The 188,893-nt window shown below is 70.2% G+C and carries 166 protein-coding genes, 2 tRNA genes, 6 pseudogenes and 1 riboswitch (1 of these 175 cut by a window edge); of the genes and pseudogenes, 69 read left to right on the forward strand and 105 right to left on the reverse strand.

The genetic code is table 11. The features are described from left to right. The 4 genes from NLX86_RS09000 to NLX86_RS09015 form a co-directional block, all read right to left on the reverse strand. Nucleotides 1–857, reverse strand: the 5' portion of a protein-coding gene (locus NLX86_RS09000) for a cell wall metabolism sensor histidine kinase WalK (protein ID WP_254371072.1). 646 nt of this gene lie to the left of the window's left edge; only the first 857 of its 1,503 coding nucleotides appear in the window; the start codon lies at nt 855–857; its stop codon lies off the left edge, out of view. Then, entirely contained in the window at nt 857–1,585 is a 729-nt protein-coding gene (locus NLX86_RS09005) for a response regulator transcription factor (protein ID WP_254371073.1), read from the reverse strand. The genes NLX86_RS09000 and NLX86_RS09005 overlap by 1 nt, the downstream gene beginning before the upstream one ends. Before the next feature lie 87 nt (nt 1,586–1,672). Then, nucleotides 1,673–2,389 carry a serine hydrolase gene (locus NLX86_RS09010; RefSeq protein ID WP_308409563.1) on the reverse strand — a complete coding sequence of 239 codons (717 nt, stop codon included), beginning with the start codon at nt 2,387–2,389 and terminating at the stop codon, nt 1,673–1,675. 435 nt (nt 2,390–2,824) lie between these two features. Beyond that, on the reverse strand, nt 2,825–4,714 hold the full coding sequence (locus tag NLX86_RS09015) for an ABC transporter ATP-binding protein (protein ID WP_254371075.1): 1,890 nt from the start codon (nt 4,712–4,714) through the stop codon (nt 2,825–2,827). A gap of 132 nt (nt 4,715–4,846) precedes the next feature. On the opposite strand from NLX86_RS09015, the gene NLX86_RS09020 reads away from it, so the two are divergent. Beyond that, on the forward strand, nt 4,847–6,790 hold the full coding sequence (locus NLX86_RS09020) for an AMP-binding protein (protein ID WP_254371076.1): 1,944 nt from the start codon (nt 4,847–4,849) through the stop codon (nt 6,788–6,790). Here the strand turns inward: NLX86_RS09020 and NLX86_RS09025 are convergent. The 3 genes and pseudogenes from NLX86_RS09025 to NLX86_RS09035 all read right to left on the reverse strand — a co-directional run. Next, nucleotides 6,738–7,043, reverse strand: coding sequence for a hypothetical protein (locus NLX86_RS09025; RefSeq protein WP_254371077.1), 306 nt, complete (start codon nt 7,041–7,043; stop codon nt 6,738–6,740). The genes NLX86_RS09020 and NLX86_RS09025 overlap by 53 nt on opposite strands. Next, nucleotides 6,986–7,453 carry a hypothetical protein gene (locus tag NLX86_RS09030; protein ID WP_254371241.1) on the reverse strand — a complete coding sequence of 156 codons (468 nt, stop codon included), beginning with the start codon at nt 7,451–7,453 and terminating at the stop codon, nt 6,986–6,988. Before NLX86_RS09030 ends, NLX86_RS09025 begins: the two co-directional genes overlap by 58 nt. A gap of 356 nt (nt 7,454–7,809) precedes the next feature. After that, a pseudogene (locus NLX86_RS09035) lies at nt 7,810–8,148 on the reverse strand (N-acetyltransferase family protein); the annotation flags it as partial. 95 nt (nt 8,149–8,243) lie between these two features. On the opposite strand from NLX86_RS09035, the gene NLX86_RS09040 reads away from it, so the two are divergent. Continuing rightward, complete coding sequence (locus NLX86_RS09040; RefSeq protein WP_254371078.1) at nt 8,244–8,666, forward strand: DUF350 domain-containing protein; 423 nt, start codon at nt 8,244–8,246, stop codon at nt 8,664–8,666. A 24-nt stretch (nt 8,667–8,690) separates the two neighbouring features. Here NLX86_RS09040 and NLX86_RS09045 read toward each other — a convergent pair whose 3' ends face one another. From NLX86_RS09045 to NLX86_RS09055, 3 genes are all read right to left on the reverse strand, one after another. Next, entirely contained in the window at nt 8,691–9,104 is a 414-nt protein-coding gene (locus tag NLX86_RS09045) for a PaaI family thioesterase (RefSeq protein ID WP_254371079.1), read from the reverse strand. Nucleotides 9,105–9,179: 75 nt separating this feature from the next. Beyond that, the gene (locus tag NLX86_RS09050) at nt 9,180–11,201 is read right to left on the reverse strand and encodes an NADPH-dependent 2,4-dienoyl-CoA reductase (protein ID WP_254371080.1); all 2,022 of its coding nucleotides are present in this window, start codon (nt 11,199–11,201) and stop codon (nt 9,180–9,182) included. Between the two features lie 166 nt (nt 11,202–11,367). Beyond that, nucleotides 11,368–11,444: transfer RNA gene (locus NLX86_RS09055), tRNA-Pro, on the reverse strand. A gap of 106 nt (nt 11,445–11,550) precedes the next feature. Between NLX86_RS09055 and NLX86_RS09060 the strand changes: the two genes are divergently transcribed. Then, nucleotides 11,551–12,045 (forward strand): DUF309 domain-containing protein, encoded by a 495-nt coding sequence (locus NLX86_RS09060; protein WP_254371081.1) that lies wholly within the window; start codon nt 11,551–11,553, stop codon nt 12,043–12,045. Between the two features lie 21 nt (nt 12,046–12,066). Here NLX86_RS09060 and NLX86_RS09065 read toward each other — a convergent pair. The 4 genes and pseudogenes from NLX86_RS09065 to NLX86_RS09080 all read right to left on the reverse strand — a co-directional run bounded on the left by NLX86_RS09065 (nt 12,067) and on the right by NLX86_RS09080 (nt 15,348). After that, nucleotides 12,067–12,464 (reverse strand): annotated as a pseudogene (locus tag NLX86_RS09065) (VOC family protein). A 27-nt stretch (nt 12,465–12,491) separates the two neighbouring features. Further along, the gene (locus NLX86_RS09070) at nt 12,492–13,124 is read right to left on the reverse strand and encodes an LUD domain-containing protein (RefSeq protein WP_254371082.1); all 633 of its coding nucleotides are present in this window, start codon (nt 13,122–13,124) and stop codon (nt 12,492–12,494) included. After that, complete coding sequence (locus NLX86_RS09075) at nt 13,121–14,596, reverse strand: lactate utilization protein B (protein ID WP_254371083.1); 1,476 nt, start codon at nt 14,594–14,596, stop codon at nt 13,121–13,123. The genes NLX86_RS09070 and NLX86_RS09075 overlap by 4 nt, the downstream gene beginning before the upstream one ends. Next, the gene (locus NLX86_RS09080) at nt 14,593–15,348 is read right to left on the reverse strand and encodes a (Fe-S)-binding protein (RefSeq protein WP_254371084.1); all 756 of its coding nucleotides are present in this window, start codon (nt 15,346–15,348) and stop codon (nt 14,593–14,595) included. The genes NLX86_RS09075 and NLX86_RS09080 overlap by 4 nt, the downstream gene beginning before the upstream one ends. 87 nt (nt 15,349–15,435) lie before the next feature. Here NLX86_RS09080 and cobF point away from each other — a divergent pair, with 87 nt between their 5' ends. Further along, on the forward strand, nt 15,436–16,191 hold the full coding sequence (cobF, locus tag NLX86_RS09085; RefSeq protein ID WP_254371085.1) for a precorrin-6A synthase (deacetylating): 756 nt from the start codon (nt 15,436–15,438) through the stop codon (nt 16,189–16,191). A gap of 9 nt (nt 16,192–16,200) precedes the next feature. On the opposite strand, the gene NLX86_RS09090 is transcribed toward cobF, so the two are convergent. The 3 genes from NLX86_RS09090 to NLX86_RS34995 all read right to left on the reverse strand — a co-directional run bounded on the left by NLX86_RS09090 (nt 16,201) and on the right by NLX86_RS34995 (nt 19,113). Further along, entirely contained in the window at nt 16,201–16,953 is a 753-nt protein-coding gene (locus NLX86_RS09090) for a cobalt-precorrin-6A reductase (protein ID WP_254371086.1), read from the reverse strand. Then, on the reverse strand, nt 16,950–18,089 hold the full coding sequence (locus tag NLX86_RS09095; protein ID WP_254371087.1) for an aminotransferase class V-fold PLP-dependent enzyme: 1,140 nt from the start codon (nt 18,087–18,089) through the stop codon (nt 16,950–16,952). Before NLX86_RS09095 ends, NLX86_RS09090 begins: the two co-directional genes overlap by 4 nt. Nucleotides 18,090–18,777: 688 nt before the next feature. Beyond that, nucleotides 18,778–19,113, reverse strand: a complete 336-nt coding sequence (locus tag NLX86_RS34995; protein ID WP_254371088.1) for a SpoIIE family protein phosphatase — start codon at nt 19,111–19,113, stop codon at nt 18,778–18,780. 455 nt (nt 19,114–19,568) lie between these two features. On the opposite strand from NLX86_RS34995, the gene NLX86_RS09105 reads away from it, so the two are divergent. From NLX86_RS09105 to NLX86_RS09125, 5 genes are all read left to right on the forward strand, one after another. Next, the gene (locus NLX86_RS09105; RefSeq protein ID WP_254371089.1) at nt 19,569–20,537 is read left to right on the forward strand and encodes a cyclase family protein; all 969 of its coding nucleotides are present in this window, start codon (nt 19,569–19,571) and stop codon (nt 20,535–20,537) included. A gap of 208 nt (nt 20,538–20,745) precedes the next feature. Continuing rightward, entirely contained in the window at nt 20,746–23,568 is a 2,823-nt protein-coding gene (locus NLX86_RS09110) for a SpoIIE family protein phosphatase (RefSeq protein ID WP_254371229.1), read from the forward strand. Nucleotides 23,569–23,706: 138 nt separating this feature from the next. After that, nucleotides 23,707–25,275, forward strand: a complete 1,569-nt coding sequence (locus NLX86_RS09115) for a sugar ABC transporter ATP-binding protein (RefSeq protein ID WP_254371230.1) — start codon at nt 23,707–23,709, stop codon at nt 25,273–25,275. Beyond that, entirely contained in the window at nt 25,272–26,333 is a 1,062-nt protein-coding gene (locus NLX86_RS09120; protein WP_374213852.1) for an ABC transporter permease, read from the forward strand. The genes NLX86_RS09115 and NLX86_RS09120 overlap by 4 nt, the downstream gene beginning before the upstream one ends. A 44-nt stretch (nt 26,334–26,377) precedes the next feature. After that, the gene (locus NLX86_RS09125; protein ID WP_254371091.1) at nt 26,378–27,514 is read left to right on the forward strand and encodes a substrate-binding domain-containing protein; all 1,137 of its coding nucleotides are present in this window, start codon (nt 26,378–26,380) and stop codon (nt 27,512–27,514) included. A 488-nt stretch (nt 27,515–28,002) separates the two neighbouring features. Here the strand turns inward: NLX86_RS09125 and NLX86_RS09130 are convergent. Continuing rightward, a tRNA-Pro gene (locus NLX86_RS09130) sits at nt 28,003–28,076 on the reverse strand. A gap of 151 nt (nt 28,077–28,227) precedes the next feature. Here NLX86_RS09130 and NLX86_RS09135 point away from each other — a divergent pair. Then, nucleotides 28,228–28,932, forward strand: a complete 705-nt coding sequence (locus tag NLX86_RS09135) for a transketolase (protein ID WP_254371092.1) — start codon at nt 28,228–28,230, stop codon at nt 28,930–28,932. A 61-nt stretch (nt 28,933–28,993) separates the two neighbouring features. Beyond that, entirely contained in the window at nt 28,994–29,893 is a 900-nt protein-coding gene (locus NLX86_RS09140; protein WP_254371093.1) for a transketolase family protein, read from the forward strand. Between the two features lie 9 nt (nt 29,894–29,902). Here NLX86_RS09140 and NLX86_RS09145 read toward each other — a convergent pair whose 3' ends face one another. After that, nucleotides 29,903–30,265: an MmcQ/YjbR family DNA-binding protein gene (locus tag NLX86_RS09145; RefSeq protein ID WP_254371094.1), complete on the reverse strand. Its 363-nt coding sequence runs from the start codon at nt 30,263–30,265 to the stop codon at nt 29,903–29,905. 356 nt (nt 30,266–30,621) lie between these two features. Beyond that, a complete protein-coding gene (locus NLX86_RS09150; protein ID WP_254371095.1) occupies nt 30,622–31,863 on the reverse strand; it encodes an MBL fold metallo-hydrolase in 1,242 nt (413 codons plus the stop codon). Nucleotides 31,864–32,109: 246 nt separating this feature from the next. On the opposite strand from NLX86_RS09150, the gene NLX86_RS09155 reads away from it, so the two are divergent. The 4 genes from NLX86_RS09155 to NLX86_RS09170 all read left to right on the forward strand — a co-directional run bounded on the left by NLX86_RS09155 (nt 32,110) and on the right by NLX86_RS09170 (nt 35,740). Then, complete coding sequence (locus tag NLX86_RS09155; RefSeq protein WP_254371096.1) at nt 32,110–32,886, forward strand: thiamine pyrophosphate-binding protein; 777 nt, start codon at nt 32,110–32,112, stop codon at nt 32,884–32,886. Between the two features lie 20 nt (nt 32,887–32,906). Continuing rightward, nucleotides 32,907–34,094 carry a glutamate dehydrogenase gene (locus NLX86_RS09160; RefSeq protein ID WP_254371231.1) on the forward strand — a complete coding sequence of 396 codons (1,188 nt, stop codon included), beginning with the start codon at nt 32,907–32,909 and terminating at the stop codon, nt 34,092–34,094. Nucleotides 34,095–34,163: 69 nt separating this feature from the next. Beyond that, a complete protein-coding gene (locus NLX86_RS09165) occupies nt 34,164–34,784 on the forward strand; it encodes a TetR/AcrR family transcriptional regulator (protein WP_254371097.1) in 621 nt (206 codons plus the stop codon). Nucleotides 34,785–34,867: 83 nt separating this feature from the next. Continuing rightward, nucleotides 34,868–35,740 carry a PfkB family carbohydrate kinase gene (locus NLX86_RS09170; protein ID WP_302061155.1) on the forward strand — a complete coding sequence of 291 codons (873 nt, stop codon included), beginning with the start codon at nt 34,868–34,870 and terminating at the stop codon, nt 35,738–35,740. 179 nt (nt 35,741–35,919) lie between these two features. Here the strand turns inward: NLX86_RS09170 and NLX86_RS09175 are convergent, their stop codons facing one another. Together NLX86_RS09175 and NLX86_RS09180 are read right to left on the reverse strand one after the other, a co-directional pair. Continuing rightward, complete coding sequence (locus tag NLX86_RS09175; RefSeq protein ID WP_254371099.1) at nt 35,920–36,711, reverse strand: SGNH/GDSL hydrolase family protein; 792 nt, start codon at nt 36,709–36,711, stop codon at nt 35,920–35,922. 164 nt (nt 36,712–36,875) lie between these two features. Beyond that, entirely contained in the window at nt 36,876–37,835 is a 960-nt protein-coding gene (locus NLX86_RS09180; RefSeq protein WP_254371100.1) for a M23 family metallopeptidase, read from the reverse strand. Nucleotides 37,836–37,839: 4 nt separating this feature from the next. Next, nucleotides 37,840–37,998, reverse strand: a riboswitch (cyclic di-AMP (ydaO/yuaA leader). A gap of 481 nt (nt 37,999–38,479) precedes the next feature. Here NLX86_RS09180 and NLX86_RS09185 point away from each other — a divergent pair. Further along, nucleotides 38,480–39,286 carry a tyrosine-protein phosphatase gene (locus NLX86_RS09185; RefSeq protein ID WP_254371101.1) on the forward strand — a complete coding sequence of 269 codons (807 nt, stop codon included), beginning with the start codon at nt 38,480–38,482 and terminating at the stop codon, nt 39,284–39,286. Between the two features lie 17 nt (nt 39,287–39,303). On the opposite strand, the gene NLX86_RS09190 is transcribed toward NLX86_RS09185, so the two are convergent. The 19 genes from NLX86_RS09190 to NLX86_RS09280 all read right to left on the reverse strand — a co-directional run bounded on the left by NLX86_RS09190 (nt 39,304) and on the right by NLX86_RS09280 (nt 59,976). After that, nucleotides 39,304–39,465 (reverse strand): DUF6126 family protein, encoded by a 162-nt coding sequence (locus NLX86_RS09190; RefSeq protein ID WP_254371102.1) that lies wholly within the window; start codon nt 39,463–39,465, stop codon nt 39,304–39,306. Beyond that, on the reverse strand, nt 39,462–40,088 hold the full coding sequence (locus NLX86_RS09195; protein WP_254371103.1) for a helix-turn-helix domain-containing protein: 627 nt from the start codon (nt 40,086–40,088) through the stop codon (nt 39,462–39,464). The genes NLX86_RS09190 and NLX86_RS09195 overlap by 4 nt, the downstream gene beginning before the upstream one ends. A 75-nt stretch (nt 40,089–40,163) precedes the next feature. Then, nucleotides 40,164–41,570, reverse strand: a complete 1,407-nt coding sequence (locus NLX86_RS09200) for an aspartate aminotransferase family protein (protein ID WP_254371104.1) — start codon at nt 41,568–41,570, stop codon at nt 40,164–40,166. Further along, the gene (dxs, locus tag NLX86_RS09205) at nt 41,567–43,450 is read right to left on the reverse strand and encodes a 1-deoxy-D-xylulose-5-phosphate synthase (protein ID WP_254371105.1); all 1,884 of its coding nucleotides are present in this window, start codon (nt 43,448–43,450) and stop codon (nt 41,567–41,569) included. The genes NLX86_RS09200 and dxs overlap by 4 nt, the downstream gene beginning before the upstream one ends. 84 nt (nt 43,451–43,534) lie before the next feature. Further along, entirely contained in the window at nt 43,535–44,557 is a 1,023-nt protein-coding gene (gene hpnH / locus NLX86_RS09210) for an adenosyl-hopene transferase HpnH (RefSeq protein WP_254371106.1), read from the reverse strand. 5 nt (nt 44,558–44,562) lie between these two features. Next, nucleotides 44,563–45,213: a 1-hydroxy-2-methyl-2-butenyl 4-diphosphate reductase gene (locus NLX86_RS09215; RefSeq protein WP_254371107.1), complete on the reverse strand. Its 651-nt coding sequence runs from the start codon at nt 45,211–45,213 to the stop codon at nt 44,563–44,565. Beyond that, the gene (gene shc / locus NLX86_RS09220; protein WP_254371108.1) at nt 45,213–47,219 is read right to left on the reverse strand and encodes a squalene--hopene cyclase; all 2,007 of its coding nucleotides are present in this window, start codon (nt 47,217–47,219) and stop codon (nt 45,213–45,215) included. The genes NLX86_RS09215 and shc overlap by 1 nt, the downstream gene beginning before the upstream one ends. Before the next feature lie 117 nt (nt 47,220–47,336). Further along, nucleotides 47,337–48,437 (reverse strand): polyprenyl synthetase family protein, encoded by a 1,101-nt coding sequence (locus NLX86_RS09225; protein WP_254371109.1) that lies wholly within the window; start codon nt 48,435–48,437, stop codon nt 47,337–47,339. Continuing rightward, nucleotides 48,434–49,807 (reverse strand): hydroxysqualene dehydroxylase HpnE, encoded by a 1,374-nt coding sequence (gene hpnE, locus NLX86_RS09230; RefSeq protein ID WP_254371110.1) that lies wholly within the window; start codon nt 49,805–49,807, stop codon nt 48,434–48,436. The genes NLX86_RS09225 and hpnE overlap by 4 nt, the downstream gene beginning before the upstream one ends. 103 nt (nt 49,808–49,910) lie before the next feature. After that, entirely contained in the window at nt 49,911–50,861 is a 951-nt protein-coding gene (gene hpnD / locus NLX86_RS09235; RefSeq protein ID WP_254371111.1) for a presqualene diphosphate synthase HpnD, read from the reverse strand. After that, nucleotides 50,858–51,775: a squalene synthase HpnC gene (gene hpnC / locus NLX86_RS09240; RefSeq protein WP_254371232.1), complete on the reverse strand. Its 918-nt coding sequence runs from the start codon at nt 51,773–51,775 to the stop codon at nt 50,858–50,860. The genes hpnD and hpnC overlap by 4 nt, the downstream gene beginning before the upstream one ends. Before the next feature lie 535 nt (nt 51,776–52,310). Beyond that, complete coding sequence (locus NLX86_RS09245) at nt 52,311–52,886, reverse strand: hypothetical protein (RefSeq protein ID WP_254371112.1); 576 nt, start codon at nt 52,884–52,886, stop codon at nt 52,311–52,313. Between the two features lie 5 nt (nt 52,887–52,891). Next, nucleotides 52,892–53,680, reverse strand: coding sequence for an ABC transporter ATP-binding protein (locus NLX86_RS09250; RefSeq protein ID WP_254371113.1), 789 nt, complete (start codon nt 53,678–53,680; stop codon nt 52,892–52,894). After that, nucleotides 53,673–54,602 (reverse strand): ABC transporter permease, encoded by a 930-nt coding sequence (locus NLX86_RS09255; protein WP_254371114.1) that lies wholly within the window; start codon nt 54,600–54,602, stop codon nt 53,673–53,675. Before NLX86_RS09255 ends, NLX86_RS09250 begins: the two co-directional genes overlap by 8 nt. 96 nt (nt 54,603–54,698) lie before the next feature. Further along, on the reverse strand, nt 54,699–55,571 hold the full coding sequence (locus tag NLX86_RS09260) for a glycosyltransferase family 2 protein (protein ID WP_254371233.1): 873 nt from the start codon (nt 55,569–55,571) through the stop codon (nt 54,699–54,701). Nucleotides 55,572–55,627: 56 nt separating this feature from the next. Further along, the gene (locus NLX86_RS09265; protein WP_254371115.1) at nt 55,628–56,404 is read right to left on the reverse strand and encodes a CDP-alcohol phosphatidyltransferase family protein; all 777 of its coding nucleotides are present in this window, start codon (nt 56,402–56,404) and stop codon (nt 55,628–55,630) included. Then, nucleotides 56,382–57,443, reverse strand: coding sequence for an iron-containing alcohol dehydrogenase family protein (locus tag NLX86_RS09270; RefSeq protein ID WP_254371116.1), 1,062 nt, complete (start codon nt 57,441–57,443; stop codon nt 56,382–56,384). The genes NLX86_RS09265 and NLX86_RS09270 overlap by 23 nt, the downstream gene beginning before the upstream one ends. After that, entirely contained in the window at nt 57,431–58,183 is a 753-nt protein-coding gene (locus NLX86_RS09275; RefSeq protein WP_254371117.1) for a sugar phosphate nucleotidyltransferase, read from the reverse strand. Before NLX86_RS09275 ends, NLX86_RS09270 begins: the two co-directional genes overlap by 13 nt. Further along, nucleotides 58,180–59,976, reverse strand: coding sequence for a DUF5941 domain-containing protein (locus NLX86_RS09280; RefSeq protein ID WP_374213856.1), 1,797 nt, complete (start codon nt 59,974–59,976; stop codon nt 58,180–58,182). The genes NLX86_RS09275 and NLX86_RS09280 overlap by 4 nt, the downstream gene beginning before the upstream one ends. A 267-nt stretch (nt 59,977–60,243) precedes the next feature. Between NLX86_RS09280 and galE the strand changes: the two genes are divergently transcribed. From galE to idi, 4 genes are all read left to right on the forward strand, one after another. Continuing rightward, on the forward strand, nt 60,244–61,239 hold the full coding sequence (galE, locus tag NLX86_RS09285) for a UDP-glucose 4-epimerase GalE (RefSeq protein ID WP_254371119.1): 996 nt from the start codon (nt 60,244–60,246) through the stop codon (nt 61,237–61,239). A gap of 143 nt (nt 61,240–61,382) precedes the next feature. Further along, a complete protein-coding gene (locus NLX86_RS09290) occupies nt 61,383–62,324 on the forward strand; it encodes a cation diffusion facilitator family transporter (RefSeq protein WP_254371120.1) in 942 nt (313 codons plus the stop codon). 194 nt (nt 62,325–62,518) lie between these two features. After that, nucleotides 62,519–63,793: a bifunctional class I SAM-dependent methyltransferase/N-acetyltransferase gene (locus NLX86_RS09295; protein ID WP_254371121.1), complete on the forward strand. Its 1,275-nt coding sequence runs from the start codon at nt 62,519–62,521 to the stop codon at nt 63,791–63,793. Between the two features lie 134 nt (nt 63,794–63,927). Further along, nucleotides 63,928–64,521, forward strand: a complete 594-nt coding sequence (idi, locus tag NLX86_RS09300) for an isopentenyl-diphosphate Delta-isomerase (RefSeq protein ID WP_254371122.1) — start codon at nt 63,928–63,930, stop codon at nt 64,519–64,521. Here the strand turns inward: idi and NLX86_RS09305 are convergent. Then, on the reverse strand, nt 64,487–64,990 hold the full coding sequence (locus NLX86_RS09305; protein ID WP_302061161.1) for an ATP-binding protein: 504 nt from the start codon (nt 64,988–64,990) through the stop codon (nt 64,487–64,489). The genes idi and NLX86_RS09305 overlap by 35 nt on opposite strands. Nucleotides 64,991–65,168: 178 nt before the next feature. On the opposite strand from NLX86_RS09305, the gene NLX86_RS09310 reads away from it, so the two are divergent. Continuing rightward, nucleotides 65,169–65,921, forward strand: a complete 753-nt coding sequence (locus NLX86_RS09310; RefSeq protein ID WP_254371124.1) for an enoyl-CoA hydratase/isomerase family protein — start codon at nt 65,169–65,171, stop codon at nt 65,919–65,921. On the opposite strand, the gene NLX86_RS09315 is transcribed toward NLX86_RS09310, so the two are convergent. Beyond that, a complete protein-coding gene (locus tag NLX86_RS09315; protein ID WP_254371125.1) occupies nt 65,922–66,560 on the reverse strand; it encodes a DJ-1/PfpI family protein in 639 nt (212 codons plus the stop codon). It abuts the gene before it with no gap. Nucleotides 66,561–66,574: 14 nt separating this feature from the next. Next, the gene (locus NLX86_RS09320) at nt 66,575–67,555 is read right to left on the reverse strand and encodes a GlxA family transcriptional regulator (protein ID WP_254371126.1); all 981 of its coding nucleotides are present in this window, start codon (nt 67,553–67,555) and stop codon (nt 66,575–66,577) included. Between the two features lie 133 nt (nt 67,556–67,688). Here NLX86_RS09320 and NLX86_RS09325 point away from each other — a divergent pair, with 133 nt between their 5' ends. Next, nucleotides 67,689–68,552, forward strand: coding sequence for a hypothetical protein (locus NLX86_RS09325; RefSeq protein ID WP_254371127.1), 864 nt, complete (start codon nt 67,689–67,691; stop codon nt 68,550–68,552). Between the two features lie 92 nt (nt 68,553–68,644). Then, entirely contained in the window at nt 68,645–70,996 is a 2,352-nt protein-coding gene (locus NLX86_RS09330) for a Tex family protein (protein WP_254371128.1), read from the forward strand. 285 nt (nt 70,997–71,281) lie between these two features. Here the strand turns inward: NLX86_RS09330 and NLX86_RS09335 are convergent, their stop codons facing one another. Continuing rightward, the gene (locus tag NLX86_RS09335) at nt 71,282–72,919 is read right to left on the reverse strand and encodes an ABC-F family ATP-binding cassette domain-containing protein (RefSeq protein WP_254371129.1); all 1,638 of its coding nucleotides are present in this window, start codon (nt 72,917–72,919) and stop codon (nt 71,282–71,284) included. 159 nt (nt 72,920–73,078) lie between these two features. Beyond that, entirely contained in the window at nt 73,079–74,113 is a 1,035-nt protein-coding gene (locus NLX86_RS09340) for an oxidoreductase (protein WP_254371130.1), read from the reverse strand. Nucleotides 74,114–74,203: 90 nt separating this feature from the next. On the opposite strand from NLX86_RS09340, the gene NLX86_RS09345 reads away from it, so the two are divergent. From NLX86_RS09345 to glpK, 3 genes are all read left to right on the forward strand, one after another. Further along, nucleotides 74,204–75,151 carry an FAD-dependent oxidoreductase gene (locus NLX86_RS09345; RefSeq protein WP_254371131.1) on the forward strand — a complete coding sequence of 316 codons (948 nt, stop codon included), beginning with the start codon at nt 74,204–74,206 and terminating at the stop codon, nt 75,149–75,151. A gap of 188 nt (nt 75,152–75,339) precedes the next feature. Beyond that, nucleotides 75,340–76,185, forward strand: coding sequence for an MIP/aquaporin family protein (locus tag NLX86_RS09350; protein WP_254371132.1), 846 nt, complete (start codon nt 75,340–75,342; stop codon nt 76,183–76,185). A gap of 54 nt (nt 76,186–76,239) precedes the next feature. After that, nucleotides 76,240–77,757: a glycerol kinase GlpK gene (glpK, locus tag NLX86_RS09355; RefSeq protein WP_254371133.1), complete on the forward strand. Its 1,518-nt coding sequence runs from the start codon at nt 76,240–76,242 to the stop codon at nt 77,755–77,757. Nucleotides 77,758–77,779: 22 nt separating this feature from the next. Here glpK and NLX86_RS34390 read toward each other — a convergent pair whose 3' ends face one another. The 5 genes from NLX86_RS34390 to NLX86_RS09375 form a co-directional block, all read right to left on the reverse strand. Continuing rightward, nucleotides 77,780–77,914 (reverse strand): hypothetical protein, encoded by a 135-nt coding sequence (locus tag NLX86_RS34390; protein WP_302061178.1) that lies wholly within the window; start codon nt 77,912–77,914, stop codon nt 77,780–77,782. 23 nt (nt 77,915–77,937) lie between these two features. Next, nucleotides 77,938–79,212, reverse strand: coding sequence for a M14 family metallocarboxypeptidase (locus tag NLX86_RS09360; protein WP_254371134.1), 1,275 nt, complete (start codon nt 79,210–79,212; stop codon nt 77,938–77,940). Between the two features lie 113 nt (nt 79,213–79,325). Then, nucleotides 79,326–81,293 carry a Xaa-Pro dipeptidyl-peptidase gene (locus tag NLX86_RS09365; RefSeq protein WP_374213853.1) on the reverse strand — a complete coding sequence of 656 codons (1,968 nt, stop codon included), beginning with the start codon at nt 81,291–81,293 and terminating at the stop codon, nt 79,326–79,328. An 84-nt stretch (nt 81,294–81,377) separates the two neighbouring features. Beyond that, a complete protein-coding gene (locus NLX86_RS09370) occupies nt 81,378–82,259 on the reverse strand; it encodes an oxygenase MpaB family protein (protein WP_254371135.1) in 882 nt (293 codons plus the stop codon). A gap of 65 nt (nt 82,260–82,324) precedes the next feature. Continuing rightward, nucleotides 82,325–82,831 (reverse strand): hypothetical protein, encoded by a 507-nt coding sequence (locus NLX86_RS09375; RefSeq protein ID WP_254371136.1) that lies wholly within the window; start codon nt 82,829–82,831, stop codon nt 82,325–82,327. Nucleotides 82,832–83,023: 192 nt separating this feature from the next. Between NLX86_RS09375 and sph the strand changes: the two genes are divergently transcribed. Both sph and NLX86_RS09385 read left to right on the forward strand, forming a co-directional pair. Next, entirely contained in the window at nt 83,024–84,004 is a 981-nt protein-coding gene (sph, locus tag NLX86_RS09380; protein WP_254371137.1) for a sphingomyelin phosphodiesterase, read from the forward strand. A gap of 107 nt (nt 84,005–84,111) precedes the next feature. After that, nucleotides 84,112–85,149, forward strand: a complete 1,038-nt coding sequence (locus NLX86_RS09385) for a cation diffusion facilitator family transporter (RefSeq protein WP_254371138.1) — start codon at nt 84,112–84,114, stop codon at nt 85,147–85,149. A 21-nt stretch (nt 85,150–85,170) separates the two neighbouring features. Here NLX86_RS09385 and NLX86_RS09390 read toward each other — a convergent pair whose 3' ends face one another. Continuing rightward, nucleotides 85,171–85,647, reverse strand: coding sequence for a macro domain-containing protein (locus NLX86_RS09390; protein WP_254371139.1), 477 nt, complete (start codon nt 85,645–85,647; stop codon nt 85,171–85,173). An 85-nt stretch (nt 85,648–85,732) separates the two neighbouring features. Here NLX86_RS09390 and NLX86_RS09395 point away from each other — a divergent pair, with 85 nt between their 5' ends. After that, nucleotides 85,733–86,470: a MerR family transcriptional regulator gene (locus NLX86_RS09395; RefSeq protein WP_254371140.1), complete on the forward strand. Its 738-nt coding sequence runs from the start codon at nt 85,733–85,735 to the stop codon at nt 86,468–86,470. 40 nt (nt 86,471–86,510) lie between these two features. Here the strand turns inward: NLX86_RS09395 and NLX86_RS09400 are convergent, their stop codons facing one another. The 5 genes from NLX86_RS09400 to NLX86_RS09420 form a co-directional block, all read right to left on the reverse strand. Further along, the gene (locus NLX86_RS09400) at nt 86,511–88,679 is read right to left on the reverse strand and encodes a 3-hydroxyacyl-CoA dehydrogenase NAD-binding domain-containing protein (RefSeq protein WP_254371141.1); all 2,169 of its coding nucleotides are present in this window, start codon (nt 88,677–88,679) and stop codon (nt 86,511–86,513) included. A gap of 74 nt (nt 88,680–88,753) precedes the next feature. Next, nucleotides 88,754–89,968 (reverse strand): acetyl-CoA C-acetyltransferase, encoded by a 1,215-nt coding sequence (locus tag NLX86_RS09405; RefSeq protein WP_254371142.1) that lies wholly within the window; start codon nt 89,966–89,968, stop codon nt 88,754–88,756. Between the two features lie 74 nt (nt 89,969–90,042). Next, nucleotides 90,043–91,185: an acyl-CoA dehydrogenase family protein gene (locus NLX86_RS09410; protein ID WP_254371143.1), complete on the reverse strand. Its 1,143-nt coding sequence runs from the start codon at nt 91,183–91,185 to the stop codon at nt 90,043–90,045. Beyond that, a complete protein-coding gene (locus NLX86_RS09415; RefSeq protein ID WP_254371144.1) occupies nt 91,185–92,318 on the reverse strand; it encodes a CaiB/BaiF CoA-transferase family protein in 1,134 nt (377 codons plus the stop codon). Before NLX86_RS09415 ends, NLX86_RS09410 begins: the two co-directional genes overlap by 1 nt. Before the next feature lie 91 nt (nt 92,319–92,409). Then, complete coding sequence (locus NLX86_RS09420; protein WP_254371145.1) at nt 92,410–92,802, reverse strand: MmcQ/YjbR family DNA-binding protein; 393 nt, start codon at nt 92,800–92,802, stop codon at nt 92,410–92,412. 90 nt (nt 92,803–92,892) lie between these two features. Between NLX86_RS09420 and NLX86_RS09425 the strand changes: the two genes are divergently transcribed. Next, nucleotides 92,893–94,083 (forward strand): trans-acting enoyl reductase family protein, encoded by a 1,191-nt coding sequence (locus NLX86_RS09425; protein WP_254371146.1) that lies wholly within the window; start codon nt 92,893–92,895, stop codon nt 94,081–94,083. A gap of 34 nt (nt 94,084–94,117) precedes the next feature. Here NLX86_RS09425 and mmpA read toward each other — a convergent pair whose 3' ends face one another. Beyond that, nucleotides 94,118–94,282, reverse strand: a complete 165-nt coding sequence (gene mmpA, locus NLX86_RS09430; RefSeq protein ID WP_254371147.1) for a morphogenic membrane protein MmpA — start codon at nt 94,280–94,282, stop codon at nt 94,118–94,120. A gap of 71 nt (nt 94,283–94,353) precedes the next feature. Continuing rightward, nucleotides 94,354–95,034 carry an endonuclease V gene (locus NLX86_RS09435; protein ID WP_254371148.1) on the reverse strand — a complete coding sequence of 227 codons (681 nt, stop codon included), beginning with the start codon at nt 95,032–95,034 and terminating at the stop codon, nt 94,354–94,356. 44 nt (nt 95,035–95,078) lie between these two features. Here NLX86_RS09435 and NLX86_RS09440 point away from each other — a divergent pair, with 44 nt between their 5' ends. Beyond that, nucleotides 95,079–95,378, forward strand: coding sequence for a YciI family protein (locus NLX86_RS09440; RefSeq protein ID WP_254371149.1), 300 nt, complete (start codon nt 95,079–95,081; stop codon nt 95,376–95,378). Between the two features lie 10 nt (nt 95,379–95,388). Here NLX86_RS09440 and NLX86_RS09445 read toward each other — a convergent pair whose 3' ends face one another. Beyond that, complete coding sequence (locus NLX86_RS09445) at nt 95,389–96,450, reverse strand: oxidoreductase (protein ID WP_254371150.1); 1,062 nt, start codon at nt 96,448–96,450, stop codon at nt 95,389–95,391. A gap of 283 nt (nt 96,451–96,733) precedes the next feature. On the opposite strand from NLX86_RS09445, the gene NLX86_RS09450 reads away from it, so the two are divergent. The 10 genes and pseudogenes from NLX86_RS09450 to NLX86_RS09495 all read left to right on the forward strand — a co-directional run bounded on the left by NLX86_RS09450 (nt 96,734) and on the right by NLX86_RS09495 (nt 103,112). Further along, entirely contained in the window at nt 96,734–97,150 is a 417-nt protein-coding gene (locus NLX86_RS09450) for an SsgA family sporulation/cell division regulator (RefSeq protein WP_254371151.1), read from the forward strand. A gap of 314 nt (nt 97,151–97,464) precedes the next feature. After that, complete coding sequence (locus NLX86_RS09455) at nt 97,465–97,638, forward strand: hypothetical protein (RefSeq protein ID WP_254371152.1); 174 nt, start codon at nt 97,465–97,467, stop codon at nt 97,636–97,638. After that, nucleotides 97,608–97,835 (forward strand): annotated as a pseudogene (locus tag NLX86_RS09460) (ABC transporter ATP-binding protein); the annotation flags it as partial. The gene NLX86_RS09455 and the pseudogene NLX86_RS09460, both read left to right, overlap by 31 nt. A 63-nt stretch (nt 97,836–97,898) precedes the next feature. Next, a complete protein-coding gene (locus tag NLX86_RS09465) occupies nt 97,899–98,057 on the forward strand; it encodes a hypothetical protein (protein ID WP_254371242.1) in 159 nt (52 codons plus the stop codon). 222 nt (nt 98,058–98,279) lie between these two features. Continuing rightward, complete coding sequence (gene ddaH, locus NLX86_RS09470) at nt 98,280–99,056, forward strand: dimethylargininase (RefSeq protein ID WP_254371153.1); 777 nt, start codon at nt 98,280–98,282, stop codon at nt 99,054–99,056. A gap of 118 nt (nt 99,057–99,174) precedes the next feature. Further along, nucleotides 99,175–100,149 (forward strand): acyl-ACP desaturase, encoded by a 975-nt coding sequence (locus NLX86_RS09475; RefSeq protein ID WP_254371154.1) that lies wholly within the window; start codon nt 99,175–99,177, stop codon nt 100,147–100,149. A 105-nt stretch (nt 100,150–100,254) separates the two neighbouring features. Further along, on the forward strand, nt 100,255–100,557 hold the full coding sequence (locus NLX86_RS09480) for a hypothetical protein (RefSeq protein ID WP_254371155.1): 303 nt from the start codon (nt 100,255–100,257) through the stop codon (nt 100,555–100,557). Nucleotides 100,558–100,606: 49 nt separating this feature from the next. Then, the gene (locus NLX86_RS09485; protein ID WP_254371156.1) at nt 100,607–101,821 is read left to right on the forward strand and encodes a hypothetical protein; all 1,215 of its coding nucleotides are present in this window, start codon (nt 100,607–100,609) and stop codon (nt 101,819–101,821) included. Further along, the gene (locus NLX86_RS09490) at nt 101,800–102,498 is read left to right on the forward strand and encodes a hypothetical protein (protein ID WP_254371157.1); all 699 of its coding nucleotides are present in this window, start codon (nt 101,800–101,802) and stop codon (nt 102,496–102,498) included. Before NLX86_RS09485 ends, NLX86_RS09490 begins: the two co-directional genes overlap by 22 nt. After that, on the forward strand, nt 102,495–103,112 hold the full coding sequence (locus NLX86_RS09495) for a hypothetical protein (protein ID WP_254371158.1): 618 nt from the start codon (nt 102,495–102,497) through the stop codon (nt 103,110–103,112). The genes NLX86_RS09490 and NLX86_RS09495 overlap by 4 nt, the downstream gene beginning before the upstream one ends. 287 nt (nt 103,113–103,399) lie before the next feature. Here NLX86_RS09495 and NLX86_RS09500 read toward each other — a convergent pair. The 6 genes and pseudogenes from NLX86_RS09500 to NLX86_RS09525 all read right to left on the reverse strand — a co-directional run. Continuing rightward, a pseudogene (locus NLX86_RS09500) lies at nt 103,400–103,638 on the reverse strand (choline dehydrogenase); the annotation flags it as partial. A 76-nt stretch (nt 103,639–103,714) separates the two neighbouring features. Next, nucleotides 103,715–103,963, reverse strand: a complete 249-nt coding sequence (locus NLX86_RS09505) for a WhiB family transcriptional regulator (RefSeq protein WP_254371159.1) — start codon at nt 103,961–103,963, stop codon at nt 103,715–103,717. A gap of 58 nt (nt 103,964–104,021) precedes the next feature. After that, nucleotides 104,022–104,816: a VOC family protein gene (locus tag NLX86_RS09510; RefSeq protein WP_254371160.1), complete on the reverse strand. Its 795-nt coding sequence runs from the start codon at nt 104,814–104,816 to the stop codon at nt 104,022–104,024. Nucleotides 104,817–105,373: 557 nt separating this feature from the next. Further along, entirely contained in the window at nt 105,374–105,940 is a 567-nt protein-coding gene (locus NLX86_RS09515) for a DM13 domain-containing protein (RefSeq protein ID WP_254371161.1), read from the reverse strand. Nucleotides 105,941–106,028: 88 nt separating this feature from the next. Next, nucleotides 106,029–106,616 carry a hypothetical protein gene (locus NLX86_RS09520; protein WP_254371162.1) on the reverse strand — a complete coding sequence of 196 codons (588 nt, stop codon included), beginning with the start codon at nt 106,614–106,616 and terminating at the stop codon, nt 106,029–106,031. A 66-nt stretch (nt 106,617–106,682) separates the two neighbouring features. Next, the gene (locus NLX86_RS09525) at nt 106,683–107,657 is read right to left on the reverse strand and encodes a multicopper oxidase domain-containing protein (protein WP_254371163.1); all 975 of its coding nucleotides are present in this window, start codon (nt 107,655–107,657) and stop codon (nt 106,683–106,685) included. A gap of 209 nt (nt 107,658–107,866) precedes the next feature. On the opposite strand from NLX86_RS09525, the gene NLX86_RS09530 reads away from it, so the two are divergent. Continuing rightward, complete coding sequence (locus tag NLX86_RS09530) at nt 107,867–110,359, forward strand: ThuA domain-containing protein (protein ID WP_254371164.1); 2,493 nt, start codon at nt 107,867–107,869, stop codon at nt 110,357–110,359. A 47-nt stretch (nt 110,360–110,406) separates the two neighbouring features. Then, on the forward strand, nt 110,407–112,575 hold the full coding sequence (locus tag NLX86_RS09535) for an OmpL47-type beta-barrel domain-containing protein (protein ID WP_254371235.1): 2,169 nt from the start codon (nt 110,407–110,409) through the stop codon (nt 112,573–112,575). Here the strand turns inward: NLX86_RS09535 and ligD are convergent, their stop codons facing one another. Further along, nucleotides 112,576–113,604, reverse strand: coding sequence for a non-homologous end-joining DNA ligase (gene ligD, locus NLX86_RS09540; RefSeq protein ID WP_254371165.1), 1,029 nt, complete (start codon nt 113,602–113,604; stop codon nt 112,576–112,578). It abuts the gene before it with no gap. A gap of 87 nt (nt 113,605–113,691) precedes the next feature. Between ligD and NLX86_RS09545 the strand changes: the two genes are divergently transcribed. After that, nucleotides 113,692–114,756, forward strand: a complete 1,065-nt coding sequence (locus tag NLX86_RS09545; RefSeq protein WP_254371166.1) for an ATP-dependent DNA ligase — start codon at nt 113,692–113,694, stop codon at nt 114,754–114,756. Nucleotides 114,757–114,797: 41 nt separating this feature from the next. Here NLX86_RS09545 and NLX86_RS09550 read toward each other — a convergent pair whose 3' ends face one another. Beyond that, nucleotides 114,798–116,186, reverse strand: coding sequence for an NAD(P)/FAD-dependent oxidoreductase (locus NLX86_RS09550; protein WP_254371167.1), 1,389 nt, complete (start codon nt 116,184–116,186; stop codon nt 114,798–114,800). A gap of 128 nt (nt 116,187–116,314) precedes the next feature. On the opposite strand from NLX86_RS09550, the gene NLX86_RS09555 reads away from it, so the two are divergent. Beyond that, a complete protein-coding gene (locus NLX86_RS09555) occupies nt 116,315–116,842 on the forward strand; it encodes an RNA polymerase sigma factor (RefSeq protein WP_254371168.1) in 528 nt (175 codons plus the stop codon). Between the two features lie 41 nt (nt 116,843–116,883). On the opposite strand, the gene NLX86_RS09560 is transcribed toward NLX86_RS09555, so the two are convergent. Beyond that, nucleotides 116,884–118,269, reverse strand: coding sequence for an alpha/beta fold hydrolase (locus NLX86_RS09560; protein WP_254371169.1), 1,386 nt, complete (start codon nt 118,267–118,269; stop codon nt 116,884–116,886). 104 nt (nt 118,270–118,373) lie between these two features. Further along, entirely contained in the window at nt 118,374–118,907 is a 534-nt protein-coding gene (locus NLX86_RS09565) for an RNA polymerase sigma factor (RefSeq protein WP_374213854.1), read from the reverse strand. Between the two features lie 89 nt (nt 118,908–118,996). On the opposite strand from NLX86_RS09565, the pseudogene NLX86_RS34395 reads away from it, so the two are divergent. Beyond that, nucleotides 118,997–119,502 (forward strand): annotated as a pseudogene (locus NLX86_RS34395) (NUDIX hydrolase). Nucleotides 119,503–119,540: 38 nt separating this feature from the next. Here the strand turns inward: NLX86_RS34395 and NLX86_RS09580 are convergent. The 4 genes from NLX86_RS09580 to NLX86_RS09595 all read right to left on the reverse strand — a co-directional run bounded on the left by NLX86_RS09580 (nt 119,541) and on the right by NLX86_RS09595 (nt 122,948). Beyond that, entirely contained in the window at nt 119,541–120,893 is a 1,353-nt protein-coding gene (locus NLX86_RS09580) for a 6-phospho-beta-glucosidase (protein ID WP_254371171.1), read from the reverse strand. Nucleotides 120,894–120,948: 55 nt separating this feature from the next. Beyond that, nucleotides 120,949–121,758 (reverse strand): SAM-dependent methyltransferase, encoded by an 810-nt coding sequence (locus NLX86_RS09585; protein WP_254371172.1) that lies wholly within the window; start codon nt 121,756–121,758, stop codon nt 120,949–120,951. Nucleotides 121,759–121,850: 92 nt separating this feature from the next. Continuing rightward, complete coding sequence (locus tag NLX86_RS09590) at nt 121,851–122,087, reverse strand: DUF397 domain-containing protein (RefSeq protein ID WP_254371173.1); 237 nt, start codon at nt 122,085–122,087, stop codon at nt 121,851–121,853. Beyond that, a complete protein-coding gene (locus NLX86_RS09595) occupies nt 122,088–122,948 on the reverse strand; it encodes a helix-turn-helix transcriptional regulator (RefSeq protein WP_254371174.1) in 861 nt (286 codons plus the stop codon). A 202-nt stretch (nt 122,949–123,150) separates the two neighbouring features. Here NLX86_RS09595 and NLX86_RS09600 point away from each other — a divergent pair, with 202 nt between their 5' ends. Further along, on the forward strand, nt 123,151–123,609 hold the full coding sequence (locus tag NLX86_RS09600; protein WP_254371175.1) for an ATP-binding protein: 459 nt from the start codon (nt 123,151–123,153) through the stop codon (nt 123,607–123,609). Nucleotides 123,610–123,638: 29 nt separating this feature from the next. After that, nucleotides 123,639–124,079, forward strand: coding sequence for a hypothetical protein (locus NLX86_RS09605; RefSeq protein ID WP_374213857.1), 441 nt, complete (start codon nt 123,639–123,641; stop codon nt 124,077–124,079). Nucleotides 124,080–124,083: 4 nt separating this feature from the next. On the opposite strand, the gene NLX86_RS09610 is transcribed toward NLX86_RS09605, so the two are convergent. After that, entirely contained in the window at nt 124,084–125,028 is a 945-nt protein-coding gene (locus NLX86_RS09610) for a helix-turn-helix domain-containing protein (RefSeq protein WP_302061118.1), read from the reverse strand. A gap of 234 nt (nt 125,029–125,262) precedes the next feature. Here NLX86_RS09610 and NLX86_RS09615 point away from each other — a divergent pair, with 234 nt between their 5' ends. The 5 genes from NLX86_RS09615 (at nt 125,263) to NLX86_RS09635 (ending at nt 131,174) form a co-directional block, all read left to right on the forward strand. Further along, entirely contained in the window at nt 125,263–125,928 is a 666-nt protein-coding gene (locus NLX86_RS09615) for a helix-turn-helix transcriptional regulator (protein ID WP_254371177.1), read from the forward strand. Nucleotides 125,929–126,033: 105 nt separating this feature from the next. Continuing rightward, complete coding sequence (locus tag NLX86_RS09620) at nt 126,034–126,648, forward strand: toxin-antitoxin system, toxin component (protein WP_254371178.1); 615 nt, start codon at nt 126,034–126,036, stop codon at nt 126,646–126,648. A gap of 3 nt (nt 126,649–126,651) precedes the next feature. Beyond that, nucleotides 126,652–127,851: an MAB_1171c family putative transporter gene (locus tag NLX86_RS09625; protein WP_254371179.1), complete on the forward strand. Its 1,200-nt coding sequence runs from the start codon at nt 126,652–126,654 to the stop codon at nt 127,849–127,851. After that, nucleotides 127,835–129,250 (forward strand): NAD(P)/FAD-dependent oxidoreductase, encoded by a 1,416-nt coding sequence (locus NLX86_RS09630; protein WP_254371180.1) that lies wholly within the window; start codon nt 127,835–127,837, stop codon nt 129,248–129,250. The genes NLX86_RS09625 and NLX86_RS09630 overlap by 17 nt, the downstream gene beginning before the upstream one ends. 85 nt (nt 129,251–129,335) lie before the next feature. Beyond that, complete coding sequence (locus NLX86_RS09635) at nt 129,336–131,174, forward strand: long-chain fatty acid--CoA ligase (RefSeq protein WP_254371181.1); 1,839 nt, start codon at nt 129,336–129,338, stop codon at nt 131,172–131,174. A 14-nt stretch (nt 131,175–131,188) separates the two neighbouring features. Here the strand turns inward: NLX86_RS09635 and NLX86_RS09640 are convergent, their stop codons facing one another. The 18 genes from NLX86_RS09640 to NLX86_RS09730 form a co-directional block, all read right to left on the reverse strand. Then, nucleotides 131,189–131,944 (reverse strand): amino acid ABC transporter ATP-binding protein, encoded by a 756-nt coding sequence (locus tag NLX86_RS09640; protein WP_254371182.1) that lies wholly within the window; start codon nt 131,942–131,944, stop codon nt 131,189–131,191. 7 nt (nt 131,945–131,951) lie between these two features. Next, on the reverse strand, nt 131,952–132,740 hold the full coding sequence (locus NLX86_RS09645; RefSeq protein ID WP_254371238.1) for an amino acid ABC transporter permease: 789 nt from the start codon (nt 132,738–132,740) through the stop codon (nt 131,952–131,954). Nucleotides 132,741–132,781: 41 nt separating this feature from the next. Beyond that, nucleotides 132,782–133,612 carry a transporter substrate-binding domain-containing protein gene (locus NLX86_RS09650; protein WP_254371183.1) on the reverse strand — a complete coding sequence of 277 codons (831 nt, stop codon included), beginning with the start codon at nt 133,610–133,612 and terminating at the stop codon, nt 132,782–132,784. A gap of 720 nt (nt 133,613–134,332) precedes the next feature. Continuing rightward, the gene (locus NLX86_RS09655; protein WP_254371184.1) at nt 134,333–135,763 is read right to left on the reverse strand and encodes a M1 family metallopeptidase; all 1,431 of its coding nucleotides are present in this window, start codon (nt 135,761–135,763) and stop codon (nt 134,333–134,335) included. A gap of 77 nt (nt 135,764–135,840) precedes the next feature. Next, on the reverse strand, nt 135,841–139,794 hold the full coding sequence (locus NLX86_RS09660; protein ID WP_254371185.1) for a Pls/PosA family non-ribosomal peptide synthetase: 3,954 nt from the start codon (nt 139,792–139,794) through the stop codon (nt 135,841–135,843). 229 nt (nt 139,795–140,023) lie between these two features. Then, entirely contained in the window at nt 140,024–140,782 is a 759-nt protein-coding gene (locus NLX86_RS09665) for a hypothetical protein (protein ID WP_308409564.1), read from the reverse strand. Continuing rightward, nucleotides 140,746–141,399, reverse strand: coding sequence for a contact-dependent growth inhibition system immunity protein (locus NLX86_RS09670; RefSeq protein ID WP_254371186.1), 654 nt, complete (start codon nt 141,397–141,399; stop codon nt 140,746–140,748). The genes NLX86_RS09665 and NLX86_RS09670 overlap by 37 nt, the downstream gene beginning before the upstream one ends. A gap of 12 nt (nt 141,400–141,411) precedes the next feature. Next, a complete protein-coding gene (locus tag NLX86_RS09675) occupies nt 141,412–141,711 on the reverse strand; it encodes an RNase A-like domain-containing protein (RefSeq protein WP_254371187.1) in 300 nt (99 codons plus the stop codon). 178 nt (nt 141,712–141,889) lie between these two features. Further along, complete coding sequence (locus tag NLX86_RS09680) at nt 141,890–142,459, reverse strand: hypothetical protein (RefSeq protein ID WP_254371188.1); 570 nt, start codon at nt 142,457–142,459, stop codon at nt 141,890–141,892. Between the two features lie 20 nt (nt 142,460–142,479). Further along, nucleotides 142,480–143,991 carry an RNase A-like domain-containing protein gene (locus NLX86_RS34685; RefSeq protein WP_254371189.1) on the reverse strand — a complete coding sequence of 504 codons (1,512 nt, stop codon included), beginning with the start codon at nt 143,989–143,991 and terminating at the stop codon, nt 142,480–142,482. A 249-nt stretch (nt 143,992–144,240) separates the two neighbouring features. Beyond that, nucleotides 144,241–144,543 (reverse strand): WXG100 family type VII secretion target, encoded by a 303-nt coding sequence (locus NLX86_RS09690; protein ID WP_254371190.1) that lies wholly within the window; start codon nt 144,541–144,543, stop codon nt 144,241–144,243. A gap of 22 nt (nt 144,544–144,565) precedes the next feature. Further along, complete coding sequence (locus tag NLX86_RS09695) at nt 144,566–144,967, reverse strand: WXG100 family type VII secretion target (protein WP_254371191.1); 402 nt, start codon at nt 144,965–144,967, stop codon at nt 144,566–144,568. Nucleotides 144,968–145,365: 398 nt separating this feature from the next. Next, nucleotides 145,366–149,607: a DUF3320 domain-containing protein gene (locus tag NLX86_RS09705; protein ID WP_254371192.1), complete on the reverse strand. Its 4,242-nt coding sequence runs from the start codon at nt 149,605–149,607 to the stop codon at nt 145,366–145,368. 51 nt (nt 149,608–149,658) lie between these two features. Then, nucleotides 149,659–150,315, reverse strand: coding sequence for a DUF4011 domain-containing protein (locus NLX86_RS09710; protein WP_254371193.1), 657 nt, complete (start codon nt 150,313–150,315; stop codon nt 149,659–149,661). A 160-nt stretch (nt 150,316–150,475) separates the two neighbouring features. Beyond that, nucleotides 150,476–150,625 carry a hypothetical protein gene (locus tag NLX86_RS09715; protein WP_254371194.1) on the reverse strand — a complete coding sequence of 50 codons (150 nt, stop codon included), beginning with the start codon at nt 150,623–150,625 and terminating at the stop codon, nt 150,476–150,478. Nucleotides 150,626–150,734: 109 nt separating this feature from the next. Then, nucleotides 150,735–152,426, reverse strand: coding sequence for a DUF6119 family protein (locus tag NLX86_RS09720; RefSeq protein WP_254371195.1), 1,692 nt, complete (start codon nt 152,424–152,426; stop codon nt 150,735–150,737). Nucleotides 152,427–152,508: 82 nt separating this feature from the next. After that, the gene (locus NLX86_RS09725) at nt 152,509–153,072 is read right to left on the reverse strand and encodes a hypothetical protein (RefSeq protein ID WP_254371196.1); all 564 of its coding nucleotides are present in this window, start codon (nt 153,070–153,072) and stop codon (nt 152,509–152,511) included. A 97-nt stretch (nt 153,073–153,169) separates the two neighbouring features. Then, a complete protein-coding gene (locus tag NLX86_RS09730) occupies nt 153,170–154,396 on the reverse strand; it encodes a DNA sulfur modification protein DndB (protein WP_254371197.1) in 1,227 nt (408 codons plus the stop codon). Between the two features lie 216 nt (nt 154,397–154,612). Between NLX86_RS09730 and NLX86_RS09735 the strand changes: the two genes are divergently transcribed. The 4 genes from NLX86_RS09735 to NLX86_RS09750 all read left to right on the forward strand — a co-directional run bounded on the left by NLX86_RS09735 (nt 154,613) and on the right by NLX86_RS09750 (nt 163,546). After that, nucleotides 154,613–156,793: an N-6 DNA methylase gene (locus tag NLX86_RS09735; protein ID WP_254371198.1), complete on the forward strand. Its 2,181-nt coding sequence runs from the start codon at nt 154,613–154,615 to the stop codon at nt 156,791–156,793. Between the two features lie 80 nt (nt 156,794–156,873). Then, nucleotides 156,874–158,991 carry a class I SAM-dependent DNA methyltransferase gene (locus NLX86_RS09740; protein ID WP_254371199.1) on the forward strand — a complete coding sequence of 706 codons (2,118 nt, stop codon included), beginning with the start codon at nt 156,874–156,876 and terminating at the stop codon, nt 158,989–158,991. After that, complete coding sequence (locus NLX86_RS09745; protein ID WP_254371200.1) at nt 158,988–160,298, forward strand: restriction endonuclease subunit S; 1,311 nt, start codon at nt 158,988–158,990, stop codon at nt 160,296–160,298. Before NLX86_RS09740 ends, NLX86_RS09745 begins: the two co-directional genes overlap by 4 nt. After that, nucleotides 160,295–163,546 carry a type I restriction endonuclease subunit R gene (locus NLX86_RS09750; RefSeq protein ID WP_254371201.1) on the forward strand — a complete coding sequence of 1,084 codons (3,252 nt, stop codon included), beginning with the start codon at nt 160,295–160,297 and terminating at the stop codon, nt 163,544–163,546. Before NLX86_RS09745 ends, NLX86_RS09750 begins: the two co-directional genes overlap by 4 nt. A 75-nt stretch (nt 163,547–163,621) precedes the next feature. Here the strand turns inward: NLX86_RS09750 and NLX86_RS09755 are convergent, their stop codons facing one another. Together NLX86_RS09755 and NLX86_RS09760 are read right to left on the reverse strand one after the other, a co-directional pair. Beyond that, a complete protein-coding gene (locus NLX86_RS09755; RefSeq protein WP_254371202.1) occupies nt 163,622–163,888 on the reverse strand; it encodes a DUF397 domain-containing protein in 267 nt (88 codons plus the stop codon). Beyond that, on the reverse strand, nt 163,885–164,748 hold the full coding sequence (locus NLX86_RS09760) for a helix-turn-helix transcriptional regulator (protein WP_254371240.1): 864 nt from the start codon (nt 164,746–164,748) through the stop codon (nt 163,885–163,887). The genes NLX86_RS09755 and NLX86_RS09760 overlap by 4 nt, the downstream gene beginning before the upstream one ends. A gap of 132 nt (nt 164,749–164,880) precedes the next feature. On the opposite strand from NLX86_RS09760, the gene NLX86_RS09765 reads away from it, so the two are divergent. The 7 genes and pseudogenes from NLX86_RS09765 to NLX86_RS09795 all read left to right on the forward strand — a co-directional run bounded on the left by NLX86_RS09765 (nt 164,881) and on the right by NLX86_RS09795 (nt 169,127). Continuing rightward, a complete protein-coding gene (locus tag NLX86_RS09765; RefSeq protein WP_254371203.1) occupies nt 164,881–165,357 on the forward strand; it encodes an ATP-binding protein in 477 nt (158 codons plus the stop codon). Nucleotides 165,358–165,396: 39 nt separating this feature from the next. Continuing rightward, on the forward strand, nt 165,397–165,648 hold the full coding sequence (locus NLX86_RS09770) for a type II toxin-antitoxin system Phd/YefM family antitoxin (protein ID WP_254371204.1): 252 nt from the start codon (nt 165,397–165,399) through the stop codon (nt 165,646–165,648). After that, on the forward strand, nt 165,645–166,073 hold the full coding sequence (locus NLX86_RS09775; RefSeq protein ID WP_254371205.1) for a PIN domain-containing protein: 429 nt from the start codon (nt 165,645–165,647) through the stop codon (nt 166,071–166,073). Before NLX86_RS09770 ends, NLX86_RS09775 begins: the two co-directional genes overlap by 4 nt. A gap of 161 nt (nt 166,074–166,234) precedes the next feature. Next, nucleotides 166,235–167,842 (forward strand): serine/threonine-protein kinase, encoded by a 1,608-nt coding sequence (locus tag NLX86_RS09780; RefSeq protein ID WP_254371206.1) that lies wholly within the window; start codon nt 166,235–166,237, stop codon nt 167,840–167,842. Further along, nucleotides 167,814–168,237, forward strand: a pseudogene (locus NLX86_RS34690) (hypothetical protein); the annotation flags it as partial. The gene NLX86_RS09780 and the pseudogene NLX86_RS34690, both read left to right, overlap by 29 nt. A 172-nt stretch (nt 168,238–168,409) precedes the next feature. Next, nucleotides 168,410–168,682 carry a type II toxin-antitoxin system Phd/YefM family antitoxin gene (locus NLX86_RS09790; protein ID WP_254371207.1) on the forward strand — a complete coding sequence of 91 codons (273 nt, stop codon included), beginning with the start codon at nt 168,410–168,412 and terminating at the stop codon, nt 168,680–168,682. After that, a complete protein-coding gene (locus tag NLX86_RS09795; RefSeq protein ID WP_254371208.1) occupies nt 168,675–169,127 on the forward strand; it encodes a PIN domain-containing protein in 453 nt (150 codons plus the stop codon). Before NLX86_RS09790 ends, NLX86_RS09795 begins: the two co-directional genes overlap by 8 nt. Before the next feature lie 105 nt (nt 169,128–169,232). Here NLX86_RS09795 and NLX86_RS09800 read toward each other — a convergent pair whose 3' ends face one another. Beyond that, nucleotides 169,233–171,296: a hypothetical protein gene (locus NLX86_RS09800; protein WP_254371209.1), complete on the reverse strand. Its 2,064-nt coding sequence runs from the start codon at nt 171,294–171,296 to the stop codon at nt 169,233–169,235. 274 nt (nt 171,297–171,570) lie between these two features. Next, a complete protein-coding gene (locus NLX86_RS09805; RefSeq protein WP_308409566.1) occupies nt 171,571–171,891 on the reverse strand; it encodes a GNAT family N-acetyltransferase in 321 nt (106 codons plus the stop codon). 188 nt (nt 171,892–172,079) lie between these two features. On the opposite strand from NLX86_RS09805, the gene NLX86_RS09810 reads away from it, so the two are divergent. Then, the gene (locus NLX86_RS09810) at nt 172,080–173,738 is read left to right on the forward strand and encodes an N-6 DNA methylase (protein WP_254371210.1); all 1,659 of its coding nucleotides are present in this window, start codon (nt 172,080–172,082) and stop codon (nt 173,736–173,738) included. A 15-nt stretch (nt 173,739–173,753) separates the two neighbouring features. Here NLX86_RS09810 and NLX86_RS09815 read toward each other — a convergent pair whose 3' ends face one another. The 6 genes from NLX86_RS09815 to NLX86_RS09840 all read right to left on the reverse strand — a co-directional run bounded on the left by NLX86_RS09815 (nt 173,754) and on the right by NLX86_RS09840 (nt 182,288). After that, nucleotides 173,754–175,898 carry a UvrD-helicase domain-containing protein gene (locus NLX86_RS09815; RefSeq protein WP_254371211.1) on the reverse strand — a complete coding sequence of 715 codons (2,145 nt, stop codon included), beginning with the start codon at nt 175,896–175,898 and terminating at the stop codon, nt 173,754–173,756. A gap of 39 nt (nt 175,899–175,937) precedes the next feature. Beyond that, the gene (locus NLX86_RS09820; RefSeq protein WP_254371212.1) at nt 175,938–177,146 is read right to left on the reverse strand and encodes an McrC family protein; all 1,209 of its coding nucleotides are present in this window, start codon (nt 177,144–177,146) and stop codon (nt 175,938–175,940) included. Then, on the reverse strand, nt 177,143–179,065 hold the full coding sequence (locus NLX86_RS09825; protein ID WP_254371213.1) for a DUF4357 domain-containing protein: 1,923 nt from the start codon (nt 179,063–179,065) through the stop codon (nt 177,143–177,145). Before NLX86_RS09825 ends, NLX86_RS09820 begins: the two co-directional genes overlap by 4 nt. A 106-nt stretch (nt 179,066–179,171) precedes the next feature. Further along, on the reverse strand, nt 179,172–179,495 hold the full coding sequence (locus tag NLX86_RS09830) for a hypothetical protein (RefSeq protein WP_254371214.1): 324 nt from the start codon (nt 179,493–179,495) through the stop codon (nt 179,172–179,174). A gap of 40 nt (nt 179,496–179,535) precedes the next feature. Next, nucleotides 179,536–179,913 carry a hypothetical protein gene (locus NLX86_RS09835; protein WP_254371215.1) on the reverse strand — a complete coding sequence of 126 codons (378 nt, stop codon included), beginning with the start codon at nt 179,911–179,913 and terminating at the stop codon, nt 179,536–179,538. Continuing rightward, nucleotides 179,910–182,288 (reverse strand): AAA family ATPase, encoded by a 2,379-nt coding sequence (locus tag NLX86_RS09840; protein WP_254371216.1) that lies wholly within the window; start codon nt 182,286–182,288, stop codon nt 179,910–179,912. Before NLX86_RS09840 ends, NLX86_RS09835 begins: the two co-directional genes overlap by 4 nt. A gap of 388 nt (nt 182,289–182,676) precedes the next feature. On the opposite strand from NLX86_RS09840, the gene NLX86_RS09845 reads away from it, so the two are divergent. Then, nucleotides 182,677–182,997 (forward strand): hypothetical protein, encoded by a 321-nt coding sequence (locus NLX86_RS09845; protein WP_254371217.1) that lies wholly within the window; start codon nt 182,677–182,679, stop codon nt 182,995–182,997. Nucleotides 182,998–183,200: 203 nt separating this feature from the next. On the opposite strand, the gene NLX86_RS34405 is transcribed toward NLX86_RS09845, so the two are convergent. Continuing rightward, complete coding sequence (locus tag NLX86_RS34405) at nt 183,201–183,920, reverse strand: DUF6431 domain-containing protein (RefSeq protein ID WP_308409565.1); 720 nt, start codon at nt 183,918–183,920, stop codon at nt 183,201–183,203. A 236-nt stretch (nt 183,921–184,156) separates the two neighbouring features. Next, complete coding sequence (locus NLX86_RS09855; RefSeq protein ID WP_254371219.1) at nt 184,157–184,459, reverse strand: hypothetical protein; 303 nt, start codon at nt 184,457–184,459, stop codon at nt 184,157–184,159. 407 nt (nt 184,460–184,866) lie between these two features. On the opposite strand from NLX86_RS09855, the gene NLX86_RS09860 reads away from it, so the two are divergent. From NLX86_RS09860 to NLX86_RS09870, 3 genes are all read left to right on the forward strand, one after another. Further along, nucleotides 184,867–185,991, forward strand: coding sequence for a hypothetical protein (locus tag NLX86_RS09860; protein WP_254371220.1), 1,125 nt, complete (start codon nt 184,867–184,869; stop codon nt 185,989–185,991). Nucleotides 185,992–186,849: 858 nt separating this feature from the next. Beyond that, nucleotides 186,850–188,025, forward strand: coding sequence for an ImmA/IrrE family metallo-endopeptidase (locus tag NLX86_RS09865; RefSeq protein ID WP_254371221.1), 1,176 nt, complete (start codon nt 186,850–186,852; stop codon nt 188,023–188,025). Nucleotides 188,026–188,054: 29 nt separating this feature from the next. Beyond that, nucleotides 188,055–188,585, forward strand: coding sequence for a hypothetical protein (locus NLX86_RS09870; RefSeq protein WP_254371222.1), 531 nt, complete (start codon nt 188,055–188,057; stop codon nt 188,583–188,585). Nucleotides 188,586–188,893: the final 308 nt, after the last annotated feature.

Raw genomic sequence — 188,893 nt, forward strand, 5'->3', positions numbered from 1 at the left:
TAGAGCTCGGCAAAGCCGCGGATAGAGGTCAACGGGGTGCGCAGCTCGTGAGAGGCGTCGGCGAGGAAGCGGCGAAGCTTCAGCTCGGAGGCCGTGCGGGCCCCGATTTCGTACTCCACGCGACCGAGCATTGCGTTCATCGCCCGGCCCAGGCGGCCGGGCTCGGTATGCGGATCCGTGTCCGGGACACGTTGCGAGAGGTCCCCCGCCGCGATGATCCCGGCGGTGGCTTCCATACGGGTCAGGGGGCGCAGTCCCACCCGTACCAGGACCGCGGCCCCGGCACCCAGCAGTGCGAGCGCGACGGCCACGACGGCCGCGTCGATGAGCAGCAGCCGCTCCGAGGTCTCCTCAACCTGGGCCAGGGAGGTGGCGGTGACGATGAATCCGCCCGTCTCCAGACCGGTCGTCGGCTCCACCGCCTTGACGACAGCCCGCCAGTCCGCGCCGCCATCCTGGCCTGGGACCGTGAACGGCACATCGGTACGGTCGGCCAGTTCAGCCGCCGCCGGCAGGACGGGACCGGGCTCAGTGGCTTCCTCCGGGTACACGCCGCGCTCGCCGGTCCGCTCGTACAAGTAGATCCGGGAATCGGCACCGAAGACCTGGGCCAGAAACCTTTCGCCCGGAGTTTGGCTGGGCGGCCCGTCCCCCGCGCGCTCGGTGAGGCTCGTCACCAGCTGTCCCCGCAAGCCGGGAACAGCCAGCTGCCGGTCGACGCGGTCGATGAGATACGAGCGCAACAGAATCACCCCCGCCGTGTTGGCGCCGATGAGTGCGAGAGCCGTCAAGGCCGCGCTGACCACGACCAGCCGGGACCGCAGCGTCCAGTGACCCCACCGGCGAAGGCGGAGCATCACTGTTCTCCGTGCGGCAGCCGCAGCGTGTACCCCACGCCCCGGACGGTGTGGATGAGCCGTGGGCCGGTGGAGTCGAGCTTCTTGCGCAGGTAGTAGACATAGGACTCCACGATCCGGCTGTCGCCGCCGAAGTCGTAGGACCACACCCGGTCCAGGATCTGTGCCTTGCCGATGACCCGGCCCGGGTGCTCGAGCAGGAAGCGCAGCAGGTTGAACTCGGTCGGCGACAGCTCGATGCGCCGGCCGCCTCTGCGTACCTCGTGCCGGTCCTCGTCGAGCTCCAGGTCGGCATAGCGCAGCACCGGATCCGGTGCTGCCTCGTGGTGCGCCCCGGTGACCGACCGGGTGCGGCGCAGAATGGCACGGATGCGCAGCACCACCTCCTCCAGACTGAACGGCTTTGTCACATAGTCGTCCCCGCCTGCCGTCAGCCCTCTGATCCGGTCGTCCAGCGAATCCCGGGCCGTGAGGAACAACACCGGAACTTCCTGCCCAGCCGCACGCAGCCGAGCCGCCACCTCGAAGCCATCAAGATCGGGAAGCATCACATCCAGCACAATGAGACCCGGCCGCGCGGCCTCTGCGGCCGTCAATGCCTCGAAGCCGGTCGCCGCCGCGACGACGTCGAAGCCGACCAGACGCAAGGTCTGGGAAAGAAGATCACGGATGTTCGGCTCGTCGTCGACGACGAGAACGGTGGTCGGCGAAGGTGCGGTGTCGGTCATGGGTTCATCCGTATCGCACCGAGCTCAAAGAAAGCTGAGAGCCACCTTCACGTCGCTCCAGAGATCAGCGGCCTCTTCAGTAGCAGGTCATCGGATGGAGTTGACGACTGAGACAGCGGCCCGGGTGGCGTCCTCCACGAGCGCTATGCCTTCGGCCTGGGTGCGGTTGCCGTCGGACAGGACGGCGATGACGCAGTCGCGGCCATCGACGTGTACGCGCCCGATGCTGTTGATATCCCACAGACCGGTCGCGGTGCGTGGCAGCCAGCCGTTCTTGAGTGCTGCGCTGGTGTCAGCGGCCGACACACCCCAGTCCTGACCACTCGCGACGTTCTCCATCAAGTTCTCAATGTATTGCCGGTCAGTCCTGGTCAGGACTGACTCTGTCCCGAATATCGCGTTCAGGAGAATCAGTTGATCTTCGGCCGTCGTCAGGGTGAGGCCCCAGTTTCCGTCCCGGCCTGCGGAGGTGGCGGTCAATCCGAGGCGTTCGTTGGCCGCATCCAGCCCCGCCGCGCCGCCGATCGTGTCCCACAGGACGGTGGTCGCGGCGTTGTCGCTGTTCTGGATCATGCTCGCCGCGTGGGTGCGCTCCTGCGCGGTCAGAGCACGTCCCGCATCCTGCGCCTGCAGCAGCAGCGTCGCCAGGATGTCGACCTTCACAATGCTCGCGGTGTCGTACTGGTCGCTCTCGAACACGGCTCGGTCACCCGATTCCAAGTCCATCACCGCCACCGATATCTGCGCGTCGCCGACCGGAGCCACCTGAGCGAGCTCATCCGCCAGCAGGTCGTCGAGATCCACTTCGGGTGCCGCGGCTCCCTGCGTTTCGGCGCTTCGGCTGGGCGCGAGGGAGGAGACCGATGTGACGGCCGTCGTACGCACTGACTGATGATGCAGGCTCGCCGCACCGGCCACTACGCAACCGAGCAGAGCGACCGTACTCGTCACCACTACGACGAGACGACGACGTGGGCGGCGACGGGATCCGGATCCAACCATGCCGCGACGCTACGAATCACAACTGTGCGCACGCTGGGATCAACTTCAAGGCCGTCTGAGAGTCGCATCGAAGAAGCGTCCACGGGCCGTGGTCAGCGCGATGCCCGGGGAGACTGAGTCGCTGCGCGACCGGCCCCATCCATCGGCGAGTGTGCCGAACAGGGGTGCGTCGGGGGCTGTGGTCGCTGCGCGACCGCGGTACCGAGGCGGGCCGGCGCGTCCCTGGCCAGCAGGGCGTCAGTGGACGGGCTCGGCTGTCTCCGCTCCCGGGCGCTCGAACTGGGTGCGGTACAGCTCCTCGTAGCGGCCGCCGGCCGCCAGCAGGGCGGTGTGGGTGCCGCGTTCGACGACCCGGCCGTCCTCGATCACCAGGATCAGGTCGGCGGCCCGTACGGTGGACAGCCGGTGGGCGATCACCACGGCGGTACGGCCGGCCAGTGCCTCGGCCAGCGCCTCCTGGACCGCGGCCTCCGAGGTGGAGTCCAGATGGGCCGTCGCCTCGTCGAGGATCACCACCCGCTGGCGGGCCAGCAGCAGCCGGGCGATCGTCAGTCGTTGCCGTTCGCCGCCGGAGAGGCGGTAGCCGCGCTCGCCGACGACGGTGTCCAGGCCGTCGGGCAGGGACGCGACCAGGCCGTCGAGGCGCGAGCGGCGCAGCGCCTCCCAGAGGTGGTCCTCGGTGGCGTCGGGCCGGGCGAGCAGCAGGTTGGCGCGTACCGAGTCGTGGAAGAGGTGGCCGTCCTGGGTGACCATGCCGAGCGTCTCGCGGATCGATTCCGCGCTCAGTTCGCGTACGTCGATGCCGTTCAGCCGCACCGAGCCGGATTCGGTGTCGTACAGCCTCGGCAGGAGCTGCGCGATCGTCGACTTGCCCGCCCCTGAGGAGCCGACGAGGGCCACCATCTGGCCGGGTTCTGCGCGGAAGGAGATGTCGTGCAGGACTTCGGTGCCGCCGCGGGTGTCGAGGGTCGCGACCTCTTCCAGGGAGGCGAGGGAGACCTTGTCGGCGGACGGGTAGCCGAAGCGCACTCCGTCGAACTCCACGGACACCGGTCCTTCCGGCACCCGCCGGGCGTCCTGCTTCTCGGCGATCAGCGGCTTGAGGTCGAGGATCTCGAAGACCCGCTCGAAGCTGACGAGGGCGCTCATCACCTCGACGCGGGCGCCGGCCAGGGCGGTCAGCGGGGCGTAGAGCCGGGTGAGGAGCAGGGCGAGTGCGACGACGGCGCCCGGCTCCAGCGTGCCGCGCAGTGCGTAGTAGCCGCCGAGTCCGTAGACCAGCGCGAGCGCCAGGGCCGAGACCAGGGTGAGGGCGGTGATGAAGGCGGACTGCGCCATGGCGGTACGGACGCCGATGTCACGCACCCGCCTGGCGCGGGCGGCGAATTCGGCCGACTCGTCGGCGGGCCGGCCGAAGAGCTTGACGAGGGTCGCGCCGGGGGCGGAGAAACGCTCGGTCATCTGGGTGCCCATGGCGGCGTTGTGGTCGGCCGCCTCGCGCTGGAGTCTGGCCATCCGGGAGCCCATCCGCCGGGCGGGGATGACGAACACCGGTAGCAGGACGAGGGCGAGCAGGGTGATCTGCCAGGAGATGCTGAGCATGACGGCGAGCGTCAGCAGCAGGGTGACGAGGTTGGAGACGACGCCGGACAGCGTGTTGCTGAACGCCCGCTGGGCGCCGATGACGTCGTTGTTCAGCCGGCTGACGAGTGCGCCGGTGCGGGTGCGGGTGAAGAAGGCGACCGGCATGCGCTGCACGTGATCGAAGACGGCGGTCCGCAGGTCGAGGATCAGACCCTCGCCGAGGGTGGCCGAAAGCCAGCGGGTCAGCAGGCCGAGACCGGCCTCCGCGAGGGCTATGACAGCGATGAGGACGGCGAGCCGGACGACCGTCCCGGGCGCCTGGCCCTTGACGATCGAGTCGACGACCCGGCCGGCGAGGACCGGGGTGGCCACCGCGAGCAGCGCCATGACGACGCTGAGGAGCAGGAACTGGCCGATCTGCCGGCGGTGCGGGCGGGCGAACGCGGCGATCCGGCGGAGCGTCGCGCGGGAGAAGGGCCGCCGGTCCTGCTGTGCGTTCATCGCGCTGTGCAGCGATGTCCACGCGGTGACTTCCATGTCCATGAGGTGCCTCCGTCAGTCTGGTGAGTGCACCAGGAACGCTAAAACCTCAAGCAACGTTGAGGTCAAGTCCGGCGAGGGCCCGGCGAAGCAGCGCTCTCGTGCTGTGCCGGTGCGGGCTGCCATCATCTGGGGATGTCGCAGGAATCCGAGTCCGCACGCCCCGGTCCGCGCACTACTGAAGCCATCATCCACCTCTTCGAACGATGGGTCCGTGAAACCCCCGACGCCCGAGCCGTCGTCAGCGGGGGCACGCATCTGAGCTACCGGGAACTCGATCTCCGCGCCAACCGGCTGGCACACCATCTGCGGGACGCGGGACTGCCGGCCGGCGGCATCGTGGCCGTGGGTACGGACCGGATGCCGGATGTACTGGTCGCCGTCCTCGCCGTACTCAAGGCGGGCGGGGCGTACGCGGTGGTCGACCCGCGGAGCGCGCCCGCGACGGTGCGCCGGCAGCTCGATCAGGCAGACCCGTTCGCGGTGGTCACCGACCATGACAACCGGGCCCGGCTGGACCACGGCGACGGCCGTCGGACGATCTGCCTGGACTCCGATGCGCGGGAAATCGCCGCACACCCGGCAGAACCGCTCGACGTACCTCCCGGTGGCACGGCCGCGGTCCTCTTCACCGCGGCCGGGAGCCCGCGCGCCGTGCCGGTCGGCCATGCGCGGCTGGTGGCCGCGTACGAGGGATGGGCCGAGGTGTACGGGCTGACGCCGCAGGACCGGCACCTGGTCACCGCCCGGCCCGATGCCACCGTGTTCACCGGCGGCTGGATACGGGCGCTGTGCTCCGGGGGCGCGCTGGTGCTGCCCGAGCGGCGCTCCGGCGAGGCGCACCGGCTGATCGATGCCGAGTCGGTCACCGTCGTGGACACCGACCCGGCCGGCGCGGCGCGTCTCCTGCGGAGCACGTCGGGACAGCACCCGGCGCTGTCGTCGGTGCGGCTGCTGACCGTCACCGGCGACCGGCTCTACCTCGACGAACAGGCTGATCTGCACCGCCGGCTCCCGCCGGATGTGCGGCTGCTCAATGTCTACGGGGTCACGGAAGCCGCCGGTTGCGGCACCTGGTTCGAGCTGTCGCAGCTGTCCGCGCCGGCCGAGCACCCGGGCCGCGTCTCGCTGATCGGCACGCCCTTCCCCGGCTGCCGGGTGGATACCGACGGCGACGGCGGGATACGGCTGACCCCGCCGGGCGGAGGTGACGCCATACCCACCGGCGACTTCGGACGGCTGCGCGAGGACGGGCTGCTGGAGTACCGGGGCCGGGCCCGGCACCGCGTGGCCGCCGGCCGCCGGTCCTTCGATCCGTACCGCGTCGAGTCCCTGCTGCACGATCACCCGCAGATCGGCGCGTGCCTGGTCGTGGCCGCGGAAGGCGGGGCGCGCAGCGGGCGGCTGGTGGCGTATGCGGTGCCGTCGGGTACGGCCGCCGTACCGGACGCCGCCGAGGTCCGCACCTATCTGACCGGCCTGGTTCCCGCCGAGGAGATCCCGGGGGCGGTCGTACGGCTGCGGTCGCTGCCCCGCACCCGGGCAGGGCAGGAGGACCGGGGCGCGCTGCCGCAGCCCGCGCAGCCGGCCGGCCAGGGACCGGCCGCAGGCGGCAAGGCCGACAGGGCGCCGCTGATCAACGAAGGCGTCCTGGTCGCCGTACCGATCGGCTGCGGCGTGATCATCGTGGGGTTCTTCGCGCTGATGTGGACGGACCTGATCTGGCCCGGGTCGACCGACCTGTCCGCCGTGCCCGACCAGTGGTCGGGGTTCTTCCGGGTCCTGTACGTCGTCGAGTGCGTGGCCTTCGCGGCGGGCGTGATGTTCCTGTTCACCGGATACCCCCGGATGCGGCAAGCCGGAAAATCCCGGGGGCTGACGATGGCCGCGCATCTGGCCATCGTGTATCTGCTGATCTCCTGGTGGCCGCAGGACAACTTCTACCGGCTGGCCGCCAAGGACGACTGGTCGCGCCAGGCCGCCCTGGTCTACGTGTTCAACGTCCCGCTGATGATCGCGGCGGCGATCATCGCCGTGTACGCGACACGCAAGCCGGCCGACCCCGAGGACGATGACTGACCGGCCCCTGTCGCGGCGGCGGATCCGCGAACATCCGGGCGAGTCCCCGGCAGTCGGCCCGTACCAGGGCCTCGGCGGCCTCCAGCGCCGCCGAGTCCTGGGCGGCCAGCAGGACCCCCAGGTGGGGGGCGGGGTCGTAAGCCGCTGTCACGATCGCCGGGATCAGTACGGTGTCGAGCGCGGCGCACCGCCCGGTCAGGTCCTCCAGGAAGTCGTACAGCAGCGCGTCCGGCAGCCGGGCCCCCAGTTCCACCCGGTCGGCGATTCGTACGAGATGCCCGGCGCCGCGGTGCCGGAACCCCCGACCCCGTACTCCGACTTCAGCACGGTGGTCTCACCTGCCCGGGCCCGCGCCGCCAGCAGCCGGGCCGCCGTACGCCGCGTACCGGCACGGGTCTGGTCCGGCACCGCGATGCCGGGGTGGCCGCCGGTGGCCGCGAGCCGCCGGAACATGGCGTTCGCGGCCTGCTTGGACTCGTAACGCAGCGCCCCTTCGGCCAGCGCCCCTTCGGCCAGCGCCCCTCCGGCCAGCCGGCCGAACGCCGCGGTCTGCCCCCACGCCACGAGCGGGCGCCCGGGGTCGCGCAGCCGCTCGGCGAGCGCGGGGCGGGCCAGCACGGCCGCCGACAGGTGCGCGTCGTACTCCGCCAGCCCGTCGTACACCTCGACGCCGTCCCAGGCCAGTTGCCGGGACCATCGCGAGCCAGCGCGGGTGCACCGCCCGGGGCAGGACGACGGCCGCGGGGTGCGGGCTGTAGAAGGCGGCGAGGCAGGCGTAGTCGTGGGCCGCGTGCTGCCGACCGTCCAGTGACGGGTCGGGGAACTGGAGGTTGTACTCGGCGACGTTGCCGAGGGTGCACCGCCCGACGCCCCCCGGTCCACGCCTGCGCCCACGCGGGGTGGACGGGCAACACGACCTCGAAGCGGGGCAGTTCGCGGCCCGCCCCCGATCCGGAAGGAGTCGGGCCGGCCGCGCGGGCGCCCATGGCCCGGTAGAACGCCGCCACATGCGGATCGGCGTCGATCACCATCCGCGCGAAGCCGAGCCCACGGGCGGCCCGGACGGTGTGCTCGTACAGCAGGCGGCCCACGCCGCGGCCGATGGCCGGCGGGTCCACGAACAGCACTCCCAGCTCGGCGTCGGGCGGTTCGCCCTCCAGTGACGAGACTCCCAGTACGGAGTGCGCGTCCTCGGCCACCACGATCCGGCGGCCCGCGATGTCGTCGGCACGGATCCGCAGTTCGTCCCGGCAGGCCGCCATGAACCGCTCGTCGTACCCCCAGTGCGCCTTGGAGCGGAGCACGAGCTCGGTCAGCAGCTCCGCCTCCTGTGCCCGCGCCGCCCGGACCCTCAGCATCGGCGCCCCTCCCCGGCCCTGTTGCCGTACAGCCGTGCGATAGTTTTGCGTCCCCCTGCCAACGATCACCTTCACCCGCGGAGACAGGCTTCTCAATGAGTGACATCGTCAACGGACTTGGCCGTGCCACCACCTACGGCGCTCTCGGCGTGGTGCTGCTGATCCTCGGCATCGTCCTGGTGGACCTGCTGACGCCCGGCAAGCTGGGCCGGCAGATCTGGGAGGAGCGCAACCGCAACGCCGCCGTGCTGCTCAGCTCGGCCCTGCTCGGCATAGGCGGGATCGTGTTCACGTCGATCTGGACGACGTACGAGGACTTCGGCAAGGGGCTGGTGTCCACGGCCGCGTTCGGCCTGCTGGGCCTGGTGATGATGGCGGTGGCGTTCCTGGTGGTGGACCTGGTGACGCCGGGCAAGCTGGGCGCCACGCTGGTCGAGCGGGAGCCGCACCCGGCGGTGTGGGTGACGGCGTCCTGCAACCTCGCGGTGTCCGCCATCGTCTCGGCGTCCATCGCCTGAGCCCGGCCCGCGCCCGCGCCCGCGTCACCCCAGCAGCGCGTACACGGTGGAGGCGCGGGCGGCCGCCTCCTGCGTACCCTCGGCCGTCATGGTGATGTCGGCGAACGCCAGCCGACGGCCGAGCTTGGTGATCCGCGCGTCGACCAGCACATCGGCGCCGAGCACCGCGCGCTGGAACGTCGAGGACTGCTGCACGGTGGTCATCGGCCCGTAGCCGCCGCGGGCCGAGGCCACCGCGATCACCGTCGCCGTGTCCGCGGCCGCCATGAGTGCCTGCCCGGACAGGCCGCCGCCGTCGCGGGCCAGCCGGTCCGACCAGGGCAGCCGCAGCACGGCGTGCCGGTCGCCGCACTCGACCACGGACAGCCCGAGGTCGAGCACCCACGGCGCGAAGTTGTCCGCCAGAATCTTGTCGGCCTCAACCGGAGTCAGCGTCACAGGGAGAGTGTGGCGGTCCGGGCCCTCCCCCTACAACACCCCCTCTGCGCCGCCCTCTCTACAACGACCCCCGCCTCAGAGGGCGGCGGCGAGTTCCGTGCCCTGCTTGATCGCCCGCTTGGCGTCCAGCTCGGCGGCCACGTCCGCGCCGCCGATGAGGTGGACCGACGTGCCGGCCGCCGCCAGCTCCTCGTACAGCGCGCGCCTCGGCTCCTGTCCGGTGCACAGGACGACGGTGTCGACCGGCAGCACCGAGGAGACGCCGTCGACCGTGAGATGCAGTCCCGCGTCGTCGATCCGGTCGTAGGTCGCGCCGGCCACCATGGTGACGCCGCGGTGCTTGAGTTCGGTCCGGTGGATCCAGCCCGTCGTCTTGCCCAGCCCTGCGCCGACCTTGCTGGTCTTGCGCTGGAGGAGGTGCACGGTCCGGGGCGGCTTCGGCCGCTCGGGGGCGCGCAGTCCGCCCCGGCCGCGGTAGTCGGTGTCGACGCCCCACTGCCTGAAGTACGTGTCCGGGTCCAGGCTCGCCGCGTCGCCGCCGTCGGTGAGGTACTCGGCGATGTCGAAGCCGATTCCGCCCGCGCCGACGATCGCGACCCGCTCCCCGACCGGCGCGCCGTCGCGCAGGACGTCGAGGTAGCTGACGACGCTGGGGTGGTCGACGCCGGGGATCTCGGGGGTCCTGGGGGTGACACCGGTGGCGACCACCACGTCGTCGTACGCGTCGGCCGCGAGGTCCGCCGCGCCGACCCGGGTGTTCAGCCGTACGTCCACACCGTGCGCTTCGAGCTGCGTACGGAAGTAACGCAGGGTCTCCTCGAACTCCTCCTTGCCCGGGACCCGCTTGGCGATGTTCAGCTGTCCGCCGATCTCGTCCGCGGCGTCGAACAGGGTGACCGCGTGGCCGCGTTCGGCCGCCGACACGGCGAAGGCGAGCCCGGCGGGTCCCGCGCCGACGACTCCGATGCGCTTGCGGCGCCGGGTCGGGGACAGTACCAGCTCGGTCTCGTGGCAGGCGCGCGGGTTGACCAGGCAGGAGGTGAGCTTCCCGCTGAAGGTGTGGTCCAGGCAGGCCTGGTTGCAGCCGATGCAGGTGTTGATGGAATCGGCACGGCCGTCGCGGGCCTTGGCGACGAAGTCGGGGTCCGCGAGGAAGGGGCGTGCCATGGACACCATGTCGGCGCGGCCCTCGGCGAGCAACTGCTCTGCGACCTCGGGGGTGTTGATGCGGTTGCTGGTGATCAGCGGGATGGAAACCGAGCCCATGAGCTTCTTGGTGACCCAGGTGTACGCGCCGCGCGGCACGGAGGTCGCGATGGTCGGGATACGGGCCTCGTGCCAGCCGATGCCGGTGTTGATGAGGGTCGCGCCGGCCGCCTCGATCCGCTGGGCCAGGGTGACGACCTCCTCCAGCGAGGAGCCGCCGGGGACCAGGTCGAGCATGGAGAGCCGGTAGATGAGGATGAAGTCCGGGCCGACGTGTTCGCGGACGCGCCGGACGATCTCGAGGGGGAAGCGGATCCGGTTCTCGTACGAGCCGCCCCACCGGTCCTCGCGGTGGTTGGTGGCGCTCGCGATGAACTCGTTGATCAGGTATCCCTCGGAGCCCATGATCTCGACGCCGTCGTAGCCGGCCAGCTTCGCCAGTCCGGCCGCCCGGACGAAGTCCTCGACGGTCTGCTCGACCTCGGCATCGGTGAGCGCGTTCGGGACGTACGGGCTGATGGGCGCCTGGATGGCGCTGGGGGCGACCAGGTCCTCGTGGTACGCGTACCGGCCGAAGTGCAGGAGCTGCATCGCGATCCGGCCGCCCTCGCGGTGCACCGCGTCGGTCACCGCCCGGTGCTTCGCCGCCTCGGCCTCGGTGGTGAGCTTGGCGCCGCCTTCGTACGGGCGCCCCTGCTCGTTGGGGGCGATGCCGCCGGTGACGATGAGCCCGACGGCGCCGCGGGCGCGCTCCGCGTAGAACGCGGCCATCCGCTCGAAGCCGCGCTCGGCCTCCTCAAGACCGACGTGCATGGAGCCCATGAGCACGCGGTTGGGCAGCGTCGTGAAGCCCAGGTCCAGCGGGCTCAGCAGGTGCGGGTACGGGCTCATTCGGCGCCTCCTCGGGCAGGGTCGTCGCTCCAGTTCTAGACCCCGGAGCCCGCTTATGCAACAAAGTGCAAAAGGAAGTGACGACCGCCTCACCCGCTGCCGCCCCCGGAAACGCCGGAAGGCCGTACCGGATTTCTCCGATACGGCCTCTGACCTGCTCGAAAGCTGGTCGGGACGACAGGATTTGAACCTGCGACCCCTTGACCCCCAGTCAAGTGCGCTACCAAGCTGCGCCACGTCCCGGTGCGCGTGTGACAGGTGGTGTCCCTGTGTGTTCGCGCAGGTAGAACACTACCTCACGCCGGGCCGTGCGAAGTCTGCGCGGGGCGGGTCATGTTCAGATGGGAGGGTGGACGAGACGCAAGAGCAGAGCGGACGCGATCGCGATCCGGAGGGCAGGGCGCGCAGTGCGCGACCACGAGACGGCCTGGGGCGCCCGCTGCCGTACGGGGCGGACGGGGTCGCCCGCCAGCCGGAGGGCGTGGTGCGCACCCCTGACGAGACCCTGCGCGAGGCGCAGCGGCTGCTGGACGCCGGGATGCCGTTCCACGCGCACGAGGTGTTCGAGGACGCGTGGAAGTCCGGGCCGGAGGCGGAGCGGGCCCTGTGGCGCGGACTCGCGCAGCTCGCGGTGGGGCTGACGCATGCGGCGCGCGGCAACGCGTCGGGAGGCGCGACGCTGCTGCTCAGGGGCGCGGGCGGGATCGAGGCGTACGCCGGGGAGCGCCCGTACGGCATCGACGTGACCGGGCTGGTGTCCTGGGCGAGGGAGCTGGCGGACCGGATCGGCCGGCGCCCCGAGCCGGTTCCGGCGGCGGCCTCGGCCCCGCGGCTGAGCGGCTGAGCCGGCACCGGGACGGCCGAGTCAGGCCGGCTGGAGGAGGTCCCAGCGGTTGCCGTACAGGTCCTCGAAGACCGCGACCGAGCCGTACGGCTCGTGGCGCGGCTCCTCCAGGAACCGGACGCCGGCGGCGGTCATCCGCGCGTGGTCCCCGGTGAAGTCGTCGGTGTGCAGGAAGAACCCGACGCGGCCGCCGTCTGGTCACCGACCCGCTCGCGCTGGTCGCCGTCCTTGGCCAGGGCGAGCAGCAGGGCGGTGGATCCGGTGTCGGTGCCTGCGCCGCGGGGGCGGACCACGACCCAGCGCGAGCCGTCTGGGCGCGGGGTGTCCTCGGCCAGCTCGAAGCCCAGGGCCTCGGTGTAGAAGCGGATCGCCTCGTCGTAGTCACGGACGACGAGAGCCACCAGGGCGATATGGGCCATGGGGTCATTCTGGCTCACGATTGACGCTCACCAGCCGACCAGGACCACTTCCAGCGCGCGGGGGCCGTGCACGCCCTCGACCCGGTCCAGCTCGATGTCGCTGGTGGCCGAGGGGCCCGAGATCCAGGTGAGCGGGCGGGTGGGATCGAGGCGTGCGAGTGCCTGCGGCACCGAGCCGACGACCTGCTCCGGCACCCGGATCACGCAGATGTGGTGGTCGGGGACGAGGGTGATACGGCGACGTCCCTGGTCCAGGCTGCCGTCCAGGACGATGGTGCCCGTCTCGGCGACGGCCAGCGCGCACCCCGTGACGACGCTGTCGACGGCGTCCAGCTCCGCCGGAGTGGACTCCGCCCGGTCGGGAACAAGGACCAGGCCGGCGGCGGACAGCCATCGATGCGGGAGTTCGGGTGGTACCAGAACGGTCCGGGAGCCGCGCTCGGCGAGCAGCCGCGCGAGCAGCGGCGGCAGCCCGTCCTCGTCCGTCCGGTGCACGATCGCCCGGTAGTCTGCGAGGTTCTCCGCCAGCAGCTCGACGGTCTCCGCCGTACTGCGGTTTCCGTGTACGGGGAGATAGTCGCGCGGCAGGGGCGTGCCGTGCCGCTCCACGCCGTCCAGTGCCCTGCGCACCCGGCCGAGCACGCGTTCCCTGCTGTTCACGTGGTACGTCCCTCGCTCCGGGTGCGCTGCCACCAGTCGCGGAACGACTCCGCGGGCAGTTCGGGCAGTTCACGGGTGGCGCTCCAGGCCCGGCCCGGGCCCGGCAGCCGCCTGGGGTGGATGCGGCGGGTCCGGTACGCCAGCCGCTCCCCCGCGCGCAGCGCGGCCGGGTGGTCCAGCGCCCAGCGGGCCGCCCGCATCGCCATGCGCTCGGCCGCGTGACCCTTCGCCGGCTTGATGGTGGCCTTCACCCCGTCGCGGGTGACATCGCCGCCCTGGACGACGCGTTCGCGCAGGTGGACCAGGACCTCGGGGATGTCGATGGCGACCGGGCAGACGTCGTAGCAGGCCCCGCACAGCGACGACGCGTACGGCAGGGAGGCGTCGATCTCGCTGCCGGTGCCCCGGAGTTGGGGGCTGAGGATGGCACCGATCGGCCCCGGGTAGACCGAGCCGTAGGCGTGCCCGCCGACCCGTTCGTACACCGGGCAGACGTTCAGACAGGCCGAGCAGCGGATGCAGCGCAGGGCCTGCCGGCCGACCTCGTCGGCCAAGGTGTCGGTGCGGCCGTTGTCGAGGAGGACGAGGTGGAAGACCTGTGGCCCGTCGCCGGGGCTGGTGCCGGTCCACATGCTCGTGTACGGGTTCATCCGCTCGGCCGTCGAGGAACGCGGCAGGGTCTGCAGGAACACCTCCAGATCCCGCCAGCTGGGCACCACCTTTTCAATGCCTACGACCGAGATCAGCGTCTCGGGAAGGGTCAGACACATCCGGCCGTTGCCCTCGGACTCCAGGACGACCATGGTGCCGGTCTCCGCCACCATGAAGTTCGCGCCCGAGACACCGACCTTGGCGCGCAGGAACTTCTCCCGCAGGTGCAGCCGGGCGGCCTCGGCCAGCTCGGCGGGGGTGTCGCCGAGCCCCTCGGGCGCCGGGCGCCCCCAAGCCGCCATCTCCCGGCGGAAGATGTCACGGATCTCGCCGCGGTTGCGGTGGATGGCGGGGACCAGGATGTGCGAGGGCCGGTCGTCGCCGAGCTGCACGATCAGCTCCGCGAGGTCGGTCTCGTACGCGGCGATGCCCTCCGCCTCCAGCGCCTCGTTGAGGCCGATCTCCTGGGTGGCCATCGACTTGACCTTGACCACCTCGCGGTGGCCCGTAGCCCTGACCAGGCCGGCGACGATCCGGTTGGCCTCCGCGGCATCGGCCGCCCAGTGCACGGTGCCGCCGGCCGCGGTGACCGACTCCTCCAACTGGACCAGGTACCGGTCGAGATGGCGCAGCGTGTGGTCCTTGATCTGCCGGCCCGCCTCGCGCAGCTGCGCCCAGTCGGCCAGCTCCGCGACCGCTTTGGCCCGCTTGTCCCGGATCGTATGGGTGGCGTGCCGCAGATTGGCGCGCAGCCTCGTGTCGCGGACGGCGTCGTGGGCGGCCCGGGGGAACGACGGCATGCCGAGGTGGGTAGTGCTCACGGGTGGCGCTCCTCTTCGGTGCTGGCCAGGATCTCCGCGAGGTGCACCGCGCGCAGGGGCGCGCCCTGGCGCCGCAGGGTGCCGCCGATGTGCATCAGGCAGGAGTTGTCTGCCCCGCAGAGCACGTCCGCGCCGGTCGAGACGGCGCTGCGGGCCTTGTCCGCGCCCATGGCCGCCGAGACGTCGGCGTTCTTGACGGCGAATGTGCCGCCGAACCCGCAGCACTCCTCCGCGCCCGGCAGCTCGACGAGTTCCAGGCCCTTGACCGCCTCCAGGAGCTTTCGCGGCCGGTCACCGAGGCGCAGCAGCCGCAGCCCGTGGCAGGACGGGTGATAGGTCACCTTGTGGGGGTAGTACGCGCCGACGTCCGTGACCCCGAGGACGTCCACCAGGAATTCGGTGAGCTCGTACACGCGCGGCGCGAGCGAGCCCGCCACCTCCACGAGTTCTCCGCCCCGGCCCTCGGCGGCGGCCTTCCGGGCGATTCGCGGGTAGTTGTCGCGGACCATCGCCGCGCAGGACGCGGACGGGGTGACGACGTACGGGTACCCCTCGAAGGCCCGGCCCATCCGGCGGACCAGTGGCTCGGTCTCGTGCCGGTAGCCGGTGTTGTACTGCGCCTGGCCGCAGCAGGTCTGCGCGGCGGGGAAGTCGACTTGGACGCCGAGCCGTTCCAGCAGCCTTACGACGGCGATCGCGGTGGTCGGAAAGAGCGCGTCGTTGACGCAGGTGACAAACAGGGCGGCGCGCATGGCCGGAGCCTATGCCGGGGGCCACGGGCCCGGGTAGAGGCCGCCCGGGTAGAGGCCGAGAGAGGGGCATGGGGCAGACTCGACGGCGTGAGAAAGATCTATGTCATCGGCATCGGGGCGGGCGACCCGGACCACCTGACGCTCCAGGCGGTCAAGGCGCTGAACAAGGCGGATGCGTTCTTCATCCTCGACAAGGGTGAGGAGAAGTCCGATCTGACCCGGCTGCGGCACGACATCCTCGACGCCCACATCGAGAACCCGTCGTACCGTCTCGTCGAGGCGCGCGACCCCGAGCGGGACCGCAAGACCTCCGACTACTCCCCCGCCGTCGACGACTGGCGGCGCCGCCGGGCCGAGCTCTACGAGCGGTTCATCACGGACGAACTGGCCGAGGACGAGTGCGGGGCGTTCCTCGTCTGGGGCGATCCGGCCCTGTACGACTCCACGCTCGGCATCCTGGAGGAGATCCTCGACCGGGGCGCGGTGTCCTTCGACCACGAGGTGGTCCCGGGCATCAGCAGTGTCTCCGCGCTGCTCGCCAAGCACCGGACCGGGCTGAACCGGGTGGCGCGCCCGGTGCAGATCACCACCGGCCGGCGGCTCGCCGAGGGCTGGCCGGACGACGTGGACGACGTGGTCGTGATGCTCGACGCCCGGCAGGCCTTCACCCGCCATCTCGACCAGGACCTCTACATCTACTGGGGGGCCTACGTGGGCACCCCCGACGAGATCCTGGTGTCGGGGCGGCTCGCGGAGGTCTGCGACCGGATCGAGGAACTGCGCGCCGAGGCCCGCGCCCGTAAGGGGTGGATCATGGACACCTATCTGCTGCGGCGCGGCTGATCCGGCTGTTCACGAGCTGATCCGGTCGATTCGGTCGAGCGCGTCCGCCGCGTCGGTCACGACGGTGACACCGGCCGGCGGGTCGGGGCGGCGCACCACGACGACGGGCAGGCCGAGTTCACGGGCGGCGGTCAGCTTGGCCGCGGTGGCCTGTCCGCCGCTGTCCTTGGTGACCAGGACGTCGATGTCGTACGTACGGAGCAACTCCCGCTCACCCGCGAGGGTGTACGGGCCCCGGTCGAGCACGACCCGGGTGTGCCGCGGCAGCGGCGGCTCGGGAGGGTCCACCGACCGTACGAGGAAGTGGAGTTGACCGAGGCCCGGGTCCGCGAAGGCAGCCAGGCCGAGCCGTCCGGTGGTGAGGAGGATCCGGGTGCCGAGGGCGGGCAGCAGGGCGGCGGCCTCGGCGAGCGAGCCGGTCCAGTGCCACTGGTCGCCGGGGCCGGCCTCCCAGCCGGGGCGGCGCAGCGCGAGCAGTTCGGTTCCGGTACGGGCCGAAGCCTCGGCGGCGTGAGCGCTCATCGTCTCGGCGAACGGGTGGGTGGCGTCCACCAGGACGGCCACCTCGTGCGCCCGCAGCCAGTCGGCGAGCCCGGCGACGCCGCCGAATCCGCCGACCCGGACCTCCCCCGGCGGCATCCTGGGTTCGGCCACCCGGCCCGCGAGCGAGCTCGTCACGCGCAGGCCGGGGCGGCCGGCCAGCTCCTGCGCCAGTCGGCGGGCCTCGGCGGTGCCGCCGAGGATCAGGATGTGGGCGGTCATGGGCGGCGCCCGTCGAGCAGGGCGGCGAGGCCGGTGGCCAGCTGTTCGTACTCCCGCGGGTGGTTGTAGATCTGCGCGGAGATCCGCAGCCCCCCGCCGCCCGGCCAGGGCCACACCAGCACCCGGGTGCGCAGCCGGTCCGCGATCTCCCGCAGCAGGGCGTGGGCGCTGTCGCGGGTCTCGGCGACCCCGGGCGGCAGGCGCAGCGCGCGCATCGCGACTCCTTCGGAGTGCGGCATGGGGCGCAGCCCGACGCGTTCGGCCAGCACCTGCCCGCCATATGCGGCGAGGGCGCAGTTGTGGGCGCGTACCTGCTGCGCGTCGAGCCGCGCCAGCAGGTCGAGGCCGTCCGGGGCGGCGAGCCAGGGGGTGTAGTCGATCGTGCCGCGCCATTCGAGGGAGCGCGGGAAGCCGTGGTGATCCTCCCAGGAGGGGGCCAGCGGGCGGATGCGCGCCCGCCACCGGGGGGCGACCGCGAGGACGGCGGTCCCGCGCGGCGCGTACGCCCATTTGTGGAGGTTGCCGAACCAGAAGTCGGGGGCGCCCGCGAGCGGTTCCGGGAGCATTCCGGGGGCGTGGGCGCCGTCGACGACCGTGGTGACACCGCGCTCGGCAAGGGCCGCGAGCAGCTGCGGGCCCGCGACGATGCGGGCGGTGGGCGAGGTGATGTGGTCGAGTACGGCGACCTTGGTGCGGCCGGTGACGGCGGCCAGTACGCGTTCCCGTACCGCCGCCTCATCGGGCGCGTCCGGGCGGAGGGACACGGTCCGCAGCCGGGCCCCGCGGCCGGCTGCCTCGCTGACGGTGCCGTAGCCGTGGTCGGTGACCAGGACCTCGTCCTCGGCATCCAGTCGCAGGGAGTTCAGTACGACGTTGATGCCCTCGGTGACATTGGGGATCAGCGCGATTCCCCCCTCCTCGGCCCCCAGATGGGCGGCGATACGCGCCCGCGCGGCGGCCACCCGGTCCGGTACGCGGAGGTAGAAGGCGTCCGGGTCGCGCTCCTGCTCCTCGCGCAGGGCCGCCTGGACGGCCTGGACGGGGACCGGGACGGTGCCGAAGGAGCCGTGGTTGAGGTGGGCGACGGCGGGGTCGAGCCGGAACAGGCCGGGACCACCGGGAAAGGAATGCGGCATGGTGGCCTCAGCGTAGTCATCGGGCGACGGAACACGACGAAGCCGTATCGGATTGCTCCGATACGGCTTCCGAACGGCTTCCGACCTGCTCAAACGCTGGTCGGGACGACAGGATTTGAACCTGCGACCCCTTGACCCCCAGGAGTGCGGGTCACCCGAATTGTCCAGACATAACAGACCGATCTCGGGCGCGAATTGTGCACTGGAACGCTTCTCGTTCGGTACCGCGCACACCGTGTGGTTCCCAACCGGTCCCCAAGATGGAGCTGTCGACCACGTCGCCGGCGGCGAAATAACGCCGGGGATGCTCGTACGGGTCGGAGGAGAGTCGACCTTGATTGAGCCGTCGTCGTCCAGTCCTCGCGCAGCACGACGCCGAAGAGCATCCCTCCGGTCTCCTTGACCTCCGCGACCTCGCTGCACGCGCTTTCGGCCGGGTCCACGCCGGAGTGGAGCCAGAACGAGATCCCGGCGTGTCGGCGGGCGTAAGGCCGCTTCGCGAGGCGCGAGGAGAGTTCGTGCTCCGCCGCCGCCCCCGCACGCGCCGATGATGCCCCAGGCCCGGCCGGGCCGCTATGTCCCGAGACCAAGCAGCACGGCTTCGCGGCGAACCTCGACGGGTCTCCGGTTCGCTCCCATAGCAACGGCGGACCGATCCGCCTCGCCACGGTGTCGAGGACGGCATGCTCTATGGTTTCGGCACCGCAGGCGATGGGGCGGCGAAGCCGGCCGGCAGGGTCCCGTCGCGTTCGTGCGCCTCGGCATCGGCGCGGACTGCGGCCCGGGCGGTATCGCGTTCCATGCCGCCCGACACAACGGCGGCTGCGCCGACGTCTTCGTCGACTTCTTCGTCGAGCCGGTCAACGAGGATCATCGCCACATCGTCCGCCAGACAGCCCTGGGTGTGGCAGATCAATCCCTGGCGCATTTGATCCAGAAACTCCCGCGGGGTGCGGTCGTGCATCGCTTCCATGGCCTCGGGCAGGGCGAAGAAGTCGTTGTCTCGATTGCGGGCTTCGATCACGCCGTCGGTGTGCAGCAGCAGACGGTCGCCGGGTGCCCAGGTACATGCTGGCCGCCCGCACCGGGCCCAGCCGGGCCGGCACCGGCCGCAGCAGGACCTCCTGTGCCGCCGCGGCGATCCGAGCAGTGCGATCGCGAATGGCACACACTCCGCGAGTGTGAAAAAAACCCGGTGATGACCGCCCGCTCCTGGTCGGAGAGATGAGCGGAAGAGCGACCACATGAATACAGCCTGCCTCCTTGAAGCTCGTTACTGCCACTCATGACTCTTGGCCTCGGGCCTTTGCCCGAAGCGGTCGTCGAGCCCCGTCTGCGTGCTGCTGGGCGTCTTCGCATCTCGCGCGTAGAGCCGGGAGCCGACGGGCATCGCTTCCATGAGGGCGTCGGGGGCGCCCGCTCCCGGGCCGTGTCGGCCCGGGACGACAACCCCTGCGAGCCTTGGAGTGTTGAGTACAGATGAGCAGCAGCCCCGCCGATGGCCCGATTCCCCTGCCGGCCGCTCCCGGCAATGGCCCCTCAGTCTCCCGTCAGGAATTCGACTCGCTCTTTGACGCGGTCCGCACGTGGGGCCGCTGGACCCCGGCCGATCGCGGCGCCTGGAATCGGGTCACATCGGGCCATGTGCGGCGGGCGGCCACCCTGATCCGGTCCGGGACGGTGGTGCCCCTGGGCCTGCCCTGGAACACCCGGGCCGGACCGGACAACGGCAAGCCCGCATTGCACTACATGTCCGACCTCGGCGACGTGGAGGCCCCGGAACCCGCCACCCACAAGGACTTCATCGCCATCGACTACCACGGCAAGGCCGTGAGCCATCTCGACGCACTGTCACACATCGCCTACCGAGGGCAACTTTACGAGGGCCGCACGGCACGGGAGGTCGTCGATGCCGGGGGTGCGCGCTTCGGCGCGGTGGAGGCACTCGGCCCCCTCGTCACCAAGGGCGTACTCCTCGACCTGCCCGCCGTCCTCGGGACCAACTGGCTGGAGCCTGGGCAGGCGGTGCATGCGCAGGACATCATCGCCACGGAGAGGGCACTCGATGTGACGATCGACGACGGCAGTGCGGTGTTGCTGCGCTCCGGCCGCTTCCGCCGCCGCCGCGAACTCGGCCCCTGGAACGCTGACGCGGCGAGCGCGGGCTTCCACGTGGACGCCGTGCCGCTGCTGGCCGAGCGTGCCATCGCCCTGCTCGGTGGCGACGGGGACAGCGACGTACGGCCCTCGCCGGTCGAGGGCCTGCACTCCCCAATCCACGCCCTCGCCATCACCGCGATGGGGGTCCCGCTGCTGGACAACCTCGATCTTGAGGCACTCTCCGCCGCTTGCGCCGAGGCGGAGCGTTACGAGTTCATGCTCGTCGTGACGCCGCTGGCCGTGCCCGGCGGGACAGGCTCGCCGGTCAATCCGGTCGCGGTCCTGTGACGACCGGCCCGCCGGCCATCGTGGACGCGAGCGGGGGCTTCCGGCCGCCTGCGCACCCGGTGACCAGCCACGACTCCGCTCCGCCGCTGCATCGCGCACGGGTCAACACGGTCAGATTTGGACAAATGAGGAGGCATATACTCAAAATGCCAGGGGTGATCGCGAACGTCCCGTACGGCAGAGATCCCAGTAAGGGGAAGTGATGCAGATGGGGGTCACGGGAGACCAGGTCGGCCACGCACGCTCCCGTGAGCGATTCCTGCTGGGCGAGTCGGTCGAGGGCAGCGTACGAAGTCCGATCTTGAACTCGTGGCAGCGCAGCCGGTTGCTGGGACTCTCACCGGACCAGACCGAGCTTCCCTACCGGGAGGACTTCGATCCGGACAGCCGGCTCGTCCGTGCGGCCGGACCTGTGCTCGACCAGCTGGAGTCCAGGTTCGCGGGCAGCCAGATGAACGTCTCTCTTGCCGACGGGACCGGAACGGTGCTTCAGCGCCGTTTCGGGGAACCCGCTTTGGCCCGCAGCCTCCCCGCCATCCAGACCGTCCCGGGCTTCGTATTCGCCGAGCGGTTCGCGGGGACCAACGGTATCGGTCTCGCACTCGCCGAAAGGCGGCTCATCCAGGTCTACGGTGCCGAGCACTTCGCCGAACGCTCCCAGTCGAATGCCTGCTCGGCGACCCCCATCCGCGACCAGCTCAGCGGGTGTATCGAGGGCGTCCTGTGCTTCGGGTATCCGCGCAGCTATGCAGACCCGTCGCTGGACGTCCTGATTTGCCAGGCGGCCGAAACCATCGAGCGGCGGCTGATGGAGCAGAGTTCGGCGCGAGAGCGCGGGTTGCTGCGGACGTATCTCGATGCCGGACGACGCGCCCGGACCGGCGAGGCCGCCGGTGACGGGCAGCTGATCGGAATGGACGAACTGGCCGACAGCGGGTTGGACCAGCGCGATCAGACGATCCTCAAGGAGAAGGCCACCGAACTGATCTGCTCGACCCAGCGGGCTGCCGTCGAGGTGTTCCTGTCCCACGGCCGGGTGGTCACCCTCCTGAGCCGTCCGGTCACGAGCCACTCCGGGGTGGAGGGCGTTGTCGTCGAGGCCGTGCTCCCCAGCGACTCGCCGCAGCACCACCTCGGCGTCACGACGCGCGCCGGCCGGCCGCTCGGCCCACTCGCGCAGCGTGCCACCACCTCCGTCGTCCCGCCGCCCGGGCACCTCCCCGGCGCCGCACCCGGGCCGGCCTCCACCATGGTCCGCCCACCTGACGCACCCCGCGCACCTGGCACCGACGAATCCGCCAACGGCATGGTCAGAGGCCTGGTGCTGGTGGGAGAGCCGGAAGTAGGGAAGTACGCCGTCGCGGCACGACGCCGCCTGGAGCTGCTGGCCGAGGCCAGCACCCGCATAGGCACCACCCTGGACGTGAGCCGCACCGCCTGGGAACTCGCCGAGATGGCGGTCCCGCGCCTGGCCGACTATGTCACCATCGACGTGCCCGAGGCCGTACTGCGCGGCGAGGAGTCCGCCGATCCCAGGACCGACCTGCACCGCACGGTGGTCCACGGTATCCGCGAGGACTGCCCCTTCTACCCGGTCGGCCGGCGGGTGGACCTTCGCCCCACCACTCCCCATATGCGGTGCCTGGCCAGCGGGCGGGCAGTACTGGAACCCGACCTGAGGTCTGCCGCCGGCTGGATCGCCCAGAATCCCGAGCACGCCCAGCGGATCCTCGCCCACAACGTGCACTCCCTCGTCTCCGTCCCCCTGTTCGCCCGCGGCGTCCTTCTGGGCATCGCCAGCTTCTACCGCTCGGAGGATCCCGCCCCCTTCGGGGACGACGACCGCTCGCTGGCCCAGGAACTCGCTGCCCGCGCCGCCCTCTGCATCGACAACGCCCGCCGCTACACCCGCGAACACACCCTGGCCCTGGCACTGCAGCGCAGCCTGCTCCCGCGCGGCCTTCCCGAGCAGGACGCCGTCGAGGTCGCCCACCGCTACCTGCCCGCCGAATCCGGAGTGGGCGGCGACTGGTTCGACGTCATCCCCCTCTCCGGAACCCGCGTCGCCCTCCTCGTGGGAGATGTCGTCGGCCATGGCCTGCACGCCGCCGCCACCATGGGCCGACTGCGCATCGCCGCACGCAACTTCGCCGAACTGGAACTCGCCCCCGACGAGCTTCTCACCCACCTGGACAATCTCCTGGTGCGCCTGGACCGGGAGGAGGGCGGCGAGAACGCCGCCGTCGGCAGCACCGGCATCGTCGGCGCCACCTGCCTGTACGCCATCTATGACCCCACCTCGCAACAGTGCACCATGGCCCGCGCCGGCCACCCCCCGCCCGCACTGGTCCACCCCGACAGCACCGTGACGTTCCCCGACCTGCCCGCCGGACCCCCTCTCGGCCTGGGCGGTCTGCCCTTCGAAACGGCCGAGATCCACCTACCCGAAGGCAGCCAGCTGGTCCTCTACACCGACGGACTCATCGAAGACCGCCATCGCGACATCGACGTCGCCCTCGACCAGCTGCGCCGCGTGCTGGCCCACCCGGACCGAACGCCCGAGGACACCTGCGAAGCGGTCATCGACGCCGTGGCACCCGACCACCCCGGTGACGACATCGCACTGCTCGTCGCCCGCACCCACGCCCTGCCCTCCGACCGGATCGCCACCTGGGACCTGCCCGCCGACCCGGCCCTCGTCTCCGACATCCGCGCCGCCGCCACCCGCCAGCTGGCCCACTGGGGGCTGGACGAGTTCGCGTTCGCCGCGGAACTGCTGCTCAGCGAGCTGGTCACCAACGCGGTCCGCTACGGTACCGAGCCCATCCAGGTACGCCTGATCCACGACCGTACCCTGATCTGCGAGGTCTCCGACGGCAGCAGCACCGCCCCGCACCTGCGGCGGGCGGCCACCACGGACGAGGGCGGACGCGGCCTGTTCCTCGTCGCACAGCTCGCCCAGGCCTGGGGCGCCCGCTACACCACCCACGGCAAGGTCATCTGGGCCGAGTGCGCCCTGGATGCGCCGTGACCTCCACCCGACGTACTCACCCATTGGAGCCACTGCGGATAGCGACATGTCGGACATGCGGCGGCAGCTCCGAGTAGCATCCCCAGCATCCCCCATGCAGTCAGGAAGAACTCCTCAGGCCGGCCCCCGGAGAAGTCCGTGCATGACACTCCCGACACCTCGACGAGCCCGCCCTCGCGCTTCGGCGGAGAACCCCTCGTCCGCATACGCGGTCTCGGCAAGCGGTTCGGCGGCACCGTCGCGCTGGACGCGGTCGACCTCGACATCCACAGCGGCAGCGTCCTCGCCCTTCTCGGTCCCAACGGTGCGGGGAAATCCACCCTCATCAAGGTACTCGCCGGGGTCCACCACGCCGACGAGGGCGAGGTGACGGTGGCCGGGCACCCGCTCGGCTCCGACGCCGCCTCCCGGAACATGTCCTTCATCCACCAGGATCTCGGTCTCGTCGAGTGGATGACGGTCGCCGAGAACATCGCCCTGGGCACCGGCTACCCGCGCCGCTGCGGACTGGTCTCCTGGCGGCAGACCCGAGAGCGCTGTGCCGAGGCACTGCGGATCGTCGCCGGACACCTGGACGCCGACGCCCGGCCGGCCGACCTCGCCCCCGCCGAGCGCTCACTGGTCGCCATCGCCCGCGCCCTGGCGAAACGGGCGGAGCTCTTCATCCTCGACGAGCCGACCGCCACCCTCCCCGCCGCGGACTGCGCCCGGCTCTTCGACGTACTGCACGCCCTGCGCGACCGAGGGCACGGCATCCTCTACGTCAGCCACCGGCTCGACGAGGTGTACAAGGTCGCCGACACCTTCGCCGTCCTGCGCGACGGCCACCTCGTCAGCCAAGGTCCGCTCGCCCCTTACAGCACCGCTCGTCTGGTGCGTGACATCGTGGGCCGCGAACTGGCCGGCCACCGGCCCGCCACCGCCTCCGCATCCCCCTCCGTGCCCGCCGACAGCCCGCCCGTCCTGAGCCTCGACGGCGTGACGACCGACTGCACCGGGCCGGTCAGCCTGGACCTGCATGGCGGCGAGATCCTCGGCATGGTGGGCCTGACCGGCGCCGGCCACCGGCACCTGGGCCGCGCCCTCGCCGGCGCGCAGCCGATGCTCGGCGGGCGGGCGCTGCTCGACGGCCGTCCGTACCACCCGCGCACGGTCGCCGCCGCTCTCGACTCCGGCGTCGGTTTCGTGGCCGGCAACCGTCAGGAGGAGGGCTGCGCCGCCGAACTGACCGTACGGGAGAACTTCCTGGCCAACCCCCGGGCAGCCGGCGTGCCGACGTGGCACTGGATCAGTCCCCGGCGCGAACGTGCCGAGGCCACCGCCCTGATCGAGCGGTTCTCGGTGCACCCCCGCAACAGCGAGGTTCCGATCGCCACCCTGTCCGGCGGCAATCAGCAGAAGGTCATGGTCGGCCGGTGGCTCCGGGTGAGCCTGCGCCTGCTGATCCTCGAAGAGCCGACCGCCAGTGTGGACGTCGGCGCCAAGGCCGCGATCCACCGTCTCCTCGACGACGCGCTGGCCGACGGCCTGGCGGTACTGCTCATCTCCACCGATTTCGAGGAGGTCGCCCAGGTGTGCCACCGCGCGCTGGTGTTCGTCCGCGGGACCGTAGCAGCCGAGCTGACGGGTGAAGCCCTGAGCGTCACCGAACTCACCCGCACTGCCTCGGCCATGCCCGCGATCACCGGAACCGCGGCGAGCCGGTGAACCCCTCGTCCTCGCCTCGATCCCTGCTGGGGTACCTGCACGGGCAGTTCATCGGCACCTACGGCCTTCTGACCCTCACCGCCCTGCTCTTCCTGATCTTCTCCGTCACCCTGCCGGACACCTTTCCCACACTGGACAACGTCTCCTCGATCCTCTCCAACCAGTCGATCCCCGCCATCCTCGCGCTCGGCGCGACGATCCCCATCGTGACCGGCAAGTTCGACCTGTCCATCGGCTACGGTCTCGGCCTGGCCCACGTCATGGTGATGCAGCTCATCGTCAACGAGGGCTGGCCCTGGCCGCTCGCATGCCTCGTGGTCGTCCTCGGAGGGGCGGTGGCCGGCGCTCTGAACGGTGTCATCGTCGAGTTCGCCCAGATCGACTCCTTCATCGCCACCCTCGGCACCGGCAGCATGATGTACGCCGTCACCGGCTGGATCACCGAAGGAAGCCGGATCGTCCCCGGCCCGGACGGCCTTCCGGCCGCCTTCACCGGCATCTACGACTCCAGGTTCCTCGGCCTGCCGGTACCCGCCTACTACGTCCTCGCCGTCGTCATCGCCCTCTGGCTGGTGCTGGAGCGGTTGCCACTCGGCCGCTACCTGTATGTCATCGGCTCCAACCCCCGCGCCGCCGGCATCATCGGCATCCCCACCCGCACGTACTCGGTCTACGCCTTCGCCGGATCGGGCCTAGTCGTCGGCTTCGCCGGTGTCCTCCTCGCAGCGCAGCAGCAGACCGGCAACCCGACTGTCGGCCTGGACTATCTGCTGCCCGCCTTCGTCGGCGCCCTGCTTGGCTCCACCGCGATCAGGCCGGGCCGCCCCAACGCCCTGGGCACCGTCGTGGCCGTCGCCGTACTCGCCGTCGGCCTCGCCGGCATCGGCCAGCTCGGCGCCCAGTTCTGGGCCACCCCGCTGTTCAACGGCGGCACTTTGCTCATCGCGGTCGGCCTGGCCGGCTACTCGGGCCGCCGGCGGCTGCGCACCGGCGCCACCGCGACCCGCCAGTCGCTCGCGAAGCAGTCGGCCGCACCGACGAAAGACGGCCCCCCGTAGCACATGTCAGCCCACCTCTAGCGCGCACCTGCGTCAGGAGCACCGTGTACCCGAACCGCAAGACCGCCCTCACAGCCGCAACCCTGCTGGCAGCAGCCGCCACCGTCGTCGCCGGTTGCGAGCGCGGCCCGTCGAACGGCACCGGGCCATCGGCTGCCGGTTGCCCGGCCGCCCTTGAGAAGGCGAAGGCGGCCGTTCAGCGGGCCGAGAACACCAACACCTCCTGGAACGGCCCCACGAGCGGCCCCGCGGCGGTTCCCGACAGGACCATCGTCTACGTCGCGCAGACCATGACCAACCCTGGCGTCGCAGGCGTCGCGAAGGGCGTCAGGGATGCCGCGAAGGTCATCGGCTGGAAGGTCCGGGTGATCGATGGGGAGGGCACCCCGGCCGGCATCCAGGCAGCACTCAGCCAGGCCATCACCCTCAAGCCCTCGGGCATCGTCATCGGCGGCTTCGACCCCCAACTGACCTCGCAACAGGTGGCGCGGGCCCAGGCGGCGCACATCCCGCTCATCGGCTGGCACGCGGTCCGTTCCGCCGGCCCAAGCAAGAGCCCCAGGCTCTTCACCAACATCACCACGAAGGTGGAGGACGTGGCGAAGATCAGTGCGGACTGGGTCATCGCTCGGTCGGGCGGCGGCGCCGGAGTCGTCGTCTTCACCGATGACTCGATCCCGTTCGCCAGAAACAAGTCCGAACTGATCAGGCAGGAGCTCGCCACCTGCTCCGGCGTGAAGCTCCTGGCGTACGAGAACATCCCGATTCCGGACGCGAGCCACCGCACCCCCCAGGAGGTCTCCTCCCTCCTGTCCCGCTTCCGGAACAAGTGGACCTACTCCGTCGCCATCAACGACCTCTACTTCGCCGACGCCGCCCCGGCCCTCCGCGCCGCCGGAAAGCCGGGCGCCGGGCCTCCCTTCAGCATCGGCGCGGGCGACGGCGATCCCTCCGCCTTCCAGCGCATCAACAGCGGGCAGTTCCAGGCCGCCACCGTCCCCGAGCCGCTCTCGCAGCAGGGATGGCAAACCATCGACGAGTTCAACCGCGCCTTCGCCGGCCGACCCGCCAGCGGCTACGTAGCCCCCGTCCACATCGCCACGGCCGACAACAGCAGCGGGGCCACTTCCTGGGACCCGCCGGGGTACCGCGAGGCGTACAAGGGCATCTGGCGCAAGTAACTGATCGTTTGGCCCGCCGTTCGTATCCGTCTCCGAACGCATCGTCATATACCGCTCGCTCGATGTCGAGGAATGGCTGCACAGGCGCCGCGTCGAGCCCCGCCTGGCGGCTTGATGGCGCACATGGAAACCCGTACCCATCGGCGTCCTGCTCTCCACCGACGTTGAATACCGACCCGATGGAGCGACCCCCTACCGAGGCCGTGTCCGATGGGACAGGCGCTTGTGTTGTGCTCGCGCTCGGGGCCGAGTCACCACCCAGCACCAGCTGCACCCTGCACCCGATCCGCCCTGGCCGTCGGCACGGTTACGTTGGCACACTCCACGTGGTCCGCGCCCCACGCACGCTGCTGTTACCGCGGTGGCGCCAGATCCCGCTGACCCGGTTCAAGAAGCCCCCGGACGTGGTCCCCAACCGGTCCCCAAGAATGATCAAGGGGCCGTTTCAGATCACTCTGAAACGGCCCCTGACCGTCGACTTCGAAAAGTCGGGACGACAGGATTTGAACCTGCGACCCCTTGACCCCCAGTCAAGTGCGCTACCAAGCTGCGCCACGTCCCGATGCCCGCTGACCTGGGGTTTCCCCCGGCCGAACACGCACGGAAACAATACCGCACTTCCACGAGTGGTCGCGCACCGCTTTTTCGTCTCGCTGATCGCCGTACGACTGGCGCTTGACCTCAAGCAAACTTGAGGTTGCACGCTGTCCGGCATGACGCAGACGACGTTCCCACGCACCTACCGTTACGAAGATCTGCCCGCGCTGATGGGGCTCATGACCGGCGACGAGAAGCACGGACCGGCCGCCACCTCCACCCTCGACGCCCTCTGGGTGCTGTACGACCGGGTGCTGGGGGTGACGCCGGCGACTGCGCAGTCCGCCCAGCGCGACCGGTTCCTGCTGTCCAAGGGGCACGGCCCGATGGCGTACTACGCGGTGCTCGCCGCCAAGGGGTTCTTCCCGGTGGAGTGGCTGCCGGGCTTCGGTTCGTACGACTCACCACTCGGCCACCACCCGGACCGTGTCCTCGTTCCCGGGGCCGAGATCGGCAGCGGCTCGCTGGGCCACGGGCTGCCGCTCGCCGTGGGCACCGCGCTCGGGCTGCGCGCGCAGGGGCTGACCGACCCCGGCGTGTGGGTCCTGGTCGGTGACGCCGAGCTGGACGAGGGCAGCAACCACGAGGCGCTCGCGTACGCCGGCCCGGCCGGTCTGGAGCGGTTGCACACCCTGGCCATCGACAACGCCTCGGCCACCCATGGCTGGCCCGGCGGTATCGCCGCCCGCTTCGAGGCGGCCGGCTGGTCGGCCGAGACCGTCGACGGCCGCGACCACGCGGCGCTGTACGCCGCATTCACCGCACCGCATCCGGGCCGGCCGCGGGCTGTGGTCGCCCGCGTCGAGCCCAAGACCGCCTGACTCGTCCCCCCGACCGCCTGAGTCGTCCCCCGAAAGACCACTCCGAAAGGTTCTCCCCGCCATGGACACCATGCGTGAGCGTTTCACCTCCACCCTCTCCCGGCTCCTCGACGAGGACCCGCGGCTCGCGGTGGTCCTCGCCGACATTGGCGCCGACGGCTTCCAGCAGGCACGGCAGCAGCACCCGGACCGGGTGATCAACGTCGGGATCCGCGAGCAGCTGCTGATCGGTACGGGCGGCGGGCTCGCCCTCACCGGAATGCGCCCGGTCATGCACACCTTCGCAAGCTTCCTTGTCGAGCGGCCGTTCGAGCAGGTCAAGCTGGACTTCGGCCACCAGGGCGTGGGTGGGATCCTGGTCAGCGCGGGCGGTTCGTACGACTGGCCGGCCGGCGGGTTCACGCACATGGCACCGGGCGATGTGGCGCTGCTCGACACCCTGGACGGCTGGACCGTCCATGTGCCCGGCCATCCCGACGAGGCCGAGACGCTGCTGCGGCACGCGGCGGCCGCCGGGGACGACAAGGTGTACGTCCGGCTGTCGATGCAGTCCAACGCGACACCGAGGCCGGTCGACGGGACCGGGTTGCTGACCGTGCGCGAGGGGCGCGGCGGTGTGGTCGTCGCGGTGGGGCCGATGCTCGACCACGTCCTCGCGGCGGTCGAGGGGCTGGACGTGACCGTGCTGTACGCGACGACCGTGCGGCCCTTCGACGGTGACGCGCTGCGGGCGGCGGCCGGCCGGGGCCGCGCGGACGTCGTGATCGTCGAGCCGTATCTGGCGGGCACGTCGGCCGCGGCCGCGGGCGACGCGCTCATCGACACTCCGCACCGGGTGCTGGGGCTCGGCGTGCAGCGGCAGGAGCTGCGCCGTTACGGTCAGCTGCCCGAGCACCTCGCGGCCCACGGGCTGGACCCCGCCACGCTGCGCGAGCGGATCACGGGCTTCCTGGCCCGGTGACGGATCCGCTCAGCTCGCCGCCGATCTGCCCAACTCCGGGTGCGCGTCGGCCAGTCTGCGCGGGGCGACCTGCAACCAGGCGTCGACGAGGACGGCCCGGAGCTCGCCCTCGTCCTCCAGGGCCGCCAGCCGCACCCGCAGCCAGGCGTAGTTGTCGTCGTGCCCCTCGCGTACGAAGAACTTCTCCGGCTCGGCGCCGATCAGCTCGGCCCGGTCCTCCTTGGGGCACTTGAAGCCCATCGACGCGTCGTCGTCGGCGAGGGCGGCGAAGATCTTGCTCGCGACGCGGAAGGTGGGCATGCCCCAGGAGAGCTTCTCCGACGTGTCGGGAAGCGAGAGCGCGATCGTACGTACATCGTCAGCGGTGGCCATCCAACGTCTCCGTTCCGGCGGGCGGGAACTACGGTCCGGAAACGACCGTAGCCCGCCCCACTGACACTCGCCCGGTCCTGCCTGCCTCCCGGCCTGGTGGGCGTATGGGGGTCTACGGCGTCATCGGCGCGAAGCGGGTGTCCGACCGTGCCGTCCGCCTTCCCGGCGGGCGGCGCGCGCTGCGGGTGCGCGGAGTTGAGACATCGGCGTCCTGGGAAGTGGGGTGCCCAGCGTTGATCACCGGACACACACAGTAGTCGGCAAAGACCGCCCGCCGATGGGCAGTTGACAGACTTCCGCGCCGCACTTCCCGCTCTGGTACGACTCCTCGTACGACAGCCCGAATATGCCAGTGGCTACGCGGACGTGACGGCTTCGGGTTCGCCGGTACCGGCCGGCGAACCACCGGACTCGGCGGCGGGCTCGTCGGCCGACTCCTGGGCGGACTCCGCGGCCGGCTCCGCGGCGGTCGCGGGCCATCCGCCGGCCGGCACCCGCGCGACGGCGCGCCACCAGGGCGCGGCCGGGACACGGGCGGTGTTCGGCTCGAACGGCTCGCCGGGGCGCGGCAGCGCGATCGCGGCACCGGCCTGCGCGGCCGCCTCGACCGTCCCCTCGCCGGGTTCGGCCCACGGGTGCGGCGCGAGAATGAAGGTGCCCCAGTGGATGGGCAGCATCGTGCCCGACGGCCGGCCGCCCTGGAGGTCCAGATGCGCCCGCATGCCTTCCGCCGGAGTCATGTGAATGTCCGGCCAGAACTCGCTGTACGCGCCGATCTGGATCATCGTGGCGTCGAACGGACCGTACTCGGCACCGATGTCCTTGAAACCGGAGAAGTATCCGGTGTCGCCGCTGTGGTAGATCCGGTGCTCGGGTCCGGCGACGACCCACGAGGCCCAGAGGGTGTGCTGCTGGTTGCGCAGGCCGCGTCCGCAGAAGTGCCGGGCGGGGGTCGCGGTCAGGCTCAGCCCGGCGACCTTGACGGTGTCGTTCCAGTCGAGCTCGTGGATACGGTCGGCCGGCACGCCCCAGCACTCGAGATGGGCGCCGACGCCGAGCGGTACGGCGAAGACCGTGCCGGTGCCGGCCAGGCCGCGGATCGTGGGCAGGTCGAGATGGTCGTAGTGATCATGCGAGATGACGACGACGTCGACCGGGCCGAGGGCGGCGAGCGGCACGGGAACGGGGTGCAGGCGCTTCGGTCCGGCGAAGGCGAAGGGGGAGCAGCGGTCGCCCCACACCGGGTCGAACAGCACCCGGCGGCCGTCGATCTCGGCGAGCACGCTCGAATGCCCCATCCAGGTCAGCCGCAAGCCCGAGACAGGCGGTTTGGCGAGGTCGGCGAGGGTGGTCGGGTGGACCGGAATGGCGCCCGCCGGGGCACGTCGGACCCGCTCCTCCTTACGGAAGTAGATCTTCGCGAACTCCGTCATCGAACCGGTCGGCCGCGTCCGGGCGCCGACCGGGTTCTGGAAGACTCCGTCCGCGAAGTTCGGCGAGCGGCGGATCCGCTCCATCCGTACTCCGGCCGGATCCGCGCCGAAGGCAGCGGGCCGCAGGGCACGGAGCCCGGAACGCAGGGATCTGGAGCCGGTCACGGGGCCTCCTGGGACGGTTCGGTCGGGGACGGTTCGGTTCGTCGGTTCGAATGATGTCCGTGTCACAGCATTATGAGCGGCGGCAGTGACAGCGCCGTTCCGTCATGACCGTGACAACGTCTGTACCGCGTCCAGGATTCCTGCTGCCGCGTTGACAGCGGCGTACCGATCTTCTGATACTGAACGGCGATTCAGTTAGAATTCGAGAGTTTCCGCCCGACCGCGCCCGTCCTGCCTGGAGGCACTGTGATCGCATCGAACCCGGCCGCGACGGGCGGGTACGGTGCCGAGGCCGCCATGACCGGCGGCGAAGCCGTGGTCCGGGCCCTGGCCGTACACGGCACACGTACCGCCTTCGGCATCCCCGGCACGCACAACCTGGAGATCTACCGCCACCTGCAGCGGTACGGAATCGCGCACGTCACCACGCGCCACGAGCAGGGCGCCGGGTACGCCGCCGACGCCTTCGCCCGGGTCGCCGGTGCGCCCGGCGTGCCCGGCTTCGCGATCACCACCACCGGCTCAGCGGTCGCCCGCGCCTTCACTCTCTTCCGCACCCAGCGGCCGCGGCCCGTACATATCGAGGTACCGCTCGACCTGCTGGAGACTCCGGAGCGCGACCGCGGACCTGCCTGGCGGCCCGGCGTCCGGCCCTGGTGCTCGGCTGCGGCGCGCGGGCTGCGGCGCGCGGGCTGCGGCGCGCGGGCTGCGGCCGCGGAATGCCGCGAGCCGGCCGAGGAGACGGGCGCCACGGTCGTGACGACGGCCAACGGCGAGGGCATCGTCGCCGAGACGCATCGGCTTTCGTACGCGACGAGATGGCCGCGCGCGGCGAACCCGCCACCGCCGTCGGCCTGTCTCCGGTCGACCTGTCGCCCGTCGATCTGCCCGCTCCGGCCCGTGCGTACGGGGGCCACGGCACGTACGCACGCACCCCCCGAACGGCTCGCCGAGGTTCTCACCCGGGCCCTGGCCATGCCCGGCCCCACCGTGATCACCGTTCCAGAGGAGTCCGCACGATGACCAGCCCGACGACCGTCCCGATGACCGGCCCCCTGATATCACTCACCTGGACGGACCATGTCACCGGCCGCCAGGGGCACTTGGTCGTCGACCGGCTGGTGCGCGGCGTCTCCAGCGGCGGACTGCGCATGCGCGCCGGCTGCACCCTCGACGAGGTGGCGGGGCTGGCCCGCGGGATGACGATGAAAGAGGCGCTGCACTACAACGCGGACGACCGGACGGCCCGGTACATCCCGCTCGGCGGCGCCAAGGGCGGTATCGACTGCGATCCCCAGGACCCCGCGGCGTACGGCGTCCTGGTCCGCTACCTGCGCGCCATGCGCCCGTACATCGAGAACTTCTGGACCACGGGCGAGGACCTCGGCCTCACTCAGGACATGGTCGACAAGGCCGCCACTGAGGCCGGTCTCGTCTCCTCCATCCAGGCCGTCTACCCACTGCTCGACGACGAGCGCGCCGCGCGCCGCCGGCTCGCCGACGCGTTCGCCGTCGAGGTGGACGGCATCGGGCTCGACGAACTGGTGGGAGGCTGCGGGGTCGCCGAATCGGTGCTGGCCGTGCTGGACCGGGCGGGCCTGCCGTACGCCGGGACGCGGGTCTCCGTACAGGGACTCGGCACGATGGGCGGGGCGACCGCGCGCTTCCTCGCCCGGGCCGGGCTGAAGATCGTCGCGGTGGCCGACGTCAAGGGCACGGTCGCCAACCCCGATGGTCTGGACGTGGAGGCGCTGCTCGCCGCCCGCGACGCGTACGGCACGGTCGACCGTACGGCGCTGCGGCCCGGCGACGCCGAACTGCCGGGCGACGCCTGGCTGTCGGCGGACGCGGAGGTGCTGGTGCCGGCCGCCGTCTCGTATGCCGTGGACACCGCGAACCAGCATGAGATCAGGGCGCGTTGGATTGTCGAGGCTGCCAATATGCCGGTGCTGCCGGAGGCCGGGGAGCTGCTCGCCCGGCGCGGGATCACCGTGCTGCCGGATGTCGTCGTCAACTCCGGTACGAACGCCTGGTGGTGGTGGACCCTCTTCGGCGACATCGGCGCGGACGCGGAAGAGGCGCTCGCGTACGTCCGCGCCTCGATGCGTGCCCTGATCGGCCAGATGCTGGCCCGCGCGGAGGCGGACGACACGTCGCCGCGCGCCGCCGCGCACGCGATCGTCGCGGACCGGCTGCCGGTGATGGCGGAGCGCTTCGGCTGGTACCGGTGACCCGACGGCGGCGGCGAGCGGTCACGGGTGTCCCCCGATGGGCGAGTTACCCGTGTGTAGGGTGACGACGTGGCCAGGGTCAGGTTGAGCGTAGAGGAACGGCGCGAGGAGTTGTTGCGTGCCGCCGTTGAACAGATCGAGGTACGCGGGGTCGACGCGGTCCGGATTTCCGATGTCGCCTCGGCCCTGGGTGTCAGTAATGCGCTGGTGCTGTACCACTTCGCGACGAAGGAGAAACTCGTCGCCGCCGCCTTTCACTACGCGGCCCACGGCGACCTGGCCCATCTCCACAGACTGCTGAACCGCCGCACCACGGCGGTGCGCAGGCTGCGGGCCGCGGTGCGCTGGTATGCGCCGACCGGCTCGGCCAAGGGCTGGAAGCTGTGGATCGAGGGATGGGCCGCGGCGCTGCGCGAGCCGGCCCTGCGTGACGTGACCCGCGATCTCGACCTGCAGTGGAAGGCCGCGCTGACCAAGGTGATCGCGGAGGGCACGGCGGCGGGCGAGTTCCCGTGCCCCGACCCGGCGGCGGCCGCCTGGCGGCTGACCGCGCTGCTGGACGGGCTGGCCGTGCAGATGACGTCGTACGAGGGGGCGCTCTCCCGTACCGCCATGCAGGAGTGGGTGGATGACGCGCTCGCGCGCGAGCTGGGCATAGACAGAGCGGTACTCACGGCGACCGCGCGCTGAGGACGGACGTGTCCGAAGGGCCGGAAGGGATTGCGGTGTCACCGAAACATGCGGGCACGACGACGGACACGACGTACGACGTCCTGGCGATCGGCGGCAGCGGGGTGGACACGGTGGTCCGCGTCGACTCCCTGCCCGTGCCGCTCGCGGACTCGGTCGGGGTGTCCCCGATCCGGGAGTGGCCGGGGCACACGGGCGGCAACGTCGCGCTGGGCTGCCGGGCGCTCGGACTGAACGTCAAGCTCCTCGACTTCATCGGCGACGACTGGACCGGCGCGCTGGTCCGTGAGCGTCTCGCCGAGGGCGGGGTGGACTTCGAGCCGCTGATCTCGCCGGCGGGGACGCGGCGCGCGGTGAACCTGGTGGAGACCACCGGGCGACGGATGTCGTTCTACGACGGGCGTGACCCTCTCGATCTGCGGATGCCGCGGGAGTTCTACCTTCCGCACCTGCGCCGGGCCCGCCACGCCCATCTCTCGATCATGCACTTCGCGCGCTTTCTGTACGACGACATCGAGGCTCTGGGGGTCCCGGTCTCCACGGATCTGCACGACTGGGACGGACTGGCGGACCACCACCGCGAGTTCGCACTCCGGTCCGACCTCGTCTTCCTGAGCGCGGCGGGGGCGGGCGAGCGCATCGCCTCGGTGATGCGGGAGATTCTGCGGGAGGGGCGGGCACAAGCGGTGATCGCCACGGCGGGGGCGGGCGGCTCGTACCTGCTGGCCCGGGACGGCGGCAGCACACCACGCCCGGTCCGGGCGACGGTGCCGCCGGCGCGGGTGGTGGACTCCAACGGCGCGGGCGACGCGTACGTCTCCGGCTTCCTGTACGGACGCCTGGCGGGCCGGGACCTGGAGGAGTGCGCGAGGCTGGGCGCGGTGGCGGGCGCGTACGCCTGCACGGCGGAGGGCAGCACGGCCCTGATCGGCCGCGCCGAGCTGCTGGGGGACTGAGGGGGCGGGGGCGCTCCGCCCCCCGGCCGCAGGCCGGGGCGGCTCGGAGGCGCGGCGCCCCGGGTCTCCCGTCCGCCCCGCGCCCCTGGCGACCGTCACCCCCGGCCCCCGCGCCCCGCGCGACCGTCACCCCCCGCCCCGGGTTACGCCGAACCACGCACCCCCGCCCCTGCCACCCCCTACAGCGGCAGCAAGTCCGGTCGCTTCGGTTCGACGTGGTCGCCCGACGACTCGCCGCGCAGGCGCCGTCCGATCCACGGCACCAGATGCTCCCGTGCCCACTGGATGTTGTCCCGGCGCACCTCCGCCGAGCCCCGCCGTGCCTCCGGTGGCCATACCTGGTCCGGGTCCGCCGGTACCTCGAGGCCCAGCACCTGGGCCGCCCGGAGCGCCACCCGCGTGTGACCCTCCGGCGAGAGATGCAGCCGGTCGCCGTCCCAGGCCCGCCTGTCCTGCACCGACTTGAGCGACCACAGGTCGAGCACCGGGCAGTCGTAGCGGTCGGAGATCGACCGCACATGCGCCGTGTACGTGGCGATCTTGCCCCGCAGATGGCGCAGCACCGGCACCCCGCGCGTGTCGAAGCCGGTGGTGATCATCACCGTCCCGACCTCCGAGGTCAGATCCGCGACGGCCGCCTCGAAGCGCTCGGCGACCGCGTCCGGGTCACTGCCCGGCCGGATGATGTCGTTGCCGCCGGCACAGAAGCTCACCAGGTCCGGCGCGAGCGCCTTCGCCCGGGGCACCTGCTCCTCCACGATCTGGTCGAGGAGCCGTCCGCGCACGGCCAGGTTCGCGTACCGGAACGTGTGCTCCGGGCGCTGGTCGGCGAGGAGCACGGCCAGCCGGTCGGCCCATCCGACGAACGAACCGTCAGGTCCTGGATCGCCCACGCCCTCGGTGAAGCTGTCACCGATCGCTGCGTACGACCCGAATGCACCGCTGTTGATTGATCTCGAATCGTCTGCCACGGGAGCACATCCTTCACCGGCGGATGTGACTTACGGGACCGTAAGGAGGGGGTGACGCGGCGTGACACAGACCACCGGCCGGTCCTGCGGCTTCCGGGAATACGCACGGAGGCCGGATCCGCTGGATCCGGCCTCCGGTTGACGCCTCGTCAGGGGCGCGCGTCTCAGATGCTGACGCCGTGCTGGCGCAGGTAGGCCAGCGGGTCGATGTCGGAGCCGTAGCTCGGGGAGGTCCGGATCTCGAAGTGCAGGTGCGGACCGGTCGAGTTGCCGGTGGAGCCGGACAGGCCGATCTGCTGGCCACCGGTGACGCTCTGGCCCGCCGAGACGGAGAGCGAGGAGAGGTGGGCGTACTGCGAGTAGCGGCCGTCGTTGTGCTGGATGACGACCTCGTTGCCGTACGCGCCGCTCCAGCCGGCGGAGACGACCGTGCCCGCACCGATGGCCTTGAGGCTGGTGCCGGAGGACGCGGCGAAGTCGACACCGGTGTGGTAGCCGCTGGACCACATGGATCCGGACATGCGGTACGAGGTGGTGACGGGAGCGTCGACCGGGGCGGTGAAGCCGGAGGCGTTCGCCGTGCCGCTGTCCGAGGCCGCGGGGGCGGCGGGGGCGGACTTCTTGGCCGGAGTGCTCTTCTTCGCCGGGGTGCTCTTCTTGGCCGGGGCGGCCTTGCGCTCGTCCCGGTCGGACCGCTCGGACCGGTCGGCCCGCTCGGACGACGAGTCGGACTTCGCCGCCGCCTTCGCCTTGGCGCCGATGGTGAGCTTGAGGCCCGGGTGGATCAGTGACGGGTCGTCACCGACGACCTCGCGGTTGTCCTGGTAGAGCTTCTTCCAGCCGCCGTTGACGTTCTGCTCGTCAGCGATCTTGGACAGGTAGTCGCCCGCGACCACGGAGTACGTCTTGGTGGCGGCCTTCGTCGCGACGGCCGGAGCGGCGGGGGCTACGACAGGAGCGACGGCCTTCTCGGCGGCGACGGCCGGCGCGGCCTTCTCCACCGCGTTGGCCCCGGTGGCGCCCATGAGCGGCAGTGCGAGCGCGGCGCCGCCCGTGCCGGCGGCCACGAAGCCGCGAGTGATCGGATTGGCCTTGGGCCGACGGTGCTTACCCTTTGCGGGCATGACGAATTCCTCTCCGTCGCCTGCGAGGTGAGCTGTCGGGTTCGGACTGGAGATGCCCGGCCGCAGTGTGACTGCGACTTAACCCCGAGCCGTTCCGGAATTCCGGATCGGCGGCTTACCTGGGTCCCCCGCTCCTGCCGTGCGTGAGTGGTGGGTGCGGTTTCCGGGCGGTGGCAGGATTCGGCGGTCCACCCGGATTGACGGTGACCGTAGGCGAGCCCGGCGGGCGGAACAAGCTTCGATTTCCGCAATCCATTCCAGGTGGTGAATATGCCGGGATTATGCCGGGAATTTCCGGTCACGCTCCGTGGATTGCGGATCTTAACGGCCGCCTGCACAACGGAATTGAGCTCCGGCGCCCCACCACGCACCGTCACCGATATGATCCTGCTCACTGAGCTCAGGACTATCTCACGCGTAAGCATGGCAAGTTGACGCCAAGCCAATTAATTCGGTCAGACCGGACATTCGGCCGCTATTGGCTTTATCGGCGCGATCCTTATGCGATGCGGCGCAGCGCACCATTTAGGTGGGCTCTGCCGGACCTCCCGAGATGATTGCCCCAGGAACCCATGTCGTATCGTCGAAGCGATGACCGACCCTCGCCGGCGAGCCGCGCCGACGGCAGACACGGAGGAGACCCCGTGACGCAGCAGCTTCCCCAGGTCCCGTCGACCGAGCCCGAGCTGACCGGAGTGCGGAACTTCCGTGACGTGGGCGGGCTGCCGACCGCGGACAGCCGGCGGGTACGGCAGGGGCGGCTCTTCCGCAGCGGTCATCTGGCCCATGCGAGCGACACCGACGCCGCCTTCCTGAGCTCGCTCGGGCTGCACACGATCTTCGACTTCCGCAATGACGCGGACAAGGCCCTCGAGGGCCCCGACATCGAGCTGCCCGGCGTGCGGAACGTGAACATCCCGCTGACCGACCCGGCGGACGGCGCCGAGTTCTGGAAGATGGTCCGCGACGGCAACCTCGACCAGCTGCGCTCGATCCTCGCCGACGGCAAGGCCGCCGGACGGATGTCCGCCTCGTACCGTGTGATCATCAAGCACCGCACCGCGGAGCACAGCCGGGTGCTGCACGCGCTCGCCGAGGACAGCGTGCCCGCCCTGATGCACTGCGCCGCGGGCAAGGACCGGGCAGGTCTGTCGATCGCGGTGACGCTGCTCGCGCTCGGGGTCGAGCGGGACGCCATCGAGGCCGACTACCTGGAGTCGAACGCGGCCCACCGCCGCTACAAGGTGCACCGCAGCGACAACTCGCCCGCCGCGATGTCCCCCGAGGTCATGGAGCTGCTCGGCCCGCTGTTCGACGCCCGCGCCGAGTATCTGGCGGCGGCCTTCGACACCATCACCCAGACCTGGGGCACGACCGACCGATACCTCGAGGAGGGCCTGAAGGTCACCCCCGAGGTTCGCGAGCGGCTGCGCGCACGCCTGCTGGACTGACGGCGCGCTGCGGGGACCTACCGCTGCGCGCCGAGTGTGAAGAGCAGGTAGACGAACGCCGCGAAGAGGTGCCCGGCGACGACATAGACGAAGAGCCGGATCGCGAGGCCCCTGGGGATCTTGTCCTCGACGAAGCGGCGGGTCGGCGACTTCTTCTCGTGGGTTTCCGAGTCGCTCATGAGGGGTCTCCTGGCGTTCGTCGGGATGCGCCGTTGCCGAGGCACAGCTCGGCAGCGCCGCTCTGCAGCAGCGTGTGGACGAAGAGCAGCTCGGCCCCGCCGCGGGCGGCGGCGGCGATCCGGTGCGGGGTCAGCGAGTCGAAGTGGGCGCTGTCCCCCGCTGCGAGGGTGTGCTCGCGCTCCCCGAGCGCGAGCCGCACGGGGCCATGGAGTACGTACAGCCACTCCTCGCCGGGGTGTACGCGGACCAGGTCGCCCTGCGTGCCGTACGGGACCCGCAGCCGCAGCGCCTGCATGCCGCGACCGGGGGTGCCTGCCTGCCAGTACGTCCAGCCGTCGGCCTCGACCGGCTCGGTACTGGCGCCCCGGACGACCGGGTCCCGGCCGGGCAGGGTCTCGCCGAGCAGCTCCGAGACCGTCGTACCGTAGGTACGGGCGAGCGCGAGCAGCATCGGCAGGGACGGTTGCCGCTGTCCGGTCTCGAGCCGGGACAGATGCGCCGGTGACAGACCGGCGCGCACGGCGGCCGCTTCGAGGGTGAGCGCGGCCCGGCGCCGCAGCTCTCGCAGCTGCGGCGCGACGGCGGGCAGCTCCTGGGCCGCCCCGGTGGTGCCAGGGTCCATGCCACCGATTGAGCCAGTCTCCATGCCTCATAGGCAAATTTCTTGCCTATGAGGCAAATCATGCCCACCTCCGCGTCATCTGTTCCCGACGGCCTGCTTGACCAGCGTCCGGCCGAAGTCCCACATCAGTCCACCGCCGCTGTGCGCGTCGTCCATGACGTCCGTGAAGGCGGCGACGAACCGGTCCACGTCCCCCTCGTCGATGACCAGCGGCGGAATCAACTTGATCACTTCGAGATGGTCGCCGGACACCTGGGTGAGAATGCGGTGCCGCTGAAGCAGCGGGACGACCACCATCTGCGCGAAGAGTCCCTTGCGGGCCGCCTGGAGCATCGTCCAGCGGCTGCGGAGCCCGAGCGACTTCGGCCGGCCGAACTCGATGCCGATCATCAGGCCCCGCCCGCGTACCGCGTGCAGCAGCTCGTATCGGTCGACGAGGGCGGCGAGGCGGGTCCGCAGCAGGTCTCCGGTCGCCCGCGCGTTCGCGACGATCTGCTCGTTCTCCACGACCGACAGCACGGCGAGCCCCGCCGCCATCGCCTGAGCGTTGGAGCCGAAGCTCGCGGAGTGCACGAGCACCCGGTCCATGGACGAGTAGACCTTCTTGAAGATCCAGTCCTTGCCGAGGGTCGCCCCGACCGGCACATAGCCGCCCGAGAGCGCCTTGGCCAGGCAGACCAGGTCCGGCTCGACGCCCTTCTCGTGCTGGTACGCGAAGAAGTCGCCGGTCCGGCCCAGGCCGGTCTGCACCTCGTCGGCGATGAGGAGCGCCTTGTGCCGGCGCAGCAGCTCCTGGGCGGCGCGCAGGAATCCGGGCGGGGCCTCGTGCACGCCCTTGCCCTGGATCGGCTCGACGACGAACGCCGCGACATCGCCGCGCTTCAACTCCCGTTCCAGCGTGGCCAGATCACCGAGCGCCACAGCAGTGTCGGGCAACAGCGGCGCGAAGCCGTCCCGGAATCCGGCCTCCCCGTTGACCGAGAGCGCGCCGGCGGTCAGTCCGTGGAAGGCGTGCGAGCAGTACAGGATCCTTGGCCTGCCCGTCGCGTACCGGGCGAACTTGAGCGCGGTCTCGACCGCCTCCGTACCGCTGTTGCCGAAGTAGACCCGGTCCAGGTGTGGACTGTACGAGAGCAGCTTCTCGGCCAGCAGTCCGGGCAACGGCTGGCAGTCGAAGCGCATCAGATCGGCGAGCGAGGCGTCCAGGACGTCGTGCAGGGCTTGACGGACGACGGGGTGGTGCCGGCCGAGCCCCATGACTCCGAAGCCTGCGAGCATGTCGAGGTAGTCGTTGCCCTCGGCGTCCCAGAAGTGGGCGCCCTCGGCCCGCTCGTAGACCTTGTCGAAGCCGATGGTGTGCAGCATCCGCGGCAACTGGTGGTTCAGATATCGGCTGTGCAGCTCATAGCGCTCCGCCCCGCGCGCGGCGAGGAGTCTGCCGAGGTCGAATTCCCTGCCTGCGCCCGGCTCGGCGGTCGTCATTCTTCATGCTCCTTATGGGCCAGGGCGGCGCTGATCCGCCCCGCGATCTCCACCGGGGTGAGTCCGATGTCGGCGAGCACTTCGCCGCGCTTGGCATGGGCCAGGAACTGGCCGGGAATCCCGAACGTCCGCAGCGGCTGGTCCACGCCCGCGTCCCGCAGGGCCTGGCCGACCGCCGAACCGACTCCGCCGTCACGGCTGTTGTCCTCGACGACCGCCACCAGCCGGTGCCGCTCCGCGAGCGGCGCGAGCGCCTCGTCCACGGGCTTGACCCAGCGCGGGTCGACGACCGTGCAGCCGACCCCGCGCGCTTCGAGCAGCTCGGCGGCCTTCAGGCAGACGGGCGCGAGTACGCCCACCGACACCAGCAGCACATCGTCAGCCGCCTGGGCCCGTTGCAGTACGTCCATGCCGCCCACCCGGCCGACGGCCGGCACCGGCGCGCCCACCGCCTCCTTGGGGAAGCGCAGCACCGTGGGCGCATCGTCGACGTCCACGGCCTCGCGCAGCTGGGCGCGGAGCTGGTCGGCGTCGCGCGGGGCGGCGATCCGCAGGCCCGGGACGACCTGGAGGACCGACATGTCCCACATGCCGTTGTGCGAGGGTCCGTCGACGCCGGTCACGCCGGCCCGGTCGAGTACGAACGTCACGCCGCACCGGTGCAGGGCGACGTCCATCAGCAGCTGGTCGAACGCGCGGTTGAGGAAGGTCGCGTACACGGCGACGACCGGATGCAGCCCGCCGGTCGCGAGTCCCGCCGCCGACACCACGGCGTGCTGCTCGGCGATCCCCACGTCCCACACACGGTCCGGGAAGGCTGCCGCGAACCGGGTGAGTCCGACGGGGTGCAGCATGGCGGCGGTGATGGCCACCACGTCGGGCCGCTCGGCACCGATCTTCACGATCTCGTCGCCGAACACGGAGGTCCAGGAGGGGCCGTTCGAGGGCGCGAGCGGTTCGCAGGTCAGCGGGTCCATGACACCGACCGTGTGGAAGCGGTCCGCCTCGTCCTCCAGCGCGGGCGTGTAGCCGCGCCCCTTCTCGGTCAGGCAGTGCACCAGCACGGGCCCGTGGAACCGCTTGGCGCGGCGCAGGGCCGATTCGACGGCGGCCGTGTCGTGCCCGTCGATGGGACCGACGTACTTGAGCCCCAGATCCTCGAACATGCCCTGGGGCGCGAAGGCGTCCTTGAAGCCCTTCTTGGCGCCGTGCAGCGATTCGTACAGCGGCCGGCCGACGACCGGTGTGTGCTGGAGGACATCCTTGCCCCAGGCGAGGAAGCGCTCGTAGCCGTCGGTGGTACGCAGCGTGGCCAGGTGGTTCGCGAGTCCGCCGATGGTGGGCCCGTACGAGCGCTCGTTGTCGTTGACGAGGATGATCAGCGGGCGGTCCTTGGCGGCGGCGATGTTGTTCAGCGCCTCCCAGGCCATGCCGCCGGTGAGCGCGCCGTCCCCGATGACCGCGACCACATGGTCCTGGCGGCCCCGCACCTGATTGGCCTTGGCAAGCCCGTCCGCCCAGCCCAGCACGGTCGAGGCGTGCGAGTTCTCGATGACGTCGTGCTCGGACTCCTCCCGCGACGGATAGCCGGAGAGCCCGCCCTTGCCGCGCAGTTTGGAGAAGTCCTGCCGGCCGGTGAGCAGTTTGTGTACGTAGCTCTGGTGCCCGGTGTCCCACAGGATGCGGTCCGCGGGCGAGTCGAAGACCCGGTGCAGTGCTATCGAGAGTTCCACCACCCCCAGATTGGGCCCCAGATGGCCCCCCGTTCTGGCCACCGCGTGGATCAGGAACTCCCTGATCTCCCCGGCCAGTTCATTCAGCAGTGCCTCGTCCAGTACCTTCAGGTCGCGCGGCCCCCGGATGTTCTCCAAGATCGTCACGTCGGCCCCCTCTCGGATCTGTTCAGCTCGCACCGTGGGAGCCCGGGTGCGGCGGGCTCCCACGGTCATCAGGTCACCCGCCAGTCACCCGCGGTTTCCGGATACGGTGTCGCGGGCCGCGCGCAGGGACTCCTTGAGCGAGCCCATGGTGGCCAGGACGGCGGTCGGCTCGTAACCGCAGTGCGCCATGCAGTTGGCGCAGCGCGGGTCCTTGCCGCGGCCGTACTTGCTCCAGTCGGTGTCCTCGATGAGCTCCTTGTACGTGGGGACGTACCCGTCGGCCATCAGGTAGCAGGGCCGCTGCCAGCCGAACAGCGAGTAGTTCGGGATGGCCCACGCGGTGCACGGGAAGTCCGCCTTGCCCTCCAGGAAGTCCAGGAAGAGCGGTGAGTGGTTCAGCCGCCAGCGCCGCCGGTTGCCGCCCGCGAAGGACTTCTTGAAGAGTTCGCGGGTCTGCTCGACGCCGAGGAAGTGCTCCTGGTCGGGGGCTTTCTCGTAGGCGTACGCGGGCGAGATCATCATCTCGTCCACCTGGAGCTCGTCGTTGAGGTAGTTGAGGACCTCGATGACGGTCTGCGGGGTGTCCGTGTTGAAGAAGGTGGAGTTGGTGGTGACCCGGAAGCCGCGCTTCTTGGCTTCCTTGATCGCGGCCACCGCCTCGTCGAACACGCCCTCCTTGGCGACGGACTCGTCATGCCGCTCCCGCAGTCCGTCGATGTGGACGGCGAACGCGAAGTACCGCGAGGGCGTGAAGTCCTCGAGCTTCTTGCGCAGCAGCATCGCATTGGTGCAGAGGAAGACGTACTTCCTCCTCGCCACCAACTGACGGACGATCTCGTCGATCTGAGGGTGCATCAACGGCTCGCCGCCCGCGATGGACACCATCGGCGCGCCGGACTCCAGCACCGCGCCCACCGCCTGGGCGACCGGCATGCGCTGCTTGAGGACTCCGGCCGGATGCTGGATCTTCCCGCACCCCTCGCACTTGAGATTGCAGGCGAAGAGCGGTTCGAGCTCGACAATGAGCGGGAACTTCTCACGCTTGCGGAGCTTCTGTTCGAAGAGGTACGTCCCGACCCTGATGGTCTGACGGAGCGGCATGGCCATCTAGCTCACCTCCTGGGGAGCAGCAAAGAACGGTGCCATTCAAAGAAAGCCGGCAGGACGGCGCGGAGGACACGGAAAGCTGATATTCCACCTCGCACCGTCCCAATGCGGACGAGCTCATGCTCTGGAGCGTCCACGACCACCCGGACGGCCGCAACCGGACGCGCACCCGCCCGCACGGCGCTCCACAGCGTCGCCGCGGACTCCATGTCCACCGCGATCGCCCCGGTGGCCCGCAGCTGGGCCCGCTCGGGACCGCGTACGACGTGCTGGGAGCCGGTGAGCGGGCCGGTGTGCACAGCGCGCCCCGGGACCGCACGGGCCAGCGCCTTGGCGAGCAGCTCGGTGCCGGTGCAGGTCGTGACGCCGCGCGGGTCGCGGGCCTCGTCGGCGACGACCAGGTCGCCGGGGTGCATGCCGAGGGCGAGCCCGGCACAGAATCCGGTGGCCACGACCGCCGCGTCGCGCAGCGCCGCCTCGTCGAGCGTGCGGGTGACGGCCCGCTCGGCGGCCCTCGGACCCATGCCCGTACGGAGCAGCCGCACGGGCCCCGGCGCGCCGCCGCGGTTCACGCCGCGCAGGGCGAGGTGCTCGATGCCGAGCGCGCAGGCGATCAGCAGCGGTGTGCCGTCCGGGGAGTCCGGCGCCCGGACCATCAGCCCCCCTTGCGGACGCCGGCCGGGGCCGGTGCGACGAACGGCTCCCCGTGGACGTACCGTCCGAGCGCCGTGAGCGGGAAGACCTGCCGGTAGAGGTGGTAGTTGATCGAGAAGTCCCAGGGGAAGCCGGTGCCGGTGAAGTACGGCTCGTCCCATGAACCGTCCTCGCGCTGGGTCTCGGCGAGCCAGCCGACGCCCCGCTCCACGGCCTTGCCCTCTCGCTCCCCGGCCGCGAGCAGGGCCAGCAGCGCCCAGGCGGTCTGCGAGGCGGTGGACTCACCGCGCCCGATCCATGCGTTGTCCCGGTACGAGCGAAGGTCTTCGCCCCAGCCGCCGTCATCGTTCTGTACGGACTCCAGCCAGCCGACCGCGCGCCGGATCGCGGGGTGCGAGGCGGGCAGTCCGGCGGCTGTGAGCGCGGGGACCACAGACCCCGTTCCGTACAGGTAGTTGACGCCCCAGCGGCCGAACCAGGCCCCGTTCGCCTCCTGTTCGGCGAGCAGCCACGCGATGCCGCGCCGGGTACGCGGATGATGGTCCTTGCCCTCGACGGCCAGCATCTCCACCATGTGCGCGGTGACGTCGGCGGACGGCGGGTCGATGACCTCGCCGAAGTCGCAGAACGGCAGCCGGTTGGGGAAGGCGCTGGTGTTGTCGGCGTCGAAGGCGCCCCAGGCGCCGTTCCTCGACTGCATGCCGAGGCTCCAGCTCACCCCGCGCTCGATGGCTGCTTCGAGGCGCGCCGGATCGGGGTGCCTGATCCGCCGCAGCGCGAGGATGACCTCGGCGGTGTCGTCGGTGTCGGGGTAGTTGTCGTTGTGGAACTCGAACGCCCAGCCGCCGGGGGTGAGTCCGGGTTTGCGTACGGACCAGTCGCCGGGCCGGACGATCTGCTCCGCCAGCATCCAGTCCGCGGCCCTGACGAGCGACGGGTGGTCGGCGGGCACTCCGGCGTCGGCGAGCGCGATCGCGGCGAGGCAGGTGTCCCAGACCGGGGACTGGCAGGCTTCGATCATCCTGGCGCCGTCCTCGCGCCGGACGGCGAACCGGTCGAGGGATTCCAGGCCGGCCCGCATCACCGGATGCTGAAGGTCGTAGCCGAGGAGGTGCAGGGCGATCACGGAGTACACGGCGGGCGGCTGGATGCCGCCCCAGCAGCCGTCGTTCTCCTGGCGCTCGATGATCCAGCGGGCCGCGGCGTTCAACGCGGTCCTGCGCAGCCGGCGGGGCGCGACCTTGCGGTAGACGTGCAGTGCCTTGTCGAGCCGCTGGAAGACCCCGTCCCACGTGGTCGGCGGGGCAAGGCGCTTGGCGGGGCTGGGGTTGCGGGCGTCCGCGTGCAGTTCCTCGAGCGCGAAGGGCGCGGGCCGCACCGGCCGCTTCGCCGAGACGACGGTGAGCGGCACGATGGTCTGGCGCGCCCAGCAGCCGAAGTCGTAGATGTTGAGCGGGAACCACGGGGGCAGGAAGATCAGCTCGGGCGGCAGCTCGGGCAGGTCGTCCCAGTTCCACCAGCCGAAGAGGGCGAGCCAGATCCGGGTGAAGACGCGGCTCGCGGCGATGCCGCCGTGGGCCCGGATCCAGGCCGAGGCGAGGGCCATGTGCGGGTCGTCGGGCCTGTCCCCGGCGAGCCTCAGCGCGACGTACGCCTCGATGGTGGCAGACAGTTCACCGGGGCCGCCGTAGAAGGTGGCCCAGGTGCCGTCCTCGCGCTGCTCGCCGCGGATGAACAGTGCGGCGGCCCGGGTGGTCTGTTCGTCCCGGATACCGAGGAACTGACGGAGCAGCAGGTCTTCGGCGTCCATGGTGACGTTGGTTTCGAGGTCACCCTTCCACCACCCCTGGGCGTCCTGCCGGCCGAGCAGATGCCCGACCGCTCGCGCGGCGGCCCGCTCGGCGGCGACGAGGACGTCGGCCGCGGCGGGACGGCTGTCGGTTGTTTCGCTGGCCGAGGCTGCGCGGGGCCGTGGTGCCCCGGGGCTTCCGTCGGTCGTCGCTGTCATGGCTTCCCCTTCGTGCAGTGAAGTCCTCGTGAAGTCCTCTGCTGTGCTGGGGTCTGCCGTCGGCCGGTGTCTTGTACGGACACCGGCCGGCGACTGCGAGCTATATGAGAATCGTGATCATCTCTTTCGTACGACGACGAAGTCCGCCAGCGCCGTGAGCTGCGCGCGGACCCGTGCCGGCATGTCGACGCCGCCGAGCGCCCCGATGGCGACCGCGTGCTGGCGGCGGGCTTCCTGGGCGGTCCACTCCCGGCCGCCCGCCTCCTCGATCAGAGCCGCCCGGATGGCGAACTCCTCCTCGGAGAAGCTGTCGACGTCGTTGCTCTTCGCGTCGGCGGCGAGCAGTTCGCCCAGCCGCTGGGACGCGGGACCGCCGGCGGCGAGCGCGGCGACGACCGGCAGGGACTTCTTGCGCTGGCGCAGATCGCTCCAGGTCTGCTTGCCCGTGGACTCCGGGTCGCCCCAGATGCCGAGCAGGTCGTCCACGGCCTGGAAGGCGAGGCCGAGGTGGTAGCCGTACGCCTCCAGCGTGTCGGCCGTGCGGTCGTCGGCGCCGCCGAGCACCGCGCCGATGGAGACGGCGCAGGCGAGCAGCGCGCCCGTCTTGTTGCCCTCCATCTCCAGGCACTCCTCGACGGTGACCCGCTCCCGGTGCTCGTAGGAGATGTCCTGGGCCTGGCCGTCGATGAGCTTGCGGGTGGCGGTGGTGAGACGGCGGGTGGCGCGGGCCGCCTCGGCCGTGCCGAGTTCCAGCAGGATCTCGTTGGCCAGCGCGAAGAGCGCGTCACCGACCAGGATGGCCTGGGCGGGGCCGTGCACCTTCCACACCGTGTCGCGGTGGCGGCGCTGCTCGTCGCCGTCCATCAGGTCGTCGTGCAGCAGTGAGAAGTTGTGCACGAGCTCCACCGCGACGGCTCCGGGGACGCCGACCTCGGGTGCGGCGCCGGCGGCCTCGGCGGACAGCAGGGCGAGAGCCGGACGTACCGCCTTGCCGCCGTCGCCGTCGGCCGGCCGGCCCTCGGCGTCGATCCAGCCGAAGTGGTAGGCGGCGACGGTGTCCATGGGCGGCGCGAGCCGGTCCACGGCCGCGCGAAGCACCGGTGCGGACAGGGTGCGGCCGCGCTCCAGAAGCGCGACGGTGTCCGCACTGTCCGCGGTGTCGACAGCCGGATTCGCCGTGTTCACGGTCTCTCCTCTTGTTCCTGTGCTTGCAGTCATGCCGCCTCCTGCAGCGGATGTCCATAGCGGCGGCCGAGTGCACAGAGCGCGGCGTCGGCGGCGCTGATACCGCTGCGCACAGCGCTCTCCATGGTCGCGGGCCAGCCGGTGGCGGTCCACGCACCGGCCAGGTACAGGCCGGGTGCGTTCGTACGGGCCGGGGGGCGCAGCCGTCCGACGCCGGGGGTGGGGGCGAACGTCGCTGTCCGCTCCCGGGTGACGAAGAAGTCCCGTACCCGGGCGCCGCGGGTGGCGGGCAGCAGCCGCTCCAGTTCGGGGAGGTAGCGCTCGCGCAGGTCGGACACGGGGTCGTCGATCTCGTTCTGCGCGATGGACTGGGAGAGCGCGAGGTACTGGCCGCCGCCCTGGAGCCCCGACGCGTCCGTACGGTCGAAGACCCACTGGACCGGGGTGCCGAGTGCGGCGAAGAACGGGCGGCGCAGCACCTTGCGGTCGTACACCACATGGATGTTGAGGATCGGAGCGGTGCCGATGTCCAGCAGCTTGTCGGGGTCGTCGAGCGCGCCGTGCGGCAGCAGGTCGTGCGTTTCGCGCTGCGGTACGGCGAGGACGACGGTGTCCGCCGTGAGCCGCTCGCCCGCGACGGCGACCTGCCACCCGCCGTTCTCGGTACGGGAGACGGAGCTGACCCGGGTGCGCAGTTCGGTGCGTACGCCGGCCGAGTCGAGCGCCTTGCGGGCGAGCGTGTCGTGCAGGTCGCCGAGCGGGACACGCGCCCAGCCGATGTCGGCCGCGCCCGGCTCGGAGAGCAGTCCGGTCTTGAAGACCATCGCGGCGAGCCCGAGGGAGGAGTCTTGGGCGGTGGCGTTGAGTGTCGCGATGCCGACCAGGTCCCACAGCGCCTCGACCGTGCGGGCCGACTGGCCGTGCCGTCCGAGCCAGGTGGCGAAGTCGATGCCGTCCAGGGCGGGATCGGCGGGGTCGAGTCCCTTGAGTGCCAGTGCGGCCCGTCCGACACTCGCCCGCTCCGCGAGGGAGAGGTGCGGATAGGTGGCCAGGCTGCCGGCCAGGTGCAGGGGTACGGGCAGGGCGCTGCGGCGCAGCCTTCCGAGCCGCGGCCCCTTCGGGTGGGCGACGTCGAGCACCGGTACGTCGAGCCGGTCCTGCAGGGGCGCGAGCGCGGACCCGTCGATGCGGTCGAGGAACCACTGGTAGGCGGTGCAGCAGCGCAGGTAGACGTGCTGGCCGTTGTCGACGGTGAGTTCGCCCCGGCGGAAGGAGAAGGCGAGGCCGCCCAGGCGCGGGCGGCCTTCGAGCAGGGTGACGGAGAGTCCGGCATCGGCGAGTGCGAGGGCCGCGGTCACTCCGGCCAGGCCGCCGCCGACGACGACCGCGTTGTTGCCGCTCATGAGACCTCCCCCCGGACGGCCGTTGCAGACAGGGACGCAACGGCCCGCCGCGGGGTTGCGCCCTGAAGGACCGTGTTGGTCCGGGAGGTGGCGTACTCGAGCATCAGACACGCCTCCTGACGGTCTGTCGGGAAATGTGCCGGGTGTCGATGCCGGAGAGACCGCGCACGGCGACGTACGCCTTCTCCCGGCCGGGCAGTGAGACGCGGCCGCGCAGCACCGCCTCCGGCTCGCGCTCGATGCGGTCCAGGAGCCGGCGGTAGATGCCCGCCATGGCGGCGACACAGGCGCCGCTGCGCCGGTCCAGCATGGGCAGCAGCCGGTAGCCCTCGGCGAACAGGGCCCGGGCGCGCCGGACTTCGAAGTGCACCAGGCCGGCGAAGTCGGAGTCGGCGGGCGGGGTGGAGCTGTGGAAGCCGCCGGAGCAGGCGAACTTGGCGAGGTCGTCGGACGGCAGGTAGCTGCGGCCGTTGGCGGCGTCCTCGCGAATGTCCCGGAGGATGTTGGTGAGTTGGAGGGCGAGCCCGAGCGTATCGGCGTACTCGGGGGCCCGTTCGGCGTTGCGCGCGCCCGGCTGCGTACCGAACACACCGAGGGAGAGCCGCCCGATGGCGCCCGCGACACACCGGCAGTAGGTCCTGAGGTCGTCCCATGTCTCGTACGTCTCGCCGCGTACGTCCATCAGTACGCCGTCGATGAGTTCGTCGAATCCGCCGAGCGGAATCGGGAAGCGCCCGGCGGCGTGCGCGAGGGCCACCGCGACCGGATCCGTGTCGTCCTCGTCGACCGCGCCCGCCCGGATACGGCCGAGCAGTCCGCGGGTGTCCGCCAGCCGGGCCCGCTTGACGTCGGGCGTGAGCGGACCGTCACCGATGTCGTCGACGCGCCGCGAGAAGGCGTACAAGGCGGACATGGCGTGCCGCTTGTCGGTCGGCAGGAGCCTGATGCCGTAAGCGAAGTTGCGCGCCTGTTGTCCCGTCACAGCCTCGCAGTAGCTGTACGCAGCGAGTACCGGCGCGGACGCGTACGGTTGTCCTTCCACGGTCCGGCTCACCCTTCTCTCGGCGCTCTTCGCAAGACGGCTCCCATTTCACGCAGCAGACTGAGCCTGCTGGGCCCCGGCGGTCCGGGGAGTACGTCGTGTCCGGCGGCCGCGACCGCATGGAGTGCGGCCCGTCCCCCGGCCACGAATCCGGCGAGCAGCAGCCTGAGCCTGCCGTGGACGCTACCCACGAGCGGGGTGCCTTCATTCAGCAGGAGGTGGGCGCGTTCGGCTTCGAACGCCACCAGCGCGCGCACCGATGCGCCTGCGGACGGGACGGCGAGATCGGCTTCCTGGACATGGAACCGCTTCATGTCCTGGGCCGGCAGATAGATGCGGTCACGGCCGAGGTCCTCGCCGATGTCCTGGACGTGCTCGACGATCTGCAGCGCCGTGCAGATGGCGTCGGAGCGGCGGACCCGCTCCGGGCTGCTGGTGCCGGTGATCGAGAGGACCAGGCGGCCGACGGGGTTGGCGGAGAGCTCGCAGTAGGCGAGCAGGTCCTCGTAGGTCTCGTACCGGCTCACCAGCTGGTCCTGGCGGTTGGCCTCGATCAGGGCGAGGAACGGCTCGGGGGTGAGGCCGTGGCTGCGTACGACGGGACGCAGGGCGCGCAGGATCGGGTGCCGGGGTCCGGTGCCGGCGGAGTCGAAGACGCGCTTGAGGTCGGCCTCGAAGGCGTCGAGCACGACGAGCCGGTCGTCGCCCTGCGCGGGGTCGAGTCCGAGGAGCGCCGCGTCCCGGCCACCGGGCACGAGATCGCCGTCGCCGATGTCGTCGACCAGGCGGGCGTAGCCGTACACGGCCATGAGACCGGTGCGCCAGGCGCGCGGCAGAAAGAACGGCGCCACGGGAAAGTTCTCGTCCGCGGCCTTGTCCAGGGTGGCGAGCGAGTGGGCGTCGGGGCGGGCGCCGTACGTTCCCATTGCCGTCACATCTCCCGTTCTACACTGCCGACCCAATACATCCTATTTCGGACACGCCGCCGGTCCGCCCCGGCACGAGGCCCGGCCGAAGCCCTTTACAAGCGGGGAATCCGAGGGGTATCGCCCCACTTGCCGCGAATCAGCACCGGTACAGCTTACGTTGTACAACGACCGGCGGTGCGCGTGGGTGTTTGGCGTATTTCGAGGGCGTGGCCGTGAGCTGTGGTGACCGTGGGCGGGCGGCGGGAGACTGGGATCAGGGGCCGACGGTGGCGTACCTGCTGAGCGTCGGCGGTCTGCCGGAGGATGAGCTCCCCGTCCGGCAGTCTCGGATGGAACAGGTGGCCCGGGCGGCGGCCCGTATCAAACACCCCTGCCCACGTACCCGATCACACCGCCGATCAGGGCACTGGTCACCGTGGCCGGCACATGGCCGCGCAACCAGCCGGGCAGCTGTCGGAAGATCTGCAGCACACCGGGCGGGGCCGCCTGCGGCCGAGGCTGAGGCTGGGGCTGGGAAGCCCGACCTGTCATCTCATCCCTCCGCCCTGTCCACGATGACGAATCCCCCGGTGTACGGCACATCGGAGGTACGGACCCTCAGCACGCCGGGGCGATCGAAGCACACCTGTGTCGTCCGGTCGGGTTCGAGCCGGAGCGCCGCTGCCGCACCAGTCCCGGACAGCGTGTACGGCACCGTGTCGTCGTTGCGCAGGCTCACGCAGCCGCCCGGCGTTACGCGCAGCCACTGCGGGGCGAACCGGCCGTCCAGCACGATCGCGCTGAGCCCGGGGGCCACCTGTTCGCCGGCCCGCACCGACGTCGGCGTGGCGAACGGACGCTGCCAGAGCACCAGGGCCACGACGAGGGCCAACACGACATACGCCGTGGTGTGGGGGCTGACCTCGCGCAATTGGTGTGCCGTGCGCTCGGCGTCGGCGACCAGCAGGCCCAGCGGGACTCCGTAGGCCAGGTGTCCGCCGTGGGCGATGACCAGCGGGACCGCAACCGGCCGCCAGGAACGGCCGGTTACCCATGGGAAGCGTCTCGAACACGACGACGGCCTGCGTGAACCCAACGGGTCACGCAGGCCGTCGTCACGCAGGCCCACAGGACTTACTTGCCGGTTTCCTTCTGGTACGCCGCGAGGACCTCGTCGGTGGGGCCGTCCATCAGCAGCTCGCCCTTTTCCAGCCACAGCACGCGCTCGCAGGTGCCCCGGATCGATCCGAGACTGTGGCTGACCAGGAAGACCGTGCCGGCTTCCTTGCGCAGTTCGCGGATGCGGGCCTCGGAGCGCTTCTGGAACTTGGCGTCGCCGGTGGCCAGCGCCTCGTCGATCATCAGCACGTCGTGGCTCTTGGCCGCCGCGATGGAGAACCGCAACCTGGCACCCATGCCCGACGAGTAGGTGCGCATCGGGAGCGAGATGAAGTCGCCCTTGTCGTTGATGCCGGAGAAATCGACGATCTGCTCGTAGTGCCCGCGGATCTCCTCGCGCGTCATACCCATCGCGAGGCCGCCGAGTATGACGTTCCGTTCGCCCGTCAGATCGCTCATCAGCGCGGCGTTCACGCCGAGCAGCGAGGGCTGCCCATGGGTGAAGACCCGGCCGCGCTCGGCCGGCAGCAGACCGGCGATGGTCCGCAGCAGGGTCGACTTGCCGGAGCCGTTGGTGCCGATGAGGCCGATGGCCTCGCCCTTGTACGCGGTGAAGGTGACGCCCTTGACGGCATGCACCTCGCGCACGTTCGAGCGGCCCTTGTTGCGGCCGACGATCCGGCTCAGTGCGGCGGTGGCGCTGCCCTTGCCGCCGCCGGCGCCGCGCACCCGGTAGACCACGTGAACATCGTCGGCGACGACGGTCGGGATACGCGCCCCGGCGGCGCTGGTGTGCTCAGCCACGGCCGTACCGCTCCTCAGCCTTCCAGAAATACACGAAACCACCGACGCCCATGACCACGGCCCAGCCGACGGCCATGGCCCAGATGTGCGAAGGCAGCTGGTCCGCGGTGAACGAGTCGATCAGGGCGAAACGCACCAGGTCGATGTAGACCGCCGCCGGGTTCACCTCGAGCATCCACTCGACGAACTGCGGGACCTCCACGTCCTTGAGGATCTCCTCGATGCTGTACATCACGCCGGACGCGTACATCCACGTCCGCAGGATGAAAGGCATCAGCTGAGCGAGGTCCGGGGTCTTGCTGCCCAGCCGGGCCATGATCAGGGCGAGGCCGGCGTTGAAGACGAACTGCAGCACGAGCGCTGGGACGACCAGCAGCCAGGAGAGCGCGATCGGCACGCCGAAGGCGAGCACGATCACGACCAGCACGCCCATGGAGAGCACGAGCTGCTGGAGCTGCATCAGACAGAAGGCGATGGGCAGCGAGGCCCGCGGGAAGTGCAGCGCCCGCACCAGGCCGAGGTTGCCGGAGATGGACCGGGTACCGGCCAGCACCGAACTCTGTGTGAACGTGAAGATGAAGACACCGGTGACCAGGAACGGGACGAAGTCCGGTACGCCGTCCCTGGTGTTCAGCAGCAGGCCGAAGATGAGGAAGTACACCGTCGCGTTCAGCAGCGGCGTCATGACCTGCCAGATCTGGCCGAGCTTCGCCTGGCTGTACTGGGCGGTCGTCTTCGCGCTGGCGAAGGCGGCGATGAAGTGGCGGCGCCCCCACAGCTGGCGGACGTACTCGCCCAGGCCCGGCCGGGCGCCACTGACCGAGAGGCCGTACTTCGTGGCCAGTTCCGCCGACGACAGGCCGTCGTCCGGAGAGGGCGGGGCGCTCATCGCGACCGCACCGTCATGCGTTGTCTCACTCACAGGTTGAAACTTTCGTCTTCAAGATGCGCAGCCAGTGGGGCAGGGGCACAGCTGCCGGTCCCGGGAACAGTCCCGATGTTCTCAGAACCGAGCTTCTCAGATGACAGGAGGTCGGCCCAGTCGCGTCAAGCGCCATACCGTACGCCACTTCATCGGGCGCCGTTCCCCGCAAGGGGAGGACCAGCCTTCCCGGAAACCGCCCAGCCAGGCCCTCAGCGCGGGCAGCGAAGGACGCCGGACCAGGGTCAGCAGCAGCCACACCCCGAGGTATACGGGGACCAGGGGCGCGGGCAGGTTGCGGCGGGCCAGCCAGACGCGGTTCCGGGCGACCATGCGGTGGTACACCGCGTGCCGGGACGGCGGGGTCGTGGGGTGGAACAGCACCATGTCGGCGCGGTAGTCGATCAGCCAGCCGGCGTCGAGCGCCCGCCAGGCCAGGTCGGTCTCCTCATGGGCGTAGAAGAACTCGTTCGGCAGCCCGCCGACCTCGGCGAACACCTGGGTACGCACGGCGTTGGCGCCGCCGAGGAAGGTGGTCACGCGGGAGGACCGCATCGGGTCGGCGGCGCGCAGCCGCGGCACATGCCGGCGCTGGGTCTGCCCGGTGTCCGGGTCGGCGATCCGGAAGCTGATGATGCCCAGCTTCGGGTCGGCCCCGAACGCCCGGCGGCACAGCGCGGCGGTGTCGGTGTTGGCCAGCAGCCCGTCGTCGTCCAGGAACAGCAGGGCGTCCACCTGGGAGCCGCCGGGGCCGAAGGCCTCGATGCCCGCGTTGCGGCCGCCCGGGATGCCCAGGTTCTCGGGCAGCTCGACGGTGCGTACGCCTGCCGGGACATCGGTCACCGGGGTGCCGTTGCCTACAACGACGACCTCGATCGGGTCGCCCTCCTGCCGGGCGACCGAGTCCAGCAGGGCCTTCAGCTCGTCGGGGCGGTCGCCCATGGTGATGATCACCACGCCGAGTCTCATCGCCGTGCCGGTGCCGGTGCCGGTGCCGGTGCCCGTGCCCGCGCCCGTGCTCGTACTCACTTGAGCCTGCTCGACGCCAGGATCGAGACCAGGTGCAGCAGCGTCTGGACGATCGCGATGCCCGCGAGTACGGCGATTCCGAGGCGGGTGAAGAACAGGTCGCCCTTGATCATGTCCAGGATGGCCACGAACAGGATCAGCAGCGAGGCCTCGATGCCGCCCACCAGCCGGTGGAACTTCAGCGCAGCGGCGGCCCGGCGGGCCAGCGCCAGGCCGGAGGAGCGGGGCACGGAGGCCTCGTCCTTCACGGCCGGCTGTCCGCTGCGGGCACGCGCCACGTCGACGAGGTCCGTCTCGGCCTTGATCAGGATCGCGCCGAGCGCGGCGAGCGTGCCGAGGAAGGCCCAAAGCCAGTTCGGGGAGCCCCCGAAGACGTCCGCGCCGCGGACGCCGAAGCCGACCAGCAGGGCGGCCTCGCAGAGGTAGTGGCCGATCCGGTCCAGGTAGACGCCGGTGATCGAGGTCTGCTTGCGCCAGCGGGCGACCTCGCCGTCGACACAGTCGAGCAGCAGGTAGACCTGGAACAGGACCGCCGCGAGGATCGCGCCGGTCAGCCCGGGGATCAGCAGGGCGGCGCCGCCCAGGACGCCGACGACCACCATGAGGTAGGTCAGCTGGTTGGGCGTGATCCTGGTGTTCACCAGATACGGGTCTATGCGCAGCGAGATCTCTCGCATGTACAGGCGCCCGGCCCAGTGCTCACCGCTGCGCCGGTCCTTCACTCCCTCGGGGTGAACGACCGGTCGGAGTTCAGCTACTGATGGTCTTGGCATAGTCGGAGTAGGCGTCCCTGATCTCGGCTGCGGACAGGTTGAGGTGTTCCAGGATGGTGAAGCGGCCCGGGCGGGTCTGCGGCGCGTACTCGACCGCCGCGACGAACTCGTCCACGCTGAAGCCGATCTCCTCGGGGCGCACCGGCAGGCCGTGCCTGCGCAGTACGTCGACGAAGAGCCCGGACTGCTCGTGGGAGCCGCGCAGGTGCATCGCGAAGGCGGCGCCGAGGCCGACCTGCTCGCCGTGGCTGGCGGCCCGCTTGGGGAACAGCAGGTCGAAGGCGTGGCTGATCTCGTGGCAAGCACCGGAGGAGGGGCGGCTGTCGCCGCTGATCGACATGGCGATACCGGACAGGACCAGGGCCTCGGCGAGGACGGTGAGGAACTCGTCGTCGCCCACCCCGCCGGGGTGGCGCAGCACCGACTGGCCGGCCGTCCGGGCCATGGCGGCGGCCAGGCCGTCCACGGCCTCGCCGGTGATCCGGTGCGAGAGCTCCCAGTCGGCGATGGCCGAGATGTTGGAGATCGCGTCGCCGATGCCCGAGCGGATGAACTGGACCGGGGCCTCGCGGATCACGTCGAGGTCGATGACCATGGCGATCGGCGTCGGGACGCCGTAGGAGCCGCGGCCGTTGTCGTTGTCCAGGATGGAGACCGGCGAGCAGATGCCGTCGTGCGCGAGGTTGGTCGCGACGGCCACCATCGGCAGTCCCACGCGCGCCGCCGCGTACTTCGCCACATCGATGATCTTGCCGCCGCCGAGACCGACCACCGCGTCGTACCGCTTGCCTTTTATGTCGTCGGCAAGCTTGACGGCGGAGTCGATCGTGCCGTCCACGACGGGGTACCAGTCGGCGTCGGGCAGCACCGGCGCGAGCTTCTCGCGCAGCGCCTGGCCGGAACCGCCGCTGATGGCGATCGACAGCTTCCCGGACGCGGAGATCCGCTGGTCGGCCAGCAGGCCGGCCAGATCGTCCATGGCGCCGCGGCTGATGTCGACGACGACCGGGGACGGGATGAGGCGGGTCAGTACTGGCACGCGATCTCCCGGCCCTTGGCGAGGTCGTCGTGGTTGTCGATCTCGACCCACTTGATGTCGCCGATCGGGGCCACGTCGATGGTCACTCCGCGGTTGACCAGCTCCTGGTAGCCGTCCTCGTAGTAGAGGTCGGGGTCGCGCTCGAAGGTGGTCCTCAGCGCGTCGGCGAGTTCCTCGGCCGCCTCGGGCTCGATCAGGGTCACGCCGATGTACTCACCGGTGGCGGTGGCTGGGTCCATCAGCTTGGTGATCTCCCGGACGCCCTGGCCGTCGGCCGTGATGACCTTCATCTCCTCGTCGGCGAGGTGCTTCACCGTGTCGAGGGCGAGGATGATCTTCTGACCCTGGCCGCGGGCGGCCAGCAGGGTCTTCTCGACGGAGACCGGGTGCACGGTGTCGCCGTTGGCAAGGATGACGCCCTGCTTCAGGACCTCACGGGCACACCACAGGGAGTAGGCGTTGTTCCACTCCTCGGCCTTGTCGTTGTCGATGAGGGTGAGCGTGACGCCGTACTTGGCCTCAAGAGCTTCCTTGCGTGCGTACACGGCTTCCTTGCGGTAGCCGACGACGATCGCGACCTCGGTGAGACCGACCTCCGCGAAGTTGCCCAGGGTCAGGTCGAGGACGGTGAGGCTGTCCTCCTGGCCGTCGGGGCCGACCGGAACCAGGGCCTTGGGAAGCGTGTCGGTGTAGGGGCGCAGACGCCTTCCGGCGCCGGCCGCCAGTACGAGGCCGATCATGCTGGTTCTCCTTCGTCATGTACGGCGGGTGCTCCGGAGGACACCCAGAAGCGGATGCTCTCCACGAGCACCACGAGCGCCACGGCCACGGCGAGAACCGTGAGCGCGACGGTGAAGTCTGTGTTGCGGGGCAGTACGGCGGCGAGTACCGCCGCCACCAGCACCCGGCCCTCGTGCCCGCCGGCCGACCGGACCAGCCACCGCGGCGGCGCGCCGGTGCCGCCGCGTATGCGGTACACCGTGTCGTAGTGATGGTAGGCGACCGCGGCAACCAGACCGAAAGCCGCGGGCAGCGCCCCGTTCACCTCGGAGCGGGCGGCCAGCAGCAGGATCGTGCCGTACTCTGCGGCCCGGAACACCGGGGGGACGAGCCAGTCGAGGGAGCCCTTGAGGGGCAGCGCGACGGCGGCGCCGGAGGTGAGGGCGTAGAGGGCTGCCGCACCGATCATCCAGGGGCTGCCGAAGGGCGCGAGCCAGGCGGCCGCCACCAGGATGACGGCACCTTCGGCGGCGATCAGGGCGCGGGAACCGAACGGGGGGTACGCCCCCAGCCGGCCCAGTGCCCGGACCACCAGCTCGGCGAGCGGACCGCTGTCCGCCAGGTCGGCAAGGGCCTGCGCGGCGCGGTCCGTCCTGTGAGCCTTGCGGGTCAGCGAGCGCAGGACCCGGCCGGCGGTGGTGTAGCAGGCGGCGACGGCGCAGCCGATCAGCAGGGCGTAGAAGACGATGCGCGGGGTGGTCACGGCCGTCAGTACGGCGATCATCGCCCAGCGCTCGCCGATCGGCAGGACGATCATCCTGCGGAGCCAGACCGTCCAGCCGACGCTGTTGAGCCGGTCGGAGAGCGCCGCGGTGGGGCTTGTGTTGGCTACGGCGTCGTGGTTCGCCTCATTGAAGGAGAAGTCCACGACATGGCGGCAGGTCTGCAGCACCATCGCGCCGAGCGCCAGCGCCCACACGTCGTCCCCGCTCTGGGCCGCGCCGAGCGCGAGGCCGGCGTAGAAGGCGTACTCCTTGGCGCGGTCGAAGGTGGCGTCCAGCCAGGCGCCCATCGTCGAGTACTGCAGCGAGTAGCGGGCGAGCTGCCCGTCGGTGCAGTCCAGGACGAACGAGAAGAGGAGCAGCAGGCCGGCGGCGATGTAACCGCCGCGGCTGCCGGTCGCCGCGCAGCCGGCCGCGATCAGCGCGGTGAGCAGCGAGGCGGTGGTGACCTGGTTGGGGGTGAAGCCCCGGCGGGCGCACCAGCGGGCGAGGTAGCGGGAGTACGGGCTGACGCAGAAGGTGGTGAAGAACCCGTCCCGGGACTTCACGGCGGTACGCAGGCGTACCGCCTCGTCGTCGACGGCGGCGACCGCGGCGCGGGCCTCGTGCCGGGACTGCGGGTCCGCGGGGACCGCGGCCACGAGTGAGCCCAGCTCGGGGCGCTGTACGCCGGTGCCGTCCGCTTCGAGGGCGTCGGCGAGCCGGTCGGGCAGGCAGTCGCCGGGCTGCTTGGCGGCGGTCGCGGCGACGGCTCGGGCCAGGCCCGTCCGCGCCCCGGGCTGAACGGTCAGCGCACCGTGCACCGCGGCGGCGGGGAAGCGGGGATCCGTCAGCGCCAGGCGCAGGGCGTGTACATGCCCGACGAACCCGGAGTCGACGACCGCGACCCGCTCATCGGCCGGTACCGCGGCCAGCAGCTCGCCCGTGTCCTGGGTCCCTGAGGCGATCCGTACATCGAAGCCCAGCGACCGCAGATCGCCCTCGAGCGGCGATCCGGGTACCGGCTGACCGGTGAGGATGGCGGTCGACAGACGAACTCACTCCTTGGAACGGGCGCCGGCGGTACGCATGCCTGCCTGGCGGGGGTGCAGGGGCCGGCCCGGCCCTCACCGGGGGCGGGCAGGACGTCGGCAGAGGCTATCGGATGAACGGAGGCGGGCGTTCACCGCCCGTTTACGCCCCGATGGGCCCGGAGCCCGGACGGCCGCCGACGGCCGCGATCATCATGGTCGATCAAGGCCATGGGCCACAAACCGCGTTCGGGGAACGGCTCGGGCTCACTCGTCTAGGGTGGCTGCATGACGTGGCTGATCACAGGTGGCGCGGGGTACATCGGAGCGCATGTGGCGCGGGCGATGGCGGAGGCGGGCGAGCGGGTCGTCGTCCTCGACGACATCTCCAGCGGCATCCCCGGGCGACTTCCGCAGGAGATTCCACTGGTACGCGGCTCCTACCTGGACCGGGATCTCCTGGACCGGGCCTTCGCCGAGCACGAGATCACCGGTGTGGTGCATCTCGCAGCGAAGAAGCAGGTCGGGGAATCGGTCGCGCAGCCGCTGTTCTACTACCGCCACAACGTGTACGGGCTGACGGTGCTGCTCGAAGCGGTGGCCGCGGCCGGGGTGAAGCGGTTCGTGTTCTCCTCCTCCGCCGCGGTGTACGGCGTGCCCCGGGTGGAACTCATCGCCGAGGACACCCCCTGTGCGCCGATCAACCCGTACGGGGAGACGAAGCTCACCGGCGAGTGGCTGGTCCGGGCCACCGGGCAGGCCCACGGCATCGACACCATGTGTCTGCGTTACTTCAACGTGGCGGGCGCCGAGCTGCCCGAGCTGGCGGACACCGGGGTGTTCAACATCATTCCGATGGTCTTCGACCGGCTCACCCGAGGCGAGGCCCCGCGGATCTTCGGTGACGACTATCCGACTCCGGACGGCACCTGCGTCCGGGACTACATCCATGTCGGCGATCTGGCCGAGGCCCACCTCGCCGCCGTCCGCCGGCTGTCGTCGCGCGGCGGCTCGGGCGACGGCTCGGGCGACCTGACCGTCAACATCGGCCGCGGCGAGGGTGTCTCCGTCCGCGAGCTGGTCGACCTCGCGGTCGATGTGTCCGGCATCACGCTGCCCGCGATCGTCGAGTCCCGCCGTCCCGGCGATGCCGCGCAGGCCGTCGCCTCGGCCGAGCTGATCGCCAAGGAACTGGGCTGGACGGCCCGCCGCGGCGTACGCGAGATGGTCGAGTCGGCCTGGGAGGGCTGGTGCCTGCGTCACCCGGAGGCACGCCGCCGCTGATCCCGCAGGCGCGGTGACCTGCGGTCGTTTCCGCAGGTCACAGCACATGACAACGGTGTTCAGCACCGTGTTGCCCGGTACCCCGGACCCGTAGTTCACTGTGATCTCGGACAGCGCACACACCGATCCGGGAGGCAGTCGCCATGGGGGCTGGGCACGACCACGGGCATACGCACGGGGGGCCGCCGGCCACCGGGACGGCGACCGCCGCGTACAAGGGGCGGCTGCGTATCGCGCTCTGCATCACGCTGACCGTGATGGTCGTCGAGATCATCGGCGGCCTCGCCGCCGATTCGCTGGCGCTCATCGCGGACGCCGCCCACATGGCCACCGACGCGCTGGGGCTCGGCATGGCGCTGCTGGCCATCCACTTCGCGAGCCGGCCGGCCAGCGAGAGCCGTACGTACGGCTACGCGCGGGCGGAGATCCTCGCCGCGCTCGCCAACTGCCTGCTGCTCCTCGGCGTCGGCGGCTACATCCTCGTCGAGGCAGTGCAGCGGTTCATCACACCGGCCGAGACCCAGGGCGGGCTGACCATTGTCTTCGGCCTCATCGGTCTGCTGGCGAACATGGTCTCGCTGACCCTGCTGATGCGGGGGCAGCAGGAGAGCCTCAATGTGCGGGGCGCCTTCCTGGAAGTGATGGCCGACGCGCTCGGCTCGGCGGCGGTGCTGGTCTCGGCTCTGATCATCCTCACCACCGGCTGGCTGGCGGCGGACCCGATCGCGTCCCTGGTGATCGGCCTCATGATCGTCCCGCGTACCTGGAAGCTGCTGCGGGAAACCCTGAATGTGCTGCTGGAAGCCGCACCCAAGGGCGTCGACATGGCCGAGGTACGGGCGCACATGCTGGCCCTGCCCGGCGTCGAGGACGTACACGATCTGCATGCCTGGACGATCACCTCGGGCATGCCCGTGCTCTCGGCGCATGTGGTGGTGAGCCAGGAGGCGCTGGACTCGATCGGGCACGAGAAGATACTGCACGACCTGCAGGGCTGCCTCGGCGACCATTTCGACGTCGGCCACTGCACGTTCCAGCTGGAGCCGGTCGGGCATGCGGAGCACGAGGCGAAGCTCTGCCACTAGCAGGGCACTGACAGGGCACTGGTAGGGCACTGGTAGGGTGAGACCCGAAGAAGACTGAGAAGGAGGTGGGTTGATGACCGTCGCAGCGGTTGCTGCCATGCGCAGCGACGAGAAGTTCATCCCCATCTTCCGGGTACTCGGCTGACGCCAAAGCGACGTCGGCCGGGGCCCTCACACCCAAGGGTTTTCTCACGTTGACCGACAACGACTTCTTCGAGGCATTCTTCGCGCTGCACCGCGGACTTCCCCGTCAGGGACCCGGTTCGGACGCGACCACCCGTCACCTCCTCTCCCTCGCGGGACCGCTGCCCGCCCGTCCGCGGGTGCTCGATCTGGGCTGCGGCCCCGGCCGGTCCGCGCTGCTGCTGGCCGCGGAGGCCGGCGCCGAGGTGACCGCCGTCGACCTGAACGAGGGCATGCTCGACGAGCTCCGGCATGCCGCCGAGACCGCCGGGCTCACCGGAGCGATCCGCACCCTCAACGCCGACATGGCCGAACTCCCCTTCCCCGACGGGTCGTTCGACCTGATCTGGGCGGAGAGTTCCGTCTACAGCATCGGCTTCGACACCGCGCTGCGCGACTGGAAGCGGCTGCTCGCGCCGGGCGGCACCCTCGTCCTCACCGAGTGCGAGTGGACCGCCGCGGAGCCCTCTGCCGAGGCCCGCGCCTTCTGGGAGCAGCACTACACACTGCGTACCTCCAACGGGAACACGGCGGCTACCGAGGCGGCCGGCTACACGGTCCTCGGCGTGGTCCCGCAGCCGGAGTCCGACTGGGACGAGTACTACGTCCCGCTCGGCGCCCGGGCCGACGCGGCCGATCCCGGCGCCCCCGGCATGGACCGGGCGCTCGCCGCCACCCGCGAGGAGATCGCGATGCGGCGCGAGCACGGGGCGGAGTACGGCTACACGGGCTATGTGCTGCGCCCGGCAGTACGTACGGGACCGGCGGGACCGGCGCCCTGGCGGACCCGGCCGGAGACGGAGCGGGACATCGCGGCGGTACGGGCCGTCAACGCCGCCGCCTTCCCGACTCCCGAGGAGGCCGGACTCGTGGACGCCCTGCGCGCGGACGAGGGGGCCTGGCTGCCGGGGCTGTCGTACGTCGCGGAGGCACCGGACGGCGAGATCGCCGCGTACGCCCTGCTGACGCGCTGCCACGTCGGGCCGTCGGGGGCGCCCGCCCTGGCGCTGGCTCCGGTCGCCGTGCGGCCCGCGTACCAGAAGCGGGGCGCGGGGACCGCGGTCGTACGGGCCGTGCTGGCGGCGGCCCGTGAGCGCGGGGAGCACCTCGTACTGGTGCTCGGGCATCCGGAGTACTACCCGAGGTTCGGCTTCACCCCGGCGTCGCGGGCCGGCATCCGGCCGGGCTTCGAGGTGCCGGACGAGGCCATGATGGCGCTGGTGCTGGACGATTCCCGGCCGGTTCCGGCGGGCACGATCCAGTACCCGGAGGCCTTCGGCGTCTGACGCTTCAGCCTGCGCCCTGCTCTGCCCCCGTCGCGCGTGCCGTGGCGGGGGCAGACATGCGCGGGCTGCCGAAGTGCGGACAAGCCGCTTTTGTACGGCAGACTGAAGGCCGAAGACCGAAGCGAAGGATGGTTATGCCGACCACACCAGCCACCGCGACGAACAGCTCGTCGAACGGCGCCGCACAAGCGATCATGCTCGAACTGGTCGACGAGGACGGCAACACCATCGGCACGGCGGAGAAGCTCTCCGCCCACCAGGCGCCCGGCAAACTGCACCGGGCGTTCTCCGTTTTCCTCTTCGACGAGGCCGGCCGGCTGCTGATCCAGCGCCGGGCGCTCGGCAAGTACCACTCCCCCGGTGTCTGGTCGAACACCTGTTGCGGGCATCCGTATCCGGGTGAGGCGCCGTTCGCCGCGGCCGCCCGCCGTACGCATGAGGAGCTGGGCCTCTCGCCCTCGCTGCTCGCGGAGGCCGGCACGGTCCGCTACAACCACCCGGACCCCGCCTCGGGGCTCGTCGAGCAGGAGTACAACCACCTTTTCGTGGGAATGGCGCAGGCGGCTGTCCGGCCGGATCCGGAAGAGGTCGGCGAGACCGCGTTCGTCACTCCGGCGGAGCTGGCCTCGCGCCACGACAAGGCGCCGTTCTCCGCGTGGTTCATGACCGTGCTGGACGCGGCACGGCCTGCGATCAGGGAGCTGACCGGGCCGTCGGCGGGCTGGTGAGTGGCAGAGCCGCCCAGATGACCTTGCCGCCGCCGGCGGTGTGCTCGACGTCGCAGACACCGCCCGCCTCGTAGGTGATCTCGCGGACGAGCAGCAGACCACGGCCGCCGGTCTGCCCGAAGTCGGCCTCCAGTGCCTTGGGCCGGTACGGGTGGTTGTCCTCGACGGCCACCCGTACCCACTCTCTGCCGATGGCCACTTCGACCGCGACCTCGGGCGAGAGCAGGGCGGCGTGCCGTACCGAGTTGGTGACCAGCTCGGAGACGATGAGCAGCAGCCCCTGGACGATGTCGTCCTGGGCGGGCACGCCCTGCCGGTTCAGCAGGTCCCGTACGGCGTGCCGGGCCTGCGGAACGGATTCTTCAATGGCGGGAGCGGTGAACCGCCAGACACCTTCGTACGCCGCCGGCCCGGTGACCAGTGCATGGTCCTGGTCCTGATCCGGCGGGACGCTCCCGCGGATTTCCATGTTCCGCCCCCCGCCGCCGTACTCGATCGTCTCCACGGTTCCAGTGTTGGGAACGAGCGGGACCGGACCGCTCCGCTGACCAGAAGTCGGCGCTTATCGACGCTTTCTGACCGGTGACGTATGACCGCGTCAGGTGTGCGACTGATCCTGATCCCCTTGACCGATAACATTCCGGCGCATGGAGCCGCAGCTGCAGCACACCGTCGCCGACGGGGTCGCCACCGTCGTCATAAGCCATCCCGCCAAGCGCAATGCCATGACGGCGGGGATGTGGCGCCGACTGCCGGAGCTGCTCGGGGAACTGGCCGCCGACGCGTCCGTACGCGTACTGGTGCTGACCGGCGCCGGGGCCACCTTCTGTGCCGGGGCGGACATCTCCTCGCTGCGCGAGCCGGGCGATCCGCAGAGCCTCGCGGTACGGGCCGAAGAGGCCCTGGCGGCCTTCCCGAAGCCCACGCTCGCGGCGATCCGCGGCCACTGCGTGGGCGGCGGCTGCCAGCTGGCCGCGGCCTGCGATCTTCGCTTCGCGGAGGAGGGCGCCTCCTTCGGCGTCACTCCGGCGAAGCTCGGCATCGTCTACCCCGCGGGCTCGACCCGCCGGCTCGCCTCGCTGGTCGGGCCGGCGACCGCGAAGTACCTGCTGTTCTCCGCGGCGTTGATCGGTACCGAGCGGGCGCTGCGCACCGGGCTGGTGGACGAGGTGCTGCCCGTCGGTGAACTGGACAAGCGGATGGCGGAGTTCACCCGGGTCCTCGCCTCGCGGTCGCAGCTCACGCAGGCGGCGGCGAAGGAGTTCGCCGGCGGCCCGGCCGACCCGGCGCGAAGCGCCTACTGGGCGGAGCAGGCACGCGGCAGCGGCGACACCGCCGAGGGGGTCGCCGCCTTCCTGGAGCGGCGCGAGCCGCGCTTCACCTGGACCACTGGCGCATGACTACTGGAGAATGAACCGGCTCTTGGCCCGGAACTCTTCGACCATGGCCGCCGGGGCCTTGGCGGACGAGCCGCAGTCGTAGGGCGGCTGGGGGTCGTACTCCGTCAGCAGCTGAACGGCCTGGGCGTGCTCGTCGCCCGCGACCTTGCCGAGCAAGGTGAGGCCCATGTCGATGCCCGATGAGACGCCGGCGGCCATGACGTACTTGCCGTCGAAGACGACGCGTTCACCGGTGGGCTCCGCGCCGAACCGCGCCAGGTGGTCGAGGGCGAGCCAGTGCGAAGTGGCCCGGCGGCCCTTCAGCAGGCCCGCGGCCGCCAGCAGCAGCGATCCCGTACACACGGACGTCGTCCAGGTGCTGGTGGCGTCGGCCGTGCGCAGCCAGTCCAGCAGCGTCTCGTTCTCCATCTGCGCGCTCTGGCCGGGGCCGCCCGGGACGACCACGATGTCGGGGGCGGTGACCTCGGCGAAGGTCCGGTCGGCGACGAGCCCGAGGCTGCCGCGGTTGTCGTTGCGTACCGGGCCCCTCTGCTCGGCGACGAAGACTGTCTCGGCATCCGGGACGCGGCTGAGGATCTCGTACGGTCCTACCGCGTCGAGGGCGGTGAAACGGTCGAACAGGACAATGGCGATCTGCATGGCTGCCTTTCGGTTCAGTGGGTGATGGGTGCGGTGCTGAAGCGGCGCCGGTACTCGGCCGGCGCCGAGCCGAGTGTTCTGACGAAGGCGCGGCGCATGGCCTCCGGCGTGCCGTAGCCGCAGGCCCGCGAGATCTCCTCCACTCCGTCGGAGGTGTCCTCCAACAGCCGCCGGGCGTGTTCGAGGCGTACGCGCTCGACGTACTTGCCTGGCGTCGAACCGGTCTCCGCCTGGAACGCGCGGGCGAAGTGGCGGGGTGAGAGCCGGGCCCGGGCGGACAGCGACTCGACCGAGAGGTCGTCGTCGGGATGCTCGGTGATCCACTGCTGGACCTCGCGCAGCGGCTCCCGCCGCGCGGTCTGTACCGACAACTGGGCGCTGAACTGCGCCTGGTTGCCCGGCCGCCGGAGGAAGACGACCAGGTGGCGGGCGACCGTGAGCGCGGCGTCGCGCCCCAGGTCCTCCTCGACCAGGGCGAGCGCGAGGTCGATGCCCGCGGTCACCCCCGCGGACGTCGCCACGTTTCCGTCGCGTACGAAGATCGGTTCCGGGTCGACCTCGACGGCCGGGTGGTCACGCGCGAGGCGTTCGCAGTACGCCCAGTGGGTCGTCGCCCTGCGGCCGTCCAGCAGTCCCGCCGCCGCCAGCAGGATCGCGCCGGTGCACACCGACACGATGCGCTCCGCGCGCGGGGCGTTCTCCCGCAGCCAGTCGGTCATGCGCGGGTCCGGGTGGCGGGTGCCCTTGCCTCCCGGCACCAGCAGGGTGTGGGGTACGGGCGCGTCCGCCAGGCTGTGGTCCGGGACGAGCGTGAGACGGCTGGAGGTGCGCACGGGTCGTCCGTCGAGCGACGCGGTACGGATGCGGCAGGCGCCCCCGGGGTCGCCGGCGTACAGGGCGGCTCCGGTGAAGACCTCCACGGGACCGCTGACGTCAAGGCTCTGCACGTCGTCGAAGAGGAGGACGAGCACGGTCCGGTCGGTTCGCTGCGCCATGCCCACGATTCTTCGCGGGGGCCGGTGGCGTCCGCAATGACGAATACCCCACCTTTCCTGCCACGGTGCTGCGTTACGAATGCTGCGGGCCGCGGGGTTTCGCGCGTACTGACCAGTCGGTAACGTGGTCCCCATGACTTCGCTACCCGCCCGCGCCGGCCGCCGCTGTCACAACCTGCTCAACCCGCTCCACTCGGCCGTGTACTTCTCCCCCGACTACACCAAGGAATTCGCCGGGATCGGCATCGAGGACCACAACGCCGCGTACTTCGCCGGCCGGGCCTCGGCCATGGGCCCGGTCGGCGCGGGCACGGTCGCCGCGACGTTCTACAACTTCAACCACGCGCTCATCGCCCGCCACGTGCCGCAGGTGTGGCGCACCGCCTCCCCCGAGGCCGCCCTCGGGGCGCGGCTGCGCGCCGTCGACACCACCCTGCGGCGGCTGCTCGGCGACGAAGCCGTCGCCTCCCCGGAGCTGGCCGAGGCCGCCTCACTCGCGCTGCGCGCCGCGGAGGGCTGCACCCTGCACGCCCGGCCGCTGTACGCCGCGCACGCCGATCTCCCGGTCCCCGAGGAGTCCCATCTCGCGTACTGGCACGCCGCGACGCTGCTGCGCGAGCACCGGGGGGACGGACACCTGGCCGTACTCCTCGACGCGGAACTCGACCCCGTCGAGGCTCTGGTGAGCCATACCGCGAGCGGCCGGGGCATGGCGCCCAAGTGGGCCATCACCACCCGTGGCTGGTCGCGGGCGGAGTGGGAGGCGGCGGCCGGCCGGCTGCGGGACCGCGGACTGCTCGACCCGCAGGGCGAGTTGACCGAGGCGGGGCTCGGGCTGCGCAAGGACATCGAGGCCGAGACGGACCGGCTCGACCGGGCACCGTACGAGCACCTGGGCGCGGCGGGCGTCGAACGGCTCACCGAGCTGGCGACGGCGTTCGTGACCACCGCGCTGGGCGCCGGTGCGTTCCCCGCGGACGCGTTCGGCAAGGACTGAGGCGGCAGGACGCGCCGGGCCTGAACCCCCGGTTGTCGGTTCCACCTGCCACAATGCTGCCTTCAAGCTAGGCGAGAAGGCGGTACGGCATCGTGACGACGTCCATCGAAGGCAGGATCGCCGAGGAGCTCGGCGTACGGGAGCGGCAGGTGAAGGCCGCCGTCGAGCTGCTCGACGGCGGCTCCACCGTTCCGTTCATCGCGCGCTACCGCAAGGAAGCGACCGAGATGCTCGACGACGTGCAGCTGCGCACGCTCGAAGAGCGGCTGCGCTATCTGCGGGAGCTGGAGGAGCGGCGCACCGCGATCCTCGACTCCGTACGCGAGCAGGGCAAGCTGGACGGCGAGCTGGAGGCGCGGATCCGCGCCGCCGACACCAAGGCACGGCTGGAGGACATCTACCTCCCCTTCAAGCCGAAGCGCCGGACGAAGGCGCAGATCGCGCGCGAGGCCGGTCTGGAACCGCTCGCGGAGGGCCTGCTCGGCGACCCGTCGGTGGATCCGCTCGCCGCCGCGGCCGCGTTCGTCGACCCGGACAAGGGAGTGGCGGACGGCGCCGCGGCGCTGGACGGCGCCCGGGCGATCCTGGCGGAGCGGTTCGGCGAGGACGCCGACCTCATCGGTGAGCTGCGCGAGCGGATGTGGTCGCGCGGGCGGCTCGTGGCGAAGGTCCGGGACGGCAAGGAGGAGGCGGGCGCCAAGTTCGCCGACTACTTCGACTTCGCGGAGGCGTTCACCGCGCTTCCCTCGCACCGGGTGCTGGCCATGCTCCGGGGCGAGAAGGAGGACGTACTCGACCTGGTGCTGGAGCCCGAGGAGCCGTCGGACGTGCCCGGCCCTTCGACGTACGAGGGGATGGTCGCCCGGCGCTTCGGCGTGGCGGATCGGGGCCGTCCGGCCGACAAGTGGCTGGCGGACACGGTGCGCTGGGCGTGGCGGACCCGGATCCTGGTCCACCTGGGCATCGATCTGCGGCTGCGGCTGCGGCAGGCCGCGGAGGACGAGGCGGTGCGCGTCTTCGCGGCGAACCTGCGGGACCTGCTGCTGGCCGCGCCCGCCGGGACGCGGGCGACGCTGGGGCTCGACCCCGGCTTCCGTACGGGCGTGAAGGTGGCTGTCGTGGACGCGACCGGGAAGGTCGTCGCCACGGACACGATCTATCCGCACGTCCCGGCCAACAAGTGGGACGAGTCGCTGGCGAAGCTCGCCCGGCTGGCGAAGGAGCACTCCGTCGAGCTCATCGCCATCGGCAACGGCACGGCGTCCCGCGAGACCGACAAGCTCGCCGGTGAACTGTGCGACAAGCACACCGAGTTGAAGCTGACGAAGGTCATGGTCTCGGAGGCGGGCGCCTCGGTCTACTCGGCGTCGGCCTTCGCCTCGCAGGAGCTGCCCGACCTCGATGTGTCGATCCGTGGGGCGGTGTCGATCGCGCGGCGGTTGCAGGACCCGCTGGCCGAGCTGGTGAAGATCGACCCCAAGTCGATCGGTGTCGGCCAGTACCAGCACGACCTGTCCGAGGTGAAGCTGTCCCGCTCGCTCGACGCGGTGGTCGAGGACTGTGTGAACGGCGTCGGTGTCGACGTGAACACGGCGTCCGCGCCGCTGCTCTCCCGCGTGTCGGGCATTGGCTCGGGCCTCGCCGAGAACATCGTCGCGCACCGCGACGCGAACGGGCCCTTCCGGTCCCGGAAAGCGCTGAAGGACGTGGCGCGGCTGGGCCCCAAGGCGTACGAGCAGTGTGCGGGCTTCCTGCGGATCCGGGGCGGCGACGACCCGCTCGACGGGTCGAGCGTGCACCCGGAGGCGTACCCGGTGGTGCGGGCGATGGGGAAGTCGGTGGGCAGCGAGGTCGCGGCGCTGGTCGGCAACACGGCGGTGCTGCGGTCGCTGAAGCCGGCCGACTTCGTGAACGACTCCTTCGGTCTGCCGACCGTGACGGACATCCTGCGCGAGCTGGAGAAGCCGGGGCGCGACCCGCGGCCCGCGTTCAAGACGGCGAGCTTCAAGGAAGGCGTCGAGAAGATCGGGGACCTGGCGCCGGGGATGCTGCTGGAGGGCGTGGTGACGAATGTCGCCGCGTTCGGCGCCTTCGTGGATGTCGGTGTCCACCAGGACGGCCTGGTCCATGTCTCGGCGATGTCGAAGACGTTCGTCAAGGACCCGCGGGATGTGGTGAAGCCGGGCGACATCGTGCGGGTGAAGGTGCTGGATGTCGACATCCCGCGCAAGCGGATCTCGCTGACGCTGCGCCTGGAGGACGAGGCGAGCGCGAGCGGCTCGGCGCCGGCGTCCCGTGACCGCGGGGGCCGCCCGCCGAGGCAGCGCCGCGAACAACCCGCCGCCCGCGGAGGCGGCGGCCGCCAGTCACCCCCGCCGGCCAACAGCGCGATGGCCGACGCCCTGCGCAGGGCCGGCCTGACGGACCCGAAGCGACGCGGCTGACGCCGGGCGTGGGGGCGGTGGCGCGCCGCTGCGCGGCGGGACGCTGTCCCACCCACCCGCACACCACTGGGCGGGTGGGTGGGACAGCGTCCCGCCGCCCGCCCGCCCGCCCAGTGGTGTGCGGGTACGGTACCCCCACACCCCCGGGGCACCGGGAGTGGCCCGCCACGAGGGGCGGCAGCTTCGCGCCGCCCGCGGAGGCGGCGGTGGCGCCTCAGGTCCGCCCGGCGCGGGAACGCAGTCTCGTACGGGCCGGGGCGCAAGCCCCATGCCCATGGGTCGGGGTCAGCGTTCTGTGATCTTGCCCGTCGTCACTTCGATGCGCCGCGTCATGTGGACCGCGTCCAGCATGCGGCGGTCGTGGGTGACCAGCAGCAGTGTTCCCTCGTACATCGCGAGGGCCGACTCCAGTTGCTCGATCGCCGGCAGGTCCAGGTGGTTCGTCGGCTCGTCGAGGACGAGCAGGTTCACGCCCCGCCCCTGGAGCAGCGCGAGCGCCGCGCGGGTGCGTTCGCCCGGGGACAGCGTCGCCGCCGGGCGCAGGACGTGCTCCGCTCGCAGGCCGAACTTCGCCAGGAGTGTGCGTACCTCGGCCGGCTCCGTGTCGGGCACCGCCGCGCAGAACGCGTCCAGCAGCGGCTCGTCCCCCAGGAACAGCCCGCGCGCCTGGTCGACCTCGCCGACCACGACGCCCGAGCCGAGCGTGGCGTGCCCCGCGTCCAGCGGGAGGCGGCCGAGCAGCGCCGCCAGTAGCGTGGATTTGCCGGAGCCGTTGGCTCCGGTGATCGCGACCCGGTCGGCCCAGTCGATCTGCAGGGTCGCGGGACCGAGGGTGAAGTCACCGCGGCGGATCTCCGCGTCGCGCAGGGTCGCGACGACCGAGCCGGAGCGCGGGGCGGCCGCGATCTCCATCCGGAGCTCCCACTCCTTGCGCGGCTCCTCGACCACATCGAGCCGCTCGATCATCCGCTGCGTCTGGCGCGCCTTGGACGCCTGCTTCTCGCTCGCCTCGCTGCGGAACTTGCGTCCGAGCTTGTCGTTGTCGCCCGCCTTCCGGCGGGCGTTCTTGACGCCCTTGTCCATCCAGGACCGCTGCATCTGCGCCCGGCCCTCGAGGGCGTCCTTCTTGTCCGCGTACTCCTCGAACGACTCGCGGGCGTGCCGGCGGGCCGTCTCCCGCTCCTCCAGGTACGCGCCGTAGCCGCCGCCGTAGAGGTTGATCTGCTGCTGCGCGAGGTCGAGCTCCAGGACCTTGGTCACGGTCCGGGTCAGGAACTCGCGGTCGTGGCTGACCACGACCGTGCCGGCTCGCAGCCCCTTGACGAAGGATTCGAGCCGGTCGAGCCCGTCGAGGTCGAGGTCGTTCGTGGGCTCGTCCAGCAGGAAGACGTCATAGCGGGAGAGGAGGAGCGAGGCGAGGCCGGCGCGGGCCGCCTGGCCGCCGGAGAGCGCCGTCATCGGGAGGTCGAGGCCGATGGTGAGGCCGAGGGAGTCCGCGACCTCCTCCGCCCGCTCGTCGAGGTCCGCGCCGCCGAGGTGCAGCCAGCGGTCCAGGCTCGTGGCGTACGCGTCGTCGGCTCCGGGCGCACCGTCGACGAGGGCCTGGGTGGCCTCGTCGAGCGCGAGCTGCGCGGCGGCGACCCCGGTGCGGCGGGCCAGGAAGTCCCGTACCGACTCCGCCGCCCGCCGCTCCGGCTCCTGCGGGAGGTGGCCGACGGTGGCCGAGGGCGGCGAGAGGCGCAGCTCGCCGCCCTCGGGGGTGTCGAGGCCCGCGAGGAGGCGCAGGAGGGTGGATTTGCCGGCGCCGTTGACGCCGACGAGGCCGATGACGTCGCCGGGCGCGACGACGAGGTCGAGCCCGGAGAAGAGCGAGCGTGCGCCGTGGCCGGCGGCGAGGTCCTTGGCGACGAGGGTTGCAGTCATGAGGAGACCGATCCTAATCGGGGTTCACGCCGGCCCCGCCGATTGGTACCCGATGCGTTACTGCTCGGGGCCGGGGACGACGACCGTCGGCTCCCGGGGCGCCGCAGGCCGGCGCGGGGCCCGGGGCGCGGGGCCCGGTGCGCGGGGCCATCGGCGGCGTCATCGCACCATCGGCGCGACCAGTACGCTCCCCGTGGTGCGCGCCACGATGAAGGACTCCCCCTTCGTGGCCCGGCCGTCCAGCGGAATTCTGTGGGTGCCCGGTTCCAGACTGCCGTCGAAGAGCTCCTGCGCGTGCGTCCGGTACAGCCGGTCGAGGCGGTACGCGATCAGCTGCACCCGGCATCCGGAGGTCACCTCCACCCCGGCCTCGCCGTCCGTCACGACGAGTCCGGTGAGCCGGCGGCGCTCCAGCGGGCTTCGGTCCAGCGCGTGTTCGATCTGCGCGACGAGGAGCGGGATGATCGGGGCGAGCCCGTTGACGTACGCGACGTCGACGCCCGCCGCGCTGAACGCCCCCCGCACGGCGGCGCGTTCCCGCTCGCTCACGGCGCGGCCGAAGGCCACCGCGCCGTACGTGCGGAGTTCGTCGGCGGGGACGGCAGCCGCGTCGTGGGTGATCTCCGCGCCGATGCCGATGGTACGCAGGGCTGCGGCGAGCTTGGCGAGGACGGCGACGCGGGCCCCGATCAGCAGCACACGACGGGCCGGGGCCGCGCGTTCGCCGTCGGTCAGCAGCTTCTCCAGTTCTTCCCGGTACTGTCCGCCGCGGAAGCGGAACGGCCCTATCCCGTGGTAGCCGTTGCGCTCCAGGTCGGCCGTCTCGTCCGTCTGCCAGGCGAAGTCCCGCCAGACGAAGTCCTGTCCGTCCCGTCCGCCCCGCTCTATGGCGGCGGTGACCGCCCCGCATTCGAGGCCCTCGCACTCGGGGCACCCGTAGATGATGTAGCGGCCGCCGGCCAGCGGAGCGTCCGCTTCGAACAGCAGCGCCCGGACATGTGCGGTGAAGATCGCGGGCGGCACGTCGGAGGCGAGCGGCGAGACCGCGTCGAGGTCGGAGAGCTGGAACAGCAGCGGCCTGCCGTTCACCACGAAGTCGAGGAAATCCCGGTGGGCTTGGTACGAACCGTTGGTGAGAACACCCCCGGCGCGGACCGCGGGAGCCAGTGCGAAAGTCGCGTACTCGGCTGACATGTCCTGAGTATCCCCAGCGGGGGCGTGATGTGAGCACGGCATCCCACATTCCGCTCGGCGGGGGCCGCGGGGGCGCGGTACCGTCCGGGAATGATCGACGACGTAGTGGTGGTCGGGGCCGGGGTCATCGGGCTGACCACGGCGATCACGCTCGCGGAGGACGGCCGTCGGGTCCGGGTGTGGGCCCGTGAGGCCGGGACGGACACGGTCTCGGCGGTGGCCGGTGCGCTGTGGTGGCCGTATCGCGTCCAGCCCGAGGAGCTGGTGGGCGCATGGTCGCTCGCCTCGCTGCGGGTGAACACGGGGTTGGCCGAGCGGCCGGCGGAGACCGGCGTTCGGCTGGTCCCTGGGTTTATGGCGGACACGGCGGTGGCCGGGCTGGGGCCGTGGACCGCCGAGGTGCCGGGACTGCGTGACGCGACGGCGGAGGAGCTGCCGGCCGGGTACGGGTACGGGCTGCGCGCCCGTCTCCCGCTGATCGACATGCCCGCGCATCTGCGGTATCTGCGCTGGCGGCTGGAGGCGGCGGGCGGGGTGGTGGAGCGGCGCGAGATCCGGACACTGGCAGAGGCGGGGCCCGTGGTCGTCAACTGCGCCGGGATCGGCGCCCGCGAGTTGGTGCCGGACCCCCAGGTCCGGCCGGTGCGCGGCCAGTTGGTGATCGTAGAGAACCCGGGGATCGAGGAGTGGTTCGTGGCGGCGGACCATGCGTCGAGCGAGACGGCGTACATCTTCCCGCAGCCGTACGGGGTGGTGCTCGGCGGTACGGCCGAGGAGGACTCCTGGGACCGGGAGCCCGATCCGGCGACCGCCCACGCGATCGTCGAGCGCTGCGCGCGGATCCGTCCCGAGCTGGCCGGCGCGAAGGTCCTTGGGCACCGGGTGGGTCTGCGCCCGGCCCGCGACGGCGGGGTGCGGCTCGAGCCGGAACGGCTGCCGTCGGGGACGCTGTGCGTACACAACTACGGCCACGGGGGCGCGGGCATCACGGTCGCGTGGGGCTGCGCGCAGGCGGCAGCGCGACTCGTCCGGACATAGGACGGCCGGCCCTGCCCCGCTCGCCTGCACGAGGCCGCCGCCGGGCATCCCCGCCGCGGGTATCCGCCCTGGTCAGGTGCGGAGCCCCGTCGCCTCACATGCGGCTGACTCTTGATCGTCATACCATGACGTCCTGGGGGAATCGGGCAAGCGACGGCCGGTCCTGAGCCGGCGGGAAGCGGGCTCCCATGGCTGAACGGCTTAAAAGGTCAGGGCTGATCGGCGAACTTTCCGCCGAATTCGCCGGCACGATGGTTCTCATCCTCTTCGGTTGCGGTGTGGTGGCTCAAGTGGTCGCCGGCGGAGCCCTCACGGATCCCGCGGGCGGCCTCGGAGACCACGACAGCATTTCCTGGGCATGGGGCCTCGGCGTCACCCTCGGCGTCTATGTGGCGGCGCGATTGAGTGGTGCTCACATCAATCCCGCGGTGACCCTGGCCCTGGCTGTGTTCAAGGGTTTTCCGTGGAGCAAGGTGGCGCCCTACGCGCTGGCCCAGACGGCCGGCGCCTTCGTGGCAGCCCTGCTGGTGCGCTGGAACTACACCGAGGCGCTGGCGAAGGCCGACCCCACCCACACCATCAAGACGCAGGGCGTCTTCTCCACGCTGCCCGCCAACGGCAATCCGAATCTGCCGGTCAGCGAGTGGGGCGCCTTCCGTGACCAGGTCATCGGCACCGCGATCCTGCTGCTGCTGATCATGGCGATCACAGACCTGCTCAACACACCCCCCGGCGCCAACCTGGCCCCCTTCATCATCGGCCTGGTCGTCGTGGGGATCGGCATGGCGTGGGGCACCAACGCGGGCTACGCGATCAACCCCGCACGTGACTTCGGTCCCCGGCTGGCCAGCTTCTTCACCGGATACGGCGGAGCGTGGCGAGATCAGTACGGGAACCTCTACTTCTGGGTGCCGATCCTCGGCCCGCTGATCGGCGGTCTGCTCGGAGCGGGCCTGTACAAGTTCCTCATCGGCCGGTTCCTGCCGACCGCGGAACCGGAGCCCCCCGGACGCGTCCCTACCCCCCAGGACTGACCGGCCCTGCGTGAGGCCGCAACCCAGTTCATCCCACAGGAGAGGCGGCAAGCCATGGCGGACTTCGTCGGCGCAGTGGACCAGGGAACCACCAGCTCCCGTTTCATGATCTTCGACCATGCCGGCAACGAAGTGGCGAAGCACCAGCTGGAGCACGCCCAGATACTCCCCCGCTCGGGGTGGGTCGAGCACGACCCGGTGGAGATCTGGGAACGCACCAATTCGGTGATCCAGAACGCCCTCCGGCACGGCAACCTTTCCCCGTCCGACCTGGCGGCGATCGGCATCACCAACCAGCGGGAGACGACCGTTGTCTGGGACCCCCGCAACGGCCGTCCCTACTACAACGCCATCGTGTGGCAGGACACCCGCACCGACTCCATCGCGGCCGCCCTGGAACGCTCGGGCCAGGGCGACGTCATCCGCCGCAAGGCGGGCCTGCCGCCGGCCACCTACTTCTCCGGCGGCAAGATCCAGTGGATTCTGGAGAACGTCGACGGCGTCCGCGAGGCGGCGGAGCAGGGCCATGCCCTCTTCGGCAACACGGACTGCTGGGTGCTGTGGAACCTCACCGGCGGCCCGGAGGGCGGAATCCACGCCACCGACGTGACCAACGCCAGCCGCACCATGCTGATGAACCTGGAAACCCTCGACTGGGACGACGAGTTGCTGGGGTTCTTCGACATCCCCCGGGCGATGCTGCCCACCATCAGCCCGTCCTCCCACCGGGAGGCGTACGGCGAGACCCGTACCTCCCGGCCGCTGCGCGCCGCCATCCCGATCACCGGGATGCTCGGCGACCAGCAGGCGGCCACCGTCGGGCAGGTCTGCTACGCGCCCGGCGAAGCCAAGAACACCTACGGCACCGGCAACTTCCTGGTGCTCAACACCGGCACCGAACTGGTCCGCTCGCAGCACGGCCTTCTCACCACCGTGGCGTACCAGTTCGGCGACAGCCCGGCCATCTACGCCCTGGAGGGCTCCATCGCGGTCACCGGGTCCGCGGTGCAATGGCTGCGCGACCAGATGAAGATCATCAATGACGCCGCCGAGAGCGAGCGTCTGGCCAGCACCGTCGAGGACAACGGCGGCATGTACTTCGTCCCCGCCTTCTCGGGCCTGTTCGCCCCGTACTGGCGCTCCGACGCCCGCGGCGCGATCGTCGGCCTCGCCCGGTACAACAGCAACGGGCACCTGGCGCGGGCCACCCTGGAAGCCATCTGCTACCAGAGCCGCGACGTGGTGGAGGCCATGGAGCAGGATTCCGGCGTCCATCTGGACGTGCTCAAGGTCGACGGCGGCGTGACGGCCAACGACCTGTGCATGCAGATCCAGGCCGATGTCCTCGGCGTACCGGTCAGCCGCCCGGTCGTTGCCGAGACCACGGCGCTCGGTGCCGCCTACGCGGCCGGCCTGGCCACCGGCTTCTGGCGGGACACCGACGAACTGCGCACCCACTGGCAGGAGTCCAAGCGCTGGGAGCCCCAGTGGTCCGAGGAGCAGCGCGCGGAAGGATACGCGGGCTGGAAGAAGGCGGTGGAGCGCACACTCGACTGGGCCAAGGTCGACTAGGCCAGGGTCGATCAGGCCACGCTCAGTGCCTGCCGAGCGGGTCGCCCTCCGTGTCCGGGCCTGTGCCTGGGCCGATGCGGAGTTCGAAGTCGCCGTCGTACTCCGCGTGTCCCGCGATCACGGCCTGCGCGACCGCCTCGCTTCCGCTACGCCCCACCACATGTGCCCCGTGTACGGCCGTCAGCAGCTGGTGTCGGGCTGCCCGGCGGTGAGGTGATACGCCGCCCGCTCGTCGAGGAGCAGCGGGACGAGCGCGCGCAGCGACTGCCGCAGGGGTACGTACGCTCCGGCGCCCTCACGCCGCACCACGACGCCGTGCAGGGCGAGTTCGTCCCCGGTGCGCGCGTACTGGGCGGCGGTCAGCCGGTAGCCGCACGGCGGGTCCTGGATCGTCTCGGCGGGTTCCGCGGGGTCGTTGTCGGCGCCGCCGAGGGCGACGGGGCCGCGGTCGGCGTACCCGGCCAGGCGCGCTGCGGTCGTGGCCGCTTCGATCCGCCCCCGGCGTTCGCCGGTGAAGGCGAAGGCACCGTCGAGGGCGGCGAGTTGCGAGTGCACCCGGCGCCGGTTGTTGAGTGCCGGGTCCGCCTGCTCGGCGTCTGTGAGGGGGTCGACCCTGGTCTCGACGAGCAGGCCGACGGAGTGCTTGACCCCCGCGGTGTTGCGCAGGATGCGCTCCTGGCCGTCGCCCGCGACCTGCCGGACCGGATCGCCGGTGACGGGGTCGGTCCAGATGCCGTAGATGCCGGTGCTGTGGCCGGCGGCGCCGGCGGCCGGGCGGACGTACTGCTCGGAGAGCGTCTTCGCCTCCCCGTGCACGGCGTCGGCGGTGTTGAGGTTGCGCGGCCACAGGGTGAGCAGGTCCTTGTCGTAGTACGGCGAGGTGGATCCGTACTCGTGCAGGTCGTAGACGGTGTCGGGCCGGTGGTCGCGGATGACCGCGGCGAGCGCCCGGCCCTCGGCGGTGGCCAGCGTGATGTGGTCGCGGTTGATGTCGACGGAGTCGGCGTTGCCGCGGGTGTCCGCGGCCCGGCCGTCGGGGTTGGCGGTGGGGACGAGGAGCACCGTGGTGCGCTTCAGGAAGCGCAGGGTGCGCTGGTCCTCGGCGTACGCGAGATCGCGGACGGTGGTCAGACATGCCTCCCGGCCGGAGGGTTCGTCGCCGTGCTGGGCACAGATCAGCAGCAGGGTGTTCGCCGCGCGGGGCGCGCCGATCCGTACGAGCTCCAGCGGCCGGCCCTGGCGGGTCGTCCCGATGCGGTCGACGGCCACCCGTCCGCTCGCCCGGTCGACGGCGGCGAGGAAGTGCTGCTCCTCGGACTGCGTGGTCCAGCGGGCGCCGTTCGATGTCTCGAAACCGGTCCGGGGCCGGTCGCCGCTCCCCTGGTCCGGGGCGGCCGCCAGCAGCGGGAGTGCCAGTGCTGCGGCGAGCAGGGACGTACGGACTCGTCGGCTCATGGGCGGATCCTCCTCGGCCTTCGGATGTACGGACGGGCGGCGCGCGGGGCCGGGTCAGGGCCTGTTGGGGGCGGACAGGGCCGCGCCGGAACCACCGGCGCGGCCCTGTGTGTTCAGGCGCCCGGCACCCGCTGGGTGCGGCCCGGCCCGGCCACGCCGTCGAGGCGGGACTCGAAGGGCGCGGCCTCGGGCGCGGGGCCCGAGGTGGCGCGGGCGAACGCCCCGGCCCCGCCGACGACCGGGATGTCCGCGAAGGTGCGGGCCAGGTCGACGGTGACGGTCGGCCGGCCGGCCGGCGGATCGATGAGGCCCGCGTCCGTGCCGGCGATGATGAGGGCGAGCCGGTGTCCGGCCGGGACGACATGGTCACTGGCGGCCAGGTCGAGGGTGATCGTGTACGCCTTGCCGGGGGTGAGCGGGCGGCCCTTCTTCGCGGAGGCGTAGTTGCCCAGGTCGGCCCAGCCGCGGCTGAACACGGTGTAGTCGACCGCCCTGGTCTTCGCCTTCGTCTCCTTGAAGCAGGAGCTGTCACCGGCGGTGCTCGGTCCCCAGCAGGTCCGCTCGGGCAGGGTGCTGATGCCTTCGCCCGAGGCGGCGTAGTCGCGGATGGTGTCCGGTCCGAGGTCCACGAGCACCGCGGAGAGGTGGGCGGTCGAGGTCGACGGGGTGGCGGTGACGGTCACCGTGGCCGAGCCGGACAGCCTCAGGTCCCTGGCGAGCGGCCGGGTGGTGAAGCCGGTCTTACCGGGTGTCGATACGTCGATCTGCGCGGCCCAGTCGGTCTCGCTGAGCTGCGGGTCGTCGGTGAACGTCTCGGTGGCGCCGGGCGCCGAGGGCTTCGGACCGAGCGTGCCGACACCGGCAAAAGCACCCTTGGCGGGACGGACTTCGGTCAGGTCGGTGGCGCGGGGCGGCCAGACCTTGTCGGTGGACCACTGGCCGGGGGCGCGCTCGATGTCGGCCATCGGCTCACGGTCGATGCCGTTGTCGTAGCCGAGGAGTTCATGGTCGAACCAGCGGTGCAGGGTCGTGACCCACTCGGCGCGGCGGAAGTCGAACGGGTCGACGTGCCCGGTCTGCGACAGCCAGATCTTGCGCTCGACTCCCTCTTCGGCGAGGGCGTCCCACCACTGCCCGAAGTGCTTGGCGCGGACGTTGAGGTCCTGCATGCCGTGGACGAGGAAGACACTGGCGGTCACCTCGTCGGCGTCCTTGACGTGGTCGCGCTCGTTCCACAGCCGGGTCCAGTCGCCGGTGCGCGGGGCCTCGTCGACGAGCCGCTGCTGTACGGCGGCGCAGCGGGCGCGGGCGGCGGGGCTCTCGACGTAGTTGGAGAGCCAGTCGGGGCCGCTGTCGTAGAGCGGGGCGCCCTTGGCGAAGTAGTAGTCGTACCAGGAGGAGATGGCGCCGATCGGGACGATGGTCTTCAGGCCCTCGACGCCGGTGGCGGCCACACCGTTGGCGACGGTGCCGTCGTAACTCTTGCCGATCATGCCGACGTTGCCGGTGGTCCAGCCGGCCTTGACGCGGCTGTCGCCGGTGCGGCTGCTGTAGCCGCGGGCACGGCCGTTCAGCCAGTCGACGACCGAAGCGGCGGACTGGACGTCGGAGCGGCCGCCGACGTCGACACAGCCGTCGGAGCGGTTGGTGCCGGCCAGGTCGACCATGACCATCGCATAGCCGCGGGGCACGAAGTAGTTGTCGTAGAACAGGGGCGCCTGGACCACGTTGCCGTGGGCGTCGTACGTCTTCTTCTGGCTCTCGTTGCCGCGCCCGCAGCAGGCGTAGTACGGGCTCGCGTCCATGATCACGGGTATCTTGCGGCCGGACTGCGCGGGCTCGCGCGGGCGGACGATGTCGACGGCGACCCGGTCTGTCTTTCCGTCCGCGTCGCCGTCGATCCGGGTGTCCACCCAGACGGACTCGCGTATCGCGTTCTCGTACGAGTAGACGGGCCGGCTCTCGCGGGGCGCGCCCTGGGCGGCGCCGGCCGGCGAGAGCAGCACGGCCATCAGGGCGGCCACGGCCGCCACTACGAACGATCTCCACTGGATGCGGGTGCCCCGCGCACGTATCGCCACGGGCGGGGACGGTACTCCGGTCAACTCCCGTGCGACAGAGGGCGATTGGGGGACGAATGCGACTGACGGGACGCCTGGTTCCGGTCAGCGGGCGGTGGCGGGGCGACGCGCCCGCTGCCGTTCGCGGGCGCGCGCCTCACGCGCCATCGGCAGATAGCGCAGCCGTTCGGGCAGCACCGGCACCACCGTCCGGACGACGGCGCTGAACCGGCGGAGCCTGCGCTCCTGGGCGTCGCTCCAGGCCAGCCCGATGGCGTCGCGGGCGTCCGGCGGCATGTAGCCGATCGTGACGAACGACCGGAAGCGCGCGAGCGGCGGGAGCAGCAGCGGCCACAGTGCCCGCGTCAGCAGCCGCACCGGCCGCGGGCCGCGGTCCGGCGGCGGCACCGGGGCGTCGGTGGCGACGAGTTCCCGTACGACGACGGTGGCTTCGAGCTCGTCGGCGAGGATCTTGCGGTAGTACGGCCAGAACTCCTCGACGGTCTGCGGCATGTCCCGGTCGCGGATGCCGAGGATACGGCCGACCTGGAGCCACTCCGCGTACAGCTGACGCTCCTCCGCCTCGTCGAGCGGGCGGACGAGGTAGCGCACCGCGTTGCGGTAGACCGGGAAGCCGGTGGCGTGGACCCAGGAGTAGTAGGCCGGGTCCAGCGCGTGGTAGCGGCGGCCGTGCGCGTCCGTGCCCTGGATGGTCCGGTGCAGCTTCCTCAGCCGCCGGCCCTCCTCTGCGGCCGCGTCGCCGCCGTACACCCACAGCTGGACGGAGCGCAGCGACCGCTCGCCGCGTCCCCAGGGGTCGCTGCGGAAGACCGAGTGCTCGTCGACGCCCGCTCCGACCGCCGGGTGGGCGACCTGCATCGTGAGCGCGGCGGGCAGCATCAGCAGCGCGCGAATGTCGCCGGCCAGGCTCCACAGGACGCCACCGGGCGGGGGCGGTGCGGGATCCTCGTGAAGGTCCTCATGCATACGGCGGCTCCCCGGTCTCCTCCCTCCCAGTATGCGATCAACGGCGGGAGCCGCGGGTGTACGGATCAGGCGTCCGCCGCACGGTCCTCGGCAGCCGGGGCCGCCGGGGCGGGCACTGACAGGCGCTCGCCCACGATCCGGCTCGCCAGTTCCACGCCCCACACACCTATGTACGCGTGCAGTTCCGCCTCGGCGACCGTGCGCTCGGCGGCGATGGCGGCCTGCCCGGCCGCCACGATCGCCTCGCGCTCGCGCAGCGCCTGCGCGCGGGCGTCGGCTATGAGGGCCATGCCCTCCTCGTGGGCGCGGGAGCGGATCGCGGCCGCTGCGTGCCGGCCCGCGGCTCGCTCGGCCAGCATGTCCGCCCGCACCTTCGCCGCCTGCGCACGCAGGTCCGCGGCCTGCGCGCTCACCCCGTCGATCGCGGCCTCGCGTTCCGCCAGGACCCGCGCGATTCGGGGCAGCAGCACCTTCGCGAGCACAAGGAAGGACACCGCGAACAGCACCAGGCCGGCGAGCATGTCCGGCAGGGTCGGGTTGAGCGGGCCGATGTCCAGCGGAAGCAGTTCCATGGTCGTGGATTACCCGTCCCCCGGCCTGAACTACCGTGCGGCCCCGAAGAGTTGTCGCGCACGTGCGCACCCGTCCATATTCCCGGTGCACAGGTGTTACCTGGAAGTAACCCCGGCTGCTTTGATGTGCGGCGCCACCCCTTCCCCCACAGGAATCAGCCGCCCCTTCCCCCACAGGAATCAGGAGATCCAGTGCCGCTCTCCACGCTCCGCCGCACCCACGGCGCAGCCCTCGCCACCGTCCTCGCCGCCGCGACCCTGGCAGCGACCGCGACGGCGCCCAGCGCCTCGGCCGCCGAGACGCCCCGGCTCAAGGTTCTGTCGTACAACGCCTTCCTGTTCAGCAAGAGCCTGTACCCCAACTGGGGCCAGGACCACCGGGCGAAGGCGATCCCCGCCGCCTCCTTCTTCCAGGGCCACGATGTCGTCGTGATCCAGGAGGCCTTCGACAACTCCGCCTCCGACGCGCTGAAGAGCAACGCCTCCCCGCAGTACCCGCACCAGACTCCGGTGATGGGCCGCAGCAAGAGCGGCTGGGACGCCACCGGCGGCTCCTACTCGGCCACCACCCCCGAGGACGGCGGGGTCACGGTGCTGAGCAAGTGGCCGATCGTGCGCAAGGAGCAGTACGTCTACAAGGACGCCTGCGGCACCGACTGGTACTCCAACAAGGGCTTCGTGTACGCCGTGCTGAGTGTGAACGGCACCAAGGTGCATGTCGTCGGCACCCACGCCCAGTCCACCGACCCGGGCTGTGACGCGGGCGAGGCGGCCCAGCTGCGCAGCCGGCAGTTCAGGGCCATGGACGCCTTCCTGGACGCGAAGAACATTCCGGCGGGCGAACAGGTGCTGGTCGCGGGCGACTTCAATGTCGACTCGCGCACGCCGGAGTACGCCACGATGCTCGCCGACGGCGGGCTGGTGGGCGCCGACTCGCGGACCGGGCACCCGTACTCGTTCGACACCCAGGACAACTCGATCGCGTCCGAGCGCTACCCCGACGACCCGCGCGAGGACCTCGACTACGTGCTGCACCGCCAGGGCCACGCCCGGCCCACGGGCTGGACCAACGACGTGATCAAGGAGCAGAGCGCGCCCTGGACCGTCTCCAGCTGGGGCACGAGCTACACGTACACCAACCTCTCCGACCACTATCCGGTGGTCGCCCGCTAGGCGGTGGGGGTATCCGCAGTCCGGGCGTAGTTGCGGACTGGTCGCAGCTGGTGGGAGGCCGCATTTCGGCAGTGGCTGCAAGGCGGTTCCTGTGCGACCGTGTCGCCATGGCTGGTCATGGACACAACCACACGCACGGGAATCCGCCGTCCGCCCGGTCGCGACTGCGCCATCAGCTGTCGCACGTCCTCACCCCGCACAGCCATGATCCGGGCGACAAGCTCGACGCGGCGCTGGAGGGATCTGCGGCGGGGTTGCGGACCCTGTGGTTCTCGTTCGGCGTGCTCGCCGCCACCACCGCCGTCCAGGCGGTGATCGCGGCGCTGTCCGGCTCGGTCGCGCTGCTGGGCGACACCGTCCACAACGCCACCGACGCGCTCACCGCGCTGCCGCTCGCCGTGGCCTTCCTCCTCGGCCGGCGGGCGGCGACCCGCCGCTACACCTACGGCTTCGGCCGGGCCGAGGATCTGGCCGGCGTGTTCGTCGTCCTCGTCATCGCCGCCTCCGCGGTGTTCGCCGGGTACGCGGCCGTGCGGCGGCTGATCGAACCGCAGGACGTCAGCCACCTCCCGGCGGTCGCGGCGGCCGGCCTGGTCGGTTTCGCCGGCAACGAATGGGTGGCCAGGGCCCGCATCCGTACCGGCCGCCGGATCGGCTCGGCGGCCCTGGTCGCCGACGGCCTGCACGCCCGCACGGACGGTTTCACCTCCCTCGCGGTGCTGCTGGGCGCGGGCGGCGCGGCGCTCGGCTGGCGCCTCGCCGACCCGCTGGTGGGACTGGTCATCACCGGCGCGATCGTGCTCGTGCTGCGCGGCGCGGCCCGCGAGATGTGGCACCGGCTGATGGACGCGGTCGACCCGGCGCTGGTGGACGAGGCCGAGCACGCGCTGGGCCACGTCGAGGGTGTACGGGCGGTGGGCGCGGTACGCCTGCGCTGGCTCGGGCACAGCCTGCGGGCGGAGGCGGCCATCGTCGTGGACCCCGGGCTCACCGTCGTCCAGGCCCATACGCTGGCGGTGGCCGCCGAACACGCCCTACTGCACGCGGTCCCCCGGCTCACCGCCGCCACGGTCCATGTCGACCACACCCCGCCGGGTGTGACCGCCCAGGACCCGCACGCGGCGCTGGCCCACCACTTCGGCTGACCGGCGGGCCTAGGCCGTGGCTTAGTCGTGGTCGTAGACCGTGACGGGTATGCCGCGTGCCACGAGCCGTTCCGCTATCAGCGGCTCGATACGTGACCATGTGCCGCCCGCGAGGCCGCAGCCGATCCGGGGCATGTGGACAGAAGCCCCCAGCTCGGCCGCCTTCTCGCCCAGAGCGCCCAGGGCCGTGTCGATGGCCTCGTACCGCACGGGCACGCCCTTGCTGCCGGCCCGGATGCCGCGCCGGCCGACCATGTTGGCGACCCAGGTGTACGGCCCCACCAGTACGTACTGCACGGCCCCGAGGCCGAAGTCGTTCGAGGCCCGCTCGCGGTGCCAACGGCGGTAGGCCGCCTCGGGCTCGGGCCAGCGGCGCGATATCGCCAGTACGAAGCCCTTGCCCCAGCCGCCGAGGTCGTTGCACACATGGGCGATCACCCTCACGCCCCTGCCGTGCGGTGCGGTGGCGTCTCCCCGGATGTAGTTGATCTCTCCCATGGCTCCCGAAGGTTTCACATCAGTGGTGAGACAGCAATACTGTTTAACCACGCGGCGACGCAGACGAGAGAGCGAGGCACAGCCGATGACCACGCAGGCCACTCCGGCGCAGGAGCCTACGCTCACGGTCGACGAACTGGCCGCGCGGGCCGGGGTCACCGTCCGCACCGTGCGGTTCTACAGCACGCGCGGGCTGCTGCCGCCGCCGGCGATCGGTCCCCGCCGGGTCGGCCACTACGGTCCGGCGCATCTGTCCCGGCTGGCGCTCATCGAGGAGCTTCAGCAACAGGGCATGACGCTGTCCGCGATCGAACGGTATCTGGAGCAGCTGCCCTCCGATCTGAGCGCGCACGATCTGGCCATCCACCGGGCGCTGGTGGCCTCCTGGGCGCCCGATTCGGCCGAGGACGCCTCCCGGGCGGAGCTGGAGCGGCGGGCCGGGCGGGCACTGGCGGAGGAGGACATCGACCGGCTCGCGGCGATGAACGTCCTGGAGCGCGGGGCCGCGCCCGACACGTTCCGGGTGGACCCCGGTCTGCTGCGGCTAGGCGTACAGCTGCTGGATGTGCCGATCGCGACCGAGACGCTCCTGGCGGCCCGTACGGTGCTGGTGGAGCACACCCGCGCGGTTGCGCAGGAGATGACCCGGCTGTTCCGCGACGAGGTCTGGGGGCCCTACCGCGAGCGGGAGTCGGACCCCGAGCATGTCGCGGCGATGAAGTCGCTGTCCGCCCATATGCAGCCTCTGGTGGTGCAGGCCCTGGTGACGGCGTTCCAGCGGTCGCTGAAGGAGGAGCTGCGGGCGGCGTTCACCGCTGAGTGAACAGCCGTGAACACCGCCCGCCGTCCCGGGACATGCCGGGTCAGTCGCTGAACGTCTCGCCCCTCTCGGCCTTCTCGACCAGCAGCGCCGGGGGCGCGAAGCGGTCCCCGTACGCCTCCTGGAGCTCGCGGGCGCGGGCTACGAAGCCGGGCAGGCCGCCCTCGTAGCCGTTGATGTACTGGATCACGCCACCGGTCCAGCCCGGGAAGCCGATGCCGAGGATCGAGCCGATGTTGGCGTCGGCGACCGAGGTGAGGACGCCCTCCTCGAAGCAGCGGACGGTGTCCAGCGCCTCGGAGAACAGCATCCGTTCCTGCATGTCGATGAACGGGATCTCCGCGTCGGGCCGCCCGAAGTGCTCGCGCAGACCCGGCCAGAGCCCGGCCCGCTTGCCGTCGACGTACTCGTAGAAGCCCGCTCCGCCGCTGCGGCCCGTACGCCCGAACTCGTCGACCATCCGGTCGATGACCTCGTCCGACGGGTGTCCGGCCCAGCTGCCGCCCGCCTCCTCGACCGCCCGCCGGGTCTCGTTGCGGATCTTGCGCGGCAGGGTGAGGGTCAGCTCGTCCATCAGTGAGAGCACCTTGGCCGGGTAGCCGGCCTGCCCCGCCGCCTGTTCGACCGACGCGGGCTCGATGCCCTCGCCGACCATCGCGACGCCCTCGTTGATGAACTGGCCGATGACGCGCGAAGTGAAGAAACCGCGCGAGTCGTTGACCACGATCGGGGTCTTGTTGATCTGCCGGACCAGGTCGAAGGCGCGGGCGAGCGCTACGTCGCCGGTCCGCTCGCCCTTGATGATCTCCACGAGCGGCATCTTGTCGACGGGTGAGAAGAAGTGCAGCCCGATGAAGTCCGCGGGACGCGACACGCCCTCGGCGAGGACGGTGATGGGGAGGGTGGAGGTGTTGGAGCAGAGCAGCGCGTCCGGCTCGATGACGTCCTGGATCTCCTGGAACACCTTGTGCTTGAGCGCGGTGTCCTCGAACACCGCCTCGATCACCGCGTCGCAGCCGGCCAGGTCCTGCGGGTCGGCGGCCGGGGTGATCCGGGCGAGCAGCACGTCGCGCTTGGCCTCGGTGGTGCGGCCCCGGGAGAGCGCCTTGTCGAGCAGCTTCTCGGAGTACGCCTTGCCCTTCTCCGCGGCTTCGAGCGTGACGTCCTTGAGGACGACCTCCATGCCGGCGCGGGCGCAGGAGTACGCGATGCCGGCGCCCATCATGCCGGCGCCGAGGACGGCGACCTTGCGGACCGGGCGCGGTTCGATGCCCTGGGGCCGGTTGGCACCGGAGTTGACCGCCTGGAGGTCGAAGAAGAACGCCTGGATCATGTTCTTGGCGGTCTGGCCGGTGACCAGTTCGGTGAAGTAGCGGGCCTCGATGGTCAGGGCGGTCTCGAAGTCGACCTGGGAGCCCTCGACGGCCGCCGCGAGGATGTTGCGCGGGGCCGGGTAGGGGGCGCCGTTCAGCTGCTTCTTGAGGTTGGCCGGGAAGGCCGGCAGGTTCGCGGCGAAGCGCGGGTTCGACGGGGTGCCGCCGGGGATCTTGTAGCCCTTGACGTCCCAGGGCTGCTGCGACTCGGGGTTCGCGTCGATGAAGGCGCGGGCCTGGGCGAGCATCTCCTCGGGGCTGCCCGCGACTTCGTGGATCAGCCCGTTCTCCAGGGCGCGCTGCGGGGTGTACTGGGTGCCCTGCAGCAGCACCTTCAGCAGGGCGTCCGCGATGCCCATCAGCCGTACGGTACGGGTGACACCGCCGCCTGCGGGGAGGAGGCCCAGCGTGACCTCGGGCAGGCCGATCTTGGAGCCGGGGGCGTCCAGGGCGACGCGGTGGTGGCAGGCGAGGGCGATCTCGTACCCGCCGCCGAGCGCCGCTCCGTTGATGGCCGCGACGACCGGCTTGCCCAGGGTCTCGATGCGGCGCAGGGAGTTCTTGATCGCCGTACCGGTGTCGAAGGCGAGCTGGGCGTCTTCGGGCCGGAGCCTGATCATGTCCTTGAGGTCGCCGCCCGCGAAGAAGGTCTTCTTGGCGGAGGTGAAGATGATGCCGCGGATGGAGTCCTTCTCGGCTTCCGCGCGGTCGGCGACGGCCGCGATGGAGTCCTTGAAGGCCTGGTTCATGGTGTTGGCGGACTGGTTGGGGTCGTCGAGGACGAGGGTGACGACGCCGTCGTCGCTCCGCTCCCAACGGATGGTGCTGCTCTCGGTCATTGCGAAGTCTCCAAGGGTGGGACGATCGGTGCCCGCGCGCTACGGGGCTGCTGTGCCAACTCGGTGCCGTACGGCTACAGACGCTCGATGACGGTGGCGATGCCCATGCCGCCGCCCACGCAGAGCGTGGCCAGGCCGTACCGCTTGTCCTGGCGCTCCAGTTCGTCGATGAGGGTGCCGAGGATCATCGCGCCGGTCGCGCCGAGCGGGTGGCCCAGGGCGATCGCGCCGCCGTTGACGTTGATCTTGTCGAGCGGGAGTCCCATGTCCCTGGCGAAGCGCAGCACGACACCCGCGAAGGCCTCGTTGATCTCGACCAGGTCGATGTCGTCGATGGTCAGCCCGGCCTTGGCCAGCGCCTTGCGGGTGGCGGGCGCGGGGCCGGTCAGCATGATGGTCGGCTCGGAGCCGGAGACCGCGGCCGAGATGATCCGGGCGCGGGGAGTCAGCCCGTAGCGCTCGCCGACCTCCTTCGAGCCGATGGCGACCAGGGCCGCGCCGTCCACGATGCCCGAGGAGTTGCCCGCGTGGTGGACGTGGTCGATCTTCTCGACCCAGTGGTACTTCTGCAGGGCCACGGCGTCGAAGCCGCCCATGTCGCCGATCGTGGCGAACGAGGGCTTCAGGGCCGCCAGCGAGTCCGCGGTGGTGCCGGGGCGCATGTGCTCGTCGTGGTCGAGGACGACCAGGCCGTTGCGGTCCAGGACCGGCACGACGGACCGCTCGAAGCGACCGTCCTTCCAGGCCGCGGCGGCCCGCTCCTGGGAGAGCGCGGCGTACTCGTCGACGTCGCGGCGGGAGAAGCCCTCGAGGGTGGCGATCAGGTCGGCGCCGATGCCCTGCGGGACGAATCCGGTGTCGTAGTTGGTCATCGGGTCCGCGAACCAGGCGCCGCCGTCGGAGGCCATCGGCACCCGCGACATCGACTCGACGCCGCCCGCGAGGACGAGGTCCTCCCAGCCGGAACGGACCTTGGCCGCCGCCATGTTGACGGCTTCCAGGCCGGAGGCACAGAAGCGGTTCTCCTGTACGCCGGCGACGGAGTCGGGCAGGCCGGCCGCGATGGCGGCGATCCGGGCGATGTCGGAGCCCTGGTCGCCGACCGGGCCGACGACGCCGAGCACGATGTCGTCGACCGCGGCCGGGTCGAGGTCGGGGAACCGGCGGCGGATCTCGTGGATGAGGCCGACCACCAGGTCGATCGGCTTGGTGCCGTGCAGGGCGCCATTGGCCTTTCCGCGCCCGCGCGGGGTGCGGATCGCGTCGTACACAAACGCTTCGGTACTCAAGACAACAGCCTTTCGCAATGCGGATGACGGTGAGGCTCGGGCGAGAGGTCGGGGCGAGGAATCGGGGCGAGGAGTCAGGCGAGGAGGGAGCGGCCGATGATTTCCTTCATGATTTCGGTCGTGCCGCCGTAGATCGTCTGGATGCGGCCGTCGGTGAATGCCTTGGCGACCCGGTACTCGGTCATGTACCCGTAACCGCCGTGCAGTTGGAGGCACCGGTCCGCGACCCGCTTCTGCAGCTCGGTGGCCCACCACTTGGCCATCGAGGCGTGGACCGCGTCGAGTTCGCCGTTCGCGTGGTCGACGATGCAGCGGTCGAGGAACGTCCGGGTGACCGCGCATTCGGTGGCCATCTCGGCTATCTCGAACCGGATGTGCTGAAGCTTGGAGAGCGGCCGCCCGAACGCCTCGCGCTCCTTGACGTACTGCGTGGTGATGTCCAGCAGGTGCTCGGCGGCGGCGATCCCGGCGACCGCGATGCCCATCCGCTCCTGGGCGAGGTTGGTCATCAGGTGGATGAATGCGCCGTTCAGCTCACCGAGCAGGTTCTCCTTGGGGACGGTGGCTTCGTGGAAGAACAGCTCGGCGGTGTCCTGGGACTTCTGGCCGATCTTGTCGAGGTTGCGGCCGCGCTCGAAGCCGGCCGTGCCGCGCTCGACGACGAGGAGGGAGAGCCCCTTCGCGCCGCCCTCGGGGGTCGTCTTCGCGACGACGATCACCAGGTCGGCGAGGATGCCGTTGGAGATGAAGGTCTTGGAGCCGTTCAGCACCCAGTGGTCGCCGCGGTCCTCGGCCGTCGTCCGGATGCCCTGGAGGTCGGAGCCGGCACCCGGCTCGGTCATCGCGATGGCGGTGATGATCTCGCCGGAGCAGAAGCCGGGCAGCCAGCGCCGCTTCTGCTCCTCGGTGGCCAGGCCCGTCAGATAGGGGCCGATGATGTCGTTGTGCAGGCCGAGGGCGAGCCCGGCGGCGCCGGCCCGGGTGAACTCCTCGGCGAGTACGGCGCTGTAGCGGAAGTCGGCGTTCCCGCCGCCTCCGTACTCCTCCGGTACGGCCATACCGAGCAGCCCCTGCCGGCCCGCCGCGAGCCAGGCGTCCCGACTGACGATGCCGTCCTGCTCCCACTGCTCGTAGTACGGCAGCACTTCCTTGCTCAGGAAGGTACGGACGCTCTCCCGGAACGCCTCGTGCTCGGCGGTGAAGATCTGGCGCTTCATCAGTGCGTGTCACCCTTCGTCAGGCTCGGAACATCCCAGTCACTCGCCACCGCGTCGGTGTCCGCCCCCGGCTGGGCGGGCGGCCGGGTGACCGAACCCGGGGTGAGGGAGAACCGCGGCGCGGGGGCCGGCTGGGTGATGCCGCCGTGGTCGGTGAAGGTGCCGCGGGCCGCGAGGTGCGGATGGGCCGGGGCCTCGCGGAGCGAGAGGACGGGCGCCACACAGGCGTCGGAGTCCTCGAAGACCGCGGTCCATTCCGCCCGCGTCTTCGTCCTGAAGCGGGCGGCCACCACGTCGCGCAGCTCGCCCCAGCGGGCGAAGTCCTTGCGGGCCGGCACCTCGTCTCCGAGGCCGAGCCGCTCGATGAACTCGTTGTAGAACTGCTGCTCCAGTGCGCCCACGGCCATGTACTGGCCGTCGGCGGTCTCGTAGCTGCCGTAGAAGGGACATCCGCCGTCGAGCAGGTTCGCCCCGCGCCGGTCCTGCCAGCCGCCGGCCGCCATCATCCCGTGGATCATCGTGGCGAGATGCGCGGCGCCGTCCACGATGGCGGCGTCGACGACCTGTCCCGTACCGCCGTCCGAGCGGGCGTGCTGGAGCGCGGCGAGGACTCCGATGACGAGGTAGAGCGAGCCGCCGGCGTAGTCGCCGACCAGGTTCGCGGGCACGGCGGGCGGCTCGTCGGGGTTGCCGATCATGCCGAGGGTGCCGGTGATGGCGATGTACGCGATGTCGTGCCCGGCGCGCTGGGCTAGCGGCCCCTCCTGGCCCCAGCCGGTCATCCGCCCGTAGACGAGCCGCGGATTGCGGGCGTGGCAGTCGGCGGGCCCGACGCCGAGGCGCTCGGCGACCCCCGGCCGGTACCCCTCGATGAGGATGTCGGCGCGTTCGGCCAGGTCGAGGACCTGGGCGGGGCCGTCCTCGGTCTTGAGGTCGATGAGTACAGAGCGCTTGTTGCGGTTGGTGAGGTCGTAGTCCGGATTGATGCCGAGCCCCGCGCCGCCGGGTCGGTCGACCCGTACGACGTCGGCGCCCAGATCGGCCAGGAGCATGGCGGCGAACGGGCCGGGGCCGATGCCCGCCAGTTCGACCACACGCACTCCGGCGAGTGGGCCGTTCCCTGTCGCTGCCATCCAACCCCCAGCACTGTGACACCACTGATGTAACACCGATGATGCTAAGAACGCGCTCCACTCCGCACAAGCCCCAAGCCTGAGCAAGTGCTTAGTTCTTTCCGTCGAGCTCCGCCACCAGCTTCTTCGGGGCGACGGTCCGGTAGCTCTCCTCGACCCACTCACAGAGCACCTCGGCGGACGGCGCCCCCTTCTCCGCCAGCGGAATCTGCACCCAGCCGGCCTTGCCCAGCCCGTAGCCGGCGGGCACCGCGCCCGGCGCGGCCATGGCATGGCCGTGCAGCGCTTCGTCCTTGAGCTTGACGGTGACGCTCGGCGGATAGTCACCCTCGGTATCACCCAGGAAGACGAAGATCTTTTTGTTCACCTTCGCCACGCAGTCCTCGGGACCCCACGGGAACTCCTCCACCGCACCCGGCAACCCGAGGGTGAATTCACGTACTTTCTCCCATTTCTTCACTACGGCCTTGGGCACCGAAGCCATCGGGTCCTCCCTGGTAGTACCGGCCGGTACTGACCACGCTAGCCTCGGCCACCGACAGCGGCGCGGGGCGAAACGGCGGAGGTCTCAGGGATGAACCGGCAGGACGGGGCGGAGCGCCCGTACGACATCGTGCTTTTCGGGGCGACGGGCTTCGTGGGAGCGCTGACGGCGGAGTACCTCGCCGCGCACGCGCCCGAGGGGTGCCGCTGGGCGATCGCCGGCCGCAGCCGCGCGAGGCTGGAGCGGCTGCGCGACCGGCTCACCGCGATCAGCCCCCGCTGCGCGGACCTGCCGCTGGTCGAGGCCGATGTGTCGGACGCCGCGGCGCTGCGCGAACTGGCCGAATCCACCCATGTGGTGGCCACCACCGTCGGTCCGTACCTCTGGTACGGCGAGGAGCTGGTCGCCGCGTGCGCCGAGGCGGGGACGGACTACGCGGACCTGTCGGGCGAGCCGGAGTTCGCGGATCGGATGTTCCTGGCGTACGACGCACGGGCCCGCGAGACCGGCGCGCGGATCGTGCACGCCTGCGGCTTCGACTCGGTCCCGCACGACCTGGGTGTCTACTACACGGTCCAGCAGCTGCCCGAGGGCGTACCGCTGCGCATCGACGGTTTCGTACGCTCGAACGCCGTCTTCTCCGGCGGCACCCTCGCCTCCGCGCTCAACGCGATGGGACGCGGCCCGCAGACCCTGCGGGCCGCGAAGGAGCGGCGCCTGCACGAACCCCGGCTGGTGGGCCGACGGGCCCGCGCCCCGCTCGGCGCGCCGCGGCTCAGCAAGGAGACGGGCACCTGGGCGCTGCCGCTGCCGACCCTGGATCCGCAGGTGGTGGCCCGTTCGGCGGCCGCCCTGGAGCGGTACGGGCCGGACTTCCGCTACCGGCACTACGCGTCCGTGAAGTGGCTGCCGGTCGCCCTCGGCGGCGTTGCGGCGGTGGGTGCGGCCTTTGCTCTCGCTCAACTCCGGGTGACGCGCGAGTGGTTGAGCAGCCGGTACGCGCCCGGCGAGGGGCCCGACGCGGAGCGGCGGGACAAGAGCTGGTTCACCGTGCGGTTCGTCGGCGAGGGCGGTGGCCGCAGGGTGTTCACCGAGGTGTCGGGCGGCGACCCCGGCTACGGCGAGACGGCGAAGATGCTCGCCGAGTCCGCGCTCTGCCTCGCCCTCGACGAGCTGCCGAAGACGGCCGGCCAGGTGACGACCGCCGTCGCGATGGGCGATGCGCTGCTGGCGCGGCTGGAGTCGGCGGGGATCAGGTTCCGGGTGGCGGACTCGCGCTGAAGCGGCGGGCGACGGGACGGTGGCGTCAGCCGAGTCAGTCCGTCGACCAGGCGGCGATGGTGTAGATCATCGAGCCGAGCCAGCCGATGCCGACGAGTGCGGCGACGACGAGCGCCGCGACGACGCTCCGCTCGACGGGGTGGAGCGGGGCGGCCTTCGGGGCACGGTGTGTGCGGTATGTCGTTCGGTACGTCGTCATGCGGCCAAGTCTGCCGATCATGGCCGGCACCGGCATCCGCTCGGGTACTCGGATCCGGGGGCCTCGGGTACTCAGGTCGTCGCCTCACGCAGGGCCTGCCGGCACAGCGCGTCCGCCTGGCGGGTGGACTCCGGGAGGCGGTAGACGGGAGCCAGCTCCAGGGTGTGGGCGCACGCGTTGTCGAGGCTGACGCGGTGGCCGACGGAGACGAACAACGGCTTGACCCGGTCCTGGGTGCGCAGCGCCCGGCCGACGTCCTCGCCGTTGTCGTCGAGCAGCGGCGTCCAGTCGCCGCGCCGGGGGCCGGGCTGCTCGTACGTGAAGGTGAACGGGTTCTTGGCCACGCCGATCGTCGGCAGGCCGGTGAGTACGCCGAGATGGCTGGCCAGCCCGAAGCGGCGGGGGTGGGCGAGTCCGTAACCGTCGCAGACCACCAGCCCGGGGTCTGCGGTGAGACCGTCCAGGGCCGACAGGACGGTCGGGATCTCACGGAAGGCCAGCAGCCCCGGCACGTACGGGAAGCTGACCCGGCCGACGGCGGTGGCCTCCTCGACGACGGCGAGGCTCCGCGCGTCGAGGACGACGGCCGCGGCGGCGACGACGTCCCGCTCGTCGTCGTAGGCGACGTCGACACCGGTGACAGTGCCGGTTCCGGGCGGCGGACCCGCCTCGTCCAGGATGACTCGGGCGCGCAATTCGTCCTGGATCGCTCGGGCTTCGGCCTCGTCGGCAGGGGTTCGTACGCTTGTCATGGTGGGTCAGAGGGTACGGGGTCGGGTGCCGTAGCCTGGCGATCATGTTCGTACTGGAGTTGACCTACACCGCGCCCGTCGAAGCCGTCGATGCCGAGATGGAGGCGCACATCGCCTGGCTGGACGCGCAGTACACGGCCGGAGTCTTCATCGCCTCGGGCCGCAAGGTGCCACGGGACGGCGGGGTGGTCCTGGCCGCCGGAGTCGACCGCGCGCAGATCGAGAGGATCGCGGCGGCCGACCCCTTCACGGTGGCCGGCGTGTGCGCGTACCGCATCACGGAGTTCGTCCCCACGAAGACGGCTCCGGAACTCGCCCCCTACCAGGAGCAGCCGCGCGCGTAGGCGGGGTCCGTCACTTCTCCAGGCGGGCGATGCGGCCCTTCTCGCCCGAGGCCCAGCAGCCGCTGTCCGGCGCGCAGTGGACCGTGTCGTACGAGCCCGTATCGACCGTACGCCAGGTGCGGCCCGCGTCCAGCGTGAGATCGGTGCCGGTCGGGCCGACGGCCAGGGCGGCCGAGGAGCTGTGCGGCAGCCACGTGACGCCCGAGCGGTAAGCGGGCGGCGGGGTCTTCGACTGCTGCCAGCTGCGGCCGCCGTCCCGGCTGACCGCCGCGGCCTGCGGGGACGCCTGGCCCGTACGGTAGTCGCCGCCGACCGCGAGGCCGTGCGTACGGTCGCGGAAGGCGAGGGCGAAGACGCCCTTCGCGGGGTCGCCGGCCGGGATCGTCGACTCGGCGGCGGACCAGGTCAGTCCGCGGTCCGAGGAGTGCAGGACGCGCGCCGTGGCACCACCGCCGGTGGCCAGCCAGACGTCCTTCGGGCCCGCGCTGACCAGGCATTGGCCGCTCGCCGCGAACCCGGCTTCGCCGGGCTGGGCGGCCGGCATGCCGTCGCTCGGGAGGACATTCCAGGACTTGCCGCCGTCACCGGTCGACAGGATCCGGTACTTGCCGTCGACCGGGTCGCTCATCGCCAGGCCGTGCCGGCTGTCGAAGAAGGTGATGCAGTCGTAGAAGGCCCTGGGGTCGGTGTTCCGGAAGGACTCGGTCCAGCTCGCGCCGCCGTCCTCGGTACGGAAGACCCGGGACGCCTCCCCCTCGCCGATGGCCAGAACCACCGCCCTGCGGCCGTCGAACGCCTCGATGTCGCGGAACTCCAGCTCTCCGGCGCCGGGCGGCGAGACGTTCCGCCAACTGCGGCCGCCGTCGGCTGTACGCAGCACCGTTCCCTTGGAGCCCGCCACCCACGCGGTCTTCCGGCTGACCGCCGAAAGACCCCGGAAGCGCACGTCGGTGCCACTGTCCTTCAACTGCCAGCCCGGCTTCACCCCTGCCTGGGCCGAGGGCTCGTACGCCTGGGCCGGGACCGCCACGGCTGCGGCGAGCGCCGCCGCGCAGATTCCCACCGCTGTCATTCGTCTCGTCTTCCCCATGGACCTCATGGCGCCGGAAGCTAGTCCACGCCCCCGAGCCCGTCCAGAGTGCGTCAACTCGTCAGGCCACCCGCTACGGACGCGATCCTCGGGTACGCGGAAATGAAAGGGGAGGGACAGCAGACGCGGGTGGTGTGGTTCGGTGCGGGCGATAGGGGCGGTGACACAGCTCACGCACCCACCGCATGCACGGATTCGCGGATTCCGTCGTCTATCCCCGTGCCGGAACCCCTCCATCCACCGAGTCGTCGCAAGGGAGCAGGCCTTGTCCACCGTCATCGAGCAAGCCGTGCAGGCCCGTCTGGTCGCAACCGAGCCGAAGGTCGAGAGTGTCCCCGCGACGCTCCGCTACGACCGGGAGGATCCGTTCGCCGTACGGATGGCCTTCCCGGCGCCGGCGACCCTCGAAGGGATAGAGGTCTCCTGGGCCTTCGCGCGTGAACTGCTCGAGACCGGGATGGACGCCCCGGCGGGCATGGGTGACGTACGAGTGCGGCCCTACGGCTTCGACCGTACGGTCGTCGAGTTCCACGCGGCCGAGGGCACCGCGATCGTGCACGTCAGGACCTCGGAGCTGCGCCGCTTCCTGGAGCGGACGGCCGCCCTCGTCCCGGCCGGGCGCGAGCATCTCTTCCTGGACATGGACCACGATCTGGCGGAGCTGCTGCGCGACGCACTGTGACCTCTGAATTGGCTGTGAACCTCTGAATTAATCGGTTGGCAGATCGAGCGCCCCGCGCATACCGTCGTTGTCGCCCTGTCCCCGCTGAATCGAGAAAGACATTGCTCGTCTGAGGTCTTGAGACACCACCTCGCGCACCCGCTGTGTGTGTGCGCGTGTGTCGCGTGCGACCTCGACACTTGAGCCGTCTTCCCGGAGCGGGGCCCTTGCGCTGCCCACCCTCCTCTCTGTCGCTCCTCTCTGTCGTCGCCCGACCCGGTGTCTCCACGCGTTGCCGTAGCCGTTCCCACGCAACCCGCAACCCGGAGGCCCGTATGTCAACCGCCCCTTCCTTCATCACCTGCTCCTCCCTCTCCTTCGGCTGGCCGGACGGGAACCCCGTGTTCGACGGCTTCCAGCTGGCCGTGGGCCCCGGTCGCACCGGCCTCATCGGCCTCAACGGCTCGGGAAAGTCGACCTGCTGGCCGAGCCAGCGCCGCAGCTGCTGATGCTGGACGAGCCGACGAACAATCTGGACATGGCGAGTGTGCGTCAGCTGACGGCGGCGCTGGAGGCGTACGAGGGCGCGCTGATCGTGGCGAGCCACGACGTGCCGTTCCTGGAGTCGGTCGGCATCACCCGCTGGCTGCTGCTCGAAGACGGCGAGCTCCGCGACACGACGGCGGAGGAGGTGCGGCTCCCGTAAGTGCCGTAAATGCGGACAGCAGATGACCGGTATTGCGGTTGGCGTCGGCGGCATGCCTTCGACATGGGCGTGGTCAAGCGCGCGAACTGGGTGATCGACCTCGGCCCGGACGGCGGCAAGCACGGGGGCGAGGTGGTGTTCGAGGGCACCCCGGCCCAGCTGCTCGACGCACCCGGCTCGTTCACGGCCGCGTACCTGGCCAGCAACCTGACCGCGACCTGACCGGGAGCGATGCCGTGGCGGCGGGCGCCGGCCCGGCCTGAGCGGGTCACGGCGCGCGGGGGCTGACACGGGCGCGCCCCGGGGGACAGGATGGGGCGCGCCCGTCGTCCGTGCCACCGATGTCCGTACCACCGATGCCTATCCACCGGCTGTCCTCCACCGGCTGTCCGTCCACCGGCTGTCCGTACCACCGGTTGTCCGTACCACCCCAGGGAGATGCCCGTGCCCAGCAGGAAAGCCCTGATCCGCCGCCCCGGACCGCGCCTGGCCGAGGGCCTGGTCACCCACATCGAGCGCGCGCCGGTCGACGCCGGTCTGGCGCTCGCGCAATGGGAGGCGTACGCCGACACGCTGCGCACCCACGGCTGGGAGACCGTCGAGGTCGAGCCCGCCGACGACTGCCCGGACGCCGTCTTCGTCGAGGACACGGTGGTGATGTTCCGGAACGTGGCCCTCATCGCGCGCCCTGGCGCGGACTCGCGCCGGCCGGAGACGGCAGCGGTCGAGGAGGCCGTGGCCAGGCTCGGCTGCGCGGTGAACTGGGTGTGGGAACCGGGCACGATCGACGGCGGCGACGTACTCAAGATCGGCGACACGATCTACGTCGGGCGCGGCGGGCGAACGAACGCGGCAGGCGTACGGCAGCTCCGGGCCGCGTTCGAGCCGCTGGGCGCGCGCGTGGTGGCCGTACCGGTGAGCAAGGTGCTGCATCTGAAGTCGGCGGTCACCGCGCTGCCGGACGGCACGGTGATCGGTTACCCGCCGCTGGTGGACACCCCTTCGGCCTTCGGCACGTTTCTGCCGGTCCCGGAGGAGGCAGGGTCGCATGTGGTGCTGCTGGGCGGCGGGAAGCTGCTGATGGCGGCGAGTGCGCCGAAGACGGCGGAGCTGTTCGCGGATCTCGGCCATGAACCTGTACTGGTGGACATCAGCGAGTTCGAAAAGCTCGAAGGCTGCGTGACTTGCCTCTCTGTACGGATCCGTGACCTGTATGCATAGCGGAGCGTAAGCGGACATATAGACCGGAGGGCTTGGATCCGCCTTACGGGGGGCTTAACCTACGGTCTCGTAACCTACGAAGCCGTAAGTAATTCCCCGTCCCCCCCCTGGAGTACCCGTGACGATCACCTCCTCCCACCTCGGCAGCTCGGAGGCGTGGACCGACGCCCGACTGCTGTTCGCGCTGGAAGAGGTGGTGGAGAAGGAGCTCAACCGCCACCTGAAGGTCACCAAGGACTGGATGCCGCACGAGTACGTGCCGTGGACGGACGGCCGTAACTTCCCCGGCTTCTTCGAGGACGGCGAGGCCTGGGAGCCCGGCCAGTCCAAGGTCACGGACATCGGCAAGGTCGCGCTGGTCGTGAACCTGCTCACCGAGGACAACCTCCCCAGCTACCACCACGAGATCGCCTCCCTCTTCGGCCGAGACGGCGCGTGGGGCACCTGGGTGCACCGCTGGACCGCCGAGGAAGGCCGGCACGGCATCGTAATGCGCGACTACCTGCTCGCCTCGCGCGCCGTGGACCCGGACAAGCTCGAGCAGTTCCGTATGGCGCACATGTCGGAGGGCTTCGAGTCGGACAACCGCCACTCGATGCTGCACTCCGTGGCGTACGTCGCCTTCCAGGAGCTCGCCACCCGTATCTCGCACCGCAACACCGGCCACCAGTCGGGTGACCCGGTCTGCGACCGGATGCTGGCGCGGATCGCGACCGACGAGAACCTGCACATGGTCTTCTACCGCAACCTGCTGGGTGCGGCCTTCGAGATCGCCCCCGACCTCACCATGCAGGCCGTGCGTGACGTGGTCGTCAACTTCCGGATGCCGGGACACGGCATGCCCGGCTTCGAGCGCGCCGCCGCCCAGATGGCGATCGGCGGGATCTACAACATGCGGATCCACCACGACGACGTCCTGCAGCCGGTGCTGCGCTTCCTGAAGGTCCTGGAGATCGACGGGCTCGGCCCGGAGGGCATCAAGGCGCAGGAGGAGCTCGGCCTGTTCATGGGCGGGCTTGACGCGGAGGCGCGGAAGTTCGACGAGCGCCTCGCGGCCCGCCAGGCCCGCAAGGCGGCCCGCGCGGGCGCCTGATCCTCACCCGGGTGGGTGGCGGGCGTCAGTGGTACTGACGCCCGCCACCCACCCGGGTGACAGCATTTATCCACCTTGGTCGATGATCTGCCAGGGTGATCGGCCATGAACCTCGATCTTCGGGTGCCCATTGATCAGCTGGGCCGATTCTCGCGTGCGCTGGAGGAGTCCCTCACCTCGCTGCGCGAGGCGCGCCGCGCACTGGAACACGTACGGTCGGACCAGATCGGCACCCCGGAACTCGACGAGGCGTGCGACGGCTTCCAGCGGAGATGGAAGTACGGGGCGGAGCAGCTCGGCGACCGGGTGAAGACGGTCCACGACGGCATCAAGCTCAGCCACGAGGGCTACGCGCAGGTCGAGCACGCGATCCGGGACGCGTTCCGGAAGGCCGGCACCGATGGCTGATCCTTCGCTGCCCTACCCGCACCTGGGCTGGAACCCGGCGCCGGGCAGCGTGACGGAGATCAGCGCCCTGCACACCAGGCTCAGCGCGTCGGCCACCTCGCTGGGCACCGCGCACCGGCTCATCGACCGGCTGCTGGGCGAGAGCGCGTACTGGCAGGGCGAGGCGGCGGACGCGTTCCGCGAGGCGATCGACGGCGACCTGCCGCGCTACCTGAAGAACGCGCACCGCTCGGTGTCAAAGGCGGCGAAGCAGCTGCGCGCGTGGCACGAGGATCTGGTGAGCTACCAGGCGCTGGCGCGAAAGTACGACGCGCAGGCGAAGGAACACCAGGCGGCGGTGGCAACGGCAGAATCCACCCACGCCACGGCCCGCACCGACCCGGACCTGGCGGCCCCGGACGCGTCCGCCGCGGAGACGGCAGCCGGGACCCTGGACGCGGCGGCGGCGTCGGTCACGAAGGCGAGGGCGGCGCTGGAGTCGGTCCGAAAGCTCGCCCGCGAGCTGGAGGAGACGCACCGGTCGGAGGCGTCGCGCATCGCGAAGGCCCTGAACGAGGCGACGGATCGGCTGGCGCCGCGGGAGCCGGGTCTCTTGAGCAAGGCGACAGAATGGCTGGACGAGAACCTCGGCGACGTTCTGTCCGCCATCGCCGCCACCGCCGGGTTGCTGGCCTTGTTGGCCACTGGGCCCGTTTCCGTACCCATTCTGCTCTTCGTAGCGGCCGGGGCCAGCCTGGGCGCATTCGCACTCCATGCACAAGATCCCAAGATTCAAGAGTCGCTGAGCGAAGCCATCACGGACCGCAAGTTCGACGCCGATTTCTGGGACAGCACAGTCACGTTGGCCAGTGACCTGCTGGGATTTGTGCCAGGCATCGCCGCCGTCACGCACGGGGCACGCGGAGCAACTACGGCTGCTCAAGCCGCGTCCGCCATCGCAGACACCAGCGTTCTCGGCGTGGCGCGCGCCGGGATACACGGCTTCAGCAGCACCTCAGCAACGGTGATGCGAGAGATGAAGGAAGTACAGAACCCACTAACCGAGTGGGCGTTGCGCAGCGCAAACCCGGCAGCGAGAACCGCCGTTGACTACGGATTGCCGTCCGCCGGAGTAGTGACATCCCTCGGTGATCTCACTCCACTCAGCAACGACGAGGAATACGAAGCCACAACAACCGCGGTTGATGGCACACGTACCGCCGTCGATGACCTCCCGAACAACGCTGCCAAGGTCGTGCACGCGTGGACATCCTTGAATCCGTAGCAACAGATGCGAGGCGATCTCTCATTCTCCCCCAGACAGACGAGTCCTGCCCGGCGATTTGGTTCCGACTTCCGCCGGGCTACCACGACATCAAGCCAGTCGGCAGGGACGAGCTTGAGGAAGCCCTCACGACAGTCGTTGGCCCGCCTGGTAACGCCGCACTCTCGGTTGACGAGGCGTTGAACGAAGCAGGGCTCCTGATGGACTTAGTACGTGACTTCCACCATCACGGCGGCGTTCATTCAGCCTTCGGACTGCACCGGGAGGGATCGAACCGTGCCACCGTCTCGTTCTTCACCCTTTCCGCGCTCTCGACTGTGACACGCGATCCAAATCTGGCCGTGGCAAGGGTTGCAAGCTCCCTCGCGCAATCGCCGATGTGGGGCACCCGCAGCCATGCTGTCCTGGAGTTGGCATGCAGCCTCCCCGCGGCGTTGGTGACGGGAGTGTTGGAGACTCCTTCGAAAGTCAGCGTTTTCCAGGCTCGGCTAGCCGTCTCCTATCCCAGCGGTGCATACATCGCCGTCGCGGACCTAACAAGCCCCTCTGTCGAGCATAGCGATGCGTACACAGCCATCCTCGAGAGCATTGGCCAGACCATCTCCTTCACCGATCCCAATACCCCTGCCACCTCGGCTCAGGCGGGCACTTCTCGTATTCTGGAGTTGCTTCCATGAACTCACAGCCGACACCGGTTCCGGTAGTTGCAGCAGCCCTCGATCATCCACCAACGCTGATGGGACACCGACGACTCGTTCGGCGACGCCAGCTGGAATTACTGGCCGTGATCTGCGTTCCCGTGAGTGCGCTTGTCGCAGCGTTGCGTTACCCGGCTTCGGACTGGCTGATCTCGATTGCCGCCGTGACTGGGGTTCTCGCGGTGACAGTTGCGCCGCTTGCGGCCATCGGGCTGGCATCCACCACGCGTTCCCGGCGTATCCTCCGGCATTACCCGTGGCGCGCGTTCACTTGCACGCTTCTTGAGCCTCTGGGGGAAGGGCATGAACTGCACATCGCGCTGCGAAGCGACCAAGGTCGGGAAGTCCGTTTGCAGCCAATCCCGTTTCGCTGCAATGTACTGCGGCACGCCAAGGGCCATCCCGACACCATCTGGTTTGCCGGTGACTTGGAGTGCGGCGGGGTAGTCTCGCCCGTCGGCGGCCACTATCCGGTCCGGGTAATCCGGTATCCGCGCAACACGGCTCTCTCGCTGCTTGGTACGGACTCGGGCGCCCTGACCGAGAAGGCCGGCCTTGCGAGGAACGGGAAGTACCGCAGACTCTCGTACTAGGGTCTGTCGTGACAAATGATCAGTATTTCGCCGAGGTCGGGTGAACGGGCAATGACATTGCTGAGGTGATGGTGCGCCGCGATGCTGGGCCCGTGCCGGGACAGAGGAAGCGGAAGCAGCTGCAGGAGGGTCGCCAGCGGGCTGCCGCCCGCTTCGCTCCTGGCGCGGTACGCTGGGAAGTGCTCTTCGAGACAAATGGCGCGCTCAGGTTCGGCGCCTGCGAGCTGAGAACGCGCCATGGAGTTCAGCGACGAGCTGCCACCGAGCGTACGGCCACGAGGCCACTACAACTCCCGCCCGCCCAGCCCCGGTTGCTTGGATGTGGTGAAGTTCCAGTCGGGCGTCGTCTTGAAGAGCTTCGGAAAGGCCGCCAGAATTCGCACCTCCGGCTTACGGTCACGACCGCCCGACTCGACGAGCGCGACGCGCACCGAGGGATCCTCTGAGAGCGCGCGGCCAGCACGCAGCCGACCGAGCCGGCTCCCACGATCACGTAGTCGTAGACCGCACCTGCACGGCTCAACATGGCCCACCTGGTTGGTTGTTGTCGGTGCGGGGTACAGCATGACCGCGCACCGCATCCGCTGCCAGGGGGCCATCGGTCAGCGAGGCGGGCGCCTCAGGCGGAGTCGCTCCTGCTCGGAGAGCCCGCCCCAGACTCCGAACCGCTCGTCGTTGGCGAGCGCGTACTCCAGGCACGCGGCTCTGCCCTCGCAGGCCGCGCACAGCTGCTTGGCTTCCCGCGTGGAGCTGCCCGGCTCGGGGTAGAAGAACTCGGGCCCGGTCTGTGCGCACAGCGCCTGCTCCTGCCAGGCGAGTGCGCAATCGTCGGCGATGGTGTTGATCGGCATGCAGGCGACGGTGCCGGGTCGGGATGAACGTCCGGTCAACGAACGATCAACGTGCCTCTCATGCCGTCTCGGGGTAGGCGCTCTTGATTACCGCGAAGCGCGCGCCGTACGGGTCCGCGAGCTTGGCGAAGCGGCCCACGCCCTCCATGTCCATGGGCGCCATCCGCACCTTGCCACCCAGTTCCTGGGCCTTGGCAACCGCCGCGTCGCAGTCGGCCACCTCGAAGTACGGCAGCCAGTACGCCCCGGTCTGCGCCTCTGTGGGCTCCGAGGCGAGCGGCACAATGCCGCCGAAGGCGGCGTCATCGCCGCCCCCCGAGGGCTTGACCATGGCGTATGAACCGCCCGCGAAGGGCATCTCGGAGGATTCCCAGCCGAACACGCTGCCGTAGAAGGCAACTGCTGCGGCCGGTTCGGCGGTGTACAGCTCGGCCCAGCACAGCGTGTTCTCGTCGGTGACCGCGTCGAGGCCCTTGTTCTGCCTGGGCTGCCAGGTCGCGAACGAGGCTCCCGCGGGGTCGGAGAACACGGCCATCCGGCCCAGGTCGAAGACATCCATCGGCTCGGACAGGACCGATCCGCCGCCCTGCTCGACCGACTTCGCGGTCGCGTCGGCGTCCGGGCTCTGGAAGTACACCGACCAGGCGGAATCTCCCTGCTCCTCGGGGAGGGCCATGCAGCCCGCGACGGTCTTCTCGCCGAGCCGGAACATGCCGTAGCCGCCTGCTTCCGGCCCTGCCGACAGGAATTGCCAGCCGAAGAGGCCGCCGTAGAAGGTACTGGCACCCTCGATGTCGGGTGTACCGAAATCGATCCAGTTGGGGGCGCCCGTGACGTAACGGGTGGTGAGCATGATTTCGCTCCTTCGATGGTTCCCGTGTGTCCTGTTGTCCCGAGTCTTGCACCGGCCACTGACAATTCGCGGCAGGCGCGAAATGCCTTGCTCCGACGCCCCCGGGTCGTACAGGGATCGGGCGCATGACGACCAGAACGGCCCATGCCGCGTAAGCCCCCCGATGGTGCGGCGGCCGGCGCCTGGGGCACTGCGACCGCCACGCCCCTGGCCCCGTATCCCCGTCTCCCCGGCCCGCGTCGCGGGCTGCAGACCCTCACCAGCACCGTCGACGCATACGGCCGCGCACACTGGCTGCTCGCCGATCCCGCCGCTCACCGGGAGCGCCGTCGAGCCGGAGTCGTACGGCACGCTCGTGCGCGCGGACGGCACCGCTCTCGGCCGACGGCGGATGGTTTGCCCGTGGGCCGCGTATGTACGTACAGGACGAGCAGGACGGGGCCTGGGGCGTCCTGGACCTGTCCGCACGATAATCCTCTCCGCGCGAGAAAGGCCCTCGCGGAGTACGTTCCGCGAGGGCCCCGGCGGCTCCTCCGCCCCGGCTCGTGCGCCCCGGCTCACACTCCCCGTACCGCGACCAGATCCGCCGCGCCGAAGGAGACCGAGAAGCGCTTGCACCAGATCACCGCGCTCTTGAAGCCGGACAGATCGGTGCCGGCCGGCACGACGTAGTTCTGGTTGCCCAGGTTGCCCTTGAGGCCGGCCAGTTGGACCGCGCCGTCACCGAGTCCGGCCTCCACGTCCTGCGCCGAACGCTTGGAGAGGTAGACGCGGACATCGGGGCCCTCGTCGGTCTTCAGGTCCTCGAACCGCAGCACCTGCCCGCCGTCGGCGAGGCGGACGGTCTTGGCCGTGCCGCTGGTGGAGTGCTCGTGCGAGACGAAGCTGCCCCGCGCGAGCTCCTGCGGCCCGGCGGCAGGCGACTCGGGGGCCGCCTCCGGCGACTCGGCGGCTGCCCCCGGCTGCTCGGGGGCCGACGCCGACGGCGCCGCGGTGGGCAGCGACTCGTCGACGGTCGTGTTGGTGAACAACTTCCAGGGCTGGAAGAGGTAGAGCGCGAAGGCGGCGAGGACAGCCAGCACCAGGAAGGCCGGAACCAGTGTGCGGCGGGTGAAGAGCTTCATGCCCCCAGTCAACACTGGCCGGCGGCCCCGCTCATCCCTGGGCGCCGTCTCGTAAGACTCCGGTAATCCCTCCCGGCCCGAACGGGGGTCAGCCGCTTGCGCCCACCTCGTTGTTCGGCGCCCCGTCGCCCACCGGCGGCAGATCACCACGCTCGACCGGCTGTCCGCCCGGGTCCGTACCAGCGCTGTCGGGGAGCACGGCGTCCAGCTCCTCGTCGTCCGCCACGTGCGCCGACTCCGCGGCGCGGCGCAGGGTTTCGCGGTCCACGCGCGTGCTGTCCGCGCTGAGCCGTACCACGTGTGCGTCCGTGGCGGCACCCTCGCTGCGCGCGTACTCGTGGGTGCCTGCCGACGTGCGGTACCAGTTTTCGCCGTCCCGCTCACACCCGGAACAGCTCTTCCCGTCCAGCTTCCCACGGTCGACCGAGAGCGTGATCATTTCGCCGGTCTTGGAGGTGTAGGTGGCCTGGAAGCCGTCATGGCCGATGACTCCGACCGACATCTTCGCCACTTCGTATCCTGGCACCTCGGTCACATGGATCAGCTCGATCGCAGACTGCTTGGCCTCCGCTCGGGCCTCAAGTTCCGTGCGGTCGACCGAAGACGGCTCTGTGCCACAGGCCGTGAGCACGAGCGGCAGCAGCAGGGCCGGGAGGAGGCGAAGGGGGCGGGGCATGTGCTCATCCTGCCGCATACCCGCACATTCATACGACGAGCCAATGTACGTCAATCCGTGCGACGCTCAGTGCGCCGCGTGCCCCTGCGGATGGTGCGGCTCGTAGCCCGGGATCGTGCCGTCCGGTTTGGCGACCAGGAAGAGCCCGGCCATGCCCATGTCGGAGTGGCTCTGCACATGGCAGTGGTACATCCAGGCTCCCGCCCCGACGTGTTCCCCCGCGATGATCTGGAAGCCGAAGGAGTCCGCCGGGCCGGTGATCTTGGTGTCGACGATCCTGCTGGGGTCGGCGGGGCCCTCCAGCAGTCCGGTTCTGTTGTCCGCCCAGCGATGACCGTGCATATGGAACGTGTGGTAGAACTCGCCGTGCGTGATCATGACGATCTCCACCCGGTCACCCACGGTCGCCTTGAAGTCGGGGCTCTGATCGCCGGGTTTGTTGTTGATGGTCATGTCGTTGAAGACGATCGTGAACTGCTTGTCCGGCAGGATGTCACCCTTCCTGCGCACCACCAGCGGCCCGTAGAGGCCCTTGCGGATGCCCCCGGTGCCGTGGTCCGTACCGACGACATGGTCGTGGTAGTGCCAGTAACCTGCGCTGCCCGCACGCCAGGTGCCGTCCTTGCGCTTGCCCGGTGCGTGGGTGCGCCAGGTGTACGTACGCGTGCCGCCCGGCTCCACATGGCTCTTGCTGAGCTTGGTCCCGTCGCTCGCGATGTCGTGGTCGACGCCGTGGACATGCAGGCTGACGGGGACGTCCATGGTGTTCACGAACTCGATGTGCAGGGTGTCGCCCTCGATCAGCTCGATCGGCGGGCCGGGGATGGTCGCCTTGCCCTTCTCGAGCCCGTAGCCCAACTGCCCGTCCGCCAACTTCTCGGCGTACAGCTTCATATGGCGGACCTGCCCGCCGGCCGGTGCCGTCTTGGGCGCGCCCTCCGCCGAGTTGGCCGCGGGGGTGGCGAGCGACAACGATGTCACTCCGGTCGCCGCGACCGCGACGCCCGCCAGGAGACGCCGGTTGAAGCTCCGTCGGTCCACGCTGAACTCCTTACTGCTGTACGGAGATTGACGGGGCACGCGAGAGGCGCACGAGACCCCTGGGACGGCCCACACGGTAGCCGGGGGATCTTCGTTTATCCACACCATGGACAAAGTTGGTTGGATCGCGGCCATACCTATTGGCGAGTCGGCCAAAGAGGTCTACCTTCATCGGCTGTTGCAGTGACCAAAGTTGGGTGGGTGAACACATGCAGTGCACACCGCATCACCGGTCCAGATCGCGGCGAGCAGCGGCGGCCGCCGTGGCGGCCGGAGCCCTCGCCGCCTCCCTGCTCGGTGGTACCGAGGCGACCGCCAGACCCTATCCGGAGCCGGCAGCACCGTCGACCGTCTCGACAACGTTGTCCTTGCCGTCACCTCCCGGTGGCGCGAATGTACGGGTCCTCGTCTTCCACGCCTCGGCGACCCCGGAGTCGCCGGCCGTCAACGCCGGCATCGAGGCCATCGAGAAGATCGGCGCGTCCGGGCCCGCGGCCCAGCGCTTCCGGGTCGAAGCCACCGACGACGCCTCCGTCTTCACCAAGCCCAGGCTGGGCAAGTTCAACGCCGTCGTCTTCCTGACCGGCGGCGGCGACGTCCTCGACCCGGAGCAGGAGGCGGGCCTGGAGGCGTACATGGAAGTCGGCGGCGGCTTCCTCGGCGTACACGACGCGGCACGTACGGAGCCGTACTCGAGCTGGTTCACCGGCCTGGTCGGCGCCCGGCCCGCGGCCGGGAGCCCCGCGAACGTACAGCGCGCGACCGTGGAGGCCGGCGACCGTACGCATCCCGCCACCAAGGGCTTGCCGCTGCAGTGGAAGCGGCCGGACAAGTGGCTGAACTGGGCGCAGAATCCGTCCGGTGACGTCCACACCGTCGCGCGGGTCCGCGAGAGCACGTACCAGCCCGGCACGAGCGCCAACGGCTGGGACCACCCCGTCTCCTGGTGCCGCGACTACGACGGCGGCCGCTCCTTCTACACGGCCATGGGCGGCACGGCCGACTCGTACACCGAGGCCGACTTCCGCGACCATCTGCGCGGCGCGCTGCTCTGGACGACCCGTCTCGTACGCGCCGACTGCAAGGCCACCATCAACGCCCACTACACCGCCGAGCGCGTCACCCAGCCCAACCAGCCCGGCCAGTCGGACCAGATCGGCGAGCCGCACGGGCTGGTGACCGCCCCGGACGGCCGGGTGCTCTACATCGGCCGCGGCGGCGGTGACAACAGCGCGCCCGTCGTCACGGACTGGAACAACCCCGACATCGGCAAGGGACAGGGCCAGATCCACGTCTACGACCCGAAGACGAAGAAGGTCACCCTCGCCGGTGCGCTCACCGTCTTCGGCAACAAGGGTGGTGGCGACGAACTGGTCAAGAACGAGGAGGGATTGCTCGGCATCGAGCTCGACCCCGCCTTCCGGACCAACGGCTGGGTGTATCTGCACTACACACCGCACGCGAAGATCAACCGCGATACGCGGATGGCCGCGCGCCGGGTCTCCCGCTTCACCCTGAACCACGAGACCAACAAGCTCGACCTCGCCTCGGAGAAGGTCCTGCTGAACTGGCCGGTGCAGATCCACAGCTGCTGCCACGCGGGCGGCGGAATGGCGTGGGACTCCAAGGGCAACCTCTACATCGCGACCGGCGACAACAACTCGTCCCGGTTCAGCGAGGGTTACTCGGGCAACAACCCGGAGCCGAACTTCAAGGGCGTGTCCTTCGCCGACGCCCGCCGCACCTCCGGCAACACCAACAACCTCAACGGCAAGATCCTGCGCATCCACCCGGAGCCGGACGGCACCTACACCCTCCCCGAGGGCAACCTCTTCACCGGCAAAGAGCCGGACGAGGGCGGCGGCAAGACGCGCGGCGAGATCTATGTCATGGGCGTACGCAACCCGGCCCGGATCTCCGTCGACCAGCGGACCGGCATCCTGTACGCGGGGTGGGTCGGCCCGGACGCGGGCGCGCCCAGCACCACCTGGGGCCCGGCCAAGTACGACACCTTCGCGGCGATCACCAAGCCGGGCAACCACGGCTGGCCGTACTGCATGGGCAACAACCAGCCGTACCGGGACCGCAATCTGCCGGATCCGAGCAAGCCGCTGGGCTGGTACGACTGCGCCAGGCCGAAGAACGAGTCGCCGAACAACGACGGCCTGGTGAACCTGCCGCCCGTCACCTCCAACACCATCTGGTACGCCCCGCAGGGCGGCGCCCCGGACTTCCCGCGCGACGCGGCCGGCATCCCGAGCTACAAGATCGCGGAGCAGAAGCTGCTGCTGCCGTGGCTGAAGGGCGGCGGCCAGGCCACGATGAACGGCCCGGTCTACCGCTTCGACGCGGCGAGCGAGCCGAAGGACAAGTGGCCGGCGTACTGGGACGGCAAGTGGTTCGTCGGTGACTTCTACGACGGCGACCAGCCTCGGCACGCCGTGCTGACCGATCCGAAGACCGTCGGCAAGGGCGGGCTGCCGGTGCACGCCGAAAGCCTGAAGAAGATCGTCCCGGTCGGCGCGAACGGCATCCGCAACCTCATGGACTGGAAGTTCGCCCCGGACGGCTCGCTCTATGTCCTCGACTACGGGCGCGGCTTCTTCACCTCGGACTCCAAGTCGGCACTGTGGCGGGTCACGTACAAGGGCGGCGAGGCGACACCGGCCGCCGCCGATCTCGCGAGGAAGGCGGAGCAGTGAGACAGCGTAACCCACGCCTCTGGACGGCCCTGCTGGCCGCTCTGCTGATGGCGCTCGGGCTGGACTCGCCCGCGGCGTACGGCCGTACGGACGAACCGGCGGCTACGGAGCAGGTCGCCGACCAGGCCGCCGACCAGATGCTCACCTGGACCGCGGGCGACCCCATCGACCGCTATCTGTCGTTCCCCACGACGGCCGTGGCCGGCAAGGCGACGATCGTCTTCGAGAACAGCAAGGCGACCGGCAACACCACCGGCATGCCGCACACCTTGACCTTCGACGTCTCCGACCCCGAGTACAACAACGACGTCCGGCTGAACATCCTCGCCAACCCCAACGACGACCAGGGCGGCAAGCACACCGCCGAGGTCACCCTGACCCCCGGCCGGTACCTCTACCACTGCACGATCCCCGGCCACGGCCAGATGCAGGGCATCCTCACCGTCACCGAGGGCGGCGGCGAGGACACCACGGCGCCCGAGACCTCCGCGAGGGTGGAGGGCGAGAAGAACCCCGACGGCGCGTACATCGGCTACGCGACGGTGACCGTGTCGGCCACCGACGCCGGCTCGGGCGTGGACAAGGTGGAGTACGCCGTCGGCACGGACGGCGCCTGGCAGCCGTACACCGCGCCCGTCATGGTCCATGAGGTCGGCACCCACAAGATCCGCTACCGGGCCGCCGACAAGGCCGGGAACGCGGCCGCCGAGAAGGCCGTCGACTTCGGCGTGGTGGCTCCGCCGACGGATGACAAGACGCCGCCGGAGACCTCCGCGACCGTCAGCGGGGAGAAGAACGAGCAGGGCCAGTACCTGGACATGGCGACGGTCACCGTGACCGCCTCCGACACCGGGTCCGGCGTCAACACCATCGAGTACGCGCTCGGTTCGGGCGCCTGGCAGCCTTACAGCGGTCCGGTGATGGTCCACGAGGTGGGGACGCATCATGTCCGCTACCGGGCCACCGACAAGGCGGGCAACGCGGCGCCCGAGAAGGCGGTCGACTTCACCGTCGTGGCCCCGCCGGCCGAGGACAGGACGCCGCCCGTCAGCTCGGCGGCGGTCAGCGGGGAGACCAACTCCGACGGCGCGTACATCACCAGCGCCAAGGTGACGGTCACCGCGTCCGACACCGGTTCGGGCGTGGACAAGGTCGAATACTCGCTGGACGGCGGCCCGTATCTCGTGTACACTACGCCCGTCCTCGTCGACCGCGTCGGGCGGCACACGTTCGCCCACCGGGCGACCGACAAGGCGGGCAACACCTCGGTGGCCGGGCAGACGGCGTTCACGGTCGCGGAGGGCGGTGGCGTTCCGGCGCCCAACTGCCCCGAGTGGGACGAGCGGTTGACGGTCATCGTCGGCACAGTCGACACCGGGGTACCCAACCGCATCACCCGTAACCGCTGCACGATCAACGAGCTGATCGAGGACGAGAAGGAGTGGACCTCCCACGCCCTCTTCCTCAAGCACGTCGACAAGGTCATCGACAAGCTGCTCTCGGACGCGGTGATCGACCAGCGCGAGCACAGGAAGATCTACCGGGCGGCCAAGCAGTCCGGCATCGGCAAGCCCGGCCAGACGGGCGGCTACCGCGACGTGTTCGACGGTACTCAGAAGTCGTTCGACAGGTGGCGCCATGTGGGCGGCGGTTCGTTCGGTCTGAACGCCGACGGCTCGATGACCAGCGGCACCACCAAGGGCGGCCTCGGCATGCTGTGGTTCCCGGAGCGGAAGTACGAGGACTTCTCGCTGAAGCTCCAGTGGCGCGACGACGCGCCGGGCTCGGGCCACGCCAACAGCGGTGTGTTCGTCCGGTTCCCGCAGGTCCACGACCACCCGGAGGAGGCGCGCCCGGAGTGGGTCGCCATCAAGTACGGCCACGAGGTGCAGGTGCTCGACCGGCCGGACGGCGACATGTACAAGACCGGCTCGGTCTACGGCTTCGACCGGGTGGGACTCGGCGGCGCGGGGGTCACGCCCAAGGGCACCTGGAACGACTACGAGATCCGGGTGGTGGGCCAGCACTACTCGGTCTTCCGCAACGGTGTCCTGATCAACGAGTTCGACAACGCCGGCGGCCAGGACTTCGTTCCGGCGCGCGCCGACGACCCGGGCACCGACGGCCGGCGCTTCGCCTCCGGCTACATCGGGCTCCAGGTCCACGGCACCACGGATGTGATCTCGTACCGCAACATTCGCATCAAGGAGCTGTGATCACGAACTCTTAGGAGGGTCCTCGGGGCTCTTCGCGCGGCTCGGCTGTACCCGCTTGGGCTCCCCCGGCATCTTGGGGTAGTCCGGCGGGTACGGCATGTCGCCGAGGCCGTGGTCGTGTTCGTGCCGGTCGGCCAGTTCCAGCAGGCTGTCCAGGCGGAACCGGTGGTCGTCCATGTCCGCGTGTACGTCGCCCAGTTCGGCGTACCGGGCGGGCATCGTGGCCAGGTCGAAGTCGCGGGGCTCGGCGTCGTCCACCTCGTCCCACAGCAGCGGCGCGGACACGGGCGCGTGCGGCTTGGGGCGGACCGAGTAGGCGGAGGCGATGGTGCGGTCGCGGGCGGTCTGGTTGTAGTCGACGAAGATCTTCTCGCCCCGCTCCTCCTTCCACCACTTGGTGGTGACCCGGCCCTCCATCCGCCGCTCCAGCTCGCGGCCGACCGCGATCGCCGACCGGCGGACGTCGGTGAAGGTCCACTCCGGCTCGATCGGTACGAAGACGTGCAGCCCGCGTCCGCCGGAGGTCTTGGGCCAGCCGCGCAGCCCGTGCTCGTCGAGGAGGGCCCGCAGCTCGTGGGCGACCGCCACCGCGTCGGCGTAGTCGGTGCCCGGCTGGGGGTCGAGGTCGAGCCGCAGCTCGTCCGGGTGGTCGACGCGGCCCCGGCGGACCGGCCACGGGTGGAAGGTGAGACAGCCCAGCTGGGCGGCCCACAGGACGGCCGCGACCTCGGTGGGGCAGATCTCGTCGGCGAAGCGGCCGCTGGGGAAGGCGATCCGGGCGGTGGGGATCCAGTCGGGCAGGTTCTTGGGGGCGCGCTTCTGGAAGAAGGACTCGCCGTCGACCCCGTCGGGGTAGCGCTCCAGGGTGGTGGGCCGGTCGCGCAGGGCGCGGGTGATCCCGTCGCCCACCGCGAGGTAGTAGCGGGCGACGTCCAGCTTGGTGAAGCCGCGCTCGGGGAAGTACACCTTGTCCGGATTGGACAGCCGGACGGTCCGCTCGCCGGCCTCCAGCTCCACCGCAGTTCCCATGTCGGCCACGGTAGGCCGACCTGCCGGATGGCGCATACCGGGCGCCTATACCGGGCATCCGGCGCGATTCCGCAGCAGAATCAAGGCATGGATCTGCCGGTGATGCCGCCTGTGAAACCGATGCTGGCCAAGTCTGTGGCCGGCATCCCGCCCGGAATGCACTACGAGGCCAAGTGGGACGGCTTCCGTGCGATCGTCCACCGCGACGGTGACGAGGTCGAGATCGGCAGCCGGACCGGCAAGACACTCACCCGCTACTTTCCCGAGCTGGTCGTCGCGCTGCGGGCCAATCTGCCCGACCGGTGCGTCGTCGACGGTGAGATCGTCATCGCGTACGAGGGCCGGCTCGACTTCGACCGGCTGACCGAGCGCATCCACCCCGCGGACTCCCGGGTGCGGATGCTCGCCGAGCAGACTCCGGCCAGCTTCGTCGCCTTCGATCTGCTGGCCCTCGGTGACGAGGCGCTGCTCGACGCTCCCCTGTCGCTGCGGCGCACCACGCTGGCCGCCGCGCTGGCCGAGGCCGCCCCGCCGGTCCATCTGGCGCCCGCCACCACCGACATCGAGGTCGCCCGGGAGTGGTTCGAGCGGTATGAGGGCGCCGGGCTCGACGGCGTGATCGCCAAGCCGCTGGATCTCCCGTACCGGCCGGACGCCCGGCTCATGTACAAGATCAAGCACGAGCGGACCGCGGACGTCGTCGTCGCCGGATACCGCTACCACAAGAGCGGCCCCGTGCTCGGCTCGCTCCTCCTCGGCCTGCACGACGACTCTGGCCGGTTGCAGCACGTCGGCGTCTGCGCGGCCTTCCCGATGAAGCGGCGGCAGGAGCTGGTGGCGGAGCTGGAACCGCTGCGCATGGAGTCGCCGGAAGACCACCCCTGGGCCGCCTGGGCGGAGGAAGCCGCCCACGAGAGTGCCCGGCTGCCCGGCGCGCCGAGCCGCTGGTCCGGCAAGAAGGACCTGTCGTGGGTGCCGCTGCGGCCCGAGCGGGTGGTGGAGGTGGCGTACGACCATATGGAGGGGGACCGATTCCGGCACACCGCGCAGTTCCGGCGCTGGCGGCCGGACCGGGAGCCGGGCAGCTGTACGTACGCCCAGCTGGAGGAACCGGTGCGGTACGACCTGAACGAGGTGCTCAGGACGCCGTGAGCTTTTCGAGAGGCCGTGATCTTTCGAGAGGCCGTGATCTTTCAAGAGGCCGTGATCTTCTCCCACTCCCTGCGGTCCGGGCCCGCCGCGTGCGGCGTGTAGCCGGGCCGGGCCGCGAGCCAGGCGCCCACCCGCTCCTGGACCTCGCCCGCGCCGTACGCCTGCGCGGGTGACGCGGCGAGGTGACGGACCCGGGCGCGGGCCCGCATCACCTCGGGGTCGTCCAGGGCGCAGTCGAAGAGGGCGGCCACCTCGCGGGCGATCCCGGCGCGGCTGGTGCGGGTGGCGAAACGGTCGCCGATCGCCGCGTCGGCGACGACCTGGAAGTCGAACCAGGGTTTCAGGGTACGCAGCGCCCAGGCGTGGTACGCCGCGGTGAACTCAGCCGACGCGGGGGCCTCGTGCCCGTGGTGGGCGACCCACTGCGCGGCCCACAGGGCGAGCGACATGCCCTGCCCGATGGTGGGGTTGGTGTGGGTGATCGCGTCGCCGACGGGGACGATGCCCGTGGCGATGGGGCCCCGCTCGTCGTACAGCGCGCTCCACCGGTTGTCGAGACTCGCGGTGGCCAGCACCTCGGAAAGCGCATCCGCGCCGAGGTCCAGCCAGGCGGCGCCGGGCGGGAAGGTCCGGGCCGCCGCCTCGAACACGGCCGGGTCGCGCAGCGCGCCGCGCGTGGGATCGTCGGTGTGGACGAACAGGTTCACCGCGAAGACCCCGTTGTCGGCGGGGAAGACCGCGCAGCCGGCGAATGTCCCGCCGGTCACCGCCCAGGGCCGCACCGGCCCGTCGAGCCGGCCGTCCGGGAGCCGGTACCAGCGGCAGAAGTACGCGAGCCCGGTGCGGTGCCGCTCCACGGCGGGCGGACGGCAGCCGGCCTCGGTGAGCCAGCGCTCGGTGCCGCCCCGCCGGCCGGCCGCGTCGATCACCAACTCGCCTTCGTACACCTCGGATCCGGTACGCACCCCGGTCACCCGGGGCGGGTCGCCGGGCCGCACGTCCAGCCCGGTGACCGGTTCGCCGTACCGTACGAGGACTCGCGGCTCGGCGTGCAGCGCCGCGGTGAGCGCGCTCTCCAGCACGATGCGCCGGGCCTGGATCATGACGAGGTCCTCGTCGCCCGGCCGGGTAGGCGGGCGCTCCTCGAACCAGTCCAGCTCGTGCCGCTCGCGCGCCCCGCGCCGCAGCATGTCCGCGTACACATCGGGCAGTTCGGCGCGCAGCACGGCCCGGGCGGCGCCGAGCAGCGCGTGCGGCTGGTTCGCCTGCGGCACGCCGGGCCGCCGCCAGCCGAAGAAGTCCGCGTCGAGACCGGCGCCCGGGGCGCGGCCGTCCCGCTCGAACACCTCGACCGTGTGACCGCGGCGGGCGGCCAGCAGGGCGGCGCCCAATCCGCCGATGCCCCCGCCGATCACCAGGAAATGCCCCATACCGTCCCCCTTCGACCGTTGTTCTCCAGAGACTTCACGGCGGCTGCGCGAGCGAAACCCGTGGGAGTGTCCGGAGCGTTTCGTGTCTCTTCCCTAGCTAGAGGAATCGCATGCAAGGAGGTACGCATATGACCGGGGCGGAGACCGATACCGGCCCCTGGGCGGCGGCGGCGCCACTGGTGCGCGCCGCGCAGGCGGGCGACGCGCTGGCTCTCGACGAGCTGATCGGGCTGCTCACGCCGTACGTCACGAGGCTGTGCCGGCCCATCGCCCTCGGGGACGCGCCCGACGCCGTACAGGAGTCGCTGATCGCGGTGTTCCGCGGTCTCGGGCGGCTGCACGACCCGATGGCGCTGTACGGCTGGGTCCGTACGATCACCGTGCGCGAGGCGGTCAAGGTGGCCCGGCGGCGGGCGGTGGAGACACCGGTCGCCGAGTTCGCTGACCGGCCGGTTCTTGACGGCACGGAACTGGCCGCCGAGGTGCATGACGTGCTGCGCGGGCTGTCGTCGGAGCACCGGGCGATCCTGGTGCTGCGTGAGATCGAGGGACTGGACGAGCGGACGGCGGCCGAGGTGCTGGACATCTCGAGCGGCACGGTGAAGTCACGGCTGTACCGGGCCCGCGGCAACTTCCGGAAGGCGTGGAACAGATGAGCACCCAGTGGACCGAGAGCGGACTTGACCCGGTGCGCCGGCTACGGGTGATGGCCGCCGCGACCCGGGCGGCCATGTATGCCGAGGAGCGCGTGGACGCTCCCTTCGACGCGGTGTGGGCGGTGGCGAGCGACCTGGAGGGCGAACTGCCACATCTGCTGCCGACCGTACGGGAGTTCCGGTACATGGCTGAGGGAGGGGAGGACGAAACCGGCGAGGCGGACCGCAAACAGGGTTGCGCGTACGGCCCGTTGGGTCACCGGGCCATGTTCGACGTCGTGCTGCGGCCGGGGTGGTGCCTGATGCAGAGCCCGCACGTGGTCGGCGGCATGGCCGCGGTCCCGGACGGCGACGGCACCCTGTTCGCCGTCCTCGGCGGCCTGCGGCGCAGCCCGTTCGTACCGCTCCAGGCCGCGCTGCGGCCGCTGGGCCGGGCGCGGGGGCGCTTGATGATCGACCGGGCGAGGCGCCGCCTGGAGGTCTGGGCGAGCCCGGCCTAGATCTTCAGGGGGCGCCTGGGCGCCGTACCCGCGCTGCGGTGACGGCGCCCGGCCGCGTGCGCTGGCCGAAGAGCGCCCGGGCCTCCTCGCCACGAGGTCCGGGCGTTCCTCGTGCAGCAGGTGGCCACAGTCCTCGACCACCTCGATACGCAGCGCGTCCGCGTGCCGCCCGGCCCCGGACAGCACTCCGGGCGGCAGCACGAAGTCCCGTTCGCCGCCCAGCAGTACCGTCGGCGTGGTCAGGCGCAGCCGCCGGTACCGGCCGAGGAGCAGCCGGGCGATGTCACGCAGTGCGAAGGCCCGGTGCAGCGCTTCCCCGGCCCGCGCCCGGTCCGGCTCGCCCGTCGACCGTACGAACTCCTCCACCGCGGCCGGCTCCCACACCGACCGGTCCGCCACCCCCTTGTGCAGCAGCCACCTGGTGACGGAGGGCCGCCGGGCCAGTACCAGGCGGCCGAGCAGCGGCTGTTCGAGTATGGCGGTGTACCAGAACCGCCAGGCCTGCGGGAGCAGCCGCCGGTGCAGGGGCCACGGGTGCATCATGTTCAGCGCCAGGTAGTGGCTGATCCGGTGCGGGGCGCGCAGGCAGAGGTGGAAGCCGGTCCAGGCGCCCCAGTCGTGCCCGATGAGGCGGACCCGCTCCAGGCCCAGGGCGTCCAGCAGGGCGAGTACGTCGTCGACCCGGGGGTCCGTGCCGTACCCGCGGGCCGGGGCGTCGGACCAGCCGAAGCCGCGCTGGTCCAGGCAGATCAGCCGGTACTCCCCGGCCAGCTGCGGGATCAGCTTCCGCCACGCGTACCAGTGCTGCGGGAAACCGTGCAGCAGCAGGACGGGCTCGCCCTCCCCCGCTTCGGCGAGGTGCAGGCGTGTTCCGCGTACGTCGATCATGCGGTGGCGGACTCCGGCCACCTTGGGCAACTGCCGCATCGTGAACTCCCGGTCTGTCAGGCTCTCAGGGCACCTTGTCGACAGGTCAGGAGACGGCCGGACGCGCAGACGTTCCCTCGGTCTCCTCCCACGGCCCGTTCCCCCTACTCCCGGGCGCGGCGGAACGCCCGCCGCGCCCGGAACAGCCGAGACCTGACCGTCCCTACCGGCACCGCCAGCACCGCTGCCGCCTCCTGCTCACTGAGTCCTTCGACGTGCCGCAGGGTCAGCACCGCCCGCTGGTCGGGGGGAAGCCCGCGCAGAACGGCGTCGATGTCGGCCGCGAGTTCCGGGTCGCCGGGCGCGGGCCGTTCCGCCAACTCGACGGTTACGGGGCGACGTTCGGCGTGCCGCACCGCCTCCCGTACGGCGATGACGCGCACCCACCCGAGCAGCGCGGCGGGCTCCCGGAGGCGGCGGAGGTTGCGGAGCACGGCGACCAGGGTGTCCTGCGCGGCGTCGGCGCTGTCCTGGCGGGCGACGGGACCGCAGATCCTGCGGACGTACGGCGTGAGGACACCGAGCAGCTCGTCCATGGCGAGGGCGTCCCCGCGCTGCGCCGCGCGCACCAGTCGGGCCAGCGCCTCCGCGTCGCCGACGGCCCCGTCCACCCGTACCTCCTCCCCCAACCCCCGCACGTACCGGACCGTATCCTCGCTGAGACCAGCCCGGACCACGTCGTCGGACCACATCGTCGGACCACATCGTCGGACCCATCGGAGGACACATGTCAGCGCAGGCCGCCGCGGCGGAGCGACCCGAACGCGCGTTTCCCGCCGCGAACGGCATCACCGGTGTCGGTGTGATCGTCACCGACGCGGACGGCCGGGTGCTGCTCGGGCTCGGGCACGACGGCCGGTGGGAGCTGCCCGGCGGCAAGGTCGACCCCGGCGAGAGCTTCGAGCAGGCCGCCGCGCGCGAGCTGACGGAGGAGACGGGCTGCGCACCTCGTCCGGTGACGTGCGGATCATCGCCGTCCTGTTGGACGGCTCGCGCGGTATCACCCGGGTCTCGGCCGCGGCCCTCGCGGAGAGGGTGACCGGGACCGCCCGGGTGACCGAGCCGCACAAGATCACGCGCTGGCAGTGGTTCGAGCCGGGACAGGTCCCCGGTCAGCTGTTCGAGCCATCAGCAGCGGTCCTGCGCTCCTGGCGGCCGGAGCTGGAGCTGCCGGCGGTGGACGCGTACGGCTATCCGACGGCGGGCCGGCCGGTGAGCCGACCGGGAGGCTGACCCACACGCCCACATGCGGCGTTACGCCGCACCGCCGTCTACGGGCGGGCTGGCCGCAGATAGCCGAGGCCGGGGTGCTCGTTCGTGTACGCGTCCACGAGACGGCGGGCGACGGAGACCGAGTCGACGAGCGGGTGCAGGGCGAACGCCTTGACCGCGGTGGCGCGCGATCCGCTCTCGGCGGCGGCCATCACCTCGCGTTCGACGGCCTTGACCGCGGTCACCAGGCCGACCGCGTGGTACGGCAGTGGGGCGACGGAGACCGGGTGGGCGCCGTTCGCGTCGACGAGGCAGGGCACCTCGATGACGGCGTCGGTGTCCAGTACGGACAGGGTCGTGCGGTTGCGGACATTGAGGATGAGGGTGGTCCGCTCGTCCTTGGCGATGGCCCGCATCAGGGCGAGGGCGACCTGCTCGTAGCCGCCCGACTCCAGGTCGCTCGCCTCCCGCTCGCCGGCGCCGGCCGCCGCGCGGTTCTCCGCCATGTACGTGGCTTCGCGCTCGGCACGGGTACGGTTCCAGGCCGCCAGGGCGGGCGTGGCGGGGTGCGCCATCTCGGCGTAGAAGCGGGCCTGCTGGTCGCGGAGGAACGCGCCGCGGGTCTGCGCGGCCTGCTGGTGGGCGCGGACCGCTTCCCGGTTGAAGTAGTAGTAGTGCAGATACTCGTTGGGGACGGCGCCGAGGGTCCGCAGCCACTCGGCGCCGAACAGCCGGCCTTCCTCGAAGGAGCCGAGCAGGCCGGGGTCGGCGAGCAGGCGCGGCAGTTCGTCGCGGCCCGCGATGTGCAGCCCGCGGACCCAGCCGAGGTGGTTGAGGCCGGCGTAGTCGATCCATGCCTCGTCGGGGTCAGCGCCGAGCAGCCGGGCGATCCGCCGGCCGAGGCCGACGGGCGAGTCGCAGATGCCGATGACCCGGTCGCCGAGGTGGCGGGACATGGCCTCGGTGACCAGCCCGGCGGGGTTGGTGAAGTTGATGACCCACGCGTCGGGCGCGAGGCGGGCGACGCGCCGGGCGATGTCGACGGCGACCGGGACGGTCCGCAGTCCGTACGCGATTCCGCCCGCGCCGACCGTCTCCTGGCCGAGGACGCCCTCGGCCAGCGCGACGCGTTCGTCGGCGGCGCGGCCTTCGAGCCCGCCGACGCGGATGGCGGAGAACACGAAGTCGGCGCCGCGGATCGCCTCGTCGAGGTCGGTGGTGACGGTGACCTGCGGCGCGTCGCGCCGGTCGGCGGCCTGCTCGGCGAGGACGCGGGCGACGGCGGTGAGCCGGCCCGCGTCCAGGTCGTGCAGGGTGACGTGGGTGACCCGGCCCTCGGCGCGGTCGCCGAGGAGGGCCCCGTACACCAGCGGTACGCGGAACCCGCCGCCGCCGAGGATGGTGAGCTTCACGGATGCACCGTATACGGGGCTTGCCCCCGGGTGAGCACAGGACGTCCGGACCGTATTACGCCTTGCGTGCCACGCCCGCGTAGACCGGGATCGTCTCGTCGCCCGCGGCGCGCTGGTCGGGGCCGATCTCCGGGTGCCACTCGGCGGCCAGTACCACCCCGGGGTCGACGAGCTCGAAGGCGTCGAAGAAGCTGGTGACCTCGGCCTGCGAGCGGAGCCGCAGGGTGACGCCTCCCTGCCGGTACAGGGCGACGGCCCGCTCGGCGCCCACCGGGTCGAAGTCTCCGGTGACATGGGACAGGACGAGGTAGCTGCCCGGCGCGAGCGCGTCCATGAGCCGGCCGACCAGGCCGCGCGGATCCTCCTCGTCGCCCAGGAAGTGCGCGAGGGCGATCAGGGACAGCGCTACCGGCTTGCTGAAGTCGAGGACACCCTTGGCGCGGTCGAGGATCGTCTCCGGCTCACGCACGTCTGCCTGGATGTACTCGGTGACGCCTTCCGGGGTGCTGCGCAGCAGGGCCTCGGCATGGCGCAGCACGATGGGGTCGTAGTCGGCGTAGACGATGCGCGCGTCCGGCACCGACCGCTGGGCGATCTGGTGCAGGTTGGGCTCGGTGGGGATGCCGGTGCCGATGTCGAGGAACTGGCGCACCCCGTTCTCCGCCAGCCAGGCCGTGGCGCGGTGCATGAACGCGCGGTTGACCCGGGCTATGTCCTTGCCCCGTGGCTCGATGGCGAGGAGCTGCTCGGCGAGCTGCTCGTCGACCGGATAGTTGTCCTTGCCGCCGAGGAACCAGTCGTACACGCGTGCGGGATGCGGCTTGCTGGTGTCGATCTGGTCGGCCGTGGGGTTCTGCCCGGTCATGGAAGGCTCCATCGTGGTGAAGTTCGGTGAACAGGAACACGAACAGGAATCAGGAACAGGAACAGGGGGAACTACAGCGTGCGCAAGGTGGCTTACGTGAGCAGAAAGTCGGCCTTTCCGGCCTTCGCTCCCTGGATGAAAGCCGCGAGTTCGCCCGCGGTGTAGATCAGGGCAGGGCCGCCGGGATCGGCGGACTGGCGTACGGCGACTCTGCCGTCGGCCAGCTTCATGGCCTCGATGCAGTTGCCGCCGTTGCCACCGCTCCACGGCCTGCGCCAGCCCTCGGCCGGCAGGTCGGCGGCGGGCATGCCGTTGTATATGGGATCCATTCACAGCTCCTTGCGGAGATCCTTGAGAATCTCCTTCGTGCGTGGTGCAGTTGCGGCCTGCGCCGCCATGCGGTCCATGACCTCGAGGTGGGAGGCCACCTCGGGGCGCGCGTCCAGATAGACCGCGCCGGTCAGGTACTCGCTGTAGACCATGTCCGGCAGTTCGGGGACGGCGAAGCGGAAGAGGACGAACGGCCCGTATGTCCCGGGGTGGTGTCCGGTCGCGAACTCCGCGATCTGGAGCGTGACGTTGGGCATCCGGGACGCCGCCAGCAGCCGGTCGAGCTGCGCCGCCATCACAGCCGGCCCACCGACGGGCCGGCGCAGTACCGTCTCGTCCATCACCACCCACAGCTTGGGTGCGTCGGGACGGGTGAGCAGGGACTGCCGCTCCATGCGCAGGGCGACATGGCGTTCGATGTCGGCGGGGCTCGTCTGCCCGAGGGCCCCGGTGCGCATGACCGCGCGGGCGTAGTTCTCGGTCTGCAACAGGCCCGGCACGAAGTGCGGTTCGTAGGACCTGATGAGCGCGGCCGCGCCCTCCAGGCTGACGTACATGCTGAACCAGTCCGGCAGGATGTCGTGGAAGCGCTGCCACCAGCCGGGCTTGATGGCCTCCTCCGTCAGTTCGACGAAGGCGTCGGCCTCCTCGTCGGTGATCCCGTATGCCTTCAGCAGGAGTTGGACGTACGGGATCTTCAGCGCCACCTCGGCCGTCTCCATCCGGCGGATGGTGGCGGGGGCGACCCGGAGAACCTTGGCGGCCTCCTCGCGTCTCAGGCCGGCTCGCTCGCGCAGATCCTGCAGACGCTTGCCGAGTACGACCTGGCCCACGGTCGGTGCTGACCGCGGTTCACTCACTTCGGACCTCCCCAGGCGCTGGTGCGAGCAGTGTGCCATGCCCTCGTAGCCCAGAACACGCCACTCTGCATTTCCCAGAGTGCCCCTTGCCAAGTGTCTCCGGCAGCGGGAGAGTTGGCCGATGCACCAGTTCACACGGCTGCCGCGCCCTGCCTCCGGGAGACGTGGGTCGGCGCCGCTTCCCCACCGTTAGGAATCGGTCGTGGCACCTGGTAACGCGCTCACCCCCCGGGTCATCGGCCTGTCCCCCGGCACCCATGCCCGCCGCCTCGGGTTCGAGCTGCCCGCGCGCGCAGAATCCGTGGCCCTGGCCAGACGCCGGGTTCGGGAGTGGCTCCTCGGCCGGAACATCGACCAGGACACCCGTGACACCGTGGCGCTGGTCGTGTCCGAGCTGGTCACCAATGCCGTGGTGCACACCGCCAGTGACCGCGTCGGCTGCGAACTGAGCGACAGCGAAGGGCGATTGCGCATATCCGTGCAGGACCAGGGCGTTCTGCCCACGGGCCCGCGGCTGCGCCGGGCGGACCCGGAGGAAGGCGGGCGCGGACTGCTCCTGGTCGACGCGGTGAGCAGCGCGTGGGGAGCGCATGAGGACGGCAGTGGCCCCGGCCGGGTCGTCTGGGCGGAACTCCTGTACGGGGCGGGAGGACCGTGCTGAAGCTTGTCTCCGGCTTCACCCGATCCCGCCTGGCCCGAGGCCGCCTCACGGACGGTCGGCACGCGGACGGTCGGCCCACGGACGGTCGGCCCACCCCGGATCACCGGGAGGAGGTACGTCTCCCGCTCCCGCCCACCCTTGCCGCCACGCTCGGCTGCGACGCAGTGGGCGTCCCCGCACGGCACGGCTTCCGCCTCATGACGCGGCTGCCCCGGTCCGGCTGCGTCTTCGCCGACGAGGCCTGGTGGTGGTGGATCGTGCCCGCCGGCTCCGACCAGGACCTCGCCTGGCCGGCCCCGGCCCGGTACGCCACGGGCGGCTGTGTGCCGGGCGCGCACCCCCGGCTGATCCGCCACCCGGAGGCCACCACGCCGTACACGCCACCGATCCCGCTCTACCTGATGGTCTGCCAACTGGCAGGAGCGACGCCGGTTTGGACCCCGTCGGGAACCGGTGGTCGGCGCGAGTGATGGGTCAGCGCGAGTGAGAGGGCAGCGCCCTCAGCCGCGGCGGGTCGAACCGGGGCTCGGCCGGCACCAGGGTCATCCGGGTGAACCCGATCGCCTCCAGGGCCCAGGGCGTCTCGTAGACGAGCCGGCACATGGTCCGTCCCCACCGGGGGTCCGGGTGCCGGAGCGGCCGTTCGGCACCGTCCCGGTACACGACGTCGGGCCCCACCGACCGGATCCAGTACGGCACACCGTGCCTCAGCGCGGTGTCCATGATCGGGTCGCGGGCGATCTCCTCGCGTACGGCCAGCAGCCCGGGGTCGTCGCTGTGCGCCTCCAGAGCCCCCGCGAACTGGGCGAGGAGGGGCAGGCACCAGCTCGTCTCGTGGTCCGCGAGAACCGTGTGCGCGTCCGGATGGAACAGCACGAACCTCAGCAGGTTGTGACGGGGCATCGCCGTGGGGTGCGGCCTGACGTCCCGGAACAGCGCGTCGAACGCCGGGTTGGTCAGGGCGACGTCCCAGCGGTGGTCGAAGAGGACCGCGGGAAAGGCGACGGCGTCCATCATCGTGGCGTAGTCGCGCAGGTACGCCCGCGTCTCGGCGTCGGCGACCATGGCCGCGGGCGCCAACGGCTCCCATGCCTGCGGGGGTTCGCGGTCGACGGTGAGCCGGAAGAGCCAGAAGCGCTGCTGCTCGCTCATCTCCAGCGCTTCGGCGAGGGCCAACAGCTTCCGGTCGGTCCACGCCTTGACCAGGCCGCGCTCCCGGTTGCCGTAAGCCCGCACGCTGATTCCGAGCCGGGCCGCGATGTCCTCCTGGCTCAGCCCGAGGTCTTCCCGGCGCTGCCTGAGGAGTTCCTTGAGCCGGGTCGTCCGGACTACCCCGCGTGCCCCGGCGTCACGGCCCGGCCGCTCCCGGCCGGGTCGCGGGTGGACGCCGGGCCGCCCCACTGCTGCAAGGTTTGCCATCGCGAATCTTACCCTTCTCGCGGACGGACACGGGCGGGGGGCGATCTTCACACCGTGTGGCGATCCTGCTACTCGCGGCGCGACAGTGTCAACTATCGTGGCAATTCAAGCCTCTTGACACATCAAATGCGCCACAGCTGTGGCACAGCCTGGATGTCACCGGCGAGAGCGACTAGGTTCTGAACAGCCCCTTGTGTGCGAGCAGCGACCCCGCGTGATCTAGGAGACCTACCGGTGACAGACGGCTTCTCGGCCTCGGGCTCGGCGGCCACAGGTCTGCTGGGGGCGACCGCCGCCCGGGTCGCCGAACTCGCCGGCCAACTCGGGCTGAACCGCACCGAGGTCTTCGACCTCCAGCGGCTCTCCGAGCAGTCGGGAGCGCCCACGGACGTGGTCAGGGCCCTGCTCGAAGGGCGGCCGGCAGGTGAACCCGACCTGCAGGCAAGGTTTTTGCAGCGGTTCGACCTGTTGCGCAGGACCCGGCTCAAACCCAACGGACGCCGGTACACCCAGCAGGAGATCGCCGACGGTGCGGGGATGTCGCGGCAGCAGGCCGGCGCCCTGATCAACGGCGACAGGCGACCGACCATGGAGCACTGCGATGCCATTCAGAGGTTCTTCGGGGTCCACGCAGGCTTCCTCACCGCAGCGGACAGCGACGCGCTCACCGGCGCCCTCCAGCGCACCGAGCAGCGGCTCCTTCAGGACCTGGCCGGCCGCGAGCGGCAGCCGGCTACGGCCGCCCCGCCGGTCGGCGACCCGATGGAGCGGCTCCTGCAGGACCACGGCGTACGCGGAATCGCCTGGCGGGCGGCCCAGTTGCCGACCGACAAGCACCGGGACAAGGTCACGGAGTGGCTCGACATGCTCCTGGAGAGCGTCAAGCCCTCAGAGCCCTGACCCCGCAACCGACCCTGCCCCTGCTCCTGCTCCGGCTTCTGCTGCGGCCCCGGAGCCGGAGCCGCAGCCGGACGTGGAGCCCGACCAGCACCGACGGGGAGAACGGTGAGCATAGGCAAAGCGCAGCGCAGGCTGTGCGGCGAGCTCGTCGCCGCGATCGAGCTGCCCGCCCCGGCGGAGCCGACCGCCCTCTACGCCGCCCTGTGCGACGGAATGAGCCGGCGGCGCGGCCGGCCGGTCCAGTACCGCATGGCCTCGTTCCCGCCGGGCACCGCCAGCGGGCTGTGGCTCGACATGGCGGACCGCGACCTGGTCGTCATTGAGGAGCGCACCGCTCCCGACCATCAACTGGTCATCCTCGGGCATGAGTTGTGGCACATGAAGGCCGGCCACTGCAGCCACCATGTCGAGGGCGCGGCCGTCGCCGCCCGACTGCTGTCGGACGAGGCCGACCTGCGCGCGACCGTGCTGAAGGTCCGCGCGGCCGTCGCCGCCCGACTGCTGTCGGACGAGGCCGACCTGCGCGCGACCGTGCTGAAGGTCGCGGCCCGCACCCGGTTCGATCAGGCCCAGGAGAACGAGGCTGAGAGCTTCGGCCTGCTGCTGAGCAGCAAGTGCCGTCCCTGGCTCGCGGGTTCGAGCGCCCGTGGCCCGGTGCGGCGGGACGTTCTCGCCGGGCGGATCGAGGCGGCCCTGGGATACCGCGGGCCACAGGGCTGAGACGTGGACGATCCCGACTACTACATACCTGCTGCCGCCATGGGCATCGCGCTCGCCTTCAAGCTGCCCGGTATGGCGCGCGCCTGGCGTGACCCGCTGCTGCGTTCCGTGTGCGCGCTGCTCGCACTGGCCGGCCTGGTCTTCTTCTTCGCCGCCCCGCCGACCATCGCCACGGTGAACCGCATCACCGGTGTCGCGAACGTCTCCGCCCCTCTCGTCTACTGCCTGCTGAGCGCCTTCAGCGCCTCCTGTCTGGTACTGATCGTCAACTGGCGTGGCGGGCCGCCGGAACAGACGCGGCGTGTGTCGCGCCGGTGGATCGCCGGGTACGGCGTGGTGATCCTGGCGCTGGTGGTGCTGTTCTCGTTGGGGGACGCTCCCGTCGAGCGGCTGCGGGACCTCGACACGTACTACGCCACCACGCCGTACATCCGCGAGATGATCCTGCTCTACCTCGCGGCGCTCACGGTCGCGGGTGTCGCCATGACCGTCCTTTGCTGGCGCTGGTCCCTGCAGGTGCGCGGCTGGCTGCGGATCGGTCTGGTGATCATCGTGGTCGGCTATCTGTTCAATCTCGCCTACCTGGCAACCAAGTTCGCCGCCGTGTTCGCGCGCTGGGGCGGCCGGGACTGGGACGGACTGAGCACCTACGCCGCACCGGTGCTGGCCTCCGTCGGAGCGCAGGTCAGCGCCGTCGGCTTCTGTCTCCCGCTGGTCTGCCAGCGCCTGGCGGACAGCTGGAGCACCTGGACCACGTACCGCCAACTCGGCCCGCTCTGGCGTGAGTTGCACACAGTCACGCCGCGCCATGCCCGCGCGGTCCGTATCGCCTTGTGGTCCCCTGCCGAACTGAGGGTGACCCAGCGGGAGTCCGACATCCACGACGGCATGCTCAGCCTGTATCCCTACTTCTCCCCCGAGGCGCGGGCGAGCGCGTACGACGCGGCCGTGACAGCGGGATCCGATCCGGCCCAGGCCCAGGCCGTGGCCGACGCGGCGATGGTGACCCTGGCGGTGCGGGCCCGGGCCGGTGACCCGGAAGGCAAGATCATGGACTCGGCCGGAGCCGTCACATCCGAATCGACCGAGGGGCCGCGCGATCTGGTGCGAATGTCCATCGCCTTGCGTCAGTCACCCGTCGTCGCAGCAGCCCGCGGGCATGCGGCCAGGCCAGAGAGCGACTTCCATGAGCGAGCCCGATAGAACCCGCCGGGGTGCGACCCTGCGTCGTGCCGTCGTCATTGGCGGAGGGATGGCCGGAATGCTGGCCGCCGCCGCTCTGTCCGGGCACGTCGACGAGATCACCGTCATCGAGCGTGACGCCCTGCCGGCCGGTCCCGATCCGCGCAAGGGCCTGCCCCAGGCCCGCCACGTCCATGTGCTGTGGTCCGGCGGCGCCCGGGCGATGGAGCACCTGCTCCCCGGGGTGACCGACCGCTGGCTGGCGGCCGGCGCCCGCCGTATCCCGCTGCCGACGGGCCTGGTGTCCATGCAGTCCCAGGGCTGGTTCCGCCGCTGGCCCGAGATGCAGTCCATGATCGCCTGCAGCCGCGATCTGCTCGACTGGGTGGTGCGCGAGCAGGTCACCGGCCAGCCCGGTGTCACCGTCCTCGAGAACACGGAGCTCCTGTCCCTGGAGGGCAGCGCCGCCCGAGTCACGGGTGTCCGGGTGCGTACGCACCAGGACGGCGAGCGCACCCTCGACGCCGATCTGGTCATCGACGCCTCCGGTCGCGGTTCACGGGCCACCGCCTGGCTCGGCGCGCTCGGTGTCGCCAAACCGCGCGAGGAGGAGGTCGACTCGGGCCTGGCCTACGCCAGCAGGGTCTTCCGTGCGCCCGAAGGGGCCGAGGACTTTCCCGTGGTCAACGTGCAGTCGAATGCGCGCGAACCCCGGCCCGGACAGACGACGACCATCGTGCCCATCGAGGGCAGGCGCTGGCTGGTGACGCTGTCCGGCACCCGCGGCGGCCAGCCCACCGGCGCCGAGGACGAGTTCGAGCGCTTCGCCCGTGGAGTCAGGCACCCCATCGTCGGCGAACTCATCGCCCGGGCGCAGCCGCTCACGGACGTCGTCGTCACGCGCAGCACCGTCAACCGGCGGCGGTTCTTCGAGAAGGTCAAGGACTGGCCCGACGGATTCGTCGCGGTGGGCGACGCTGTCGCCACGTACAACCCGGTCTACGGGCACGGCATGTCGGTGGCCGCCCAGGGCGCCCTGGCCCTGCGCGAGAACCTCGCCGCACACCGCCTCACCGCGCCGGGTCTGGCGCGCCGGGTCCAGCGTGCCGTTGCCCGACCGGTCGCCGTCGCCTGGGACCTGGCCACCGGCCAGGACATCCTCTATCCCGGGGCGGTCGGCAAGCAGCCGGGTCTCGCGGCCAGGCTGCTGGGCCGCTACGTCGACCGGCTCCTGCTGACCGCGACCGGCCGCCCGCTCATCACCAAGGCGTTCTTCGACGTGGTGACGCTGTCGGCGCCGACCACCACGCTGGTCAGACCGGAGGTCGTGCTCGCCGTGATGCGAGGCCCCAGACTGTCGCGGCTGACGGCCCCGCCGCTGACTCAGTCGGAGCGGAGGGTGGCCGAGCGGACACCGTGAGGCTAGGCAGGGGTGCCGCTTACGGGTACCTTTCGCTCCCTGCGTTGAACGGTGCGGTCTGCAACTGGGGGAAGAGAGTAGCCACATGCACGGAATGGGCGATCCCAGTGGTGCCGAACCGCTGGCGACCGGAGGTCTCGCGGATTCGGTGTACGAAAGCGCCGCACGCACCCCTGACCTGGTCCAGCTCTCCCGCAACAGCACGATGGAGCCGGGCGGTTGGGAGCCGGTGACCGCAGAGCGGTTCCGCTCCGAGGTCCTGGCCGTGGCCAAGGGGTTCCTGGGCAGTGGCATCCGGTTCGGCGACCGGGTCGCGCTGATGTCCCGTACCCGGTACGAGTGGACGGTGCTGGCGTACGCCCTGTGGTCCCTCGGCGCCGAGGTCGTTCCGGTCTACCCCACGTCGTCCATCGAGCAGGTGCGCTGGATCCTGTACGACGCGCAGGTACGGGCCATCGTCGTCGAGCACGAGAACCATGCGATGACGGTGGCGGCGGCCAGTGACGCGCAGACGCAGCTCACCGCGATCTGGCAGATGGACACGGACTGTGTGGCGGCCCTGACCGACCAGGGGCTCGGCATCTCCGACGACCTGATCCACCGTCACCGGCGGGCCGTACGGCCGGAGCAGGTCGCGGCCATCAGCTACACCTCCGGCACCACCGGCACGCCGAAGGGCTGCCTCGTCACCCACGCCAATCTGGCCGCCGAGTGCGACGTCCTGCTCGCGGGCTGGGGCGGGATCCTCGCGGAACCGGGCGAGCAGCCGTCGGTCCTCAACTTCCTCCCGGTCGCCCACATTTACGGCCTGATGGTCGCGGTGGCCTGCCTGCGCGGCGGCATCCGTCTGGGCCACCAGCCCGATCTGACACCCGAGGCACTGCTGCCCGCCCTTGTGTCCTTCCGGCCGACGTTCCTGTTCGCCGTGCCGTACATCCTCGAGAAGATCCTCCACAAGGCCCGCCGCACCGCCGAGGACGCGGGCCACGTCCGGCTCTTCGACCGGGCCGCTGATGTCGCGGTGCGCTACGCCGAAGCCGTCGAACGGCAGTCCATCGGATCGGGCCCCGGCCCGGGCCCGGCCCTGAAGCTGCTGCACGCCGTGTACGACAAGCTGCGCGCCGTACTGGGCGGCCGGGTACGCAACGCCGTCTCCGGCGGGTCCACGCTCCGGCGGGAGGTGGGGCTGTTCTTCGCCGGCACGGGCGTCACCGTCTACGACGGCTACGGCCTCACCGAGACGGCGGGCGCGATCACGGCGCAGCCCCCCGGCGCGGTCAGATTCGGCACGGTGGGCCGTCCGCTGCCCGGCAGCGCGGTCCACATCGCCCAGGACGGCGAGGTGTGGGTACGCGGCGACACGGTCTTCGCCGGCTACCTCAACAACCCCAAGGCCACCGAAGCGGTGCTGCGGGACGGGTGGTTCGCCACCGGCGACGTGGGCCGCCTCGACGACGAGGGCTATCTCGTCATCACCGGCCGCAAGAAGGACGTGATCATCACGAGCGGCGGCAAGAGCGTGGCCCCGCTGGTCCTGGAGGAACAGCTCCGCCACCACCCGCTGATCTCGCAGTGCCTGGTCGTGGGCGACAACCAGCCGTACATCGCCGCGCTGATCACGGTGGATCCGGAGGCGCTGGCGCACTGGCAGCGCCTCAAGGGGAGGGCACCGGCGGACCGGTCGGCCATGACGGAGGACGACGAGCTACGGGCCCAGATCCAACGGGCGGTCTCCCGCGCCAACACCCGCGTCTCCAGGGCGGAGTCGATCCGCGCCTTCCGCATCCTGCCGAACGAGTTCACGATGGCCGACGGCCTGATGACCCCGTCCCTGAAGCTGCGCCGCCGCGCGATCACGGGCGCGTACGCGGCGGACATCGAGGCGCTCTACGCGCGCGCTGAGGACCCGCTGAGGACGCGCTGAGGGGCGGAACCGGGTCACGCGACTCCTGGATGGAGCACCCGGGCCAGGAATGCCTGCGTCCGGGCATGCTGCGGTCTGCCCAGTACGTCCGCGGGGCTGCCCTCCTCCACCACCTGGCCGTCGTCCATGAAGACCACGCGGTCGGCGACATCGCGGGCGAAGCCCATCTCGTGGGTGACGACCATCATCGTCATGCCCTCGTCGGCGAGCGTGCGCATGACGGCGAGTACGTCGCCCACCAGCTCGGGGTCGAGCGCGCTGGTCGGCTCGTCGAAGAGCATCAGCTCGGGTGCCATCGACAGCGCCCGCGCGATGGCGACGCGCTGCTGCTGGCCGCCGGAGAGCTGGGCGGGGAAGCTGCCTTCGCGGTCGGCCAGACCGACCTTGACGAGGTTCTCCCGCGCGATCCGGCCGGCCTGCCCCTTGCCGCGCCCGAGGACCCTGCGCTGCGCGATCGTCAGATTCTCCAGGACGCTCAGATGCGGAAAGAGGTTGAACTGCTGGAAGACCATGCCGATCCGGCGCCGTACCGCGTCCAGATCGATGTCCGGATCGGTCATGTCGACTCCGCCGACGGTCACCGTGCCACGGGTGGGCTCCTCCAGCAGGTTCACGCAGCGCAGCAGGGTCGACTTGCCCGACCCGGACGGGCCGATGACACACACGACCTCGCCGGGTGCGACCGTGAAGTCGATGCCGCGCAGCACCTCGACATCACCGAACGACTTGCGCAGCCCCTGGATCTCAATGGCCGCGTCGGATGCACTCATTGGACGATCACCTCGCCTTCGCATGACGGGCCTCGAGGCGCCGTACGAGATAGCCGAGCGGGATGGTGACCAGGAGGTAGCACAGGCCCGCGACGAAGATGGGGGTGGTGTTGGCGGTCGTACTCGCCAAGTCACGTCCGAACTTGGTGAGTTCGCGCTGCTGCAGGGTGACTCCGAGGAAGAGCACCAGCGAGGAGTCCTTGAAGAGCAGGACCAGTTCGTTGGTGAGCGGCGGAACGATGATCCGGAACGCCTGCGGGATCACGATCGACCGCATCGCGGTGGCGTGCGACATGCCCAGCGTACGGGCCGCCTCCAACTGGCCGCGCGGTACGGCCTGGATGCCGGCCCGGATGGTCTCGGCCATGTACGCGGCGGAGACCAGACCGAGGGCGCAGGCGACCTGTCCGTACGTACCGCCGGGGAAGACCACCCCCGGGAAGGCGAGCGGAACACCCACGCCCACGAAGATGAAGATCAGCAGGGCGGGCAGGCCGCGGAAGAACTCGATGTACGCCATGGCCAGCCAGCGGTACGGCGCCACGGACGACAGCCGCATCAGCGCCACGAGCAGGCCCAGCACAAGGCCGACCCCGAAGCCGGTCAGGGTGTACACCATGGTGTTCAGCAGCGCGACCGTAATCAGATCGGGAAACAACTGCCGAGCCACGGACGGCTGAAGAAACTGCTCCTGAAGCTGCCGCCAGTCGGCCAGCGCCCCCACCGCCACCACGGCTACGACGAAGACGGCGTACTGCACCCCACGGGAGACCCGCCGCCGCCGGCGCGGCGACATCCGCGCCGGCGCAGCCCTCTCCTTCTCCGTAATCAGGCTGGTCACGGAGCGTCGGCACCCTTCGGCATGGGCCCGATCCACTGCTCGTACAGCTTCTTGTAGCTGCCGTCGGCCTTGGCGTCCTTGATGGCCTGGTCAATCATCTCAAGGAGCTTGGGATTGCCGCCCTTGCGGACGGCGAAGCCGTACTGCTCACCGGTGTCGAGATTGCCCACGATCTCGAACTTGGCGGCGTTGGCAGGGTCCTTGAGCCAGTTCTGCACGACGGGATAGTCCTGCACGATGACGTCGACCTGCCCGGTGCGCAGACCGTTGAGCTCGGCGTCGGAACTCTCGAAGGACTGCGGATCGGCGCCGTGCGTACGGGCGAAGTCCTCCCCGGTGGTGGACGACTGCGACCCGAGCTTGAGCTTCTGCTTGGTGACGTCCTCGATGGTCGCCGCCTTGACACCCTTGCGGGCCAGCAGAGCCTGGGTGGCGTCGAAGTAGGGAACGGAGAAGTCCAGGTTCTTCTTACGCTCGTCGGTAATGGTCATGCCGGCCGCGGCGACGTCGCAGACACTGGCGTTCAGATCAGCACCGGTCTTGATCGTCTCGAACGACTTGTCCACGATGACCTGCTCGACGCCAAGGTCCTTGGCGACCAGGTCGATCATCGACACATCGAAGCCGACCACCTTGCCGTCCTTCTCGGACTGGAAGGGCGCGTAGGGAAGGTGCGTGCAGGTGGTGATCTGCCCGGACTTGACCAGCTTGGCGCCCTTGACGGTCGCGCCATCGTCACCACCACTACAGGCACCGAGCGAAAGAACCAGGCCAACGGCCCCGCATACAGCGGCAATCCGGCGGAAGGGCAGGCGGGACGGACTCATGGTGTTCTCCCCCTGTGCACGAGGACGACGCGCGGATCGAGGGCCGACCCGCGATCAAGGTCCGCACAGAATGTCGGAGCCCCGGCCGAAAGTCCACCCTGCCCGGGCCGGGACCGGCGACAGCCCGTCAGCACTGCCAGAGGAAGGCAGCCTCACGGCAGGGAGCGCAGGTGAACACATAGCCGTAGCCGACGCCGCCGAAGTTGGCCGCCGTCCGGTGGTCGTACCGTTCCTCTTGACTGAGCAGGAGTGAGCCCGCTCAGCCGCACGCCCCGAACGGTCTTGGGCGCACTGGTCCCCGGCGTACTCAACCCCGGGGCGGCGACACGCATCCTGTGCGTGGTCCGGGCCCGGGAGGTCGGTTCCCTGCGCGATCTGGCCAAATGGGTACGGCCAGAGGCGACGGGGAAGCCCTGAACCATCACTCCGGTGGAGCAGGGGCCCCGCACGCCGACGCCGTACCCGGCGTCCCAGATCACACGATCACGTTAACCCGGACGGCCCAGGACGCCGCAAGCCCGGAAGCCGACCATCACACGATCGAGTTAAACCGCCCTCGTGCACGCTCCCCGGCAAGCAGCTGACGACCCCTCTTCGAGCTCCGCCCAGACCTCGACAGCCTCGTAGTAGTCCGCCGCATCGACGGTCGCACGGCGGATCGCGGAGACCGTGCCGACCAGGGTAGGCGGCAGCTGCACCTCCGTCATCGGCGGGCCCGCGCTACGCGGAGCTTCTCCCGGGCGCCGCGGAGCCGCCGTTCCGGGGCGGGTACCCGGGCCGGGCCGGTACTCGCGGCACCTCGGGGAGCGAGGGGCGAGCAGGGGCTGCGGGAGAGGGGAGCGGTGGGAGAGCCGTCTCGTGCAGCCAAGCCGAGAACAGGTCGTCCAGCGGCTCCGCCGCGTAGCGGGCGACGTGGGTGGTGAAGGCGGTGGTGGTGACGACACCGTGGCGGTGCACGGTGGCCCAGTCGCGCAGCATGCGGAAGAAGGCGACATCACCCAGGGCACAGCGGATCGCGTGCACCGCAAGACCGCCGCGCTCGTACAGGCGGTCGTCGAACATCAGCTTCCGGCCCGGGTCGGCCAGGCGGAGATCCTGCGGCATCGAGGCCAGCAGCCGGTGTGCGGTGGCGGCCGGCTCGTGCGCCTTGCGGCCGCCCGTATGCTCCGACCAGAGCCACTCGGCGTACTTCGCGAGCCCCTCGTTCAGCCAGATGTGACGCCAGTCGGCGATGCTCACACTGTTGCCGAACCACTGGTGCGCCAGCTCGTGGGCGACGAGGCGCTCCGAACCGCGCGCGCCGTCCACATGGTTGGCACCGAACAGGGAGAGGCCCTGGGCTTCCACCGGGACGTCCAGTTCCTCGTCGGCGACCACCACCGCGTACTCGCCGAACGGATACGGGCCGAACAGCTCCTCGAACAGCTGCATCATCGCGGGCTGCCGGGCGAAGTCGCGGGAGAACTGCGACAGCAGGTGCGCCGGAAGGTGGGCGGCCTGCGGAACACCCCCGAGCCCCGGGTCACCGAGCAGCACGGTCTGATACATCCCGATGGACAGGCCGACCAGGTAGCTGGGGGTCGGCGCGGACTGCTCGTACACCCAGGTAGTGGTGCTTGCCTTTGTGGTCCGGGTGAGCAGCCGCCCGCCGGCCACCACCGTGTACGCGGACGGCGTGGTGATCGAAATCTGGTACGAGGCCTTGTCGGCGGGCCGGTCGTTGCACGGGTACCAGGACGGCGCACCAACCGGCTGGCTGGCCACCAGCGCGCCGTCGGTCAGTTCCTCCCAGCCGAGGCCGCCCCACGGGCTGCGTACCGGCTTGGGGTTGCCCGCCCAGTGCACCTCCACGGTGAAGGCGGCCCCGGCGGGGAGCGGCTTGGCCGGCCGGATACGCAGCTTGCCGCCCCGGTGGGTGTAGTGCGGCAACCGGCCGTTGACCAGGACCCGGCCTATCTTGAATTCGGCCAGGTTGAGCAGGAATTCCGTGAGCGGCGCACGACCGGCGATCGCGCTGAGCCGGGCCGTCCCGGCCAGCCGGTTGGGGCCGGGACGGTAGTCCAGCGTGAGTTCATACCGATGCACGCGGTAACGGGGATCGCCGTTGGCCGGAAAGTACGGGTCCGATGCCGGTGTCTGCTGGCCGCTCACTGTTGTGTCCGCTCCCTGCGCTGTGCTCGAACGACGTGCTCGTGTGCCGCCCCCGACGGCCGCACGGACTGCCCCTCCTAGGAGCGCCACGCCTCGATCGGGTTACCCAGCCAGCGGGAGTCGGCGGGGACGGATTCCCCAGCCATCACGAGGGAGGCGGGACCCAGCGTGCTGCGGGCCCCGACAGTACTCCCGGGCAGGACGATCCCGCCCGGACCCAAAGTGGCGCCCTCACGGAGGACCACAGTATCCGTCCTCAAGATCCGGTCGTGGAAGAGGTGGGTCTGCAGCACACAGCCACGGTTCACGCTGACGGCATCGCCGAGCGAAACAAGATCCATCTCCGGCAGCCAGTAGCTTTCGCACCAGACGCCCCGGCCGATCCGGGCTCCGAGGCCGCGCAGCCACAGCGTCAGCAGCGGCGTACCGGGCACCGACCCGGCCAGCCACGGCACAGCCAGTACCTCGATGAAGGTGTCGGCCAGCTCATTGCGCCACACGAAGCCGCTCCACAGCGGGTGCTCCCCCGCCCGGTGACGTCCCACCAGCAGCCACTTCGCCACCACCGCGAGGGCACACGCGGCCACACCCGCGGCGAACAGCTTCACTCCGGACAGCAGTGCCGCTCCCCAGATCCCCATCCCCATCCCCATCCCCATCCCCGGACTGCTTGCCGCGCTCAGCGCACTGAGCGCCGCCACGGTCAACACGGCCAGCGCAGCCGAGCAGAACACCGGTGCAAGTCGGCACAGCTCCACCAGGCCGCGCGCCCACAGCAGCCGCGCCGGCGGGTCGTACGTCCGGCTCTGGTCGGCGTGCGCGGCGGATCGCGGCAGCCGAACCGGCGGCAGGCCCAGATACGAGCTGCCCTTCTTGGCCTTCTTCGGAGTCGCGGACAGGACCCCCACCAGCCCGCCTTCCGGCACGCTGCGGCCCGGCGCGGTCATTCCCGAGTTGCCGAGGAAGGCCCTGCGGCCGATCTCGGAGTGTCCGATCCGCACCCAGCCGCCACCCAGTTCATAGGGCGCGGTCAGGGTGTCGTCGGCGAGGAACGCGCCCTCGCCCACGGTGGTGAGACTGGGCAGCGCCAGCACGGTGGACACCTCCGCACCCCGGCCGATCTTCATGCCGAGCAGCCGCAGCCACACCGGCGTGATCAGCCCGGCGTACAGGGGGAACAGCGTCTCCCGGGACCGGTCCATCAGCTGTATGACCGTCCACGTCTGCCATCCGACGCGGCTGTGCGTCGGATGGACGCCCGTGCGCAGCCCCAGGCTGAGCAGGCGTACCGCGACCAGCAGCAGCAGCGCGTACGCGAACCCGTAGGCCAGCGCCCCGGGGACCACCGCGACCAGGCCTCCCCGCAGGGCTTCGCCGAGCGCGGCGTCGGGCGCGACAAACCGGCTCGCCACAAGGAGAGCGGGCAGGGCGGCGAGCCAGGGCAGGGCCGTCAGGCCGAAACCGGTCGCCCCGTACATGGCACGCCAGTGGACCGGGCGCGGCGGGCGCTGTTTGGGCCAGTCGCGCTTGGCCTTGCCGAGTTTGCCGGCGGGCGCTCCGGCCCACCGCTGTCCGGTGGGGATCTGCCCGACCACGGCGGAGCCGGGGGCCACCTCGGCCCGCTTGCCCACGCGCGCACCGGGGAAGAGCATGCTGCGGGTGCCGACCACCGCGCCGGCACCGACCTTGACCGGGCCGACCTCGAGCCGGTCCCCGTCCAGCCAGTGTCCGGACAGGTCCACCTCGGACTCGACGGCGCAACCCCGGCCGAGCTTGAGCATGCCGGTCACCGGCGGCAGTGAGTGCAGGTCCACCTCAGGACCGACCTTGGCACCGAGTGCCCGCGCGTAGCGTTCCAGCCAGGAACCGGTGAGTGAGGTCGCGCCGCTGTACTCGGCCAGGCGCTCGGCCGTCCACAACCGCAGGTGTACGTTCCCGCCGCGCGGGTAGCTGCCGGCCTTCACCCCGCGCAGCAGCAGGCGCGCGCCGCCGGCGGCGATCGCCAGCCGCCCCGGCGGGCTGAAGAACAGGGCCGCGCCGGCGGCGACCAGCCACCATGAGGCGGTCGGCGCCCAGGGATAGGGACCGAACCAGTGCAGCACATTCCCGAGTGCCGCCAGCGCCACGGTCCAGCGCAGGCCGATCAGGGTGAACAGGGGGATCAGCAGGAGCAGTTGCGTCACCTTGGCCCGCAGCGGAACCGGCGCGACGGTACGGGTCGCGCCGTCGTCCTGTACGGACTTCTCCAGGCGCCGCGCCAGCTTGCGCAGAGTGGGCTGCTGATAGATGTCGAGTACGGCGGCGCTCGGGTAGCGGGTACGCAGCCGGGTGGTGAGCTGGGCGGCGGCGAGGCTGCTGCCGCCGATCGCGAAGAAGTCGTCCGCGGCGCCGGTGACGGCCACACCGAGGGTCTCGCTCCACTGCTCGGCGAGCCAGGCCTCGGTCCCGTACAGCTGCTCGGCCGGGCCGGTGGTCTCCAGTTCGGGCTGGGGGCACCTCCCAGCGGTAGCTGGGGGAGGCCAGGGCAGCGCGTCCCGGTCCACCTTGCCGGAGGTACGGGTCGGCAGATCGTCGACCGGCGCGAGCAGCGGCACCAGGGCGGCGGGCAGCTCGGCGCGCAGCCGCATCACGGCCGCCGCGTGGTCCCAGCCCTCCTGGGTCACCAGATAGCCGACGAGCAGCTGGTTGCCGCTGCGCGCCGTGCGTACGGCGGCGGCCGCGCCCGCCACGCCGGGCAGGGCCTGCAGCGCGGCGTCCACCTCACCCAACTCGATCCGGCGGCCGCCGAGCTTGATCTGCTCGTCACCGCGGCCGAGGAAGATCAGCCCCTCGGGTTCCGCGCGGACGAGGTCTCCGCTGCGGTAGGCGCGCTGCCACCCGAGCGATTCCAGCGGGGCGTACTTATCGGCGTCCTTTTCGGGGTCGAGGTAGCGGGCCAGGCCCACGCCGCCGATCACCAGTTCACCGCTGCCGCCCATGGGCACCGGCTCCCCGGCCTCGTCGACCACGGCCAGCTCCCAGCCGCTGAGCGGCAGGCCGATCCTGATCGGTTCGGCCCCGGTGAGGAGCGACGCACAGGCCACCACGGTGGCTTCGGTGGGGCCGTAGGTGTTCCACACCTCGCGGCCTTCGGTGACCAGCCGCTGGACCAGCTCGGGCGGGCAGGCCTCACCCCCGAAGATCAGCAGCCGGACCTCGTCGAGCGTCTCGGGCTCCCACAGCGCGGCCAGGGTCGGCACGGTGGACACCACGGTGATCTCCTGTTCCACCAGCCACGGGCCGAGGTCGGCGCCGCTGCGCACCTGGGAGCGAGGTACGGGCACCAGAGCGGCGCCGTACCGCCAGGCGAGCCACATCTCCTCGCAGGAGGCGTCGAAGGCGACGGACAGTCCGGCCATGACCCGGTCTCCGGGGCCGATCGGCTCCTCGGCGAGGAAGAGCGCGGCCTCGGCGTCCACGAAGGCGGCGGCGCTGCGATGGCTCACGGCGACGCCCTTGGGCTTGCCGGTGGAACCGGAGGTGAAGATGACCCAGGCGTCGTGGTCGGGGCCGGGCCGCGCCGCGGGAGCGCCGGCGCCCGCGGCGCCGGTGACGGCGATGCTCCGTCCGGCGCCGAGCACCGCCCGCACCCCGGCCTCTGCGAAGACCAACTCGGCCCGCTCGTCCGGGTCCTCGGCATCCACCGGCACATAGGCGGCACCGGCGGCGAGCACGGCGAGGACGGCCACGTACAGATCATTGGTGCCGGACGGGACGCGAACACCCACCCGGTCGCCCAGCCCCACCCCGGCGGCGGCGAGTCGGCGCCGCAGGCCGGCGACCTCGACAGCCAGCGCACGGTAGGTGAGCCGGCCGGTCCCGTCATCCAGGGCGAGCTCGTCGGGGTACTCCCGGACGGAGGCCTCGAAGATGTCGACGAGCGTGCGCGGCGGAGCGGCGGGCCCGGCGGAGAAGCGGGCCGCCTTGCCGAACTCCTGGAGCGTTTCGTCCTCGAGCAGGCTGAACTCACTGCTCTCTGGCGTGGCTACCATCGGGTCCTCGCGTCTCGTTCCCGGAACATCCGGGCCGCTGGTGGTCCCGCAGGTACGCCTGGGGTTGTTCCGGTCCAGCGCCAAACAACCGGCAAATTGTAGTCCGACGTCAGCGTTTCCCCCGTCAGAACCTTGCGCCTGGCCGGGAAGAGACGCTAATGGCGGGCTCGGCGGAGCCGGCAACCTGGTGTTCAGCCCGATGACGGCGACGGATCGATTTCGGGCCTCGCTAGGGGGCGCGCCAGCGCGGGGCCTCGTCGTCCGGGACTTCGGGACTGGCGAAGTGGAACGGGACCGATAGGTGGGCGGCAAGGGCGCGGCCCGCGTCGGCGGCCACTACGGCGGACGGGTGGCGGTGGTCCTCCGCGCCGACGAGGAGGCGCACGGCGGCACCACGGTAGACCGTGGCCAAGTGGGCCTCGTCGCACGGGTCGTCGAGGATCGCCAGCAGCAGCACAAACCAGTCGTGGACGGCGTCCCCGTCCCAGACCGCCTCGACCGCCACCACGCGGCCCGGGAAGCCGGCGGCGCGCGCCGCCAGTGAATCGAGGTCCACGGGGTCATCGGGAGTGCGAACCACCCGGTCACCGAGGGCCTCGTAGCGGTCGGAGACCACCCGCTGGGCGTCGTTCAGGTCCAGGCCCTCGGCCCGGCCGCCCTCCCAGACAACCTTGACTGCCGGTAGGAAGCGATCCTGCAGGACGTATCCGTCGACTTGGTTGTGGATTCCGGCCGGCAGGCCGTCCCACCTGGCAGTCATGGGGCTGGCTGTCCTTTCGGCTGACTGGTCGGAGTAGGACCAGAACACGTCCACCTCGTCGGCGGAGACGACGACCGGGCCGAAGTCCATGGAGTGCTCGGTGAAGCCTGGGATCGTGCGGAGGCCGAAGTGGAAGCGCTCCTGGGCGGGGGTGTGAAAACGAGTGCGAGGGGGTGGCAGGTGGCCCGACGTCATGTGGCCAGGTCGGCAGCCACGGATGTCAGCCACGCGCCGTACGAGAACGGCTCCGGGGGGTCGACCTCCATGCCGAGTTCCGCCACCGCGAGGGCGTAGTCGGACTCGCCGAGCGGGAGGGCAAGCAGCTCGCGGAGTTCGCCCACCAAACGAGCCATCAGCTGGGGGTCGGTGGTGGCGGCGTAGTCCTGGATCGCGGCGTTGTGGTCGGGGAACTCGTCGGTGATGTCCTGCGAGAACCAGCCGCCGAGCAGTTGCGCGGTCTCCGGGAAGCGGGCGTGCCATTCCCAGTGCGTCTGCGGCGTCGTCGGCGGGGGGACCTCGCCGTCTTCGACGCTCTGCTTGAGGTGATCCGCGAGGACCATCAGCCAGTCCTGGATCGCGGACTCGGGCAGGCCGACGTCCGGGATCGCGTAGTACTCGCCGAGGCGCAGCCGCAGCCGGCCCGGGGGCGGACGGCTGTACTCGCGCAACTGGCGCTCCGCCTCGGCGATGGCCCATGGGCGGGTGTGCCAGGTGTGGCGGAGGTAGGCGTCCAGAGCCGCACTGCGCCTCTCGGCGGTGTCGTCAGCCGGCCGGCCGAGGTAGGCGCGCATCACCTGATCCAGTTCGCCGTACCGGCGGTCGTGTTCGAGGGGCTTCATGGACACGGTGGCGGGCCTCTACAGGTAGATCGGGACAGTGGTCTGAACGACGAAGCCATGCGGGACTGCGGGCTCGCGGCGTAGCACGACGCGGGCGGCCCGTACGTCGACAGGCTCGCGCCCGGCGAGCATCATCGCCTGCAGCAGCACGCGCCCGACGGGCTCCTCGCGGGACGGCCACGCGGCTTCGATGCTGAGACGCGCGCGGGTGCCGTGGGCGAGCCAGCGGTGGATGACCTGCTCGTTGGCGGTCACGACCTGCTGGGTGGCCCACTGGGCGGTTTCCCGGTCGGGGTAGGTGGCGGATCTTGTGAGCATGGGGCCATTCTCTCGCGGTCGGTCAGTAGTCGGCGAAGTTCCAGAAGAGGCCGACCTCGGAGTCGGAGACGATGACGAGCCCGGTGTCCTCTGAGTAGACGCTTAGTTGAACCCAGGCCTGTACGGGAATGCGTCCTCGTACAGGTGCCGCACGGCGGCGTCCCAGGCGGCCTGGGGGTCAGCCGGCATTGAATGACCAGAAGACCCCGACCTCGTCCGCGGAGACGGCGATCAGGCCGAGTTCCTGGACGTGGTCGGTGAAGCGGGTGCCGCCTTCAAGGTCGCCCTGAAGGAAGTCCGGGTTTGTGGAGGTCCGGGCCAGGTCGGAGGTCGTCCAGAAACGGGCGTCGGCACCGAAGCGGAGGAGGAGGATGCGGGCGTCCTCCAGTAGTTCCTCCTTGTTCTGCCGCGACCGCAGGGGGGACGTCTCGAATGTCCACTCCTGGGTCAGCGACGCGAGGAGTGTGACGGCGCCGTGAGGCTCGATCGGGTGGACGCCCTCGTGGATGGCTCCGGCGGTGAGCTGCAGGAACGGGTACGAGGGGCGGATCGCCGCGCGGTTCTCCCTGTCGGATTCCCATTCCAGGCCGATCCAGCCCCGGGGGTCGGTGACCGTCCGATTCATGACGGCGAGGACGTCGTCGGCCCAGTCCTCGTGCTGCCGAGGACCTGTCATCGCGAACGTGTAGACGTCGTCGAGCAATCGCAGCGCCGCGGCCTCCCACGCGCTGCCGTCGAGAAGAGTCATCGGGCTTCCAGGGCGATCGGTCATGGAGCGGGCATGGAGGTGAAGATGATGTAGGGCGGATCGAGACTGGAATCGTACTTGAGGACCGTTTTAACGTTCTTCACGTCCATGGCCCGGGCGTTCAGGCCGTGCTGCTTGAAGCCCGTACCCGGCTCATTGTCGACCGGCTGCTTGGAAACGTAACGTCCGCTCGTCTCGCCGTTGGGGGCCGGACTTGTGAAGTCCTTCGTTTGTCCATTCGTCGGATTGGTGGCCAGCCACGCCTCGATCTCGGACCGCTTGTTCCTGAGGTTGTGTTCCGTGAGGTCCTGAGCCCGCTCCATGTTCGGGAAGGACGAGGATCCGCCGATCTTCGGCTTGTTGTGCGGCCAGGCCGCTGTGGGAGGGTCGGCCTGATCCCGGAGGCGCTGAGCCAGCTGCTCGTCCGTCTTGCCCACGTGCTTGTCCAGGGAGTGGCCGCCCCCGAGGTACTCGTTGCTCGCGAGGTCGAAGACCTGGTTGCCGTTGGAGTCCTGGACCATCCACTTCTGCTGGTGGCGGAACTCGTCGAGCGCCCGCGCGCCGAAGCCGTGCGCGCGGGCCACTCCCGCCTCGAACTTCGGGGCACTGAGGTATGCCTCGTCCAGGGGGGCCATCAGGGCCTCGACGCGCGAGGTGAGGCTGGTCAGTGTGTTGAGGTACTTGTCGACGATGCGGTTGATGTCCGCGGTGTCCAGCTTGAGGACGAGTTGGACGTCGAACTCGAGCATCATGCCGACGCCTTTGCCAGCGCCTTTGATGAGGCCACCCACGTCCTTCATACTGACGCCGTCCTTGAGATTGACGTCGTCCAGGAGCGCCTTGGCCGCCTCCTTGACGGCTTCCAGGTATTCGTCCCAGATATCGCCGTTCAGCTCGACCGCTGCTTCGGCGTACTCGCGCAGGATGTTGCTGATCTTCATCCCGGTGTCGCGCAGGACCGTCATCACCGGCTGACTGCCGGTCGGGCGAAAGGGGGTCTGAGGGCCTGCGTTGGCCTTCTGGGCCCACTGGATGCCGTCGCGGGAATGGCCCCATGCCGTCGATCCCCACAGCGCGCTGCAGAAGACCTTCATGGCGTCTTCCCAGTCGGCCTGCTGCGGGTTCGTAATCGTACCGATCGCGCCGGTCAGCGAGTCCGACACCTGGTTCAGGCAGATCGTCGTATCCGCCCAGCTCTGGGACAGCGAGTTGAGGTAGTGCTGCTCCGGGTACGGGTAGACGTCGGCCAGCTTGCCGACGCGGAAGGCCTTCTTGATGACCGGCTGCAGGACGTCCCGTACGACTTGGGGAATGTGCTCCAGCAGCGATCGAATGAAGCCGTCGCCGCCGTCATCGTCGCCCCACTTGAGGTCGGGGATCGTTCCGTAGACCGGAGGCTTGTCGATGATCGTGGCGGGGAAGGCCTTCTGCTGGGGGGACTGGCCGGGCTTGGGGTGGGCAGCCGCGTCCGCCGTGGCGTACGTTGGCGGTCTCCGTGAAGCCGACGGAGACGCCGCCGACGCTGAGGACACCCTCGCCCCAAACCTCCAGCCAGCGGTTGCCGACCTTCATGTATGCCTGGGAGAACCGCCGGGCGGCTGTTCCGGCGCCCCCTGCGTCCGGATACTTCTGCAGGCCGTTCAGTAGGCTGTTGGCGCCGTGCATCAGCGCCGTCTGCTGCACCGCCACCCGGTCGGAGACCCGCCAGAGATCGCTGGGCTTGACGTCGATCGCGCCGCTTCCGCCGGGCGGCTGAGCCGGGGCGGGGGTGTGGCCGGCCATCAGGCGCCTCCCCAGCCCTGGAGGACCGAGCGGTGGGCGGCGTCGTAGTTCAGGTGGCCCTTGACCACGAACTCGTGCAACCAGGCCTGGGCGGCCCGGAGGTCCTGCGCGGAGCGGTCCCACTTGTCGAGCTCGTCGATGAAAGCGTCGCGCGCCTCGCCGTCCCAGCTCAGGACGACCTTCTCGGTGCGGTCGTAGAGCCCGTCCAGCTTCTCGTTCAGCGTCTTGAGGATGCTTTCGAGCTCGCCCGACAGCCTGCGCAGCGTGGCGAAGTCGACGGTTATGCGGTCGTCGTCCGACATGGTCTTGCTGATCCCCCGTGGTTCAGACGTCCAGGATGCGGCTCTGCGGGCGCGCGGGCGCCGGTGCCGGGACCGGGTCCGGTTCCGACATCGCACGGGCCGCCGCCGACACGTCCTCGTTGTCCTGCATCTTCTTCAGCCGTCCGAGGATCTCGAGTTCCTGCCCGGTGAAGTCGTCGCGGCTGAGCCGGGTCGCCTCTTCGAGCAAGACGAGGACCTGCCGGATCCGTACGGAGTCCTCGGCCGCTCCCTGATGGAGCTTGCGGTACGCCCTGGCCGTGGGGCCCTGCCAGCCCGCCTCGATGCCGTCGACGATGGCGTCCATCCGCCGGGTCTGCTGCTCCAGGTACGCCTGCATGGCGTCCATGTCTTTGGCGAGCTTGGTCAGCTCGTCCTCCGACACGTCGAGATGGGCGTTCTGCATCCCGGGCCCCCGTCCGTTGTTTCCGCGTCTTCGTACCCGTGTCCTCAAGGGAACAGCTTAGGTGCGGCTGCAAAGCAACCGGGGGACGGGGGTAGTTCAGAGGTATCCCGCGAGAAGCCCTTTAGACGTCTGGTCCTGGTCAAGGAGTTGGAGGTGTCGGTGGTGATGCGGCACGTTGCGAGGCCGAGGAGGGCTTCGTGGATATCGCGCCTCGTTCCCATCGGATCGCGGAGGCGTCGGAAGCCGTGCAGCCAGGCCATAGTGCGTTCCACGACCCGCCGGTGGACTCCGAGCCCGGATCCGGAGGGGAGCAGCGGATCGACACGCAGGGCCTGTTGCAACCCCGCATCGGCCGCGAGCTTGTCCGCGCGGCCATGTACGCCGTAGACGCGCTGCCCCTACCCCGCCGCTTGGCGCACGGCGCTGACGCATCCCGGTCCGCCCGCGAGCCGGCGCTGCCTGTACAGCTCCGCGATGTCCGCCTCCAGGCAGTCGCGAATGTCCTTGCCCATCCGCCGCCACCCGAAGAACTCGCAAGCCTGCTTGATCAGCTCATCCTGTGACATACCTGGGCACTCCGCTGTCAGCTCGCACAAGGCCAGCTGCCGCTCGGCAGGGGCGATGTACGTGACCTTGCGGACCGTATCCCCGTCCTCCGTTCGACGGGCCTTCAGCTCGTCCCGCCCCTCCACGTCGAAAAAGTCGCCATCAGAGGAGGCAAGGCCCGAGCGAACCAACGCCTGCGCCACGGTACGGACGTTGTCCCGGATGCGTTTGCCTGCCCGGCCGACACCCCAGGCTTCACGAGCACGCTGGACCAGCAGATCCTCGTGGATGGGCCCCTCCGCCTCGATGACCTGCGCCAGCACCTTGCGCAGCACCGTTCGGGCCTCAGGCGTGTGGAGCTCGTAGCGCGGGGTGACGCTGATCTCGCTGGTCCGGTACTGGGCGCTCCAGTCACGCTCCGCCTCGGTGTCGACGGGCACCCGCCCGTACTCGACCTCGACCTCGACCGACGTCCGCGCGACCGGAACCGTAAGCATGGCCCCGCTCCCGTGCGTCGCCGCACTGACCCCGGACGTCAGGGCGTCGTCGGACGGATCGTCCACAGCGGCGGCAGCCGTAGACACCGCGGCCGAGGCAGCGAGAGGCCCCTGGGCGATGGCGTGCTCGACGGCCTCGCGCAGCCGCAGCTCGGCCGCTGCGCGCCCCCGATACCAGTCGGTGCCCCAGATTCGGTAGAGCCGCCAACCGAGGCGGTTCAGGACTTGCTCGCGCAGCCGGTCCCGGTCACGGGCGGCCTTGGAGGAGTGGTACATGGCGCCGTCGCACTCGATGCCGAGGGCGTACGCGCCGGGCATCTCCGGATGCCGCAGGCCGAGGTCGATGCGGTAGCCGGCGACTCCGACCTGCGGCTGGACTGTGTAGCCCCAGTCGCGCAGTACCGCGAGGACGGCCTCCTCGAAGGGGCTGTCCGGCTCCGCGTCGGACTGGACGACGTCTGCGGCGAGGACGGCCGGACCGTTCTCGGCGTACTCGAGATAGCGCTTGAGATGCTGGACGCTCTCGTTGGGGCTGTCGGACAGGCTCGTACCGCGGAAGGAGGCGACGACCTCCATGCGGTAGCGGGCGCGGGTGACCGCCACGTTGAGGCGACGCCAGCCGCCTCCCTTGTTGATGGGGCCGAAGTTCAGCCCGAGCTTGCCGTGTTCGTCGGGGCCGTAGCCGACGGACATGATCACGGCGTCGCGTTCGTCGCCCTGCACCGATTCGAGGTTCTTGACGAAGAAGCCGTCGAGCCGGTCCTCGGTGAAACAGTGGTCGAGGTCGGGGCGCTGCAGCCGGGCCTGTTGTACGGCCTGGTCGATGGCCGAGGCCTGCGCCTGGGAGAGGGCGACCACGCCGAGGGTGCGCCCGGGGCGGGTGTCGAAGTGGTGGATGACCCGCTGCGCGACGAAGTCCGCCTCGGCACGGTTGTCGCGGCGGCCGCCCTTGTCGTAGACGCCTGAAGCCTTGAGGAAGGAGACGCCGACGTCATTGCCCTCGTCGAGAGCGCCGGGGAAGGTCACCATCGAGTTCTGGTAGAACGAGCGGTTGCTGAAGGTGATCAGGTTCTCGTGGCGGCTGCGGTAGTGCCAGCGCAGCGGCAGTTCCCGCATGGCGCCGGCCTTGCAGGCGTGCAGCAGCGACTCGAAGGAGTCGGGGACATCCTCCGCGTACTCGTCGGAGTCGTCCTCGACCGAGGAGTCGAAGAACGAGGTGGGCGGCAGCTGCTTGTCGTCACCGGCGACGACGAGGGTGCGCCCCCGGTAGATGCAGTTGATGGCGTCGCTGGGGCGCACCTGCGAGGCCTCGTCGAAGACGACCACGTCGAAGTGGTAGTCGGCGGGCAGCAGCTGGCTGACCGTCAGCGGGCTCATCATGAAACACGGCTTGATCGACTGGACGACCTCACGTGTTCTGCCGAGCAGTTCACGCACCGGCATGTGCCGGGTCTTCTTCTCCGCCTCGCGGGTGATCACGGCACCGCCGCCGCCGCCGAAGCGGCGCGGCCTTCTCTTGTTGCACGCCTCGATCACTGCGCCGCCTGCGGCTGCGATCAGACGGCGGTCGGCTTCCTGGAAGTCGGTCACCCGCGCGTCGAGATCGTCCGAGCGCGTGCTGCGCAGCCGGGCGTCGGTGGCGAGAATGCCGTCGGCCCAGGACCGCAGCAGTGCCTGCTGGACCACGTCGGTCAGCTGCTGCGGGTCGATGCCCCGCTCGGCCGCGCTCGTGACGACGTCGTCGGCGCTGTGGCGGGCGAGCACGACGAGGCCGTCCCGGTAGGCCTGCCACTCCTCGGGGCCGCGCGGGTCGGCCTGCAGATTGTCGATCACCTGCTGAGCTTGGGCAAGGGTGCCCAGCAGGGACGGGGAGAGCTGGGCGCCTCGGGCGGCGTCGAAGAGGTCGAGCAGCGCGGTCACGGAGGCGGACCAGCGTTGGGTGCGGCGGGTTGCGATCTCGCACCAGTCGCCCAGTGAGCGCCGTACGTTGTCCGCCAGCAGCGTCGGCAGGCGGTCCGGGTCGGCGTCGTCGGCCAGGCGGTCGGCGAGCAGGTTGCGCCGTGCCGCGTCGCGGCTCAGCTCGGCGATGCGATCGGCAGCTGCCAGCGCCTGGTCGAGAGCGTGGACTGCCTCCTGAGTGCGTGGGGTACAGCGGTCCAGGAGTGTGGAGTGCAGATCGGCGAGGCGAACGACCTCGGCCGCGGCGTTCTGCCACGCCAGTGCCTGATCCAGTCGTCCCACGAGTGACTTGGCCCAAGCTCCGGTGCGGGTGAGCGCCGCCACGGCCGCGCGGTCAGCCTTGTACTGGGCCGAGAACCGGGCCATCAGCCCTCGGTACTCCTCCGCGAAACGGCGCACCAGTTCGGGAAGTTCCACCTCCCTCAAGACCTGCTCGCCGAATATGTCCTCGGCCGCGGTGCGCGCCTCGGTCTCAGCTATCAGGGCCTGGCCGAGCTCCTGCGCTGCCCGATGTGCCTGGCTCAGGGTGTCCGCGTCGAACCATCCGCGCGGCGGGCGGTGGTCGGCCGTGGTCAGGTCGGCCAGCTCGCACAGGCCGAACGCGTCCTCGGCACATTCCTGCTTGGGCATGCCGAACAGGTCGGCCAGCTGCGCGAGTTCGCCGGAGACGTCCTCCGGCAGGATCGCATCCAGGGGGGTCTCATGGTCCGGAAGCCCGGCCCGCAGGGAGCGCACAGTCTGTTGCAGTTCCCGGAGCGAGCGGGGCTCTTCCTGCGTAGCGGCGAACGGGCGGCGCCCGGTCACGGTCCGCAAAGCATCCAGAGCGTCGGCGGCCTCGGAGAGCACATGGTGCGCGGAGGTTCCGACCAGTCCGCGCCAGGGGAAGGACTCCCCCTCGGCGGCGGGTCGCCAGGCCCGGCTGATCGCTTGGGCCGCAGCGGCGACTTCCTGCAGGGCACCGGCGCTCAGAGTGCGGACGGTCTTCGCGTTCTGGGCGGAAAGCGGCAGTGGTGGGGTGCCGGCCTGATCCAGCTTGATCAGGCGTCCGAGGACGTCGTGCAGGGTGAGCTGGAGGGGGTCGCGGGTCTGGTTCATGGCGGCGGCATAGGCGGACAGGTCCTCCCGCAGCCGGCGCGCCCGTTCCAGTTCGTGCTCGGCAGCCCCAGTGACACGAGCCTCGGTCGTCAGTACCCGGGCGAGTTCGGTGGCGACCGCCTTCTTGCTCGTATCACCGCTGTGCAGTGCCATGACGAAGTCGCCGAGGCCGACGCCGCGCAGCCGGTTGCGTACGACATCGAGAGCCGCGGCCTTCTCACTGACGAACAGCACACTGCGGCCGGCGTGCATGAGCGCGGCGATCAGATTCGTGATGGTCTGGCTCTTGCCGGTGCCGGGCGGGCCGCTCATCACGAAGGACCGGCCATCGAGTGCGGCGGCGATGCACTGCCGCTGGGAGGCGTCCGCGTCCAGCACCAGCGGGGTCTTCTCGGGCAACTGAACCTCGTCGATGCGGTCCAGCTCCGGGGGTTCGAACCCGATGAGGTCGTCGGGCAGGCCCGCATCGGGGCCGAGGGCGACGGCCCGGACCAGCGGATGGCCGAGGATACGGTCCTCGTTCTGCTGGAGGTCCTGGTACATGGCCTCCCGATGCGAGGCGAACAGGCCGAGCACCACGCGGTCGTCGACCGATCAGCCCTTCTGCACCGCCGCTACCGAGCGGGCAGCGGAGATAACCGCGGACAGGTCGGTGACGTCGGTTCCGGTGACCGGGCTCCAGTCGATACCGAGCCGCTCCAGCTTCACCGCGAGCGCCGGATTGTGTGCGCGGTCCTGGTCGTCGGCCAGGTGAAGGCGGTAGTGCCGGTTGCTGTCCCGGCGCAGCTCGACCGGGACCAGGAGCAGTGGTGCCGAACTTCCCTCGTGCGCACCGTCCTCACGCCAGTCGAGCATGCCGACGCCCAGCCACAGCACCCACAGGCCATAGTCGTTGAACATCTGGCCGGACCGCTGCCGCAGTTGGTACAGGGCGCTGTCCAGCGTGGCCTGGGTGGCTTTCTGAGTGACCAACCCTGGACGGTTTCGCTGGGCGGCTGCCAGGTTCCCGGAGTCGTCCATGTCCTCCGCGACCGGCGCGAAGTCCCACCCGCGGGCAAGGTCGGAAAGCAGCGCCGTGGCTCCGGGTGATGTCAGCTCCAGGCTTGCGGTCCTGGTGTGGCGGAAGTTCAGGAGCCGGTTACGCCCACCCATGTCCAGCAGGGAGTTGCGCCAGCTATCGAGGACGGCCTTCAGCCGGTCGAGACCGGGATCGCTGGTGACGGTGCGCACGGTCTGGGGCTGATGGGGCATACGGAAATACCTCCTGAGCTGAACGCACAGGGGTATCCCCTCCGACAGGCCCCCCTGCAGGTATCTACATATCAGCCTGCATCGTCCGGCACGCGCGAGATCAACAACCCGATATGGATTTTTTGCCAATCACCTGACAAAAGATGTGAACAGCCAGCTGTCAGGACGAACTCGCAGTGGCCCCCACCCGCAGCTCCTTCAGGAACAGCGAGTCGAGCACCACCCACTCCGTGGCCCGGTCGACGACTTGCACCGTGCGGCCGTCCAGCGACGTCGTCTCTTCGGGTCCTCCATCGGACAGAGCCGCCACAGCCCGTGCGGGATCTGCCAGCCGTCTCGACGGCGTCGCTTCCGTTGCCCCCGAGCCAGCGCCACTTGCGTTGCGACCACGACGCAGCCCTCAGCGCTGCCCGCTCCGGTTACGACGTCGCCAGAGACACGATGGTCGGGATGTCCACGACAGCCACCTCGATGCCCTGCGTCCGCAACGCTCGTGCCGCCTGCAGCAGCGACATCTGAGCGAAGGTGAAGAGGTTGCGCGTCGTCAACCGCTTCCCGCTCTTGAGGGAGATGGCATACACGACCTTGATGGGAGAGAAGTCGTCACTGATGGTGTGGCGCGGGTCCTGACCACGCACCCGACGCACGAACTCCGACCTCGCCTCCGCGTCGAAACGCAAGGCATCCGCGGACACTCGTCCCTGAGCGAAGAGATGACTCAACGGCGCGGACGACTCTGCGCGCTTCACATGGATCAGAGTGCCATCGGCTGCCAGTAGGTCGGCCGCCTCGAATCCCCGGGGGTGCTGAGCGGTCCTGATCAGCTTGCGGTCGAGGCAGACGTATCCGTGCTTCCGCGCTTCTTCGTTGTAGTCCTTCTCCTCCTTGAACGCGGAGGTCCAGTCGAAGAGGGTCACGCCCGCCGGTGCGGTCAGCAGAGCGTCGACCTCACGGCGAAGGCCCTCCAAGTACTGGTCACCGATCTCGAACCAGCGACCCTCGTGGTGGAAGTACCGGCTGGTGCCGAGCGCGATCTCGGCCGCGAGCCACTTGTGGGCCTTCATCTGGGCACTGATCGGATCGCCGCCCTCTTCGTCCCTGTGCATCTGTATGTATCCGTCCGACAGGGCAGCCAGGCGGCTTCCCTGCTGCATGCCGTCGACCAGGCCCAGTACGTCGTCGAGTTCGAGGGAGCGGAACAGCTTGCGATGGCTGCCGACCTTCACCCGGTACGACATGGCACCGTCCTCCTGATCCAGGCACGCTGCCGGGACCACGATCGCCAGGCTTCCCGTGTCGGCCGCCGAACCGAGGAGGTCGTCCAGCTTCTCGTTCAGAGTCTCGCGTCGCGGGTCACCGGGCTTGAGGGGGCGAACCCTGGCGATGGCTTCGAAGTCCGGAGCGGGAGACTGCCGGGACAGCATCGCGCGGATCTCCGCCAGATCCTGGACGAGGTCCGCGGGGTGAGAGCCCAGGTGGATCTTCAGCGCGTCCGTGCCGGCAATCTGTGCCGTGCGCCGACTCCTTCGGCTGATGGTCAGTTCGGTCGCGCCGATGGCTCCGACGAGGCGGCTGACCACCTCGCCGTACTCCTCGATGGGGTAGGTCCGGATGTGCTGTCCCTGGGCGGCCGAGCTCCGGTCTGTGCGGCCTCTGGCGTCCATGAGGCTGTGCGTGACCTGACGGATTGCGTCGGGCTGCGCCGCACGCAGCACGAAGTCGAATCCGAACCCCGGGGAGATCCTGCTCTGTTCGAGGAGCAGGTGACCCATGCCGAAGGTCAGGGCGAAGACCTCTCCGGCGACGGGGAGCAGCAAGGCGCATGCCGCGGTGCGGTTCTCCACCAAGGGCTTTCGCTCGGTGAGGATCTCGACGGCGGCGGTCCAGTCGGGCGGGCGGTTGCGGCCGATGACCCCGTGGCAGAGAAGACCGGGCACGCCCCCGGCCGTCACGTTCTCCACCATAAAGCCGTGGTCACGCTCGTACCTGAGGTTGAGGGCCGCCCGTAGATCGGCGGACGAGGTGCCCGTGTCCTGCAGCAGGTAGACGGTGCTTCGACGGGTGCGACCGGTGCCGGTCTGGGCTTGCGTGGAGTCGTGGACGATCGTCACGGCTGATTTCCCCTTTTCTGACGGGTAGCACTGGTTCCAGGTGCGAAGGCCCCCGGCGCATCGTGGTACGGGCGGTGGCTGGTCAACCGACCTTCTTCCACTCCTTGCAGCGGTTGGTCTTGAAGATCTCGCCCTGCTTCAGCGTCACGCGGCCGCTGCCCTGGAGGTTCTCGTTGGCGATGATCGAGTCGAACTCACCGCTGGAGTCCTTCGCCCGCTCCCAGTAGCAGCCGAACGCCCCGTCCGATCCGGCGGTCCGGTACGTCCCGGCCTTGATGTCCTCGCCCACCAGGTACTCGCCGTCACCCTCGAAGCTGCTCGCGGGGCCGGCTTCCTCGGTCTTCACCGGCTTGGCGGCTTCGGTCTTGGTTACGGTCGGCGCGGGGGCCGCCCCGGCGGTCGCGGTGACCGTGACCGTGGGCCCCGGCTTCACGCCGGCGCCGGCCGAGGCGTCAGCGCCTCCCCCGTCGCTGCCGCCCATCGCGGCGCCGATGATGAGGGCGACGAGGCCGACCACGCCATGAGTGAGCCAAGCCTTGCCGCGCGAGGGCGACTTGACGGGGGGCGGCGGTACGGAGCCCCAGCCGCCCGGGGCGCCGAAGTGCGGGGCCGGCTGTCCGGGGTTCTGCGGGTTCGGAGTGGTCATGGTCGTGCTCCAGTTCTCGGAGTGTTGAACGGATGTGAGGTACGGCCCGCGGGGCCGACGGGCACGGCGGCATGAGGGTGGGGCGGGAGCCGCTCGGCTACTGGCCGCGGATCCGGCGCCCCGCCTCGGTGGCGGGGTAGAGGATCGCGTCGGCGACACGGCCGCCCGAGTCCTTGACGCCGCCGCTGAAGTTGAGGCGCCCGGTGGCGCCGGCCTTGGCGGCCACGCCGTCCCAGTAGCGGGCCTCGCGGTCCCACTGGATGTCGGCGAGGAGGCGGTGCAGGTCCTCGGCGCCGAGTGCGTTCATCGGGTCGGCCCACTGGGTGGTCTGGTGCACGGCGATACCGAGGCCCGCGAGTACGGCCGGTGCGGTGATGGCACTGCGCGAGGCGAAGTCCGGGAAGTGGTCCGAGATCAGCCGGGCCAGCATCGGTACGACGCTCCCCTCCACCTGCCCGGTGTGCGTCCCGGCGGGGAGCTCGTCCTCGTGGACGGTCTCTGCCGAGCGGGACAGTCCGGCGCGCCCGTAGATCGCGGTGATGACGAGGGCGCGCAGCGCGGAGAGGGTGATGACCTCCGGGTCGGTCTTGCCGACCTGCCGCTTGCTGGCGTTGACGAGTTTGGTGAACGGTACGAGCCTGCCGTCCACGTCGACCTTCACGGCATCGGCGACACGGTGCGCGAGCCGGGTGGCGAAGTCCCGCTGGTCCATCGACATTGCCAGGTTCTTGGCGACGACGACGCCCTGCACATTGCGGTCGTAGAAGATCTGCCGCGCGTCGGCGACCGACAGGTCCAGGTACAGCTCGAAGGGGACGCGCGCCTGGGCGAGTTCGGCGTAGCTGAGCCCGTAGCGCTCGGGGTCGTCGTAGAGCTCGTGCCAGGCGGTCGTCTGGGTCTCGCCGTCGATGGCGACGACGCAGGTGCCCGGCGTGATGGTCAGGGTCCGCAGTCCGGTGCCCGGCAGCAGCTCGTCGCTGAGGGCGGCGAGCGGTCCGGCGTGCCAGAAGGTGATGGGCGGCGTGGACCAGCCGGCGCCCAGCTCACCCTTCACGCCGTCGGCGATGTACTCGGCGTACGAGCCGACGTTCTTCCCCTTCTGCGTGGACTTCAGCGCTCGCTGCACCAGGGCTCGCAGCTCGGCGTGGCGCCGGACGGCTCCGGATGCGGCCTTGAGCGTCTTGGTGTCCTCCTCGCGGCGCGGCGAGGGCACGAGCTGGACGAGCGTCGGCACGGACATGGTCCCGATCACAGCGTCCGCACGGAACGGCATGACGGTGAGCTGGATTCCTTCGACCACCGTGGTCGGCAAGGTGATGCGCATGGTGTGTTCCCCCCTCGGGATCAGAAGAGCGGTGCATCTCTCGGCACCGCACCACGGCAGGGCAGCAAGCAGTCCACAGGCTCAGGCCCTGGCCAGTGCTGCCAACCGGAAGCTCGACCAGATAAGCATCACCATGAAAGCACTGTCAATCGACTTGACTGATTTGACGTCAGCTGTAGGGTGTTTACTGTTCGCTTCCGAGAGGTCCAGGAACCCATGCCACAGCCATCAGCCCAGGTGACCGCCGCCGAGATCTCCCGTATCGCGGGTGTCACGCGCGCCACCGTCAGCAACTGGCGCCGCCGGCACGACGACTTCCCGGCCCCGTCCGGCGGTACCGAAAGCAGTCCGCTCTACGACCTGGAGGCGGTACGGGGATGGCTGGAGGCGCGCGGGCAGTCGTCCGCCGCCACACCGTCCGAGGAGCTGCGTACCGTGCTGCGGCTGCACGGGCCCGGATCCGGCGTCGCGGCACGCCTGTTCCCGCTCGTCCTCGCCACTTCACGGCGCAGCCCGGACGAACTCACCGCTCTTGACGAACTGCCGGACTCCGACGTCGTCGCCCACGCCGACAGCGCGTCGGCGGAGGTGGCCGTCTCGGTCCCGGAGGCGGAGGCTGTTCGCTTCCGCGCTGACGACGTCGGCGCGCTCCGTGCCTTGATTCGCTGCGTACGCGATGAGGGCGCCCAGACCACTCTCGACGTCCTCGCCGAACGCGAACTGGACGACACCGCCTCCAGCGGTACGTACCAGACACCTGTGGGGCTGGCCGACCTCATGGCACGGCTCCTGCCGGGTCGCACGGCACGAGTCCTCGATCCGGCATGCGGCAGCGGCACTCTGCTCGCGGCAGCGGCCCGGCGGGGCGCGACCGAGCTGTACGGCCAGGACTCGCTGCCCGTACAGGCTCAGCGCAGCGCCGTACGCCTGCTGCTGTCAGCGCCCGATGCGCAGGTCACCGTACGCACGGGAGACACCCTGCGCGCCGACGCCTTCCCGGAGTTGAGGGTCGGCGGCGTGCTCTGCAATCCGCCGTACGGCGATCGCGACTGGGGGCACGAGGAGCTCGCGTACGACCAGCGGTGGGCCTACGGTGTGCCGCCGCGGATCGAGTCGGAGCTGGCCTGGACGCAGCACGCGCTGGCGCACCTGGAGTCCGGCGGCTACGCGGTGATGGTGCTTCCGCCGGCCACAGCCGCACGTGCCTCCGGCCGCCGTATTCGCGCCGAACTCGTACGCAGCGGCGCGCTGCGCGCCGTCGTCGGCCTTCCCATCGGCGCTTCCGCGCCCCTGCACATCGGCCTCCACCTGTGGATCCTCCGGCGCCCCGAGCCGGGGGGCACGGACAGCAAGTCCGTACTGTTCGTGGACGTGAGCGGAGAGCAGCGCGAAGGCCCGCCGAGCTCACCGCGGGCCGCGTACTCCCGGCTGCGGCACCGTCGCACGGGCGTGGACTGGAACACGCTGTCCGACGAGATCCTCAGCCACTGGACCTCATACAAGGACGACCCGGAATCCTTCACCGACGCACCCGGTGCAGCGCGTGCCGTAGCGACCATTGACCTGGTCGACGATCTTGTCGACCTCACGCCCGCCCGACAGGTGCGTGCCGCGTCGGCCGACATCGATCCGGCGGAAGTGGCACAGCACGCGGCAGAACAGCGCGAACTGCTCACCGCGTCCCTCAACGTCCTGGAGAGCGCGGCGGGTTACGGCCCGTGGGAGGCGGCCGCCGAGTCCTCGCAGGCGTGGCGCACGGCCACCGTCTCCGATCTGGCCCGAGGAGGCGCGCTCTCCTTGCTGCGGGCGGCAGTCCCGGTCGGCCGTGGGGATTCCCGAACCGGGAGCCCGGAGCCGGGCGGTACGGAACGCCCTGTGCTCACCGCGTCCGACATCGGCAGCGGCGCGCGCCCGTCGGGCACGGCGGAGGACCTGCGTACCGATGCGGCGCATACCGTCACCGCAGGTGATGTTCTCGTACGCGGCCTCGCCGGCGGCAGCGGGATCATGGCCCGCGTCGCGGATGAGGCGGACGCCGAAGCCCTGCTCGGCCACCATATTCACCTGCTGCGGCCGGACCCGGCTCGGCTCGACCCCTGGTTCCTCGCGGGCTTCCTCGGCGCCGAGGACAACATCGCCGGCGCCTCGACGGGCAGCACGATCGTGAGCGTCTCGCCGGGAAGGCTCCGGGTGCCGCTGTTGCCGCTGGAGGAGCAGCGGCGGTACGGGGCGGCATTCCGCCGCGCATACGGACTGCGTACCGCCGCCCGCCGGACGGCCGAGCTGGCCGAGGAGACGGCGCAGGCGCTGCTCACCGGCTTGACCGCCGGCGCGCTGCTCCCGCCGTCCGAGGGCCCGCCGTCCGAGGATCCGTCGGCCGAGGGCCCGTCGGCCTGAACGGCAACCACCGACTTCACATATCGACCAGACTGGATCCCAGCCGCCAGCAGCCGGGCGGGGCCATCGAAGGGAACGCGTTGAACAGCAGTAAGCACACGGAGCTGGCGAACCATGCCTGGACCGTCGCCGATCTCCTGCGCGGTGACTACAAGCAGTCCGACTACGGAAAGGTCATCCTGCCGTTCACCGTGCTGCGCCGCCTGGAGTGCGTCCTGGAGCCGACGCGCGAAAAGGTCGTCGATGTCGTCGCCGAGCTCGAAGGCCAGGACATCGACAAGGGACGCTTCCTGCGCCGGGCATCGGGCCACACCTTCTACAACACGACGTCCCTCACGTTGAAGAGGATCGCCCACGACCCGCAGAACGCCGCGAAGAACCTCCAGATCTACGTTGCGGGGTTCTCCGACAACGCCCGCGAGGTCCTGGACAAGTACGAGTTCAACCAGCAGATCAAGAAGCTGGACTCGGCGAAGCTGCTGTACGACGTCATCGGCCGGTTCACCGACCTGGACCTGCGCCCCGAGGTCGTGCCCAACCACAACATGGGTTACATCTTCGAGGAGTTGATCCGCCGCTTCGCCGAGCAGTCGAACGAGACCGCGGGTGAACACTTCACCCCGCGCGAGGTCATCAAGCTGATGGTCAACCTCCTCGTAGCGCCGGATGCGGACGCGCTGACCCTGCCCGGCTCAGTACGTACGGTGATGGACCCGGCCTGCGGCACGGGCGGCATGCTCAGTGCGGCCGAAGACCACATCAAGTCGCTCAATGAGAACGCCCGGGTGAAGGTGTACGGGCAGGAGCTCAACCCCGAGTCGTGGGCGATCTGCCGTTCCGACCTCATGATCAAGGGTCAGGATCCGGAGAACATCGCCTTCGGCAACTCCTTCTCCGAGGACGGTCATTCGCGCGAGAGGTTCGACTACCTTCTCGCCAACCCGCCGTTCGGCGTGGACTGGAAGAAGGTCAAGGACGACGTCGAGGCGGAGTACGAGACGCTGGGCGACTCCGGCCGCTTCGGCGCGGGTCTGCCGCGTATCAACGACGGCTCGCTGCTCTTCCTGCAGCACATGCTCGCGAAGATGAAGCCGGTGGATGTGAACGGTGGGGGCGGCTCGCGCGTGGCCATCGTCTTCAACGGCTCGCCGCTGTTCACGGGCGCCGCCGAGTCCGGCGAGTCCAACATCCGCCGCTGGATCCTGGAGAACGACTGGCTTGAGGCGATCGTCGCCCTCCCGGACCAGCTCTTCTACAACACCGGCATCTCCACATACTTCTGGATCCTGACGAACAGGAAGTCCGCCGACCACAAGGGCAAGGTCGTCCTGCTGGATGCGCGTGGCTACTGGCTGAAGATGCGCAAATCGCTGGGTGACAAGCGCAAGGAGCTGGGCGACGGGACGGGCAACCGCCCGAACCACATCGGCGACATTACGAGGCTGTACGGGGAGGCGCTGCACGTCGCCGCCGATCCGGAGCATGCGGAGCACGGCAAGGTGAAGGTCTTCAGGAACGAGGACTTCGGCTACCACCGCATCACGGTGGAGCGCCCGTTGAAGCTGCGCTTCGAGCTGACGGACGAGACCCTGGCGGCGCTCATCGCCTCCAAGCCGGTCCAGAAGTGGGCCGAGGAACGGGTGCTTCCGCAGCACCCGGAACTGGCCGCGGTGGTCAAGGCCCGCCGCAAGCTGACGGACGAAGAGGCGGCGCGGGTCCAGGAGCTGCTGGACGCTGAGGCTGCACTCTTCGCGGACGCGTTGCGGCCGTTGGTCGGTTCGACGTGGCCGACGAAGTCGGACGCGACGGTCGCGCTCAAGGGCGCGGTGGTCGACGCCGGCCTGCTGTGGCCGACGGGCACGCCGTTCGCGAAGGCAGTCAGGGACACGGTCGGGGTTCGTGACCCCGAGGGCGAGATCCAGAAGCTCAAGGGTGGTGCCCCCGAACCGGACACGGAGCTGCGCGACTACGAGAACGTCCCGCTGGATGAGGACGTGGAGGCCTACCTCAAGCGCGAGGTCCACCCGCACGTCCCGGACGCGTGGATCGACCACGCGAAGACGAAGGTCGGCTACGAGATTCCGTTCACCCGTCACTTCTACGTGTACGAGCCGCCGAGGCCGCTGGCGGAGATCGACGCGGAACTGAAGTCGCTTGAGGCAGAGATCCAGGCGCTGCTGGGCGAGGTGACGGAATGACGTTCACTGCTGATCATTGGATCTCCAGCGCCCCATCTCGTTGGACGCGGGGACGCATCAAGAACCTCATCTCTTCGGCAACAAACGGCACTTGGGGAAATGATCCTGTCGGGGACGAGAACGACGTCCGGTGCATTCGCGCGGCGGACTTCGAACGTGTTGGACGGCGGGCGAAGGTTGATAGCGCCCCCTTGCGGAGCATCGATCCATCGTCGCTACGACAGCATCGTCTATTGCCCGGCGACCTGATTCTGGAGAAGTCAGGAGGAGGCGAAAAGCAACCCGTTGGCATGGCCGTCCTATTCGACGGCCAGGAGACGGCAGTGGTTTCCAACTTCTGTGCGCGCGTTACTCCGGCCCCAGGAGTCGACTCACGCTTCCTCACCTACCTGTTCTCTGCTGCATACGGGCAAGGGCTGACGCAGAGCGCCATCAAGCAGACCACTGGCATCCAGAACCTGGACGCTGCGGCACTACTCGCCTCGAAGTGGGCATACCCGGGCGTGGAGGAGCAGCGCCGCATCGCCGACTTCCTAGATGCCGAGACCACCAAGCTGGCTCGAATCGAACTCCTATCCAATAAACTCTCGTCCCTCCTTGGCGATCGGCAGGCGTCACTGCTGTCGAATTGCTTCTCATCACGCACCACAGGGACCGAAGGCGCGCTTGAGGTCGATCTTCCCTTGCGGCGTGTCGTGAACCGATGGATCGACTATCGCGGGGCAACGCCCGAGAAAACCGAATCCGGGGTCCCCCTGGTCACCGCCAAGAACATTCGCAATGGGAAGATCGACATGACTTCAAGTCGCGAGTACATTGCCGAAGGTGCCTACAATGAATGGATGCGTCGCGGGCTACCTAGACGCGGCGACGTATTGCTGACCACCGAGGCTCCGCTCGGACAGGTAGCAATGATCGATAATCCGGGGGTAGCACTTGCACAGCGCGTAATCCTACTCAGGGCCGATCAGGAATTCTGCACTCCGGAATGGCTCTACTGGTATCTGCGTTCACCGCAGGGCCAGGCTGAGCTAGAATTGCGAGCCACCGGATCGACTGCCTTGGGGATCAAGGCCGACAGGCTTCGGGAAGTACCCATTCCTGTTGTGAAACCGGAGAACGCGAAGAAACGCTTGGCGCAGTTGCAGATCCAGGTGTCTCAGATCGAATCCCTGCAGGCTGAGTTGTCACGACAACGACTGCTGATTGCCGAACGCCGCCACGCCCTGATCACCGCAGCTGTAACCAGCCACATCGACGTATCCACAGCCTCGGGCCGAGGAGTAACGGACGGAGTGCTGTCATGAGCCCCATCCACACGGAGTCCGCCTTTGGCGACGCCATAGTCGCCTCGATGAGCGAACGCGGCTGGCGCGAGGCGAAGCCGCAGGACTACCGGGCCGAACTCGGCCTCGACACGAACGAGTTGTTCACCTTCATCGGTGAGACCCAGATCCACGAGTGGAACGACCTCGTCGACACTTACTACCACGGGGACCCGAACGACGCGCAGCGCGGTTTCGCCAAGCGGCTCGGTCAGGCGCTCGCCGATCCCAAGCGCGGTGTCATCGACGTGCTGCGCAACGGGGTCAAGGACCAGGGCGTCCTGATCCGGGTTGCCTACTTCAAGCCGAACCTGGTCGCGGACGACTCCGTGCTCGACGGCTACCGAGCCAACCGCCTCACCGTCGTACGAGAGCTGAAGTACGCGACCAAGCAAGCCGGCCGGGACAACCGGCTCGACCTGACCCTGTTTCTGAACGGCATCCCACTCGCCACCGCCGAGTTGAAGAACCCGCTGACCCGGCAGGGGGTGGAGGAGGCCAAGGCGCAGTACCGCACCGACCGCGACCCCACCGAGCTGATCTTCCAGCACCGCGTGGTCGCGAACTTCGCGGTCGACCCGGACCTGGTCTTCGTCACCACGCGTCTGCGCGGCGACAAGACTCACTTCTTGCCCTTCAACACCGGTTCCGAGGGCCCCGGCCAGGCGGGCGGTGCGGGAAATCCGGCTCCGAGTGCGCCGGGCATGTACTCCACCTCGTACCTGTGGGAGCAGGTGTGGCAGCGGGACAACTGGCTCGACCTGCTCCACCGGTTCGTGCACGTCCACAAGGAGAAGACTCCGGGCGGCGGCCGCACCAAGAAGACGATCTTCCCGCGCTACCAGCAGTGGGACGCCGTCAAGAAGCTCACCGCGCACGCCGCCACGTACGGCGCCGGGCACAACTACCTGGTCATGGCCTCGGCCGGCTCGGGCAAGTCGAACACCATCGGCTGGCTCGCCCACCGCCTCAGCGATCTGCACACCCCCACCGATCCGCGCGAGCTGGCCACCGAGGCGCTCGCCAACGGCGTACGGCCGGGGGTGCCGGTCTTCGACAAGGTCATCGTCATCACCGACCGCCGCAACCTCGACTCCCAGCTCCGGGAGACGATCGGCGGCTTCTCGCAGACCGAGGGCCTCGTCGTGAAGATCGACGAACAGTACGGGGCGAAGGGCGCACAGCTGGCGAAGGCCCTGTCGCGTGACACCGGCAAGATCGTCACCGTGACCCTGCACTCCTTCCCGGCGCTGCTGGACTACCTCAAGCGCAACCCCACCGAGATCCAGGGCTCCAACTTCGCGATCATCGTGGACGAGGCGCACTCCTCGCAGTCCGGCGGCGCCGCCACCGACGTACGGAAAGCCTTGCGCGGCCTCGGTCTTGACGCCGACTCCGACGACGCGGGGTCCACGGAAACGCAGGCCGGGGATCCTGCGCTCACCCTCGAAGAACAGTTGGAGCGCGAGGCCAAGAACCGCTCCATGGCCGCGAACCTCTCCTACTTCGCGTTCACCGCCACCCCCAAGGACAAGACCCTCCAGCTCTTCGGCACGCTTCAGGACGTCGGCGGCGAGGCGAAGTACCGGCCGTTCCACACGTACTCGATGCGGCAGGCCATCGAGGAGGGCTTCATCCTCGATCCGCTGCGCAACTACGTCACGTACGAGACGTACTGGAAGCTCGTCAACAAGAACCCCGACGAGGTGGAGGTCGACCCGACCAAGGCAAACCCGCTGCTCGCCCGGTACGCGCTGACGCACGAGTACACCGTCGCCCAGCACGCGCAGGTGATCGTCGAGCACTTCGTCACGCACACCCGCGGCCGGCTCGGCGGGCGCGCCAAGTCGATGGTGGTGACTGCCTCCCGGCAGTCCGCCGTGCAGATGGCCCGCGCGATCAAGAGCTATATCGCAGACCGCGGGTACGACGCCAAGTACCCGGACCTCGGCGTCCTCGTCGCCTTCTCCGGCTCACTCACCATCGACGACGAGGAGACGACCGAGCCGAAGGAGAACGGCGGCCTGTCGGAGAGCGCGCTGCCGAAGGCGTTCGCGTATACCCGCGCCGACGACAAGGCGACCCTCCCCCAGACTTCGTCCGGGGGGACCCCCATCTCGCTTCGCTCGGGCGGTAAAGGCCAGCAGGAGTACCGGATCCTGGTCGTCGCGGAGAAGTACCAGACCGGCTTCGACCAGCCGCTCCTGACGACGATGTACGTCAACAAGACGCTGACCGGTATCGCCGCCGTGCAGACCCTGTCCCGGCTCAACCGGACCGCCGAACGCAAGGCGCAGGCGGACCTCGCCGTCCTTGACTTCGTCAACAAGGCCGAGGACATCCAGGAAGCCTTCCGTCCGTACTTCGAGGAGGCGATGACCCTTCCCTCCGACCCGAACCTCCTCTACCAGGCGCAGAGCCGGGTCATGTCCGCGCCGATCCTCACGGCCAAGGAGATGGACGAGTTCGCCGCGGCGTACTTCGCCGCCCAGGAGAAGGCGGCCGGCTCGCAGGCCAAGTGGGAGAAGCTGCACGCCGAGCTGTACCGGCTGCTCTCCCCCGCCGTCGCCCGCTTCACCGCTCTCCAGGAGAGCGAGGACGAGGACGACCAGCAGACCGCCGAGGACTTCCGCGCCGACCTCAACGACTACGTCCGCAAGTACGGCTTCCTCGCGCAGATCGTCCCCTACCAGGACGCCGAGCTGGAGCGGCTGCACCTCTACGGCCGGCACCTGCTCAACCGGCTGCCGCGCAGGGCGGACGGCGGTGTCGACATAGGAGAGGTCGACCTCAGCCACCTCCGGGTGGAGCAGACCGGCGAGCACGACGTCAGCCTCACCCCCGAGGGTCCGACCACCATGCCGGGCTTCGGCGACGGATCTGGCGGGGCGAAGGAGCCGGAGAAGTCCCTGCTGTCCGAGCTGATCGACAGGTTCAACAGCAAGTTCGGCACCGACTTCACCGAGCAGGACCTGCTGCCCGCCTTCAACGCGGCCGTCGCGGATTCCGAGGTGCGGCGCGTCGCCGTCGTCAACGACGAGGCGAACTTCGGCGAAGTCTTCGACGAGGTCTTCGCCGACAAGGTGGAGGAGCATGTGGGCCTCATCACCGACCTCGGCAAGCGGTACTTCGCCCCGGACAAGGGCTTCCAGTCCTCCCTCAACCGCAGCGCCCGCCGCGCGGCGTGGCGGATGATCCGCCGCGAGGAGGGCGTGGACGACGCGGCGTAACGGCCTACGGCCCGTATGCACGCGTGGGACCTGCCGCCGGTGGTGCGCGGCAGGTCCCACGGAGTTGCGTACGGCTCAGGCCGGTCGGCCGGCGGCCAGCCCGACAAACCCGGCCCACGCGTGGGGGGAGACGGTCAGGACCGGTCCGGCGGGGACCTTCGAGTCCCGGATGTGTACGGCTCCAGTGGCGTTGGCCACCTCCACGCACTCACCGCCCTCACCACTGCTGTAACTGCTCTTGAACCAGGCGACCTCGACGCACTCACCGCCCTCAGCACCGCTGTAACTGCTCTTGAACCAAGCCGACTCCGGCACAGTCGGCACAGGCTTCCGGTTGGTCATCTCTCTCCCAGCAGTTTCTCGACGAAGGCCAGCGATTCACGCGGAGTCAGCGCCTGGGCCCGAAGGATTCCGTACTGCTCCTCGATCTCCCTGACCGCCGACCTGTCGGTGTGAAGGCTGCTGTCCCGCTGAACCTCAACGTAGGCCATCCTCCGCCCGTCGCGGTTCTCGATCAAGGTGAACGGACCGGCCAGACCGCAGTGTTCCGTGCGCTCGTTGGGCATGATCTGGACCTCCACGTTGCGGCGATGCCCATGGAGCATGATCTGCTCAGTCTGGCCCTTGAATGCCGCCCAACCGCCGATGGGCCGTCGAAGCACCGACTCCTCAATCACGAAACTCAGGGTCGGCATCGGCCTGCGCGAGAAGATCTCCTGCCGGGCCAGCCGGGCTGTTACTCGCTGCTCGACCGTGTCCTCGTCGAGCAGCGGGCGCCGCATGCCGAACACGGCGCGCGCGTACTCCTCGGTCTGCAGCAGGCCGGGGACCGCATGGGCTGCGTACACGTGGAGCGCGACCGCCTCCGCCTCCAACCGCGCCATGTCCCGGAAGAACGCCGGGTACTGCGCGCGCCCCACCTCCTCCTTCAGCGCCTTGAGCACACCCCCCGCGTCCAGCACCTCGTCCGCCCGGTCGATGAACCTCGGCGGCGGGATTCGCCGTCCCTGCTCAAACGACGCAACGGACTGCCCCGCGTAGCCCACGCGTTTCCCGAACTCGGGCCGCTCCAGCCCCGCTCTGACCCGCAGCAGCTTCAACTGCCGTCCGAACGCGGTCACCACGCCCGATCCCGGTTCATCCTCCGGCCGGGGCCCGGCGTCATCCCGTACGCCCTGCTCGCCCTGCTGATCCTGTTCCATCGGTTCCGAAGAGTCCATCGGCCCCGCCTCCCGACCCGCGCCACGTACACACCGCACGCCGTCGCGTACAACGAACACCCGACGGCGCGTCACCACTGGTCACGCTACGCCACCAACGGGAGCGTTGGAGCCATGACCAGTGAGACCGACTCCCCCACCCGCATCACCCAACCCACCACTCCCACCCACCACTTCGCCATGCGCTTCAGCTCCACCCCACGCGGCGCGAGGCTCGCCCGACGCCTCGCCGGGCAGCGGCTCGACGCCTGGGGCATCCCGTACGACAGCGACGCGCACGACGCCCTCACGCTGATCGTCGCCGAGCTCGCGGCCAACGCCGTCCGGCACGGCCGGGTCCCCGGCCGCGACTTCCGCCTCGCCCTCGCCCTCGCTCTGGCCGCCGCCTCGGACACCGCGACCGTACGTGTCGAAGTCACCGACACCCGTACCGAACGCGTCCCCGCCCTCGCGGCGCCCGCCCCCGACCGCGACAGCGGCCGCGGCCTGCTCCTCGTGGAGTGCCTGGCCACCCGCTGGGCCTGGCACCCGCGCGCGGACGGCCCCGGCAAGACGGTCTGGGCGGAGTACGTCCTGCCGACGGGAGCGTGACGCCACGCCGCCCACCGAGCTTGTAGTACTTTGTACTACATGGAGACGACCGCGCGTGAGTTCAATCAGAACGCCTCAAGGATCCTTGCCGCCGCCGAACGCGGCGAGCGCATCACGGTGACCAAGAACGGACGGCCGGTCGCCATACTGTCGCCGGTGGGCGACCAGGACGTCGCCCCGTACCCGACGGACCCCATGGGCGAAGACGATGAGGCCCCGGTGTTCCGCGGTGGCTCCGCCGTGGACTGGGCTGCGGGACGCGGCGAGTACCTGCAGGGGTTCGGCGCGTGACCGTTCTGATCGCCGGCACATCGGGGCTGTACGCGTACTACGACGGAAGCGACCCGGATCACCAGCGGTGCCGTAAGGCAGTGGCCGCCGCCGCCCATCTGGTGGTGTCGCCGCTGGTGCTGGCGGAGCTCGACTATCTGCTGAGCACGCGGATCAGCCCCGAGGCCGCGCACGGGGCGCTGGCTCACCTGCGCGACCGCGTCGCCGTCCGGCGGTACGCGGTGCCCGAGATCGAGTCCCATCTTTCGACGGCTCTGGTGACGATGAGGCGGTATCCACAGATCGGCATCACGGACACGATGAACGTGGTCATGGCCTCCGAGTACCGGACAGACGCGATCCTGACCCTGGACCGTCGGCACTTCCGGATGGTGCGCCCCCTGACCGGGCACACGGCGTTCCGTCTGTGGCCCGACGATCACTGAGGTCCTTCGGAGCGCTGTCGGCCCCCGCTCGTCCGCCGGCCGTGAAGCCGGCCGGCGGCTGACCGGTCGCCGCGACCGCTGGACGGAAGATCGACGCAGCGGCCACACTTGACCCCGGACCGTGACTGTTCATCACGTACACGCGTACAACCGGGGGCAAGGTGCCGCAGCAGGTGATCTCTGGCCGTTACGAACTCCTGGAGCAGTTCAACGAGGGCGGCATGGGCGTCGTATGGCGCGGCTATGACGCCGTCCTCGACCGGCCCGTCGCCGTGAAGGTCATCCGGCAGGCGTCGATCACCTCCCCGCAGCTGGCCGAGGAGTTCGCCAAGCGGTTCCGCCGCGAGGCCCGTATCACCGCGCGCATCCAGCACCCCGGCGTGCCGCAGGTGTACGACGCGGTCCTCGACGAGTCGTACGAGCGGCTGTTCCTGGTGATGGAGCTCGTCGACGGCATGTCGCTGTCCGCCTACCTCCACCCCGACCATCCCCTGCCCATCAGCTGGGCGGCCGCCGTCGCCGCGCAGGTCGCGACCGTGCTGTCGTACGCGCACGAAGTGCCGGTGATCCACCGTGATCTCAAGCCGGGGAACATCCTCGTGGCCCGCGACGGCACCGTGAAGGTCCTCGACTTCGGCATCGCGGCGATCCTGCGCACCGACGTCACCAAGCTGACCGCGACCGGAAGCCCCATCGGCACCTACCAGTACATGTCGCCCGAGCAGGTCCGGGGCGGGCGCATCACCCCGCAGACCGACCTGTACGCGCTCGGGTGCGTCCTGCACGAACTCCTCGGCGGGCGGGTCGTGTTCACGGCGGAGAGCGAGTACCTGCTGATGTTCCAGCACGTCAACGCCGCCCCGACCCCGCTGCGGCAGCTGCGGCCCGACGTCCCCGAGGCGCTGGAGGAGCTGGTGCTGCACCTGCTGCGCAAGGCCCCCGAGCAGCGGCCCGCCGACACGCAGGAGGTGTACGAGCGGCTGCTGCCGTTCCTGCCGCCGCCCGGCCAGGAGCCCACCGCGGCCGAGGCCGGACCGGCCGGCGTACCCGACCCGACGGGCCTGTTCCGTCACCCCTACGCGCCCCGCGCCCGCACCCGGGCACCGGCGGCCGGGAGTCCCGCGCCCGCCGGCCCCGCCCCGCAGGCCGCGCCGGTACCTGTCCCCGCCCAGCTGCGCCAGGACATCAAGGAGGCGTACGACCATTCCGGCGCCCTCCTGGACGAGGAGCGCTTCGCGCAGGCCGCCGAGGTGCTCAGCGAGGTCATCGAACCCGCCGCCCTCGCCCTCGGCTCCGAGAGCAAGCCGGTCCTGGCACTGCGCCGCCAGCGCGCCGCGATCCGCCTCCTCGGTGGCGACTACCGGGCCGCCCTGCCCGAGTTCGACAGCCTCGCCGACGCGTACGCCCGTATCACCGGCCCCACCGGCGAGCAGGCCCGTGCCTGCCGCGCCCAGGCCGCCCGCTGCCGCGCCGAACTGGGCCAGGTCACCGACGCGCTCGCCGCGCTCCAGGGCGTACTGAACGTCGTACGGACCCTCGACAGCGACGTCAGCGAGGAGGCCGTCGAGCTGCGGCACAACATCGGAATGCTGCTGCTCGCGCAGGGAAGGGCCGGCGAGGCACAGCAGATTCTCGAACCGCTGCATCAGGACCTGTGCGTGCTGTTCGGCCCCGAGGACGAGGTGAGCGTAGAGATCGCCGACGCTCTCGCCGTGATCCGCCTCGGGCTCGACGGCGACGGCGACGGTTCCGGCGACGACGCCGGATGAGCGACGCGTCGCCGCCGCACCCGACCGGCCGCTGTACTCCAAGGTCTCCGACGGCGACCTGACCCCCTCGGCATCGACGAGAGCACCCTTCGCCAGGCCGCGCCCTCACCCGCAAGGAACAGCTGGAGGTCTTCGCGCCCTACTTCCCGCAGGACCAGCGGGAGGTGCTGGAGTACCCCGCCGAGGGCTTCACCATGGACCTCCACCCCTCCCAGCACAAGGTGGCCTACCGAGCCAACTACTCCGGACCGGCCCATGTGACCGGCGGCCCGGGCACCGGCAAGACTGTCGTCGCCCTGCACCGCGTACGACACCTGCTCGCGTTCCTGCGCGAGCGGGTGGACATCACCAACGTGGACGCCCTGGCCGGCCGGCCCGTCTCCAGCACGAGACGGACCCGATGTCCGAACGCTGCCTGCTCTTCGTGGCCTGTACTCGGGCGCGGGACAGCCTAGCCCTCTCGTGGTCGGGGCAGCCGAGCCCGTTCCTGACGGAGGCGGACACCACGGCCTGAGCGCTCAGCGGCTCCCACACTGCAGGGTGTAGAACGAGTAGTACGCTGCTTGCATGGGTGACATCAGGGAAGTCCCGCTCCGGGAGCTCAATCAGCAGACCTCGCGCATCATGGCCCGCGTCGAGGCCGGGGAGACAGTGACCATCACCAAGGACGGCATCCCGATAGGGGACATCGTTCCCCGCGGCTCCCGCATGGGACGGCCTTCGTATCCGTTCCGGACCGATCCGATGGGCCCCCTGGACCTTCCCGACCTCGGCGGACCCGTACTCACCGATGCCGAGATCGACGAGACGCTTCGGGGCATCGGGGCGATCGATGACTGAGATCCCGGTCGCGATCGCAGACACAAATGCCCTGTACCGCCTTTTCACACCCAAGGACCCACGTCATTCGGCGCACCGCGAGGCTCTCGCCCACACGGGACACCTCATCGTTTCGCCCATGATCCTCACCGAACTCGATTACCTGCTCACCATCCGGATCGGCGTCGGCGCATCGATGAACGCTCTCGACTTCATCGCACGGCAGGTGGAGGCGCGGCGCTTCGAAGTGCCCGAAGCGGCACCTCATCTGCGCAGCGCCATGGCGGTCATGCGCGGATGCGAAGACGCGGACGGAGGACGGGGGGTGGGGCTGGCGGACGCGATGAACGTCGTGCTTGCGGCCGCCTTCCAGACCGCGGACATGTTCACGACTGACCGGCACTTCCGGATGATGCGGCCGCTCACGGCGCACGGAGCCTTCAGACTGCTGCCCGACGACCTCTGACCGTCGGTTCATGGGGGTCCGCGAGATGCCCGCGATGGGCTCGCGCCACACCGGGCCGGGCGGGCCGGGCCAGTCGACGGTGAGGCGTTCGAGGTCCGCGTCCGCTCACCGTCGCCGCTTGCCGCCCCTGCCCTCGCCGCCCTTGCGTCCACTCCTCCGGTGGATGCGACCGACCTGGGCGGCGGGCCGTCGGGCGGACTGATCGACCACTTCCTTCAGATCCGCCATCCCCGCCCGGTCGGGGTGGCCGGAGGCCAGGGGCGCAGCCAGGGTCTCGCGGGCGGGGACGTGCTGACCGCTCAGCATCTCCAGGGCTCCGTCCGGCCCCGTCGTTTCCAGGAGCTGGAGCAGGCTCTCCGCGACCATGAGGAGGCTCTCCGGCTCAGTGAGGTCATCGGCGTCGAGGATCTCGCGCCGGACCAGGACGCTGATCGCGGTGGGCGCGAGCAGAGGATCGCCGCGCAGGCCCCGGGCCACGGTATCGCCGTCGGGGTGCGCCTCGGCGAGCACATTCAGCATGGCTTCGGTGCGGGTACGGAAGGGGCAGGCACGCATAGCGTCGGTCAGCCGTTCCAGCGCCACGGCCGGGCTCGGCCGAGCGGTGATCCAGGTGGCGAGTTCGGTGCGCTCGGAGTCCGGATAGTAGTGGTCGGCGAGGACGCCGAGAAGTCCGGCGGCCGGGGCGTGGATGAGTTCGCCGAGGAGCGGTGCATCGCGGCCCTCGGCGAGCAGCCGGCGCCGTACCGAGTCGTGACCGAGTGCGGTGAGCCGGATCAACTCCACTGGTCCGTTGGTGAGTTCAGCCTCCAGGGCGCGGGCTCCGGCACGGAACTCGGCGTCCGGGTCCTGGAGGCGGGCGACCGTGCCGAAGAGTTCCGCGAGCTCGGGCGGCAGTCCGGCGGGCGGCAGCTCCGGCGCCGCGCTCAGCGGTGTCTCGACGAACGCGGGGTCGGCCATCCCCTCGTACGGCTCGATAGCACCCAGGTCCTCAAGGGCTTCGAGCACGAGGCGCAGATCTCGGTCGGCGGCTTCGAGCAGCACCGCCGACCCGGTGCCGTATCCGAGATGCGTCGATCCCCGCAGCCGCGGCCAGGGCATGGCGTAGGGCAGGCTGTAGAGGGTGTTGAGGATGTCGGGCACCACCTCCTCGAAGGTGTCGCAGACCATCGAGGGGAAGTGCCATCCGCTGCGGGGCGCGACCAGCGGATCGCGGAGACCGGTGAAGGTCTCGAAGGCGCGCCGCCACAGTGCGAGTGGGTCTTTGAGGAGGGGCCGCGCCTTGGCGACGGCGTACATCCGCCCCTTGACGATCCGTACGATCCTGGCCTTCTTCGCCCACTCGACCGCGAGCCCGAGCCGCGGCAGTTGCGCCGACGAGCGGACTCCTTCCACGCTGTCGCCCGTGCCCAGCTCGGCTACGAGCGCCCGCGCGTCCGAGATCCGCAGCGTGCCGGTCGCGGTGACCGACCTGCCTTCGCTGCCCGCCCACGCGCTGATCCCGCGCAGCCACGGCAGCACCGCGGACTGCTCGGCGAGCGCGCGCAGCTCGTCCTCGGTGGGCAGGGCGACCGGCAGCTGCGGCTCGGCGCGCTCCCTTGCTGCCGGTCCGTGCGCGAGTCGGCGGGCCATCACCTGGTCCAGCACCTTTTCGTCGCACGCGACCTCCCCGCGCCGGGCCCGCTCCACGAAACCCTGCAAGGCCTCCGGATCGTGCACGTCCGTGCCCTGCTCGGCGGCCGTGGTCACCCAGAACTTCGACAGGCCCCAGCGGGTCCGGTCGGCCATGGCGGGCCCGTACCGGGGCGTCACGGCCTCGATCGCCGAGAGGTTCTCCGCAAGCGTGGCCCCACGCGGGTCGGCGAGTCCCATCGCGTCGAGGTAGCGCAACAGCAGTGCGCGCGTGCCAGGCATGTCGCCGGGCTCGTCCCCCGGCAGCACGGTCACCGTCCGTGGCAGCCAATCCAGCAGAAATCCCTCGACGTGCCGGGGCTCCCACAGCCCGAGCCGCCCGTCGCGCGTACCGCGCTGCCGGTAGTCGAGCGCCGCCTCGACCCCGAAGCCGTCCAAGCGGTCACCGCTCTCGTCCGCCCACCGCCCCATCCGATGGATGAGGAGCCCGCACGTGGCCTCGAACTCGTCGGTCTCCTCGGGCGCGAAATACAAGCGCATCGCTCGGGTCCTGCCTGTCGTACGGTCATCACTGAGCGGCACGCTACCGGGAGGCGGTCATGCGTACGCGGGCACGAGGGTGGCGTCAACGGCCCGGCGAGGGCGTGCTCGTCGGCTATACGGAACTGAAGCGCCCGAGTATCGGCGCCGATCTCACCGTGTTCACAAGGGACAGTGCCGAGCAGTGCTCTGGTGAATGGCTCGGTCCTGTCCGCGGGTCAGCGTCTCACCCCCGCCGACGGGGCTCTGATCGCGGAGGAGCGGCGTCGGATGCTCAGGCCGAGCCGGTGTCGACCCGGTACACAATCTTCCCGTTGCATTCGGAGAATCCGAGGGACGGGTAGAAGACGCGTGCGTCCGGGTTGTCGCGGTCCGTCATCCACTCGACCCGGCTGCAGCCCGGGCGCGCGGCAGCGATGGCGCGGAGCTCGTCCATGAGTCGGGCGCCGACGCCCTGTCGGCGCAGCGTGCCGCGTTCGTAGAGCTCCTTGAGGAAGAGCGAGTGGGACGACCCCGCCGCCGGCCACAGGAACGAGTAGGCGGCAAGCCCGACGATGTCTCCGGTCTCGTCCTCGACCAGGAGGGCGGAGGCCAGCGGCGGGGACCCGAAGAGTTGGCTTTATCAAGGCCGAGCCGGGGCGCCTCGTCGTCCTCGGCATGCCGGAGGATCTGAGCGCGTTCCGCTGCTGCACTCGCGTACTCGTCTGATCACATAGAGTTTGTTTACATCGCCAACGGGCCCACACCTGCAGCTCCGCAGCCGCTCCGTGTACCGTGATGACTATGAAGGACGCAGTGCGCCCGCCCGCAGAGCCCCTCGTCACCGCAGCCGAGATCGCAAGGCTGGCGGGAGTCACGCGCGCCGCCGTCTCCAACTGGCGCCGGCGCCACGACGACTTCCCCGCGCCTGTCACCGGGAGCACGAGTAGCCCGCTCTTTGCCCTGCCCGAGATCCGGGCCTGGCTCGATAAACAACGCAAGGGTCAACAGGTGTCCAACGAAGTTCGCCTGTGGCAGCAGTTGCGCAGTGTGCACGGCGACAACATGATCCGCGGGCTCACCACCGTCGCGGAACTCCTCGCGGGATCGGCTCATGAATCCGGGACCGACCGAGACCCCGCTCTGCAAGCTCTCGTCGACGAGCTGACCGTAGAACTCACTCCTGCCGAGCTGCTCACCAATCTGACAGCACGCTATGTCGAGTCCTCTGGGCGCGCCGGATCAGAGCAGATCACCCCACCGCGCCTTATCCGGGCGATCTTGGACTTTGCAGGCGGCCATGGCGGTACGGTCTTCGATCCCGCCTGCGGCATCGGGTCTCTGCTGTTCGCCTTCAGGGCGCAAGCAGACGTGCTGACGGGCCAGGACATCGACCCCGTAAGTGCGCGCTACGCACAACTGCGTGCGGACCTGCTGGGTCTTCCCAACGTCACCATCAACCCAGGAGACGCGCTGCGCGAAGACCAGCAGCGTGAACTCAAGGCGGATCTCGTGGTGTGTGAACCACCCGTCGGCGTCGCCGACTGGGGCCGGGAGGACCTGCTCCTCGATCCGCGCTGGGAACTCGGTGTGCCGTCCCGCGCCGAGAGCGAACTGGCGTGGCTCCAGCACTGCTACTTCCACACGGCGCCGGGCGGCCGCGTCCTGATGGTGATGCCGGCGTCGGTCGCCTACCGCAAAGCCGGTCGCAGGATTCGCGCCGAGCTGGTGCGTCGTGGACTGCTCACCCAGGTCGTGGCGCTCCCACCGGGCATGGCCGCCTCGCATGCCCTTCCGGTACATCTGTGGCTGCTCAGACGGCCCGCGGGCCCCGACGATGCTGCCGACTTCGTCCGCATGACGGATCTGACCGCGAACGATCCGGACGGCAGCCTGGAGCCGGTGGAAGGGCAGACCGCTGACGTTCCACGGATCGATTTGCTTGATGACACCGTCGATCTGACCCCAGCCACGCACATCTCCGTGATGCATACGGACTTCGCGGCGGAGTACGCGGCCACACTCGCGTCCATCGAGCTTCAACTGACGTCACTGCTCACCAAGCTGCCGACTCTCACGGCTGGCTCCGGCAGCGGCTTTCTGGACGGGGCCACAGTCAGCGTCTCCGACCTTGCCCGCGCCGGACTGGTCGAGGCCCTGGGTAACGAGGCTGTCTCCACCAGCGAGCAGCTGGACACCGACTATCTGAACGGCTTCCTGCGAAGCGCTTCCAACACACGTCGCTCCACCAGCACGAGCGGAACGTTCCGCACGGACACCCGGGGTTCTCGCATCCCCCAGATGGCCATCGAGGAACAGCGCCGCTACGGAGCCGCCTTCCGCGCACTCGCCGAATTCGAGCAGCGCGTCAAGAAACTGGCGGAACTCAGCGAGCAGGCAGCAGTCTTGGCGCGTGACGGACTCACCAATGGAGCACTCGCCCCGCCCTCGTCCGACGAATGACGCGCCGTCCGCCCCCTACCGCCGCCGTACGGGCAGGAACGGGCTGGCGGAACCGCTCCACGACACATGGAGGGCCTCACGGGCCCGCGTGCACGCCACAAAGAGCACGCACCGCTCCCGCAGCAGGTCCGACTCGTGCTGAAGACGGTCGACCTCGGCCGGGGTGATCTCTCTCCCGAAGGGGACAGCGGAAGCTGTGACGCCGACGACAGCGACGCACCGGAACTCGAGACCCTTCATCGCGTGCATGGTCGCCAGGCGCACACCGGCCGTGTCGACCCCTGGGTTGTCCTTCACCCGGACCACCGGCACGCCCACTGCTTCCAGCCGGTCCCGGACCTTGTCCAAGAGCACGTTGAACCGAGTACATACGGCGATCTCTGCCGGCCGGATCCCTTGCGAGATCCACCCCTCGATCCGTTTCACCAGGGCCCCGACCTCGGCCTGTTCAGAGCTGTGCCCATCGATGTGCGGCTTTCTGCCGTGCAGCAGCGAGCGATAGCCGGACAGACTGTCGCACCCCTCACCAGCCAGGTCCTCGACCGCGACGGTATCGAGGATGCCGGTGGACCACACCAGAATCTCCTCCGTGCTCCGGTAGTTGATCCGCAGCCGGCTGGACCGCCCCGTCACCGAGACGCCGAGAGAGCTGAGCGACACATGAGAGTCGTATATCCGCTGGTGCGGATCGCCGGTGACGAACAGGTCATCGGGCCCTGGCTCGACGGCAGCGCGCAGGACGCGCCACTGGGCCGGATGCAGATCCTGCGCCTCGTCCACGACCACATGGTCGTATCCGTACGCCGCGCGGTTCGCGCCGTCGAGCAGCCGGGCGGCCTCGTCACACACCTGAAGATGCGTGCAGACACCCTGCGCCCGCAGCGCGGACCTGAACGCCTCAACGGCCCGCCAGACCTCGGCGCGCTTCAACGGCCCGAGCGCCGTCCCCCGGCCCCTGCGGGTGGCGCGCAGGTAGTCCTCTGCCGACCGGATGTCCTGCGCGAGAACGACGTGCCGGTACTCCTGCGCCAGGAACTGTTCGGTCCACGGCAGGCCAAGCTGCTTGCCCACCTTCTGCCAGATCCGCCGCTCCTCCTGGTCCCCGATGGGCGACGGCGTCCGCCCACCCAGTTCCCTCGCGAGACGGTGGGCGTACGCGTTGACGGTGGTCACATCGACGCGAGCCAGCTGGGTTTCGTCGTCGAGGAGCAGCGCGAGGTTCTCCCGCAGTGCCGCGGCGAGCGCGTTGGTGTAAGTGGTGAGCAGGACCCTCGTGTCCTGCGAACGAGACAGCAGGTGCTTGACCCGGTGCAGAGCTACGACCGTCTTGCCGGTGCCAGGTCCGCCGGACACCTGGGCAGAGCCGTTGTACGAGACGCGGTACGCCACACGCCGCTGCGACGGGTGCAGGAAGACCCGCCATGCCGCGAAGGGCTTCTCCAGGATGTCCGCGAGTTCGTCCGGCTCAGTGATCAGAGTGATGCGACTGCCGGTGTTGGCGATGGCAGCCGCAAGATCCTCGGTCGGCTCGGGCGCCGCGTGGACGGGCCGACGTACCGCGACGACATCCCGGTAGACCTCCTCCGGTGTGAACCCCTCCGCCAGGAACTGCAGCACCTCGAACTGGTCCTCAGGCAGCAGCGTCCCGAACGCATCCAGCTGCGCCCTGTCGATAACGGTGCGGACGGCCCGCAGCACCTGGTCGTCGATGCCGAGTTCGCGCAAGACCGTGTCCGAGTACGCGGCGAACAGCAGGGTGGGCGCCTCGGTCGCCGCCTTCTCCAGCGCGGGAGTCAGTTGCTCGATGGCGACGACATTGCGCACTTCGAGACCACGGGTGGCGGTGTTCACGGTGTAAAGGCGCTTCGCGGCCCACGTGTACGCGTCGTCGTGCGGCACGACGTTCAGCAGCAGGAAGACATCGCTGCCGTCGTCGGGCGCGAGGACGACGCCCCGCCAGAAGTCGTTGATGCGGATGGTCCTCATCCGTGGGTCGCGTGCCTTGTCAACCGACTCCAGGTGCAGTCCCTTGTCGGCGTGCAGCTCGGCAACGGTGAGTAGCTGGAACTTCGCCATCGCCTTCCGGACACCCGATTTAACCGTCTTCTCCAGGGCGTCGAAGCTCTGCCAGAAGGTGTTCGCGAAGGCGAGATGAGGCACGGGACGGCTCCTTTTACACCGACAGGACAGGCTCGTTGATCATACGGGCGGCACGGAGGCGAGCCGCTCCGCGAGGTTTCGGATCTCGGCGAGCAGCGGGTGGGGCGGCTGGTCGAGGTCCAGGGCGTGCTGGTGAATCGTGATGGCCGCGTTGCGGATGCGGTGGGCCGCGTGCGGGGCGTTGCCCTTGGCGTAGATGAGATGCCCGTCGTGGAGGCCGAGCGCCGTGCAGTAGGCGAGCATCTGATAGAGGTCGGCGTCTGGGAATCCCTCGTGTTTCTCCGCCTTGTACTTGGCGTCGGCGACCGCGCGCGGCCGACCGTCGTCGGCGTACCAGACGAAATCGGGACGCATACGGACGGCGTCGTCCTGGTCCAGATGGATTCCTTGGGCTTGGAGCGCGGGTCGGCCGCCGTACGGGGCGAGGGACTCGCGCAGCGCCGTGCAGACGAAGTCCTCGAAGAGCTTGTTCATGTCGAACAGGAAGCCGTCGATGCGCAGCTGCCCCTCGTCGTGCTCTGCCGATGCCCCGCGCAGCACGGTCTCGGCGAGGCGGAGCGCGCCGTGGTAGCGGGCATTGAGGCGGGTGGGCCGCCACATCGGCAGAGCGTGCCCGCGTACGAGAGGTGTCACGTCCGCCAGACGCGCCCGATGGTGCGCCAAACGGCGGCGTACGGCGCCGGGAACGCCGGGCAGCCTCAGGAGCCGTTCGACGGCGGCGCACAGAATGCGGTTCTCCGCGATGTCGGTGGTGTACTCGTCGTACACGATCTCGACGGGGAGGGCGGCGCCGAATCGACGCCGTATCTGGTCGGCCTCACGGATGCGGCCGCGCACGACGAAGGCGCTCTCCTCGGTGGTCCGGTAGCCCTGCACCAGCCCTTGCGCGAGTGCCCGCGCCAATTGCCGTTCGTAGGCGTGGGCAAAAGCCGGCAGCACCTCGGTGTGCTCGGCGACGTCGACGCTCTCGTCGTACGGGGCGGAGTGCGGGGAGAGTGCATAGCCCAGGAGGAAGAACAGCCGGGCGATCGGCACCTTCGGAGTGACCCGGAGGGTAACGGTCCCCGCGCCGGGGACCGTCAGGGCAACCGCGCCGACCTTGCTGCCCGCGCGGAGCCGCCAGTGGCCGGGGAGATACGGGTCGGGCGCGGCGTCGACGATGCGGGAGGCGGCGAGGGCCCGCCCGACCACGTCCGGGAGAGGACGCGGGACCGGCGGGGCATGCTCGACAAGGTGGATGGTCGTCACGACGCGTCGTCGACGCCGACGTCGGACGGTTCGCCCCACACGAGGTCGCCGGGCTGCACGGCGAAGCGTTGCATACGGGTGGCCACGAGCTTGCGGAGGGCTTCCAGACCGTAGCGGGCCTGGACGTCGATGCCATCGCCGTAGTGGTGCTCCTCCAGCAGCGGAAGAATCTTGGTGCGCCACGTGCGTTCCAGCCCTCCCTGGCGGTAGACCCCCTTCTTCATGAGGTAGGAGGGTCCTATGCGGAAGTCGGGCTCCTCGATCCGGGAGTTGAGCGCGTCGAGGAGGTCCGCCGGCTCGGAGTCCAGCTCTCTGTCGGCGAGCCAGCGGCGTAGCAGTCCGCGGGTCGGCTCGGTCCGGGGCGAGAGTTCGACGAACGCGAAGCGTCGGCGCATGGCGGCGTCGACGAGGGCGATGGAACGGTCGGCGGTGTTCATGGTGCCGATGACGAACAGGTTGGGTGGCAGCGCGAAGTCGTCTCCGGAGTAGGTGAGGCGCACGGACTTGTTGCGGTATTCGAGCAGGAAGTACAGCTCGCCGAAGACCTTCGCCAGGTTGGCCCGGTTGATCTCGTCGATGATCAGGAAGTGCGGGATGTGCCTGTTGCCCTCGCGGGACGCGAGGTCGGCCAGTTCACGCAGCGGCCCCGCGGTGAGCCGGAAGGCGACCTCGCGGGTCTCGGGGTCCTCACGGGGCCGGAAGCCCTCGAAGAAGTCCTCGTAGGAGTAGGAGGGGTGGAACTGCACGAGCTTGACCTGCTCGGGGCCGCCGCCGAGGAACGTGGCGAGTTCGAGCGCCAGGAAGGTCTTACCGGTGCCGGGCGGTCCGTACAGGACGAGCTGCCGCTCGTCCCAGAGCAGGTCGCGCAGCTCAGGCAGCCACGCGACGTCGTGGACGAGGAGTTCGGCGGCCAGTTCCGGGCCCGGCTGGGGCAGTTCGAGCTCGCGGCGGCGCTCGGTGATCGCGGCGATCTCGGCGCTCGCGTCGCCTTCGACGGCTGCCTCGGCCTCCGCGGCGAGTTCCGCATCGGACAAGCCAAGGCCGTCGAGAAGTGTCTTGACCACGCTCAGGTCCACCATGTCGTGCTGTATGGACAGCTTCTGCTGAAGCTCCTCGGGGAGCTCGTCGTACGGATATCCGCCGTCCTGCCACTCGACGGGCCGCCCCAGATTGGACCGGCCTCCGTCCGAGACGGTCTGCTCGGCGGAACCGGTGACCTCACCGACGTAGAGCCGTCCGCCCGAGATAGTGCACACCGTGTCGCCGGGCTTCATCCGGGACAGGAAAGCATGCAGTTCCTCGACCAGCTCCAGCTTCTGGTTGTACGTGGCCGCCGACGCGTAGTCTTCCTCGACCAAGGACCGCAACTGGTCCTTGGTGACCCCCTGCTCGACGCCTTGCCGCAGTCTGGAGGCGGCGACAGAGATCCGCTGCTCGGGAAGCCACATCCGCTGCACGAGGTCGAGGCCGGAGACGTTGGAGCCGCGCACGAGCCAGGCTCGGTTGGGTCCCCACCCCACGTTGTTGAGGAAGTCAGCCAGCGGATGCCCGTCGGCGGTCTTCCACTCCACCCATCCGTTGGCACTGCGCCCCACCAGGATCTCGGCCGCGGCCGACGGCGAATTGCACTCGATGTCCCGGACCGTCTCCAGCCGGCCCGGCCAGGTCGTCGACTCGCGGATCGCCCCCTCTTCGATCAACTCCTGCCTGAGACGGTGGGATGACGGCATACGGAGCGGGAACGAAGGCACCACCTCGGTCCGGACCGGAGACGCCGCGAGGACGACGAACTTCTGGCTCCCATTCGTCCCTTTCTCCGCCAGCAGCCGTCCCCTGGCCAGCGGCCCCCCGCCCGGCAGACGCAACAGGAACTCCGGATACTCGGCAGGCTCTGGCTGGCGCCCGTGCTCGTCGCTCACACTCACTCCTCGGCCGGGCGCCGCGCGACGCCCCCTTCGACAACTACGCTCTGCGACCCTATCCGCGGGGATCCGACAACCGACACTGGCCACGGAGACCGGTCCGTCACGTGAGCGTATTGGTCACGTGACGGACCGATAGAGCGGCCGGTCTCCCGCCTGCCGGGCCAGGGATCGTGGGCTGCCAGATGCCGTTGGGGGCCGTATCCAGCAGCCGCCATCGCCTGTATGCGCCTGCGACGCCTGTCGTCGAGTCGTGGTCGAGGGTCACGCCATGGGCTATTTCGTTGCGCCCCTCGGCGAAGGCGTCGATGGCGTAGGCCTTCGGTGGCTCACTCAGCCACCGGCGTAGCTGGTCACCGAGCTGGGCACCCGTCTTGACGTAGTCGAGTCCGCTGGTGACCACCATGCGGTAGCGGCGGGTGTTCATGGCGTGGTTCCTCGCGTTGACGGCGGCAGCCTGGCCCGGATCAGAGCCTGGCTGAGGGCAGGACGTTCAGCAGCTCGGTCACGTCCTGATGCCAGGCACGTACCTCGGCGGGAGTGGGGGGCAGCTCGTAGGTGTGGTGGTGGCAGGCGGCGCTGAGGGCGGACCAGACGGCGTACCACTGCCGGGCGACGGACGGCCTGACGTACCACTGCAGGCTGAGCATCCTGCTGCGTCCGTTGCGGGTCATGTTCGGGCTGACGCCGCGCCAGAAACCGTCGAGTGTCTCGTCCAGCGCAAGCCGGAGCAGGACCGCGGCGGCGCGGGCCCGCAGGCCGGGGGTGAGGGTGTGGGTGATGTCCGGCGGCGGGCTGAGCAGCCGGTCGGCGGCGGCGAGAAGGCCGCTGGTGGGGAGAGTCACCGGGCCTGCACCGCCTTCACGAGCCGCTCGGTGCGCCGGACCAGTTCCTTGCGGTCGCCGACGGGCATGCCGGCCTGGTGCGAGGCTTCGTTGCACTGCCTGATCAGTTCCTTGGCCCAGGGGCCGTGGTCGCTTGCGATGGAGTCGAGGACGGTGCCGGGCTCCACCGACAAGGCAAGCGCCACAAGTCCGATGAGAGGCCCCGCCTTCGCGATCAACTCCGCAACGGCGCGCTCACCGAGCCCGGCCTTGCGCAGTGTGTTCCGGGCGGCGTCCAGATAGGCCGCCTCCAGAGCCACTCGGCACATCGCGGGCAGCACCCTGTCGGCAACCTCCTGCGGCAGGTTCGTGTCCAGGGCGATGGCTCGCGCCTCTTCCAGCGCCTGGCTCACCGGGTCACTGACCGGGACGACGTCGACGACCGAGTCGGTCTGCCGGGACACCCGCTTGACCGTTGCCTTGATGCCGAGACGGCCGATGGACTCCTCGAGCCGGGTGTCGTGGGTGAAGACGACAACCTGCCGATGCTGTGCGTAGATGTCGAGAACCTTGGCCAGGCCGTCGACCTTCTCCGGGTCCATGGACTGGACCGGGTCGTCGATCACCAAGAACTTGAACGGGCTGCCCTGGTGCGTGGCGCGCGGGATGAACAGGGACAGCGCCAGCGAGTGCAGTTCGCCCTGGCTCATGACACCGAACGCAGGCGCTTCCATGGCGTCCACGGAAACGTCGAGCACGACCTTGCGCTGGTTGGCGGCGCCCGCAAGGCTGATCGAGCCGAGCGCGACACTGCTGCGCTCGCACAGCAGCTTCCACACCGCCTGCGACTGGTCGGCGATGGGCCTGAGCCGCTCGTCGCGCAGTTCGTCGGTCGTCTTCCTCAGCCACGCCCGGACAGCCTTGATCTGCCGGATGCGGGGCTGCGCCTGCTCGGCGGCCTCGGCCTGTCGCAGCCATTCGCTGAGGCGCCCGGCCACGGTCTGCCAGCGCCCGTCCTGGTCGGCGAGCCGCTGTGCGGAGTCCTCGCGCAACTGGTGGCAGGCGTCGCCGAGAACGGCCTCGGCCCGCTCGACCCGGTCCGCCAGTTCCCGGGGCTCAACGACGGCACGGCACGCGGCCCAGTCACGCCAGAGGGCGGCGAGCGAAGGCTCGTCAGCCTGTAGCCAGGCCGGAACAGGCTGCACCAGGTCGTGGACGTCCCGGACGGCAGCGGCCAGTTCCCGGCGTGCGGCTTGCGCCTCGGCCGCCTGGATCTGGAGCCGTTCGACCTGCTCCCGGGCTCCCTCAGCCCAGGCCCGGTCGAGACGGTTAACGCCACCGCAGACGGGGCAGTCGGCGGAGTCGGGGTGGCGGCGACGATGGTCCAGGGCGTTTTCCAGCAGCCCGATCAGTCGCCTCGCGTCCTCGGCCGAGCTGTACCGCGCGTCCTCGGCGTCGGCGGCGGCCTTGCGGAGCCGCGTCACGGCAGCGCTGACGGTCCGCCGGTCGGGGGCCTCCAGACCGGCGAGCCGTCGCAGGCGGGCGAGCGCGCTGTCGTCGGCAACGGTGTGGTCCTTGAGAAGCGCGCGCACCCGGTCGAGGTCGGGCCGGCGTCCGCCGAGTGCCGCGACCGCCTCCGCGGCCCGCGGATCGTCGAGCTCGGACAGCTCCCGGGCGACAGTGCCGGTGAGTTCGGTGGCGGCCGCGACGGTGTCGGTGAGGGCCTTGGCAAGGGCGCGTGCCTGCTTGTCGATATCACCGAGCAGTTCCAGGCCGAGGATCTGGGAGAGCGCGTCATGCAGGGCGGTCAGTGGCCCGTTGATCATCGCGCCGAGTTCGCTGTAGGGGAGGAACGGCCGGTAGAGCGACAGCTCCTCCGAGCCGACGATCTCGTGCAGCTCCGCTGCAGCTCCCTCGACCACCGTGCGGGAGTCGTCCACACCGGTGCCGGTCCAGCTGCGGCGCAGGGTGACTGGCTCGCTCCCGTCGCCGTAGGACAGCGCGACGGCAACCTGCGGGTCCGTGTGGTCGTGCAGATTACGCCAGCCCTGCTTCCAGATCTGGGTGCGCCCCTGCCACCGGAAGTTGTCCCCGGTCAGCGCCATCTCTGCGGCTTCGGCGAAGCTCGACTTTCCGGAGCCGTTACGGCCGGCAATCACCGTCAGGCCGGGTTCGGGCCGGAGTTCGAGCGTGGTGGCGGGCCCGATGCCGCGCCAGCCGGCGGCCGAGATGGATCGCAGAAACAGGGGGTGGCCCCGGCCATCGCTCCTGGCCTGGGCGTCGGGCAACAGGTCGCGGAGTAATTCCTGCGCATCTGCTGCCAGCCCGGACTCCGGCAGCCGGCCGAGCAGCAGGTCGCGCAGGGATGCGGGGGCGGGCTGTGCATCGTGGGTCATGGTTCGGACTCCTGTGCTGGGTGGGGCAGTTGAGAGCGGCATACCAGTCATTGCACGCAGTTGCCTGACCGAGCATGGCGCACACTTGTTAGCGTCGTCAACAGACTTCCGAGAATTCAAGATTCGAATCCGTGTACGCAACTCGCCAGCATGTCCAGGCTCCGCTGAGTCACACCGTCGGACCCCCGGCCGTGATGCAGCGACGCCCAGGACCACAGGCCGGGGACAGCGAGCCGCCTTGGCCGACCTGTGTAGTCCCGTGTGCGTGGCCTGCTGCTCGGGTCGGCGTTGGTTTGCAGGCAGCTGAGCCTTTGACCGACCGCGCACACGTCCACCAAGATCAGTTGTGGCATGTCACCAAGCAGCAGCAAGGGGTGGGGGAACAGCTGTGAAATCGACCGGAGCGGACTTCGTCGGCGAGTGGGAGAACCCGGAGCCGGAGGACGATGGGAGAGACCCGCTGGATCTCGCCGCCTCCTATGTGAGAGGCATCCGCAGCTACGCCCGGCTGCTGGAAGGCGAGCCGGGAGAGGTGATCGAGCTGGCGATACGCACGGCCCAGCGCGCCTTCGACGAGATCGGCGCGTGCAACGCCGTCTTGGACCATGCTTCGGACCGTAGCGCGGCACCCGCACCTGCCGGCCGAACGGGTCGGTGTGCTCCCTCGATGCCAACTCTCGGGCGAGTTTCCCGCGCTGGCGTGTCGTGAGCTTCGTGTCGATCAGGTCCTGGATCAGGCCGTAGCGGAACAGGCCCACCTGCCGGGCCCGCTCCGCCCGGCGAGGGTCCTCGTCCTCACTCGGTGACATAGGCAACCCACCTCGCGTTTCGAACAGAGCCCGCCGCTTCGCCGGCGGACACGATCAAGACTCCCGGCACCTCCCGATCCCGCCCAAGGGCGGCCCGTGTTGATCAAATAGCGGCAGAAGGCGAGGTCAGAACCCTGCCGTCTATCGCCCGGCCGGCGAACTCCCACCGCGACACCGTGAGCATCCCCGGCCACCTCGCCGAGGCCGCCCGATGGGCGGCCGCGACCGCCGAGACGGCATCGGCGAGCGTCGAAGGCGCCGCGTCCGGCACCACCGGGTCGTCGGCGAGCGCGACCAGAGCAACGGTGAAGTGGCGGCGCACGGCCTCCGCCCGCCCGGCGAACGCCCGCAGCCAGCCGCGGACCGTGCCCTCGGCCCGCCCCAGATATGCGGCGACCTGGCGGTGCCCCATGACCAACGCGGCTATCTCCAGCCCGGCCCCGATCACCACGGCCGCATCCGCCCGCCGCGGCCAGAACACCTCCGCCAGCAACACGTGCGTGACGCCGCAGCCCGAACAACGCGTTCGGCGCGGCCGAAGAAGGAACCGGGCCCCGAGATCACCCCGGATCTCCCGGGGCTGGCTATGTCCCCACGGCGCCAGGACCGCCCCGCATGACGGACAAGTCAGCAGCCGATCCCGCAGCTGCCGTTCCACCAGCAGCACATCCGAGTCCACGATCAGCACCCGACAGCCCTCGCAGCCACGACGTACTCCCGCTCCGAGTACGGACGGAGTATCGCCAGCCTGCCCAAACGCCAAAGGATCATGCTGCTCAAGACGATCCCGCGTGCACTCACCACAGATCGGGCCGTGGGGCACTCAGATTGCGTGTCGGTCCTGGTCACTAGAGTCCCAATGACCGGTGGCCGGACGCGCGGCTGTGCCCCCGAGGGCGATGGGTGCTCTCGGGGGCACAGTCCTTTCCGTTCTCTACCACCAGCAGGGCCAGCAGTGGCAACACCACGTGCTGACGTGCACGAACACGCTCACGACGACATCCATCCTGATCACCTCCTCCCTCCGCCGGAATCCCCCCAAGCGGGCCGCCGCCCGGGTCAGGCCGTGGCGATGGCCAAGTCCGAGGTGGCGTGCGCGATGTCGGTGTGGACGCCTGCGGTGACCTTGTAGGAGCAGCGGGCCACCAGCAGGTCCCCGTCGTTGGCCGCCAGGCTCGCGAAGTCCGCGCGAAGCTGCTCGCGGCGGACGGCGTGGGTGGGCGTAAGGGGAATGTCCAGGGTCTGGGAGCCGATGACCTGGTTGGTGGTGAGGTTGGTGACGGTCACGATCAGGCGGTGGGCGCTGGCGAAACCGTTCAGCTCGGCGCCGATCTCGATGTCCGCGACCTGCTCAAGCGCCACGGGTTCACGGACATCGACGCGCGCGTGCTCGCACCGCCGGAAGCTGGCAAGCTCGGGACACTATTGGTGCGGGCAGGGATCGCCAGGTAGGGCCTGACAGCAGCTCGCGGGGCGAAGCGTAAGCACCTGGCCGTCGACTGAGCACGACTCCTATCCCGTGGGAAATCTGGTCCTCCCGGTGCCGTCGTGCGCCTGCCAACCGACGTATCCGCTCGGCTGCCTGCCGGCCACGGCTAATCGGTGTTCTGTCCGTCCGCACCAGAATAATTGCCGACAATAATGTGAGGTGCGCCGGACATTCAGTACTGCCACGGTCTTCCCACGTTGATGGATCTTTCTGGGAGGTGGGCATGTCCCCTCTGACAGTCGGGTACCGAGTCGGGTACTCAACGAACGGCACTTCAGGTGTGTCCTTCTGGCGCTTCGAGGCGGATACCCTGCGGCGCGCATGCGCTGATGAGCGCCCTGCATTGCACGAGGCACTGTTCTCCCTGCGTGCCGATCTGGCCGACGTTCTCTACGTGCCTCTGCGGGCGGACTTTGAAGACCAGGTCACGCGGGCGTTGGTACAGGCGGAGGTACGAGCCGCCAAGAAGCAGCTTGTCGTGGATGCCATGGCCACGCAGCAGGCGCAGCCAGCTCTGAACGACTTCGCAACCGAGTTGGCGACGAAGCGGGCGACTCTGCTCCCGAGACGCACGGAGGACGGTGACGTCGGGATGCCGAGTTGGAATGAGAACGAACTCGCCCGCGTGGCGCACATGCTCCATCACGGCTTCGGGTTGTCGATGCCCGCTGCGGCCTGCGTGCTCACCGACGCGGGTTACTTCCGCCCCGGTCGTGGCTTCGACGACCACCTGAACCGACAGTTCATTCATCGGCTGCTCCACGTCTGGAGCCTCGACCCTGATGGGCCTCGAACTGTCCAAGGTGATGACATCCGTCGTTGGGGCCGATCTGCCAGTCTCTTCGAGTTGCCGCCGGCCATGGTTGTGTACGGGCTGGATCCGGCTACTGATCACACGCAGCGCGCCCAACAGCTTGCACAGGAGCACGGATTCGTGTGCGGTGGCTCGGCCACAGCGGAGCGCGGGGACCGAGGGCTGCCGCAACTGCTGCGGCTTATATGCGACTTTCACGCTGTGCGTGCCTTGTATGTCCTGGACGCCGATCTCTTCGCCGACGATGTCGAGCGACAGATTGTCTACGCCCTTGCCGAGCGGTTCGGGGTGAAGGTGCTCGAGGACGCCCGCCCAGTGCGGGCCGGGTTCAACGATCCATCCGAGGACGGGGTTCTGCGCCAGGGGACCCGCCTGTTCACTGCCTTACGTTGGTACGACAAGGCAACTGTGCTCGAGAGCCACCGAACACGCGATCACGCACGGGCGAGAGCTCTGCAGCTACAGGACCAGCTGTTCAACTACAGAGAGATCGCCCACAGGCTCAACGCAGAGGCGGTGCCATCCAGCACACGCGACGGCGGCTGGGGAAAGGGCAGAATCGAAACGCTGCTGAATGGTGATGCGTCATGAGCGGCGTGCGGCAGGTTGCCCGTCGGGAGAGAGCGCTGACCCGACAGAGAGAGCGTGCCGGCGTCCGCCTGAGTGCGCACGCCCGTAGCCGGGCGGAGGAACTGGGTTTCAGCGAGACCGACGTGCTGCAGTGCGTCATCTCCCCGGAGCAGACGTACGGCGGCGGTCCTGCTCATCCGCCTGGGCGGCGCGTCCTCCAACGTAAGGACTGCACATGCGTCGTCGACCCCGATGCCCACGTCGTCATCACGGTTCTGCTGCGAGGACAGCATCGCTGGGAACACGGTGTGCACAGCCGCCGCTCCGACAGCCAGGGTGAGTTCGTCTGGCGGGTCCGGTGAGCCACGGACGTCATAGTTACTGCGCACCGACAAGATGAGGCTGCCCCGGACGGTCAGATCCTGAGGCGGCGTCACGGGCACCCAGGCCGACGGCGACTGCGAACAGTTGCCCGACTTCGACTGGCGAGTTCGAGCAAGCGCGCGACCAGTGGTGAGGCAACAGCGTCGCCGCGCGGAAGCGGGAGGGAAGCTGTCGCATCCGGACGCTCCAGGTGGCGGCGCCGGGAAGACGGACAGCCGGTCCACGTGGTCCCGCAGCGGGACGCCCTCACGGAAGGGCGCGAGACCGTGAATGCTCAGCCCGCAGCCTTCCGTGAAGCTGCGCTCGCCCAAAGGAGACCGGCTCGCAGTCGGCCAGTTTCAGGCGCATCGAAGGCGGCGGCTGACTCAGCAGTCCCGCATTTTCGGCGACTCCGAGGCGACCGCTGCGGCGTCGCCGGGGCGGGTAAGCCGCCCAAGCGCGGGAGCGTGGGCCTACGGCGTTGCGAATTTCGCATCACTTCCATAGGCTGGCCTCATGAGAATGACTGTGATCGACCGTGTACGCAAAGTCATGGACGCAGCCGCAGTCCCGCAGTCAGCATTCGCCAAGAACATAGGGCTCACCCCCGACAAACTGTCGAAGTCGCTCAGCGGTGTCCGGCGGTTCACGTCGCTCGATCTGGCCCGGATCGCGGAGTGCGGCGAGACCACGGTGGACTGGCTGTTGACCGGGCGTGAGCCCCTCCGCCCTGTATTCGCGGCCCGCACCAGTGGCGCTACGGTCGACGAGGGTGGTCGGGACAGACTCAGGGATCTCCTCGAGCGGTTCACCACCGCCCACGAAGTGCTGGACGCCCTCGGACGAGCGTCTGAACTGCCGGAACTCCCCTGCGTACGGACCGACACGGGGCGCTATGTCGACCAGGGTGCGGCGCTCGCCGAGGATGCCCTCGAGCGACTCGCCGCCAATGGAGTGCCGGCCGTCGGCGACCTGGAGACATCCGAACTCGTCGACGCCCTGGAGCATGTCTTCGGCGTCGACGTCGCCAAGATCAGCCTGCCTGACGGGGTCGACGGTGCCGCCTGGCAGGCCGATGGGTTCCGGCTCATCATGACCAGCCAGACGCCGGTCCCGACTCGCCAGCGCTTCACTCTCGCCCACGAACTGGGTCACATCCTCGCTCGGGACGCCCAGGACCTGCTCACGGAGTCCCAGCTGGCGCCGGGGCGTCAGAAGGATCTGACCGAGGTGCGTGCCAATGTGTTCGCCGCGAATCTCTTGATGCCTCGGCCCGAGCTCAGCGCCGCCGTACGGGGGCACACCCTCACGGACGAAGAGCTCTGGTCACTGGTCGTGCGCTTCAAGGTATCGCCGAGCGCTCTTGCCGCGCGGTTGTCGCAGCTGGGCTTCATCGATGCCGGGACGAGAAGCCGGCTGCGCGGAGTCACCACAGAGACCTGTCACCTGCTGACGGGACACAGCGACGTCCTCGCCGCCCGCACGGCCTGGTCACAGGCCATGCGGCTGCCCTTCCGGCCGATCCAGGCGCTGTACGACGGCTACGTTGCCGGAGAGACCACCCTCCGCCCGCTCGCTGCCTATACGGGCATGGCTGTCGACGATATCCGGGCGGCGATCGAGCCCGAGCCGGAGGATCCCGCACCGGCCCCGGCCCATGCTGACGAAGGGGACCTGGTCTTCCAGCCATGACGCGCCACTGCTGGTTTCCGGACAATACTGTGCTGTGCAACTTAGCGGCCGTCGACCGTCTGAGTCTGCTCGAGAAGGTCCTCGACGGCCGCGGCCGCTGGACACAGGCGGTCGCTGCCGAAGCCCACCAGTCCACCCGGCACTGGCCGCACCTGCGCCAGGTGACCGCGGACGGATGGCTCGGCGACCCCATCGAGATCGACGACCCCGCCGAAACCGCACTGGTGGACCGCATACGCCGAGTGGTTTTCGCCGGCTCGCCCTCACGTCCACTGCAACACCTGGGCGAAGCGGAGACGCTGGTCGTCATCGAGCACCGCCGCGAGTTCACGGACTCCGTCTGGATCACGGATGACGGGGAAGCGGGGCACTACGCACGCCGCAAGGGCATCCGCGTCAAGGACACTGTCGACATCATGCGCGAGGCCGTTGTAGACACCCTGGTCCTACCTGCGGAGGGCCATCGGCTGCTGCTCGCGATGGGGGCGGCCGATCGTCATCTGCGGGGCGTTCCGCAGAGACCTGAGGATCTGTCTCTGAGAGGGCGGTTCGTCCTCTGAGAGGCGAACCGCCCTCTGAGAGGGCGTTTACGTAGCTTCGTTTCGATATGCGGCTTTCGTCGGTGCCCCGCTTCGTCCAGGTTCATTCGATACATGAGTTACGTCCCCTCGCGGTCCCTCCGACCGGCCGCCCGTTTCGCTCGCTTCTGCGACTCGAAGTCCGTCTGGTTTGAAGACGCGGTAGAAACGCCGTACTGGTGGCGGAACCTCACCGTCCGCCGCCAGCGTGACCACGCTGGGCCGTGAGCCAGCGGAAGCCGTACCCCAGCGACCTGTCCGACGCCCGGTGGGCCTTGATCGAGCCGACG

This window comes from Streptomyces sp. A3M-1-3, assembly GCF_024213665.1.
In the GTDB taxonomy this organism is placed as follows: domain Bacteria; phylum Actinomycetota; class Actinomycetes; order Streptomycetales; family Streptomycetaceae; genus Streptomyces.

What these genes read in the sequence shown, in the direction of transcription:
- NLX86_RS09005 (WP_254371073.1), bottom strand. Translation starts at nt 1,585, where the DNA reads ATGACCGACACCGCACCTTCGCCGACCACCGTTCTCGTCGTCGACGAC.
- NLX86_RS09015 (WP_254371075.1), bottom strand. Translation starts at nt 4,714, where the DNA reads ATGGACATGGAAGTCACCGCGTGGACATCGCTGCACAGCGCGATGAAC.
- NLX86_RS09020 (WP_254371076.1), top strand. Translation starts at nt 4,847, where the DNA reads ATGTCGCAGGAATCCGAGTCCGCACGCCCCGGTCCGCGCACTACTGAA.
- NLX86_RS09040 (WP_254371078.1), top strand. Translation starts at nt 8,244, where the DNA reads ATGAGTGACATCGTCAACGGACTTGGCCGTGCCACCACCTACGGCGCT.
- NLX86_RS09050 (WP_254371080.1), bottom strand. Translation starts at nt 11,201, where the DNA reads ATGAGCCCGTACCCGCACCTGCTGAGCCCGCTGGACCTGGGCTTCACG.
- NLX86_RS09080 (WP_254371084.1), bottom strand. Translation starts at nt 15,348, where the DNA reads ATGCGCGCCGCCCTGTTTGTCACCTGCGTCAACGACGCGCTCTTTCCG.
- NLX86_RS09090 (WP_254371086.1), bottom strand. Translation starts at nt 16,953, where the DNA reads ATGACCGCCCACATCCTGATCCTCGGCGGCACCGCCGAGGCCCGCCGA.
- NLX86_RS09095 (WP_254371087.1), bottom strand. Translation starts at nt 18,089, where the DNA reads ATGCCGCATTCCTTTCCCGGTGGTCCCGGCCTGTTCCGGCTCGACCCC.
- NLX86_RS09105 (WP_254371089.1), top strand. Translation starts at nt 19,569, where the DNA reads ATGAGCAGCAGCCCCGCCGATGGCCCGATTCCCCTGCCGGCCGCTCCC.
- NLX86_RS09110 (WP_254371229.1), top strand. Translation starts at nt 20,746, where the DNA reads ATGGGGGTCACGGGAGACCAGGTCGGCCACGCACGCTCCCGTGAGCGA.
- NLX86_RS09135 (WP_254371092.1), top strand. Translation starts at nt 28,228, where the DNA reads ATGACGCAGACGACGTTCCCACGCACCTACCGTTACGAAGATCTGCCC.
- NLX86_RS09140 (WP_254371093.1), top strand. Translation starts at nt 28,994, where the DNA reads ATGGACACCATGCGTGAGCGTTTCACCTCCACCCTCTCCCGGCTCCTC.
- NLX86_RS09145 (WP_254371094.1), bottom strand. Translation starts at nt 30,265, where the DNA reads ATGGCCACCGCTGACGATGTACGTACGATCGCGCTCTCGCTTCCCGAC.
- NLX86_RS09160 (WP_254371231.1), top strand. Translation starts at nt 32,907, where the DNA reads ATGACCGGCCCCCTGATATCACTCACCTGGACGGACCATGTCACCGGC.
- NLX86_RS09180 (WP_254371100.1), bottom strand. Translation starts at nt 37,835, where the DNA reads ATGCCCGCAAAGGGTAAGCACCGTCGGCCCAAGGCCAATCCGATCACT.
- NLX86_RS09190 (WP_254371102.1), bottom strand. Translation starts at nt 39,465, where the DNA reads ATGAGCGACTCGGAAACCCACGAGAAGAAGTCGCCGACCCGCCGCTTC.
- NLX86_RS09195 (WP_254371103.1), bottom strand. Translation starts at nt 40,088, where the DNA reads ATGGACCCTGGCACCACCGGGGCGGCCCAGGAGCTGCCCGCCGTCGCG.
- NLX86_RS09200 (WP_254371104.1), bottom strand. Translation starts at nt 41,570, where the DNA reads ATGACGACCGCCGAGCCGGGCGCAGGCAGGGAATTCGACCTCGGCAGA.
- hpnH (WP_254371106.1), bottom strand. Translation starts at nt 44,557, where the DNA reads ATGGCCATGCCGCTCCGTCAGACCATCAGGGTCGGGACGTACCTCTTC.
- NLX86_RS09215 (WP_254371107.1), bottom strand. Translation starts at nt 45,213, where the DNA reads ATGGTCCGGGCGCCGGACTCCCCGGACGGCACACCGCTGCTGATCGCC.
- shc (WP_254371108.1), bottom strand. Translation starts at nt 47,219, where the DNA reads ATGACAGCGACGACCGACGGAAGCCCCGGGGCACCACGGCCCCGCGCA.
- NLX86_RS09225 (WP_254371109.1), bottom strand. Translation starts at nt 48,437, where the DNA reads ATGACTGCAAGCACAGGAACAAGAGGAGAGACCGTGAACACGGCGAAT.
- hpnE (WP_254371110.1), bottom strand. Translation starts at nt 49,807, where the DNA reads ATGAGCGGCAACAACGCGGTCGTCGTCGGCGGCGGCCTGGCCGGAGTG.
- hpnC (WP_254371232.1), bottom strand. Translation starts at nt 51,775, where the DNA reads ATGGGAACGTACGGCGCCCGCCCCGACGCCCACTCGCTCGCCACCCTG.
- NLX86_RS09260 (WP_254371233.1), bottom strand. Translation starts at nt 55,571, where the DNA reads ATGAGACTCGGCGTGGTGATCATCACCATGGGCGACCGCCCCGACGAG.
- NLX86_RS09265 (WP_254371115.1), bottom strand. Translation starts at nt 56,404, where the DNA reads ATGCCAAGACCATCAGTAGCTGAACTCCGACCGGTCGTTCACCCCGAG.
- NLX86_RS09275 (WP_254371117.1), bottom strand. Translation starts at nt 58,183, where the DNA reads ATGATCGGCCTCGTACTGGCGGCCGGCGCCGGAAGGCGTCTGCGCCCC.
- galE (WP_254371119.1), top strand. Translation starts at nt 60,244, where the DNA reads ATGACGTGGCTGATCACAGGTGGCGCGGGGTACATCGGAGCGCATGTG.
- NLX86_RS09290 (WP_254371120.1), top strand. Translation starts at nt 61,383, where the DNA reads ATGGGGGCTGGGCACGACCACGGGCATACGCACGGGGGGCCGCCGGCC.
- idi (WP_254371122.1), top strand. Translation starts at nt 63,928, where the DNA reads ATGCCGACCACACCAGCCACCGCGACGAACAGCTCGTCGAACGGCGCC.
- NLX86_RS09305 (WP_302061161.1), bottom strand. Translation starts at nt 64,990, where the DNA reads ATGGAAATCCGCGGGAGCGTCCCGCCGGATCAGGACCAGGACCATGCA.
- NLX86_RS09310 (WP_254371124.1), top strand. Translation starts at nt 65,169, where the DNA reads ATGGAGCCGCAGCTGCAGCACACCGTCGCCGACGGGGTCGCCACCGTC.
- NLX86_RS09315 (WP_254371125.1), bottom strand. Translation starts at nt 66,560, where the DNA reads ATGCAGATCGCCATTGTCCTGTTCGACCGTTTCACCGCCCTCGACGCG.
- NLX86_RS09320 (WP_254371126.1), bottom strand. Translation starts at nt 67,555, where the DNA reads ATGGCGCAGCGAACCGACCGGACCGTGCTCGTCCTCCTCTTCGACGAC.
- NLX86_RS09325 (WP_254371127.1), top strand. Translation starts at nt 67,689, where the DNA reads ATGACTTCGCTACCCGCCCGCGCCGGCCGCCGCTGTCACAACCTGCTC.
- NLX86_RS09335 (WP_254371129.1), bottom strand. Translation starts at nt 72,919, where the DNA reads ATGACTGCAACCCTCGTCGCCAAGGACCTCGCCGCCGGCCACGGCGCA.
- NLX86_RS09340 (WP_254371130.1), bottom strand. Translation starts at nt 74,113, where the DNA reads ATGTCAGCCGAGTACGCGACTTTCGCACTGGCTCCCGCGGTCCGCGCC.
- NLX86_RS09345 (WP_254371131.1), top strand. Translation starts at nt 74,204, where the DNA reads ATGATCGACGACGTAGTGGTGGTCGGGGCCGGGGTCATCGGGCTGACC.
- NLX86_RS09350 (WP_254371132.1), top strand. Translation starts at nt 75,340, where the DNA reads ATGGCTGAACGGCTTAAAAGGTCAGGGCTGATCGGCGAACTTTCCGCC.
- glpK (WP_254371133.1), top strand. Translation starts at nt 76,240, where the DNA reads ATGGCGGACTTCGTCGGCGCAGTGGACCAGGGAACCACCAGCTCCCGT.
- NLX86_RS09360 (WP_254371134.1), bottom strand. Translation starts at nt 79,212, where the DNA reads ATGAGCCGACGAGTCCGTACGTCCCTGCTCGCCGCAGCACTGGCACTC.
- NLX86_RS09370 (WP_254371135.1), bottom strand. Translation starts at nt 82,259, where the DNA reads ATGCATGAGGACCTTCACGAGGATCCCGCACCGCCCCCGCCCGGTGGC.
- NLX86_RS09375 (WP_254371136.1), bottom strand. Translation starts at nt 82,831, where the DNA reads ATGGAACTGCTTCCGCTGGACATCGGCCCGCTCAACCCGACCCTGCCG.
- NLX86_RS09385 (WP_254371138.1), top strand. Translation starts at nt 84,112, where the DNA reads ATGGCTGGTCATGGACACAACCACACGCACGGGAATCCGCCGTCCGCC.
- NLX86_RS09390 (WP_254371139.1), bottom strand. Translation starts at nt 85,647, where the DNA reads ATGGGAGAGATCAACTACATCCGGGGAGACGCCACCGCACCGCACGGC.
- NLX86_RS09395 (WP_254371140.1), top strand. Translation starts at nt 85,733, where the DNA reads ATGACCACGCAGGCCACTCCGGCGCAGGAGCCTACGCTCACGGTCGAC.
- NLX86_RS09400 (WP_254371141.1), bottom strand. Translation starts at nt 88,679, where the DNA reads ATGACCGAGAGCAGCACCATCCGTTGGGAGCGGAGCGACGACGGCGTC.
- NLX86_RS09410 (WP_254371143.1), bottom strand. Translation starts at nt 91,185, where the DNA reads ATGAAGCGCCAGATCTTCACCGCCGAGCACGAGGCGTTCCGGGAGAGC.
- NLX86_RS09415 (WP_254371144.1), bottom strand. Translation starts at nt 92,318, where the DNA reads ATGGCAGCGACAGGGAACGGCCCACTCGCCGGAGTGCGTGTGGTCGAA.
- NLX86_RS09420 (WP_254371145.1), bottom strand. Translation starts at nt 92,802, where the DNA reads ATGGCTTCGGTGCCCAAGGCCGTAGTGAAGAAATGGGAGAAAGTACGT.
- NLX86_RS09425 (WP_254371146.1), top strand. Translation starts at nt 92,893, where the DNA reads ATGAACCGGCAGGACGGGGCGGAGCGCCCGTACGACATCGTGCTTTTC.
- mmpA (WP_254371147.1), bottom strand. Translation starts at nt 94,282, where the DNA reads ATGACGACGTACCGAACGACATACCGCACACACCGTGCCCCGAAGGCC.
- NLX86_RS09435 (WP_254371148.1), bottom strand. Translation starts at nt 95,034, where the DNA reads ATGACAAGCGTACGAACCCCTGCCGACGAGGCCGAAGCCCGAGCGATC.
- NLX86_RS09440 (WP_254371149.1), top strand. Translation starts at nt 95,079, where the DNA reads ATGTTCGTACTGGAGTTGACCTACACCGCGCCCGTCGAAGCCGTCGAT.
- NLX86_RS09445 (WP_254371150.1), bottom strand. Translation starts at nt 96,450, where the DNA reads ATGACAGCGGTGGGAATCTGCGCGGCGGCGCTCGCCGCAGCCGTGGCG.
- NLX86_RS09455 (WP_254371152.1), top strand. Translation starts at nt 97,465, where the DNA reads ATGTCAACCGCCCCTTCCTTCATCACCTGCTCCTCCCTCTCCTTCGGC.
- NLX86_RS09465 (WP_254371242.1), top strand. Translation starts at nt 97,899, where the DNA reads ATGGGCGTGGTCAAGCGCGCGAACTGGGTGATCGACCTCGGCCCGGAC.
- NLX86_RS09480 (WP_254371155.1), top strand. Translation starts at nt 100,255, where the DNA reads ATGAACCTCGATCTTCGGGTGCCCATTGATCAGCTGGGCCGATTCTCG.
- NLX86_RS09495 (WP_254371158.1), top strand. Translation starts at nt 102,495, where the DNA reads ATGAACTCACAGCCGACACCGGTTCCGGTAGTTGCAGCAGCCCTCGAT.
- NLX86_RS09505 (WP_254371159.1), bottom strand. Translation starts at nt 103,963, where the DNA reads ATGCCGATCAACACCATCGCCGACGATTGCGCACTCGCCTGGCAGGAG.
- NLX86_RS09510 (WP_254371160.1), bottom strand. Translation starts at nt 104,816, where the DNA reads ATGCTCACCACCCGTTACGTCACGGGCGCCCCCAACTGGATCGATTTC.
- NLX86_RS09515 (WP_254371161.1), bottom strand. Translation starts at nt 105,940, where the DNA reads ATGAAGCTCTTCACCCGCCGCACACTGGTTCCGGCCTTCCTGGTGCTG.
- NLX86_RS09520 (WP_254371162.1), bottom strand. Translation starts at nt 106,616, where the DNA reads ATGCCCCGCCCCCTTCGCCTCCTCCCGGCCCTGCTGCTGCCGCTCGTG.
- NLX86_RS09530 (WP_254371164.1), top strand. Translation starts at nt 107,867, where the DNA reads ATGCAGTGCACACCGCATCACCGGTCCAGATCGCGGCGAGCAGCGGCG.
- NLX86_RS09535 (WP_254371235.1), top strand. Translation starts at nt 110,407, where the DNA reads ATGGCGCTCGGGCTGGACTCGCCCGCGGCGTACGGCCGTACGGACGAA.
- ligD (WP_254371165.1), bottom strand. Translation starts at nt 113,604, where the DNA reads ATGGGAACTGCGGTGGAGCTGGAGGCCGGCGAGCGGACCGTCCGGCTG.
- NLX86_RS09545 (WP_254371166.1), top strand. Translation starts at nt 113,692, where the DNA reads ATGGATCTGCCGGTGATGCCGCCTGTGAAACCGATGCTGGCCAAGTCT.
- NLX86_RS09550 (WP_254371167.1), bottom strand. Translation starts at nt 116,186, where the DNA reads ATGGGGCATTTCCTGGTGATCGGCGGGGGCATCGGCGGATTGGGCGCC.
- NLX86_RS09555 (WP_254371168.1), top strand. Translation starts at nt 116,315, where the DNA reads ATGACCGGGGCGGAGACCGATACCGGCCCCTGGGCGGCGGCGGCGCCA.
- NLX86_RS09560 (WP_254371169.1), bottom strand. Translation starts at nt 118,269, where the DNA reads ATGCGGCAGTTGCCCAAGGTGGCCGGAGTCCGCCACCGCATGATCGAC.
- NLX86_RS09585 (WP_254371172.1), bottom strand. Translation starts at nt 121,758, where the DNA reads ATGACCGGGCAGAACCCCACGGCCGACCAGATCGACACCAGCAAGCCG.
- NLX86_RS09590 (WP_254371173.1), bottom strand. Translation starts at nt 122,087, where the DNA reads ATGGATCCCATATACAACGGCATGCCCGCCGCCGACCTGCCGGCCGAG.
- NLX86_RS09610 (WP_302061118.1), bottom strand. Translation starts at nt 125,028, where the DNA reads ATGGCAAACCTTGCAGCAGTGGGGCGGCCCGGCGTCCACCCGCGACCC.
- NLX86_RS09630 (WP_254371180.1), top strand. Translation starts at nt 127,835, where the DNA reads ATGAGCGAGCCCGATAGAACCCGCCGGGGTGCGACCCTGCGTCGTGCC.
- NLX86_RS09635 (WP_254371181.1), top strand. Translation starts at nt 129,336, where the DNA reads ATGCACGGAATGGGCGATCCCAGTGGTGCCGAACCGCTGGCGACCGGA.
- NLX86_RS09640 (WP_254371182.1), bottom strand. Translation starts at nt 131,944, where the DNA reads ATGAGTGCATCCGACGCGGCCATTGAGATCCAGGGGCTGCGCAAGTCG.
- NLX86_RS09645 (WP_254371238.1), bottom strand. Translation starts at nt 132,740, where the DNA reads ATGTCGCCGCGCCGGCGGCGGCGGGTCTCCCGTGGGGTGCAGTACGCC.
- NLX86_RS09650 (WP_254371183.1), bottom strand. Translation starts at nt 133,612, where the DNA reads ATGAGTCCGTCCCGCCTGCCCTTCCGCCGGATTGCCGCTGTATGCGGG.
- NLX86_RS09660 (WP_254371185.1), bottom strand. Translation starts at nt 139,794, where the DNA reads ATGGTAGCCACGCCAGAGAGCAGTGAGTTCAGCCTGCTCGAGGACGAA.
- NLX86_RS09675 (WP_254371187.1), bottom strand. Translation starts at nt 141,711, where the DNA reads ATGCTCACAAGATCCGCCACCTACCCCGACCGGGAAACCGCCCAGTGG.
- NLX86_RS09680 (WP_254371188.1), bottom strand. Translation starts at nt 142,459, where the DNA reads ATGACTCTTCTCGACGGCAGCGCGTGGGAGGCCGCGGCGCTGCGATTG.
- NLX86_RS09690 (WP_254371190.1), bottom strand. Translation starts at nt 144,543, where the DNA reads ATGTCGGACGACGACCGCATAACCGTCGACTTCGCCACGCTGCGCAGG.
- NLX86_RS09695 (WP_254371191.1), bottom strand. Translation starts at nt 144,967, where the DNA reads ATGCAGAACGCCCATCTCGACGTGTCGGAGGACGAGCTGACCAAGCTC.
- NLX86_RS09705 (WP_254371192.1), bottom strand. Translation starts at nt 149,607, where the DNA reads ATGTACCAGGACCTCCAGCAGAACGAGGACCGTATCCTCGGCCATCCG.
- NLX86_RS09710 (WP_254371193.1), bottom strand. Translation starts at nt 150,315, where the DNA reads ATGCCCCATCAGCCCCAGACCGTGCGCACCGTCACCAGCGATCCCGGT.
- NLX86_RS09725 (WP_254371196.1), bottom strand. Translation starts at nt 153,072, where the DNA reads ATGACCACTCCGAACCCGCAGAACCCCGGACAGCCGGCCCCGCACTTC.
- NLX86_RS09730 (WP_254371197.1), bottom strand. Translation starts at nt 154,396, where the DNA reads ATGCGCATCACCTTGCCGACCACGGTGGTCGAAGGAATCCAGCTCACC.
- NLX86_RS09735 (WP_254371198.1), top strand. Translation starts at nt 154,613, where the DNA reads ATGCCACAGCCATCAGCCCAGGTGACCGCCGCCGAGATCTCCCGTATC.
- NLX86_RS09745 (WP_254371200.1), top strand. Translation starts at nt 158,988, where the DNA reads ATGACGTTCACTGCTGATCATTGGATCTCCAGCGCCCCATCTCGTTGG.
- NLX86_RS09750 (WP_254371201.1), top strand. Translation starts at nt 160,295, where the DNA reads ATGAGCCCCATCCACACGGAGTCCGCCTTTGGCGACGCCATAGTCGCC.
- NLX86_RS09755 (WP_254371202.1), bottom strand. Translation starts at nt 163,888, where the DNA reads ATGACCAACCGGAAGCCTGTGCCGACTGTGCCGGAGTCGGCTTGGTTC.
- NLX86_RS09760 (WP_254371240.1), bottom strand. Translation starts at nt 164,748, where the DNA reads ATGGAACAGGATCAGCAGGGCGAGCAGGGCGTACGGGATGACGCCGGG.
- NLX86_RS09765 (WP_254371203.1), top strand. Translation starts at nt 164,881, where the DNA reads ATGACCAGTGAGACCGACTCCCCCACCCGCATCACCCAACCCACCACT.
- NLX86_RS09770 (WP_254371204.1), top strand. Translation starts at nt 165,397, where the DNA reads ATGGAGACGACCGCGCGTGAGTTCAATCAGAACGCCTCAAGGATCCTT.
- NLX86_RS09790 (WP_254371207.1), top strand. Translation starts at nt 168,410, where the DNA reads ATGGGTGACATCAGGGAAGTCCCGCTCCGGGAGCTCAATCAGCAGACC.
- NLX86_RS09795 (WP_254371208.1), top strand. Translation starts at nt 168,675, where the DNA reads ATGACTGAGATCCCGGTCGCGATCGCAGACACAAATGCCCTGTACCGC.
- NLX86_RS09800 (WP_254371209.1), bottom strand. Translation starts at nt 171,296, where the DNA reads ATGCGCTTGTATTTCGCGCCCGAGGAGACCGACGAGTTCGAGGCCACG.
- NLX86_RS09810 (WP_254371210.1), top strand. Translation starts at nt 172,080, where the DNA reads ATGAAGGACGCAGTGCGCCCGCCCGCAGAGCCCCTCGTCACCGCAGCC.
- NLX86_RS09830 (WP_254371214.1), bottom strand. Translation starts at nt 179,495, where the DNA reads ATGAACACCCGCCGCTACCGCATGGTGGTCACCAGCGGACTCGACTAC.
- NLX86_RS09840 (WP_254371216.1), bottom strand. Translation starts at nt 182,288, where the DNA reads ATGACCCACGATGCACAGCCCGCCCCCGCATCCCTGCGCGACCTGCTG.
- NLX86_RS09865 (WP_254371221.1), top strand. Translation starts at nt 186,850, where the DNA reads ATGAGAATGACTGTGATCGACCGTGTACGCAAAGTCATGGACGCAGCC.